210 protein-coding genes, 1 tRNA gene and 5 pseudogenes (1 of these 216 cut by a window edge) are annotated in these 230,686 nt (G+C 67.2%); 102 read left to right on the top strand and 114 right to left on the bottom strand.

Translation table 11 applies throughout. The features are described from left to right. Window positions 1-1,023 carry the 3' portion of an ATP-grasp domain-containing protein gene (locus QH168_RS18985; protein ID WP_432421134.1) on the top strand. 18 nt of this gene lie to the left of the window's left edge, so only the last 1,023 of its 1,041 coding nucleotides appear in the window; the start codon falls outside the window, past its left edge; its stop codon occupies window positions 1,021-1,023. A 113-nt stretch (window positions 1,024-1,136) separates the two neighbouring features. Beyond that, entirely contained in the window at window positions 1,137-3,077 is a 1,941-nt protein-coding gene (locus QH168_RS18980) for a hypothetical protein (RefSeq protein WP_280236052.1), read from the top strand. A gap of 8 nt (window positions 3,078-3,085) precedes the next feature. Here the strand turns inward: QH168_RS18980 and QH168_RS18975 are convergent, their stop codons facing one another. From QH168_RS18975 to QH168_RS18950, 6 genes are all read right to left on the bottom strand, one after another. Beyond that, on the bottom strand, window positions 3,086-4,072 hold the full coding sequence (locus QH168_RS18975) for a glycine betaine ABC transporter substrate-binding protein (protein ID WP_280236050.1): 987 nt from the start codon (window positions 4,070-4,072) through the stop codon (window positions 3,086-3,088). Further along, complete coding sequence (locus tag QH168_RS18970; RefSeq protein ID WP_280236049.1) at window positions 4,069-4,806, bottom strand: ABC transporter permease; 738 nt, start codon at window positions 4,804-4,806, stop codon at window positions 4,069-4,071. Before QH168_RS18970 ends, QH168_RS18975 begins: the two co-directional genes overlap by 4 nt. Continuing rightward, a complete protein-coding gene (locus QH168_RS18965; RefSeq protein ID WP_280236047.1) occupies window positions 4,803-6,080 on the bottom strand; it encodes an ATP-binding cassette domain-containing protein in 1,278 nt (425 codons plus the stop codon). Before QH168_RS18965 ends, QH168_RS18970 begins: the two co-directional genes overlap by 4 nt. After that, window positions 6,077-6,721, bottom strand: a complete 645-nt coding sequence (locus tag QH168_RS18960) for an ABC transporter permease (protein WP_432421129.1) — start codon at window positions 6,719-6,721, stop codon at window positions 6,077-6,079. The genes QH168_RS18965 and QH168_RS18960 overlap by 4 nt, the downstream gene beginning before the upstream one ends. A gap of 142 nt (window positions 6,722-6,863) precedes the next feature. Next, window positions 6,864-7,802, bottom strand: coding sequence for a TauD/TfdA dioxygenase family protein (locus tag QH168_RS18955; protein ID WP_280236045.1), 939 nt, complete (start codon window positions 7,800-7,802; stop codon window positions 6,864-6,866). A gap of 334 nt (window positions 7,803-8,136) precedes the next feature. Beyond that, window positions 8,137-9,117, bottom strand: a complete 981-nt coding sequence (locus tag QH168_RS18950; RefSeq protein ID WP_432421133.1) for an alpha/beta hydrolase — start codon at window positions 9,115-9,117, stop codon at window positions 8,137-8,139. 431 nt (window positions 9,118-9,548) lie between these two features. Here QH168_RS18950 and QH168_RS18945 point away from each other — a divergent pair, with 431 nt between their 5' ends. Further along, on the top strand, window positions 9,549-10,088 hold the full coding sequence (locus QH168_RS18945; protein ID WP_280236043.1) for a VOC family protein: 540 nt from the start codon (window positions 9,549-9,551) through the stop codon (window positions 10,086-10,088). 75 nt (window positions 10,089-10,163) lie between these two features. Here QH168_RS18945 and QH168_RS18940 read toward each other — a convergent pair whose 3' ends face one another. Both QH168_RS18940 and QH168_RS18935 read right to left on the bottom strand, forming a co-directional pair. Then, entirely contained in the window at window positions 10,164-10,442 is a 279-nt protein-coding gene (locus QH168_RS18940; protein WP_280236041.1) for a hypothetical protein, read from the bottom strand. A gap of 3 nt (window positions 10,443-10,445) precedes the next feature. Beyond that, window positions 10,446-10,844, bottom strand: a complete 399-nt coding sequence (locus tag QH168_RS18935; RefSeq protein ID WP_280236040.1) for a hypothetical protein — start codon at window positions 10,842-10,844, stop codon at window positions 10,446-10,448. Between the two features lie 32 nt (window positions 10,845-10,876). On the opposite strand from QH168_RS18935, the gene QH168_RS18930 reads away from it, so the two are divergent. The 6 genes from QH168_RS18930 to gntA all read left to right on the top strand — a co-directional run bounded on the left by QH168_RS18930 (window position 10,877) and on the right by gntA (window position 13,856). After that, window positions 10,877-11,758, top strand: a complete 882-nt coding sequence (locus tag QH168_RS18930) for a helix-turn-helix domain-containing protein (protein ID WP_280236039.1) — start codon at window positions 10,877-10,879, stop codon at window positions 11,756-11,758. After that, window positions 11,755-11,961 (top strand): DUF397 domain-containing protein, encoded by a 207-nt coding sequence (locus tag QH168_RS18925; protein ID WP_280236038.1) that lies wholly within the window; start codon window positions 11,755-11,757, stop codon window positions 11,959-11,961. The genes QH168_RS18930 and QH168_RS18925 overlap by 4 nt, the downstream gene beginning before the upstream one ends. Window positions 11,962-12,007: 46 nt before the next feature. Continuing rightward, window positions 12,008-12,214 carry a DUF397 domain-containing protein gene (locus QH168_RS18920; protein ID WP_280236037.1) on the top strand — a complete coding sequence of 69 codons (207 nt, stop codon included), beginning with the start codon at window positions 12,008-12,010 and terminating at the stop codon, window positions 12,212-12,214. Between the two features lie 44 nt (window positions 12,215-12,258). Further along, window positions 12,259-12,465, top strand: coding sequence for a DUF397 domain-containing protein (locus QH168_RS18915; protein WP_280236036.1), 207 nt, complete (start codon window positions 12,259-12,261; stop codon window positions 12,463-12,465). An 86-nt stretch (window positions 12,466-12,551) separates the two neighbouring features. Further along, on the top strand, window positions 12,552-12,896 hold the full coding sequence (locus tag QH168_RS18910) for a hypothetical protein (RefSeq protein WP_280236034.1): 345 nt from the start codon (window positions 12,552-12,554) through the stop codon (window positions 12,894-12,896). Between the two features lie 267 nt (window positions 12,897-13,163). Then, entirely contained in the window at window positions 13,164-13,856 is a 693-nt protein-coding gene (gntA, locus tag QH168_RS18905; protein ID WP_280236033.1) for a guanitoxin biosynthesis heme-dependent pre-guanitoxin N-hydroxylase GntA, read from the top strand. Between the two features lie 98 nt (window positions 13,857-13,954). On the opposite strand, the gene QH168_RS18900 is transcribed toward gntA, so the two are convergent. Beyond that, complete coding sequence (locus tag QH168_RS18900) at window positions 13,955-14,806, bottom strand: helix-turn-helix transcriptional regulator (protein WP_280236032.1); 852 nt, start codon at window positions 14,804-14,806, stop codon at window positions 13,955-13,957. A gap of 214 nt (window positions 14,807-15,020) precedes the next feature. On the opposite strand from QH168_RS18900, the gene QH168_RS18895 reads away from it, so the two are divergent. Continuing rightward, a complete protein-coding gene (locus QH168_RS18895; RefSeq protein ID WP_280236031.1) occupies window positions 15,021-15,416 on the top strand; it encodes an SDR family NAD(P)-dependent oxidoreductase in 396 nt (131 codons plus the stop codon). After that, window positions 15,413-15,907, top strand: a complete 495-nt coding sequence (locus tag QH168_RS18890; protein WP_280236030.1) for a hypothetical protein — start codon at window positions 15,413-15,415, stop codon at window positions 15,905-15,907. The genes QH168_RS18895 and QH168_RS18890 overlap by 4 nt, the downstream gene beginning before the upstream one ends. Before the next feature lie 78 nt (window positions 15,908-15,985). Here the strand turns inward: QH168_RS18890 and QH168_RS18885 are convergent, their stop codons facing one another. Continuing rightward, entirely contained in the window at window positions 15,986-16,855 is an 870-nt protein-coding gene (locus QH168_RS18885) for a pentapeptide repeat-containing protein (RefSeq protein ID WP_280236029.1), read from the bottom strand. 54 nt (window positions 16,856-16,909) lie between these two features. Here QH168_RS18885 and QH168_RS18880 point away from each other — a divergent pair, with 54 nt between their 5' ends. From QH168_RS18880 to QH168_RS18870, 3 genes are all read left to right on the top strand, one after another. Further along, window positions 16,910-17,962 (top strand): glycosyltransferase, encoded by a 1,053-nt coding sequence (locus tag QH168_RS18880; RefSeq protein WP_280236028.1) that lies wholly within the window; start codon window positions 16,910-16,912, stop codon window positions 17,960-17,962. Window positions 17,963-17,997: 35 nt separating this feature from the next. After that, complete coding sequence (locus tag QH168_RS18875; protein WP_280236027.1) at window positions 17,998-19,971, top strand: hypothetical protein; 1,974 nt, start codon at window positions 17,998-18,000, stop codon at window positions 19,969-19,971. A gap of 112 nt (window positions 19,972-20,083) precedes the next feature. After that, a complete protein-coding gene (locus QH168_RS18870; protein ID WP_280236026.1) occupies window positions 20,084-21,157 on the top strand; it encodes a hypothetical protein in 1,074 nt (357 codons plus the stop codon). Here QH168_RS18870 and QH168_RS18865 read toward each other — a convergent pair. After that, window positions 21,154-22,356, bottom strand: coding sequence for a hypothetical protein (locus QH168_RS18865; protein WP_280236025.1), 1,203 nt, complete (start codon window positions 22,354-22,356; stop codon window positions 21,154-21,156). The genes QH168_RS18870 and QH168_RS18865 overlap by 4 nt on opposite strands. 678 nt (window positions 22,357-23,034) lie before the next feature. Between QH168_RS18865 and QH168_RS18860 the strand changes: the two genes are divergently transcribed. Next, window positions 23,035-24,000 carry an HAD family hydrolase gene (locus tag QH168_RS18860; RefSeq protein WP_280236024.1) on the top strand — a complete coding sequence of 322 codons (966 nt, stop codon included), beginning with the start codon at window positions 23,035-23,037 and terminating at the stop codon, window positions 23,998-24,000. A gap of 83 nt (window positions 24,001-24,083) precedes the next feature. Here the strand turns inward: QH168_RS18860 and QH168_RS18855 are convergent, their stop codons facing one another. Further along, entirely contained in the window at window positions 24,084-26,441 is a 2,358-nt protein-coding gene (locus QH168_RS18855; protein WP_280236023.1) for an arylsulfatase, read from the bottom strand. Between the two features lie 172 nt (window positions 26,442-26,613). Then, window positions 26,614-27,534 (bottom strand): formylglycine-generating enzyme family protein, encoded by a 921-nt coding sequence (locus QH168_RS18850; protein WP_280236022.1) that lies wholly within the window; start codon window positions 27,532-27,534, stop codon window positions 26,614-26,616. Between the two features lie 229 nt (window positions 27,535-27,763). On the opposite strand from QH168_RS18850, the gene QH168_RS18845 reads away from it, so the two are divergent. After that, entirely contained in the window at window positions 27,764-28,777 is a 1,014-nt protein-coding gene (locus tag QH168_RS18845; RefSeq protein ID WP_280236021.1) for an Acg family FMN-binding oxidoreductase, read from the top strand. Between the two features lie 113 nt (window positions 28,778-28,890). Here the strand turns inward: QH168_RS18845 and QH168_RS18840 are convergent, their stop codons facing one another. The 4 genes from QH168_RS18840 to QH168_RS18825 all read right to left on the bottom strand — a co-directional run bounded on the left by QH168_RS18840 (window position 28,891) and on the right by QH168_RS18825 (window position 32,234). Next, on the bottom strand, window positions 28,891-30,051 hold the full coding sequence (locus QH168_RS18840) for an AraC family transcriptional regulator (RefSeq protein ID WP_280236019.1): 1,161 nt from the start codon (window positions 30,049-30,051) through the stop codon (window positions 28,891-28,893). Between the two features lie 48 nt (window positions 30,052-30,099). Further along, window positions 30,100-30,747, bottom strand: coding sequence for a hypothetical protein (locus QH168_RS18835; protein WP_280236018.1), 648 nt, complete (start codon window positions 30,745-30,747; stop codon window positions 30,100-30,102). A gap of 85 nt (window positions 30,748-30,832) precedes the next feature. Beyond that, complete coding sequence (locus QH168_RS18830; RefSeq protein WP_280236017.1) at window positions 30,833-31,591, bottom strand: SDR family NAD(P)-dependent oxidoreductase; 759 nt, start codon at window positions 31,589-31,591, stop codon at window positions 30,833-30,835. A 115-nt stretch (window positions 31,592-31,706) separates the two neighbouring features. After that, window positions 31,707-32,234 (bottom strand): flavodoxin family protein, encoded by a 528-nt coding sequence (locus QH168_RS18825; protein ID WP_280236016.1) that lies wholly within the window; start codon window positions 32,232-32,234, stop codon window positions 31,707-31,709. A 195-nt stretch (window positions 32,235-32,429) separates the two neighbouring features. On the opposite strand from QH168_RS18825, the gene QH168_RS18820 reads away from it, so the two are divergent. From QH168_RS18820 to QH168_RS18810, 3 genes are all read left to right on the top strand, one after another. After that, window positions 32,430-32,846 (top strand): DUF302 domain-containing protein, encoded by a 417-nt coding sequence (locus QH168_RS18820; protein WP_280236014.1) that lies wholly within the window; start codon window positions 32,430-32,432, stop codon window positions 32,844-32,846. A gap of 177 nt (window positions 32,847-33,023) precedes the next feature. Then, window positions 33,024-33,845 (top strand): alpha/beta fold hydrolase, encoded by an 822-nt coding sequence (locus tag QH168_RS18815; protein WP_280236013.1) that lies wholly within the window; start codon window positions 33,024-33,026, stop codon window positions 33,843-33,845. Window positions 33,846-33,875: 30 nt separating this feature from the next. Next, window positions 33,876-34,703: a MerR family transcriptional regulator gene (locus tag QH168_RS18810; protein WP_280236011.1), complete on the top strand. Its 828-nt coding sequence runs from the start codon at window positions 33,876-33,878 to the stop codon at window positions 34,701-34,703. Window positions 34,704-34,824: 121 nt separating this feature from the next. Here QH168_RS18810 and QH168_RS18805 read toward each other — a convergent pair whose 3' ends face one another. The 3 genes from QH168_RS18805 to ppsA form a co-directional block, all read right to left on the bottom strand. Further along, window positions 34,825-36,570: a GAF domain-containing sensor histidine kinase gene (locus QH168_RS18805; RefSeq protein WP_280236009.1), complete on the bottom strand. Its 1,746-nt coding sequence runs from the start codon at window positions 36,568-36,570 to the stop codon at window positions 34,825-34,827. A gap of 60 nt (window positions 36,571-36,630) precedes the next feature. Continuing rightward, window positions 36,631-37,281 carry a response regulator transcription factor gene (locus QH168_RS18800; RefSeq protein WP_280236008.1) on the bottom strand — a complete coding sequence of 217 codons (651 nt, stop codon included), beginning with the start codon at window positions 37,279-37,281 and terminating at the stop codon, window positions 36,631-36,633. Window positions 37,282-37,451: 170 nt separating this feature from the next. Next, on the bottom strand, window positions 37,452-39,734 hold the full coding sequence (gene ppsA, locus QH168_RS18795) for a phosphoenolpyruvate synthase (protein ID WP_280236007.1): 2,283 nt from the start codon (window positions 39,732-39,734) through the stop codon (window positions 37,452-37,454). Window positions 39,735-39,880: 146 nt separating this feature from the next. Here ppsA and QH168_RS18790 point away from each other — a divergent pair, with 146 nt between their 5' ends. The 3 genes from QH168_RS18790 (at window position 39,881) to QH168_RS18780 (ending at window position 42,976) form a co-directional block, all read left to right on the top strand. Further along, on the top strand, window positions 39,881-40,795 hold the full coding sequence (locus tag QH168_RS18790; protein WP_280236006.1) for an ABC transporter ATP-binding protein: 915 nt from the start codon (window positions 39,881-39,883) through the stop codon (window positions 40,793-40,795). After that, window positions 40,792-42,399: an ABC transporter permease gene (locus tag QH168_RS18785; protein WP_280236005.1), complete on the top strand. Its 1,608-nt coding sequence runs from the start codon at window positions 40,792-40,794 to the stop codon at window positions 42,397-42,399. Before QH168_RS18790 ends, QH168_RS18785 begins: the two co-directional genes overlap by 4 nt. Before the next feature lie 193 nt (window positions 42,400-42,592). After that, on the top strand, window positions 42,593-42,976 hold the full coding sequence (locus QH168_RS18780) for a VOC family protein (protein WP_280236003.1): 384 nt from the start codon (window positions 42,593-42,595) through the stop codon (window positions 42,974-42,976). 69 nt (window positions 42,977-43,045) lie between these two features. On the opposite strand, the gene QH168_RS18775 is transcribed toward QH168_RS18780, so the two are convergent. Next, window positions 43,046-43,483 carry a glycosyl hydrolase family 65 protein gene (locus QH168_RS18775; protein ID WP_432421128.1) on the bottom strand — a complete coding sequence of 146 codons (438 nt, stop codon included), beginning with the start codon at window positions 43,481-43,483 and terminating at the stop codon, window positions 43,046-43,048. A gap of 104 nt (window positions 43,484-43,587) precedes the next feature. On the opposite strand from QH168_RS18775, the pseudogene QH168_RS18770 reads away from it, so the two are divergent. Further along, window positions 43,588-45,267, top strand: a pseudogene (locus tag QH168_RS18770) (SulP family inorganic anion transporter); the annotation flags it as partial. 424 nt (window positions 45,268-45,691) lie between these two features. On the opposite strand, the gene QH168_RS18765 reads toward QH168_RS18770, so the two are convergent. Then, complete coding sequence (locus QH168_RS18765) at window positions 45,692-46,564, bottom strand: universal stress protein (protein ID WP_280236002.1); 873 nt, start codon at window positions 46,562-46,564, stop codon at window positions 45,692-45,694. 236 nt (window positions 46,565-46,800) lie between these two features. Between QH168_RS18765 and QH168_RS18760 the strand changes: the two genes are divergently transcribed. Next, a complete protein-coding gene (locus QH168_RS18760; RefSeq protein WP_280236001.1) occupies window positions 46,801-47,781 on the top strand; it encodes an Acg family FMN-binding oxidoreductase in 981 nt (326 codons plus the stop codon). Between the two features lie 25 nt (window positions 47,782-47,806). Here the strand turns inward: QH168_RS18760 and QH168_RS18755 are convergent. Continuing rightward, a pseudogene (locus QH168_RS18755) lies at window positions 47,807-47,899 on the bottom strand (universal stress protein); the annotation flags it as partial. 222 nt (window positions 47,900-48,121) lie between these two features. Between QH168_RS18755 and QH168_RS18750 the strand changes: the two are divergent. The 3 genes from QH168_RS18750 (at window position 48,122) to QH168_RS18740 (ending at window position 50,829) form a co-directional block, all read left to right on the top strand. Then, window positions 48,122-48,718, top strand: a complete 597-nt coding sequence (locus QH168_RS18750) for an Rv1733c family protein (RefSeq protein WP_280236000.1) — start codon at window positions 48,122-48,124, stop codon at window positions 48,716-48,718. Between the two features lie 121 nt (window positions 48,719-48,839). Beyond that, window positions 48,840-49,664, top strand: a complete 825-nt coding sequence (locus QH168_RS18745) for a universal stress protein (RefSeq protein WP_280235999.1) — start codon at window positions 48,840-48,842, stop codon at window positions 49,662-49,664. Between the two features lie 244 nt (window positions 49,665-49,908). Then, a complete protein-coding gene (locus QH168_RS18740; RefSeq protein WP_280235998.1) occupies window positions 49,909-50,829 on the top strand; it encodes a universal stress protein in 921 nt (306 codons plus the stop codon). 154 nt (window positions 50,830-50,983) lie between these two features. Here the strand turns inward: QH168_RS18740 and QH168_RS18735 are convergent, their stop codons facing one another. Beyond that, a complete protein-coding gene (locus QH168_RS18735) occupies window positions 50,984-51,403 on the bottom strand; it encodes a WS/DGAT domain-containing protein (RefSeq protein ID WP_280235997.1) in 420 nt (139 codons plus the stop codon). Window positions 51,404-51,766: 363 nt separating this feature from the next. Here QH168_RS18735 and QH168_RS18730 point away from each other — a divergent pair, with 363 nt between their 5' ends. The 3 genes from QH168_RS18730 (at window position 51,767) to QH168_RS18720 (ending at window position 54,144) form a co-directional block, all read left to right on the top strand. After that, window positions 51,767-53,107, top strand: a complete 1,341-nt coding sequence (locus QH168_RS18730; RefSeq protein ID WP_280235996.1) for a wax ester/triacylglycerol synthase family O-acyltransferase — start codon at window positions 51,767-51,769, stop codon at window positions 53,105-53,107. Between the two features lie 134 nt (window positions 53,108-53,241). Then, complete coding sequence (locus QH168_RS18725) at window positions 53,242-53,679, top strand: nitroreductase family deazaflavin-dependent oxidoreductase (protein ID WP_280235995.1); 438 nt, start codon at window positions 53,242-53,244, stop codon at window positions 53,677-53,679. A gap of 105 nt (window positions 53,680-53,784) precedes the next feature. Next, window positions 53,785-54,144: a hypothetical protein gene (locus QH168_RS18720; RefSeq protein ID WP_348537596.1), complete on the top strand. Its 360-nt coding sequence runs from the start codon at window positions 53,785-53,787 to the stop codon at window positions 54,142-54,144. 6 nt (window positions 54,145-54,150) lie between these two features. Here QH168_RS18720 and QH168_RS18715 read toward each other — a convergent pair whose 3' ends face one another. The 4 genes from QH168_RS18715 to QH168_RS18695 all read right to left on the bottom strand — a co-directional run bounded on the left by QH168_RS18715 (window position 54,151) and on the right by QH168_RS18695 (window position 57,003). Next, window positions 54,151-54,594 carry a bile acid:sodium symporter family protein gene (locus QH168_RS18715; protein ID WP_280235994.1) on the bottom strand — a complete coding sequence of 148 codons (444 nt, stop codon included), beginning with the start codon at window positions 54,592-54,594 and terminating at the stop codon, window positions 54,151-54,153. A gap of 180 nt (window positions 54,595-54,774) precedes the next feature. After that, window positions 54,775-56,001: a hypothetical protein gene (locus QH168_RS18710; protein WP_280235993.1), complete on the bottom strand. Its 1,227-nt coding sequence runs from the start codon at window positions 55,999-56,001 to the stop codon at window positions 54,775-54,777. A 6-nt stretch (window positions 56,002-56,007) separates the two neighbouring features. Beyond that, window positions 56,008-56,394, bottom strand: coding sequence for a hypothetical protein (locus tag QH168_RS18705; RefSeq protein ID WP_280235992.1), 387 nt, complete (start codon window positions 56,392-56,394; stop codon window positions 56,008-56,010). 444 nt (window positions 56,395-56,838) lie between these two features. Beyond that, entirely contained in the window at window positions 56,839-57,003 is a 165-nt protein-coding gene (locus QH168_RS18695) for a hypothetical protein (protein WP_280235991.1), read from the bottom strand. 738 nt (window positions 57,004-57,741) lie between these two features. Here QH168_RS18695 and QH168_RS18690 point away from each other — a divergent pair. The 5 genes from QH168_RS18690 (at window position 57,742) to QH168_RS18670 (ending at window position 61,695) form a co-directional block, all read left to right on the top strand. Beyond that, the gene (locus QH168_RS18690) at window positions 57,742-58,059 is read left to right on the top strand and encodes a MerR family transcriptional regulator (RefSeq protein ID WP_280235990.1); all 318 of its coding nucleotides are present in this window, start codon (window positions 57,742-57,744) and stop codon (window positions 58,057-58,059) included. Window positions 58,060-58,148: 89 nt separating this feature from the next. Beyond that, on the top strand, window positions 58,149-58,595 hold the full coding sequence (locus QH168_RS18685; protein ID WP_280235988.1) for a Zn-ribbon domain-containing OB-fold protein: 447 nt from the start codon (window positions 58,149-58,151) through the stop codon (window positions 58,593-58,595). Then, complete coding sequence (locus QH168_RS18680; protein ID WP_280235987.1) at window positions 58,588-59,790, top strand: lipid-transfer protein; 1,203 nt, start codon at window positions 58,588-58,590, stop codon at window positions 59,788-59,790. Before QH168_RS18685 ends, QH168_RS18680 begins: the two co-directional genes overlap by 8 nt. A gap of 169 nt (window positions 59,791-59,959) precedes the next feature. Further along, complete coding sequence (locus QH168_RS18675; RefSeq protein ID WP_280235985.1) at window positions 59,960-60,823, top strand: helix-turn-helix transcriptional regulator; 864 nt, start codon at window positions 59,960-59,962, stop codon at window positions 60,821-60,823. A 125-nt stretch (window positions 60,824-60,948) separates the two neighbouring features. Further along, window positions 60,949-61,695 (top strand): SDR family NAD(P)-dependent oxidoreductase, encoded by a 747-nt coding sequence (locus QH168_RS18670; RefSeq protein WP_280235983.1) that lies wholly within the window; start codon window positions 60,949-60,951, stop codon window positions 61,693-61,695. A gap of 41 nt (window positions 61,696-61,736) precedes the next feature. On the opposite strand, the gene QH168_RS18665 is transcribed toward QH168_RS18670, so the two are convergent. Beyond that, entirely contained in the window at window positions 61,737-62,318 is a 582-nt protein-coding gene (locus QH168_RS18665) for a DUF1772 domain-containing protein (protein ID WP_280235981.1), read from the bottom strand. 138 nt (window positions 62,319-62,456) lie between these two features. Between QH168_RS18665 and QH168_RS18660 the strand changes: the two genes are divergently transcribed. Further along, the gene (locus QH168_RS18660) at window positions 62,457-63,347 is read left to right on the top strand and encodes a LysR family transcriptional regulator (protein WP_280235980.1); all 891 of its coding nucleotides are present in this window, start codon (window positions 62,457-62,459) and stop codon (window positions 63,345-63,347) included. Between the two features lie 57 nt (window positions 63,348-63,404). On the opposite strand, the gene QH168_RS18655 is transcribed toward QH168_RS18660, so the two are convergent. Further along, window positions 63,405-63,689: an NAD-dependent epimerase/dehydratase family protein gene (locus QH168_RS18655; RefSeq protein ID WP_280235979.1), complete on the bottom strand. Its 285-nt coding sequence runs from the start codon at window positions 63,687-63,689 to the stop codon at window positions 63,405-63,407. Window positions 63,690-63,989: 300 nt separating this feature from the next. After that, entirely contained in the window at window positions 63,990-64,907 is a 918-nt protein-coding gene (locus tag QH168_RS18650; protein WP_280235978.1) for an alpha/beta hydrolase, read from the bottom strand. A gap of 145 nt (window positions 64,908-65,052) precedes the next feature. Between QH168_RS18650 and QH168_RS18645 the strand changes: the two genes are divergently transcribed. Beyond that, window positions 65,053-66,015 carry an NAD-dependent epimerase/dehydratase family protein gene (locus tag QH168_RS18645; protein ID WP_348537595.1) on the top strand — a complete coding sequence of 321 codons (963 nt, stop codon included), beginning with the start codon at window positions 65,053-65,055 and terminating at the stop codon, window positions 66,013-66,015. 35 nt (window positions 66,016-66,050) lie between these two features. Here the strand turns inward: QH168_RS18645 and QH168_RS18640 are convergent, their stop codons facing one another. Beyond that, window positions 66,051-66,815, bottom strand: coding sequence for a GlxA family transcriptional regulator (locus QH168_RS18640; RefSeq protein ID WP_280235976.1), 765 nt, complete (start codon window positions 66,813-66,815; stop codon window positions 66,051-66,053). Window positions 66,816-67,203: 388 nt separating this feature from the next. Here QH168_RS18640 and QH168_RS18635 point away from each other — a divergent pair, with 388 nt between their 5' ends. Beyond that, the gene (locus tag QH168_RS18635) at window positions 67,204-68,178 is read left to right on the top strand and encodes an alpha/beta hydrolase (protein WP_280235974.1); all 975 of its coding nucleotides are present in this window, start codon (window positions 67,204-67,206) and stop codon (window positions 68,176-68,178) included. Between the two features lie 2 nt (window positions 68,179-68,180). Beyond that, entirely contained in the window at window positions 68,181-68,864 is a 684-nt protein-coding gene (locus QH168_RS18630) for a type 1 glutamine amidotransferase domain-containing protein (protein WP_280235973.1), read from the top strand. Between the two features lie 138 nt (window positions 68,865-69,002). Here QH168_RS18630 and QH168_RS18625 read toward each other — a convergent pair whose 3' ends face one another. The 3 genes from QH168_RS18625 to QH168_RS18615 form a co-directional block, all read right to left on the bottom strand. After that, window positions 69,003-70,502 carry a tannase/feruloyl esterase family alpha/beta hydrolase gene (locus QH168_RS18625; protein WP_280235971.1) on the bottom strand — a complete coding sequence of 500 codons (1,500 nt, stop codon included), beginning with the start codon at window positions 70,500-70,502 and terminating at the stop codon, window positions 69,003-69,005. Window positions 70,503-70,742: 240 nt separating this feature from the next. Beyond that, the gene (locus tag QH168_RS18620) at window positions 70,743-73,961 is read right to left on the bottom strand and encodes a BTAD domain-containing putative transcriptional regulator (RefSeq protein WP_280235970.1); all 3,219 of its coding nucleotides are present in this window, start codon (window positions 73,959-73,961) and stop codon (window positions 70,743-70,745) included. Between the two features lie 325 nt (window positions 73,962-74,286). Further along, window positions 74,287-75,732 carry a DUF1254 domain-containing protein gene (locus tag QH168_RS18615; RefSeq protein ID WP_280236101.1) on the bottom strand — a complete coding sequence of 482 codons (1,446 nt, stop codon included), beginning with the start codon at window positions 75,730-75,732 and terminating at the stop codon, window positions 74,287-74,289. Window positions 75,733-76,376: 644 nt separating this feature from the next. Here QH168_RS18615 and QH168_RS18610 point away from each other — a divergent pair. Then, complete coding sequence (locus QH168_RS18610; protein ID WP_280236100.1) at window positions 76,377-77,000, top strand: TetR/AcrR family transcriptional regulator; 624 nt, start codon at window positions 76,377-76,379, stop codon at window positions 76,998-77,000. A 4-nt stretch (window positions 77,001-77,004) separates the two neighbouring features. On the opposite strand, the pseudogene QH168_RS27590 reads toward QH168_RS18610, so the two are convergent. Together QH168_RS27590 and QH168_RS18600 are read right to left on the bottom strand one after the other, a co-directional pair. Beyond that, a pseudogene (locus tag QH168_RS27590) lies at window positions 77,005-77,493 on the bottom strand (DUF4158 domain-containing protein); the annotation flags it as partial. Window positions 77,494-77,690: 197 nt separating this feature from the next. Next, complete coding sequence (locus tag QH168_RS18600; protein ID WP_280235969.1) at window positions 77,691-78,551, bottom strand: alpha/beta fold hydrolase; 861 nt, start codon at window positions 78,549-78,551, stop codon at window positions 77,691-77,693. A gap of 547 nt (window positions 78,552-79,098) precedes the next feature. Between QH168_RS18600 and QH168_RS18595 the strand changes: the two genes are divergently transcribed. Next, a complete protein-coding gene (locus QH168_RS18595; RefSeq protein WP_280235968.1) occupies window positions 79,099-79,728 on the top strand; it encodes a maleylpyruvate isomerase family mycothiol-dependent enzyme in 630 nt (209 codons plus the stop codon). Window positions 79,729-80,094: 366 nt separating this feature from the next. On the opposite strand, the gene QH168_RS18590 is transcribed toward QH168_RS18595, so the two are convergent. The 4 genes from QH168_RS18590 to QH168_RS18575 form a co-directional block, all read right to left on the bottom strand. Continuing rightward, entirely contained in the window at window positions 80,095-80,571 is a 477-nt protein-coding gene (locus QH168_RS18590; protein ID WP_280235966.1) for a hypothetical protein, read from the bottom strand. A 135-nt stretch (window positions 80,572-80,706) separates the two neighbouring features. Then, complete coding sequence (locus tag QH168_RS18585; protein WP_280235965.1) at window positions 80,707-81,165, bottom strand: hypothetical protein; 459 nt, start codon at window positions 81,163-81,165, stop codon at window positions 80,707-80,709. Between the two features lie 102 nt (window positions 81,166-81,267). Continuing rightward, complete coding sequence (locus tag QH168_RS18580) at window positions 81,268-82,266, bottom strand: site-specific integrase (protein WP_280235964.1); 999 nt, start codon at window positions 82,264-82,266, stop codon at window positions 81,268-81,270. Window positions 82,267-82,829: 563 nt separating this feature from the next. Then, a tRNA-Leu gene (locus QH168_RS18575) sits at window positions 82,830-82,914 on the bottom strand. Window positions 82,915-83,192: 278 nt separating this feature from the next. Here QH168_RS18575 and QH168_RS18570 point away from each other — a divergent pair. Together QH168_RS18570 and QH168_RS18565 are read left to right on the top strand one after the other, a co-directional pair. Next, a complete protein-coding gene (locus tag QH168_RS18570) occupies window positions 83,193-83,324 on the top strand; it encodes a hypothetical protein (protein WP_280235963.1) in 132 nt (43 codons plus the stop codon). Next, a complete protein-coding gene (locus QH168_RS18565; RefSeq protein ID WP_280235962.1) occupies window positions 83,308-83,697 on the top strand; it encodes a MaoC family dehydratase in 390 nt (129 codons plus the stop codon). The genes QH168_RS18570 and QH168_RS18565 overlap by 17 nt, the downstream gene beginning before the upstream one ends. A gap of 373 nt (window positions 83,698-84,070) precedes the next feature. Here the strand turns inward: QH168_RS18565 and QH168_RS18560 are convergent. After that, window positions 84,071-84,252 (bottom strand): annotated as a pseudogene (locus QH168_RS18560) (carbonic anhydrase); the annotation flags it as partial. A 67-nt stretch (window positions 84,253-84,319) separates the two neighbouring features. On the opposite strand from QH168_RS18560, the gene QH168_RS18555 reads away from it, so the two are divergent. After that, complete coding sequence (locus QH168_RS18555; protein ID WP_280235961.1) at window positions 84,320-84,928, top strand: glyoxalase; 609 nt, start codon at window positions 84,320-84,322, stop codon at window positions 84,926-84,928. 43 nt (window positions 84,929-84,971) lie between these two features. Here QH168_RS18555 and QH168_RS18550 read toward each other — a convergent pair whose 3' ends face one another. Together QH168_RS18550 and QH168_RS18545 are read right to left on the bottom strand one after the other, a co-directional pair. Further along, the gene (locus QH168_RS18550; RefSeq protein WP_280235960.1) at window positions 84,972-87,314 is read right to left on the bottom strand and encodes a serine/threonine-protein kinase; all 2,343 of its coding nucleotides are present in this window, start codon (window positions 87,312-87,314) and stop codon (window positions 84,972-84,974) included. A gap of 86 nt (window positions 87,315-87,400) precedes the next feature. Beyond that, window positions 87,401-88,657, bottom strand: coding sequence for a Glu/Leu/Phe/Val dehydrogenase dimerization domain-containing protein (locus QH168_RS18545; protein ID WP_432421127.1), 1,257 nt, complete (start codon window positions 88,655-88,657; stop codon window positions 87,401-87,403). A 203-nt stretch (window positions 88,658-88,860) separates the two neighbouring features. On the opposite strand from QH168_RS18545, the gene QH168_RS18540 reads away from it, so the two are divergent. Beyond that, on the top strand, window positions 88,861-89,847 hold the full coding sequence (locus tag QH168_RS18540; protein WP_280235959.1) for a LysR family transcriptional regulator: 987 nt from the start codon (window positions 88,861-88,863) through the stop codon (window positions 89,845-89,847). A gap of 109 nt (window positions 89,848-89,956) precedes the next feature. Continuing rightward, on the top strand, window positions 89,957-91,561 hold the full coding sequence (locus QH168_RS18535; protein ID WP_280235957.1) for a serine hydrolase: 1,605 nt from the start codon (window positions 89,957-89,959) through the stop codon (window positions 91,559-91,561). A gap of 460 nt (window positions 91,562-92,021) precedes the next feature. On the opposite strand, the gene QH168_RS18530 is transcribed toward QH168_RS18535, so the two are convergent. Further along, window positions 92,022-92,846: a hypothetical protein gene (locus tag QH168_RS18530; RefSeq protein WP_280235956.1), complete on the bottom strand. Its 825-nt coding sequence runs from the start codon at window positions 92,844-92,846 to the stop codon at window positions 92,022-92,024. Window positions 92,847-93,131: 285 nt separating this feature from the next. On the opposite strand from QH168_RS18530, the gene QH168_RS18525 reads away from it, so the two are divergent. Further along, entirely contained in the window at window positions 93,132-94,190 is a 1,059-nt protein-coding gene (locus tag QH168_RS18525; protein WP_280236098.1) for a hypothetical protein, read from the top strand. Between the two features lie 189 nt (window positions 94,191-94,379). Continuing rightward, window positions 94,380-95,552 (top strand): alkane 1-monooxygenase, encoded by a 1,173-nt coding sequence (locus QH168_RS18520; RefSeq protein ID WP_432421132.1) that lies wholly within the window; start codon window positions 94,380-94,382, stop codon window positions 95,550-95,552. Between the two features lie 126 nt (window positions 95,553-95,678). Here QH168_RS18520 and QH168_RS18515 read toward each other — a convergent pair whose 3' ends face one another. After that, entirely contained in the window at window positions 95,679-96,242 is a 564-nt protein-coding gene (locus tag QH168_RS18515; protein ID WP_280235954.1) for a DJ-1/PfpI/YhbO family deglycase/protease, read from the bottom strand. A 227-nt stretch (window positions 96,243-96,469) separates the two neighbouring features. Here QH168_RS18515 and QH168_RS18510 point away from each other — a divergent pair, with 227 nt between their 5' ends. Continuing rightward, a complete protein-coding gene (locus QH168_RS18510; RefSeq protein WP_280235953.1) occupies window positions 96,470-97,333 on the top strand; it encodes an RNA polymerase sigma factor SigF in 864 nt (287 codons plus the stop codon). Between the two features lie 50 nt (window positions 97,334-97,383). On the opposite strand, the gene QH168_RS18505 is transcribed toward QH168_RS18510, so the two are convergent. From QH168_RS18505 to QH168_RS18495, 3 genes are read right to left on the bottom strand one after another with little or no spacing between them, the layout of a single operon-like run. Continuing rightward, entirely contained in the window at window positions 97,384-98,256 is an 873-nt protein-coding gene (locus tag QH168_RS18505) for an arylamine N-acetyltransferase family protein (RefSeq protein WP_280235952.1), read from the bottom strand. 37 nt (window positions 98,257-98,293) lie between these two features. Continuing rightward, the gene (locus QH168_RS18500) at window positions 98,294-99,706 is read right to left on the bottom strand and encodes an MFS transporter (RefSeq protein ID WP_280235951.1); all 1,413 of its coding nucleotides are present in this window, start codon (window positions 99,704-99,706) and stop codon (window positions 98,294-98,296) included. Window positions 99,707-99,723: 17 nt separating this feature from the next. Beyond that, complete coding sequence (locus tag QH168_RS18495) at window positions 99,724-100,296, bottom strand: NADPH-dependent FMN reductase (protein WP_280235950.1); 573 nt, start codon at window positions 100,294-100,296, stop codon at window positions 99,724-99,726. A 112-nt stretch (window positions 100,297-100,408) separates the two neighbouring features. On the opposite strand from QH168_RS18495, the gene QH168_RS18490 reads away from it, so the two are divergent. Beyond that, window positions 100,409-103,528 (top strand): ATP-binding protein, encoded by a 3,120-nt coding sequence (locus tag QH168_RS18490; RefSeq protein WP_280235949.1) that lies wholly within the window; start codon window positions 100,409-100,411, stop codon window positions 103,526-103,528. A gap of 74 nt (window positions 103,529-103,602) precedes the next feature. On the opposite strand, the gene QH168_RS18485 is transcribed toward QH168_RS18490, so the two are convergent. The 5 genes from QH168_RS18485 to QH168_RS18465 form a co-directional block, all read right to left on the bottom strand. Further along, complete coding sequence (locus QH168_RS18485; protein WP_280235948.1) at window positions 103,603-103,965, bottom strand: nuclear transport factor 2 family protein; 363 nt, start codon at window positions 103,963-103,965, stop codon at window positions 103,603-103,605. Between the two features lie 222 nt (window positions 103,966-104,187). Further along, window positions 104,188-104,604 carry a DUF6463 family protein gene (locus tag QH168_RS18480; protein WP_280235947.1) on the bottom strand — a complete coding sequence of 139 codons (417 nt, stop codon included), beginning with the start codon at window positions 104,602-104,604 and terminating at the stop codon, window positions 104,188-104,190. 145 nt (window positions 104,605-104,749) lie between these two features. Beyond that, entirely contained in the window at window positions 104,750-105,622 is an 873-nt protein-coding gene (locus QH168_RS18475; RefSeq protein ID WP_280235946.1) for a DMT family transporter, read from the bottom strand. Window positions 105,623-105,733: 111 nt separating this feature from the next. Then, window positions 105,734-107,464 carry a GMC family oxidoreductase gene (locus QH168_RS18470; protein ID WP_280235945.1) on the bottom strand — a complete coding sequence of 577 codons (1,731 nt, stop codon included), beginning with the start codon at window positions 107,462-107,464 and terminating at the stop codon, window positions 105,734-105,736. Window positions 107,465-107,569: 105 nt separating this feature from the next. Further along, complete coding sequence (locus tag QH168_RS18465) at window positions 107,570-109,798, bottom strand: glycoside hydrolase family 3 C-terminal domain-containing protein (RefSeq protein ID WP_280235944.1); 2,229 nt, start codon at window positions 109,796-109,798, stop codon at window positions 107,570-107,572. A gap of 113 nt (window positions 109,799-109,911) precedes the next feature. On the opposite strand from QH168_RS18465, the gene QH168_RS18460 reads away from it, so the two are divergent. Next, window positions 109,912-111,624, top strand: a complete 1,713-nt coding sequence (locus QH168_RS18460; protein ID WP_280235943.1) for a cation:proton antiporter — start codon at window positions 109,912-109,914, stop codon at window positions 111,622-111,624. Window positions 111,625-111,657: 33 nt separating this feature from the next. Continuing rightward, window positions 111,658-112,326 carry a GntR family transcriptional regulator gene (locus QH168_RS18455; RefSeq protein WP_280235942.1) on the top strand — a complete coding sequence of 223 codons (669 nt, stop codon included), beginning with the start codon at window positions 111,658-111,660 and terminating at the stop codon, window positions 112,324-112,326. A 77-nt stretch (window positions 112,327-112,403) separates the two neighbouring features. Here the strand turns inward: QH168_RS18455 and QH168_RS18450 are convergent, their stop codons facing one another. Next, complete coding sequence (locus QH168_RS18450) at window positions 112,404-112,913, bottom strand: nucleoside deaminase (protein ID WP_280235941.1); 510 nt, start codon at window positions 112,911-112,913, stop codon at window positions 112,404-112,406. Between the two features lie 162 nt (window positions 112,914-113,075). Between QH168_RS18450 and QH168_RS18445 the strand changes: the two genes are divergently transcribed. After that, the gene (locus QH168_RS18445) at window positions 113,076-113,834 is read left to right on the top strand and encodes an ankyrin repeat domain-containing protein (protein WP_348537594.1); all 759 of its coding nucleotides are present in this window, start codon (window positions 113,076-113,078) and stop codon (window positions 113,832-113,834) included. A gap of 28 nt (window positions 113,835-113,862) precedes the next feature. Here QH168_RS18445 and QH168_RS18440 read toward each other — a convergent pair whose 3' ends face one another. From QH168_RS18440 to QH168_RS18410, 7 genes are all read right to left on the bottom strand, one after another. After that, on the bottom strand, window positions 113,863-114,399 hold the full coding sequence (locus tag QH168_RS18440) for a hypothetical protein (protein ID WP_280235940.1): 537 nt from the start codon (window positions 114,397-114,399) through the stop codon (window positions 113,863-113,865). Window positions 114,400-114,550: 151 nt separating this feature from the next. After that, entirely contained in the window at window positions 114,551-115,408 is an 858-nt protein-coding gene (locus tag QH168_RS18435) for an NAD-dependent protein deacetylase (RefSeq protein ID WP_280235939.1), read from the bottom strand. A gap of 30 nt (window positions 115,409-115,438) precedes the next feature. Continuing rightward, window positions 115,439-115,672 (bottom strand): hypothetical protein, encoded by a 234-nt coding sequence (locus QH168_RS18430; protein WP_280235938.1) that lies wholly within the window; start codon window positions 115,670-115,672, stop codon window positions 115,439-115,441. Window positions 115,673-115,859: 187 nt separating this feature from the next. After that, entirely contained in the window at window positions 115,860-116,408 is a 549-nt protein-coding gene (locus QH168_RS18425) for a hypothetical protein (RefSeq protein ID WP_280235937.1), read from the bottom strand. 5 nt (window positions 116,409-116,413) lie between these two features. Further along, window positions 116,414-117,436: a fused (3R)-hydroxyacyl-ACP dehydratase subunits HadA/HadB gene (locus QH168_RS18420; protein WP_280235936.1), complete on the bottom strand. Its 1,023-nt coding sequence runs from the start codon at window positions 117,434-117,436 to the stop codon at window positions 116,414-116,416. Window positions 117,437-117,615: 179 nt separating this feature from the next. Further along, complete coding sequence (gdhA, locus tag QH168_RS18415) at window positions 117,616-118,965, bottom strand: NADP-specific glutamate dehydrogenase (protein WP_280235935.1); 1,350 nt, start codon at window positions 118,963-118,965, stop codon at window positions 117,616-117,618. Between the two features lie 152 nt (window positions 118,966-119,117). After that, window positions 119,118-119,987: an NAD(P)-dependent oxidoreductase gene (locus tag QH168_RS18410; protein WP_280235934.1), complete on the bottom strand. Its 870-nt coding sequence runs from the start codon at window positions 119,985-119,987 to the stop codon at window positions 119,118-119,120. 127 nt (window positions 119,988-120,114) lie between these two features. Here QH168_RS18410 and QH168_RS18405 point away from each other — a divergent pair, with 127 nt between their 5' ends. Further along, complete coding sequence (locus QH168_RS18405; RefSeq protein ID WP_280235933.1) at window positions 120,115-120,471, top strand: winged helix-turn-helix transcriptional regulator; 357 nt, start codon at window positions 120,115-120,117, stop codon at window positions 120,469-120,471. Window positions 120,472-120,475: 4 nt separating this feature from the next. Here the strand turns inward: QH168_RS18405 and QH168_RS18400 are convergent, their stop codons facing one another. Next, window positions 120,476-121,069 carry a hypothetical protein gene (locus tag QH168_RS18400; protein ID WP_280235932.1) on the bottom strand — a complete coding sequence of 198 codons (594 nt, stop codon included), beginning with the start codon at window positions 121,067-121,069 and terminating at the stop codon, window positions 120,476-120,478. Between the two features lie 183 nt (window positions 121,070-121,252). Beyond that, window positions 121,253-122,893, bottom strand: a complete 1,641-nt coding sequence (locus QH168_RS18395; protein WP_280235931.1) for an Eco57I restriction-modification methylase domain-containing protein — start codon at window positions 122,891-122,893, stop codon at window positions 121,253-121,255. Between the two features lie 288 nt (window positions 122,894-123,181). Between QH168_RS18395 and QH168_RS18390 the strand changes: the two genes are divergently transcribed. Together QH168_RS18390 and QH168_RS18385 are read left to right on the top strand one after the other, a co-directional pair. Then, the gene (locus QH168_RS18390) at window positions 123,182-124,543 is read left to right on the top strand and encodes a M20/M25/M40 family metallo-hydrolase (protein WP_280235930.1); all 1,362 of its coding nucleotides are present in this window, start codon (window positions 123,182-123,184) and stop codon (window positions 124,541-124,543) included. A gap of 22 nt (window positions 124,544-124,565) precedes the next feature. After that, window positions 124,566-125,093 carry a YbhB/YbcL family Raf kinase inhibitor-like protein gene (locus QH168_RS18385; RefSeq protein ID WP_280235929.1) on the top strand — a complete coding sequence of 176 codons (528 nt, stop codon included), beginning with the start codon at window positions 124,566-124,568 and terminating at the stop codon, window positions 125,091-125,093. Between the two features lie 115 nt (window positions 125,094-125,208). On the opposite strand, the gene QH168_RS18380 is transcribed toward QH168_RS18385, so the two are convergent. The 4 genes from QH168_RS18380 to QH168_RS18365 form a co-directional block, all read right to left on the bottom strand. Next, the gene (locus QH168_RS18380; protein ID WP_280235928.1) at window positions 125,209-126,345 is read right to left on the bottom strand and encodes a helix-turn-helix transcriptional regulator; all 1,137 of its coding nucleotides are present in this window, start codon (window positions 126,343-126,345) and stop codon (window positions 125,209-125,211) included. Between the two features lie 92 nt (window positions 126,346-126,437). Then, on the bottom strand, window positions 126,438-128,267 hold the full coding sequence (locus tag QH168_RS18375) for an AMP-dependent synthetase/ligase (RefSeq protein ID WP_280235927.1): 1,830 nt from the start codon (window positions 128,265-128,267) through the stop codon (window positions 126,438-126,440). A gap of 239 nt (window positions 128,268-128,506) precedes the next feature. Beyond that, complete coding sequence (locus QH168_RS18370; protein WP_280235926.1) at window positions 128,507-129,175, bottom strand: GTP cyclohydrolase II; 669 nt, start codon at window positions 129,173-129,175, stop codon at window positions 128,507-128,509. Between the two features lie 91 nt (window positions 129,176-129,266). Then, window positions 129,267-130,751, bottom strand: a complete 1,485-nt coding sequence (locus QH168_RS18365) for a PfkB family carbohydrate kinase (protein WP_280235925.1) — start codon at window positions 130,749-130,751, stop codon at window positions 129,267-129,269. A 354-nt stretch (window positions 130,752-131,105) separates the two neighbouring features. On the opposite strand from QH168_RS18365, the gene QH168_RS18360 reads away from it, so the two are divergent. Further along, entirely contained in the window at window positions 131,106-131,471 is a 366-nt protein-coding gene (locus QH168_RS18360) for a hypothetical protein (RefSeq protein WP_280235924.1), read from the top strand. 21 nt (window positions 131,472-131,492) lie between these two features. On the opposite strand, the gene QH168_RS18355 is transcribed toward QH168_RS18360, so the two are convergent. Genes QH168_RS18355 through QH168_RS18345 form a run of 3 tightly spaced genes read right to left on the bottom strand, consistent with a single transcriptional unit; the run spans window position 131,493 to window position 133,863 of the window. Continuing rightward, entirely contained in the window at window positions 131,493-132,572 is a 1,080-nt protein-coding gene (locus QH168_RS18355) for a quinone-dependent dihydroorotate dehydrogenase (protein WP_280236096.1), read from the bottom strand. An 8-nt stretch (window positions 132,573-132,580) separates the two neighbouring features. Further along, window positions 132,581-132,832 carry a DUF5703 family protein gene (locus tag QH168_RS18350; protein ID WP_280235923.1) on the bottom strand — a complete coding sequence of 84 codons (252 nt, stop codon included), beginning with the start codon at window positions 132,830-132,832 and terminating at the stop codon, window positions 132,581-132,583. Further along, window positions 132,832-133,863, bottom strand: coding sequence for a hypothetical protein (locus tag QH168_RS18345; RefSeq protein ID WP_280235922.1), 1,032 nt, complete (start codon window positions 133,861-133,863; stop codon window positions 132,832-132,834). The genes QH168_RS18350 and QH168_RS18345 overlap by 1 nt, the downstream gene beginning before the upstream one ends. A gap of 159 nt (window positions 133,864-134,022) precedes the next feature. On the opposite strand from QH168_RS18345, the gene QH168_RS18340 reads away from it, so the two are divergent. From QH168_RS18340 to QH168_RS18325, 4 genes are all read left to right on the top strand, one after another. Next, the gene (locus QH168_RS18340; RefSeq protein ID WP_280235921.1) at window positions 134,023-134,373 is read left to right on the top strand and encodes a hypothetical protein; all 351 of its coding nucleotides are present in this window, start codon (window positions 134,023-134,025) and stop codon (window positions 134,371-134,373) included. A gap of 6 nt (window positions 134,374-134,379) precedes the next feature. Next, the gene (locus QH168_RS18335) at window positions 134,380-134,934 is read left to right on the top strand and encodes a hypothetical protein (protein ID WP_280235920.1); all 555 of its coding nucleotides are present in this window, start codon (window positions 134,380-134,382) and stop codon (window positions 134,932-134,934) included. Window positions 134,935-134,962: 28 nt separating this feature from the next. Next, window positions 134,963-137,128 carry an MMPL family transporter gene (locus QH168_RS18330; protein WP_280235919.1) on the top strand — a complete coding sequence of 722 codons (2,166 nt, stop codon included), beginning with the start codon at window positions 134,963-134,965 and terminating at the stop codon, window positions 137,126-137,128. Window positions 137,129-137,293: 165 nt separating this feature from the next. After that, complete coding sequence (locus QH168_RS18325; protein ID WP_280235918.1) at window positions 137,294-137,842, top strand: hypothetical protein; 549 nt, start codon at window positions 137,294-137,296, stop codon at window positions 137,840-137,842. Here QH168_RS18325 and QH168_RS18320 read toward each other — a convergent pair. After that, entirely contained in the window at window positions 137,830-138,519 is a 690-nt protein-coding gene (locus QH168_RS18320) for a TetR/AcrR family transcriptional regulator (protein WP_280235917.1), read from the bottom strand. The genes QH168_RS18325 and QH168_RS18320 overlap by 13 nt on opposite strands. 259 nt (window positions 138,520-138,778) lie before the next feature. Between QH168_RS18320 and QH168_RS18315 the strand changes: the two genes are divergently transcribed. Then, window positions 138,779-139,186 (top strand): nitroreductase family deazaflavin-dependent oxidoreductase, encoded by a 408-nt coding sequence (locus QH168_RS18315; protein ID WP_280235916.1) that lies wholly within the window; start codon window positions 138,779-138,781, stop codon window positions 139,184-139,186. 16 nt (window positions 139,187-139,202) lie between these two features. Here QH168_RS18315 and mshC read toward each other — a convergent pair whose 3' ends face one another. The 5 genes from mshC to QH168_RS18290 form a co-directional block, all read right to left on the bottom strand. Next, the gene (gene mshC, locus QH168_RS18310; RefSeq protein WP_280235915.1) at window positions 139,203-140,441 is read right to left on the bottom strand and encodes a cysteine--1-D-myo-inosityl 2-amino-2-deoxy-alpha-D-glucopyranoside ligase; all 1,239 of its coding nucleotides are present in this window, start codon (window positions 140,439-140,441) and stop codon (window positions 139,203-139,205) included. Between the two features lie 154 nt (window positions 140,442-140,595). Further along, window positions 140,596-141,396, bottom strand: a complete 801-nt coding sequence (locus QH168_RS18305) for an SCO1664 family protein (protein WP_280235914.1) — start codon at window positions 141,394-141,396, stop codon at window positions 140,596-140,598. A 3-nt stretch (window positions 141,397-141,399) separates the two neighbouring features. Continuing rightward, on the bottom strand, window positions 141,400-141,984 hold the full coding sequence (locus tag QH168_RS18300; RefSeq protein WP_280235913.1) for a DUF3090 domain-containing protein: 585 nt from the start codon (window positions 141,982-141,984) through the stop codon (window positions 141,400-141,402). Between the two features lie 78 nt (window positions 141,985-142,062). Next, the gene (locus tag QH168_RS18295; RefSeq protein ID WP_280235912.1) at window positions 142,063-142,791 is read right to left on the bottom strand and encodes a histidine phosphatase family protein; all 729 of its coding nucleotides are present in this window, start codon (window positions 142,789-142,791) and stop codon (window positions 142,063-142,065) included. Between the two features lie 16 nt (window positions 142,792-142,807). Then, a complete protein-coding gene (locus QH168_RS18290; RefSeq protein ID WP_348537593.1) occupies window positions 142,808-143,743 on the bottom strand; it encodes an undecaprenyl-diphosphate phosphatase in 936 nt (311 codons plus the stop codon). Window positions 143,744-144,009: 266 nt separating this feature from the next. Here QH168_RS18290 and QH168_RS18285 point away from each other — a divergent pair, with 266 nt between their 5' ends. From QH168_RS18285 to QH168_RS18265, 5 genes are all read left to right on the top strand, one after another. Then, entirely contained in the window at window positions 144,010-144,984 is a 975-nt protein-coding gene (locus QH168_RS18285) for an aldo/keto reductase (RefSeq protein WP_280235911.1), read from the top strand. A gap of 81 nt (window positions 144,985-145,065) precedes the next feature. Further along, a complete protein-coding gene (locus QH168_RS18280) occupies window positions 145,066-146,103 on the top strand; it encodes a heme/hemin ABC transporter substrate-binding protein (RefSeq protein WP_280235910.1) in 1,038 nt (345 codons plus the stop codon). A gap of 100 nt (window positions 146,104-146,203) precedes the next feature. Beyond that, a complete protein-coding gene (locus QH168_RS18275) occupies window positions 146,204-147,280 on the top strand; it encodes a FecCD family ABC transporter permease (RefSeq protein ID WP_280235909.1) in 1,077 nt (358 codons plus the stop codon). 145 nt (window positions 147,281-147,425) lie between these two features. Beyond that, window positions 147,426-148,298, top strand: a complete 873-nt coding sequence (locus QH168_RS18270) for a heme ABC transporter ATP-binding protein (RefSeq protein ID WP_280235908.1) — start codon at window positions 147,426-147,428, stop codon at window positions 148,296-148,298. A 173-nt stretch (window positions 148,299-148,471) separates the two neighbouring features. After that, window positions 148,472-149,332 (top strand): helix-turn-helix domain-containing protein, encoded by an 861-nt coding sequence (locus tag QH168_RS18265; RefSeq protein WP_280236094.1) that lies wholly within the window; start codon window positions 148,472-148,474, stop codon window positions 149,330-149,332. 120 nt (window positions 149,333-149,452) lie between these two features. Here the strand turns inward: QH168_RS18265 and QH168_RS18260 are convergent, their stop codons facing one another. Then, window positions 149,453-150,109: an enoyl-CoA hydratase-related protein gene (locus QH168_RS18260; RefSeq protein ID WP_280236093.1), complete on the bottom strand. Its 657-nt coding sequence runs from the start codon at window positions 150,107-150,109 to the stop codon at window positions 149,453-149,455. Between the two features lie 23 nt (window positions 150,110-150,132). Next, on the bottom strand, window positions 150,133-150,753 hold the full coding sequence (locus tag QH168_RS18255) for a TetR/AcrR family transcriptional regulator (RefSeq protein ID WP_280235907.1): 621 nt from the start codon (window positions 150,751-150,753) through the stop codon (window positions 150,133-150,135). Window positions 150,754-151,044: 291 nt separating this feature from the next. Here QH168_RS18255 and QH168_RS18250 point away from each other — a divergent pair, with 291 nt between their 5' ends. The 3 genes from QH168_RS18250 to QH168_RS18240 all read left to right on the top strand — a co-directional run bounded on the left by QH168_RS18250 (window position 151,045) and on the right by QH168_RS18240 (window position 152,863). Beyond that, the gene (locus tag QH168_RS18250) at window positions 151,045-151,608 is read left to right on the top strand and encodes a TetR/AcrR family transcriptional regulator (RefSeq protein WP_280235906.1); all 564 of its coding nucleotides are present in this window, start codon (window positions 151,045-151,047) and stop codon (window positions 151,606-151,608) included. Window positions 151,609-151,693: 85 nt separating this feature from the next. Further along, entirely contained in the window at window positions 151,694-151,945 is a 252-nt protein-coding gene (locus QH168_RS18245) for a DivIVA domain-containing protein (RefSeq protein ID WP_280235905.1), read from the top strand. Window positions 151,946-152,047: 102 nt separating this feature from the next. Beyond that, window positions 152,048-152,863: a thioesterase family protein gene (locus QH168_RS18240; RefSeq protein ID WP_280235904.1), complete on the top strand. Its 816-nt coding sequence runs from the start codon at window positions 152,048-152,050 to the stop codon at window positions 152,861-152,863. A 92-nt stretch (window positions 152,864-152,955) separates the two neighbouring features. Here the strand turns inward: QH168_RS18240 and QH168_RS18235 are convergent, their stop codons facing one another. Continuing rightward, window positions 152,956-153,606: a DUF7691 family protein gene (locus QH168_RS18235; protein ID WP_280235903.1), complete on the bottom strand. Its 651-nt coding sequence runs from the start codon at window positions 153,604-153,606 to the stop codon at window positions 152,956-152,958. Window positions 153,607-153,909: 303 nt separating this feature from the next. Between QH168_RS18235 and QH168_RS18230 the strand changes: the two genes are divergently transcribed. After that, window positions 153,910-155,037 (top strand): esterase/lipase family protein, encoded by a 1,128-nt coding sequence (locus QH168_RS18230; protein WP_280235902.1) that lies wholly within the window; start codon window positions 153,910-153,912, stop codon window positions 155,035-155,037. A gap of 111 nt (window positions 155,038-155,148) precedes the next feature. On the opposite strand, the gene glpK (QH168_RS18225) is transcribed toward QH168_RS18230, so the two are convergent. Both glpK (QH168_RS18225) and QH168_RS18220 read right to left on the bottom strand, forming a co-directional pair. Further along, window positions 155,149-156,684 carry a glycerol kinase GlpK gene (gene glpK / locus QH168_RS18225; protein WP_280235900.1) on the bottom strand — a complete coding sequence of 512 codons (1,536 nt, stop codon included), beginning with the start codon at window positions 156,682-156,684 and terminating at the stop codon, window positions 155,149-155,151. Continuing rightward, window positions 156,681-157,442, bottom strand: a complete 762-nt coding sequence (locus QH168_RS18220; protein ID WP_280235899.1) for an IclR family transcriptional regulator — start codon at window positions 157,440-157,442, stop codon at window positions 156,681-156,683. Before QH168_RS18220 ends, glpK (QH168_RS18225) begins: the two co-directional genes overlap by 4 nt. 128 nt (window positions 157,443-157,570) lie before the next feature. Here QH168_RS18220 and glpK (QH168_RS18215) point away from each other — a divergent pair, with 128 nt between their 5' ends. From glpK (QH168_RS18215) to QH168_RS18165, 11 genes are all read left to right on the top strand, one after another. Then, on the top strand, window positions 157,571-159,082 hold the full coding sequence (gene glpK / locus QH168_RS18215; RefSeq protein ID WP_280235897.1) for a glycerol kinase GlpK: 1,512 nt from the start codon (window positions 157,571-157,573) through the stop codon (window positions 159,080-159,082). Between the two features lie 29 nt (window positions 159,083-159,111). After that, complete coding sequence (locus QH168_RS18210) at window positions 159,112-160,857, top strand: glycerol-3-phosphate dehydrogenase/oxidase (protein ID WP_280235895.1); 1,746 nt, start codon at window positions 159,112-159,114, stop codon at window positions 160,855-160,857. A gap of 298 nt (window positions 160,858-161,155) precedes the next feature. Further along, a complete protein-coding gene (locus QH168_RS18205) occupies window positions 161,156-163,027 on the top strand; it encodes a trypsin-like peptidase domain-containing protein (protein ID WP_280235893.1) in 1,872 nt (623 codons plus the stop codon). Further along, a complete protein-coding gene (locus QH168_RS18200) occupies window positions 163,024-164,058 on the top strand; it encodes an AAA family ATPase (protein ID WP_280235892.1) in 1,035 nt (344 codons plus the stop codon). The genes QH168_RS18205 and QH168_RS18200 overlap by 4 nt, the downstream gene beginning before the upstream one ends. A gap of 2 nt (window positions 164,059-164,060) precedes the next feature. Further along, on the top strand, window positions 164,061-166,445 hold the full coding sequence (locus QH168_RS18195; protein WP_280235891.1) for an SAV_2336 N-terminal domain-related protein: 2,385 nt from the start codon (window positions 164,061-164,063) through the stop codon (window positions 166,443-166,445). Then, window positions 166,442-168,061 (top strand): chloride channel protein, encoded by a 1,620-nt coding sequence (locus QH168_RS18190; protein WP_280235890.1) that lies wholly within the window; start codon window positions 166,442-166,444, stop codon window positions 168,059-168,061. The genes QH168_RS18195 and QH168_RS18190 overlap by 4 nt, the downstream gene beginning before the upstream one ends. Beyond that, on the top strand, window positions 168,058-169,308 hold the full coding sequence (locus QH168_RS18185; protein ID WP_280235889.1) for an aKG-HExxH-type peptide beta-hydroxylase: 1,251 nt from the start codon (window positions 168,058-168,060) through the stop codon (window positions 169,306-169,308). Before QH168_RS18190 ends, QH168_RS18185 begins: the two co-directional genes overlap by 4 nt. Window positions 169,309-169,319: 11 nt before the next feature. Next, window positions 169,320-172,373, top strand: a complete 3,054-nt coding sequence (gene fxsT / locus QH168_RS18180; protein WP_280235888.1) for an FxSxx-COOH system tetratricopeptide repeat protein — start codon at window positions 169,320-169,322, stop codon at window positions 172,371-172,373. A gap of 101 nt (window positions 172,374-172,474) precedes the next feature. Continuing rightward, on the top strand, window positions 172,475-172,918 hold the full coding sequence (locus tag QH168_RS18175) for a helix-turn-helix transcriptional regulator (protein WP_280235887.1): 444 nt from the start codon (window positions 172,475-172,477) through the stop codon (window positions 172,916-172,918). Window positions 172,919-172,923: 5 nt separating this feature from the next. After that, window positions 172,924-173,334 (top strand): VOC family protein, encoded by a 411-nt coding sequence (locus tag QH168_RS18170; RefSeq protein WP_280235886.1) that lies wholly within the window; start codon window positions 172,924-172,926, stop codon window positions 173,332-173,334. Between the two features lie 159 nt (window positions 173,335-173,493). Continuing rightward, window positions 173,494-175,875: an excinuclease ABC subunit UvrA gene (locus tag QH168_RS18165; RefSeq protein WP_280235885.1), complete on the top strand. Its 2,382-nt coding sequence runs from the start codon at window positions 173,494-173,496 to the stop codon at window positions 175,873-175,875. Window positions 175,876-176,413: 538 nt separating this feature from the next. On the opposite strand, the gene QH168_RS18160 is transcribed toward QH168_RS18165, so the two are convergent. Further along, the gene (locus QH168_RS18160) at window positions 176,414-177,589 is read right to left on the bottom strand and encodes an NADH:flavin oxidoreductase (protein WP_280235884.1); all 1,176 of its coding nucleotides are present in this window, start codon (window positions 177,587-177,589) and stop codon (window positions 176,414-176,416) included. A 95-nt stretch (window positions 177,590-177,684) separates the two neighbouring features. Between QH168_RS18160 and QH168_RS18155 the strand changes: the two genes are divergently transcribed. After that, window positions 177,685-178,656, top strand: coding sequence for an IclR family transcriptional regulator (locus QH168_RS18155; RefSeq protein ID WP_280235883.1), 972 nt, complete (start codon window positions 177,685-177,687; stop codon window positions 178,654-178,656). 41 nt (window positions 178,657-178,697) lie between these two features. Here the strand turns inward: QH168_RS18155 and QH168_RS18150 are convergent, their stop codons facing one another. Continuing rightward, the gene (locus QH168_RS18150; RefSeq protein ID WP_280235882.1) at window positions 178,698-179,492 is read right to left on the bottom strand and encodes an SDR family NAD(P)-dependent oxidoreductase; all 795 of its coding nucleotides are present in this window, start codon (window positions 179,490-179,492) and stop codon (window positions 178,698-178,700) included. A 641-nt stretch (window positions 179,493-180,133) separates the two neighbouring features. On the opposite strand from QH168_RS18150, the gene QH168_RS18145 reads away from it, so the two are divergent. Continuing rightward, a complete protein-coding gene (locus tag QH168_RS18145; RefSeq protein WP_280235881.1) occupies window positions 180,134-180,577 on the top strand; it encodes a Fur family transcriptional regulator in 444 nt (147 codons plus the stop codon). An 87-nt stretch (window positions 180,578-180,664) separates the two neighbouring features. After that, on the top strand, window positions 180,665-182,824 hold the full coding sequence (katG, locus tag QH168_RS18140; RefSeq protein WP_348537599.1) for a catalase/peroxidase HPI: 2,160 nt from the start codon (window positions 180,665-180,667) through the stop codon (window positions 182,822-182,824). A 293-nt stretch (window positions 182,825-183,117) separates the two neighbouring features. Here the strand turns inward: katG and QH168_RS18135 are convergent, their stop codons facing one another. Next, window positions 183,118-183,528, bottom strand: coding sequence for a nuclear transport factor 2 family protein (locus QH168_RS18135; RefSeq protein ID WP_280235879.1), 411 nt, complete (start codon window positions 183,526-183,528; stop codon window positions 183,118-183,120). A 160-nt stretch (window positions 183,529-183,688) separates the two neighbouring features. Then, window positions 183,689-184,120 (bottom strand): nuclear transport factor 2 family protein, encoded by a 432-nt coding sequence (locus QH168_RS18130; protein ID WP_280235877.1) that lies wholly within the window; start codon window positions 184,118-184,120, stop codon window positions 183,689-183,691. A 96-nt stretch (window positions 184,121-184,216) separates the two neighbouring features. Between QH168_RS18130 and QH168_RS18125 the strand changes: the two genes are divergently transcribed. Further along, the gene (locus QH168_RS18125) at window positions 184,217-184,714 is read left to right on the top strand and encodes a MarR family winged helix-turn-helix transcriptional regulator (protein ID WP_280235876.1); all 498 of its coding nucleotides are present in this window, start codon (window positions 184,217-184,219) and stop codon (window positions 184,712-184,714) included. Between the two features lie 89 nt (window positions 184,715-184,803). Here the strand turns inward: QH168_RS18125 and QH168_RS18120 are convergent, their stop codons facing one another. Continuing rightward, a complete protein-coding gene (locus QH168_RS18120) occupies window positions 184,804-185,655 on the bottom strand; it encodes a DUF4158 domain-containing protein (RefSeq protein WP_280236092.1) in 852 nt (283 codons plus the stop codon). Window positions 185,656-185,904: 249 nt separating this feature from the next. Here QH168_RS18120 and QH168_RS18115 point away from each other — a divergent pair, with 249 nt between their 5' ends. Both QH168_RS18115 and QH168_RS18110 read left to right on the top strand, forming a co-directional pair. After that, window positions 185,905-186,789, top strand: coding sequence for a LysR family transcriptional regulator (locus QH168_RS18115; protein ID WP_280235875.1), 885 nt, complete (start codon window positions 185,905-185,907; stop codon window positions 186,787-186,789). A 122-nt stretch (window positions 186,790-186,911) separates the two neighbouring features. Then, entirely contained in the window at window positions 186,912-187,457 is a 546-nt protein-coding gene (locus QH168_RS18110; protein WP_280235874.1) for a dihydrofolate reductase family protein, read from the top strand. A 76-nt stretch (window positions 187,458-187,533) separates the two neighbouring features. Here the strand turns inward: QH168_RS18110 and QH168_RS18105 are convergent, their stop codons facing one another. From QH168_RS18105 to QH168_RS18085, 5 genes are all read right to left on the bottom strand, one after another. Further along, window positions 187,534-188,076, bottom strand: a complete 543-nt coding sequence (locus QH168_RS18105) for a hypothetical protein (RefSeq protein WP_280235873.1) — start codon at window positions 188,074-188,076, stop codon at window positions 187,534-187,536. A gap of 98 nt (window positions 188,077-188,174) precedes the next feature. Further along, on the bottom strand, window positions 188,175-189,659 hold the full coding sequence (locus QH168_RS18100; RefSeq protein WP_280235872.1) for a S8 family serine peptidase: 1,485 nt from the start codon (window positions 189,657-189,659) through the stop codon (window positions 188,175-188,177). Window positions 189,660-189,707: 48 nt separating this feature from the next. Further along, a complete protein-coding gene (locus QH168_RS18095) occupies window positions 189,708-190,379 on the bottom strand; it encodes an HdeD family acid-resistance protein (RefSeq protein ID WP_280235871.1) in 672 nt (223 codons plus the stop codon). Window positions 190,380-190,449: 70 nt separating this feature from the next. Further along, on the bottom strand, window positions 190,450-191,202 hold the full coding sequence (locus QH168_RS18090) for a DUF6875 domain-containing protein (protein WP_280235870.1): 753 nt from the start codon (window positions 191,200-191,202) through the stop codon (window positions 190,450-190,452). Continuing rightward, window positions 191,192-192,469 carry an MFS transporter gene (locus QH168_RS18085; protein WP_280235869.1) on the bottom strand — a complete coding sequence of 426 codons (1,278 nt, stop codon included), beginning with the start codon at window positions 192,467-192,469 and terminating at the stop codon, window positions 191,192-191,194. The genes QH168_RS18090 and QH168_RS18085 overlap by 11 nt, the downstream gene beginning before the upstream one ends. Before the next feature lie 597 nt (window positions 192,470-193,066). On the opposite strand from QH168_RS18085, the gene QH168_RS18080 reads away from it, so the two are divergent. Together QH168_RS18080 and QH168_RS18075 are read left to right on the top strand one after the other, a co-directional pair. Continuing rightward, window positions 193,067-193,504, top strand: coding sequence for a DUF3237 domain-containing protein (locus tag QH168_RS18080; RefSeq protein WP_348537598.1), 438 nt, complete (start codon window positions 193,067-193,069; stop codon window positions 193,502-193,504). 116 nt (window positions 193,505-193,620) lie between these two features. Next, complete coding sequence (locus QH168_RS18075; RefSeq protein WP_280235867.1) at window positions 193,621-194,190, top strand: TetR family transcriptional regulator C-terminal domain-containing protein; 570 nt, start codon at window positions 193,621-193,623, stop codon at window positions 194,188-194,190. Window positions 194,191-194,264: 74 nt separating this feature from the next. Here the strand turns inward: QH168_RS18075 and QH168_RS18070 are convergent, their stop codons facing one another. Together QH168_RS18070 and QH168_RS18065 are read right to left on the bottom strand one after the other, a co-directional pair. Continuing rightward, entirely contained in the window at window positions 194,265-195,230 is a 966-nt protein-coding gene (locus QH168_RS18070; RefSeq protein WP_280235866.1) for a hypothetical protein, read from the bottom strand. Between the two features lie 614 nt (window positions 195,231-195,844). Next, window positions 195,845-196,435: a TetR/AcrR family transcriptional regulator gene (locus QH168_RS18065; protein ID WP_280235865.1), complete on the bottom strand. Its 591-nt coding sequence runs from the start codon at window positions 196,433-196,435 to the stop codon at window positions 195,845-195,847. Window positions 196,436-196,509: 74 nt separating this feature from the next. Here QH168_RS18065 and QH168_RS18060 point away from each other — a divergent pair, with 74 nt between their 5' ends. Beyond that, window positions 196,510-198,006: a serine hydrolase domain-containing protein gene (locus tag QH168_RS18060; protein WP_280235864.1), complete on the top strand. Its 1,497-nt coding sequence runs from the start codon at window positions 196,510-196,512 to the stop codon at window positions 198,004-198,006. Between the two features lie 99 nt (window positions 198,007-198,105). Here the strand turns inward: QH168_RS18060 and QH168_RS18055 are convergent, their stop codons facing one another. Genes QH168_RS18055 through QH168_RS18040 form a run of 4 tightly spaced genes read right to left on the bottom strand, consistent with a single transcriptional unit; the run spans window position 198,106 to window position 200,915 of the window. After that, entirely contained in the window at window positions 198,106-199,329 is a 1,224-nt protein-coding gene (locus QH168_RS18055) for an NAD(P)/FAD-dependent oxidoreductase (RefSeq protein ID WP_280235863.1), read from the bottom strand. Then, window positions 199,326-199,511, bottom strand: a complete 186-nt coding sequence (locus QH168_RS18050; protein ID WP_280235862.1) for a rubredoxin — start codon at window positions 199,509-199,511, stop codon at window positions 199,326-199,328. The genes QH168_RS18055 and QH168_RS18050 overlap by 4 nt, the downstream gene beginning before the upstream one ends. 1 nt (window position 199,512) lies before the next feature. Continuing rightward, on the bottom strand, window positions 199,513-199,692 hold the full coding sequence (locus QH168_RS18045; RefSeq protein ID WP_280235861.1) for a rubredoxin: 180 nt from the start codon (window positions 199,690-199,692) through the stop codon (window positions 199,513-199,515). Further along, entirely contained in the window at window positions 199,692-200,915 is a 1,224-nt protein-coding gene (locus tag QH168_RS18040; protein ID WP_280235860.1) for an alkane 1-monooxygenase, read from the bottom strand. The genes QH168_RS18045 and QH168_RS18040 overlap by 1 nt, the downstream gene beginning before the upstream one ends. 151 nt (window positions 200,916-201,066) lie before the next feature. On the opposite strand from QH168_RS18040, the gene QH168_RS18035 reads away from it, so the two are divergent. The 4 genes from QH168_RS18035 to QH168_RS18020 all read left to right on the top strand — a co-directional run bounded on the left by QH168_RS18035 (window position 201,067) and on the right by QH168_RS18020 (window position 204,722). Next, on the top strand, window positions 201,067-201,678 hold the full coding sequence (locus QH168_RS18035; RefSeq protein ID WP_280235859.1) for a TetR family transcriptional regulator: 612 nt from the start codon (window positions 201,067-201,069) through the stop codon (window positions 201,676-201,678). A 78-nt stretch (window positions 201,679-201,756) separates the two neighbouring features. Then, the gene (locus QH168_RS18030; RefSeq protein ID WP_280235858.1) at window positions 201,757-202,977 is read left to right on the top strand and encodes a site-specific integrase; all 1,221 of its coding nucleotides are present in this window, start codon (window positions 201,757-201,759) and stop codon (window positions 202,975-202,977) included. 103 nt (window positions 202,978-203,080) lie between these two features. Next, window positions 203,081-203,650 (top strand): TetR/AcrR family transcriptional regulator, encoded by a 570-nt coding sequence (locus QH168_RS18025; protein WP_280235856.1) that lies wholly within the window; start codon window positions 203,081-203,083, stop codon window positions 203,648-203,650. Further along, window positions 203,637-204,722: a hypothetical protein gene (locus QH168_RS18020; RefSeq protein WP_280235855.1), complete on the top strand. Its 1,086-nt coding sequence runs from the start codon at window positions 203,637-203,639 to the stop codon at window positions 204,720-204,722. Before QH168_RS18025 ends, QH168_RS18020 begins: the two co-directional genes overlap by 14 nt. A gap of 19 nt (window positions 204,723-204,741) precedes the next feature. Here QH168_RS18020 and QH168_RS18015 read toward each other — a convergent pair whose 3' ends face one another. Next, window positions 204,742-205,683, bottom strand: a complete 942-nt coding sequence (locus QH168_RS18015) for an RNA polymerase sigma-70 factor (protein WP_280236091.1) — start codon at window positions 205,681-205,683, stop codon at window positions 204,742-204,744. Between the two features lie 50 nt (window positions 205,684-205,733). After that, the gene (locus QH168_RS18010) at window positions 205,734-206,924 is read right to left on the bottom strand and encodes an NAD(P)/FAD-dependent oxidoreductase (protein ID WP_280235853.1); all 1,191 of its coding nucleotides are present in this window, start codon (window positions 206,922-206,924) and stop codon (window positions 205,734-205,736) included. Between the two features lie 626 nt (window positions 206,925-207,550). Between QH168_RS18010 and QH168_RS18005 the strand changes: the two genes are divergently transcribed. Next, entirely contained in the window at window positions 207,551-208,873 is a 1,323-nt protein-coding gene (locus QH168_RS18005; RefSeq protein ID WP_280235852.1) for a family 1 glycosylhydrolase, read from the top strand. Window positions 208,874-208,960: 87 nt separating this feature from the next. Here the strand turns inward: QH168_RS18005 and arsB are convergent, their stop codons facing one another. From arsB to QH168_RS17990, 3 genes are all read right to left on the bottom strand, one after another. After that, window positions 208,961-210,058, bottom strand: coding sequence for an ACR3 family arsenite efflux transporter (gene arsB / locus QH168_RS18000; RefSeq protein ID WP_280235851.1), 1,098 nt, complete (start codon window positions 210,056-210,058; stop codon window positions 208,961-208,963). Beyond that, window positions 210,055-210,429: an ArsR/SmtB family transcription factor gene (locus tag QH168_RS17995; RefSeq protein ID WP_280235850.1), complete on the bottom strand. Its 375-nt coding sequence runs from the start codon at window positions 210,427-210,429 to the stop codon at window positions 210,055-210,057. Before QH168_RS17995 ends, arsB begins: the two co-directional genes overlap by 4 nt. 77 nt (window positions 210,430-210,506) lie before the next feature. Beyond that, the gene (locus QH168_RS17990) at window positions 210,507-211,025 is read right to left on the bottom strand and encodes an ArsI/CadI family heavy metal resistance metalloenzyme (RefSeq protein WP_280235849.1); all 519 of its coding nucleotides are present in this window, start codon (window positions 211,023-211,025) and stop codon (window positions 210,507-210,509) included. A 100-nt stretch (window positions 211,026-211,125) separates the two neighbouring features. On the opposite strand from QH168_RS17990, the gene QH168_RS17985 reads away from it, so the two are divergent. Continuing rightward, the gene (locus tag QH168_RS17985) at window positions 211,126-211,485 is read left to right on the top strand and encodes an Rv2640c family ArsR-like transcriptional regulator (protein WP_280235848.1); all 360 of its coding nucleotides are present in this window, start codon (window positions 211,126-211,128) and stop codon (window positions 211,483-211,485) included. Window positions 211,486-211,684: 199 nt separating this feature from the next. Beyond that, window positions 211,685-212,851: an AI-2E family transporter gene (locus QH168_RS17980; protein WP_280235846.1), complete on the top strand. Its 1,167-nt coding sequence runs from the start codon at window positions 211,685-211,687 to the stop codon at window positions 212,849-212,851. Between the two features lie 209 nt (window positions 212,852-213,060). Here the strand turns inward: QH168_RS17980 and QH168_RS17975 are convergent, their stop codons facing one another. Next, entirely contained in the window at window positions 213,061-215,097 is a 2,037-nt protein-coding gene (locus QH168_RS17975) for a CocE/NonD family hydrolase (protein ID WP_280235845.1), read from the bottom strand. 154 nt (window positions 215,098-215,251) lie between these two features. Between QH168_RS17975 and QH168_RS17970 the strand changes: the two genes are divergently transcribed. After that, window positions 215,252-215,908, top strand: a complete 657-nt coding sequence (locus tag QH168_RS17970) for a TetR/AcrR family transcriptional regulator (protein ID WP_280235844.1) — start codon at window positions 215,252-215,254, stop codon at window positions 215,906-215,908. Here QH168_RS17970 and QH168_RS17965 read toward each other — a convergent pair. Continuing rightward, window positions 215,897-216,604 (bottom strand): TetR/AcrR family transcriptional regulator, encoded by a 708-nt coding sequence (locus tag QH168_RS17965; RefSeq protein WP_280235843.1) that lies wholly within the window; start codon window positions 216,602-216,604, stop codon window positions 215,897-215,899. The two genes, QH168_RS17970 and QH168_RS17965, sit on opposite strands and share 12 nt — an antisense overlap. Window positions 216,605-216,673: 69 nt before the next feature. Next, on the bottom strand, window positions 216,674-217,363 hold the full coding sequence (locus tag QH168_RS17960; protein WP_280235842.1) for a MerR family transcriptional regulator: 690 nt from the start codon (window positions 217,361-217,363) through the stop codon (window positions 216,674-216,676). Window positions 217,364-217,462: 99 nt separating this feature from the next. Here QH168_RS17960 and QH168_RS17955 point away from each other — a divergent pair, with 99 nt between their 5' ends. Continuing rightward, window positions 217,463-219,193, top strand: coding sequence for a GMC family oxidoreductase (locus tag QH168_RS17955; RefSeq protein WP_280235840.1), 1,731 nt, complete (start codon window positions 217,463-217,465; stop codon window positions 219,191-219,193). 159 nt (window positions 219,194-219,352) lie between these two features. Continuing rightward, on the top strand, window positions 219,353-220,948 hold the full coding sequence (locus tag QH168_RS17950; protein ID WP_280235839.1) for a GMC family oxidoreductase: 1,596 nt from the start codon (window positions 219,353-219,355) through the stop codon (window positions 220,946-220,948). 102 nt (window positions 220,949-221,050) lie between these two features. Here QH168_RS17950 and QH168_RS17945 read toward each other — a convergent pair whose 3' ends face one another. The 7 genes from QH168_RS17945 to QH168_RS17915 form a co-directional block, all read right to left on the bottom strand. Continuing rightward, the gene (locus QH168_RS17945; protein WP_280235838.1) at window positions 221,051-222,874 is read right to left on the bottom strand and encodes a hypothetical protein; all 1,824 of its coding nucleotides are present in this window, start codon (window positions 222,872-222,874) and stop codon (window positions 221,051-221,053) included. 312 nt (window positions 222,875-223,186) lie between these two features. Further along, entirely contained in the window at window positions 223,187-223,663 is a 477-nt protein-coding gene (locus QH168_RS17940; RefSeq protein ID WP_280235837.1) for an HAD-IIIC family phosphatase, read from the bottom strand. Window positions 223,664-223,834: 171 nt separating this feature from the next. Further along, complete coding sequence (locus QH168_RS17935; protein ID WP_280235836.1) at window positions 223,835-224,857, bottom strand: alpha/beta hydrolase; 1,023 nt, start codon at window positions 224,855-224,857, stop codon at window positions 223,835-223,837. A gap of 244 nt (window positions 224,858-225,101) precedes the next feature. Further along, window positions 225,102-226,316, bottom strand: coding sequence for a nitrate/nitrite transporter (locus QH168_RS17930; RefSeq protein ID WP_280235835.1), 1,215 nt, complete (start codon window positions 226,314-226,316; stop codon window positions 225,102-225,104). A gap of 118 nt (window positions 226,317-226,434) precedes the next feature. Continuing rightward, window positions 226,435-227,307, bottom strand: coding sequence for a cytochrome P450 (locus QH168_RS17925; protein ID WP_280235834.1), 873 nt, complete (start codon window positions 227,305-227,307; stop codon window positions 226,435-226,437). 132 nt (window positions 227,308-227,439) lie between these two features. Next, window positions 227,440-228,690 (bottom strand): PucR family transcriptional regulator, encoded by a 1,251-nt coding sequence (locus QH168_RS17920; RefSeq protein ID WP_280235833.1) that lies wholly within the window; start codon window positions 228,688-228,690, stop codon window positions 227,440-227,442. A gap of 231 nt (window positions 228,691-228,921) precedes the next feature. Further along, the gene (locus QH168_RS17915; protein WP_280235832.1) at window positions 228,922-229,095 is read right to left on the bottom strand and encodes a hypothetical protein; all 174 of its coding nucleotides are present in this window, start codon (window positions 229,093-229,095) and stop codon (window positions 228,922-228,924) included. Between the two features lie 796 nt (window positions 229,096-229,891). On the opposite strand from QH168_RS17915, the gene QH168_RS17905 reads away from it, so the two are divergent. Beyond that, complete coding sequence (locus QH168_RS17905) at window positions 229,892-230,308, top strand: nuclear transport factor 2 family protein (protein WP_280235830.1); 417 nt, start codon at window positions 229,892-229,894, stop codon at window positions 230,306-230,308. Window positions 230,309-230,561: 253 nt separating this feature from the next. Here QH168_RS17905 and QH168_RS17900 read toward each other — a convergent pair. Further along, a pseudogene (locus QH168_RS17900) lies at window positions 230,562-230,686 on the bottom strand (lipase); the annotation flags it as partial.

The following is a 230,686-nucleotide window of genomic DNA, read 5'->3' as shown; positions in this document are numbered from 1 at the left end:
CTACAAGATATGGGGGTGGATGTCGCCATCCCGATCTTCGAGGAAACCGTCGAATGGGCGGGCGCGATCAATGCCGTGCTGCTGGGCAATCCCCGCCTGTTCGGGCAGGCGATGCTGCTACGCGACAAAGCGTTGATGAAACGCAGGGCGCAGCTCGGTGGCATCCGGGTCGGCATCTTCGAGGAGGCACACGAGCGTGACGATGTGATCCGTTTCCTGAAACGCGTCAACCAGACCCTGCTCAAGCTGGACGGCGACCCCAACGATCCGATCCACATCAAGGCCTTCGACAAGGCGGGCTGCCTCGGCCATCGGGTGATCCGCACCGCCGACGATATCGAGACGATCCCCGATGAGGAATTCCCGGTGCTGATGGAATCCCATCTCGACGGCTGGGAGTTCGCGGTCGAGGCGTGGATACACGACGGCAAGATCCGTTTCCTGAACATCTCCGAATACGTGACGCTCGGCTACTCGGTGTTCGTACCGGCCACACCGGAATTGGAGCGGTACCGGCCGGAGATCACCCGCCAGGTCGAGAAGCTGATCAAGACGTTCGATATCGAGTTCGGGTTCGTGCACCCGGAGTACTTCGTCACCAGCGACGGTGAGATGTATTTCGGTGAAGTCGCCTATCGGCCACCGGGTTTCAAGGTGTTCGAGCTGCTCGAGCGCGCGTACGGCTTCAATGCCTATCACGCGCTCGTCCTGGCCTTCGATCCGAGGACGACCGAGCAGGAGATCATGGATTTCTTCCCCAGGGAAGTGGTGGACGCGAAAGGGCATGCGGGCTGCTTCGGGGTGTATCCGCGCCGCCGGGTGGTCAACGAGCTGTCGATGCCGGAGGAGACCGAGGATCACGAGTACTTCGAATCCCATGAACTCACCTCGCCCCTGGAGGAGAAGGTCACCAAACGCACTGCGTTCGGCAACCATTGGGGCCTGCTGTACTTCTTCGGCGACGATCCGTACTGTCTGCGGGATCTGCTGAAGCGGCAGGAAGAACTCGATTTCTATATCTGATCCGTTCCACCGGAACGGCTCACGGGAGGAACCCTTGATTGAGTCCGCTCAGCAGCGATAGCGCAGCCCTGGACAGACGTGTGGCCCGGTTGGACGACGCCACGCGGTCACTCATGGACGCCAATGATTTCGGCAAGCATCTCAAACTGCCGCGGATATTCGAGGCGTTGCGTCAGGTATTGCTGCTGCCCGGCGGGTGCGCCGCGGTGCGCGAGCGCGCGGCCCGGCTCGAGGCCGCCGGGCTGTTCCTCGGCACCGATTGGGCGCGACCGCAGATCCTCCTCCCGACATTGAGCGCCGGTTCGCTCGGCAGCGCCAACGCCGACACCGTCGTGCTCGAGACCGTCAGCAACCTGCGCCTGCTGGCCGTCGCCAAGGGCGACTACCCGCACACGATGGTTTCCGCCGAACACGCCCACCACCACCTGTCGCAGGTGTTGGCGATCAATCTGTCCCTGCTGTTCACCCCGCCCACCGAGGCCGAGCGGGTGCGGCAGGGGCGGATGGCGCAGGTGTCACGGGCCCTGCTGCACCATCTCGTGGAGGAGGTGGGCTACGAGAAGGTGCTCGAGCATCTGGTGGACGAGATCTGGCGGATACTGCGGCAACGGCCCATCCAGGTCGAGCCGGTGAAGCGGATGATCACCCAGATCGCGGTGGCCCGCAACAATCCCGATATCGATCTCGGCGCCAGCGGTCTCGGCGCGGACCGCCTGATCAGCAGCCTCTACGCCACGACCGATGCGTGCCGGGAGGACCCGGGGGTCGAGGTGTATCGCGCTCGGCTGGAGAAAATGGACGACAGCGCGCTGCAATACGAGGCGGCGGGTTTCGCGCGGTCGATGCACGACACCGGCCTGGTATCGCCCTATCACGCGGTGCTGCTGCGTTTCCTCCAGGAAAAGGGCGAATATCTGCTCGCCGAGTCGATGGGCTTGTCCAGTACCGGCCGCGACTGCCTGCTCTGCTATCACGAACTGGTGCACAGCCTGATCGACGCGGCCGTGCACGTCGAAACCGCCCAGTGCATCTACGGACTCGCGCTCATGCTCGAACGCGGGATCCTCTATCAACCGCCGGTCGCGCCCGCGCTGTGGCGGCAACTGTCACTGCGCTTGTCGCCGACCGCGAGCGCCCGGCTGACGCAGGTCTACGGGCCGGTGCCGTCGGCACGCGCCTGGCTGGTGTCGGGCATGTTGTCGATTCTCGGGCTGCCCCTCGGCGTCGGCCAGGGCGATAATCCCACCTGTCAATCGGCGCGCGCACTGTCGATGTGGGCCTACAACGATCCCGACTATCTCCTACAGACCTTGGCGTGGGCGGCGCGTGACGACGAGATCGTCATGCATTTCGAGGGACAACTGATCTCCTCGAAAGACAGCGACGGGGGAGTCGCCACCACGCTGCCGCTCGATCTGGACCCGGTATCACTGCTGGTGGTTCCCCATCTGGATCGCATCTATGCCGAAATGGGACGCTGCTGCGTGGGCCGGGAAGGCGATCCGCACCGGTGGATCAATCCCGAGTTCCACGGCTGGTGGTCGGGACGAGGCTTCCGCATCAACGTCGACGTGGCGACCGGGCAGCTCACCGACCTCGACGAATTCCTGCGCCACTTCTACGCCTGCTACCACCCCTTCCACAACGGCAACCAGCCCCTGATCCACCCGCAACCGGCCGGTATCGCCGTCACCGACAGCGCGGCCCGCTTCGTCGGCTGGCACGCCATCACCATCCTGCGGGTCACTCTGGACCCGCAGGAGACGATGCGGGTCTACTTCTACAACCCCAACAACGACAGCGGCCAGGACTGGGGCGACGGCGTCGTCGTCGGTACGGCCGGGCACGGTGAACGCTTCGGTGAAGCGTCGCTACCTTTCGACCAGTTCGCCTCGCGCCTCTACATCTTCCATTTCGACCCGCTGGAATCGGGCGAACCGGCTTCGGTGGACCGGGCCGAACTCGACAGCGTCATCGGCTACGTGCATCGGAGTTGGGGCGCGGACCGACTGCCGGATATCTCGGAGGGTGCGGAACCGCCCGACTCGAACTGACACTGTGCCTATTCGATGAGGTTTTCGCTCTTCAGCCAGTCGTAGGCGACATCGGCCGGGTCCTCGCCGTCGATGTCCACGCGCCCGTTCAGTTCCTGCATCAGATCGTCGGTGAGCCGCTCGGAGATCACGGCCAGCAGCGGGCGCAATTCCGGGGTGCCGTCGATGACGACGCCGCGCACCACGGCCGTACCGCTGTAGGGCAGGAAGAACTTCTTGTCATCGTCGAGAACCCGCAGATTCAGGTTCTTGACCCGGCCGTCGGTGGTGTAGATCATGCCGAAATTGCAGGGGGCGCCCTTGGCGGTCGCGGTGTAGACGACGCCCGCGTCCATGCGGGTCACATTCCCGGACGGGACACCGTTGGGATCGTTGTAGGGGATGCCGTACTTGTCCAGCATCGGCAGGAATCCGTCGGAGCGACTGAAGAATTCGTCGTCCACGCAGAATGTGCGATCCGCGACGGGCAGCGCCGCGACATCCGACAGCGACTTCACCTGCAACCGTTCGGCATTCGGTGTGGATGCGCCGAAAGCATAGGTGTCGTTGAAATTGGCGGGCGGAAGCCATTCGAGATCGTGTTCGCTTCGCTCGATATCGTGCACGCGCTGCCAGAGTTCGGTGGGATCGGAGATCGTCTCGGTCTGATTGTGGTAGTTCACCCATCCGGTGCCGGTGTATTCCCAGAGCACATCGGCGTCGCCGTTGAGCTGGGCCTGCCGCGAGGACGCCGAACCGGGCGCACCGGTCAGATCGGTGATGTCGGCGCCCGCGGCGGCCAGATAGGTGGCGGTGATCTTGCCGAGCAGCACACCCTCGGTGAAGCTCTTCGACGTGACCACCAGCTTCGTGCCCTGCAACGGCTGTTCGCCGCCGGGCAGCCGCGCGTCGTGGAAGGTGCCCGATGAACTCACCAGACCGCAGCCAGCGAGCATCGACACCGTCACCGCCAGCGCGGACATCAGCGTGGCCAGCCGGGCCCGTGGCGAACTCATGAGATACCTCGCGGGGTCGCGGCCAGCTCCACCAGGCGGCCGAGCCAATCGATGATCAGGGCCAGCAGCCCGACCAGGATCGCGCCGGAGATCAGCAGTTTCGGCAGGAACAGGGTGACGCCGGTGGTGATCAAGGTGCCGAGGCTGGTCGCGCCGATGAACGTGCTCAGCGTGGCGGTGCCCACCAGGATCACCAGCGCGGTGCGCACACCGTTGAGGATCACCGGCACCGCGAGCGGCAACTCCACCTGGAACAGCGTTCTGGAGGCCGAATAGCCGATACCGCGGGAGGCCTCGATGGTGCGCTGATCCACCTGCCGCAACCCGACGATCGTGTTCTGCAAGATCGGCAGGATCGCGTACACGACCAGACCGACGATCGCCGTGCGGAATCCGGTGCCGAGCCAGAAGGTGAACAGCACGAGCAGACCGACGGCGGGCGCGGCCTGCCCGATATTGGCGATATTGACGGCGATGGGCTCGAACCGTTTCAACGCGGGCCGGGTGAGCGCGATGCCGAGCGGAATCGCGACCACCACCACGATCAGCGTCGCCACCACCGTGAGCCGGATGTGTTCGAGGATCGTGGTCTGGAGGTTGTCCCAACCGAGGGAGGCCTGTTCGGTGGGGGTGAGCGTGGTCGACCGGTACCACAGGACGTAGCCGATGCCGATGACGAGGATGATGATCGGCTCGAACCACACGTCGAGCGGGACGCGGCGCAGGCGGTTCATGACGGTCCGGCCGATCCGGGCTCGTCGTCGGCGGCGACCACCGGTGTCGGCGCCGGATCGGTGCCGTCGACGTAGGTTTCGTAGGACAGGTCCGGTTCGGCGGCGCGGCCTTCGGCGAGTTTGGTCTGGATCACGTCGGTCACCGCGCCGATGGCGAGCGATCCGATCACCGCGCCGCGTCCATCGGTGACGAGGGTGGCGCCCTGGCTGGCCGCGAGCATGGCGTCGAGCGCGTCGTTGAGGGTCGAGGACTGCGCGACCACGGGCAGGCGCCGGTCCAGGTAGTCCGACACCTCGGGTTTGCTCGCCACCTCCGTGAGGGTGGGCCATGAGCGCGGCCGTCCCGCATCGTCGACGACGACCACCCAGGTGTGCCCGGCGGCCCGCGCACGGTCGATCACCTGCTGCGCGGGTTCGCCGATGCGCGCGGTGATCACCTCGTCGTGGGCGACATCGCGCACCCGCGACACCGTCAGATAGGCGAGTTTCGCACCGGACCCGACGAATTCCTCCACGAACGGCGTCGCCGGATCGGTGAGGATCTCCTCCGGGGTCGCGTACTGCTCGACGTGCCCGCCCTCGGACAGGATGAGCACCTTGTCACCGAGTTTGGTGGCCTCCTCGAAATCGTGGGTGACGATCACGATGGTCTTGCCGAGTTCGTGCTGGATCGCGATCAGGCTGTCCTGCAAACGAACCCGAGTGATCGGGTCGACCGCGCCGAACGGTTCGTCCATGAGCAGCACCGGCGGGTCGGCGGCCAGCGCGCGGGCCACGCCGACGCGCTGCTGCTGGCCGCCGGACATGTCCTTGGGTAGCCGGTCGGCGAAGGTGTCGGGGTCGAGACCCACCAGGTCGAGCAGATATTCGGTGCGTTCGGCGATCCGCTGTTTGTCCCAGCCGAGTACGCGGGGGATCGCGCCGATGTTTTTGGCGACCGACCAGTGCGGGAACAGGCCACCGGACTGGATGACGTATCCGATCGACTGGCGCAGCTTGTCGGGATCTTCCTTGGTGACATCGCGGCCATCGATGAAGATGCGGCCCTCGGTGGGTTCGATCAACCGGTTGATCATCTTCAGCGTGGTGGTCTTACCGCAGCCGGACGGGCCGACGAACGCGACGATCCGGCCCGCCTCGATCTCGAGGTCGAGACGTTGGACAGCGGGCTTGTCCTGGCCCTTATAGCGTTTGACGACGGCGTCGAGCTTGATGGACGCACCGGTCACATTGCGCTCGGGGACCGCGGGTCGATCGGTCACAGCGTCGGTCATGAGAGTCCCTTTGCGATGGTGAGGCGTCCGAGCAGGACGAGCAGCGCGTCGAAGACCAACGCGATGGCGACGATGAGCAGCGTTCCGGTCAGCGCCATTTCGAGCGCGTTGGCCCCACCCAGCCGGGAAAGGCCGTTGAAGATCAGCGATCCGAGGCCGGGGCCGAGCACATAGGCGACGATGGCGGCCACACCGACGATCATTTGCGTGGACACCCGGATACCGGTGAGGATCACCGGCCAGGCGATCGGCAATTCGACGGTCAGTAGAATGCGCCACCGGGAAAAGCCGATACCGCGCGCCGATTCGATGACCGAGGCGGGCACCGAGCGTAAACCGACGATCGCGTTCCCGATCACGGGCAGCGCCGCGAAGAATGCCAGCATCAGAAACGACGGCACGACGCCCAGCCCGAACGGGACCAGCAGCAACGCGAGCAATGCCAGCGAAGGAATCGTCAACGCGACCCGGCTGGAGGTCAGCGACAGCGCCGACAACAGCGGAAGCCGATAGACCGCCACCGCGATGAGCACGGCGACAACTGTACCGACGAGCACCGTCTGAAATGCCAGGGACGCGTGCTGATAGGTGAGGAAAGCCAGAACTTCACCCCGCCCCTGGATATAGCTCCACAAATTCACGCCGATTCCCATCGTCAGCCGAAGATCAGTCGGTACTGTGTCCGCGCGAAATTACCGAACTCGTGAGCCGTCACAGGGTAATCGATACCCGGGCGTTCGGTTCAGAAACGTCACGTGCCGGGCGATTCGGCAGACGGACCTCTCACGCCGCCCGCGGGAGTGCGGTCTCACTGGCATAGGGCTCGGCATCGCCGGTGATCACGGTGCTCGGCCTGCCGTCCACGCCTACCGGGACCGCGCCCGCGAGGGTGATGCGGGTCAGTTTCCGGTGCTCGGTGCTGTCGTAGTCGTCCACGGCGTAATGCTGGGTGGCGCGGTTGTCCCAGATGGCGACATCGCCGAGCGCCCAGTTCCAGCGGGTGGTGTGTTCGAGCCGGGTCACCCGATCCTGGAACAGCCGGAACAGTGCGCGTGATTCGCTGCCGGTGAGGCCGGTGATCTCCTTGACGAAGCAGCCCAGCAGCAGGGCGCGTTCCCCGGTCTCCGGGTGCACCTCCACCACGGGGTGTTCGGTCTCGAAATAGGTGGACTCGAATTCGCGCTGGTAGGCCCGTGCGCTTTCGTCGGGCAGGTTTTCGGTGGTCACGGCGTAGTCGTATCGGTTGGAGTGGCGTGCGCGCAGACTCTCGGCGAGGAGCTTGAGCGGTTCCGGCAGCGAGTTGTACGCGGCGACCGTGGAGGCCCAGGTGGTGGAGCCGCCGTAGCTGGGCAACGTCACCGCCCGCAGGATCGACGCCTGGGGGACGCGGTCGACGAAGGTGACATCGGTGTGCCAGACATTGGAGCGGCCGTGCTGGGAGTCGATGGCCAGGCTCTTCGCGCCCGCCGAGGTGAGGGTCGGGTGCGGTGTGGTGGGGTTGCCGAGCAGCTGCGCGAACTCGTACTGCCCGTCCTCGGTGAGGTGGTGCTGATCGCGGAAGAAGATCACCTTGTGTTCATGCAGCGCGCCGCGGATGGCGGCCACGGTCTGTTCGTCCAGGTCACCGCCGAGGCGGACCCCGTTCACCTGTGCGCCGATGTGTCGGCCGAGTTTGACCACCTGCACGGTGGTCGCGGTATCAGCGGTGTCATCGACGGACATGCCGTGGCCCTCTCCTTCGAACTGGACGGTCGCCAGGACACGAAACCATCCGGGACCAGCGCCGACCAGCATTACGGTCACGCCGATCGAAACCGGGGACAGTCACGGCAGCGGCGCGGAGGTCCGGCGCGAGCCATGTTGCCCCAGCGATCACCTTCGCCATCGCACGTGCGGCGAGCGCCGTGGTCGAAGCCCGCGTGAATTCGTGGCCCTCGAGAATGCGGTCGCGGACGTACTGGCGTTGCATCGCCGACATGGCAGCCAGCACGGTGAACACCACCCCGACGGGTCGTACAAGCCTGGAGTTCACCGGCCACGGGCCGCGGCGGTCAGGTCACCGGAGGCCGATCGAACCTGCCAGGAACGGCCAGGAACGGTGCAGATCGTCTTCCCAGTAGCCCCAGGAGTGGGTGCCGACGGGCCGGTCGTCGAAGGTGACCGGGATGCCGAGGTCGCGCAGCTTGTTCGTCAGGTTCACCGTGCAGAAGTGGATCGCGGCCTCGATCGGTGCGCCGAAGGCGATCTGCACCGGCAGCGGGATGCGCCCCTCCATGACCCGCCGATCGGCCGGAGTGTCGTGTGGCGCGGCTGGAACTCCGCTGCCGGAGCTGAGGTACACCGCCGTCCCACGCAATCGCTCTGCATTGAGCAGGGGATCGTTGGCGCGCCACAGCGGGCCGCCGCGCGGGCCCCACATGTTCTCGACGCTGCGTGCCCCGCTCCAGTTCTCCACCGTGATCCGAACGAACTCCTGTCCGATCGGATCGGATGTCTGCGCGCACCCGCTGTAGGAGGCGACGCTGCGCCAGAAGCCCGGTTTGGCGATCGCCAGGTTCAATACCGATGTGCCGCTCATGGATACGCCCGCCAGCGTGCGCTCGCCGTTCGCGCCGAGGAATGCCTCGATGGCCGGTGGGAGTTCGTCGTTGAGGAAGGTCTGCCATTTGTTGCGGCCGAGCACCGGATCGTCGTTCACCCAATCGGTGTAGTACGAACCCGCCCCACCCACCGGCACCACCACGTTGACGTCCTTGTCGCGCAGGAAGGTCATCGCATCGGTCTGTGCGTCCCAGCCACTCTCGTTCGGACCGCCCTGCGACCCGTTGAGCAGATACATCGTCGGCCGCGGTGCGTCGGCCGCGGCGCGCAGGACCTGCACCGGGATCGGCCTGCCCATCGCCGGTGAATAGACCGTCACGTTCTGCTGTCGGCCGTCGACCTGCTGCACCGAGTCGACGCGCGGCGCATCGGGCGCGGCGACCGCCGTACTCGTCACGCCGACCGAGCCTGTCGCGGCGAATGTGGCGGCAAGCATCCAGCGGATGGCCGCCGTTCGCCTGGATCGCGGTGTTGTCACTGTCGAGCCCCTATCGCATGGTGTGTCGACGCCCCGGCTGGGTCGCGTAGGTAAGGATTCGTGCTGCGACGGTCTGCGGTTTGGTCGGGAAGGGGACGAGAGTGGATCGGTGGTGGCACTAGACACCGATATCCCGCAGCTGTCACCGCATGCATCGAGGCCGGTGGCGATGCGGACACGACTGCCACTCTGGTCGCTGGATTCGTGGTCGCCGACAGTCCGGTAGCCGGGGAAGCGCTCCCGGCGGTGAGTCCTGCCCGCTGGCGGCGTCTGTTCCGGTCTCTGGGACACCTCGCCCTGTCGTGCGCGTAACCGGGAGAGGATGGTGAGACTGTATTCCGCTCGTCGTCGGCGGGCGGCGAAGCGATCGGTCGAGGAGCCTGTTGGGTATGCGGGGAATCAATCACGTCGTGCTGTATGTGTCGGACCTGGATCGCAGTCTCGCTTTCTATGAAGGGGTGCTCGGCTTCCAGCGGCTGGCCGAAGGGTTTCCCGGTGGGGCGTTCCTGCGGCATGCGGGTTCGGCCAACGATCACGATCTCGGGCTGTTCCAGTCACGCCGTGCCGCGGCCACCGTTCCCGGTTCGGTCGGGCTGTATCACGTGGCCTGGGAGGTCGATACGCTCGCCGAACTCGCGGCCATGCGTGCGGCATTGGCGGAGGCCGGTGCGCTCACCGGGGCCGGGGATCATGGTTCGACCAAGGCGCTGTACGGCCGCGACCCGGACGGTATCGAGTTCGAGGTGTGCTGGCTGGTGCCGGATGAACAGGTCGAAGCCGCGCTGCGCCCCGGCGTGTCGTTGACCGGGCCGCTGGACCTCGCCGCCGAGATCGAACGGTACGGCGCGGACACGCCGGGTGGACCGCGCACCGACCCCGCCGTATGGGCGCGCGTCGCGGCGCAGCACGCCGCGCACCGGGGTTCCTGACGAGCCGGTGCGCGGCGTCGGCGAAGTGAAAGGTGTTCGGTCGATGCCCGATTCGATGTGTCGGGCGGGCTGTCGCTAATTGAGGGCGTTGAGGTCCACCAGGGTCGCGAAGATGGCGGCGCCGTGTTCGGTGCCCTCGGCTCCCGACAGGATCGAATCGAGTAAGGGTGCGTTGGCCAGCATCCCGGCGCCGTAATGTCCGGTATCCCGTGCACTGGAAATGACGGCGTAGATGACCGAGGCGTACACCTTCGATCGCGGCACCCGGAGATTCGCGATGGTGTCCAGCCGGGCATCCACCGCGTCTATCACATCGCGGAGGACATCGATTTCGATATCGCGCAATCGGTCCACGGCTCAGTACCCGAATTTCATGCGACCCGACGGTGCGAGGCGTTTCTGTTGCACCAGTAAGGTTTTCGCCTGCGATTTGATCGCACACACGGTGACCGGGCAGTCGATGTGCTCCTGCATCACCCGGTGCGCGAGCTCGACGGTCATGGTCAGCACCGCATGGTGGCGAAAAGGGGGAAGGGCGTTCATAATTGCTGGCACCTCCGGTGTCGTAATCGGCTGGTGTGCCCCGAGCGCCAGGGGTCCGGTGGGGTCGGACCTCGCCTCGCGCTCGGAGCTGTACCCAGTAGACGCGCCGCGCAAGGTTTTTGGAATGTGCACGATCGTGTTTCTTCTGCCGAGTTGCCAAGATTCTGCGGTGGGCCGACACGCGACCGCATGCTCCATGACGAGGCGTTCCATAATTCGAACAATCCGATAGCGAGGCTAACGACATGGCAGCGGGGTCGACACTCCCTCAACGGGCGGCCGGGCGGGAACTGCGCAGGTTGCGGATGCGGGCGGGCAAGAGCCAGACAGCGGCGGGCAAGGTCATCGAGATCTCGCCGCAAACGATCGGACGGATGGAGGACGGACTACCGACCAAACTGTCACGGGTGTATGTCAACGCCCTGTGCGATGAGTACGGGGCGACCCAGGTCGAGCGAGAGCGGTTGCTGACGCTGGCCGCGGAGGTCGAGGAGGCGAAGAAGGCTGGAAACGGGTGGTGGAGGAGCTATCCGGTTGCACCGAAGTTCGACCACTACCTTGGATTGGAGGACGCCGCACAAACGATCACGACATTCCAGCTGACCCTCGTGCATGGGCTCCTACAGATCCCGGAGTACCGGCGGGACATGATCTGGGTCTCCAACCCGACCATGCCGACCGTCGAGGTGGAGCAGCGAGTCGAGTTGGCGACACGGCGGCAAGCGAAGCTGGATCAGGATGGGTTCAGTATGAACGTCATCCTGTCGGAGGCGGCACTCCGGCACCGGGTGGGCGGGCCATCTGTGATGGCGCGGCAGCTCCGGCATCTGGCGGACGTCGGAAACCGGGCGAACATCTCTATCCGGGTCGTGCCGCTGTCCGTTGACGGGCACATTGGACTTCAAGTCGGTTCGTTCACGTTGCTGGAGTTCCCACCCCTGCCATCGTCGCGGATGATCGAGCCCCCTGTGGTTTACGTGGAGGAGTACACCGGGCATCTCTATCTGGAGCAGGAGGCCGAGATTCAGCGATATCGGGACGCCTGGGCAGGGCTCCAGCGTGTAGCGTTGGACGAACAAGACACCAGGTCGCTGATCCTGGAGATAGCAAAGGAGTTCGAGGCGTGAGCGTTGATCTGTCCGGAGCGAACTGGTTCAAGAGCAGCCGGTCGGAACACGCGAACGCGTGTGTGGAAGTTGCCCACCTCGACGGAGGCGCGGTCGGTGTCCGTGACTCTAAGAACCCGACGGGTCCGGCTTTGGTGTTCACTCCGGCCGAGTGGGACGCGTTCCTTGGCGACGCGACCACTGGAATGTTCGACCACGCGTGAAGCGTGGGGTCATGCGAAATCTGCTCGACGGTGAGGAGTTCGAGGCATGAGTGTTGATCTGTCCGGTGCCCGTTGGTTCAAGAGCAGCCGCTCTGCGGACGCGAATGCTTGTGTGGAGGTCGCGCATCTCCAGGAGGGCATGGTCGGCGTTCGGGACTCGAAGAATCCGACCGGTCCGGCTCTGGTGTTCGCCCCGGCCGAATGGGACGCCTTCCTGGGCGACGCCGCAGGTGGTGTGTTCGACCACGCCTGAAGTATGGATCGCACCAAATCCGCTCGACGGTAAGGAGCTGAGGCATGAGCGTTGATCTGTCCGGTACCCGATGGTTCAAGAGCAGCCGATCCGCCAATGCGGACGCGTGTGTGGAGATCGCTCACCTCGACGGAGGCGCGGTCGGTGTCCGGGACTCGAAGAACCCGACCGGCTCGGCCCTGATCTTCACGCCAGCCGAATGGGACGCCTTCCTCACCGGCACCACGGGCGGGAAGTTCGACCGCACCTGACGTCGCACATCCCACGTCGATCTAGTTCGGCCGCGCGCTGCGGCCTTCTTCACGGAGAAGGCCGCAGTGGGGTGCAGAATGGGTGGATGTTCGGACAGGGCATGGCGTTGCAGGCCGCGAGCGAGAACTTCGCGCGTGCTCTGCCGATCACGCCGGAATTGGTGACTACTGCCGAAGGCGTCCTCGCCGCGATCGACGCCGAGATCGAGGAGATGCGGGCCCGAGCCGCGCACATCGCCGATATGCCGCAGGACCACGACACGGCGATCGCAGCCGCTTCGGGTTCCGGCGCCGAACTCGCGTTGCGCGCGGAGCGCAGTCGGTGGAAGAAGATCGTCGATGTCCTGCGGGAGGTGCCGCCGCGGCCGATCGATCCGACGGGGTATGCCCACTTCGAGGGTCGCCCAGCACCGGGCGATCGACTCCCGTAGCGGGGGTCCGAGGTCGGGGCCGACCCCGGTATCAGCATCAGAAACGAGCCCCGCATGCCCCCGGCGGTGTGATCCGCGACATGCCGATGGGCGGTTTCGGCCCGTCATCGCGGCAATCCGTTCTTGATGGTCTTCCGCCCGATTCGCGCGACCTGCCGGTCGGCTGACAAGATACGCGCGCAACGCGGTCGAGGTGGGTGCATTCACCAGGTGAGTCGATGATTCCTCCTCGACCCAGGACACGTGGTCGGAAAGGAAACATCGGGATTGACGACGGACGCGCGGGCCGAACTGGAGAGGTTCCTGCTCGGGGACCGGTTCGCCTGTCTGGCGGGTCGCTCCGCCTGGCGGCAGGGCGGGATCACCCACCGTCACTACGAGGTGATGGGCGGCGAGGACTCGGCACGGTTGATGGCATTGGACCTTGCGGAATTCGTGGGCTCGGCCGAGTGGAGCGCACGTAAGTTCACCAGCTTCATCGCGACCTTCGAGCAGCCACGCGGCGTGGACGAACTGCGCTTCGAGGAACTGCTGTGGCAGCACCTGCAACTACTGCACGAGGCCGACGCCGACAAATACGCCTGGGCCGACGGCTACTCTTGCGACCCACAGTCCGGCGAGTTCGGCTACAGCGTGGCGGGCCACCCGTTCTTCGTCATCGGCCTGCACGAGACCCATCGGCGGTTCGGCCGCCGCCCGCCGTTCCCCATGCTGGCGTTCAACTCCCATGAGCAGTTCGGCCGCATCAAAGCGGCGGGTATGTGGGACCGCCTGGCGGAGAAGATCCGCAAACAGGACATCATGCTGCAAGGCGATATCAACCCGAACCTGCTCGAATACGAGCAGCTCTCCGAAGCCCGCCGCTACTCCGGCCGCCCCAAACCCGCCGACTGGCAATGCCCCTTCGCCGCCCGCCCAGCGGCGGAAGAACACGCATTGGTGGGTGTTCCGGGAGCCTGACCAGGTCCCACGTTCGGCCGCGGTGTCACCCGAACTCATCGAAGCGCCCACGACGGCACGGTGATGAGGGTGCCGTCGCAGTCATGTCGGCGCGGACATCAGCGCGCGTGATGGTCGAAGCGTTGCCCTCCGGTGACGCGTAGGAGATCGAGGGCTGTGGTTTCCTGCGTGCCGGGCGCGGCGGAGTAGACCAGGATCGTCTGGTCGTTGTCCGGTTCCAGGAGAACATTGCAGTCGAGGGTGAGCGGGCCGAGTTCGGGATGTGCGACGGTGACCGTGGTGGCCCGGATCGCCCCCGAGCGTCCGGCCCGCCACAGCTCATCGAATCGCGCACCGCCGGAACGCAGCGCGCCGATGAGGTGGGCGAGGTCGAGATCGTCGGGGTAACGGGCCTGCGCGGTGCGCAAGCACCCCACACAGTGAGCGGCCGCCTCCTGCTCCTCCTCGGAGGTCGGCTGCTCGCGGTGCAGGCCGCCGCCGAGAAACCGCTGCCGGATGAGATTTCGTTGCGCAGGCGGTACAGCGGAAAAGTCGCCGAGCAGCGCCGCCGCCAGCGGATTCCACGCCAGCACATCGGATTTGGCCGAAAGCACCACGGCTGGCAGATCGGACATGCGATCCAGCATCTGGAGCACGCTCGGCCGCACGAGCATCGGCACCTGCCCGGCGCGCGGCGGTTCGGAACCGGCGAGCCGGAACACCGTATCGCGGTCGTCATCGCCGAGCCGCAGCGCGCGAGTCAGGGCACCGAGCACCTGCGCGGACGGTTTCGGCCCGCGCCCCTGCTCGAGCCGCACGATGTAGTCGACGCTGAGCCCCGCCAACAGCGCGACCTCTTCACGGCGCAGTCCCGGCACCTGTCGCCGCAGTCCCGACGGCAGTCCGACATCGGCGGGCGTGATGCGTGAACGCGCGGTGCGCACCACGGCAGCCAGCTCAGCTCTGTCCATGCCCAATCGTGGCATCCATGAGGTGGTACCGCCCGTCCCATGCGTGAGCAGTCCTGGTGGCCCCTGGGCGGCGGCACCACACTGAGGGCATGACGACGACAACCGCCCTGGTCACCGGGGCGAACAAAGGGTTGGGCCGCGAAACCGTGCGCCGGTTCGCGAGCCTGGGTTGGCAGGTTTTCCCGCCGACACTCGCGCGTCCGACCTCCGCGAGGTGTTCGAGACCAATGTCTTCGGCGCGGTCCGCATGACCCACGCCTTCCTGCCGCTGTTGCGCGCCGCCGAGCACCCGAGGATCGTCATGGTGTCCAGCGGGATGGGGTCGATCGCCACCATGACCGATCCGAATCTGGTCGGCCTGGTGCCACCCACCCTCGGCTACCCGGCGACGAAAGCCGCGTTGAACATGATCACCACCCAGTACGCCCGCGCCCTCCCGGACATCCGCATCAACGCCGTCGATCCGGGCTACACCGCCACCGACCTCACCGACCACGCCGGATTCCAGACGGTGCGTGCAGGCACCGACGCGATCGTCGAGCTGGCGAGCATCGGCCTCGACGGCCCGACCGGTGGCTTCTTCGACCGCAACGGTTCCACGCGGTGGTGACCGGGCGACGGACGATCGCGGGCGGTGTGGCCCTGCTGCTCGTCGTCGGTGCGATCGGATTCTGGATATCGCAACAGAAGGGAACCGAGCGAATGGAAGGCTCGAGCGGAGTGAACACCGTCCTATCGATCGGCCTGGGCCCCGCAGCCCTCGACTACAGCAGGATCCCCGGCCTGGACCAGGCCACGCTGACCGCGCGCATCGCGGCGGGAGAGGCCGCGCTGCGCGAAGCCGGATTCGACTTCGTGTCCTGCCAGGTACCCGCCGACCCCGACGCGGCCGAGGCGCGGATCCGCGCATGCGCCGCCGAACCATTCGGTGTCGCGATGATCGGCGCCGGAGTGCGCATGGCACCGGAATACACGCTGCTGTTCGAACGACTCGTGAACGTGGTCAACGACATATCGCCCGGCGTGAAATTCTGCTTCAACACCTCACCCGAATCGACCATCGACGCGCTGCGCCGCTGGGTACAGCCGAGCAAATCCTGAAAGATCCAGGCCGGGGACCACTTTCGCTCCGTATACCGCTCACCACGCAACTCGACCCGAGTCGGAAGCCCATCGTGGTCATGCGAGGTGATCGGGTAGCCGTGTGGTGGCGTCGGTGCGGGCGTCGGCGAGTTGTTCGGCGGTGAGCCCGCGAACCTCGCGGAGATCCGCGCCACGCAGATCGGCGTCCTTCAGCGCGCACCCCGTCATATCCGCGCCGGTCAGATCGGCGCCGCGCAGAGTCGCGGCGACGAACCGGGCATCGATCAGCTTCGCGCGGCAGAGGCGGGCGTTCGACAGGTCGGCTCTGTTGAATGTCGTCGCGGTGAGGTCGGCGTCGGTGAGCGTCGCGTCGGTGAGGTCCGCACCGTTCAGATTGCTGCGCGACAAGTCGGCACCGGGCAGACGCATACCGCGCATGTCCGCGTTGGGCACCTGGATTCGGCTCAGATCCAGCGTCGGCTCGTCGGCGGCCACTCGTCGGCGGCGCAACGCGGCAAGCACCGCGGTGACATCGGCCGCAGGTCTTTGCGCCGAATCCGGTCGGTCACTCGTCGCGGAGTGATGTCGAAGGAAATCGGCGTAGGTCTCGACCACGCGAATCTGGTCGGCGGGCGTGTAGTCCATGATCCGCTCCAGCTCGCGGGCGCCACCGGCACGCAGGAAGGAGTCGGCCGAACCCAGCTTGCTGACCGCGGCGCTGTAGCTGTCGGTGTACTGCTTGTCCCGGTCCAGGTAGTGCTTCTTGATGCCGTAGACGGCGACAGCTCCGGCGATGCCGAACCCGATCAGCTGGACGAGCTGCGTGCGGAAACCTTCGGCCTCTTTCACATCACGGGTGAGCCACGCCGGTACCTGGTACACCAACCAGATGATCGCCGCGATCGCGACGACACCGCCGATGATGGCGAATACGCGTTGTGTGCGCGTCAGCGCGGTCGTGCTCATATCTGCTCCCACCCTGATTGGCCTTGTGGCGCTGTCGTGTTCGAAGATGATGGCATGGGGATGGTGTTGGTGCCGTATTCGGCGTGGGGGCATGTGGCACCGATGCTGGCGGTGGCCGGGCAGCTGGTGCGGCGGGGGATACCGGTGCGGATGATCGCCGGAGCCCGCTACCGCCAGGCGATCGAGACGACCGGAGCCGTGGCCGTTGTGCCGCCCGTCGACCACCGGGTGCGCGTACCAGCCGGGCACGGTCCAGCGGATCTGGCCGAACGGGGCATGCTCAGGTGGCAGCGGCGGGCCGCCTGGCGCTCGACCGCGACGACCATGGCGGCGGAATTGCGTTCCACCTCGACCGAGCTGTGTGTTATCGACCCGCACATCCCCTGGGCGCGGGGACTCGCCGAACGTCACGGGGTGCGGGCGGTGCCGATGTGGTCGACGCATGCGCGGCGGGCCGGACAAGGTCCGGTCCTGATCAACACACTGCCCGAACTACAGCCGAACCGGAGTCGTTTCGGCCCGGAAGCGCATTTCGTCGGCCCGCTCCTGAGCACGGTGCCACTCGAACCGAGCACGGTGGATTGGACGAGATTCGGTGACCGGGTACTCGTGGTGTCGCCGGGCACCGTCTTCACGCGGTCGGCGGAGTTCTTCCGCGGAATCGCAGCCGCCTTCGCCGGATCGGAGTGGACGGTCGTGCTCGCGACCGCCCAGATGCCGGTGGCCGAATTGGGTTCCCTACCGGACAACGTGATCGCGCACCGGTGGATCCCGCAGCTCGAGGTCCTGCGCCGCGCGCAGGTGTTCGTGACACATGCGGGCATCAACTCGGTGCACGAGGCGATCCTGGCCGGGGTGCCGATGGTGTGCGCGCCCCGCATCCGAGAACAACGGTTGACCGCAGCGCTCTTGCGGGACCTCGGAATCGGCGCGCCGATGGCATCCGGGCGCAGGCTGCGCGACCAGGTGGACCGGCTGTCGTCGGATATCGTGGTGCACAAGGTTGTGCGGGAACTGCGCGATCGAGCGCTGGCGGCCGCCGGTGCCGAGCGCGCCGCGGATGTCGTGCAGAACGCCCTCCGCGCGAGAGTCGCCGCGCTCGGCTAGGGTCGTTTCGTCATCGGTTGCGAAGGGGAGACCACATGATCGGACGGCGTGCGCTGCCGCGGAAGCCGCTGTGCCTCAACAGAGATGACGAGTTCCGTGAAGTCCGTCGCCTCAGGGATGCCGCCGCAGCGGCCGACGATCCGCTGCTGCTCGCGGTGAGCGGCGGCAACGGTGTCGGGAAGACGACGATCCTGGTCTCGCTGGCATACCAGCACAGCGACGACTACGACGATGTGCTCTTCTACGAATCAGGAACGCCGGACCCGCATACGGCTACCACCGCCGCCGATATCGCCCTGTCGCTGCTCGTGCAGCTCGGCGTCGCCTATCAAGAGATACCGCCCCCTGAGCTGCGGCCGTCGCTGTTGCGATCGATGCTCGCGCGCCGGTCGGTGCTCATCGCCCTCGACGACATCCGGTCCGCCGAACAGGTACTGCCCTTGCTCGGTGATCTCGGTAATGCCGCGGTGATGGTGGCAGGCGAAAGGCACCTCAGGAGACTCGAACTGGCGCGGTTCGAATCGCTGAAGCTTCAGGGGTTCAAAGCCGAACACGGTGTCGACTATCTGACCAGGATCGCCGGGCCGGTGGCCGAGAGCGCCGATCCGTCCGCACTCGACAGACTTGTCCGCCTGGTCGGCCGGGTGCCGCTGCTGCTGGCGGCGGTGGCATCGCGGCTCGCCGACGGCGACGAATCGGTGGAGGAGTACGTCGATCGGCTGGAACGTGCCACACTCGCCGAGGTGTCCGATGAGCTGAGCATCGACGGGGAACCGGTGGCGACAACGGTATGTGAGGCCGGATACGAAGGTCTCGGCCCGATGGCAGCGACAGCGTACCGCTGGCTCAGCTGGTCTCCCAGCGGAAAATTCGATATCGAACTGGCGGCCGCGGTGCTGGAGATTCCGGTCGCGGCGGCGAAGCGGGCGGTACGGGCGTTGGTGGAGCGCTCCCTGCTGCTGGCGCGAAGCGACGAGATCTTCGAATATCCCGAGGTGATGCGCAAACACGCCAACGACAAGTCCGTGCACGTCGACCGAGACCCGGACGCACGGGAGATCGAATCACGCACCGTGCGGCTGCTCGCGACCAGGGCGGCCGCCTTGGCGAAGTCGTTGTCGGACCGCCCGATTCCGGCCACGGCCCCCGCCGCATTCTTCCGCGATACGCCGCGCCGTTACAGCGATGACCGGGGCGCGGAGCAGGCCAGCGCCGAATTCGCCACCGGCTGGACTGTTTTCACCGCCGCCGCACGTCGGGCGACGCAGCTCGGCATGGAGCTGGAAGCGCTCGTGCTGTGGACGGCCTTGTTTCCGTTCGGATATCAGACGTTCCGCACGAGCGTGCTCATCGACGGCTACCGCTCGCTGGTGGACGAAGCGGCACCGGACTGGGAGATCCTCCGGGATACGGCGACCCGGTGGCAGCTATTGCGCGATATCGGGGCGCTGTACGAGAAGCGGGGCGAACCGGTCGAGGGCAGCGAATACATTCACCGCGCCATGGCGCTGGACTATCCGCCCGGCACCCCCAGCATTCTCGAATGGCAGGCGCTCCAATGCGAGGGTCGAGGCCTACGGCTCGACGCACTCGACCTGCTCGAACAGGCGCGGGCCGCGGTGCCGTTGATCGGTGATCAGCAGCAAGAGGCGCGGTCGTCGGCGTTGAACGATATGCATCGTGGCCGGAATCTGGCAGCCCTGGGCCGTCGGGATGATGCCGTCCCCTTCCTCCTCGCCGCTGAGAACTACTTCCAGGCCACACCACGCGATGCGAACAACGCCGCCCGCTGCCGAGTGCTGCTCGGCGATATCGCGGAGCAGCGAGACGACCTCGCCGAAGCCGAATCACGATGGGAGGCCGCCGCGGCGGTCCTGACCCGCTACGGGATGAACCGCACCGCCGCCGACGTCCACGACAAACTCGCGCACCTGACCGAGAGGCAAGGGCGCGCCGAAGACGCGGAACGGCACCGTCGGCGTGCGATGCAGCTGCGAGACGAGCGGTAGGTCGGTCTCCTGAGTCGGTGGGCCGGGCGTGGGCCCACCTTCTCCGCACCCTTCCCAGCCTTGCACCTCCGCACGTTCGACGCCGCATCGTGTCGGCCGCAGAATGAACGCCATGCGTTTCACCACCCCGGTCGTCATCGTGCTGATGGCGGCAGCCCTACTGACCGGATGTTCGTCCCCGCAAGGGCCCGATCAGGCCGAGCCCGACAACCGGTCCCAGACGACCGAGACGGCCACCTTTCCGACGGGGCCCGATCAGACCGAGCGTGACAGCTGGTCCGGGGTGATCGAAACGGCCGTCGAGGCCCTGCCAGGAGTGGTCGAGGCGTCACATACGTTCCAGTACCACCCGTATGGCCCCAACTCGTACTACACGTCCAAGCTCGATGTGCGGCTCGACGACGGTGTCACACCGGCGGAGACGGCGGCTGTCGTGCGTGTCCTGGGTGCACAGCAACTGCCGCCGCACTATCGCGGCGACTCGACCTTGGTGAAGATCCGCCGGATGGCGGACTCCTTTTTCGGGAGCTGGCCGTTCGGGCAGGACGTGGCGGTGGAAGCGGACGCGGCATCCACCTGGACCCGACTGTCGCTGGCCGATACCGGCGCGGAGATCCACTGGACCACCCACGGCGTGCAGGCCGCAGCAGGCGCGGACATCAGTGTCCGAGCCGGCTCGGAAGCCGAACCTCGGCGTGCCACCGCGGCGATGCGCCGAATCATCCAGGACTTCCCGGAACTGGCATCCAACGACTGGACAGTGTCGCCCGTCCATGGGGAGAGCATGTCCGAGCAATATTCGAGACTGGAACCCGCACCGGCCCACTCGAACCGCCGCCCCCGCTTCCCCGCCGACGGCGAACTCGAAGTGTGGGAGTGGTTCCTGACCGATCAACCCATGCCGTTCATCGTCGAGGTGTCGGTATTCGACCCGCCCGCGACAGCAGGCCGCGCACTGGACATCACGGTATTCCCGCCCGTCGGAGAGGAATTCAGCGCTGCGCAGGCGACGCAACTCGCCGACCGGCATCTGCGCCACCTATCCCAGCGCGGCGGTGTGGTCGACTACACGATCGTCATGCGCAACGGCCCTGGTTTCGCTGTTCTCGTCGGCGGCTGCCCGGAATCCGCGCGCGAGGTGGCACCGGAGTCGGAGCCCTTCGCGCGTCAGTACGAACGCTGCTAGTCAGGACACGGGGTGAGCAGCAGCTCGTACTCGATGTCGCCGAGTACGACGGCGATCGCCTCCGAGGCAGGTAGGTCGATACCGGCCTCGATCCATGCGTACAGCGCTGATGCCGACACCGCCGCCGGGCATCCGGTCAGTGTCACCGTGTCGCCGTAGCGGGTTCGTGCCGTACAGGTGTCACCGTCGGCGATCGCCACGATCGTGCACAGCGGGTGGTCGGTGAGCGTCGCCGCCAACCACGCCGCCCGGTCGTCGTCGACGTCTGCGGGGAGCCCGACCAGGACGTCGGCATTCTCGCGCAGTGAACGCAGCGGATAGTCGGTCGCACAACACATGTGTCCACCGATGCCGCCGATACGTCCTGCCAGGGTGCGCTGCGTCTCGGCCGGGCGGCGGACGAGGCGGACCGTGGCGCCGTCGATCGTGGTCGTGACGTAGTCAGCGAATGTTTCAGGCTTCGCCCGGACGGTCGGGGTGGGCAGAATCGACAGGGGCGGTTCACAATCCGGGGGCGGCAGTTCGAGGATCCGATAGAACAACGACCGCAGCAGCTGTAGCGACCGTCCGGGTTCGGAGGTCACCAGGGCCGACACCGCCGCGAACCTCTCCGTGGTGTGTTCGGTGCGGGCCGCTTCGATATGACGCAGATACGGGCCGTGTGGTGGCAGTCGCGGGGCCGATCTCTGCAATTCGGAAATCGGTGTTCCGTCGGGGATAGCGGGAAATTCGGTGATCATCGTGGGGCGGTTGATTGCGGCAGCGTACCCGGTTACCGAACCGCTGTCGCCGATGACGACGTCTGCCGCGATCATGGCTGTGCGCCAGCCGTCTATTTCGGGCAGGATTATCAATCCTGAGCGCAGGCAGTCGGCGTACCACAGTCGGACTTGTCCCGGTCCGTGCCGATGGGAGATATTCGGATGCAGCGCGATCGCTACGGCATAAGAATCGCGGGGAAGTTCGGCGAGCAGTTCACGGACGAGGCCGAAGCGGGTGCCGAGCGCGGAGTTCTCCGACCAAGTCGAGGAGACGTACACCAGCGTCCGGTCACCGATTCCCAGGGCACGTCGATATCGGGCCCGGAACTGCACACTCGCGACGATCCTGTCGAAGCAGGGATCACCCGCGATGAATGCCGCCGACGCGGCAGCGGGCGCGCTGGCCCGGAGTCGGTCGAGTTGGCTGGTGTGGGACAAGACAAGTGCGCGTGCGAAGGGCGCTCCGTCACGCAACACCCACTCGGGTGAAAGACCGAAAACGCTCCTGGCTCCTGGCTCCTGGCTCCTGGCTCCTGGCTCCTGGCTCCTGGCTCCTGGCTCCTGGCTCCTGGCTCCTGGCTCCTGGGGTGAGTATTTAGTATATCCGATTCCGTGTGAAAGTATTGCGAGCGGTGACGTTATTTTCTCGATGCCGTCGTGATGGCTCGCGGATATGACCAGATCGAAATCGGTGTCGATCGCCTCATGCCATGGAATGTGGATGACTTCGGTGTGCAGAATTGCGCGGTCGAGGTCTTCTCGAAACGGATCGGATTCGGTGCATGTGAAGCACAGCTGAATTCGTACATCGTTCTCGAATGCCGGAATGACGTCGAGAATTCTGGTGAGTGTGGTGATGTTGTGTGCGATCAGGAGCACCGCATGAGTGGTCGGCAGCGTGGACCATCGCTTGCTCGCGCCGTGGAGCGGCACCACGGGGTGTTGCACGGTCGTCACGTGGCGCTCGATCCTCCTGGCTTGCCCGGCTGTCCTACGTTAGCCGATGCTCCGCCGCCCGGACCGGTCGTCGACCCGGATTTCACCTGTAATGGATGAAGCGCGGTGCCATCCGAGCGGGTTCGGTGGCGGTGAGAGCCGAGGTGAGGAGGTGTGGCCGTGACGGTCGATCAGCTGGCGTCGTGGGCCGAGGGCGGTGCGCGTGCCGCGATCAGGGAGTTCGTGGCACGCGTATGCGATCCGGGCAGCCCGGATCACGTGGAACCGGTGGCGCGGATCGCGGTGTTCGACAACGACGGCACCCTGTGGTGTGAGCGGCCCATGCAACCGCAGCTGGATTTCACCGTGCGGCGGCTGGCGGAGATGGCGCGCGACGATCCGTCGTTGCGCTCGCAGCAACCGTGGCTGGCCGCCTACGCGGGTGATCTGGAGTGGATGAACCAGGCTCTGATCGAGCACTATCGCGGCGACGACACGAATCTGACGGTGCTGATCGACGGTATGAGCCGGGCGTTCGGCGATCTGACGGTGGAGGACTATCAGCGGCGGGTCGAGGACTTCTTCGACACCGCCGACCACCCCAGCCTGCCGCGTCCCTACCGCGACTGCGGCTACACCCCGATGGCGGAGCTGATGGGATATCTCACCGCGCACGGGTTCACCAATTACATCGCCTCGGGCGGCGACCGCGATTTCATGCGCCCGGTCGCCGACACCCTCTACGGTGTGCCGCCGGAGCGGGTCATCGGTAGTGCGCTCGGCCTGACCTACCGCGCCGAACAGGGGACCTCGCAGCTGCTCTATCAACCGGCGATGGACTACTTCGACGACGGCCCGCAGAAGCCGATCCGCATCTGGAGCAGGATCGGGCGGCGGCCCATCCTGTCGGTGGGCAACTCCAACGGCGACGTGCCGATGCTGGCGTTCTCCGAGATCCCGGACCGGCCCGCTCTGCGGATACTGATCCAGCACGACGACGCCGAGCGGGAATTCGACTACGTCCACGGTGCGGAGCAGGCCCTCGACCACGCACACCGGCAGGGCTGGACCGTCGTCAGCATCCGCGACGATTGGCACACCGTCTTCGGCACAGGCAACGATGCGACAACGACGGCGACGCAGTGAGCACAGCGGATACCCGGCGCCCGCGCGAACGTGCCGTTTCCGCGTGATCCCCTGCGCGACACCGGGAATCACGCGGCCATGGCCTATTCGCGGGCCAGCATGGCTTCGGCTTCCCGCTCGAGGTCGATATACGGTTCGCCGCTGACATCGATCACGACCTTGTGCAGGGTGCCGCCCGAGAACGCCCACGGCGCCTGTCCGGGATAACGGTCGGTCACCGGATCGCAGCCGTCACGACCGGCGTTGAGCCCTTCACCGGCGAGGGTGAATTTGCCGGGCTGGGTCTTGATCCGCGCCTCGCCGACCTTCCGGTCACCGTGGTAGAGGCTCAGAATGCCGGTGGCGACACCGGGGGACACCTCACCGTCCTTGTCGAACGACGCCGCGAGGATCAGATCCGTACCGGTGGGCAGGTCCTCGGTAGCCGCGACATGCTGACGGTCGGTGCCGAGGAAGTTGTACACGTAGTGCAGGCGGTTATCGCGCAGGAACAGTGCGTGCCCACCGAAACGTCCGCCGTGGGAGAACAGCACCCCCGACGCACCCGGCGCGGGCAGATCGACATGGGCGCCGATGGCGTAGGACCGATTGCGGATATTGACCGCGACGCCTTCGGGTACTTCGGCGCCACCGGGGTGGTAGACGTAGCGGTTGCGTGGGGCGGTGGGTTGGGGTCGTGGCGTGGACAGGATCTCCAGCGCGGAGCGGTCGTCGAGCGGGTAGGCGTGGTTGGCTCCGGCCTCGTAATGCCAGAGCCCGATCAGCTCGGTGAGCCGCTGCGGTTGCTCGGCGGCGAGATCGTGGAGTTCGGAGCGGTCGACATCGGTGTGGTACAGCTCCCAGGTGTCGCCGGAGTAGCCGCCCCAACCGCTGATGGCGGGATGGGTGGTGACCGCCTTCCACCCGTTGTGCCATATCCCGCGGGTACCGAGCATCGAATAGAACTGGCAGGGTTTGGCCGAAGGTAGATCGGGCGCATCGAAGCTGTAACGCATGCTGGTGCCCTGCAACGGGATCTGCGGATTGCCCTTCACGGTATCGGGCAGCTCGAGGCCGAGACAATCGAGGACGGTCGCCACGATATCGACGGCATGGTGATACTGGTCGCGGACCTCGCCGCGCGCGGTGATGCCCTCGGGCCAGGAGATGATGCACGGATCGCAGGTGCCGCCGTTGAACGAATACCGCTTCCACATCTTGAACGGGGTATTGAAGGCCATGGCCCAGCCGTTCGGATAGTGGTTGTAGGTTTCCAGACCACCGAGTTCATCGATCATGGCGAGGTTCTCGGCGATATCGTCGGCGACATTGTTGAAGAATTTGTTCTCGTTGACCGATCCGTTGGGCCCGCCCTCACCGCTGGCGCCGTTATCGGAGACCACCACGAAAATCGTGTTGTCGAGCTGGTCGGTACCATCCAGATAGTCGAGCAGGCGCCCGATCTGCTGATCGCAGTGAGAAACGAATCCGGCGTACACCTCGGCCATACGCGCGAACAACCGGCGCTCCCCGTCGTCGAGTTCGGCCCAGGGCCGGGTGTAATCGAGCGGCGGGAACGGCTGACCCTCGGGACCGCTGCGGGTATCGGGGCCGCCGATCGGATTGATCGGCGGCAGTTCGGTGTCGGCCGGGACGAGTCCGAGTTCCTTCTGCCTGGCCAGGATCTGTTCGCGCATCGCCTCATAGCCGTCGTCGAAACGTCCGCGGTAGCGGTCGATCCATTCCCTCGGCGCCTGATGGGGTGCGTGCGCGCAGCCGGGGGCGTAGTAGAGGAACACCGGGCGTTCGGGCGCGATGGCCTTGACGTCATCGATATAGGCGATGGCCTTGTCGGTGATGTCCTCACTGAAGTGGTAGCCGTCTTCCGGTGAGCGTGGCTGCTCCACCGGGTGATTGTCGTGGACCAGATCGGGATACCACTGGCTGGTCTCGGCGCCGAGGAATCCGTAGAACCGTTCGAACCCGCGGCCGAGCGGCCAATTGCGGCGGGTGGCGGCGAGATTGGATTCGTCCTCCGGACACAGATGCCATTTGCCGACCATTGCCGTGGAGAATCCGTGCTCGACCAAGATTTCGGGGAGCGTGGCGCATTCGGCGGGAATACGGCCGTTGGCGTTCGGAAAACCGACTGCGGCCTCACTGATGCAGGCCATACCGTTGGTGGTGTGGTTGCGGCCGGTCAGCAGCGCCGAGCGGGTGGGGGAGCACAGCGCGGTGGTGTGCCATTGGCTGTAACGCAGACCCCGGTCGGCGATGCGGTCGATATTGGGCGTCTCGATCGGGCCGCCGTAACAACTGATCGCGCCGAAACCGACATCATCGAGCACGACATAGACCACATTCGGCGCACCGTCGGGAGCTTTCGGCGCCTCATAGGGCGACCAATCCGGGACCGAATCGCGAATATCTTCGTTGATCACACCACGGAACGTTCCAGCCACGGTTGCCCGCCTTTCGCTGCATCGTCTCTCTCACCCACCGAGGGGTGCGGGACCTGATCAACTCATGCTAGGCAGACATCGGGGGAGTCGGTGCGAAACACGATGGTGTCGGACACCGAATCGAGACCCGACCCGTGGTTCCCGCAGGACGTGGCGGCGCGGCGAACCGATATCACCGGATCACGCAGCGGAACCCGAGGTGGCAGGTGGAGGTGTCCTCCGACTGCCGCTGACGTGCTGCCGGGCGGTAGCGGAAGCAGTAGTTCGGGGCGCACAGATGCGATCCGCCCTTGGTGACCCGATACCGCATCGCGGCGGTATCGTGCGGCGGCGTCTGCGGCGCACAGCACGACCGCACGGGCGCGTCGTGGCTGTCGCGGTAGTGGTCGGCGGTCCACTCCCAGACATTGCCGACCATGTCGTAGAGGCCGTACCCGTTGGGCGGATAGGACCGCACCGGAGTCGTTCCCGGCGACTGCTCGTGCTTGCGGCCCGCCTCGTATTCCCACGGGAATCGGCCGTGCCAGGTATTGGCCATCCTGCGATGGTTCGGCATGAACTCGTCACCCCAGGGGAACACCGCACCCTCGAGGCCGCCGCGTGCGGCGAATTCCCACTCCGCTTCGGTCGGCAGCGATTTGCCCGACCAGTCGGCGTAGGAGAGGGCATCGGCGTAGGAGACATGGGTGACCGGATGATGCTGCCTGCCGTCGAGCGTGCTCGCCGGCCCGGTGGGTCTGCGCCACTGCGCGTCGGGAACATAGGCCCACCACCGACGCCAGTCGTCGAGATCCACCGGCCAGGACGTCATCGTGAACACCAGCGAGCCCGGTACGAGCGTCGCCGGATCGGCGCCAGGGAAATCGTCGGCGACCGGTACCTGCTCGGCGGTGGTGAGGTGACCGGTGTCCTTCACGAAACGACGGAACTCGGCCACCGTGACCGGATGCTCATCCATCCAGAACCCACCCACCTGCTTCTGCCGTACCGGACGTTCCTCCGGATAGAAGTCCTGCGAACCCATCGCGAACCTGCCACCGGGTATCCACACCATGCCTGGTGGGCGAACAGATCGTGCCGCCGTGTCGGTCATGATTCGACGGTGCACCACCGGGCGCCCGAGTGCCACCGAAGACACGCGACAACCGGGTCGTCTCGTCCGGATCGATATTCGACGCGTTCGCCGCACCCGTACCAGGACTTCGCTGGGACCGGCGCCCGTCGCGCGGGGCGAGGAGCCGCGCCGTTTGGGTGACCATCGGCCCTCATCGAGGAACCCAAAGCCCATACGCTGCGGGTTGCGCGGGGGCAACACTGGGTGCATGACCGATACCAACGCCGATGTGACATCCACAGCGCCCGATCTGGCGACGGTTCGGCACGCGCTGGAACAGGCCGGGCGCGCACCGTCGATCCACAACACCCAGCCGTGGCGCTGGGAGTTCGACGGCACCCGATTGCGGCTCTACCGCGATAACGACCGGCTCCTGGCATCTGCCGATCCGAGCGGCCGTCAGCTGGTGATCAGCTGCGGCACCATGCTGCACCACCTGCGCACCGTCCTGGCGGCGGGTGGCTGGCATACCGATATCGAGCGTGTCCCGGATATCGCTCGTCCCGATCTACTGGCCCGGCTGACCTTCCGCCGGTGGCCCGACCCGCCGCCCGGCGTGGTGGCGCGCGCTGCGGCGATCGAGCATCGCCGCACGGATCGGCTGCCGTTGGCGGCGCCCGCAGACTGGGACGAGGTGGTGCGGGCGGCGCGGATGCTGGCGAGCCCGCACGATGTCGACCTGGACGTGCTCGACGACAGCGCGCGGGCCATGCTCGCCGACGCCTCGAAGGAGGCGACCGCCAAGCGTCGATACGATATGGACTATCAGGCGGAATTGCACTGGTGGACAGGGCATTCGCCGACGCGGGAGGGGATTCCGAGCACGGCGCTGCCGTCCGGTGCGGAGGCGGCGCAGGTGCCGATCGCGCGCACCTTTCCCTCGGCCCGGCACGCCGAGCGGCGCGCCGACGTCGAGGATCGCGCTGGGCTACTGGTGCTCAGCTCATCGGGCAACGGCCTGGTGGACTGGTTGCGCACCGGTGAGGCGCTGTCGGCGGTACTGCTGGAATGCACGCGGGCCGGTCTCGCGACCTGCGCCCTGACCCATATCACCGAACTGGTGAACGCCAGGAAAGCGCTCGAGGGGCGCATCACCGGTGGTGGGGTGCCGCAGGTCCTGATCAGGGTTGGTGCCGCCCCATCCGATCCCGCGCCCGCACCTGCTACGCCGCGACGCGAAGTGGAGGAGTTCCTGACGGTCGTGGACGCGCCGTCGACCTAGGTTCGGCGCGTAGAGGTCACTTCGGCGGCAACACTGTAGTCAGGTTGCGGCATCGGTCACTCGGGCGACGCTGTGGGTGCCGGGCGAAGGGCTGTTCGGCTGGTAACGACACCTCACTGCCGAGCCGTCTGTTCGACCTCGGCGTCGTCGCTGCCCGGCGGTTCCTGCGCCGGAGATCTCCGCATGGCGGGCCATGAGCCTTCGGTGCCCGAGGTGGCTTGCGCGGCATGCAATGTGTCGGTCTTGCTGTATCGGCCGCTCGGAGATGTCGGCGCGCGAAGGTCGGGTGGCCGGTCGGCGTCGGTGTTGGACCAGCGGCGGGCGGCGCGGCGGATCGAGGTCGGGTCGGCGTAGCCGAGCAGCTGGGCTTGGCGGTCGCGGGTCAGCCGGTGCGTGGCGTGTTCGGCCAGGCGGGTGGCTCGGGCGCGGTCGAGTTCGATCCGCCAGGTGGTGCCCGCGTCGCGGAGTCGTCGTTGCAGGGTGCGCGGACTCGTCATCAAACGCCGGGCGACCAGTTCCAGCGACAACTCGCCGGTGTCGAGCGCGTCCGCCAGGGCCGAGGCGACCTGATCGATCCAGGTGGTCGCCGGTTGCGGCGGTGGTGGCAGCGATTCGGCCAGGGGACGAAGCACGGTGGCGAGGGCCGGATCGCTCGTCGTCAACGGGTGGTGGGCGTCCGCCGCGCGGAACGTGATCGAATCCATGGGCGCATCGAATTCTATTGCCGCGCCGCCGAAGACATCGGTGTAGGCGTCGATGCGTCGCGGGGCGGCCTGTCGGAAGGTGACCAGCGTCGGGTCCAGCGGAATATCCAATACTTGGCGGCCTCTGGTGAGAGCGCCGGTCAGTGCCCACAACTGATTGTGGTCGCGGCCGCGCCCATCGCCTTCGATCAAATCGAGGCACAAGGTGACATCGCCGTTTTCGCCGGTGACGACCTCGCAATGCAAATTGGTCGTTGCGGCGGTGATATAGCGCTCGGAGGTCGCCAACGCCGCACCGAGGGTGGGGGAGCTGGAGAACAAATAGTCGTAGAGGCCGAGGGTGGTGAGGCGGAAACGCTGCGCCAAGGTGATCGCGATATCCGGTTCGCCGAGTTCGTATTCGGCGATTTCCCACAGTCGGCCGAGGATCTTGCTCGGAACGTGCCCGTCGTCGTTCGTCAGCGCCCACGAGGGGAGTCCGATATCGCGGATCAATTGGTTGCTGTCGATCCCCGCAGCACTGAGTTCGCCGATGATGAATCGATGAATCGACACCTTATCGGTGGGCATGCCGCTCCCTTCGGCGACCAGCAATGCGTGGTCGAAAATGATATCCGGTCATAAGGAATATTCGTTACCGATGCGGTGCGGCTGCGCCCGAAGCAACCACACCAGGAATGAGCCGGTGACCGCCGCCATCGCGACGGCCATGAACAAGGCCCCGGCACAGGCGATCGCGAGGACCACCCAACCGGATTGTCCGGGCTGCCACAGCGGCGAAGTGATGGCGGTGAAGACCAGGAGCCCGACGGCCCAACCCGCCGCCGTGGCGCCGATCCAGCCGCCCGCATCCACGACATGGTCTCGAAGCACGAACCATTGCGATACGCCGAGCGAGAACACGATCACCAGCGCTCCGGCGGTGAGCATCGGCACCGCCGCCGCGGTCGGCCACCGCTGGAACCCCTCCGCCAGGATCATGGTGACGGCGACCGTCCACGCGACGGTTGCTCCGATGGCCGTCGCGAGAACCCATCGGCCCCGGTCGAGTCGCGGCACCGCCGTGCACAGGACACTGCTCTGGAACCAGCCGAGCACCGCACCTTCCACCATGCCCGCCAGCGCGAGTGCCGCCGCGGCGACCGGGTCATCGATCGGACCCGCGGTGACAGCGGTCAGCGCGGGAGCGGCGAAACCCACCACTTCGCCCGCGGTGACGGTGACCAACCAGCGCCGCCACATTCGCCCGCTGCCGATATCTGCCATGTCTGCGATGCTTCCTCGCCGATCGCGGTGCCAACAGAACCAAAAGCCCTCACTCGGCCCGACATTCGGGCCGTTGTCGAGCGGTTCAGGACTGATCGATCAACGCCATGCCCGCGGTCGCACCACCGTCGATGACGAATTCCGATCCGGTGGAGAACGTCGCCTCGGTCACGACGAAAGCGATCATGGCGGCCACCTCGTCCGGTTCACCGAAGCGGGGCAGCGGCTGACCGGCGGCGATCCGCTCATCCATCCCGGCGGTCATCGGAGTATGGATCGGACCGGGATGCACCGAGCAGACCCGCACGCCGGCGCTGCCGAGTTCGATGGCGGCGGCTTTCGTCAGGCCACGCAGACCCCATTTGCTGGCGACGTATCCGGCGACACCCGAATACCCGATCAGCCCTGCCGTGGAGGAGACATTGACGATCACGCCGTTCCCGGCGGCACGCAACCGTGGTGCGGCCAGATGCATACCGAGCCAGGCGCCGGTGAGATTCACCTCGATCACATGCCGGAACATGGCGGGGGATTCGGTTTCGACACCGCCGAAATCGACGATGCCCGCATTGTTGACCAGCACGGCGAGCGGCCCGAAGGCGGCTTCGGCATCGTCGAGGACGCGGCGCCACCTATTCTCGTCGGTGACATCGAGGCGCCGGTACATGGCGGATGGTCCCAGCGCGGCGGCGGTGGCCTCGCCTTCCCGATCGAGGATGTCCGCGAGCACGATTCCCGCTCCGGTCTTGGCGAGCGCATGCGCTGTGGCGGCGCCGATGCCGCGGGCCGCGCCCGTGATGACGACGCTGCGGCCGGACAGATCGGGTCCAGAAGTATCGGGCATGGTGATCGACTCCTTCGCACGGTGATGAGCTGCGTGCTGTCAGCCTCGCGCGATGCCGGGGCGTGCGCGATGGTCGAATGTCGTTGATCGGCAGGGTCTTACGTCCCCGGCCGGATCAGGAGTGCTGTGCTGTCCGCCGGATTTCGGTGTCGGCGAGCGCCGCCGCCCATGAGCGCGCCCGCTCGAGTTCGCCGTCGCGCAGTGGGCCCGTCATACCGTCGACCAGAAAGTCCATCGGGTCGCCGGCCAGCTGATAGCCGAGTTTGCGGAGCCGTTTCGCGGCGCCGCGCGCGGACGAACCCGGCAGCCAGGGCGGTTTCGCCACCTTCGTGCCGAACGCCGCCGCACGGCTACCCGCCGGGGCCGGATCTAGGTTGTCGAGCCATTCGCGGATCCCGACGTCCACCGTGATCGGCGCGTCCGTGCGGCTGGCGGCATCGGCGCGGGTATTGGGTCGGCTCAATCCGAACGCGTGCGTCGGACCGCCGACCACCACCAGATCGACCGGAGGCAGCGGCGCCGCGTCGGCGGCGGCGATATCGAGCACTTCCACCGAGGCATGTTCGGCAAGTCCGTCGGCGATCGCCCGAGCGACCGCCTCGGTATTGCCATACATGGATTCGTAGACGACGCGGGCACGCATAACGGCCTCCTCCACTGCTGGAATGTGCGTTCATCGCCGACGGTATTGCCGGAGGCGGTGGCATCGACAGTGCCGAACGACCCGTGGAAGAGGACCTTCGTCGGTTCCCGCACGGTCGGGGCGCAGGGAGAATGGGTGCGAGCAGACTCGCAGGGTCGGCGACGGCACCGGCCTGCACCCGGAAGGAGTGAACCGATGCGACCGGCACTGACCGCCACACTGCACACCGGCTTCGACGAGGCCGTCACCCGCACTCGAGACGCCCTGGCACAGCAGGGATTCGGTGTCCTCACCGAGATCGATATGCGGGCGACCCTGAAGGACAAACTCGGCGCCGAGATCGAGGACTACCGGATTCTCGGCGCCTGCAACCCGCCGCTCGCCCACCGAGCGGTGACAGCGGATCGTCGGATCGGGTTGCTGCTGCCCTGCAACGTCGTCGTGCGCCGCGATCCCGGCGCCGACTCCACCGTCATCGTCGAAGCGATGGACCCCGATGTCATGGTGCAGGTCACCGACAACCCCGCCGCCCTGCGACCCATCGCCGCGAGCGCGGAGGCCAAGCTCAGGGCCGCGCTCGACTCCCTCGACGAGGGGGCCGCGTCGGGCTGACGCCGGGCATCCACGCTCGATGAGTACGAGTCGATCATCGATGAGTGGCTGGGATGTTCTGCCATAGACCTGAGGCAGATCGGGACGTGCTGTCGGTTGCTCGGAGCCCTGGTCAGGGATGCAACGGACGGCACAGCGCTTCGGCAGTTGACCCTGACGCAGGGGCAACCCCTCAGCATGATCGGCATGACTGCGAAAACCACTCACTTCATGGTCCGACACGACGGTGTCACGATTGCGGTGTCCCGCGGCGGTCGGGGACGACCGCTGGTCCTGTGCCCCGGGCTCCTCACGACACAAGCTGATCTGCACGAGCTGACCGATCTGTTGCGGCGCGATCATGACGTGGTGACCTTCGACCTGCGAGGTCATGGTCTCTCTTCGGCCGCCGACCGGTACTCCTTCGCGGTATTCCTGGGCGATTTCGCCGCTGTGATGGCGGAGGTGAGACACCTCGATCTGCCCTCGCCGCCCGTACTCGTCGGCCACTCACTGGGTGCGGACCTCGTCGTGCACTATGCCCGTGAGTATCCCGGCAGCGCCGCTGAGATGGTTCTCATCGACGGGGCGAACCCGGTGCCCGAACCATTCATCACCGAGGCCGACCTACCGGAGTTCCGGGTAATGTTCGACGGCCTCACGACATGGACCGAGGGTGCCAAAGGCACCCCGCGTCAGGTGATGCTCACGGCACAGGAAATCCTCGACGTGAATCTCGAGGTGGATATGGTGCGGTCGGCAATCCTCGACCAGTATCGGAAGATCAACTGTCCGATCAGGATGATCATGTCGACGTCGATGGCCGGCGACAGCGGCGAAGGCCGTGCACCGTGGCTCAATCAAAACTGGCAGGCCGGTATCGACCGGTTGGTCCGCGACCAGCCGCACATCTGCACCACATGGCTCGACGCCGGGCACGGGCTGCTCGTCACTCACGCCCAGGAGATCGCCCGGATCATCCAGGACACACAGGGCCCAGCCTGCCAGGCAACTTCGTAACAGTCCCCACAGATCATGGAGACTGGTCCGGTGCTGACAATCAGCGAGGTGGCCTCCTACGCCGGAGTGACAGTACGAGCGGTGCGGCACTACCACGCCAAAGGACTGCTGCCGGAGCCGGACCGCGACCACTCCGGTTATCGCAGGTACGACGCAGCTACCGTGGTCGAGCTGATCAGAATCCGGACGCTCGCCGAGGCCGGAGTTCCGCTGGCGCGCGTCCGGGAACTCCTACAGGCCGACACAGAGAAGTTCGCGTCTGCGGTCGCAGACATCGACGAGCAGCTGCGTGCAGAAATCCGGCAGCGGCAGCGGCTACGTAAACGAATCGCCCGGCTCGCTGCCGGGGACAACCTGGCGCTGCCTTCGGAGTTGGTCGAATTTCTCGACCAACTGCGGGCACTCGGAGTCGACGAGCGGATGGTCCAGGTCGAACGCGACGGCTGGATCCCGCTGGTCGCGCGTTCGCCCGAACGCATCCCGGACTGGATCACACGCAAGCGGAAACAGATCGCAGACCCGCAGCTCATCGACTTCTATCTCACGCTGAGCCGGGCTCTGGACCAGACCGACGACCGAAACCTCGTCGAGTTGGCCGACAATATGACCTCATATATCACGCAGATAGCCGACGAACAGGGCGAAGACTATCTCAATGATCCCGAGATCGAGCCACCGTTGGTCGAACTGCTGGACACACTGGCGTTCGATACTTGGCCGCCGGCCCGACGACTGACCGAACTACTGAAGAAGCGCGGCTGGAACGGCTGGTCCAAGCTCCAGCGGATAGACCCACCAGATGGCGTCGAAACGGCTCCTCCGACTACGGATCGGCCGGGGCAGGTCGGTGTCGGGTAGCTCGGCGCGATTGTGCGGCGTAGCGTCCGCGTCCGCGGCGTTCACACCGTCGAATATCGCCGCGCCGGCAGCGGCACGGCACGTCGGCTACTGCCGTCCGTGTTCGCTGGGCAGCCCGGCTCTAGGGCGTGTCCGGCACTCGAGGCAGCGGCACCGACCAGCGCAGGACCGTGCCCCTGGCAGGGCTTTCCACACTGAAGGTGCCACCGGCCTGTTCGGTGCGAGCGGCCATATTCGCCAGTCCACTGCGGCGCTCGATGTTCTTCGGCAGACCCACGCCGTCGTCGCTGACCTCGAGGACGACATCGTCACCGATGGTCAGTTTCACCGACACGGTACTGGCGTGCGCGTGCCTGATCACATTGCTGAGCGCTTCTCGGAGCACGGCCTCCACATGGTCGAACATGGTGGGGCTCAATACCGAGACCGGTCCCGAGAGTCGGACGGTGGTGCGCAGGTCGGTCTCCGCGGTCATCTCGGCGACCACCGCGTGCAGGCGTTTGCGCAGTACCGGTGTCTCGGCGGTGGAACTGGCGTGCAGGTCGAAGATCGAATGCCGGATGTCCTGCACGATCGACTGGACGTCGTTGACGGTATCGGCGAGGCGCGTCTTCACCTCGGGTGCGCGGGCGCGCTGCACCGTGCCCTGGAGGGACAGGCCCACCGCGAACAGCCGCTGGATGACGTGGTCGTGCAGATCGCGGGCGATCCGGTCGCGTTCGGAGACCACATCGAGTTCACGCATCCGGCGCTGCGTATCGGCCAGCTGCAATGCGAGCGCCGCCTGGTCGGCGAAGGCGGTCATCATCTTTCGCCCGGTCGAATCGTGGCTCGCCATCCCGGCCGGGCGCACCGTGGTCAGCACGCCGATGACCGAATGCCCGGCCCGCAGGGGTGACATCTCGATCGACACATCGGCGTTGGCGGGCCCGAACAGCCGGTCATCGGGGGAGCCGGGGGTGCGCTGGAAGGTCAGGCTCGCGGTCGACCAGTGCACGGGGATCGGCTGCCCCACCAGGGTGTCGGCGTGGGCGCCCGCCGCGGAAGCGATCACCAGTTCGGTGATCTCCTCGCTGGGGGTATCGGGATCTTCCGGTAGCGCCAGATAGGCCGTCGCCGCGCCTGCCAGTTCCTGGGCGCGTTCGGCGATCAATTGCCGGACATCGGACGGTGCGCCACCGGCCAGCACCGCGGCGGCCACCTCCTGCGTGGCCTCCAACCACTGCTGGCGCACCTGCGACTCCTCGTAGAGCCGGGCATTGGCGATCGCGATGCCCGCCGCGGCCGCCAACGCCTGGACGACCACCTCGTCGTCGGCGGTGAACTCCTGGCCGTTGGCCTTCTCGGTCAGATAGAGGTTGCCGAAGATCTCATCGCGTACCTGCACCGGGACACCGAGAAAGGTGCGCATCGGCGGATGGTTCGGCGGAAAACCCACCGAGGAGGGGTGCTCGGCCATATTCGCCAACCGGATCGGCTTGGGTTGCTCGAACAGCAGACCGAGCACACCGTGGCCGCGGGGCAGATCCCCGATCAGCACCCTGGTGCGGTCGTCGATGCCCTCGTAGACGAACTCGGCCAGATTCTTGGAGGTCTTGTCCGCCTCGCGGACACCGAGCGCGCCATACCCGGCGTCGACCAGTTCGATCGCGGTATGCACGATCGACCGCAACGTATTGTCCAGATCCAGCCCGGCCGTGACCACGAGCATGGCGTCGATGAGCCGATCCATCTGGTCGCGCACACCGATGATCTCCGCGATCCGATCCTGCACTTGGACGAGCAGTTCGCGCAGCCGGGACTGGGCCAGTGTCTCGATCACCGGTGGCCTGCCGTTCCGGCTGGCGCCAGAGGAAGGGCCATGCATATCAGCATTCTGGCATCCGGCGCCCACTGATAGCGGGGTGATGCCAGGAATGGGCGCCGCTCAGTGCGTGTCCTTGCGGGCGGGGTCCAGTTTGGAGGCCAGCACCGCGGCCTGGGTGCGGCGTTCGACACCCAGTTTGGTGAGCAGCCGCGACACATAGTTCTTCACCGTCTTCTCGGCCAGGAACATTCGCGCGGCGATCTGCCGGTTGGTCAACCCTTCACCCAGTAGGGCCAGCAGTTTCCGTTCCTGCTCGGTCAGCGCGGCGAGGGGGCCCTTCTGTTCTTCGGCCTCGGCCCGCAGTTTGGCCATCAACGCGGCGGCGGCGCGGTTGTCGAGCAACGATTTGCCCGCCCCGACGGCGCGGATGGCGTCGACCAGATCGGTGGTACCGATGTCCTTGACGACATAGCCGCTCGCTCCGGCGAGGATGGCGTCGAGCATGGCCTGCTCATCGGTGAAGGAGGTGAGGATCAGACAGCGCAGATCATCGTGACGGGTGAGCAACTCACGACACAGCTCGATCCCATTGCCATCGGGCAGTCGCACATCGAGCACCACGACCTCCGGCCGGGTGGCGGGGATACGGGCCAGCGCATGATCGACCGTGCCCGCCTCGCCGACCACTTCCAGATCGGGCTCCGCGCCGATCAGATCGCCGACGCCGCGTCGCACGATCTCGTGGTCATCGACCAGGAACACTCGCACCATCGACCGACTCCTTTCACTGATGCCTCCAGCTTACGAACAACCGCGCTGCCCGGTCGCGAACTCACGGCGGCCACCGGGGCGACGGAGCTGTCGCGGCCTGTCACCGGCGCAGGCGTCGCTGCGGAGCGGCGGCGGTGCGAAAAGGTCACGATCTGGTCGTGCGCCATGGTTCAGACCGATTCCCGGCCGAGGGCGTGGTCGAGGACCAGTCGCTGTTCGGCCGCGGCGACGATGCGGCGCACGGCGGGCGCGGCGTCGGGTGATACCGAGATCGAGGTGATGCCGAGGCGCACCAGATGCTCGGCGAACTCGGGACGATTCGACGGCGCCTGCCCGCACAGCGATGACGTGATCCCGAGCCGTCGCGCGGTTTCGACGATACGTGATATCGCGTCCAGCACAGCGGGATCGGATTCATCGAACAGTTCCGCGCACTGCTCGGAATCGCGGTCGACGCCGAGGACCAACTGGGTGAGGTCATTGCTTCCGATCGATACGCCGTCGATACCGAGCCCCACGTATTCGGGCAGCCAGTACAGCACGGACGGCACTTCGGCCATCACCCAGCGATGCAGGCCGCGCTGGGCGCCGAGCGGACTGTCGGCGACCAACGTCAGACAGGCCTCCAGCTCCCACCGGGTGCGGACGAACGGGATCATCAGATGCAGGTTCGGTGTGGCTTCACGGACGCGGGCGAGCGCGGCCAGTTCGAGCGAGAACACCTCGGGTTCGCGGAGATAGCGGTAGCAGCCGCGATATCCGATCATCGGATTCTGCTCGACCGGCTCGTAGAGGGAGCCGCCCTCCAGCGCGCGGAATTCGTTGCTGCGCAGATCGCTGGCCCGGTAGACGACCGGCCGCGGATGGAACGCGGCGGTGATCCGGTGCAGCGATCGCGCCAGCTGTTCGATGAACGCCTGCTGCTGCCCGCGCGCGATCAGTTCTTTCGGATGTTTCCCGCCGAGTGCCTGGGCCAGCAGGGTTTCCGCGCGCAGCAGCCCGACGCCGTCGACATCGGTGGCGGCGACCCGTTCGGCCGCCTCGGGCAACGCGAGGTTGACATAGATCCTGGTGGCGGTCGGGACACCGGCCTCCGCACGCGGTACGGCGACAGCTGTGGTGATCGCGGTGGCCGGGGTGGACCGTCCGGCGCGGACCTCGCCCGCGGACCCGTCGACGGTGACCACCGCGCCGTCGACCAGGGCCGTGGTGGCGGTGCGGGTGCCGACGACACACGGCACCCCGAGTTCACGGGCCACGATCGCGGCATGGCAGGTCATACCGCCGCTGTCGGTGACCACCGCGGCACTGCGGGCGATGGTCGGCAGCCAATCCGGGCTGGTCATCGGCGCCACCAGGACCTCGCCCGCTCGCAGCGCACCGCCTTGGTCGGGGGCGTCGAGCAGGCGTACGGCGCCCTCGGCCACACCCGGTGCGGCCGCGAGCCCGCGCACCAGCACCGGCGCCTCGTTCGGCGGCGTGGGTGTCGAACGATCTGGTTCGTCGGGCAGCATCGTGATCGGACGCGCCTGCACGAGCCACAGCGTGTCCTCGTCGAAGGCCCATTCGACGTCCTGCGGTGTTCCGCCGTGGTGGGCTTGGACCGCGGCCGCCAACCGGGCCACTGCCACCGCCTGCTCCTCGTCGAGCACCGGTGCCGCGCCCTGTTCGTCGTCGACGGCGACCCGGCGATCACCGTCGGGTCCGGCGACGATCGCGTAACGCTGGTTGCCGGTGCGGGTTTCGAGCAGGCGTGGCCCGGCGGCATCGAGCACATAGGTGTCGGGTTCGACGGCGCCCGATACCACCACCTCGCCCTGGCCGCGTGCCGCGTCGACGACGATGCGGTCACGGCGTCCGGTGGCCGGATCGGCGGTGAACGCCACCCCGGCCCGCCTGGCCGCGACCATCCGCTGCACGACCACGGCCATCGCCGGGGTCCGCCGCATCCCGCGACGGGCGCGGTAGGTGACCACGCGCGGGGTGAACAACGACGCCCAGCAGTCGGTGACGGCGGCGAGCAGGGCGTCGTCGCCGCGGATATTGGTGCGTGAGAGGTTCATTCCGGCGAACGAGGACCTCGCGCTGTCCTCACCGATGGCCGACGACCGGACCGCGACGGCCACCGCATCGCCGAGTTCGTGATAGGCGGACCGGATGGCGTGCCGGACGGTGTCGTCGAGTGGGGCGTTGCGCACAAGCTCGCGCATTCTGGCGCACAGCTGCCGCATCGTCGTATCGGAGCTGTCGAGGGCCAGCGTGTGCAGCCGCTCCAGTTCGGTGCCGGTGGCACCGGCCAGCACGATGTGGTCGTAACAGCTGCGCAGGATGACGAAGCCCGGCGGCACCGGCAGCTGCGCGGCCACCAGTTCCCCCAGGTTGGCGCCCTTGCCTCCGGCGCGGTCGGTATCGGTGAGGCGTAGCTCGGCGAAAGTGGCTGTGTAGTCGCCCATGGCTCGGCTCCGATCAGGTCGATCTCGCGTAGGTCGATGTTTTCAGCCTGACTCGAGGCGGTAACCCCTGTTCAGAGTCGTGGTGCCCGTGCCGATGGGACTTTCGGCTCTGCTCGGTCGGCCGCGTCGGTAGCGACGATGGAACGATGTTCACCGATGCAGCGATCGCGGTATCCGGGCTCACCAAATCGTTCGGCCGCACCAAGGCCCTCGACGACCTGGACCTGACGGTCCGGGTGGGTGAGGTGCACGGTTTCCTCGGCCCGAACGGTGCGGGCAAGACCACCACCATCCGCATCCTGCTCGGCCTGCTGCGCGCCGATGCCGGACGCATCCGCGTGCTCGGCGGCGACCCGTGGACCGATGCGGTGGCGCTGCACGCGCGGCTCGCGTACGTGCCCGGTGAGGTGACGTTGTGGCCGGGGATCACCGGCGGGGAGATCATCGATCTGATGGGCAGATTGCGCGGCGGCCTGGACCGCCACCGCCGGGCGGAGCTGCTGGAACGATTCGATCTGGACCCCACGAAGAAGGCGCGCGCCTACTCCAAGGGCAATCGGCAGAAGGTGGCGCTGGTCGCGGCGCTCGCCTCCGATGCCGAACTGCTGCTGTTGGACGAGCCGACGGTCGGCCTCGATCCGCTGATGGAGGCGGAATTCCAGAACTGTGTCCGCGAACTCGTCGCGCGCGGCCGGACCGTGCTGCTGTCGAGCCATATCCTCGCCGAGGTCGAGGCGCTCTGCGACCGGGTCAGCATCATCCGCGGCGGGCACACCGTGGAAAGTGGTGCGCTCGACGAACTGCGCCATCTCACTCGCACCACCGTCACGATCAGATCCGACCATCCGGCCAGGGCGCTCGAGACGACCGTCGGGGTGCACAACCTCGTGATCGACGGCCGCCACGCCCGATTCGACGTCGACCTCGCCCATCTGGACACGGTGTTGCGTGTGCTGGCCGATCTCGGCGTGCGGAGCCTCACCAGCACCGCGCCCACCCTCGAAGACATCTTCCTGCGCCACTACGGTGAGATCGCCACGCCCAGCGAGGTGGCCTCATGACCACCGTCGGTGCTGCGCCCGGCAGCGTGACCGGCACCGCCGCGCTGCTGCGTTTCGCGCTGCGCCGGGAGCGGTTCACGCTGCCGCTGTGGCTGCTCGGGATCGGCGCACTGTTGGCGATGCAGTCGCTGGGCAGCCAACGTTTCTACGGCACTCCCGAGGAACTCGCCCAGCTCCGGTCCACGATCGGCGCCAATGCCGCCGCGCTCGCCACGGGTGGCCCGGTCCGGCTGCTCGACTCCATCGGTGGTGAGGTGCTGTTCGAGGTCTTCGCCTATCTGGCGATTGTCGCCGCCTTGATGAATATGTTCGTGATCGGGCGGCACACCCGCTCGGATGAGGAGACCGGCCGGGCGGAGCTGATCCGATCGACGCGGGTAGGGCGACGGGCGCCTGCGGTGGCGGCGCTCGCCCTCGCGGCTGTCGCCGATTGCGGTGCGGCGCTGGTCGTCTTCGGTACCGCGGCGGCCACCGGCCTACCGGTGGGCGGCTCGATCCTCACCGGGGTGGCGATCGGGGGGATCGGGTTCACCTTCGCCGCGGCGACCACACTGGCCGCGCAGATCTTCGAAAACCCGCGCAGCGTCTACGGATCGATCACCCTGGCCATCGCCGCCGCCTACGTGCTGCGCGCGGTCGGGGATGTCGGCAACGACGCCATCGCCTGGACCTCACCCATCGGCTGGGGTCAGCGCAGCTACCCCTACGTCGTGGATCGCTGGTGGCCGATCCTGCTGTTCCCGATCGCGTCGGCGGCACTGATCGCAGCGGCGTTCTTCGTGCTCGAACGCCGTGATTTCGGTGCGGGCCTGTTCCGGTACGGCACCGGCCGGGCCTCGGCTTCGGCGGTGCTCGGCTCGCCACTGGGTTTGGCGTGGCGGTTGCAGCGCGGTGTGCTGACCGCCTGGTGTGTCGGGGTCTTCGCCCTCGGTGTGGCCTACGGATCGTTCGCCGACAGCATCGAACAGTATCTGGCCGACAATCCCGCCATCGCCGCCTATCTGCCGGGCGGGGTGGCGGACGCGGTGAACTCCTACCTCACTCTGGTCCTCTCGATCACCTCGTTGCTCGCGGCTGCCTACGGCATCACCGCCGCACTGCGGGCTCGCGGCGAAGAGTCCGCGGGTACGGCGGATGCGGTGTTGGCGGCCCCGGTCGGTCGTGGCGCCTGGCTCGGCAGCCATCTCACCGTCGTGCTGGCGGGCAGCGCGCTGGTGGCGGTCGTCGGCGGTCTGGGCGCGGGCGTGTCCTACGGCGTGACGATCGGCGATACCGCACAGCCCACGAGACTCGCCGCGGCGGCACTGGTGTACGTACCCGCCGTCTGGGTGGTCCTCGCGATCGCCGTACTCGGTTTCGGCTGGATCCCGCGCGCCGCGGCGGCGCTGGCCTGGGTCGTGTTCGCCTACTGCGTGGTGGCGATCCTGTTCGCCGACGCTTTCGACCTGCCCGAATGGTTCGACACCGGCTCCCCGTTCCGGCACACGCCGCAGGTCCCGCTCGAAGACGCCGCCGCCGCGCCCATCCTCACCCTGCTGGTCGTCGCCGCAGCCCTGCTCGCGGCCGGGCTGATCGGATTCCGCCGCCGCGACATCGGCTACTGAGGCCGCCGCGCCGACCCGTGCGCGCGACCGTTTCGCGGGTCCGGCGAGCCCGTGACGAGCGTAAAGTGGGGCGAGCCGCGCGTGGGTCGATGGACGCGCCACGGCGCCGGACGTCCGCGACGAACGGTCGTCCGCATTCCCTGATGGATGGTCCGTCGGGTCGGCGGACCGGTTCGGTGAGAGGCGGAACGCTGTGACAAACCGGGTTGTGCACTTCGAGATCCCGTTCGACGACGGTGACCGCGCGCGAGCCTTCTACCGGGACGCGTTCGACTGGCAGGTCAACGAAGTCCCCGATATCGACTACACGCTGGTGATGACGGGACCACTCGGCGCGGACGGCATGTCCTCGGAGCCGGGCTACATCAACGGCGGCCTGACCCGGCGCGGCGAGGTGACCTCACCGGTGCTGACGATCGAGGTCGACGATATCGAGGGTGCGCTGGCGAAGATCGGATCGCTCGGCGGCACAACGGTCGCCCCGAAATCTGCGGTGGGCGATATGGGTTTCACCGCCTACTTCGCCGACCCCGAAGGCAATCTGATCGGACTGTGGGAGAACGCCGCGCAACCGTGACGAGGGCGGCGCTCTGCCGCTCCGCGATATGGCGCCCGCTCCGGGCGGCTTGTGCCGATGGCGGCCGAACTAGGGCCGATCGGGGGTCAGCGCCACCTCCCATACCTGACCCGGCCCGATATCACGTTCGACGTTTTCCACATGCACGCGGATGCGTGCCGCCGCGCTCGGGGGCAATCGGAGGGTGACCCGCGTGTGGGTGACGGTGATGGTGATGGGTTGGCCGCGATAGGACACCGTGAACTCGGCCTCGGTGAGTTCGGCCGGGAGCACCGGATGCAGCCGCAGCGTGTCGTGCCGGGTTTCGATGCCGCTGTAGCAGCGCAGGATCATATCGGCGGTACCGGCCATCGCACCCAGGTGAACGCCTTCGCGGGTGGTGCCGCGCTGGGTGTCGGCGTGGTCGGCTTCCAGGTAGATGGGGTTCCATCCGCCCGGACTCGCACTGGCCGCCCCACCGCCCCAACCGTGTTGCGGCCGCGGCGGATCTGCGCGCTTCGTGCACATATCGATCCTGCGCGTGGCCGGTGCGGAAGAGAAGTGTCTTTCGTCCACGAAAGACACGCGAAGGACCGGAGCGCCACGCCGCGCCCAGGACGGACAATGCTGGGATGATGCCGGTTCGTGCGCTCCCCGGCCTCCGGCAGTTCCGCGACTACCAGCGCGGCTGGTTGCGGGCCGATGTGCTGGCCGGAATCACCGTCGCCGCGTACCTGGTGCCGCAGGTCATGGCCTACGCCACCGTGGCGGGGCTGCCACCGGTCGCGGGGCTGTGGGCGGTGCTCGGTCCTCTCGCGGTGTACACCGTGCTCGGTACGTCCCGGCAGCTGTCGGTGGGACCGGAGTCGACCACCGCGCTGATGACCGCCGTCGCGTTGGCGCCGCTGGCTGCGGGCGATCCGACCCGCTATGCGGCGCTGGCCGCGATCCTCGCCGTCGTGGTCGGCGCGCTGTGCCTGGTGGGCGCGCTGGTCAGGCTGGGTGTCCTCGCCGATCTACTGTCGCGACCCGTGCTGATCGGCTACCTCGCGGGCACCGCGGGCATCATGATCGTCGGCCAGCTGGGGCCGGTGACCGGTGTCCCGGTGGACGGCGACACGATCCCCGCACAACTGCGCTCCTTCGCCGCGAACCTGGCGGCCCTGCACTGGCCGACGACACTGCTCGCGGCGTCGGTGTTGCTCGGGCTGCTACTGGCGGCGCACTGGGCGCCGCGACTGCCCGGACCGCTGCTCGCGGTGCTGCTGGCGACGGTCGCGGTCGCGGTGTTCGCGCTGCGCGACCACGGAATCGTGACCGTCGGGCCGGTGCCGGCCGGTATCCCCGTGCCCGGATTCACCGGCGTCGCGATGTCGGATCTGGCGCAGCTCGTGCTCCCCGCGCTCGGTATCGCAGTCGTCGGATTCTCCGATAATGCGCTCACCGCGCGGGCCTTCGCCGCCCGGCACGGTCGCCACGTCGACGCGAACACCGAACTGGCCGCCCTCGGCGCCACCAACCTGGCGGCGGGCGCCCTGCACGGCTTCCCGGTGAGTTGCAGCGGAAGCCGCACGACGATCGCCGATTCCATGAACGCCAAGACCCAGCTGTACTCGCTCACCGCGCTCGGTGTGGTGCTGGTGGTCCTGTTCGGAGCCAGGGGAGTGCTGGCGGGGTTTCCCACCGCCGCCCTCGGCGCGCTCGTGGTCTACGCCGCGCTCCGGCTCATCGACGTGGCGGAATTCCGTCGGATCGGACGGTTCCGGCGCAGCGAACTGGTGCTGGCGCTGGCCACTCTCCTCGCGGTGCTCGCGTTCGGGGTGCTCTACGGCGTGTTGATCGCCATCGGGTTGTCGATCCTCGATCTACTGCGCCGAGTGGCCCGCGCCCACGACGCCATCCTCGGCTACGTACCCGGCGTGCCCGGCATGCACGACATCGACGACTATCCACAGGCGAAACCCGTTCCCGGCCTGCTGATCTACCGCTACGACGCGCCCCTGTGCTTCGCCAACGCCGAAGACTTCCGCCGCCGCGCCCTCGCCGCCGTCGACCAGCAGGCCGCCCGCGACCGGGTGCCGGTGCGCTGGTTCGTGCTCAATACCGAAGCGAACGTCGACGTCGACCTGACCGCGATGGACGCCGTCGAACAGATCCGCCGCGAACTGTCCGCACGCGGAATCCGTTTCGCGATGGCACGGGTGAAGCAGGATCTGCGCGACGATCTCGATGCGGCCGGTCTCACCGACCGGATCGGCGCGGATCAGCTCTACCCCACGCTTCCCACCGCGGTGGCGGCGTACGAGGCGCAGTTGCCGACGCATTCCGAGCAGGAGGGGGCGCCGCCGAACCGGGCCGCCCCACAACCATCAACCGGACGGATCGACGGGACGATCCCGGACGTCCCCGTCGACGGGCGCGGCCCGACCCCGCCAGGAGCGGCGGACAGCGGCACCCCACCAGAACAGCCGCAGCGCGAGGGCGAGATATAGCGCCACCGCGACATACACCAGGAGCCCACCGTAATCGGCGGCCCAGCCACCGATCTCGCCTGCCGCGGCGATCGCGGCACCGCACATCAGCACGGCGATCACCATCGCCGGTACCCCGAGCGGCCCGGCGGGGTCCGGGGCCGTATCGGGCATATGCGTGCGGTGTCCGGGCCGCAGCCGCCGGGCGCTACCGTCCGGCAGCGCGGCTCCGGGCAGGTGGGTGCGAGATCGGCGGCGCATCGTCTCAGCCGTCATCGGCGTCGCGAACGATGATCAGTGGGCATTCGGCGGTATGCAGGACGGCCTGACTCACCGAGCCGAGCGTCATCCCGACGAATCCACCCCGTCCGCGACTGCCGACGACGATCAGCTGCGCCGACGCCGCCGCGTGCAACAGCGCGCGCGCCGGGCGGTCCTGCACGACCACCCGCTTGACCGGCACGTCGGGGTACATCTCGCGATATCCGGCGATGCTCTCCGATAGCAGCGCCTCGGCCTGGGTCTGCATATCGGGCCGCGCGTCGTACCGGTTGAACTCCGACCAGGCGTGTACGGCGACGACACCGGTGTCACGTGTCGAGGCTTCGTCGAAGGCGATCGCGATGGCACGGGCACTGTGCGGTGAGCCGTCGACACCGACCACCACCGAGCCCTCCCACACACCGCCCTCGGCGTCGGGAACGACGGCGACAGGGCACGGCGCATGCCTGGCCAGCGCGCTGCTGACCGATCCGAGCAGCGTCCGCCGAAACGCGCCGAGCCCACGGCTGCCGACCACGAGCAGGGACGCGGTCCGGCCGAGATCCCGCAGCACCGGGATCGGCTCTGCGCCGACCACAGCGGTGGTGAGGTCGACGGTCGCGCTCGATCCGGCGGCATTTTTCGCGACCTCGGCCGCCGCACCGAGCAGGGTTTCGCCCCGTGCGCGGAACGCCTCGTAATCCAGAGGCGGCCCGGACAGCCCCGGCACGAAATCGACGGGCACGCCGATCGCGTACACCAGGTGCAGCGGCAGCCGGCGTCGCGCCGCGTAGGCGGCCGCCCAGCGCACAGCGACCAGTGATTGTTCGGAACCGTCTGCTCCGACGACGACCGGTGAATTCGTGAATGCGGACATCGGGTTCGCCTTTCTGGCCCTTCGGCTGCTCCGTTGCTTCGGATACCGGAAGGCTAGGCAGGGTGGCGGGTCTATCGCGCCGGTCCTTGGTCACCGCTGCCGAGGACCAAAGACGTTTCCGCGGACCGGCCGCGAAAGCCGTCCGAAGTCACCACAGGAGGGGTCCTCGTGCCCTTATCGGTCGTGTCGCGGTGGTGCGACGGTGGTGGCGCAACCATCGACGAAGGACGGACATCATGGACCGCGGATTGCCTGATGACACCACCGTTGCGGCGGTACTCGCGCTCGCCGGACGAGCGCCGTCGGTACACAACGTTCAGCCGTGGCGCTGGCGCATCGCCGATCGGAGTGTCCATCTGTATCTCGACGCGGACCGGGCCCTGCCGATCGCCGACCCCGACCGGCGTGACCTGATCCTGAGCTGCGGCGCCGCCCTGCACCACCTGTCGGTGGCCTTCGCGGCCGCGGGCTGGGCGACGGTGGTGCACCGGCTGCCGAACCCCGACGATCCCGATCATCTCGCCGCCGTCACCCTGGTGGCCCATCGCGCCACCAGCCAGGAGATCGCGATGAGCGCCGCGATCCGGGAACGCCGGACCGACCGCCGCCACTACACCTCATGGCCCGTCCCGCCCGGCTATCTCGGACTGCTGACCGAGCGGGCGGCCGCCCTCGGCGCGATCGTGCGCCCCGTACCGGACCATGAACGCGACCGTCTGGTGGTCGCGGCCCGCGCGGCGGCGCGTCAGCACGCCGACGATCCCGATTACCGGTTCGAGCTGGCCGTATGGTCCGGCCGACACGGCAGCCCGGACGGTGTGCCCGCCCGCAACACCCCGGCGCCGCGGCCCTGTGACGATCTGCCCTCGCGCGCTTTCGCCGCGCCCGAACTGGCCGACCCCGCCGAAGAACGCGATTACGCCGAACTGCTGATGCTCGGCACATCAGGCGACGACCGGATGTCGCGTTTGCGTGCCGGGGAGGCGATGAGCGCGGTGCTGCTGACCGCCGCCAATATCGGGCTCGCCAGTTGCGCACTCACCGAACCGCTCGAGATCCCCACCCAACGCGACGAGATCCGGTCGGAGATGCTGAACGGCACCAGCTACCCGCAAGCGTTCGTCCGGGTCGGGTGGGCGCCGACGAGCAACGAACCCCTCCCGGCGACACCGCGCCGCCCGGTCCAGGATCTGCTGTTCCCCACCGACGTCGAGTGATCTGCCGATGGCGCCCGGTGGTCGGTCAGCGCGGATGAACGACCATGACGGGGCAGTGGGCGCTCTGCACGAGGGCGTTGCTGGTCGAACCGAGCAGCAGCCCGGCGAATCCGCCGCGCGCTATGCGCCGCGACGGCGAGCACGGTGGAGCCGAGCAACCCGCCTCTGCTGAGACCCCACGCGCCGATCGCGGTGAGATGCGCGGGTCCGAAGCCACCTGGTCGGCGGCGGGTGCCGGTGGACCCTGCCCGCCGATGACCTTGTTCCCTGTCGGTGCGGCAGGGGCCCGCGCGAAGCTCGACACAGGAACGAAGGATCGCTGTTCGAGAAAGGTCTCGCCATGGCCGACGGAGCGGACGCGCGCACGCGGGCGGATATCGCGGCGTGGTGGTGCAGGCGGCCGTGGAACCCCAACCCGCTGCTGCGCTCCGCCGACCGTGCGGTGCTCCTGCTGCGGATGGTGGTGCTCGGTGCGGTGCTGCTGGCGCTACCACTGGCATTGACGATCGGCACCCAGATCTACACCGACGACGCCGCGCGCGTGCGCGCCGAACAGGCGGCGGTCACCGCCGTCGACGCGACGGTGCTCACCGAGCCCGTGTGGTCCGATGACGCACACGATTTCACGGCCCAGGTGCGCTGGGATACCAGAGACCAGCCGCAGACCGCCACGATCCCGGTAGCGCGACGCACCGAAATCGGCGACCGGGTTGCGGTCTGGCTCGATGACGCCGGTGCGCCCACCGATACGCCGCGCCACCCGGTGACCGCCGCCTTCGCCGGAATCGGCGCGGCGGTGCTCATCTGGACCGTCACCTGCCTGATCGGGTTCGGGCTGATCCGGGGCGCCGTCCTGCTGTCGGATCGTCGCCACGCCACGCAGTGGGACCGTGAATGGGTGCGGTTCGACAAACCGGTCACCGGCGACATGTCATAGTCGCAGGTAGGCCCGGCCGACGATCATCGAGGAAGGGGATGCGGATGTCTGCGCACACGAACACGGCGGGCGATCGGCTCGTCCTGGCCGCCGTCGACGGTTCGGCGAGTTCCATCAGGCGGTGGCATGGGCGGCGGCAGAAGCTGTGTTGCACGACGCGCCGCTGCACCTGCTCACCTCCACCGGAATCGCGATGGCCTCGGCCTTGAGTGAAGGCCTCGATCTACCCGAGAGCGAGCGGGGATGGTTGCACACCGACGGTGAACGGATCGTGGCCGAAGCGGCATCGGTCGCGCGCCGCGCCGTCGGCGAGGACGATCGGCTCGTCCTGACCACCGAGGTCACCCCCGAATTCATCGTCCCCACCCTGCTGGAACGGTCCACGACCGCCCGGATCCTGGTCGTCGGCAGCCGCGGGCTCGGTGCCTTCCGGCGGACCCTGCTCGGGTCGGTCAGCACCGCGGTGACCCGACACGCTCGCTGCCCGGTGGCCGTCATCCACGATTTCGCCGCACTCGATGCCGCCTCGGCGGACAAACCGATCCTCGTCGGCGTCGACGGCACCGAAAACAGTGTGGCCGCAGTCGAATACGCCTTCGACGCGGCCGACCGCCGCAAGGTCGGCCTGGTCGCGCTACACGCCTGGAGCGACAGCACCTCGCTGGATCTGCCGATGAAGGACTGGGAATCGCTGCGCGAATCCGAACGAGCCGTGCTCGCCGAGCGGCTCGCGGGCTTCGCGGAGAAATACCCCGATGTCGTCGTCCGCAGAATCGTCGTGCCGAATCGGCCGACACACGCCCTACACGACCAATCCGACTATGCCCAGATGGTTGTCGTCGGCAGCCATGGCCGCGGCGGTTTCGCCAGCATGGTGCTCGGCTCGACCAGCAATGCCGTACTGCACACCGTCGCCTGCCCGGTCGTGGTCGTCCGTACGCGCTGAGCTGCGACCGGGTGAGGTGAGAGCAGCCCTGGGTACGGTGGGCGGCGTTGATCGCAGTGCCGGAAGAGGTGAGGCGTGGAGCAGCTCCGACTCGGCGAGACCAGAGGGGCGTTGTGCGGCGGACGGATTCCGATTCGGAGGGCATCGAGTCCTCGGAAATGAGGCCCGAAGTCCCTGGGGCGGATCGCGGCGGCGATCGACACTGGGAGTGACCCACCCCGAACGGAAGGGAAGGCCCACCGCCATGACTCCGCAACCCGCTCGTGACCGGCATACTCTGGCCTCGGCCGCCATCGTGGTCGGCACCGACGGCACACCCGCGAGCACCCGCGCGGTGGAATGGGCCGCCCGGACCGCCTCCGCGCGTGGACGACGTCTCGTCATCGCCCACGGCTACGACCTGAAGACCACCAACGTGATGCTCACCTCTTACGATGTCGTCGTCCCGCCCATCGCCGAGAACGTCCGCCGCAACGGCGAACAGGTGCTGGATTCGGCGGCCCGCCTCGTCACCGATATCGATCCGACCATCGAGGTCGTCACCGAACTGTCGGAAAGCGCTGCGGGCCGTCTGCTGATCGAGCTGTCCGACACCGCGTATCTGACCGTGCTCGGCGCCGGGGCGATGGTCGGCCCCCTCGCACACCTGGGTTCGACCCTGCTGTCCGTCGCCGCCCACGGCCACGGCCGCGTCGTCGTGGTTCGGGAGGCGCACCCCCAGCACACGGTGCGCGACAGCGGACCGGTCGTCGTCGGTGTCGACGGCAGCGCGGTCGGTGAGCCCGCCATCGAAGCCGCGTTCAGCGAGGCCTCCGAACGCGGAACCGATCTCGTCGCGGTGCACGCCTGGAGCGACCTGTCCCAGGGTGTATTCGCCGGAGCGTCCTATCTGGACCTACCCACCGCAGACCTGGAGATCGGCGAAAAGGCGCTGCTGGCCGAGCGATTGGCGGGCTGGCAGGAGAAGTACCCGACCGTCGAGGTCAGCCGCGAGATCTACATGTCGGGCCCACGCCAACACCTGATGCACTGGTCCAAGAACGCGCAACTGATCGTGGTCGGCAGCCGCGGCCGCGGCGGCTTCCGCGGTCTGCTGCTCGGTTCGACGAGCAATTACCTGGTGCAGCACGCACATTGCCCGGTGATGGTCGTGCACCGGGACTGACCTCCGGGGCGGATCACGCGTGCGGTCCTGACCTCGGGTCGGGGCGCACGCTCGTCCGCGACAACCAGCCGAACGCTGGCCCGATCGGCAGCCGGTTTCTCGCTGGCGAGGTCGCGATCGGGCAGAGCGCGGCCGAAGCGAAGAGCCGAGCGGTTCAGCTCTCTGCGGCGCGCGGACCGCCGAGGTTCAGTACCGTGCGGAACCCCTCGGCGAGGCATGCGGTGAGGGTGTCGACATCGGGAACGGCGGCGGTATCGGCATTGATACCGACATAGCAGGTGCCCGCATGGGAGGTCATCGTCACGTTGAAGGCGGTGCCGAGAGTAGGGCTGAAGGCGTACATCCGGTCGATACGCGCACCCGCGAGATAGATAGGGACCGGTGAGCCGGGCACATCCGACGCCACGAAGTCGACATGTTCGAGCATTCCGGCGATCAGCGCGACCGGTACCCGGTTGAGGACCGCCGCCACGGCGGCCGAATGCGGGATCGACGGCTCCTCGACCTGCCGCCGGATCAGCGCACGGACCCGACCCATCAGCGCCGCGGGGTCGGTGTCGTCGACGGGTACCACGAAGCGGGACAGTGGTGTCCAGCATCAAGATCGACACAATGGTCGGCTGCAAGATCGGATTCCGCTGCAATCGCCACGTGAGGAAATCGGTCTGCGACAACCGAGTCGTCCGCGTGCGCATCCCTGCGCCTCCTCACCACCTCGATAGGTACCGATGATGTGCCTGCACGGTAGGCGCACCGGCCGCGCCGACCACAGTGCCGAAGAGGCACGGTCCGTGGGACCTTCGGCACCGCTCGGACCCCGGCCGCACAGGCGACTCCCGGCCCTGTCGCCGGTGACCATCGGCCGCAGCGCGGTCACCAGCGGCAGGAGGACCCTGGACACATCGGATCGTCACCATGTGCGACAGGACGGCAGACCATGACCGAGCTACGGCCGCTCGATTCGGGGTTCATCGAGCTGGAGGACGCCGACCAGCGCGTCAGCCTCGGGATCGGTGTGGTGGCGATCATGGCGGGAGCGCCGCCGCCGCGGCCGGTCTTCGCCGCCGCGCTGGCCGAACGGCTGCGTGCGGTGCCGCGGCTGCGTCAGCGGGTGCACCGCGCGCCGCTGGATATGACGACCCCGACCTGGGAGGACGATCCAGCCTTCGACCTCGCTCATCACCTGCGCTGGGCCGGGCTGCCCGCGCCGGGCGACGACGCGACCCTGTGGGAACTGGTGGCGATCGAACTGGAGGAGCGGCTGGACCGGGATCGCCCACTGTGGCAGTGCGTGGTGGTCGAAGGGCTGTGTGAGGGGCGGTGGGCGTTGATCATCAAGGCGCATCACAGTCTGCTGGACGGTGTGTCCGGTGTGGCCATGTTCGAACGGCTCTGCGAACCGGTCGCGGCGCAGGCACAGCCCACAGCGCGCGGTGGGGGACAGGTGGGCGAGCGGTCGGGGCTGTCCGGTCTGCTGCGGCTGCCGTTTGCGGTGCCGGGCATGTTGTTCACGACGATGCGCAGCCTCCTACCGGTGGGCGCCGCCGTGGTGAAGCCATCGCCGGTGTCATCGCTGAACGGCCCGATCGGGCGGCAACGTCGATACACCGCCGTCCGGGTGTCGCTGCCGGTCGTGACCCGGATCGGCGCCGCCTACGGCGTCACGGTCAACGATGTCGTTCTCGCCGCGATCGCCGGGGGATACCGGGAGCTGCTGCTCGCCCGTGGTGAGGAACCGACGGCGGATCTGCTGCGTATCCTGGTGCCGGTCTCGATGCGCGCCGAACACGCCAAATATGTGCTCGACAACCGTGTCTCGGCGGTGCTGCCGTACCTGCCGATCGATGTCGGTGATCCGATCGATCGACTGCACGTGGTGCACGCGACGATGGCGGCGAACAAGTCCAGCGGCGCGTCGAGCGCCGAGCACAACCTCCTGGAGGCGGCGCGCTGGCTACCGTTCGCCCCCGTGGCGTGGACGCTGCGGCTCGTGGGCAAACTTCCGCAACGAGGAGTCGGGGCGATCGCGACCAACGTGCCCGGCCCGCGGCATCCGCTCACCCTGCACGGACACCGCGTACTCGAACTCCTCCCCGCCGTACCGATCGCCATGCGCCTGCGCACCGCGGTCGCGATTCTCAGCTATCACGACCGGCTGGCGATCGGCATCACCGGCGATTACGACACGACCGCCGATCTCGATGTGCTGGCAGCAGGCATTCGGCGGGCCGTCGACGAACTCGCGTCGCGCGTCGATACCGAGCGGACGGACGACTGACGTCGGGCGGCCGACGGCGAACCACACCCACCTTAATGTTGACGGCAATCACATATCTGATAGTGTATGCACTGCTAACTTGAGCCGAGTGGTCTTCGAGAAGGCTTCGACGTATTCACGACAGGGGACATGTGATGGACAAGTACACGGTGAAGGACGGCGGGGCCAAGGTGATGAACCTGGCCCACCGGTTGGTACTCACACTCAGCGGAAATCGGTTGCTGGCGAAACCATTCGGTATGCCGGTCGTCGAGCTGCACACGGTCGGCCGAAAGTCCGGGCTTGCCCGGTCCTGCTATCTGACCACACCGGTGCACGACGCCGACCGGGTGGTGCTCGTCGCATCGAAGGGCGGTGACGACCGGCATCCGGACTGGTACCGAAACCTCCAGGCACGTCCGGACGCCGAGCTGGTGATCGATGGTCGGCGGCGGAAGATGCACGCCCGCACCGCCGACCCGCAGGAAAAGGCCGAACTGTGGCCGCAGATCGTCGCGGCGTACAAGGGTTACGCCGACTATCAGAAACGCACCACCCGTGACATCCCGGTGGTGATCTGTGAGTTGCGTTGACCAGCCCGCCGGCGGCAGGTGGGACCGAGCTCGATCGTTTGTCCTATGAGCCGTTGACCCCCGGTCGCCTTCCTGGACCGAGCCGCGGATGCGCACGGCGACCGGGTGGCGGTGATCGACGGCCCGCGGCGGTGGATCTATACGCAGTTGCGTGAGCGATGCCGCAGGCTCGCCGGTGCGTTGGCACCGCTGGCCGATGGTCGGCCGGTCGCGGTCCTCGCGCCCAGTACGCACGTGCTGCTGGAGGCGCATTTCGGCGCCCCGTGGGCGGGTGTTCCCGCTCCTCGCCCTGAACACCCGGCTCGCTGCCCGGGATGCGGCGTGGGCCGGATCCGACCGCCGGGTCCAGTGAGGGTGGGGCGGGCACCGCTTGCGCGTGCCTGCCCGGCCGCTGCTGGGCATTGTCAGGGAGGCCTCTCGTCACCCGAGCCTGTTCGGGCGAGGACCGTAGTGACGTGCAACTGACCGAACTCAGTGCACGCGCTGGTCCGTTGCGGACACCGCTTCGGCCCGATCCGCCCCCACACCTCGGGTGATGGCATAACCGAAGAGGGTGGCGATGACGTACATCAGGACCCCGTACACGGCGGCGGGAATCGCGATCTGCGCATTGTCGAGCACGCTCAGTGCGATGGTCAGTGCGACCGCCGTGTTGTGGATACCAACCTCCATGGACGTCGCGATCGCCTGCGCCCGGTCGAGCCTGAGCAGCCGGGCTCCCGCGTAGCCGAGCGCGAGACTCGACAGGCAGAACAGGGCCGTGACCACACCCACCTGCTGCGCATAGTCGGCCAGGTTGTCCCGCTCCGCCACCAGCGCACCCGCCGAAACCAGCACCAACACCGCGATCGAGAAGACGCGGACCGGCCGATCGGCGGCCGCGGCGAAACCCGCCGAGTACCGCCGCACCGTCATCCATGGAAATCTCTCTGTTCGAAGAAGCGTCGGCGTATACCGCCTCGGTCTAGTGCGCAGTAGCGCGAGTCGTCCTGCGAGGTTGCTCCGGGCACGTATACGAGCCGGTGCGGTAACGGCCGTCGGCATAATGTAAATTCCGTTAACATTCCTGTCGATCGAGTGCGACCGATCGTGTAGTTACGGGCGGCACCCGGGATGGGTGACGGTGATCTCGGCGCTCGTGGTCTTCGTGCCATTGGCGGTGATGACTCGTGGCGCGAGGGTCGCGGTGCCGCATCCGGTGTCGGCTGTGGTCAGGAGGAAGTAGATGAACGCGTTGTCACCGCCGTGATAGTGCCCGATATTGATTCCACGGCCGGTGAGGTCGTCGGAAACGCCTACGCCGTTCGGTTGTGCGGGACTGACTGCGATCGCCGACCCCGGAGTAAAGGTGAGGGAGGGCGGAATGTCGATGGCTACCGTGACATCGAGTTGGTCGGTGGTGCCGGTGTTCTGATAGGCAATCTGTACCTCGATCCTCTGTCCGGGGGCTGCCGACACCGATGGCTTCCATTCCGGCGTATCGGGAAACCGCACGGCCGCTTCGACATTGAACCCGGGTTTATCGGCGGTGACGGTGAACCGAACCGTCCCGTCGTACTCACCACCGCCGACGAGGACACCGTTGAGTTCCTGGCTTCCGATCAAGGTCCCGTCCGCGAAGAGTGCAGAGCTGAGGATGGATTCGTCGGTCGGGCCATTGTTGTGGATGCGGGCCGAGGCTTGTACGTAGCGCAGGTCGATGACGGTGTCGGTTTCGAGGCGCACGGTATCCCACACCTGCTTCGGCGCGGCATTGGATGCCGACAGGTGGGCCTTGGCAATCTGCCCCGTCCCGGAGTTCGGCCGCACGAGTGCGGGGATCGCGGTGCGTGCGCGGAGGAATGTGGCGACCAGGCCGGGGGAGTTGTTGGAGTAGAAGATCGAGAACTCGTAATCGTGCCCGGGAATCAAGGTGACGGCGTTGCCCCATGGACCGTCGTCGGTCAGATCGCGGACACGGAAGAAGTCGCGCTCATCTCCGTAGGCCGGATTGTTGCTGACCGAGTTGAGCACCACCGTATTCATGGGCCGCTCGTCATGGTGATACTCGCTGCGCCCCGGACCCCACCCATCCGGCGACGCTTCCGCGGTCACCGGTGGCACGAGGTCCGGCGGGACGCTGTCCGGGTTGCGGACAACGACCCAGACACCGACCGCCGCGATCATCGACAAGACGAAGGCCCCGGCGAGGATGGCGGCACGCCTGGGTCGCGAACCGGTGAGCGTGACGACGGTGGTGGAGGCGTCGATATCTCCGACGTGATCGCCGACGATATTGATCTGTTTGGCGTGCCCCTCCGCGCGGGGGCTGAACTGATCCATCCCCGGCTACAGGTGGATATCGCCGTGATGGTCACCGTGAATATTGACCTGCTTGGCCTGATCGAAGGCCTGCGCGATATGTGCGCCGACGACGCTGTCATGGCGTGCGACGCTCAGTAGCTGCTGGACTTCGGCACGGAATCCGGGGTCCGCGGCGGCCACCTCATCGATGCGTGCGGCGACGACCGCACGATCGGCGTGGGACGATTCGGTGTCCAGGCGTGCCACTGCGGCGGTGGTATCGGGCTCGTCCCGAAATCGAGCGGCGACACGCTCGCGCAGCCGACCGAGCACGGGCAAGGTGCCTGCCGCAGCGGACTGTGCGACACCCTCGCCGTACTTGGTCGCCAGCAGTACAACCGCCGCCGCGCCGATCGATACCGGATCTACCACATCCCCACCTCAATCCACCGAGAACAGGCCCAATCGTATGCCGAGCGGCGCCACGCCGGAGAAGAATCGCCACGGGAGAGATCGGTCGAAATCGGCGGACGGGAACCACGACCCATCGACGTCACGGTGCCCATGGCCGAGTGAGAACGGTGAACGGATGCGTTCCACGGCCTGGGTCGACACGAGATCATCGCGGACCTGTTCCAGGCGCTCGACGATATCGGGTTCACCATTCCCGGGCAGGGCGGCACGTATTGGACGGGTGCGGCGATGAGCGGGGTGGACTACCTCGGCCTGGACTCGGTTCCCGAGGCTGTCGCGGCGACGAACACGACGTTGGCACGCAACGCGGCGCCTATGGCGCGATTGCTGCGCGCACAGCCGTAGCCGGCTTGGCGATAGTTCCGAAAACAACTGTGCGCCAACAGTATCAACGCATTCCGCCTACGGCCGGGAGGTGTCCGTGTCGAGCATCAGCGCGGCCAGAATCGCGGTGCCGACCATGAGGGTGAATGCGATCAGAATCATCGGCGCGATGCCGAGGACCGCAAGGACCGCGAGACAGACCAGGAAGGCGAGGACGAGCTGGAGTGTGCGGTGCGGTGCCATCGAATACCTTTCGGCCGGGTGCGGTCGGCGCCCGTCGTGGAGCGGGTGTAAGGGCGCACCCGAGCGGCTTCGGGCCCGCTGCGGGTGTGCGTGGTGGTGAACACGACGGGCTGGCCGCCGTTGGTGCGGGGCCCGACCCGTGGAGAACAAGTGACGTTGCTCGAGATTCGCGGTATCGATTCGGATGGGGGCATCACCTCGCTTTCCTCGTGATCCGCTGTTGTGCCGTCGCGATGCGGAGGTCCACGCTGGGTCGCGCGGATCCTGGGCGGTGGTCGTCCACTCGGCTCTGTGCGGTCGAACGCCAGGACCGCGGCCGTTCGTGGGCGGAGCACAGGTGCCCGCAGCCGCGGGTAGTGCGGCGTGTGTGCGCGGGCGAGCGCTGCGATCACCACCGCGTCCATGTCGGCGAAGAGCCGCTCGACATCGGGGTCGAGCACGGCCAGATCCAGGTGGGATTGCTCGAAAAGCCTTGTGCGCATGTCGTTGTCGATCATTCCCGCACCTCCTTCGGCCTCGCTGCGGGCTGGACGAGCAACCCGGGCGTCCGCGGTGTCCGGCGCCGCCGCTCACGGACGAGCTCGGTACACGACAGCATCGCCGCCACCTCCGACCATGTTCTACTGTCTGGACAGATAACCTATGTCATCTAACATAGATTTCTTATAGCAAAGCGTTGAGGAGAATTCAAGTGGATATGATAAGAAATCCCGGACCCGGCGACGAGTGAAGGTGAGCATGCCGCGAGAGCCTCATGAGTACGGCCTGCCCGATCCGCAGCGGGCGGTCTTCGCCATCTCGGTGGCGGCGGACCTTGCGGGTATCGGGGTGCAGACCCTGCGTCTGTACGAGAGGCACGGGCTGATCACGCCGGCCCGCAGCGAGGGCGGCACGCGCCGCTACAGCGGTGACGATCTCGCGCGTCTGCATCGCATCGCCGCACTCGCCGCCGAGGGTGTCAACCTTGCCGGTATCGGGCGCATCCTCGATCTGGAAGACGCGAACGCGGCACTGCGCGCCGAACTCGTCCGGGTGCGCGGTCGGCGGTCGCGGTGAGGCCAAGTCGTCGGTAGTCGCATCGCACAGGACCGGCACGGCGCGGATTTCCGACCCGAAATAGAACCTGTTCCTATAACGTCGGGTCTGTGCAGAAAGAACAACGCCCCGCCGTTGCCGACTGGTTCACCACCGATGACGGCACGGTGCGCCTGAAGGGAAGTCGCTGCACCACCTGCGGCACGCCGTACTTCCCGCGCAACACCCTCGCCTGCCGGAACCCGCAGTGCGAAGGGCCGAAAGACGGCTCCGAACTGGCCGAGTACCTGTTCTCCACCCGCGGCCGGATCTGGTCGTATGCCGATGCCAGGTACAAACCGCCCCCGCCTTATGTCGCACCCGATCCGTTCGAGCCGTACGTCGTCGCGGCGGTGGAACTGGAGACCGAGCAGATGGTGATCCTCGGGCAGGTGGTGCGTGGCCTCACCGTCGACGATCTGGCCGTCGGCATGGCGGTCGAACTGACCCTCGGCGTGCTGTACGAGGACGAGGACGCCGAGCACACGGTGTGGATGTGGAGGCCGATCGATGCCTGATCCGAATGCCCGCGATATCGCCGTCCTCGGTGCGGGTATGCACCAGTGGGGCAAATGGGGACGCAATTTCGTCGAGTACGGGCTGGTCGCGGCGCGTACCGCGCTGGCCGACGCCGGGGTCGATCACCGCGACGTCGGCTATATCGCCGGAGCCGACACCATCCGCAACGGATACCCCGGATTCGTCTCGGGCGCGACCTTCGCGCAGGCCCTCGGCTGGTCGGGTGCGCGTATCTCGAGCAGCTACGCCGCATGCGCCTCCGGCGCGCAGGCCATCGCCAACGCGCGCGCCCAGATTCTGGCGGGACTGTGTGAGGTGGCGCTGGTGGTCGGCGCGGATGCGGCGCCGAAGGGTTTCTTCCAGCCGGTCGGCGGTGAACGCCGCGACGACCCGGACTGGTTGCGTTTCCACCTGCTCGGCGCCACCAACCCCATCTACTTCGCGCTGTACGCGCGGCGGCGCATGGCGCTGTACGGCGCCACGCTCGACGATTTCGCCGCGGTCAAGGTGAAGAACGCTCGGCACGGCCTGAACAACCCGTATGCCCGCTATCGCAAGGAGGTGTCGGCCGAAGAGGTCGCGGCCTCGGCGATCGTCTCGGACCCACTGCGACTGCTGGACATCTGCGCCACCAGCGACGGCGGTGCGGCACTGGTGTTGACGTCGATGGAGTACGCACGCCGCCACGGCATCAGCGATCCGGTCCGCATCCGGGCACTGTCGACCGTCACGCCGACTTTCCCGAAAACCGTGCTCGACCTGCCCGATTTCGCGACCGACTCCGCGGTGGCGGTGGAGCCTGCGCCACGCGAGTTCCGGTCCGCCGTCGCGCACGCCGCGTACGAAGAGGCCGGGCTCGGTCCCGCCGATCTGTCGCTCGCCGAGGTCTACGACCTCTCCACCGCGCTCGAGTTGGACTGGTACGAGGACATCGGCCTGTGCGGGAAGGGTGGTGCGGAGGAGTTATTACGCAGCGGCGCAACGACATTGGGTGGACGCATACCGGTCAATCCCAGTGGCGGGCTCGCCTGTTTCGGTGAGGCGATACCCGCCCAGGCGATCGCGCAGGTCTGCGAGCTCACCTGGCAGTTGCGTGGGCAGGCCGAGGGACGCCAGGTGGAGGATGCCCGCGCGGGTATCGCGGTCAATCAGGGTCTGTTCGGTCACGGATCGGCGATTATCGCCACCCGCTGAGCACGGCATCGCTCATCCGCACGAGACAAGGCCTCGCTGTCGTCGACACGATCTGTGATCGCCGGTCATCCGCGGGCGAGCAGCGGTGGAGGATCTGTGCCCCTGGACAGCGGGTAGGGCTGGAGACGATCGCGAGAGCCCTCGAATGGGAGGCCCTACTATCGTCGGCATGCGGCTCAATACCCTCCCCGCCGAGGCGCGGGCTCGACGCAGCGCCGAGATGAAGGAGTTCCTCCGGTCGCGGCGAGCCAGGGTGTCGCCGGGCGACGCCGGTATGGCAGCCGGCGCCGCCAGTGGTCGCCGCACCCCGGGCCTGCGGCGTGAAGAAGTCGCGGTGCTCGCCGGTGTCGGCGTGTCCTGGTACACGTGGCTGGAGCAGGGCCGCGAGATCAACGTATCCGGGGATGTGCTGGATGCGATCGCCCGCGTGCTGCGTTTGGATGCTGCCGAGCGTGAACACCTCTACCTGCTGGCCGGGCTGAACCCGCCGCATCCCGTCCCGGCGGTGCGTCGGGCGTCGGCGGAACTGCGTGACCTCATCAATTCATGGTTGCCGCGCCCGGCCTATCTGCTGGACAGACATTGGAACCTGGTGGTCGTCAACCGGGCCGCCGAGCTGGTGTTCGGATACCGAGAGGACGACCACAACTGCCTGGTCACCTTCTTCACCAGCGCCCGCTACCGGTCTTCGCTGTGCCACTGGAACGATGCCGCACGCGCGATCGTCGCCCAGTTCCGTGCGGACGCGGCGCGGTATCCGGACGACCCGGAATTCGGCCGGCTCGCGATGGACATGTGTTCGGTCAGTGCGGAGTTCGCCGAGATCTGGGCCGAGCACGAGGTCCGTAACACCGCGACCGGTACGAAAGTCGTCACCCATGCCGAGGTCGGCGAACTCGTCTTCGGCTACACCACCCTGACGCTTCCCGAGCTTCCCGGCCACCGTCTGCTGCTGCACACACCGGCCGCGGGCACCGAGACCGGGGAGCGGTTGGTCGCCCTGCTCAGCGCGACCGCAGAACAGCCCGGCTGATGGTTGCGGCCGAACACCGGTGATCGCGGGGCGCCCTCGCCGAGCCCGGACGCGAGGGTGGTGTTGTCGGACCCAGGTTCATCGCGCACTGCTGAGTTCCCGCCGTTCCGCACAGGATCAGTGGCATGCAACGATTCACCAACCGCACAGTCCTGATCACCGGCGGCACCTCGGGTATGGGCCTGGCCACCGCCCGCCGCCTCCTCGACGAAGGCGCCTACGTCGCCATCACCGGACGCGACGACGCCCGTTTGCAGCGGGCCGCCGCCGAACTCGACGCCGGACCACGCATCCTGACCGTCCGCGCCGATGTGTCGAACCCGCACGATGTGGATGCCCTGATGGGCCGCATCCAGACCTGGCGCGGCAGCCTCGACGCGGTTTTCGCCAACGCGGGCACCGGCATCTTCAAACCCAGCACCGAGCTGACCGAGGCCGATATCGACCAGTCTGTCGACGTCAACGTCAAGGGCGTGTTCTTCACCGTCCAGAAGGCGCTCCCGCTGCTGAAGGAAGGCAGCGCGATCGTCCTCAACGCCTCCTGGACCCTGTACCGGGGCCTGCCCGTCGCCTCGATCTACTCGGCGACCAAGGCCGCCGTGCACAATCTGGCCCGCACCCTCGGCTCGGAGCTGGCACCGCGCGGTATCCGCGTCAACTCCGTCAGCCCCGGCTACATCGACACCGCCATGTACCGCAACGCCACCGCCGACTCGGCCACCGACGCCGCTCAGGTCCCGCTCGGTACCATCGGCCACGCCGCCGAAGTCGCCGCCGCCGTGGCCTTCCTCGCCTCCGATGACGCCTCCTACATCACCGGCCAGGACCTGATCGTCGACGGCGGCCTGGTCGGTTCGTTCCCGAACAGGTGATCCGACGCCGTGGCTCCGGGACCTTCGCGGCGACGGGGCGATCACCGAACCGCCCACTGTGGCTGGGACACGGTCAGCTGATCGGCGCCGTGCCCTCCGAGGGCATGGCGATCAATGGTGAAGCCGTTCCGTTCGCCGCCGTAGCCGATCAGCGCCCAGACAAGGCAAGCGAAGGCGGCGGTGTGCAGGGCCGCGCGGACCATATTCCACGCTACCCAGGATGATTCGAAGTCCGTGCGCACCGTCGTCGGATCGGGGAGGGCGTCGGCGCTACCCGCCGCGGCGAGCTTGTCGTTCAGTGGAACGTTCACCCCGCCGGTGACGACGAAGGCGATCAGATAGAGCACGGTGGCGGCGACTATCCAGATCAGCACACTGCGTCCGGTACCACGCCAGGCGAGCGTCGCGGCGAGTATCAGCAGCGGAACAGACCCCGCGAAGGGAATCATGAAGGCAGGATTGAGAATCGCCGAATTGATGTGCTGCATCGCTTCGACAAATGTGCGATCCGACGATCGGTGCAGGCCGGGCATGACCGAATAGGCGAATGCGGTGAACAGCCCGGCCATCAGTCCGGTGGTGACAGTGGCGACGAGCAGGGTGAGGGTTTGGACGGTATGCACCGGTCCGCCCTCCTTTCGTGGATGAGCTGGGACGGTTGCTTCTGCCATGACCGCAGCATGCCGGGGGTGCCAGTAGTCGAACAACGACGTAACACGTAACGTTCGATAACGCTGGAGTCATGTCGGGAGCGCGCGGTTATGGAACTGAGGGATGTCGAGATCTTCTTGACGCTGGCCGAGGAGCTGCATTTCGGTCGGACCGCCGCCCGCCTGCACGTCACCCAGGCCAGGGTCAGCCAAGCCATCAAACAGCAGGAACGTCGTATCGGCGGACTACTGTTCGATCGGTCCAGCCGGCGCAACGTCCGTCTGACACCGCTCGGTGAACAACTGCGTGACGATCTGGGCCCGCATTTCTCGGGCATGCACGCCGGTTTCGATCGCGCCAGGCAGGCCGCGCAGGGGATCAAGGCCGTGCTGCGGATCGGCGTGATCAACAGCAACCATTACGAGCTGAGGCCATTCTTCGATGCGTTCCGAGCCCGGCACCGGCAGTGGGGTGTGCGGGTGCGGCACGCACCGTTCATCGACCTTTTCGGCGGTCTACGCCGTGGCGAGATGGACGTGCTGATCGCGCCATTGCCGGTCGACGAGCCCGATCTCACCACCGGACCGATCCTTTTCACCGAGCCGCGGGTGATCCTTTCCGCCTCGGATCACCATCTCGCCCGGCGGGATTGCGCCTCGGTGGAGGATCTCGCGGATTTCCAGGTGTTGACCGGTCGCACCGTCGAGCCCGAATACTGCGAGGAGGTGTTCATTCCCTTCGCGACGCCGCGCGGCCGGACGATCGAGCGCGGGGACCAGCGCGTCACCAACCTCGACGAGATCTGTGCCGAGGTGGCCTCCGGCGACCATGTCATGATGCTCGGCGCTCATGTCGGGCGGTTCCACAGCCGTCCGGATATCGCCTACATCCCGGTTCGGGACGCGCCGACCATGCGGTGGGCAATGGTGTGGCGCAACGAATCCGAGGCGATCCACGCCCTCGCCGCCGTCGCCCACGATCTGGGCGCCATGACTCTGTGAAGCCCATCCACCCGAAGCGGCGTGCACCTCATTCGCCGAATAGGCGGCTCACCGTTTTCACTCGACCGGTTCGGCCCGCACCGTTTCGTACATCTCGCCGACCGCACGCCTACAGTCGTCGAGCCCGTATCCGAGCAGTGCGGTCTCGGCGGGATTCGGCCGGTAGCTGATCACGTTGCCGCGGCCCTGCACGATGAACTCGTCGGGCAGGAGCGGATGCTGTTCATCGCGTTCGTCGAGTGGTCGACGTGCCGCCACCGTGACGTCATTGCCTTGCTCGCGCAGATGCAGCGCCGTATGGGCGCCGATCATGCCGGTACCGCCGACGATCAGAATCTTCATGAAAACCCTTTCAACTGTGGAGATCACCCAGTGCGTGGACCGAACGTCGCTCGGTCCAGGTCGAAGACGGTTCCCACCACGGCATGCAGGGTGGCGCGAGTGCGGCCGAGCGTGCGGCAGGTCTCCTCGATCAAGGGTCGAGGGGGCGGTTCGTCCAGCCGCCCGACGCGCGCGGCACCCACCCGACCGCACGCCGTCCGACCAACAACGGACCGGGAGTCGCGACCGCAGGATGTGGCATAGGACCATCTCACCCACCGGGAGGGCTGGGCGGGAACTCTTCTCCCGGTGGGCGGGAGGTCAGAGTCCCGGATCGAGGCGTCCGCTCAGCCATGTCTCGATGTCATCGAGTGCGGCCTTCGCCATCGGAGTCGGGTGTCCGGTGAACCCGTGCGGCGCACCGGGATAGACGCGGAGGTCGACCTCGGCACCGGAGGCCGACAGCCGGGTAGCCATGGCGAGGTTGTCTTCGAGTAGTACGTCGTGCTCACCGACGACCATGAGGGTGGCAGGCAGGTCGGTGAGTCGGGCGTAGATCGGCGAGATATCGGGGTGGGTGCGGTCGGGGACCGCCCCAGCGTATGCCTCGAGGAAATATTCGTCGGCGATCAGACGTCCGGCCGGTGTCCGGGCGCTCAGGTCGTAGGTGCCGAATTGCAGTACCGCGCAGTCGAATGCGTTGATCCCTCGGTCGCGCAGGCGCAGCAGTGTCGTCATCGCCAGCGTCGAACCCGCCGAGAAACCACCGATGGCGAGTTTCGCGGTGCCATAACGCTGTTCGGCGTGCTCGATCAGCCAGAGTGCCGCGGTTTCGCAATCGTCGGGCGCTGCCGGCCACGGATGTTCCGGTGCGAGCCGATAGTCCACGCTCACCACCGCGATCCCGAGGGCGTCCGCGAGTCGCCGGTTCCGGACGTCGCTGTCGGCGGCCGAGCCCATGTAGAACCCGCCCCCATGGATCTCCAGGAACACTCCGTTCGCCAGCCCACTCGTGGGAGCGTGAACCCGCACCGCGACGCTACGGCCATCGGCAACAGCCAGCTCCCCAACCGCCGGCGGCTCCACCGGCGCGGGCTTACCGGCACCGGCCCGCACCGCGCGCAGCTCCTCGAAACCGCTCGGACCGCGTCCCGCTGCGCGCTGCTCATAGAACGCCCGTGACTCGTCGACGAGAAGCCGCAGGCGAGGGTCGATCAGATCGGTCAATCCGAGTCGCATGGACACTCACCGTACCCACAGTCGCCGTGACCCATCGCTCTGATCGACACCGCTCCTGCCGCGTACGGGAGTCGTGTGTGACCGAAAATAGTGTGACTGTGTCGCTGGGCACCATAATGTTTATGGCGCTTACATTGGTGTTAGGGTGAGGTCTTGTCACGTGCCGGCAATCGAAAGGCTTCCTCCCGTGCAAACGATCCTCGGAGCAAACGGGCAGATCGGAACAGAGCTCGCTCATGAGCTCCATCGGCGGTTCACCACAGATATCAGGCTGGTGAGTCGTAACCCCGAACGGCTGCACGACACCGACGAGCTGGTCGCGGCCGACCTCATGGACGCCGAGCAGACCGCAGCGGCGGTCGCGGGTAGCGAGATCGTGTACCTGACCGTCGGGCTGCCGCCGGACGCGAAGCTGTGGGCGGACCAGCTCCCGGTGATGATGGAGAACACGATCGCGGCGTGCGAGAAGCACGGGGCCAAGCTCGTGTTCTTCGACAACACGTACATGTATCCGATGACCAGCGACCCGCAGACCGAGCAGACACGATTCGCCCCGGTCGGGAGCAAGGCGCGCACCCGCGCGAGGATGGCGACGATGCTGCTGGAGGCGATGGCAGCCGGCCGGGTCGAGGCTGTCATCTGTCGCGCACCGGAGTTCTATGGCCCGGGTAAGACGCAGAGCTTCACCAACGCGTTGGTGTTCGACTCGATCGCGGCGGGCAAGAAGGCCCGTGTTCCGTTGCGCGACGACACGCTGCGGACCTGGATCTGGACGCCGGACGCCAGTCGCGCCATGGCCCTGATCGGTAACACGCCGTCGGCCTACAACCAGACCTGGCATCTGCCGTGCGACGACAACCGTGTGACATATCGCGGGCTGATAGAGCTGGCCTCCGCGTCCTGGGGCCGCAAGATCGACTACTCGATCATGAAGCGGCCCGCGTTCTTCGTCGCTCGGCTGTTCAATCAGGGGGTGCGCGAACTGTGGGAGCTGCTCCCGCGTTACGAGGTGGACAATGTCTTCGTCTCGGACAAATTCAAGCGGGCCTTCCCGGAATTCCGGGTCACGACCTACGCCGAAGGCGTGGCCGCCATCCAGGCCGGCTGAGCCGGGCGACTCACTGTGGCGGTCGGCTGGATCGCCTACGTCGGCCCTGCCGATCGCTGCGCGAGTCCGATCGGAGCGGAGGGAGTCTGCACACTCGGCGCCCGGAATTTGCGCCGGTATTCGGCCGGTGTCAAACCTGTCGAGCGGCGGACGAGTTTTCGTAATGTCGAGGTGTCGGCGTATCCGAGTGACTGTGCGATGCGTTCCAGTGTGTGGTCGGTGACCGCAAGGTCGTGCATCGCTCGTTCCAGTCGTGTCGCTTGGAGATATTCGGTGACCGACATTCCCGTGGCTTTCGAGAAACGTCGCTGCAATGTTCGTGGATGAATGTTCACCGCACGCGCGAGGTCGTCCACCGAGAGCTGGTGACTCAATTCCGTCTGAATTCTTTCCTGCACCAGAAGTACTTCGGTATCGGCGTGTCTGCGGGACGGAATCAGATCCATATAGGGGATCTGCTGCTGCCGCGGTGCATCGGCGATCATGAATCTCGACGTGCGCAGCATGACGCTCGGTCCGAGAATGGATTCCACCAAGGACAGCCCGAGATCCACCCATGCCATGATTCCGGCCGCGGTGATCACGTCACCGTCGTCGATCACCATGCGTGTCACATCGAGGTCGACCAGGGGGAAGCGGCGAGCGAACTGGTCGGCGAAAGCCCAGTGTGTTGTCGCAGGTCGGTGGTCCAGGACGCCGGTCTCGGCGAGCACGAAGACGCCGGCGCACAGGGCGCCGAGGGCTGCTCCTTCGGCTCGGAGCCCCAGCGCCCACTTCCGTAGCGAGTTGAAGGACTCCATGTGCTCCGGCTCCACCAGACTCGGTGGGAAGATGACGTGGGTCGGCCGATGTGGCCGGCCCGGACGGGAATCGTAGGTACATCCGACATCGGATTCGCCGGCTTCCCAATGGCTTACTCTCACATGACCGTTCGGATTTCCCAGTAGGTCCGCCTGTTCACCGGCCACTCGAAATATATCGGTCAACCCGAATATCGCTGCCAGCTGGCAGCGGGGATAGGCCACGAGCGCGATTTCGATTTCACTCGCAGTGGTGTCGCGATTGCCCCACAACGTGTCGTGTGCGCCCATGGTTGCAATGTTAGCGGTTGTCTACCGTGGGTCACGGGCAATGACCCGAGCGTGGCGTCGGACCGCGATGCCTCGACCGACCAGAGAGGAAAAATCGATGTCGAATCCTGATTCGCCGATCACCCCGTACCTGGAGGGCCCGGCTCGCGAGCTGGCAGAGGCCACCGATCCCCATCCTCGAATCTATGAGGTGCCGCCGGAGCAGGGCCGCAAGATTCTGTCCGATCTCCAGGCCGACCAGAGCGTGCCGCGACCCGATGTCGACGAGGAGTGGGTGGAGGTCGACGCGGGCCGGTGGGGGAAGGTGCGCACCCGCATCATCCGGCCGAAGGGTGCACAGGGCCCGCTGCCGGTGGTGTTCTATATCCACGGCGCGGGTTGGGTTTTCGGTGACGAGCACACCCATGACCGGCTGTTTCGCGAGCTGGCCGTCGGCGCGGGCGCCGCGGGCGTCTTCCCCGTGTACGACTGGGCGCCGGAGCACAAATACCCCACCCAGGTCGAGCAGAACTACGCGGTCGGCCAGTGGGTGCTCGAGCATGGGAGCGAGCACGGCCTCGACACCTCGCGCGTGGCCGTCACCGGTGAATCCGTCGGCGGGTGTATGTCCGCGGTCTTCTCGCTGATGAACAAGGACCGCGGCGGTATCGACCTGAAGGCGCAGGTGCTGCTGTACCCCGTCACCGCCGCCGATTTCGACACCCCGTCCTATCACCAGTTCGCCGAGCACTACTACCTCACCCGCGACGGCATGAAGTGGTTCTGGGACGCTTACACCACCGACCCGAACCAGCGTCGTGAGCCGTACGCCTCCCCACTCGAGGCCAGCATCGAGCAGTTGCGCGGTCTGCCACCCACCCTGGTGATCACCGCCGAGGCCGATGTGCTGCGCGATGGTGGTGAACTGCTGACCAACAAGCTGCGCGAGGCGGGAGTCGACGTCACCGGCGTGCGGATCAGCGGCACCGTGCACGACTTCATGCTCCTCGACAGCCTGCGCGACACGCCGGCGACCAAGGTGGCGCGCACACTGGCAGTCGACGCGCTGCGCAAGGCCCTGAACCCGGAGTAACCATGACCAAGCGCATCTTGAACGTCGTCACCAACGTCGGACAGTTCGACGACCCGTCACACCCCACCGGACTGTGGCTCTCCGAACTCACCCACGCCTGGCATGTCTTCGAGCAGCACGGTTTCGAGCAGACCTTGGTCAGCCCGGCGGGTGGACACTGCCCGCTGGAACCGCGGGCTCTGAAGTTTCCGAACTACGACAAGACCGCGAAGGCCTGGCGTGCCGATCCGGCACGGATGGCATTGCTGGACAACACCGCACATCCCGACGACCTCGACTCGGCGGACTACGACGCGATCTACTTCACCGGTGGTCATGCGGTGATGTACGACTTCCCCGACAGTGCGGGCCTACAGCGCATCACCCGCGAGATCTACGAACGCGGCGCCATCGTCTCCTCGGTGTGCCACGGCTATTGCGGTCTGCTCAACACCACGCTCTCCGACGGGAGCCTGCTCGTCGCGGGCAAGAAGCTCACCGGCTTCGCCTGGCAGGAGGAGGTGCTGGCACGGGTGGACAAACTCGTCCCCTATGACGCCGAGGAAGAGATGAAGAAGCGTGGCGCCCTGTACACGAAGGCCAAGCTGCCGTTCGTCTCCTACGCCGTGGTCGATGGCAACCTGGTGACCGGTCAGAATCCCGGTTCGGCGAAGGAAACGGCGAAGAAGGTCGCCGCTCTGCTCTGAGACGCGGGAAGCCGAGGGTGCTCCAGTCGCCTCGTAAGCCCTCGACATAGCGTCAATAATTCCATGCCGCCGCGTTCGCCTGACGGCTCGGTCCGGGCCCGGCCGTGCCTCGATGCCACGACAACTTGCGTCCTGTTTTCAGCCTGCCGTCGGGCCGGGCATGTCGTGGAGGTAGGTGCCCAGCCAGTCGATCGCGTCGGGGAGCGCGGTCGAGGGCTGGGCGGGGAGGAAGTTCGTGGCGTCATCGATGCTGCCGTCGCCGTCGTAGGCCGCGATCAGGGGATGCGGGAATACGGGGCGGGTGCGGGTTATCGCGCCGTGCTCGTCGCGACCAGTCGCGACGAGGCGGTCGGGGGCCAGGTCGCCTTCGACCCACTCGACCAGTGCGGCGATGGGGTCGAACTCGGTGAGACGGGAGCCGCCGGTGCAGTGATACATCGAAGGAACCATGAAAAGCCGTGCCCAGGGATTTGTTTCATCGGCGCCACCCATGCGTTGTGTCATGCGATGGTAGTAGTCGACGGTTGCGGTGGGCGGCAGGTCCTGGTCTGCCCAGCCGTGCCAGAGGATGAGTTTGCCGCCCGCGTCACGGAATTCGGTGAGGTCCAGACTCATGGCGTTGCCCTTGACGCCTTCGGCCGTCAGCCGACGCAGTTCGTCCTCCGTGAACGCGAGTTCGGCGACCGAGGAGTGCCGGGTACCGATCGGATAGCCGACGTAGCGGAGGTAGTTGTCGGCAACGCTGTAGGACAGGGAAGTGCCGAGTCCCGGGGTGGGAGTGATAAATCCGGACCAGGCGAGTTCGCTGCCGTAAGGCTGGCCGCCGGGGTACAGGAGGCGGCCCTTTTCATCCGTCGGGCCTGCGTACAGCGCTCGGGTTGCGATGACCTGTTGCTGTGTCAGGCAATTCGCATCGTCTATGCCGGGTGGGCAGGTGAGCACGGCGGGATCGAAATGGCAGGCCCGTGGGTCATCGATTTGGTCGTCGGTGAGGCCGTCGAGGGGATCGCAGGCCGTGAGGACAGCTCGATGCAGTGCCGGGAGCTTGTCGTCGGTGAGAACGGGCGTTCCATCCGCGCGGAGGTTGATTCGGGCGCGCCAGGTTTCGGACACGCCGCCCAACGGCCCGAGGTAGTTGACCGGGTCGCCGGCGATGATCCCGTCGAAATCGTGCGGGTAACGCTGGGCCAGCAATAGCCCTTCGCGGCCACCGTTGGAACAACCACTGAAGTACGCCCGAGTCGGCGGTGCTCCGTAGTAGGCCGCGATGAGACGCTTGGATACCTCGGATACGACGTGGGGGGCGCGGAAGAACCAGTCGTCGCGGGCTGCCTGATCATCCCGCCCGAAAATACCCTGCGTCGCCGCGCTTTCGAGAAGGTGGCCGTCGTCGGTGGTGGCGACGGCGAAGTCCCCGGTGGTCGCGGGCGCGCAGTCGGGTGCGGCCGGTTCCTCCAATCGTCCGCAGAATCCGAAGCAGCCGTGCTGTAGGTATCGCCCGTTGAAGGTAGTCGTGGGCAGTTCGAGGCGGAAGCGTACGGCGGGCTCGACGATTCCGCGGATGTCGCATCGCTCGGGCTTGTCGCCATCCGCTGCCACCGTTGTCGCCGCGGTGACCTGGGTGGCTGCGCCCGGCACGTCGTACTCACCGATCAGTTCCTCGCAACGTGGCGGGACGGTCGCGTTCGTGGAGGCGGGTACGAGTGTCGCGGTCGCCGCCAGGAGGGCGAGGACGGAGAACGTGGGGAATCGCATGGTCATACGCTCGGTGTCCGGTATGACATATCGGCCACATCGTAGTGACACCGGACCGCGAGTCTCGGATGGGCACGGCGGCGGCCCGGGATCGTCCGGGTGAGCGCGGACCCGGCGCTCTGATCAGCCGCTCTCGACAGCCCGGCGCAAGGTGGCGAATATCGTGGCACGGGGCATCGTGCGCCCCTGTCCATACGCGTCGGCGAAGTCCGCCGCACCGAGACGTTGCCCGGCGGCAGCAAACGCGGCGGAACCGGAATGAGGACGGGCGTCGTCCCATCCGCGTAGGCCCGCCGCCGCGCCCAGGAGCTCCGCCGCCGCCGTGGCTTCCCCCTCGGCGAGAGTGAGTTCGGCCAATTTCTCGGACACGGCGGCGATCGTCCCGGGGTGCCCCGAACGGATCGCGAGATCGACCGCGGCGCGCAGACGGTCCCGCGCAGCCGAGTTGTCGTTCTCGCGCAGCGCCATATCCGCCAACGCGGAATGCACGAGCGCGGATGTCGCGGCGTGGGCCGGGACGGCGGACTGGTGGCCGTCCTGCTGCCACCCGGACAGTGCCTCCTCGTACCGGCGCCGAGCCCGCGTAACATCTCCGGACTCGGCGGCGAGGAGTCCGAGTCCGAACGCCGCCCAGGTGAACGCAGCGGCGTGCCCGTGCTCGCGGGCGAGATCGAGTGCCCGGGTGAGTTCGACGTGGGCGCCACGATGATCGCCGGCGTGCATGAGCTGGTGCCCGATCTGCGCCGACAGCTCCGGAGCATCCTTGGCGGCACCGAGCGCGGTGAGATGACCCAGCGCTTCCCGAAACCGGTCCGCGGCCGCAACTGGTTCGCCGGCGGCGGCGTGTACCTTGGCCACTCCCTGAGCGGCCGCCCACATTCCCCAGCGGTCACCCAATTGCTGGAAATCGCTTCGTGCTCTGCGGAAATGACGTCCGGCCGTGGCGATGTCGCCGGTCGCGTCATCGATGAATCCGTGGAAGAGCCGGGCGACGGCCCGGGTCCAGGTGTCATCGGCATCGAACAGTCGGGTGAGTTCGTCGCGGGCGCTGTCGATCTGCGCGTCAGCTTGTGCCACGATCACCGGCAACAGCGCCAGCAGGGGGTGTCCGGTGCCGCCGCGGTGGGCCCGGGCGACATCGATACTTCGGTGGGCGGCAACGGGTTCCGCCTGGCCGAAACCGACGACGACCAGCGTGTGTGCGGCCGCCACAAGAGCTCGCTCGTTGCCGCAGCGCTCGTCGTCCAGCTCCAGCACCGCCTCGACGAGTGCGAAATCGTAGCCCGCGCCCTGGAGGATCCAGTACCACAGCAGGGCCGCGCAGAGCCTGGTCGCGAGGACCGCGTTCTGGTCCTCGAGGAGATTGCGGAGTGCGGACAACAGATCGGGGTGCGCGGCCCGTAGGGTCCGCAGAGCGTGCAGCTGGTTCCCGGTGCGCAGGCGGGGCTCCTCGGCTTCCGCGATCGCGAGCCAGTGCCGGGCGTGTGCCGCCCGGACGTCCGTCGCCTCACCGCTGTCGAGTAGCTGTTGCGCGCCGTAGATGCGCAACGTGTCGAGCATGCGGTAGCCCATCTCGGTGGCCGGGGGTTCGGGTGGCACCGCAACGATCACGGACTTGTCGACAAGGCCGCGCAGGGCATCGAGAATCGCGGCCGACGGCAGCCCGTTGTCGTGCCCATGGTCCGCGCAGACCACCTCGACCGCCGGTAGGGCAACGGTGCTGCGAAATATCGAGAACCGCCGAGCCAGCACACGTTCCGGCTCGGCGAGGGTCTGCCAGCTCGACTCCACCACCGCGCGAAGTGTGCTGTGCCGGGCGGGTGTGCCGCGGTTCGCCGTGGTGAGCATGTGGAGCCGGTCGTCGAGCCGGGCAGCGATCTGCTCCGGGGTCAGCACCCGGAACTGCGCGGCGGCGAGCTCGAGAGCCAGCGGCAGCCCGTCGAGTCGCCGGCAGATGTCGATGACGGCTCCGACATTGGCGTCGGTGACGGCGAAGTCGGGCCGAACAGCTCTCGCCCGCTCGATCAGGAGCCGGACCGCCGGATACCCCTGCGCCTCCGCGGCGGACGCGCCCGCGGGCGGCAAGCCCAGGGGTGGCAGGGTGTAGCGGATCTCGCCCGCGATACCGAGGGGTTCACGGCTCGTGGCAATGAACCGCAGTCCGGGACATGTCGCGAGGAGATGTGCGGTGAATTCGGCGGCCGCGTCGATGAGATGGTCGCAGTTGTCCAGCACCAGTAGCGCCCGCCGCAGTCGCAACACCTCGGCCACCGCCGCGAGACTCGAAGTGGCGGAATCGGTTCCAGCGGGTGCGCCGGGAGCATGCGCGTCCAGAGCCAGCAGGATCTGCCGGCACAGATCGTCCGGGCTGTCCAACGGTGCGAGTTCGATCAGGTGTGCATCGTCGAGATCGGCTGTGAGTGCAAGTGCGATTCGTGTCTTACCCGCACCGCCGGGGCCGGTGACGGTGACGAGACGGTTGGTATCGACTGCCGCGCGCAGGGCAGCCAGGTCGCTGTCCCGGCCTATCAGATCGGGTACCGGAATGATGGCGCGCTCCGGTGGTTTCGGGTTCGGTGCGATGTGGGTGCGGGGAACGAGATCCGGATCCTGCCGAAGGATTGCCATATGCAGCTCGGATAGTTCGGGGGATGGGTCGGCGCCCAACTCCTCACTCAATGCCGTCCGCACCCGCTCGAACACCGCCAGGGCGTCCGCCTGTCGCCCGGTGACGTACCGTACCCGCATCAGCTGTGCTTGCAGCCGTTCCCGCAGTGGATGTTCCGCAGCCAGCCGCTCCACATCGGCGCAGACCTCCGCATGCCGCCCCAACGCCAGTTCGGCGGCGATACGGTGCTCGGCGGCCTGCACCCGGAGCTCGGACAAGCGATCGGCGGCCAGCGCCGCGAAGGGCGGATCGCCGAGTCCGCTCAGTGGTGTACCGCGCCAGAGTGCCTCGGCGTCGCCGAGGATTCGCGCTGCCGCGTGCGGCCGTCCCTCGGCGAGTTCGCCGCGGCCGACGGTGACCAGACGCTCGAAACGTAACGCGTCGACGTCCGCCTCGGCGACCAGCAGCCGGTAGCCGCCGGGTTCGGAGCGCAGAAGTGTGTTTCCATCGGGAAGCGCTCGCCGCAGACGGGACACGAGCCGCGACAGGGCGTTGGGCGCGCCCTCGGGCGCCAGTTCGCCCCACAGGTCGGCGATGAGTGTCTCGGCGCCGACCGTCCGTCCGGTGTCCAGAGACAACCGTGCCGTCAGCGACCGCAATCGGGACCCGCTGATGTCTACCGGTTCGTCCGCGTGGGTCGTAACCCGCAATGACCCCAGCACACCTATCCGCACATCGAACAGTTTCGCAGGTCCGCGCGCGGGCCAGAGCTGGCGTCACCGATCTGTGGCCTGGTCTTCGGCGGTGGCCTTATCAGCGCGCCATTGGCTGTGCACTCCAGCACATCGGTGTGGATCCAGTCGGTCTCGCGGGGGATGCGGATCCTTGTACGCAGGCACAGCCCCTCCTTGGGGTTCCGGGCTGGCAGGAACCGGTATCCGGGTAGTCGGAATTCGGATGCGTTGGACCTGGCTCCATCGGTGAACCGTCGATCGTCGGAGAGTCTTCGACGCCGGCGTCGGCGGGCGCCGTCATGATCGGACGGGATAGAAGCGGCGCTCAGTTGGTCTTGTCGATGGGGGGAAGGTACTTGCCGAGGGCCGCGGGATCCTTGGCGTCGCCGGCGGGGAGGTAGAGGCGGTAGTTCAACCGGAACAGTCCGCTGGGCGGGGACGGCAACCAGTTGCTCTCATGGCCTGCGGGTGGTTCGTTCTGAATGTAGATATCGAGCGATCCGTCGGGGTTCTTGGTCAGGCCCGGGGTGCGGTCTCCGATGGAGTATCGGTTGATCGAGTTCTTGACCAGCTGAAAGTCCGCCCCGTACATGGTGATCGACCAGAATCCGTTGGGCAGGGTGGGTGGGAGCTGGTCGGCGTTGAAATGCAGGACGTACTTCCGGGTCCCGTCGAGCAGGTTCGCGTCGCCGTCCTCGTAGGTGCTGAAGTATTCGGCCTCGTCGCGATCGTGAACGAACAGACCCTCGAGCGCCCCGGCGGCGCGATCGAAGTAGTTGACCCCGTAGTTGCCCGGCTCGAGGTTGTTCCAACGCGTCGGGTACGGCGCACCGCGGTACTTCACCTTCCACGACATGATCTGCGGGCCCTCTTTCGCCGCCCGCGTCAAGCCCTTTCGCATCGGTTCGCTCAGGGCATTGATGTCCATGGGTTCGCCGAGGGTGATTCCGCCGCGACGGAATAGTTCGATGGCCGCCTCGTTGCCCGGAGCAGGTGGGTTCTCCGCGGCCAGATCGGCGACCGTCTGAAAGAACGCCAGATCGCCCTGGTAGTTCGGGCGCTTGCCCAGATCGGGCACTGTCACCTGGCCGTGCTTGGCCGGATCGCTCCAGTTCGACAACGCGGTCGTGGTGAACTTCTCCTGTAGTGCGTTGACTTCGGCGAGATCGGTGGCGTCGCCGGGCAGCACGCCGATCCGGATCGCCATCATCACGCTGTTGTTCGGCATGCGGTGTTCGATCACCCCGGGCGGCAATTCGCCGTGCCAGTTCGGTCCGACGAAGGCATGATCTCCGCCCTTGCCGCCGGTCGCGCGGGTACCGAGGTAGAGCACATTGTTGGTGTAGGTGTCCGCGACCTGGACCGACCAGTAGCGGTCCATGATGTCCGGGGCGGTAAGGATCATCGGCTCATCGCGGAGTTCGAGCCCTGCGCCGCTGTAGACGGTGTCGTTGTTCGGCGTGTACGGCATGCGAACGTCCGCGGTGGCAAGAGTTTTCATGTGGCCGATCTGGTTGAGCGGAGCAGCCTGCGCGTACGCCTTGGCCTTCTCCAACGCCACCGGATCCATCCGCAGTTTGCGCTCGCGCTCGAGGATTGTCAGCGGGAGACCGAACACGTAGTTCTGGATGCCGACCGAATAGGCCCATTCCTCCTCGGCCTTCGCATCCGCCGCACGAGTGTCCGAACCTGTCGGTGTGCTGCTGCCTTCCTGGCCGTCCGTGCCGGTCGCGCATCCCAGCAAGATCAGAGATACGCCGGCCAACAGCATTGGCACTCGAATAATCCCTGGTAGTCGTCGCAATGAACTGAGCAAGCCTTCACATCCTTTACGTAGGCGCCGACGTTTACGTCGGATCGCTGAGACAGAGCAATCAGTGGTGCCTCGGGTGTCCGCTCGAACCGGACGTCAGCTGGCGCCTGCCCCAAGGGAATCGGGGCAAGCCACCGGGCGGAACCGGAGCTACTCGGCGATTGTGGCGCGGAAGGGTCCGCCGATGCCGTTGAAGAGCAGGTCGCCGTTGGGGGAGTGCTTCGATGATGGCGTAGGCGCCGTTGCCGAGATCGGATTGGCCGAAGATGGTGCGGTGCACGGTTTCTCCGGTCTTCCAGTCCAGGCCCGTGACTTCCCAGCCGTCAGTCTCGCCATCAGCCGCATGTTCCTGGTAGTCGAGTCCGCTTGTCGGGCCGGACCGCGGACTCCATTGATCCGAGCGCGCCACATGGCTCAGGCGGGGGTTGGCGGTCGCCGCAGCCGCGACCACTGTCGTGATCGGGATCCGACGGCGCTCGAGAATATCCATGGCCTTCCCTTCGGTCCGGGATAGAGACTCGCACAAAATGTCAGTTATGACAATCGTCAGGGCTGACATTTTATGGCCGCGGAGGAACGATCGGACCGCTATCGTGATGACGGTGAGCGAGCAGACCAGCCATCGGGAACGAAAGAAGGCCGCCACGCGCGAGGCGCTGCGAATGGCCGCGACCCGGCTGTTCGCCGACCGCGGGTACGCCGCGACCACCGTGCGGGAGATCGCCGACCAAGCCGGGGTGACCGAGCGGACCTTCTTTCGGTATTTCGCCGGCAAGGAGGAACTGTTGGTGGACGACATCATCGATGACCTGCCGGTGTTCACTGCGGCGATCCGTGCCCGACCGGGCGACGAGAAGCCTCTGACCGCGATCGAGCGGGCGGCGCTTGCCGCCGTTGAACGCGCCCCGGACGACTCCGGGACACCCAGCGCATTGTGGCTGTTTCTGCAAGGCCCGCCCCGCACGCAGCTCGGCCGCTCGGCGCGGTCACTGCTGGTCCAGTTCGAATCGGCCATCGCCGATGCCTTGCGAGACCGGTTGCACCGCAACGGGACTGCACCCGACGACGTGGACTACACAGCCGACCTGGCCGCCCGCACCGCTGTCGCAGTGCTGCGCACCGCCTTGATCCGCGAATGGGAGCTGCGCACCCGGGACACCACGAACCCCCCTGATCTCCCCGCACTGGTGCGACAGGCATTCGCCCTGTTACCGGCGCTTCGCTGACGTACGGATCGCGACGTTCCAGCGCCTGCGGGGTCAACCGACGCCTCATTGTGGCCAGGAACCGGCGCCGCTCGGCGGGCAGCACCGACATATCGAGGCGGTCCGCGCCCAGATCGCGGAGGAACGCCAGCTTGTCGACTTCGGCGCGCACCGGCCGTCCGCCACCCCGGGTACTGGGCGACCAGCCGCAGGTGATCGGTGCGGGTCTGGGCGCGGCGGCCGTAGGAACGGATCTCGGTACCGTCGACCCGCAACTGGTCAGCCGGGCGCGCTACCGCGACCGGTGGGCGGTTACCACGAACCCCAACCACGGCAACGTGCACAACGCGATCGCGATCCCGAGCCGATCTGCCGGACCACGCCCGCGACCAGGATCGACGAACGCCAGATCCGCCGGTGACAGCGTGGAGAACCGGAACAACTCCTCACGGCCGATCTCCGGGAACTCCCGCAGACGAGCCAACTCCTCATCCGCGAACACCCGCGTCGCCACGAACCCGACCTCCCAGACCAGTCAATAGCGTTGGGAGCCAAGCCAACAGCAATCAACCACCGGCGCAGGCTGAACCCGGTCTCACAAGCGATCGGCTACCGGCTTCGCATATCCGTTGGTTTTTCGGCGGTTATACCGGAACCCCTCCTTGGCTCGAATGCGCGGGCCGGGCCGGTGATCGGCCCGACCCGTGAGCATCAGTTCTCGGTCGGCGCGCCGTTGCGTGCCTGTAGTATCCGCACCCGGTCGGCTACCATCTCGGGCACCAGCGCCTCCACATGGTGGGTGCAGTCGACCGTTTCGAACCGCCCATCCGGCAGCTGGTCGATGTATTCGCGCTGGGCGGCCTGGATGTCGGCGTGGTGAGGCGCCGTCGACTTGGTGACCCGATCGGCCGATAGCAGCATGACCGGGCAGTGCGGTGGTTCCGGCGGTTTTTGCCGCAGGCGTGCGACCGAATCCGCGAGAGCCGCCCATTCCCGCCGCGCCTGCTGGACTCCGCGTGGTACGGCATCCTCTTCGACGATGGTCCGGAAGGTATCCGGCGGAAAGCATTTCATGGCGGAGGCAACCACCGGCCGCAGTGGCGGGATCCGGGTCAGCCACTGTGCCATGACCAGCGGCCGATCCGCGACTCGCAGGATTGCGTCGATATCGTCGTAGGCATGAGCCCGCTCCGGAAAGGGATCCAGCAGCAGCAGTCCGTCCAGCCTGTCCCGCAGCGCGGGCGCCGCCAGCCGGGCGATCACGCCGCCGTAGCTGTGTGCCACCAGCACCAGCCGATTCGGCACCAACTGTTCGACGAGCGCGACCAGATCTGCGGCGTGCTGTTCGACGCTCAGTGGCCGATCCAGCGGTGCACTGCGCCCGAGCCCGATCCGGTCGTAGGTGATCAGCCGCGTATCGTCGCTCGGCAGCAGCGGCACAACTCGGTCCCAGCAGACCCGTGAACTCCATAGCCCGCCCTCGAAAACGACATACTGCCCGCCGCGACCCGATTCCTCGACGTACAGCTCGTGACCGTTCACCGTGATGTGTCGTCCCGGCATATTCCGCATGGCCGTCAACTTCCTGTAGTAGGTGCGGCGACCAGATTCCCTCCCCGCCTTGACATACCGATGACATCTCGATGACAGCGGTTCCTCGAACCGACCAGCACTGATGAAGACATCACCAACGGTGTTGTTGCGCAGTTCGGACAGCCAGGGCCTGGATCGCCGCCTGACCTCCGGAAACCACCGCCCCACCCCTGCGGTGGCACGCCTGCACGACTACATCGCCACTCACGCCATCGGCCACATCGGCCAAGCCCTTCGGCACGCACGTGCCGATCCGCGATACGTAGAACTCCCTCGAGACTTGCGGTGTGAGGTGTTCGAGCGGCGAACGGCGACCACTTGTTTGCCGTTGCATGTGAGTCGACGCCTCACCGACCCCGACCTCTCCAGTGGGACGTCGCATCAGTCGAATCTGACATCGGGATCAACCTCAACATACTGTTTGTGGCCAGATCGGTCACCGCAGCATGCGTGTAGACGAGTGTTGGACGCCCAGCCGCGGTATGGAATGCTTGAGAAGTTTGATGCATCGCAGGAGGGCACACTGATGGTCACCGTCAACACCTTCGCTCGCCGGGAACGAATCGAGTTCGCGGAGCTGCTGGAAGGGCTGGCGCCGGAACAGTGGAGCATGCCCAGCCTGTGCGAGGGTTGGGCCGTTCGCGACGTGGTGGCCCATACGATCGCCTATCTCGGGCAGAGCCGAGCCCGTTTGTCCATTAACATGCTCCGCACACGACTCGACGTCGATCGACTCAATGCGAGGGGACTCCGAGGCTATGATGCGCTGGAACCCGAACAGCTCGTCGCGTTGATGCGTCAGGGAATTGAACCTTCCGGTGCGGCGGCGCTCTACGGTGGCCGAGTGGCACTGATCGAGTGCCTCATCCATCAGCAGGACGTACGCCGACCGCTCGGCCAACTCAGAACCATCGCTGAAGAACGCCTGCGGGTTTCGCTCGACTATGCCCGCATCAGTCCGGTCATAGGGGGCGCGCGCCGCACACGCGGTGTACGGCTGTGTGCCACGGATATGGACTGGTCCGCTGGCCGCGGTCCCGAGGTACGCGGATCCGGCGAGGCGCTGCTGCTGGCGATGACGGGAAGGGGCGCAGCGGTTGTCAGCGAACTCGATGGTGAAGGCGTGGCGCATCTGGACTCGCCCTTGACCAGCTGATCGAGTGTTCATGCTGCCAGCGGATGCGGTTCGCCGGTCATTGCGGTGAGAGCCTGAGCGACTTCCTCAAGGTTCGCGCGTATGTACGTGACGGTTTGCCCTGTACGGCAGTCCGGATCAGCATGTCCGGCGTAGGCACGAGCAACGGCGTATCCGAAGTTGCGCTCGACCCAGGTGAGCGTGGTGTGGCGTAGCCAATGCGTGGACACGCCCTGCGCGGCCACCCACGGCAGGCGTCCACCGACCCGCGCCCCAGCTGGTCGTAGCGGCGGTAGGTCAGCGGTCGGCCGTCGCGGTAGCGCAGCAGATCGGCACCGGGACGGCGCGCACCACGCTGCTCGGTGTGCGCGGACAGCGCCTGCGCCATCAGCGGCTGATCGGCTGCCTCCGCCGCAAACCGCCCTTCTCCCGCAGCCGCAGCAGCCATTCGCCGGTGTCGAGATCGTCCACCCGCAGCGTGAGTGCGCCGCCGCGTCGGCAGGCGGTCTCGGTGTGCAGCCGCAGCAGTAGTGCGTCGAGGGCGGGATCGTTGCCGGTGGTGCGGGCCACCGCGTCGATCCGGGTGAGTTCGGCCGTGGTGAGCGCACGCCGCACACCGGGCAGGCGACGCGGCTTGGCCACGCGGTGGGCCGGACTGGCTCCGGGCGGCAGCAGGTCGTTGGCGATGGCCCGGGTGTAGACCGCCCGCGCCGTCGCGATCAAGTGCTCGCGCGCGGACCGGCCACCGCAGCCGGTGCGTCGGACCCGCGCGTCGGCGGCGACGCGCCGGGAGAGTTCCTCGATCTCGGTGGCGGTGATCGCATCCAGTCGCGGGTGTCCCAGGCGACGAGAATGTGATTCCAATACGATCCGTATGCCTTACGTGCGCCGGGCCCGGTCGCAGCCACCACACGCGGCAGATACTCGCCCAGAGTCGGCAGCGGCCCGCGCCGATCGAGCCGGCCGGTCACGAGCCCGGCAAGCACAGTGAAATCGGGGTCAGGGTAGGACATCGTCGGTCTCCGTTCCGTCGAGGTGGTCGAGCAGCAGTGCGACGACGGCGTGGGCGGGACGAACGATCAGCAACCAGCGCGACGGTACCGCCAGCACCACGATCACGGTCTCGATTCCGGCGCTGCGCCGCAGCGGCGCGTGCAACGTCAGCTCACCGCGGTCACCGAGACAGAAGGCGCCGGCCGCATCTGCGGTCACCGACAGCGCGGAGCCGTTGAGTCCCACCGTGATCCGGTCTCCGGGCTGCCAACCCAGCAACCGCAGCAGCGGGCGGGCGAAGAAGCGGCCGGTCCGGTCCAGATGCGCGACCGCGAGCGCACCGTCACATGCCGGGTCGGTGGGCGCAGGCGACAGCGCCGGAAGGACCGGCCGCACCGGAGGTGGTTGCCGCAGGAATCCCGGCACCAGCGCGGGTACCGGATCGGATCGAGGCACGGGCTTCATCCCGGCCACCCGCCCAATGGGCGGGTGGCCGATGTCGTCTGCGGGGTATCGGTGGAATTCCACCGGTTTCGGTGTTCGGAGGAGGATCTGACACCTCAGGCCTTACCGCAGCATGGGAGAGTGCTGTAGCAACCTCGGCGATGGTCGCAGGCGTGTAGATCCCGGTGGGGCCGGTTCCAGTTTGGCTGTGGCGGGCGAACTCTTGAGTGACCGCCGTGCCGTAGCGGCGTTCGACCCAGGTGATAGTTGTGTGGCGGAACCGATGGATGGAGATCCCGTCGCTGCGGACCCACTGAAGCTGCCGGCCAAGTCGTTCGAACAGATAGTTGTATCTGCGTCGCGTGATGGGTTTGCCCCGCCGGTACGCAGCAACTGTTCGGTGGCAGTGCCGCCACTCTCCTCGGCGTGGCAGTACAGTGCACGCATCAGGGTCGGTGAGACCGGCTGCCACAGCTGGGTTTCACCCTTTTCGCGCAGCAGAATCAGCGACTGCACCGGGTCGAGATCTTGTGGCCGGAGCGCCAAAGCACCCGCGCGTCGGCAAGCGGTCTCGGAGTGTAGCCGCAGCAACAGGGTGTCGAGTTCGGGATCGTTGCCGGTGGATGCCGCGACATCCACGATTTGGGCGAGCAGGTCCGAGGTGAGGGCCCTTCGGTTGGAGCGGGTGCGTTTGGGCTTGTCCAGGCGCGCCGCCGGGTTATCTCTCGGGTCGATGAGCCGGCTGTCCTCGGCGTGTTTGTAGAGGCGGCGCAGTGCGTCGACGACGTGGCGGACGACGTCGCGTCCGCCACGGTCGCTGCGCCGGATGATGCGGGCTGCGCGAATCTGTTCGCATAACATGCGAAGCTCAGCCGCGGTGGGTTCGTCCAGTCGGCGGTCGGCCCACCCGGGCTGGTCGAGGATCTTGTCCCAGTAGGTGCGGTAGTGCTCGCGGGTGCGGCCCTCGGGCATGCCGGCCAGAACGGCGGGAATGTGGTCTGCGAATGTCGGTACAACGCGAGCGGGATGGCGGGCACCGGTGAGATCGCCGGCGGTGAGCCCGAGTCGTTCCATCATCATCTGCACGGCAGCGATATCGGCGTTGGTGTCGGCGGCAGTCATCGCGGTGCTCCTTCGGCGAAGCGGCGGCTGAGGATTTCGTCGAGTACGGCTGCGGGATAGACGACCAGTAGCTGCTGGTCGGGGTCGGCGGCCAGCAGCACGCGTTCGCGCATACGGATGCCGACGGCCCGACGCTGTGCGGAGGGTAGTGCGATGTGGCCGTGTTTGGTGATGCCCGTTTACCGAATCCGGGCCGGGTGATCAGAATCAGCCCACCGCCAACGCGCCAGGACAGCAGATCGCCGGGGCTCCAGCCCAGCGCCCGGACGGCGGACTTGTCGACCACGCGGCCGCTGGCATCGACGGGACGGATGCTGTGCACCGCGGTCGACCGAGGGGGCGCCTCTACCTGCCCCAGCGGCAGCGCCGGCCCCGGCGGCCGCTGGCCATCCAGGCCGGATGGGAGCCGGTGTGCGAAGGCGGGGAGGGCTGTGAGAAATGTGTCATCGGTCACAGCATTCACCCCCGATCAGGGTGAAACCGCAGGTCACGGTGATGACAGAAAAATGCGTGCCCAGGCAGCGCCTGGACACGGTTTCTTCAGCATAAATGCGACAGTTCTGTGTCCGGAGGGGGACTTGAACCCCCACGCCCGTTGAAGGGCACTAGCACCTCAAGCTAGCGCGTCTGCCATTCCGCCACCCGGACCGGTGTGCCCAGCAAGATTATCGGATGGGATGGTGATGCGCCAAATCGCGCCCTGACCTGGGGTTTGGTTGGCTGGGCGGTGCGGCATGCGGACGTGTTTCGGACTGTTCGAAGTTCGCGCGCTCCGGCGGGGTCGACGTCCATGCAGATACCCGAGGGCTCCCTCTTCGCCGGAGCGCCGGTGCCGATCGGCCCATCTGCCCGGCCGTAACAGACGGTCGCTGTCTCGGATCGTGAGTGCGCTCGGTTCGCGTGCGATAGGACGTGACCCCGCAACTATGAGACCGAACGCTACCGTCGACCTCATCCCCGATAGGCAGGAGCCCAGCGTGACCCGGGTATTCACCTCGCTCGACGACGTCCGTGCCGCGCTGGGGGAGCAGATCGGGCCGAGTGATCCGCGCTGGTGATCGACCAGCGCGGATCACCGCGTTCGCCGAGGCGACCGACGGCCTCCAGTGGATCCACGTCGATCGCGAACGTGCGGCGAAGGGTCCGTATGGTGCCACCATCGCCCACGGGTATCTCACGTTGTCGTTGCTGCCGCATTTCAGCCGGTCGCTCATATCCTTCGAGTTCGGTTCTGCCCGAATCAATTACGGAGTCGACAAGGTTGGGTTCCCGGCTCCGGTGCCGGTGGGCGCGACGCTGCGGGCAACAGTCGCCTTCACCGATATCGCCGAATCCTCCGCGGGCTCGGTCGTGTGGACGAAGTACGTCATCGACGGCGGTGCGAGCAAACCTGCCTGTGTGGCCGAAACCTTCGTGCTCATCGTCGGCTGATCGGGCACGGACGGCGGGTGGATGGAGCGTGAGATCCGAGTACCCGCGCACCTTTTCGTCACGGCGAGGCAAGTTCACCTGGATGTCATTCGATGAGTTTCGGCCAGCTCAGTTCGTGCTTTGATGTGGGCCCGAACCACCGTTCATAGAATCCCATAGTCGGCGAACCGCAGACCTCGCGCATGTTTCGCCGATCGGGTCGACGCACCCTCTCGAGCTGCCCGGGACCGATGCCCGCGGGCCAGCGTGGTAATGATGCCGAGCCGAGTGTGGCAGCCGCTGTGACGCCATCGCCGTACACGACTGAACCGTGCCGTGGACACCACTACCGGATAACCGGCGAGCACAACGGAATTCACGGATCCCGTCGTGCTGGTGCGGGTGATGAACGGGCTGCGTTCGATGCGGCGCAGTGAGTTGCGGACGTCTTCGTCGAGATCGCCGAAAACTTCGGGGGACCAGGTGGGTTTGATGCCGATCTCGTCCTGGATGGCCCGTGTGAAACCGTTGTCGGTGACGGTGAGCCATGCCGCCATCGGTGCGGTGGATCACGATGGTGGGGCCGATCGGATCGGTCAGGAATCGAGAAGCCGGGCTGGTCGCGGCTTCGTATCGTGGGGAGATGGCAACAATAGAACTCGTCACCATCGAGGTCGCCGAGCCTGCGGCGGCCGAGGCCTTCTACGCCGCCGCGTTCGGGGTGACCGATCGGGTGCGGGTGCGGGCTTCGCAAGCGCCGACGACCGGATTTCGGGGGTTCACGATGTCGCTGGTGGTGTCGCGGCCGTCGACCGTCCGCGGTTTCATCGACAGCGCCGTCGAGGCCGGTGCCACGGTGCTGAAGCCTGCGGCGAAGTCGCTGTGGGGCTACGGCGGTGTCGTCGCGGCCCCGGACGGCACGATCTGGACGCTCGCGTCCTCCTCGAAGAAGGACAACGGCCCTGCCACCCGGCAGATCGATGATCTGGTACTTCAGCTCGGCGTCGCCGATGTGGCCGCGAGCAAGCAGTTCTACATCGATCGCGGACTCACCGTGGCCAAGAGCTATGGCCGAAAGTACGTCGAACTCGACACCGGTCCCATCACGCTCACCCTGAACAAGCGCGGTGGACTCGCCAAGACCGCGGGCGTCCCCGCCGACGGCACCGGATCACACCGGCTCCTGATCGGCGGTGACGCCGGAGCGTTCACGGACCCGGACGGGTACGAGTGGGAAACAGCCTCCCGCTGAACGAACCCTGACGCAGGTTGCCCCGCGCGAGCGCGGAGCGGGTTCAGAAGAGCCGCACGTTGCCGAGGTAGATCTTGTCGGCGACCGCGACGGGAGTATGGTCGCCGGTGATCTCCCAGACCTCGCCATCGCTGCTCCACACTTCGAGCTTGTTGCCCGCGTAGGTCGAGTCGAGGGCGACGGCGATCCGGGTGCCGTCGGTGCCGAGCTCGGTGCCTTCCGATACGCGGCCGGGGATCACGTACTCGCCGGTGTAGGCGTCGACCACGCGGCCGGACTCGGTGGTCATGATCAGGGTGCCGATACCGCGCAAGACGAGGTGTTCGGGTTCGTCGTCGGCGCTATGGGACTTCTGCTGCCAGAGCACGGTTCCGCTGCGCGGGCTGATACCGGCGTAGGTGGTGGTGCTGCCGTCGGTTTTGATCGCGGTCGGCACCGAGGTCTCCGCCGGTCCCGGTCCGAACGGCATCGACGGGCGGATGCCGGGGCGCCAGCCGTCGGGCAGATCCGCGGTCTTGATGCCGTTGCGGTCGTAGACCCCGGCGGGCACTTCACCGTCGGCGAGGACGAACCCGTCGATGAAGACGTTCCAGTCCAGATCGTCGACCTCGTCGACGGAATCGCGGCGGAAGATCTCCTGACCGTCTTCCAGTCGGATCACACGGAACTCCCACCGAGCCAACGGTTGTGACGGATCGGGCGCAGATTTGATCACGGCGAGGCGGACCAAGCCGAACACTTCGATCGCATGACGCGGTTCGAGCGACTCCGCACTCGGCTGGGCCTCGGGCCAGGCGATCGCGGGAAGTTCGCGGCCATCGGGGCCGACCGATCGCAGCGACGGCGATCGAGGCTCGTCGGGCCGGTCCACGAAGACGAAGCGCTCGCCTGCGGCGGTCAGGCTATCGATCTGCTCGGTCGCGGTGAGGGTGTCGACGATGCGGTTGGTCGTGAGGTCGATGACCATGACGGCATCGGATCGCGTTGCCGCACCGGTGAGCTGGCAGGCGACGGCCGAACGTCCTACGTTGACGACGCAGCGATCGAGAATTCGTTGTCCGGTATCGACCGGGATGGGTTCGGCACCCGCCCGGAGCCGACCGGTATTCGCATCGACGATATCGAGGTACACGATGGAGTTTCCGTCGGCGAGGCGGACCTCGCGGCCGAAGAGGACGATATCGGCATCGCCGCCGAGCGCTGCGACCTTCTCGGTGCGGGATCCGGGTGGACCGGGAACCTCCGACAGCGTCCAGATCGGGGTGTCCGGTCGCTTGTCGAGTGACGGAAGGATCGGCGTCACGGGTTGACGAGGCAGCCGCGCGGCCTCCGCAGCGCCCGCGTCGTGCAGGAACGCCCGGACACCGAGCACACCGGCGACGAGCAGCGCCACCGCGACCACCAGCGCTCCGATGATCCGCGGCGCGAGGCGCCGCCGGGCATTCACCGCGTTCCCGGGATAGGGCGGCCTCGGATGATGCGGCCCAGGGTGGATCGGCGCCGGGCGCACGGTGGTCGGCGCTTGCCGGTCGTGCCGCGCCGGTGGGCCCGGTGCGGCCGCGAGGGCGTGCCCGAGCGCGGTCGCGAAGTCCTTGCTGCTGGGGAAGCGATGCGCCGGGTTCTTCGCCATCGCCCGCCCGATCACCGAATCGACCGATGGCGCGAGGTCGGGCCGATGCTGTCGCACGCTCGGAACCGGCTGCTGGGCATGCGCCATGATCACCGCGACCGGACTGGTCCCGGTGAACGGCTGCGCACCGGTGAGGAGATGAAAAGCGGTGGCCGCCAGGGCGTACTGATCCGAGCGCGGCTCGACCGGCAGGCCCTGCATCTGTTCGGGTGAGGCGTAGGCGATGGTGCCGATGGTCAGGCCGGTGCCGGTGAGGTCGGAGTTCTCCGGCCCCATCCGCGCGATGCCGAAATCGGTCAGCAGGTAATGGCCGGTCCTGGCGAGCAGGATGTTGGCGGGCTTCACATCTCGATGGACCAGCCCGCGGGCACCGGCGTAGTCGAGCGCGTCGGCGACCTCGGTGATCGCGCGCCCCGCCTCGGCGCCGGGCAACCCGCCGGGCGCGGTGGTGAGCAGAGCCGACAGATCGATCCCGTCGATCAGTTCCAGGGCGATCCACAATCGTCCATCGGATTCGCCGCGATCATGGACGCTGACGACGCCGGGATGCGACAGGGAGGCGGCGAGGTCGGCCTCACGCTCGAAACGACGACGGTAGGAGTCGTCGCTGGTGAACTGCGCGGCGAGTACCTTCAGCGCGTCGGAGCGGGGGAGCCGTGGATGTCGGGCGATATAGACCTCGCCCATGCCGCCCACGCCGAGCAGGCGTTCGATGGTGTACCCGGCGAATACCGCCCCCGGCTCCAATGCCCCCACGTTCGATCCCTCCGATACCCGACAGTGCGAGGATCACACCGTATACCGAACTCGTCGGCACTCCTGCGCGGGTGGAGGGCCGGGCGTCAGGGGATGACGACCGGTTCCGACACCGGCGGCGGATCATCTGCCCAACGATGACCGGTCTCGCGCGGTGTGGCGCCGTTTTCGGCCCAGGCCGCCAACAGCTGCGCGACCTTGGCGTGCATGCTGGTGCGGAGCCGATCGAACGAGGTCTCCGGTACGTCGTCGACCTCACCGAGCAACAGCCACCACGCCCAGGCCACCGCACCGGCGTTCGCGACGAAGTCGGGCACCACCGGGACGCCGCGGGCGGCGAGCATGGCCTCCGCCTCCGGTGTGGTCGCGGCGTTCGCGGCCTCGACGATGACACGGGCGCGGACGTCGAACGAGTTGTCCGGCGTGATCGCATAGGAGATCGCCGCCGGAACGAGGATGTCGACCTCGGCCGACAGGATCGCGGCGCGCGGTAGCTGCTCGACGCCGTCGGGGAGCCGGGATCGGTCGATTTCGCCGTAACCGTCGCGCAGGTCCAGCAAGGCGGGGATATCGAGGCCCTCGGCGCGGTACAGCGTGCCCGCGGCATCGGCGACGGTGGTGATCGTCATCCCCGCCTCGTGCAGGTAGTAGGCCGCCGCCCCGCCCATGGTGCCCACCCCTTGGATGGCCACGGTCGTCTGCGCGGGTGCACGACCCCACCAGACCGCCGCCGCCAGACAGGCGTGCGCGACCCCGTAGCCGCCGACCACATCGCCGAGCAGGAATCCGCCGTCGACCGCCGCGTTCAGCCCCTTCCGCACCCGCTCCAGAGTCGCGGCCGGGTCGGCGGCACGCCTGATGGCGGCGTGATAGCTCTGCCCGAGCCCGAGCCCGTCGAAAACCTCGTCGAGCACATGCTGCGGGACACCCAGGTCCTCGGCGGTCACCCAATGCGCATCGAGCCACGGCCGCATCGCGATACAGAACCGCTCCAGCACGCCGACGGCACGCGGATCCTTCGGATCGAAATCGATGCCGCCCTTGGCCCCGCCGACCGGCAGATCGAAAGTGGCGGTTTTATCGGCCATACCGCGGGCCAGATCTTCGACCTCGCTCAACGTGCAACCGGCGCGCATCCGGGTGCCGCCGGTGGCCAAACCGCCGCGGATGGCGTGCACCACGAGGTAGCCGACAGCGCCGGTGAGCGAGTCGGTCCACTTCAGCCGCAGATACGGCTCACAACGACCGACCGCGGGGGCGACGGGCATCGTCGCGGGAACGGCCGGATAGGTCCCGGCGCTCGCCTGCGCTGTGCCACTGACCGGGTCATGCATCATCGTCATGGCGGACACCTCCCTGTTCGTGCTCATGCCGGTAACCGCAGGGAAACGCCGCGTCGCGCCAATCGCCTGTCCGGTCCTCCTCGTCCCGGCCGACCCATCGCCGCCGGGTGCCCCCAGCGTGCATTCACCACCGCTCGCACGTCCATTTACGGTTCGTTCACGGCAGTGTTCAGCGTTGCTGCACAACGCTTACGCTCGGTGGCATGGACCTGTCGCTCGCCCGGCTGCGCATGTTGCGTGAGCTGCACCGGCGCGGCACGATCACCGCCGCGGCGGCCGCGCTGCACTACACCGCGTCGGCGGTGTCGCAGCAGCTGGCTCATCTGGAACGCGATGTCGGCGCCCGGCTGCTGGAGCGGCGGGGGCGCCGCGTGCAGCTCACCGACCGCGGTGTGCTGCTCGCCGAACATGCCGAGGAGATCCTCGCCGCCGTCGAGCGCGCCACCCAGGCGCTCGAAGAGGCCGGGGAATCGGTGACGGCGAAGCTCACCGCCGGTGTGTGGGCGTCGGTGGCCTCCGGACTCCTGCCGGACGCGCTCACCACCCTCGCGCGGACGCATCCGGGCATCGTGGTGCGCACGCGTGAACTCGCCCCCGAATCGACGGCCGCGGCCGTCCGCGACGGCACTTTGGATCTGTCGTTCGTGCTCGACTATTCGAACTACCCGATGGCCTGGGACAGCGGCCTCGAGCGCGCTGTCATCGCGGTCGAACGGCTGTATGCGGCCGTCCCGGCCGGTGCGGGGCCCGTCGCGGGCGTGACGCTGGCGGAACTGGCCGATCATCCGTGGATCCTCGCCCCGGCCCGTTCCCATTTCGGACACGCGGTCCGGCTGGCGTTTCGATCCGTCGGAGTGGAACCACGAATCGACCACGAAGTGGAAGAACAGGCGACTGCGATGGCGATGGTCGCGGCCGGGCTGGGGGTGACGCTGGTATCCGATCTCGGTCTCGCGCTGCGTCCGCCCGGTGTGGACGTCGTCGTGCTCGGCGACATCCTCACCCGGACCGTATCGCTGGCCTACCGCACCAATACCGCGCGACGGGCGGCGCTGCTGCTCGTCGTGGACGCGATCCGGGCCGCGGCGCAGGAGAAGGGACTCGGCGCCGACACCGCACTGCCCGCCCCGACGGAGACGGTGCCGCCACCAACGGCCCACCCGGCGAGAGCCGAAGTTCACGGTGCGTGACACCTCGGTCACGCCGCGGCCACGGACGGGCGGTATTGCCTCGTAGGCGGCCGGGATGTGCCTACATTGATGTCGATCGGGGGGCGGCGGCCACCCAGGAGGCGACGTCATGACGCGTCGACGGACAATGCTCGGACCAGTCGCGGTGGTCATGGCCGCAGGGCTGATCATCGCTGCTTGTAGCAACGATCCGGCGCGTGAACAGACCACCGGCGCGGCGCCGTCGGCTACCGCCACCCTCATGCCGAATCAGGCCGCGGGAGTCGATATACCGGCCGATCGGATCGACCAGGCGGTCGATCGACTCGGGGGATTGGCCGAGGAACTCATGGCATCGTCGAAAGTGCCGGGCATGGCGGTGGCCGTGGTGCACGACGGCCAGGTGATCTACAGCGAGGGATTCGGTGTCGGCAATATCGACAGCAAGACCGAGATCGGCCCCGATACGGTGTTCCAGCTGGCGTCGGTATCGAAATCGGTCGGAGCGACGGTGGTCGCCCGCCAGGTGACCGCCGACAAGGTCGAATGGGATACACCGGTCAATCAGCTGACGCCGACATTCGCGCTCGACGACCCCTACGTCACCGACCATGTCACCGTCGGTGACCTGTACGCCCATCGTTCCGGACTGCCCGATCATGCCGGTGACCTGCTCGAAGATCTCGGCTACGACCGCGCGCAGGTGCTCGAGCGGCTGCGACTGCTGCCGCTGGGTCCGTTCCGGGATTCCTACGAGTACACCAACTTCGGGGTCACCGCCGCCGCCGTAGCGGTCGCGCAGGCGAGTGGCACCGACTGGGAGACGCTGTCGGCGCAGGCGCTGTACGAGCCGCTCGGGATGAACGCGACGAGTTCGCGCTACAGCGATTTCGTCGACCGCACCGATCGCGCCGACGGCCATGTGCTCGTCGACGGTGAATATCGGGTCGCGAACCCCGGACGTGAACCCGATGCGCAATCACCGGCGGGAGGAGTGAGTTCCTCGGTCACCGATATGGCGAAGTGGATGACGATGGTGCTGGCCGACGGGACCGCGAACGGGCAGACGCTCATCGCACCCGAGGACCTACTGCCCGCGATCACGCCGCAATCGGTGTCGTCGCCGCCGCAGGCGCCGGACGCTCGTGCGGGCTTCTACGGCTTCGGGTTCAACGTCAGCGAATCCGCCGCCGGGCGGGTGATGCTCAGTCATTCGGGTGGATTCGACCTGGGTGCGGCCACCGCGTTCGCGATGATCCCTTCCGCGGATGTCGGCATCGTCACCCTCACCAACGCGGCGCCGATCGGCGTACCGGAGACGCTCAATGCCGAGTTCGCCGACCTCGTCCAGTTCGGCGAGATCCGGCAGGATTGGCGCGCGCTCTACCAGCAGGCCTTCGCCCCGATGAGCGCTCCACTCGGCGAGCTGGCGGGCGCCACCGCACCGGCCGACCCGGCTCCCGCGGGTCCGCTGCCGGGGTACGCGGGTACCTACGCCAACCCGTACTACGGCCCGGCGACCATCACCGAGACCGCCGGGGCACTCACCTTGACGCTCGGCCCGAAGAACATGTCGTTCCCCCTGACCCACTGGGACGGGAACACCTTCATCTTCACGCCGCCGGGTGAGAACGCCACGCCAGGGACGGTCTCCAAGGCGAGCTTCGACGGAGACCGGCTCACGCTCGAGTACTACGACAAAGAAGGTCTCGGGACGTTCGACCGGGAGACGTGATCGGCGGCGTGTCACCGTTGGGGCGGCGGTCGTCTCGGCGGCGGCATGACCGTTCGCGTGTGCGGCTTTCGCACCGAACTGCAAGCCTCGTCCATCGTCACCATCAGGGTGTCCATCTCTTCGGCATTTCGGTGCTCGATACCGGAGCTTGCTATGGGAAGCGGGGGAGAGGGCGCGTGCCCTGAGTGGTCCGGTGACTCGGGGGAGTGCGGGCCAGGCGGGAGCCGACAGGATGTCAAATCGTTCTGGTCGAAGGAGACCGCCGGATGGTGGGCGGTACGAGTCAGTGCACGCGTCAAGACTTCCGTTACAACTAGTGCCGATACGTAGATATGCGCATCTAAACATGAATAGCATAACCATCAAGTCGACCAAGCCCCCACCGTCACCTCGACAAACGACAAGGAGGGGAGGGGCGTCGCACTATAGGTCGCCGCCACGACGCTGATCGCCGAGTCGATCAGCCCTGTGAGGACTCGTGCCTTGTACCGACATGCGGATCCGTCGGCTCGTCGGACCCACTCACGGGGGTGAAGTGGCCCGAGATGAACTCCTGTGCGGCGATCTTCGCGCGGATGACCGGTTCTCGGTAGCGGGCCTCACGGGCGGTGGCTGTGGCGAGTTTCGTCGAGCCGGGCGGGTAGCGCCAGCGGGCCCATGGTGCGGTGGGGCGGCCGAGCCGGATCGCGCCGACGATCAGGAGGATGGGGAAGAACAGGCCGAGGAAGCCGGTCCAGAATTTGCCTTTGAGCAAGGTGATGACGGCCAGGCCGTATTGCAGGCCCAGCCCGACGATCGAAACGATGAGCGTCACGATTTCGCCGTCGTCGGTGTACTCGTCGAAATCGTCGGCGAGCCCCAGTGGGTGGATGCCGAGCAGGAACAGCATCGAGATGGCGAAGGCGACCATGACGGCGTCGATACTGCTGCGTCCCGCCTCGGCCCAGTAGACGTCGCGCAGATGCAGGACGAGTGCGAATTCGTCGAGCACAAGTGCCGAGCCGATGCCGAAGAAGGTGGCGAGCACACAGTTGAGGACCGGCGTCTCGTGCGCGGCGAGGGCGACGAGCAGCAGCCCCGAGAGCAGCATGGTGACGAGACCGAAGACCACATGGTGGATGTGCAGGCCGCCGGGGGTGATGTTGCCCGGCCACCACGACACTTCGGCGCGAATCATGCGTGTGCTGATCCGGATGAACAGGAAGGTCAGCACGAACGCCACCATGAGGAAGAACAGGGGCAGACGTCCGTTGTCGACGATCGTGTCGGTGAACCAGTGCGTCACGGCCGGACTCCCGGCTCCCGCGATCGCTGACCGGTGTGGCCGCCGGACATGGGCGCGGTCCCTTCCCCGAGGGGTGGTGACAGCCGAACTGCTGCTGGGTGGGCGGTCCGCCGCGCGCCCCTGGATGTCGTTCGCTCACAGTGTGCCCAATTGGACTGTAGTCGGTGTCGAAGCCTCTATGGGGCCGATTTCCAGGTCCCCGCTGTGCGAGCATGAGAGCTGACCGGAGCCGGATACCGTCGCGAGGTGGTGCGTGTGAATGTGCCGATCGATCGCGATGCGACCGTGGGCTCCGCGCCCGCACGTCGCACCGGATTCGTCCGCAGTGCCTACGGCAGTGCCGCCGCCGAAGCGTTTCTGATCATCGCGATCGCGACCATCCTGCTGACGCGGCTGTATCTGGCGATCACCGATTACCCCCAGGTCGGTGGTGGGACGCTGCATATCGCGCACGCGCTGTACGGGGGTGCGGCGATGATGATCGCGCTGCTCATCGGGTGGCTGGTGCTCGGGTTCGGTGCGCGGATCGTGTCGGTGGTGGTCGGCGGTATCGGGTTCGGTCTGTTCCTCGACGAGGTCGGCAAGTTCGTCACCGCGGACAACGACTATTTCTACGGGCCGTCCGCAGAGATCATGTACGTGCTGGTGTTGGTGGTGCTGCTGGCGAATCGGGCGGTGCGGGTGTTTCGTGCGCCGACGACGGATGAGTATCTGGCCAATGCGGCGGCCATCGCGGCGAACGGGGTGGTGGGCGGGTTGGCGCCGCATCGTCGCGCCGCGGCCGCGCGCATGTTGGATCGAGCCGAGAGTGGCGGCGCGGATGCGGCGGCCGTGCAGGGGGTGCGGTTGTTGCTGGAGGCGGCGGGGCATCGGGCGGACCGGTTGTACGCGGTGCGGCTGTTCCTGCCGCGGTTGATTCCGGGGTTCTTCCGTAGCCCGCGGTGGGTGCCGGTGGTCGGGTGGTTGCTGGTGCTGGCGTCGGCGGCGGGTGTCGTGGTGGGCGTGGTTCAGTTGGTGGCCGGTGGGCTGGATATCGATACCTCCGATACGTCGATCGTGATCGAGCGGATGGGGATCTCGGGGGCGATTCTGTTCGTGAGTGCTTCGATCACGTTGGCGCTGGCTGGTCCGGCGATGGTCGCGCTGCGTGGTGATCGGCCGCTGTGGGCGTTGCAGGCGTTGCGGATCGCGGCGCTGGTGTTCACGGTGCTCAACGCACTGGTGGATTTCGCGGCCGAGGGGTTCGGCGCATTGCTCAATGTCGGGTTCGGGCTTTTCGTGATGGCGGTGGTGTCGTATCGGATCTCGGTGCGTGTCAGTGAGATTGCGGCTTCAGGTGAATAGTGGGCCGGAGTAAAATCTGTGCTGTCGGCGTCATCGGTGTGGGTGGACGAATCGCTGTCCGAATGGTCGCTTGGTCGACTCGATGGGTCGGAACGGCTGGTTGGGATCGGTCCGTTCGCGGTGTAACAGGTCCGGCGGAGAACCGGATTTACCGGTTGTCGGGGTTCCATTACGCGACACTCGGAGTTGATCTCAGTGCAAGCGGCGGGCGAATCACATAGTCCTCGGGACCGGAAACAATATCTGTGGGTGTTGGGGTTGATCGCCCCTGGATGTGCGCTGCTGCCCTCGCAATTGGTATTGCGCACCGGATGGGAGGTGTTCTGGTGGATCGGGCCGATCATCGTGTTGATCGCGATCCCGGTGCTGGACGCGCTCGTCGGTGAGGATGGCAGCAATCCGCGCGATGAGGATTACGAGGCGCTGTCGAACAATCACTATTACCGGTGGTGCACCTATATGTTCCTGCCGATCCAGCTGCTGGGGTTGGTGATCGCCGCGTCGATGTGGGCGGGGCACGAGCTGAGCTTCGTCGACAAATTGGGGTTGGGGGTCACCCTCGGGTTCGTCAGCGGGATCGGGATCAATGCCGCGCACGAACTCGGCCATCGGGCCGAACATCTGGAACGGTGGTTGGCCAAAGTCGCGTTGGCCCAGTCCGGGTACGGGCACTTCTTCGTCGAGCACAATCGCGGTCATCATGTGCGGGTCGCGACGCCGGAGGATCCGGCGAGTGCGCGGCTGGGGGAGTCGCTGTATGAGTTTCTGCCGCGGACGGTGACGGGTGGGTTCCGTTCGGCGCTCGCGTTGGAGGGGGAGCGGTTGCGGCGGCAGGGGCGGCGCTGGTGGTCGCCGCACAATCACATCGTGCAGGCCTGGGCGATGACGGTGGTGCTGTTCGGGACGTTGATCGCCGCGTTCGGTGTCGCGGTGCTGCCGTGGTTGGTGTTGCAGGCGGTGATCGGCGCGGCGTTGCTCGAGACGGTCAACTATGTCGAGCATTACGGGCTGCTGCGCAGGCGCCGCCCGGACGGTCGGTACGCACGGTGCTCGCCGCGTGACAGCTGGAACAGCGACCGTTTGGTCACCAATATCTTCTTGTTCCATTTGCAGCGGCACAGCGACCATCACGCCAATCCCGGTCGTCGCTACCAGACCTTGCGCAGTACCAGCGAGTCTCCGCAACTGCCCGCCGGGTACGCCACCATGATCCTGCTGGCGGCCATCCCGCCGCTGTGGCGTCGGGTGATGGATCGCCGGGTGCTCGACCATTATGCGGGCGATGTGACGGCCGCCAATATCGCGCCGCGGAAACGCGAGCGGTTCTTGGCCGCGCATGCGGTTGTCGCGGAAAACCGCTGACCTTCCCGGTTTCCGTGGCAGCCGATTTTCACGTCGAGATCGACTACCGTGATCATTGTTTGCACGAAAATGGTTGGTGTGCAATTGATTACGATACGAGTGCAGTTTCAGTCGGGTAGTGGGTGGTCAGGCGGCGAGGGTGGTGTCGATGCGGTCGAGGAAGTCGTGGAGGTCTTTGGGGGAGCGGGAGGTGATGAGCGGGTAGCCGTGGGTGTCGTCGACGGCGACGGGGCGGTCGACCCAGTCGGCGGCTCCGGCGTTGCGGATGTCTGTGCGCAGGGAGGGGTAGGAGGTGAGGGTTTTGCCGCGGAGGATGTCGGCTTCCACGAGCAGCCATGGGCCGTGGCAGATCGCGGCGATGGGTGTGCCCGCGGCGGCTGCGCGGCGGGCGATGTCGACAGCGGTGTCGTCGAGGCGCAGTGTGTCGGCGTTGAGTGTGCCGCCGGGGATGAGGATCAGGTCGTAGTCGGCCGGGTCGATGGTGTCGAGGGTGTGGGTGGGTTGGATTGTCGATCCGGGATTTTTGTCGTGCACCAGGGTCTGGATCGAATCTCCGGTTTCGGCGGCGATATCGACGTGGGCGCCCGTATCGCGTAAGTGCTGCACGGGTACGACGAGTTCGTCCTGTTCGACGCCGTAATTGCTGACAATGGCGAGAACGCGACGTTGTGTGCGGTCGGTGTCGGTCATGTGCGTGTTCCTTCTCTCGGTATGTCCGATTTCTGCGGTATTCACTCGTCGACGGCTGGAAAGGGTGGCTCATAGGCGGGCATACCCGAGTGGGCGGTGTCGACACCGCAGGTCAGCGTGGGTGTGGCCCGAATCTGGATCGGTCACTTTTCGATTACGTCTGGAATGGGTACCCCTGTGAGATAGGTCGAGCCGAGAGTCAGCCGATTCGGGACCGAGGAGGCCCTATGAACGAGTCGAAGAACGCTCAGACCATCGGATCCACGCCGGTGTCCCGATCGTTGGAGGGTCGGGCAGACAAATATGGGTCTTCGGGCAGTGCGGATAGTTATGAGAACGTCGAGCCGTGGTTCGACAAGTTGGAAGCATTGAGCGTCGACGACCCGCACCGATCGCATCTGCGTGATGAGATCATCGAATTGTGTTTGCCGTTGGCCGAGCATATTGCGCGTCGATTCGGTGGACGTGGTGAGTCGTTCGACGATCTGCAACAGGTGGCGCGGGTCGGGCTGATCCACGCGGTGGACCGCTTCGATCCCGCGCGTGGCAGCACATTCTTGGCGTATGCGGTCCCCACGATGATGGGTGAGGTGCGTCGACACTTCCGTGATCGCACCTGGGCGGTGCGGGTGCCGCGCACGATGAAGGACATTCAGCTGCGGATCGGTCCGGCCACCGAGGCCCTGTCCCAACGTTTGGGGCGGGTGCCGACCGCTCGTGAGGTCGCGGCCGAACTCGAGATCGAGTTGCCGCAGCTCATGCAGGCGATGGTCGCCGCGAACGGGCACACCAGCAATTCGCTGGAATCGATCGCCCGCGATGACGATGACGCGGGCAGTGCGGTGCAGCGCAGGCTCGGCAGCGACGAACCCTGCTACGGCCTGCTCGAGGACGCGATGGCGGTGCGGCCGCTCATCGCCGCGCTGCCGCGGCGCGAACGGCAGGTGCTGGTGTGGCGGTTCTTCGGGTCGATGACCCAGAATCAGATCGCCGAACGTCTCGGCGTCTCCCAGATGCAGGTTTCGCGTATTCTTTCGCGCACGTTGTCGACGCTGCGTGAACAGGCTCTGGCCGAGCCCGTGGCTGCCTGACCGGGGCGCGGCCGCCGGGGCGGGAGGTCACCCGGCCCGGCGGAGATGGATCACAGGCGCTGATCGGAAGGCCACGGCTGCTCGACCAGCCTGGTGGCGTCGGCCGTATCGAGGTCGATGTCGAAGGTTTCGGACAGGATCTTCGGCAGTTCGGTCCGCGCCACCTCACGGGATTCGCCGGTTCCGTCCGGATACCCGATGTTCAGGGTGAGGCCGTCGAGCAGATAGTGGACATCCGGGTGGAGGCGTTGCACGAGGGGCCGGGTGGTGAACGGGGAATGGGGGGACGTCGACACGTAGTGGTTGCCGACCGTGTAGTCGATCCGGTATTGCGGTGTCAATGTGAACCTGCGTCGGTTCAGCCAGCTGTCGCGGGCGAAGTGATGCAGTGTCGCCACCTTCGTGCCGAGTTCGTCCACGTCGAGTTCGAGTCGGAATCGTCGGCCACCGACGGTGAACTCGCCGTCGCGGGGAGTCAGTTCGATCGGTTCGAGTGGGCCCGAACCGAAGCCGACATCGCATAGCCAGACCCGCCCGTCGGCGGTGGTCACGTGTAGTGCCGCGTGGGTGGCGGGCAGCAGTGTGTCGTCCGGGCCGAGGAAGATTCGCCCGCTCAGACCGAAGACGCCGAAGCCGAGCCGTTCCAGTGCGGCCGCGAACAGGGCGCTGTTCTCGTAGCAGTATCCGCCCCTGCGGTGGCGAATCATCTTGTCCTGCATGGCCGGCACGTCCAGGAGGACCGGGCGGCCGAGGATGATCTCCAGGTTCTCGAAGGGGATGGTCGTGGTGTGCCGGAATACGAGGTCGCGCAGTGTCGCCGGGGTCGGTGCGCGGTCGCCCTTGAAGCCGATCCGGGCCAGGTAGGCGTCCACGTCCAGATCCTCGCCACCCCATCGGTGGGATGGATGCGTCGGTGCGTTCATGTCTGCTCGCTTTCGTGGGTAGCGGTGGCCGATGGTGTCAAGCGACCGGGACGGATTCGGCTGCGGGGTCGGTGTCGACCGCCTTGTTGCCGGGTAGCAGCAGGGCGGCGAGTAGGCCGAGCAGGGTGAGTGCGGCGGCGACGGTGACCGTGGTGCGCAGTTGGTCTGCTGTCGCTATCCGCAGGCGATCGCCGTCGAGTCCGGCCACACCGGCGTTCGCGATGCCGACGAGGATCGCGAGCCCGACGCCGGTGCCGATCTGCATCGCGGTGTTGGCCATTCCGCCCGCGCTGCCCTGTTCGCGTTCGGCGACACCGGTTCCGGCGGCGGCGAACACGGTGGGGAATACGGTGCCCATGCCCGCGCCGTAGACCAGGATTCCGGCCAGGATCGTCCGGTAGGAGCCGTCGGCGACCATACCTGCGGCCAGCAGGGCACCGCCCGCCGCGCCGAGCAGCAGTCCGGTGAGCAGGGTGGTGCGCAGGCCGAGTCGGACGATGAGTCGTTCGGCGACGAAGTTCGCGACAGCGATGACCACCGACAGGCTCAGGAACGCGAGCCCGGTGAGCAGGGCGCTGTAGCGCCACACGTTCTGGAGGAACAGGGTGAGGAAGTAGACGATGTTCTGCATGGTGGCGCCGAAGACGAAGATGACGGCGAGCACCGGGCCCAGTGCGCGTGCCAGCCGTAACGGCATGAGTGGGCTGGGGCTGCGTGCCTCGATGATCACGAACGTGGTCAACAGGATCGCGGCCAGCACGCCGCCACCCACGACCGGCGCGGCGGTCCACCCGGATTCGGGTCCTTGCGCCACGGTGAACACCAGCAGGGTGATGCCGACGGTGCCGGTGAGCGCACCGGGCAGATCGAAGCGTCCGCGGTCGCGGGGGCCGTCGGCGCGCAGCAGCGGCACCGCTGCCGCGGCTGCGGCGAGGACGAGGGGGACGTTGACCAAGAACACGGCCTGCCAGCCGAATGCGCTGGTGAGGACGCCGCCGAGCAGTGCGCCGAGGCTGAGTCCGACCGCGCCTGCGCCTGCCCATACCGCGAGGGCGCGGATTCGCTGTGGTCCTTCATCGAACATGGTGTTGACCAGTGACAGGGTGGCGGGGAACAGGATGGCCGCGCCGATGCCCTGGATCGCGCGCGCCACGATCAGGGCGGTGGTGGTGGCGGCGAGGCCGCCGAGCAGGGAGGCGGCGCCGAACAGCAGCATGCCGAGGATGAACATTCGGCGGCGGCCGAGCAGGTCGGCGGATCGTCCGCCCAGCAGGAGCAGTCCGCCGAAGAAGATGGCGTAGGCGCTGACCACCCATTGCATGGAGTGTCCGGAGAAGCCGACGTCGCGGGCGATATCGGGGAGGGCGACGTAGATGATGGTGAAGTCCAGTGAGGTGATCAGGCTGGAGAGGGCCAGGAGGGCGAGGGCGGTGGCCGGTTGTTTCGACATCGGTGCCTCTTCGGGGTTCAGAACGGGTAGGGCTGGGTGGTGCGGGCGGTGCGTAGCGCGCGGGCCCACCAGGTGAGTTGGTTGAGCAGTACCGTCGCGGCGGTGCTGGCTCCGGCGAGGTCGAGGGGGCGGCCGTTGTCGTCGAATCTGTTCCAGCAGGAGTGGAAACTGACGGTGTCGCGGATCGTGACGGCGTGCAGTTCGCCGAGGACCTGGCGGAGTTGTTCGGCGGCGCGCAGGCCGCCGGAGACGCCGCCGTAGGAGACGATGCCGACCGGTTTCGCCTTCCACTCCTCGACGTAGGAGTCGATGGCGGTTTTGAGTGCGGCGGGATAGCCGCGGTTGTATTCGGGCGAGACGATGACGAAGGCGTCGGCTCGGGCCAGACGTGTGGCCAGGGCGGTGACGGCGTCGTCGGTGTGGCCGAGGACATCGGGCAGCCCGGTCTCGGCGAGGTCGATGAGGTCCAGGTCGAGGCCGCCGTGTGCGCGGGCGTGGTCGTGGAACCAGGTGGCCACCGTCGGGCCGAATCGTTGGACCCGTGTGCTGCCGATGATGATCGCCACACGCAAGGATTCGGATGTCTGCATCGGGTTCGCCTTTCCGGCCGTCGTTGTCTGGCATGACCTTCGCCGGGGCGCCCTACAGCGCACCTACAGCCGCCTTGCCCCGCCCCTACCGGGGGTCCGTATCGTCACGACGATGAGGTTCGGTGTGCTCGGTCCACTGATGGCGTGGACGGATCGGGGTGAGCCGGTCACGATCCCGGCCGGGCAGGTGGGCACTGTGCTCGCCGTTCTTCTCGTGCACCGTGGGCGTCCGGTGTCGACCGATCGGCTCATCGAGGTGCTGTGGCCGCGGCGTGCGCCCCGTGATGCGGCTGCCGCGCTCCAGGTGAAGGTCTCGCAGTTGCGTGCTGCGCTCGCGGCCGCCGAACCGGGCGCCCGCACGCTGGTGGTGTCGCGGGTCGCGGGCTACAGCCTGGATGTCGTGGCCGAGGCGGTGGACGCGGGTCGTTTCGAGGCGTTGCTCGGGGCCGGTGCGACCGATGCCCGGTCGCGGATCGATACCCTGGGCGCGGCGCTCGACCTGTGGCGCGGCGCGGCGTTCGCCGAGTTCGCCGACGAAGAATTCGCGGCGGTGGAGGCGGCGCGGTTGACCGAACTGCGGTTGTCGGCGGTGGAGGCCAGGGCCGAAGCGTTGCTCGAGGTGGGCGAATACGGTGAGCTGGCTGCTGATTTGGCGCCTGTGGTGGCCGAACATCCGCTGCGTGAACGGTTGCGGGCGGTGTATATGCGGGCGTTGTACAGTGCTGGTCGTCAGGGGGAGGCGCTGGCCGCTTTCACCGAGTTACGGCAGCGGTTGCGCACCGAACTCGGCGTGGATCCGAGTCCGGAGATCGTGGCGGTGCATCAGGCGATCCTCGCGCAGGACCCGCTGCTGGCGCCGCGTTCGGCCGCCGCGGTGACGAATGTGCCCGGTCCGTTGACCGAGTTGATCGGCCGGGCGGAAGCGGTGCACGAAGTGGGTGCGTTGGTCGGTGCGCATCGGTTGGTGACCCTCATCGGGCCCGGTGGTGTCGGTAAGACGCGGTTGGCGGTCGAGGCGGCGCGCGCGTTGCTCGATGAGCACGCCGACGGTGTGTGGTTGGTGGAGTTGGCCGGGATCGAGGCGACGTCGGTGCCGCGGACGAGCATCGTGGACACGATGCACGCGGTGCTCGGTATCCGCGATGACGGCCGCAGCGTCGCCGGTTCGGTCGACCGGCTGGTCACGGCGTTGTACGGCAAACGGGTGCTGCTGGTGCTGGACAATTGTGAGCATCTGGTGGCGGTGGTCGCCGAACTGGCCGAACAGTTGTTGCGGGCGGTGCCGAGTCTGCGGGTGCTGGCCACGAGCCAGGAACCACTCGGTGTGTTCGGTGAGGCCGTTTATCCGGTCGCCGCGCTCGAATTGCCGCATTCGCCCGCCGATGTCGGCGCTGAGGTGTTGCCGAAGTTCAGTGCTGTTCGGTTGTTCCTCGCGCGGGCGGCGGCCGCGGTGCCCGGCTTCAGCATCGACGCGGGCAATGCCGCGGCGGTCGCCACGATCTGTCGGCGGCTGGATGGGATTCCGCTGGCGTTGGAGCTGGCCGCTGCCCGGGTGCGGGCGCTCGGGGTCGGTGAACTCGCCGCGCGGATGGACGATCGATTCGATCTGCTGGTTCTCGGGCACCGTGGTGCGCCTGGTCGTCAGCAGACATTGCGCGCGATGATCGACTGGAGTTGGGAGCAGTTGAGCGCACCGGAGCAGGCTGTGCTGAGAAGGCTGTCGGTGCACGTCGATGGTTTCACGGTGGCGGCGGCCGAACAGATCTGCGCGATCGGGGAGTTGCCGCGTGGACGGGTCCTCGACCTGCTCGCACGTCTGGTGGATCGGTCGCTGGTGGTGATGGCCGATACCGGGCAGGGGCCGCGGTACCGGCTGTTGGAATCGGTCGCGCTGTACTGCTCGGACCGTCTGGTCGAGGCCGGGGAAGCCGATCTGGTTCGCGATATGCGCAACGGGTATTACACGACCCTCGCCGAAGGAGCGCGTGAGCGGTTGCGTGGTGCGGATCAGCGGCAGTGGCTCACGGTGCTGGACACCGAGTACGCGAATCTTCGTTCGGCCGTGGAGGATTCGGTGCGTCGCGGTGATGGTGACGGTGCGCTCCGGCTCGTCGACGCGTTGGCCTGGTACTGGTTTCTGCGTGGGCGGCTCGCCGACGGTGTCCGGCTGCTCGACGCGGCGCTCAGCGCTGCCGGTGAGCGCGGGTCGGCGTTGTGGGCGCGGGTCAACGGTTGGCGTTCGGCGCTGCTGCTGCTCGGTGGTGAGGAGGCGGACCGGGAGGCGTTGGTGCGGGCCGGGCTGGCCGGGTTCGACGGGGTGGACGATCCGGCGGGCCGTGCGTTCACCGAATGGTTGTTGGCGGAGGTGCTGCTGGGTGCGGGCGATCAGGCGGTCAGCGATGGGCTCGTGGCGCGTGCGCTGACCGGATTCCGTGCCGCCGAGGATGATTGGGGGATCGCGGCGGCGTCGAGCAGTGCCGCCCATCATGCGTTGTTGCGTGGTGATGTCGCGGCGATGGATCGTCATGCGCGCGAAAGTGCCAGGGTCTTCGCCGATCTCGGTGATCGGTGGGGGCAGCTTCGGGCCGCGGATATGCTGGCCCGGCGGGCGGAGGTGGTCGGCGATTACGCCGATGCGGCGCGGCTGCGTCGTGACGGTTTGGACCGGGCCGAGGAACTCGGGTTGTGGCCACAGGTGGCGGATATGTTGTCGGGGCTGGGCAGGCTCGCGTTGCTGGGTGGTGAGTTGGAGCGGGCGCGACTGTTGCATGAGCGTGCCCGCGATCTATCGGTCGGCCAGGGGCATATGTCGCGCCGGGTGTTCGCCGAGGTGGGTCTCGGTATCGGGGCTCGTCGGGCGGGTCGGCTCGATGACGCCGAACGCCATATTCGGGTATCGCTGGACTGGAACCGGGAAGTCGGTTACGCGCCGGGCGTCGCGCACAGCCTCACCGAGCTGGGTTTCATCGCCGAACTGCGGGGCGAGGCGGAACGGGCGCGTGAACTCCACGAAGAAGGTTTGGCCGTTGCCCGCGGCACCGGCGATCCACGTGCGGTCGCGCTCGCGTTGGAAGGGCTCGCGGGAGCGGCCGTTCTCGCCGGGCAGGTCGAGCGGGCTCGCGACCTGTTGTCGGCGGCCGAGGCCGAGCGTGACAGTGCGGGAGCGCCGCTGCCGGAGCAGGAACGAGCCGATGTGGACCGGATTGCGGCGGCGATCCGCGCGGCGCACTGACAGTTGTGTGCGATGGCGGGCGGAGCGCCGTTCAACAGATACCGGTTCGCACGACCTCGGTCACCGTGGGTGCACTACTGGACCGCCGAGGCATGTGCGGCAACGACCCGCCAGCCACGCGAGTCGTCGTGCGCCCAGGCGCGGGTATAGCGCATCCTGGCGGTGAATGGTGATCCGTGAACGCTGCCCTCGACGACGCCGAGGAACCAGGTGACCCCGGTCGATCCTTCCACCAGTACCGTCAGCTGTTCTTCTTCGAGTTTGCTCACGATCTGAGCCCTACTGCGGTGCAGCTCGAGATCATCGGCCTTGGTGAAGGTGTCCGCGCCGAACGTGAAGATCAGCCGGTCATCGAGCAACTCGTCCAGCGCCTGGACATCCCCGGCCAGCTGCGCAGCCTGGAGTCGCCGCTCAGCTGCCCGCAAATCATTCTCCATGGCACCGAGCATGCCAGCCGAGTGCCGGTCCGGCCCTCGCGTTTCGCTGACAGCAGACGACGACCTCGCGGGGATTCCGGATCCGATAGGCACCACTGCGCTGTCGACCTGGCCGTGATGCCCTCGGTGGCGGTGAATGCGTGGTGATCGCCCTCGACGGCAAGCACGTGCCGACCGAACCCCTCTTGCGTCGCATCCCGCGGATCACCGTGCCGGTGACGGTCACCGAGGGGCGGTGACCGTCGCGCGGGCTGTGGGTGCGGTCGGGATGCCTGCGTGACGGATGCCGATCAGGAGGGTGACCGCCGCGGCGGTGGCCAGAACCCAGGGTGCGGGTTCGAAGATCAGCGCGCACAGCAGGGTCCAGGCGATCAGTGCCACGGCCAGGAATGCCGGTGGTGTGATGTGGCGGCGGTCCATCCAGACGACGAGCACGCCGAGCAGCAGCAATGGTGCGCCGAAGCTGCCAGGCCCGAACCAGAAGGCGCCGATCGGGGCGGGCAGTTCGGTGATATCGCTGTCGGGCAACCACAGTCCGAAGGTGAACCATTCGGCGAAGTGGCGGTGGCTCAGCAGCGTCGCCGCGGTGAGGTGGACGCCTCCGAGGAACGCGAGTATCCGTCCGGCCCAGTTGATCATGACTGCCTCCATGGCCCACGAGTTACGAGACTCATGGTATCGAAACTGATAGTTTCGTATCATGCCATCGTCGGGATGTCGCGGCAAGACGGCGGTCAGTCCAATCGGCCCAGCGGCCGAGTCGAACAAAGGGCGGAGGCGCCGCTCAACCGACACGTTCGGGTGCGGGTGCGGTGCTTCGCGCCTGGACGCGGGAAAGCTGCACTGCCGCAATACACATCACCACGACCGACGCCAGCACCACGGCGATCCCGGCCGGTCCCGTGTCGAGTCGTTCCTCGAGGACGGTGAGACCGAGGAACATCGCGCCCAGCGGTTCGGCCACGGTGAACGCAGGCAGCGACGCCGACAGCGCACCGATCTGATAGGCACGCTGTTGCAGATACAACCCGACCAGGCCCGCGCCGACCATGGTGTAGGGCTCCCAACCGCTCAGCGCCGCGCCGATCCCGTCGCCGAACAGTTCCACCACGTGCTGGGTGAGCGCGGCCGACACACCGAACAGCAGACCGGCGGCCGCACCGAGCAGCATCGCCCGCAGCGCCGTGACCCGCACCAGCAGCGCGGCCACCACCGCAGCGACCGCCAGCCCGAACACCAGCGACAGCGGGCCCATCCACTGCGCCCACGGCGCATCGCGCACCCCCTCCGACGGGTCGCCGACCACCAGGAAACACGCCAGCGCGATCGACAGCGCGCCCGCATGCGCCCACGCGGTCCGGGTGACCGGCACCCGGTTGTAGTGGGCGGCCAGTGGCAGCGCGAACACCAGGGAGGTCACCAGGATGGGCTGCACGACCAGCACCGAACCCAGCGCCAGCGCCACGATCTGGAAGACGAACGCGCCGCCGTCACCGATGATCCCCGCCCACCAGCGGGGACTACGCATCAGACCGGCGAGAAGGGCCTGCCCGGCCGGCACCTCGGCGGCCGCCCGCTGCTGCGCGACCGCGGCGACGGCGAACCCCAGCGCGGCGATGAACGCGCACACCACCGCGGCCACCGAGACGTTGTCCACCCGGACCAGTGTGCCGCCCGAGGACCGCTCGGGGCGAGAACAACGCGCGGGGCCGCGCCCGCCCATCGACCTCGGCGTGGCGGGCGCTGAAGCGCCTCCGGCCCGCAACGGTCAGCTGTCGTGCTCGGCCAGAGCCTGCCCGCCCGAGATCTCGATGATCGGCAACCGCAGCGCGGCCGGCGCCTGCGCGGGCACCACCGGGGCCACCGGCGCGATCGGGGTCAGTCGCCGATACGGTGCGCCCAGCGCGGGCCGCGGATCGGGCTCGCCCTTGTTGGGCCACAGTGCGATCGCGCGTTCGGCCTGGGCGGTGATGGTCAGCGATGGGTTGACGCCGAGATTGGCCGAGATGGTGGAACCGTCGATGACGTGCAGACCCGGATGGCCGTAGAGGCGGTGGTACGGGTCGACGACGCCGGTGGCGGGGGAGTCGCCGATGGCGCAACCGCCGATGAAATGCCCTGTCGCCGGGATGTCGACGATGCTGCTGGTGGCGCCGGTGGGGAAGCCGTCGATCTTGTCGGCCACCCGGTCGGCGACCTCGTGACCGATGGGAATCCAGGTGGGGTTGGGGCTGCCCTCACCCTGTCGGGTGGTCATCTTCCGGCCGAACAGGCCGCGTGTGGTGTAGGTGGTGATGGAGTTGTCCACCGACTGCATCACCAGCAGTCCGATCATCTGCTCGGACCACCGCCGCGGATCGTGCATGGCGCGCAGATCGCGGCGGTGGCGCCGCAACTGCCGCAGCCATTGCCGCCACCGCGGATCGACGCCGTTGTCACCGACCATGGCGGTGGTGATCACGGCGAGTGCGTTGCTGCCCTTGCCGTAGCGCACCGGCTCGATGTGGGTGTGGGCGTCGGGGTGGATGGAGGAGGTGATGGCGACGCCCTTGGTGAAATCGGCGTCGGCGCGGCGGCTGCGCACCGACAGCAGTTCCTCGGAGTTGGTGCGCGACAGATAACCCAACCGCGCCGAAACATGCGGGAGGGATCCGCGATCACGCAAGGCGTGCAGCAGTTTCTGGGTGCCGAGCGCAGCCGCGGAGAACACCACCTGTTCGGCGGTGAACACGCGCGTGTTCGTGCGCACCCAGCGGCCGGTGCCGCGCGTGCGCACGGTGTAGCCGCCGCCGGGACGCGGGCGCACATCCACCACCGTCGTCAACGGGTGCACCTGGGCGCCCGCCTGCTCGGCCAGATACAGATAGTTCTTGACCAGGGTGTTCTTGGCGTTGTGGCGGCATCCGGTCATACATTCCCCGCAGTGGGTGCAGGTGCGGCGGGCGGGGCCGACGCCACCGAAGTACGGATCGGGCACTTGCGCGCCCGGCCGCGCGCCCGCACCGCCGAACAGGACCCCGACCGGTGTCTGCCGGTAGGTGTGGGCGATGCCCAGATCTTCGGCCACTTCCCGCAGCACCCGGTCACTGGGTGTGGTGGCCGGGTTGGTGGTGACGCCGAGCATGCGTTTGGCCTGGTCGTAGTGTGGGGCCAGTTCGGTGCGCCAGTCGGTGATCGCGGCCCACTGCTTATCGGTGTAGAACGCCGCGGGTGGTTCGTAGAGGGTGTTGGCGTAGACCAGTGAGCCGCCGCCCACCCCGGCGCCGCTCATGATGAAGGTGTTCTTCAACAGGGTCAGCCGTTGGATGCCGAAACAACCGAACCGGGGCGCCCACAGGAACTTTCGCGCCTGCCACGAGGTGGTGGCGAATTCGTGGTCGGCGAAGCGGCGCCCGGCTTCGAGCACGCCCACCCGGTAGCCCTTCTCGGTGAGCCGCAGCGCGGTGACGCTGCCGCCGAAACCCGAACCGATCACCAGCACGTCGTAGTCGAACGCCATCCTGCCTCCGTCGCCTCGTCGAATTGTTCGAGCGTAGGGCGCGGTACGCGGAGCCGGACAATGCTTGACGGCCATAAAATCGAGATTTTCGGCCAGTCGTGCGGATCAGGTGTCGTCGCCGGTCGCGGTGAGCAGCGTGTCGAGATCGGCGGGTGCCATACCGAATCCGGTGAGCCGGTCCAAGGGGATGGAGGCGAGCATGCGCATCATGTCGACCCCGAGCGCCTGTCCGTCACCGTTGCCGGTCATCCCGGCGAACATATCGGCCAGCACGGCCGCGGCCGCCGGATTCGCCAGCGCCTCACCGAGCGTGGACTGTTTCGTGATCGGAATCCGCAGGTCATCACCGGGCACCTCGATCTGTGTGGTGGCCCGGATGTCACGGCTGGACGCACCCGCCATCACCTGATACGCACCGCCCTCGACGATCCAGTCACCGATGCGGGTTTCCCAATAGGCCAGCTCGTCGCGGTCGATCGTGATCGACACCTGTTCGCTCGCACCGGGCGCCAACTCCGCGGTGACCGCATGACCCTTCAGTTCCCGCGGTGGGCGGCTCACCGTCGACTCGGGCAGCGCGGTATAGATCTGCACAACCTCCCGACCGCCACGACTGCCGGTGTTGGTGACGGTGACCCGCACGGTGAGCTGCTCCTGGCCGGATTCGACCGACAGGTCGGAGTAGCCGAAGCTGGTGTAGGACAGGCCGTGCCCGAACGGATAGCACACCGCGAGATCACGGGCGTCGTACCAGCGGTAGCCGACGTGGATGCCCTCGCCGTAGCGGATATGGGAGTTCTCGCCGGGGAAATTCAGGTAGGCGGGCACATCCTGTAGGCGCATCGGCACGGTCTCGGTGAGCCGCCCCGACGGATTGACCCGCCCGAACAGGACATCGGCGAGCGCGCCGCCGCCCGCCTGCCCGAGCAGCGCGCCGTCGACGATCGCAGGCGCGAGATCGGCCACCGGCGCCAACCGCAGCACCCCGCCGTGCGACAGCACCACCACGGTGTTCGGCTGCACCGCCACGATCTCGGCGAGCAGCGCGAGCTGATCGGCGGGCACCTCGATGTCGTCGCGGTCGAAACCCTCCGATTCCTGTCCCGCGCCCAGACCGAGGAACACCACCGCCACCTCGGCGTCCCCGGCCGCGGTGACCGCCTCGGCCCGCGCACTGTCATCGGTGGTGCCGTCGGTGCTGAACCCGCGCGCATACCGCACCCGTCCCGGTGCGGCCGCGGCTTCGATCTCGGCGAGCGGGATGTCGACGCGGGTCGGGTTCACATGCGAGCTACCCCCACCCTGATAACGCGGCGACTGCGCGAACTCGCCGATCACCGCCAGCGATCGCCCTTGGCTCAACGGCAGCAGATCACCTTCGTTGCGCAACAACACCACACAGCGCGCCGCCACCGCACGCGCCAGCCGATGATGAGCGTCCAGATCCGGGGGCGCGGTCGCCGCGGCGCGGCCCTCGACCACCCTCGCCGCCAGCGCGGCCACCCGCTGCGCGGCCCCCTCGACCGCGGCGGGGTCGAGCGCACCGGATTCGACGGCCGCCACCACCGCCGCATCCGACACACCGCTGCCGCCGGGCATCTCCAGATCCAGGCCCGCCGCGACCGCGGCGACCCGATCGGCGACCGCACCCCAATCGCTGACCACCAGGCCGTCGAAACCCCATTCCCCGCGCAACAACTCGGTGAGCAGCCACTGGTTCTCCGACGCGTACACACCGTTGATCCGGTTGTAGGAGCACATCACCGTCCACGGCCGCGCGGTGCGCACGATATGGGCGAACGCGCGCAGATAGATCTCCCGCAACGGGCGCTCGTCGACATCCGAACTCGACCGCATCCGATCGTGTTCGGCGTTGTTGGCGGCGAAATGCTTGAGCGAAGCGCCCACCCCGGTGCCCTGCACACCCTGCACCCACGCCGCGCCGAGCGTACCGGTGAGCAGTGGGTCCTCGGAGTAGTACTCGAAGACCCGCCCGCAGCGCGGATCACGTTTGATATTGATCCCCGGCCCCAACAGCACATCGACGTCGAGGGCGCGTGCCTCCCGTCCGAGCGCCTCCCCGACCCGGCGCACCAGCTGCGGGTCCCAGCTCTGTCCGAGCCCGACCGCGGGCGGGAAACAGGTGGCGGGCATGCTGGCCGCGAGCCCGAGATGATCGGTGGCGCCGGCCTGCCTGCGCACCCCGTGCGGGCCGTCGGTCAGCATGATGGAGGGCACCGGCCCGATCGCCTTCGTGGTCCAGAAATCGGCGCCGCTGCCGAGAGCGGCCTGCTCGGTGCGAGAAAGCGCGGTGATAGCGGGAGAGTCCGTCATCGTCAGCTCCGATCGGTCGCCGTCTGAGGAAACACCGTCGCCACATCGAATCACGGCCACCATCTTCGTCGTACGGTGCTACCGGAAAACGCCGTCGCATCGGAGGAGGGGTCGTGGAGATCACCCTGGTCGTGGTCGTCGGCATCATCGCCATCGTGGTGGTGGCGGCGTTCTCCGACACTCTCGGTGTGGCCGCGCCGCTGAGCCTGGCCGTGGTCGGTATCGCGCTCAGTTTCGTTCCCGGTATCCCGCACCCCGACGTCGATCCCGAATGGATTCTGACGGTGGTGTTGCCGCCGCTGCTGTATTCGGCGGCGGTGAACATGCCCGCAGTGGATTTTCGGCGCAATCTCAAACCCATCACCGGGCTCGCGGTGCTGCTGGTGGTGGTCACCACCCTCGGCACCGGCTGGCTGTTGCACACATTGCTTCCCGATATCGGCTGGCCCGCGGCGTTCGCGCTGGGTGCGGTGATCAGCCCCACCGACCCGATCGCGGCGACCTCGGTTGGTAAACGGCTCGGGTTGCCCTCGCGGCTGTTGACCATGCTGGAAGGGGAGGGGCTGGTCAACGACGCCACTGCGCTCGTGCTGCTGCGGTCGGCGGTCGCGGCGCTGGCCGCGACGGTGTCGCTATGGCAGGTGCTCGGCGATTTCGTGGTGGCGGTCGTGGTCGCGGTGCTCGCCGGGCTGCTGGTCGGTTGGCTGGGGGTGCGGGCGCGGGCGATGCTCGACGATTCGGTGGCCAAAACCGCGATATCGTTCGTCATCCCGTTCCTGGCCTATCTGCCCGCCGAGGAATTCCACGGCTCCGGTGTGCTGGCGGTGGTGATCGCCGGATTGGTCAGCGGGCACCTGAGCCCCCGCCATCTCAGCGCCCAGGACCGCCTCGTCGATGCCACCAACTGGCGCACGGTGGCGTTCCTGCTCGAAAGCGGGATCTTCCTGCTCATGGGGTTGAGCCTGTCGGGGTTGATCGACAATGTGCGCGGCGAACAGCTCTCCGCCGCACAGGCTTTCGGGATCGGGCTGCTGGCCGCGATCGCGGTGATGGTGATCCGCGCGGTGTTCGTCGCCCCGCTGGTCGGTTTCCTGCGCCTGGATCAGCGCCGCGCCGCCGAGGCCAAACCACGCCTGGACGACATCAATGCCCGCATCGCCGACCGTGATCTTCCCGACGACAGCAGACGCGCCCGGATGATCACCCGCCGCCTCGGCAAGGTCTCGGCCAAGATCGAATTCCAGCTCAACGAAACCGTCGGCGCCCGCGGCGGCGTGGTCCTGGCCTGGGCGGGTATGCGCGGCGCGGTGACCGTCGCGGCCGCGCAGACCCTGCCCGCCGACACGCCGATGCGGTCGGAGCTCGTGCTCATCGCTTTCGTCGTCGCGGTGACCACCCTGCTGGTGCAGGGGTTGACCCTGCCGACCGTGATCCGCGTGGTCCGGGTGCCCGGTGACGACCCGGTCCGGTTGCACGATGACGCCGTCGAACTCATGACCATGCTGTCCGACGCCGCCGAACAGGTGCTCGACACCCCCGACCTCGTCGACGACCACGGAAATCCCTACCCGCCCGAACTCGTCGAGATGGTGCGCGACACCACGGTCCGCAAAGGTGCGGCCGCATTGCGCGATCTGCCCACCGACGGCCCCGATCCGCGCGAACAGTACCGGCAGCTGCGGTTGCGGGTGCTGGCCGCGCAACGTGGCGAACTGCTGCGCGCCCGCGACCGGGAAACCTTCGGCGCCAAAGCGCTCGGGCGGGTGCAACACATGCTCGACCTGGACGAAGCGCTGCTCCAACAGTTGGGGCGGCCCGGCATCTGAGCCCGCGCCCACCACGGGTGGGAGAATGCGGCTATGAGTACGTCGGAGGGGTTCGTATCCGAATCCGAGCGGGTCACCCGGCTACTGCGCGACCAGATCGTCGACGGCATACGCGCACCCGGCGCCAAACTGGTCGAACGCGACCTCGCCACCGAACTCGGCGTCTCCCGGCTGCCGGTGCGCGACGCGTTGAAAACCCTGGTCGCCGAGGGATTGGTGACACCGCGACCACGCAGCTGGGCCGTGGTGCGGGAATTCAGCGCCACCGATATCGCCGACCTGCTCGAAGTGCGCGCGGCTTTCGAAGTGCTGGCATTCGGCCTCGCCGCCCAACGCGCCACCCGCGCCGGACTCGACGAGCTACGCCGCGACCTCGACTCCGAATGGGCCGCCGCCCACGCCGGTGACGCAGTCGGCGCCCGCCGCGCCGCCGCCGATTTCCACGAAACGGTGATCCGCCTCGCCGGCAACGACCTGCTCGGCGAACTCGAACGCACCCTCCGCAGCCGCATGCGCTGGCTCCTCGGCCGCCACGACGACCTCACCACTGTCGCCCACGAACACGAACAGCTCTACCAGGCCATCGCCAACCGCGACATCAGCCGAGCCGAAGCTCTCGCCGCCGCCCACATCGACACCAGCCGCACCCTCGCCGCCCGCCGCGCGAGCACCGAAGCGCTCGACCGCGGCGTCGCGGGGTGAACCGGAGGGGTGACAGCGGCCACTGCTGCCGCCGGAGGCTCGGACCTGCCGGGCGATCGACACTTCCGCTGGATGATTCAGGCGCGGTGTCGGGCCGCCACCTCCGCATGCAGGGCCTTGATCTCTGCTTCAAGGGTGGGTTCGGGGCCTGCGACAGGTATCGACGGCGCGATGTCGGTGATGGGTAAGGGTGTCACCGGTCCAGGAGGCAGGCCCCATTCGCGCTGCCATTGCCCGAGCTGGCCGGAACCGACGGCGTAGACGATGCGTCCCAATCCGGCCCATGCGTGCGCCGCGCTGCACATCGGGCAGTGCTCGCCGGAGGTGTAGACGACGCTGGTGGCGCGCTCCTCGGGGCTGAGGTGGATACCGGCCCAGCGGGCTATTTCGAATTCCGGGTGCTGGGTCGGATCGCCGGAGACGATGCGGTTGCGTGCCTCGAACCGGACCGTTTGTTCGGCGTCGACGAGGATCGAACCGAAGGGCTCGTCACCATCGGCGAGGGCGGCGCGGGCCAGGTCCACGCACCGGCGCAGATACGCCCGGTCGCGATCGGTGATGACGTAGCGGTCGCCTGATGCCTTCATGCCCCCACCATACGCATTTTGGTATACCGACAGCTAGGTGCGGGTGGTGTCGATAGCCACTATCTCGCGCACTTCTTGGACAAACACCAGTTCCGCTGCCAAGCTGATTGGTATACCAAAACTTAGGAGGTCTCGATGCGGCTCGGGCGAACGAAGGCAAGCGTGCCGAGGAAGCGCTCGCTGCGCACCGGCGGAATGGTCGTCGCGGCAGCCGCGGCGGTGGTGGCCCTCGGAGCATGCACCGCCGACCCCGCACCCACCCAGGCCCCGACCTCGGCGCTGCCCGCGACCACCGCACCGTCCACCGGGGCTGCGACACCACCACACGACCCCACCCTCGACGACGATCTGCTGGCCGCGGCCGCCGCCGATGACGCCGCCCGCGTACGTGACCTGCTGGCCCGCGGCGCGGACCTCGAAGCCCGCGGACAACACGCGCGCACCCCGCTGATCGAAGCCACCAAGAACCGCGCCACCGAAGCCGCACACGTGCTGATCGACGCCGGAGCCGATGTGAACGCCACAGACGCGCTTCAGGATTCGGCCTACCTCTACGCGGGCGCCGAAGGCCTCGACACCATCCTCGAACTGACCCTCACTCACGGCGCCGACCTGACCAGCGTCAACCGTTACGGCGGCACCGCGCTCATCCCGGCCGCCGAACACGGCCTCGTTGCCACCGTGCAGCGGTTGATCGACGCCGGCGTCGACGTCGACCACATCAACACCCCCGGCTGGACCGCACTGCTCGAAGCTGTCGTCTACGGCGACGGCAGCCAGCGCTACCAGCAGGTCGTCACCGCACTCCTGGATGCGGGCGCCGATCCGGGTATCCGCGACAGCGACGGCAACACCGCACTCGACAATGCCGTGCGGCGCGGCCAATCCGAGATCGCGGCGCTGCTGCGGGCCGACGGCTGAACCGGCGGTGGCGCACCGTGGTCGCGGATCAACGCGCGCGCTGCGGTTCGAGCGTCGCCCGCTCCATTGTCTCCAGAATTCGGTTCCGATAGATCCGCAGTGCCGCGACCACGGCGAACAGCGCGGTGGCGGCGCCGAGTATCAAGCGGACCACATGTGCGCCCTGAATCTCCGCGACGGTGCGGTTCAGCTCGTCGGCCGTATACCGGGCGCGGTCGTCGAACAGCATCGTCCAGCGCGGCCACAGGTAGACCATCGACAACAGAGCAAGACCCGATACCAGCGACAGCAGTGAGGCGATCAGCCACGAGCGAGCCTGCTTCGTCCACAGGCCGAGCGCGACTGCCACGACGGCGGCGAGGGTCAGGGCCGCGCCGAGCGGCCGCATCACACTGCCGACCGACACCACGGCGGTGAACTCGTCGGCCACGGCCAGCGAGTCCGGGACATCGTGGAAATAGTTCGGATAGAGGAAAACCGTCTCCGAAATCATGGTGCAGAAAACCAACGTCGCGAGGGCGGCGTAGAGACCGGACGAGACGAGTGAGGCGGTGGATTGTCGCACTGTGGAGGCCCTTCCATGGTTTCCCAGCGAACGTATCCCGCCGCGTGCGTCCCGCACATCCGGCGTGAACCCTGATTCACCTCGGAGTACTTCTCAGGGAAACATTCCTGAACCTGGTAGGTCCACGAATGGGCACGCCCGCCCCGGCGGATCAGGCCGTGGGAACGCGTGCCGCGAGGTGGTCGGCGAGTGCGGTGAGGGTGGGGGAGCAGCCCGCGTCGACGGTCAGGGTGGCGAGGTCGTGCCCACGGGTGCGGCCACGATTGACGATGACGACGGGTCGTCCGGTCTTGACGGCGTGACGTACGAACCGCAGACCCGACATCACCGTCAGCGAGGACCCGGCCACCAACAGCGCCTCGGCCTCGTCGACGAGATCATAGGCCGCGCGCACCCTGTCCTTGGGCACGTTCTCCCCGAAATACACGATGTCGGGTTTGAGGATTCCACCGCAGCCCACACACCCCAGCATCCGGAAACTGCTGGTATCGGAGATGACGGCGTCGGCGTCGGGAGCGACCTCCACCCCCGTGACGGTGACGTTCTCGGCGAATCCGGGATTGGCCGCCTCGAGCCGCTCGGCCAGCGCCATCCGCGACACCAGGGCCCCACAGCCCAGGCAACGCACCTGTGCGTAGGTGCCGTGCAGGTCGATCACCCGGCGGTGGCCCGCCTTGGTGTGCAACAGGTCCACATTCTGGGTGATCAGCCCGGTGACCACACCGAGGCGCTCCAGCCGGGCCAAAGCGCGATGGCCAGGGTTGGGGCGTGCGGCATCCATTCGTCGCCAGCCCACATGGTTACGCGCCCAGTAGCGATGCCGGAAGGTGGCGTCGCCGGTGAACTGCTGGAAGGTCATCGGCGTGCGAGCCGGTGCGTCGGGGCTGCGGTAATCGGGGATTCCGCTGTCGGTGGACAACCCCGCGCCGGTCAGCACCGCGACCCTGCGCCCCGAGATCAGCCGCGCGACCCGATCCGCGGCGGCGCGTGCGGCGGTGTGATCGAGCATGATCCCAGGGTACGGAGGGGTGCGGGCCGGTCAGCTCGGCGGCCCGATCGCGGTGATCTCGACACCCTCGGGACCCGCGGCCACGGTGACGAACTGACGATAGGTGCGCACGGTGGGCCCCGGCCGCGTCTCGGTGACCACCACATCGAACCGGTCCACCGACAGTGCCGTGATCAGCACACAGTGGCGGGTGCCCGCCGGGACCGACGCGATGCCCGCATCGATGACCGCCTCACTCGACACCGACGCCTGCGCGGTGGTCAACGCCCGCGCCGCCGCACCCGAACGGTCATATTCGCGCCGGACCCCCTTGCCCGGTGCTTGCTCGGCGACCGTGAACGTCCCCGAATGCCGTTGTGTGGTAACAACATTGCATATCAGCGCCGCGGATGCAGGCCGAATCGAGCAGCAATAGCCGCGCTGCCACAACCCGTCCCGGCCCCGTGCCGACTCAGCTCACGGTGACACCGAGCTGCTCCTGTAGTGCTCGTGCTTGCTCGGCGGTGGCGAGGGCCATGATGCTGTCGTAGCCGCGTCCGGGGGTGCGGTCGAAGCCGATGACGCGCCATGCGCGGGGGTCGTCGTCGGCGGCGGTGCTGGCGATGGCTTCGCAGGCCGCGGCGTGATCGTAGTAGTGGTCGGAGTAGTGCTCGGCGTCGATGGAGACGAGCACACCGTTTCGTTCGAACTCCAGACGATCGAGGCTGCTCTCCTCGATATCGTCGTCACCCTCGACGAGCCGGACATCGCTGATGGTGACCGCGCCACCGGCGACCTCGACGGCCCGCGCCAGCAGGCTCGCGTAACCCTGGCGCAGGTCCTCGGCATCATCGGCGTGGACCCGCACCGCCACACCGAACGTCTCGAGCGCACACGCCGCCGCGTAGTGGTCCACGTCGTCGTCGGCATCGGCGGCGAGATCGTCGAGAATCTCGCGCAGCTTCGGCTCCGGAACCATGCCGATCTCACACAAGAACATGCCCACACGTGCGAGGGTCATCGATGTCATGCGAGTCGGACCTGCGCGGTGGCGAGGCCGAAGATCTTGCGGCCGGCGGACTTCGCGGTGATGACGACGACGGCCGTTCTGGTGTCGGGATCGACCGATTTGATGCGGCCGGTGAACTCCACCGTGCCCGCTGCGGCGGCTTCGATGATCGTGTAGTTCGACAGCCGCACAGCGTATCTGAGCATCGCGCTCGGGTCGCCGAGCCATCCGGTGACGAATCCGGCTCCCAGGCCCATCGTGAGCATGCCGTGGGCGATCACGTCCGGAAGGCCCGCGAGCGCGGCGATATCGGCATGCCAGTGGATGGGATTCGCGTCCCCCGAGACCCCGGCGTAGTTCACCAGATCGCCGCGGGTCAGGCGCGCGGACCGCGCGGGAAGCTCGGCACCGGCGGCGATGTCGTCGAAGCGCAGCGCGGTGCGTGGGACGCGGGTGCGCGAGACCGGCGACACACGGGCCTGGGAGTCCGGCGGCGGCGGGCCGTCGCCCTCGGTCGAGGCGGTTCGGGTGGTCGTGTCGAGCCCGCTCATGACCACACGCTCGATCGTGTCGCTGATATCGGCGTCGACGTCGGCGCCGGTGATGCCGACGACGGTGGTGTGCATGATCTGCGCGATGTCACCGGTCTGGTCGGTGAAGGTGTTGGTGATGGTGAGCAGGTCCTTGCCCGCGATACGGCGCATCGAGGACAGTTCGACATCGCTGACCAGCCGGTCACCGGTGACCACCGGCTTGTACATCTCGAACACCTGATCGGTCTGCACGAACATGTCGTAGCCGGTCATCACAGTCTCGAGCAGCCGGCGGTTGGCCAGCATCGCGGCGGTGGAGATGAAGGTGGTCGGTGCGATCAGACCGGCATATCCGAGTTCACGAGCCGCGTCCTCGCTCCAATGCGCCGGATGGAAATCCTGCACCGCTCGCGCGTACTCGCGGATCTTCTCCCGCCCCACCTCGTAGTAGTCGTCGGCCCGATAGCGGTACCCCACCAGCTCGGCCACATCGATCGCTGCTTCCACCGAGCCGCTCCTTCGTCCGGATTCCTTCGGCACTCGTCACCGACACCGGCGGCGCCGCAGGCGCGAGTGAAACTCCACCTTCTCACATGAGACGGCGGGCTCCGGTGGTGATCGAAGCATCGGGAGGTGCCGGACCGGCGCAACATCGCCATCGGTCCGGCACCTCGTCCTACAACCCCTCAGATGACGCCGAGGGCCAGCATCGCGTCGGCTACCTGGATGAAGCCGCCGATATTGGCGCCAGCCACATAGTTGCCGGGCATACCGTATTCGTCGGCGGTGGCCAGGCAGCGGTCGTGGATGCCGCGCATGATGTCGGCCAGCCGCTCCTCGGTGTGCTCGAAACTCCACGAGTCGCGCGACGCGTTCTGCTGCATCTCCAGCGCGCTCGTCGCCACCCCGCCCGCATTGGCGGCCTTACCGGGAGCGAAGATCACCCCGGCCTCACCGAACACCCGCACCGCCTCCGGTGTGCACGGCATATTGGCGCCCTCGGCGACGATATGGCAGCCGTTGGCGACGAGTTTGCCCGCCGCGTTGCCGTCGAGTTCGTTCTGGGTGGCACACGGCAGCGCGATATCGCAGGGCACCTCCCACAGCGAACCGCCCGCCACGAAACGCGCGCTCCCCGAACGGGTCTCGGCGTAGTCGGCGATCCGCGCCCGCCGCACTTCCTTGATCTCCTTCAACAATTCGAGATCGATGCCCTGCTCGTCGATGACGTAGCCGCCCGAATCCGAGCAGGCGACCACGGTGCCGCCGAGTTCGTGCACCTTCTCGATGGCGTAGATGGCGACATTGCCCGAACCCGACACCACCACCCGCTGACCGTCCAGCGACCGGCCCGCCGCGGCGAGGATCTCGTTGACGAAGAAGACCGCGCCGTACCCGGTGGCCTCCTTACGGACCTGCGAACCGCCCCAGGTCAGGCCCTTGCCGGTGAGCACACCGGACTCGTAGCGGTTGGTGATGCGTTTGTACTGCCCGAACAGGTAGCCGATCTCGCGGCCGCCGACACCGGTGTCACCGGCCGGGACGTCGGTGTGTTCACCGAGATGGCGGTACAGCTCGGTCATGAACGCCTGACAGAAACGCATCACCTCACCCTCGGAGCGACCCTTCGGATCGAAATCCGAACCGCCCTTACCGCCACCGATGGGCAGCCCGGTCAGCGAATTCTTGAAGATCTGCTCGAATCCGAGGAATTTGACGATGCCCAGGTACACCGAAGGATGGAAACGCAGCCCGCCCTTGTAGGGGCCGAGCGCGGAGTTGAACTCCACCCGGAATCCGCGGTTGATCTGCACGGCACCGGAATCGTCGACCCACGGCACCCGGAAGATGATCTGGCGTTCGGGCTCGCACAATCGGCGGATCACCGCCGCGTCGGCGTAATGCGGGTGCTTGGCGACCACCGGGCCGAGGCTGTCGAGCACCTCGTGCACGGCCTGGTGGAACTCGGTTTCGCCGGGGTTGCGGCGCAACACCTCGTCGTAGATGTCGCTCAGCTTCGCGTCCAGGACAGCCACCCGCGGACTCCTTGTCGTCGTCGTTGCCTGCGCGGCCGGATGCGCACTCGTCTCATCCGGTATCGCCTGGCGATACCGGCCGCAGGTGCACCGGCCGCACCTCACACGCTAACCGCACCCGTTGTGAGGTCGGGACCACACGTCCGCTTCGCTCAGACGATCGCCTCCACCGTGTGCAGTACCGACAGCTCGCCGTGTCCGTCGGCGATCTGCCGGTTGACCACGTTCTGGAGCGGAGTGAGGAACTCCTGCGACACCTTCGCGTCGTGCCCGGCGCGGACGATCGCGTCGATGGCGGCCTCGAGGAAGTAGATGTTCTGGCCGCCGTCGGAATAGGCGCGCGCATCGATGATCTGGCCCTCCATCGGCATCGCCGCGGCCATCGCGGTCGCCCAGGCGGCCGCGCGCACACCGAAATCCTGGGCGGAGACACCGATCGAGAGCAGCATCGCCACACCGTTGAGGAATCCACCGAACATGCCGTACATGACCGACAGCAAGGCGAAGTCGTAAGTCGAGGCGATACCGGCGTCGGCGCCGAAGTACTCGGCCGACGCCAGCAACTCGAGCATCGCCCGGTTGTCGTCGTGGACTCGTTGCGTGCCGCTGTAGCGGATCGCGGCTCCCGGCTGCCCGATCATCGCCGGAATCGCCATGATGCCACCGTCCAGATAGTCGATGCCATGACCGGCCGCCCAGCTGGCCAGCTCCCGCGCCTCCTCAGGGGTCGTGCTGGTCAGGTTGATCACTTGCCGTCCAGCCAGCTGTTCGACCACCGGGTCGAGGATGGTGTGCACGGAGGCGTGATCGAGTAGCACGACAATGACCACCGGGCTCGCCTCGATCGCGGTGCGTGGTGTGGCGGCGCTGTTGGCGCCCGCGGCGATCAGGTCGGTGTCCTTGCCGGGGGTGCGGTTCCACACAGTCGTCGGTATGTCGTTCTTGCGCAGGGTGGCCGCCAGTGCCTGGCCCATGGCGCCGAGGCCGAGGATGGTGACCGGGGTGGGGGTGGTGCTCGGCATGGAAGGTGTCTCCTTGGTTCAGCAGTGGTGTGAACCAACCGTGCTCGCCACCCCCGATATCGACAAGTACCTACTATTCTGTGTGGTATTTACCATTCGGTGTGTGAACAGGTAGAGAGGCCACGGCATGGGTGTGAAGAGATCCGGACCATACTTCTGCGGTATCGATGCGGCGATGGACGTGGTCGGCGGCAAGTGGAAATCGCTGATCCTGTGGGAACTGCACAACAATGGTGTGCGCCGGTTCGGCGAACTGCGCCGCGGACTGCCGGGGGTCTCGGAGAAGATGCTCATCCAGCAGCTACGGGAACTGGAAGAAGACGCCATCATCGAACGCGAGGTGTTCCGGGAAGTGCCGCCGCGGGTGGAATACCGACTCACCGAACTCGGCGTGCAGTTGAACGCGGCGCTGGAACCACTCGGGATGTGGGGGCGGGAGCGGATCGCTCGGATCGGCGCGCAGCGCGTGCACCTGGCGTCCTGAGCGCTCAGCCGATGCGCACCAGTGCGGCGCCGAGTTCGGTGCGGGCCGCGGCGACGAGGTCGGATTCGATGGCCTGGATGGCGCGGTAGCTGGCGATGTAGTGCTCGATCTGCTTTTTGTGTTCGTCGAACGCGATCGGCTCGCGTGCCACCGTGGCCGCGGCGGCACGGGTCACCGAGTACAGGGCCTGGCCGAGTTTGTCGCATTCTTCGAGCAGGGCGTCATCGGCGAGCAGCCGGATGACGTTGACCAGCACGGGAAGTCGGTCGAGGGTGTGCAGGATCTGGCTCTCGGCCTCGTCGACGGTGTCGGCGCTCCATTCGGCGCGCCGATCGAGCAGATCGGTGACCTCCTCGGAGACGGCGAGGATATCGGAGACCGCGGCGAGGATCTTCTCGCGCCGCCACCGGTCGTGATCACGGCCCGCGGCCGCGCCGTGCGTGGCTTCGGTGGAACGTTGCGCCACGTCCAACGCCACGGCCGCGCGCTCGTCGGCGGCGGCGATCGCGCGGCGATGAGAACGGTTGGCGGCCACGATCGTGAGCGAGAGCGCAACGACGACAACGACCGAACTGATGAGGGGCAGCCACGCAGTCACGCCGCCATCATCGCACCACCCGCGTCGGCGCCGTCCCGCGGTTGTCGATGCTCCCACTGGGTGAGACGGCACGGCGGCCTGTTCTCCGGCGAGAGGCCCGCATGCACGGACCCGCGAATCGGCGGCGGCAACGGTGATTTCGCCGCGCAACGCCCACGCCGCGGGCCTGATCTCCACCAGCCGTCAGAGTTGGAAGGCGGTGTCGACCAAGGCGTCGATGAGCGCGAGTTGCGTCGCGGACGGCGGGGCGTCGGTGGCGAGGATATCGGTGACGACCTCGACGATCCGGCGGGCGGCGACACCATCCGGTGCGGGCAGCGGCAATTCGGCGACGTACTGCGTCATCCAACGGCGCCGCCCTGAGTAGAGCCGGTTACCGCACACCTCATCGTAGAAGCGCAGACCGAACCGCGAATTGGCCACCGCCAGCATCAGATAGGCGAGAGCTTCATCGCCGAGGTCGGGCACCGAGATCCAATAGCAGTTGCCGTTGACGACGGCGCCGGAACGATCAAGCGCGAAACGGGCGGTGGCGCTGATATCGGGGAAGACGATCTTGGGCGCCGCCCACCGGGCCGGTTGTTGCGGCACCCAGATCTCATACCATTCGCGGCCACCCTCGGCGACATAGCGGCGCCCGCGCAACCGGTCGGCGTGTGCCTCCAGGTAGGCGCGGGTGGCGGGAAAGTCGGCCAGATCCACCAGGGTGCGTTTGGTGTGCTCGAGCGCGTACGGGTACAGCACGCGACTGGCCGGGGCGGCCGACACCCGCCACGGCAGCAGATCGTGCTGGGTGAGCAGCGGCCGCAACAGGGCCTCGTCGGGGCGCGGTGTCCGTTCGTGCCAACGATCGGAGATGAACACCGGGTCCGCGGTCGTCTTGATACCGACCCGGATACGGGCGAGATCACCGAAGGTGCGCCAGGTGCCCGCATGCACACGCTGCAACCAGGCATCCCCGGCAGCGTGCGACTGCCGCCACGGACGCCGCGGCTGTGTCGACGGCAGCAGTCGACCCGACCGGATCGCGATCGCGCGGCCACCGTGGTCGATGACGGCGTCACCACCGGCGGTCAACGCCTCGTACAAGCCGATCGTGTGCGCCGGGGCGGCGTGCGCGTCCTCGTAGGCGGTGGTGAACACACACCGCGACGCGTCGTCGGGCGCCCGGTTGCGGGCGATCACGACAGCGGGCAGCACGGCGGCGGCGAAGAGTTTGGTGTCGCCGAGATCGTAGAGTTCGAGCGGTTGCAGCGAATTTTGGAACACTGCCCGCACATTGGCGCCCGCTCTGGTGGTGAGGAACCGGTTCGAACACAACAACCCGACCACCCCGTCCGTGGCCAGCAGTGCGGGCAGCAGCACCACGAAAGGATGGGTCAGGTCGATCCGGCCGCGCAGCCCGAACCTCGTGGCCAGCAGCTGTGCGGTCACCTGACCGAGCTGCTGGACGCGCACATACGGCGGATTGGTGATCACGGCATCGAAGCGGGCGGTGTCGAGTTCGGTGCGCGCATCGAGGAAATCGCCGGTGTGCAGTGCGATCTCGATGCCGAGCGATCGGGCCCGCGCGCGGGCCGTGCACAGCGCGTGCGGGTCGAGGTCGTAGCCGGTGAGTATCACCCGTGCGTCCGGTCGACGCGTGGTGACGGCCCGATGGGCGGCCAGCAGCAGTTCACCGTCGCCGCAGGCCGGGTCGAGGATCCGCACCTCGGGACGGATGGGGTCCAGATGCTCGACGACGCGTTCGGCCAGGAACCGCGCGAGATCGGCGGGGGTGTAGTGCTTGCCGTACCGCTTGATCTCGGCGCGACTATCGCTCACCCGCCCTCCACTCTCGTCGGTGCCAGGTCCCGGTGTGGACAGCGTACGAGGCGAACGATGCGCGATGACGGGAATTCGCCGAGGTGTCGCGATCCGGCAGGTCCACCGTCTCACCGAATGCTCTCGACGCCACGCGGACCGGAACCGACCACCGGCGCGCAGCGGCCGGATTCGGCTCACCTCGACTCGAATCCGCCCACGCTCACAGGCGGCCTCGACCAGCGGATTCCCGGCTGTGTCCGCGCCATGCGACCGACCGAACCGCGCGTGGATGGTAGGAAAGGGGACGTGTCGGCAACTGGCGGAGTACCGGGTTCAGAACAACGCTCGCGCGCGGTGTCGGAGGTGGTGGAGCTGGTCAGCACGCTGATCCGGTTCGACACCTCCAACACCGGCGAGCTGGCCACCACCAAGGGCGAGCGCGAATGCGCCGAATGGGTGGCCGCGCAGCTACACGAGGTCGGCTACACCACCGAATACGTCGAATCCGGTGCACCCGGCCGCGGTAACGTCTTCGCCCGCTTGAAGGGCGCCGACTCCTCCCGCGGGGCGCTGCTGATGCACGGCCACCTGGATGTGGTGCCCGCGCAGGCCGAGGACTGGAGTGTGCACCCGTTCTCCGGTGCGGTCCGCGACGGCTATGTGTGGGGTCGCGGCGCCGTCGATATGAAGGACATGGTGGGGATGATGCTGGCGGTGGCGCGCCAGTTCAAGATCGAGGGCACCGTGCCGCCGCGCGATCTGGTGTTCGCGTTCCTCGCCGATGAGGAGAACGGCGGCAAATGGGGTTCGCACTGGCTGGTCGAGCACCGGCCCGACCTGTTCGACGGCATCACCGAAGCGGTGGGGGAGGTGGGCGGTTTCTCGTTGACCGTGCCGCGCCCCGACGGCGGTGAGCGGCGCCTGTATCTGGTGGAGACCGCCGAGAAGGGCCTCGGCTGGATGCGGTTGCGCGCCAAGGCCCGCGCCGGACACGGCTCGTTCCTGCACGAGGACAACGCCGTCACCATTCTCGCGGGTGCGGTTGCACGCCTGGGCACCCACACTTTCCCGCTGGTGGTGTCGGATTCGGTGGCGGAGTTCCTGGCCGCGGTCTCGCAGGAGTCGGGCCTGGAATTCGATCCGTCGGGCCCCGATATCGAGGGCACCCTCGCCAAACTGGGGTCGATCTCGCGGATCATCGGTGCCACCCTGCGCGATACCGCCAACCCGACGATGCTCGACGCCGGTTACAAGGCGAACGTGATCCCACAGATCGCCGAAGCGGTGGTGGACTGCCGGGTGGTGCCCGGCCGGCAGGCCGAATTCGAACGTGAGGTCGACGAGCTGATCGGCCCCGATGTGGAACGGGAATGGATCACCAAACTCGACTCCTACGAAACCACCTTCGACGGCCACCTCGTCGACGCCATGAACGCCGCCATCCTCGCCCACGACCCGCAGGGCCGCACCGTGCCCTACATGCTCTCCGGTGGCACCGACGCGAAAGCGTTCGCCCGCTTGGGTATCCGCTGCTTCGGCTTCGCGCCGTTGCAGCTGCCGCCGGAACTGGATTTCGCGGCCCTGTTCCACGGTGTCGACGAGCGTGTCCCGGTGGACGCCCTCGAATTCGGCACCCGGGTGCTGGAACACTTCCTGTTGCACAGCTGAACCGATCCGAGATGAGGAGCCAATGAGCTACAACCCCTATGACGCTCTCCCGCAGGTCCCGGCCTTCTCCGTGACCTCCGACGATGTCGCCGACGGTCAGACATGGAGCAACGACCAGGTCAGCGGGGTGTTCGGCGCCGGAGGCAAAGATGTGTCGCCGCAGCTGTCGTGGTCGGGTTTCCCGGCCGAGACCAAGAGTTTCGCGGTGACCGTGTTCGATCCCGATGCGCCGACCGCGTCCGGGTTCTGGCATTGGGCCGTCGCCGACATCCCGGCATCGGTGACCGCGCTGCCCGCCGGTGCGGGCAGTGAAGGCGGGCAACTGCCCGCGGGTGCGGTGCAGCTGCGCAACGACGGCGGATTCGCCGGATTCGTGGGCGCCGCACCACCGGCGGGGCATGGACCGCACCGCTACTTCGTCGTCGTGCACGCCGTGGACGTCGAATCGCTCGGCATCCCGGCCGACGCGAGCCCCGCATTCCTCGGGTTCAACCTGTTCTCGCACACCCTGGCGCGCGCCACCCTGGTGGCGACCTACGAGCAGCGCTGACCATCGATACGGCTGTGGCCCTGGGCGTACTCGCTCAGGGCCACAGCGCTGTCGGCAGGTCCGAGGGTCGCCGTAGTATCGGCCGAATTTCGGGCGGATATGGCGTAGCTGCTGGTCAGTGGGTAAGGGCTGCGCCGGGGTTATAGAGACGGTTCATCGCTTGCAGGGTTTGGATGAGTTCCTTTCGGAGGTTGTCGGGTGCGATGATTTCGACATCGGCGCCGAATTTGAGGAGTTCGGGTACGGCCGCTTCGACCGACTCGATAGGAACCACGACCTCGGTCCAGCCTGCTGGGTTCGGTCCGACCGCTGTTCGCTGGGCAGCGACTACCATGGCCGGCTCCAGCAGGCTGGGCAGTCGGTCGATGCCGCGGCGAGAAAGCCGGAGGATTGCTGTGTCCCTGTGGCGGCGCTGGTCGAAATGATTGAGGTAGCTGTTCCAGTGGGCGCCCAGGTCGAAGCCTTCGCAGCGGTCGAACGGTTGGGGGAGAACATCCACGTCGAGGATGCGCGATATCCGGTAGGTACGCAGCTGTCCCTGGTTGCGAGCCACGAGGTACCAGTAACCAGCCTTGAGAACCAGGCCGTGCGGCTCGACGGTTCGGGTGATCTCATGAGGCTCTGCCCAGCGCAGATAGCGGATCCGCACGGCGTGCTGGTTCCAGGTGGCGTCCGCGATCGACGCCAGATGGGGTACGTGCTCGGTGTCGCCGTACCAGGGTGGGGAGTCGAGGTGGAACCGATCGGCAATGCGGCTGACACGCTCGCGCAGGTCGGCGGGCAACGCGGCCTCGAGTTTGAGCTGCGCGGTGGTCACTGCGGCGGTCAGGCCCAGTTGGGCGGCGGCCGTCGGCAGCCCGGCCAGGAAAAGCGCCTCGGCCTCGGCCGTGGTGAGACCGGTCAGCCGGGTCCGGTAACCGCCGAGTACCTGTTCGCCGATACAGTTGACTGGCAGCTCGACTGGCCCGCCGCCGGACATCCCGCCGTGCCCTGGATCCGACAGCGATCGACTCGCACAGACGTCGCCGACCACTTCCGGGCGCTGAACGACTTCCACATCCCCCAGAAGAGTGGCGGGACAACTCCCACGATCCTGGTCGACGGCCCGGATGCCGTGGTACTCGGCGATATCCGCCAGACGGTGCGGGCCACCGGCAGGGAGTGCAGCGCCCGCTGTGCATTGCGCCTCACTGTCGAAGATGGTGTGATCACCCGTTACCACGTCTACGAAGACAGTCTCACCGTCGCGCAAGCACTCACCGACAGCGGCCCCGCCTGCTGAGTGCCAACGAGCAAACCGCCGAGTTCCGCAGTAGAACCCGGTGAATCGACCCCGTCCGGGGTCTACTTCACGTTGATGACCGTATCGGCGGCGGGTTCGGTGTAGAGGGCGGCGATCTCGTCGGCGTATTTCGCCGCGATCGGCTGACGTTTCAGCGACATCTTCGGGGTGAGTTCATCACCGCCGGGCTCCCACACCGTGCCGAGCACGGTGAAACGTTTGATCTGTTCGACGCGGGAGAGCTTCTTGTTGCCCGCCTGCACCGCGGCCAGCACCTCGTCGAGGATCTCGCGGCGCCGCGCCAGTCCGGCGATATCGGTGTCGGTGGCGTCGAGTTCCTTGGCGCGTACGGCGGCGATATCGGGATCGAGGACGATGAGCGCCGAAATATAGGGTTTGGCGTCGCCGATGGCCACGACCTGCCCGACCAGCGACGACACCGCCTTGACCGAGTTCTCGATATTGCTGGGGGCGATGTTCTTGCCCGCCTCGTTGATGATGAGTTCCTTCTTGCGGTCGACGATGCGCAGGTAGCCGTCGGCGTCGAGCGTGCCGACATCGCCGGTGCGCAGCCAGCCGTCGTCGTCGAAGGCCTCGGCGGTCTTATCGGGCATATTGCGGTAGCCGGGGGTGACGATGGGTCCGCGCACCAGCACTTCGCCGTCGGCGTCCAACCGCAGCTCCAGCCCGTCCACCGGACGCCCGACGGTGCCCGGACGTGGCTTGTCGAGTTCGGTGTAGGTGCCGACACCGGTGGTCTCGGACATGCCCCACACCTCCGAGACGGTGAATCCGAGGCCGAGGAAGTATTCGAGGGTTTCCGCCGGAATCGGTGCCGCGCCCGAGGACGCGACCTTCAATTGATCCAGGCCGAGGGCGGCACGCAGTTTCGACAGCACCAGGGTGTCGGCGATCGGATGCTGGATACGCAGCAGCACACTGCGCCCGTGACCCGCCAGGTCGGCGCGGGCGGCGGCGATACCGGTATCAATGGCCCATATCGCCAAGGATTTCTTCACCCCGGACTCGGTGGCGAGCTTGGCTTCGATACCCGCCTTGATCTTCTGCCATACCCGTGGCACGCCGAAGAACACGGTGGGTCGAGCATCGGGCAGTGCGGCGGCCACCTCGCGCGGATCGGGCACGGTGGTCTGTTGGATGCCGGTGAGCAGGTTCATCGCATGCGCGGAAATGCGGTCGGCGACATGTGCGGCGGGCAGATACGACACGATCCGGTCGTCGATCCCCACCGTGAGCGGGCCGTTGACCAGGGCGATCACCTGGGCCAGCACATTGCGGTGGGTGATCTCCACACCTTTCGGTGGGCCGGTGGTGCCGGAGGTGTAGATGAGGGTGGCCAGATCGTCGGGCTGCACGGCCTGCCAGGCGGCGTCGAAATCGAAATCGGCGGCGGGCGTTGATTCGACGTCGTCGAGGGTGAGGGCCCCGGTGACCGGGCCGTCGACGACGATCAGATGCTCGATCGGCACCCCGGAACCGGTGATGACGTCGAGGAACTTCTGTTCGGTGACGACCACCTTGTTGGCGGCGTTGGTGAACAGGTGGGTGATCTGTTCGGCGGAGCTGGTGTTGTAGATGGAGAACGGGGTGGCGCCCAGATGCAGTGCCGCCGTATCGATCAGATTGAACTCGGGTCGGTTGGTGAGCATGATGCCCACCGTGTCGCCGTGGCCGACGCCGAGCGCCGCCAACCCGGCGGCGAGCGCGCGCACCCGTTCGCCGTATTCGCGCCAGGTGATCTCCTGGGTGCCGCCGACGGTGCGCAGTGCGATCTGGTCGGGACGCAGGGTGATGGTCTGCTGGAAGGCCTGTGGCACCGTGTAGACGGTGACGCCTGAGGGGTGCGCGTAGCCGATGTCTGTTGTGGTCATGTTCCGTTCCCGATGTCGCTGCATGTGGCGCCCCGGCGTTCGGCGCATCGGCAGCGGTCACGACATCCGATGTCGTCGGACCGGCTCACCGATAGCGCGGCACCGAGTGACGCGGCTCACTCATCGTAGCCGGAATCGGACATTTGTGATGTGGGTTACGGCACCCGCCGATGCCGCTGCGGCCGCGGTGACCACGGCCGCAGCGGCATCGAGGCGATCTGGTGGGTGTCGGAGTCGGATCAGTGGTGGCCCTGGGGCTGCGGTTCGGGCTCGCCGAGCAGCGCCGGGTTCGACGCCCATACCGCGGTGTCGACGGGGATCCAGTGCCCGCGCCGTTGCCGTTTGGCCTCGAGATATTGCGCCGCCCGCTCGCTCAGTGGTGCGGTGGCCAGTGGGACGGCGGTGACCTCGATCCCGGCCTCGCGCAGGGCGGTGACCTTGTCGGGGTTGTTGGTGAGCAGCCGCACCCGGCCCAGTCCCAGTTCGAGCAGGCTCGTCGCGGCGTGGGTGTAGGTGCGGGCGTCGGCGGGCAGGCCGAGGCGCTCATAGCTGGTGAAGGTGTCGGCGCCGGAGCGTTCACTTTCCCGGTAGCCGTGTGCCTTGGCGATCAGGCCGCAGCCGCGGCCCTCCTGCTCGAGGTAGATCAGCACGCCCGAGCCCTCGCTCTGGATGTCGTCGAGCGCCTTGGCGAGTTCGGGGCCGCAGTCGCAATCCTGGGAACCGAGTGCCTCGCCGTAGAGGCAGCGCGAATGGACCCGGACCAGGCAGCCGTCATCGGGTTCACCGAAGACGAGCACATGCCCGTCCTCGGCGCCGCCCGCCACTTCCTGTACCCGAACCCTGATGTCGCGCCCGCCGCGGGTGAACCGGTGACCGGTGTCGCCGGTCGGTACCGCAACTGTGGTCAACGCGCCTCCTGTGTCGTACGGGGCGTATGCGCCCCGCCGGTTCGGTGCGTGCAGCGCGAGCGCGGCCGCACCGATCCTGCTGTGGTTGTGGTCAGCGCTCGTCCGGCCCGAGCCGGACGAGTCGGTCGATCTCGCCTGCCAGCGGCATGGCGCCCGGAATGTCGCCGAAGGACTGGGTCGCCACCATCGCAGCGGTCGCCCACACATAGTCCTGTTCCTGTGCGGGTCGACGCGCCGACAGGAGCCTATACGCCAGAGCCCCCGCGAACGCGGCACGGGCACCCGGTGAATCACTGAGCGCGGCGGGGAAGCGGCCGACGTCGAGATCCACCTCCTCCGACCGCACCGTGCACGCGAAATCATCGATGACGCACACGGTTCGGACGCCGAGGGCGCGCAGATGCCTGGCGATGTGATCACCGGAGGTGGCCTTCACCTCGGGCACCATGGCATCCAGCTCCCAGGTGGCGCCCATCAGATAGTCGACGGCCCCCAGGTGCTGATACAGATGCTGTGGCGCGTCCACCGGCGGTGCCGGATGCACCATCAGCAGTGGCCGCGGCCGCATCCGCCGCACCCGCGCCATCACCTGCTCGATCACCGGCAGCGGCTGCTCGAAGGTCAACAGCACCGCATCCGAGGCCGCGAGCGCGGCATGCAGGGCGCTGCCGGTGAGTTCGCGTTCGCCGAGCCGGATACGGTCGTCCTTGCAGCCGATACTGGCCGCCACACCCGTCGCGGTGATCATCACCGAGGTCACCGGGGTGGCGGCGTCACGGACGACGGTCACCAACTCGGTGTCGATGTTCTCCTCCCGCAGATAATCCAGGATCCGGCGGCCCGCCTCATCGTCGCCGACCGCGGCCACCAGCCGCACATCCAAGCCGAGGCGGGCCGCGGCCACCGCACGGTTGAGCCCCTTGCCGCCGGGGTGCTCTTCGAAGGTGCCGCGTGTGGAGGTGCCCGCGGCGGGGACGCGATCGACGCGGTAGATGTGGTCGATGACGGCGTCACCGATCACCGTCAGCACACCGGGCGCGGGCTTGATTTCGCCCGTGGCCGGTACGGGTTCGGGGCGATGTTCGACCGCGGTGCCGAATACCGGGCCGGTGGTCAGCAGTTCGGCCAGTGCGCTGAACGCGCGCCGCTCCGGGCTGGCGCGCAACGACCGGACCGTCGGGGCGGGCGGGATGTGCTCGGCGCCCGCGATCTCGTGCAGCAGCCGCCACTGCTGGGTGAGGTACTCGCGGCGTTCGCCGAGATCCTGGGCGTAGAGCAGGCCCGGATCCACGCCCTCAGGAGTCGGGTCGCGTAACAGTCCGAGTGACAATTCGGCATCGGTGATGAGGCGATGCGTGGCGGGCAGATGCCGCGCGAGATCGCGGACCACCGGTAGCACCGCATGTTCGGGAGTGAGTCCGGCGCGGCGGGCGTGGCGGCGCACCGCGGGCAGATCCAGGAGCGGACCCACGTCGATCTCGGTGGTGCGCAACCGTTCCGGGCTCAACCCGGACCGCTTGCACAGACGAGTGAGGATATTGCGCACGGCGACCATGCCCGAGTCCTGCTGGACCATGGCGACCCACCCTTTCGGCATTTCCCGGTCGTGAACGAGGTTTAACGACCAGCACTTCCGGCAATTACCATATCGCAACGGCAATTGACCGCCACTCCCGGCAAATGACACACTGGGTGGTGAGATAGCGCCGCACCAGACGGACGGGAGGCCCTGGTGATGACAACGACGCTGATGAACCGCAGCCGCCGCCGCAGGCATACACAGCCCGCCGGCCGCGTCGGGACGGACCCGGACGCATCCACACCCTCGGTGTGAACGCCCACATCCATCCCGCTCCATACGACGGCAGCGACGCCGCGCCGGGCACGGGCCCGGCCCGGTCTCGGTGCCGGAGTACGTCAGGAGGCAGCTGTGACCATCTATTCCACCGACTGGTCGATGACCAGCGATATCACCCCCGAGACCGCCCATCGCGTGCCCGGCCACACCACCGTGTCGTGGCGGCTGAGCTGGTTACCGGATCGGCGTCTGACCGTCGAACAGGCCCGCGCCGGTATGGAACTCGACGAGATCGTCAGCGATCCGGCCCTGGTGTACGACCAGGGCGCCCTGGCCCGCGGCGCGAACTGCGCCGGCATGCTCGGGCTGCTCTGGGAACATGCCGTGGTGCTGCTCTACAAGCGGCTCAGCGCCCGGCTGCTCGAGGGCGCGACGGTGCCCGCGGACCTGGACGAGGATTTCCGGTTCGCGGGCGGCCCACCGTGCGTGCTCAGCTGAACTGCGCCGCGTGCCCCGGATTCAGGTGCGCGCGGCGTGTCCGGAACCGACGGCCTCGGCCAGACTCGCATACCCGTTGTCGCGCAGCTTCTGTGCGAGACCGCGATGGATGCGGCGGGTCCACAGCAGACCGCCGTAGATGAAGCCGGTGTAGCCCTGCAACAGGCTCGCTCCGGCGCGTATGCGTTCCCATGCCTGATCGACGGATTCGATACCGCCCACCGACACCAGCACCAGCCGGTCACCGACGCGCGCATACAACCGGCGCAGCACCTCCAGCGACCGATCCGCGACCGGGGGACCCGACAGTCCACCCGCACCGACCTCCGCGACCCGCGCGGCATCGCTGGCCAGGCCCGTGCGACCGATCGTGGTGTTGGTGGCCACGATCCCGGCCAGCCCCAGTTCCACCGCGAGATCGGCGACCGCGTCGATGTCCTCGTCGGACAGATCCGGTGCGATCTTCACCAGCACCGGCACCTCGACGGTGTCGAGCACCGCGCGCAGCAGCGGGCGCAGCGATTCCACCGCCTGGAGATCCCGCAGCCCTGGGGTATTGGGGGAGCTGACGTTGACCACCACGAAATCGGCGAGCGGACCCAGCAGTCGCGCGCTGGTGGCGTAATCGTCGGCGGCGTGCTCGGGTTCGACGACCTTGGTCTTGCCGATATTGGCGCCGATCGGCACCGTCGGGCGACGACGCGCATGCAGTCGCGCCGCGGCCGCGGCCGCGCCCTCGTTGTTGAAACCCATCCGGTTGATCAGCGCGCGGTCGGCGGGCAGCCGGAACAGTCGCGGCGCCGGATTGCCGGGCTGGGCCTGTGCGGTGACGGTGCCGATCTCGGCGAATCCGAAACCCATCGCGCCCCAGGCGTCGGCGCCGGTGGCGTTCTTGTCGAAACCGGCGGCCAGACCCAGCGGCGCGGGGAACTCGACACCGAATACGGTGCTGCGCAGAATCGGGTCGTCGCTCACCAGCAGCCGGTTCAGCAGGGCGCGCGATGGGGGGAAGGCGGTGGCCGCACGCAGGGCGGCGAAGACGAGATGATGAATACGCTCGGGCGGAACCAGGAACATCAACCGCAGCAATAATCGGTACAGCATCGAACTCACATCCCCGGCTCGGCGGTCACCGGGCTGCTCAGCGGGGTGCGGCGGCGGCGAAGCAGCACCCGGCGGCTGCCATCGGTGTAGGCGCGCACCCGCGATAGTTCCCATCCGCCGTACTCGGCCTGAATGGCCAGGCGCATCGATGCCGTCACCCGTGTCACCTCCGGTGGCAGCCGCAGCGGCACGTACTCGTAGTCATCGGTGCTGGTTTCCCAGCCGACCGGTAGCGCCGCGCGCCGACTCGCTGCCATCACTGCCCTCTCTTCCGCTCGTCCGCGCGAATCCGTTGCAGACCGTCACCGGTCGCGGACCCGACGAACAGATCGCCGCTGCGCTCATCGACGGTCACCGAGTTCGGTTGCCCGACGGTGGGGTAGCGGCCCACTTCCTCCGGTATACCCGTCGACAGATCGAAACCGACGACTTCGTTGCTCTGCGTACACGTCACCCACACCGTGTCCGACCGTTGGTCGTAGGCGAGCGCGTAAGGCGATGATCTTACCGGGAAACGCTGATGCAATACGAGCGGCGCGGTCGTGTAGACCAGCAGCTCCCCGCCCGCGGTGTCGGTGACGACGATGCGGCCGAACCGGTCGCCGATCATGTTGGTGGCGCCGTCACCGGTGCGCAGCGCCAGACCGAGGTGGTCTTCGGCGGGGTCGATCTCGGTGATCGAGGTCTGATGCCGGTCCAGCACCGCCACCCGGCCATCGGCGACGGCCAGCGCATCCGCGGAGATCAGCCCGTCCACGCTGTCACTCATCCGGCCCTGCGCGTCGAGCCAGAGCACCCGGCCGTCGGCGGTGCCGACGATCAATCCGCCGTCGGCGCCCAACCGGACCGACCGTGCGTCACCGTCGATCGGGATCTCGGTGTGGGCGCCGGTGGTGACGTCGACGCGCACCACCCGGTCGGTGGACGGGATCAGCACTTCGCCCGGCGCGCCCTGAGCGACGGTGGCACCCGGTGCGGGCAAGGTGACCGTCGTACCCGCCTCCGGCGCGGGATTCGCGGGATCGATCAGATAGAGGGCGGCGGTGTCGCCGCGCGCGTCGAGGGCGGCGAGGCGGCCGGTCTTCGCCTCACTGAGCAGTGCGCCGACCGGCTGGGCCAGCGGCAGGACCGTCCCGGCGGGGGTGGCGCTCTGTTCGGGCGCGACCGCGGCGGTGGCAGGATCACGGGTGGGCACCCGGTCCGGATCGGTGTCGGAGGAACAGCCCGCCAGCAGCGCGCATACCGTCACACCTGCCAGTATTGCGGGGACCGAGCCACGTGGGCGCATCCACGAACTCCTTCTACCGATGACACAACCGCGAACCTCACAATCTGACCACGTCGGTGCTGTGACCACGCGGGAGGGGGTTTGTGCACGCGTCGAACGGATATTTGTGATGGGGAGTTACGGTTGAGTCCGCACAACGTCCGATGTCAGGAGTTCCGGTTGAAATCAGAACATCCCTCGGGATTTTCGATCGACGACTTAACGATTGGTTCGTTTGCTCATGGCTTCGGGACGACCGACGACGGCCGTCCGTTCGCGTTCCGCACCGTCCGTTCCACCCTGCGCCTCGAGATCTACCGGCCCGACCTCGATACCGACGTGCCCGCACCCGAGGATGTCGTCGCGGTCGCCGAGGTCAGGGTCACCGATATCGACCTCGACGACGAACGCAGTGTCGTCGCCCTGGTGCGTGACCTGGTGCCCGAGGCGGTGGCGACCGTCGCCGACCGCGATATCACCACGGTCCGCGCGCTGCTGGGCCGAATAAGCTCCGTGATCGATGGTATGTAGGTAGTGATGCGTTACACACACTTCTCCCGCGCCGGCCGTCCCGTCCGCGCCGCACTGGCGGCCGCGGCGCTGGCCGCGGTGGCCGTTACCTCGGCCTGTGGTTCGGGAGTCGACGACGATGCCGTCGCCGCGGCCCGTGCCTCGGCGAACGCGGCGCTGTCGTCCTCGGCGGCGGCCACCTCGTCCTCGATCGCGGCGCGGGTCCTGCCGACCGCCGCCGAACTCGACGCCCAGATCAAACGGGCGCTCGACCCGTCGCTGCCCGACAGCGAACGCACCGCCCTCATCGAGGACGGTGAGGCCTTCCGCGACGCCATCCCGGACATGTACCGGGCCTTACAGGACAATCCGCGCGCCGTCTACGGCGTCACCGACCCGGTGTTCGACAACCACGACGGCACCCTGGCCGCGACCATGCGGTTGGACAAGGACGGCAGCGGCACCCAGATCCGTACCACCGTGGTGCATTTCGTGTACGTCGACGGCGTGTGGAAGATCTCGCGCACCGACCTGTGCGGCATCCTGCGTTCCGCCGATTACCGCACACCGGCCTGCGGTTGACCAGGCAGCGAGAACGTCACCGATACCCATGATCGCCACGGGCCCGCAACGGTGGGGGCGTTTCGTCCACCGGCACCGCTACCTCGTCTTCGCCGTCTTCCTGCTCGCCGTCGCCCTGTCGGGTTTCTACGGCCGTGACCTGTCGAGCCGGTTGACCCAGGAGGGCTGGTTCGACGAATCCAGCGAATCGGTGGCCGCGTCGAAACTGGCCGATGCCACCTTCGGTCGCGACACCGACAGCGATCTGATCCTGGTCTACACCGCCCCCGAGGGCCGCACCGTCGACGATCCCGCGGTCCGCGAGGCCGTCACCGCGCAGCTCGCGGGGCTACTGGCCGAACATCCCGAGCGCGTGCTCAAGATCGACAGCTATTGGGACAGCGCCTTCACCAGCGGCTTCGCCGACGACACCCGCACCCATGCCTTCGCCAGCGTCGGTTTGCACGGTGAGGGCACCGCCACCGTCGACAACTACACCGCCATCAAATCCGATCTGCGTGCGGGCGTTCCCGGCGGCGGTCCCGGTGGCACCACCGTGCAATTGGCGGGGCTGCAACCGGTGGTCGAAGGCATCAATACCGGAATGCAGGACGATATCCATCGCGCCGAACTGATCGCGCTGCCGCTGGTGGCGATCCTGCTGTATTTCGTGTTCGGCGGTATCGTCGCTGCACTGCTCCCGGTGTTGATCGGCGGGATGACGATCCTCGGCACCCAGGGCATCATGCGCCTGCTCACCGACCATATCGAGGTCAATGTGTTCGCCAGCGCCGTGGTGACACTGGTCAGCCTCGGGTTGGCGATCGATTACGGGCTGTTCACCGTCACCAGGTTCCGGGAGGAACTGGCCGCCGGGCGCAGCGTCGAGGACGCGGTGGCCCGTACCGTCGCCACCGCGGGGCGTACGGTGCTGTTCTCCGCGGCGATCATCGCGGTCAGCCTCGGTGCGCTGCTCATCTACCCGAACGGGGTGCTGCGCTCGGTGCCCTACGGCGGCATCAGTTCGGTGCTGCTGGCGGCGGTGCTGTCGGTGACGGCGCTGCCCGCGGTGCTGTCGATCGTCGGGCACCGCATCGATCTGTGGGGCTGGCACCGGTTCGCGAAAACCAAGACCGACGCCGAGGTCGACGCCGGGTTCTTCTCCCGGCTCGCGGTCCTCGCGATGAAACGCCCCTGGCTGGTGATCGTGCCGATCGTGCTCGCTCTGCTGGCATTGATCGTGCCGTTCCGCCATATCGAATTCGGTGGTTTGAGCGAACGCTATCTCGCCGCGGACAATCCGGCCCGGGTCGCGCAGGAACAGTTCGACGAGATGTTCTCCGGGTTCCGCACCGAACCGCTGAAACTGGTGGTGGTCGGCGCGAATCCGCAGCAGCTCAGCGATATCCGCTTCCAGGCCAACCACACTCCGGGTTTGACCGGGCCGTTCGAACCGGCCGCACCCACCGAGGACGGTATCAACGTCCTCAATGCGGGCCTGGTCGACGAGCGCAGCGCCGACACCGCCATCGCCGCCTTACGCGCCATCGAGGAACCACCGGGTGTGCAGGTGATGGTGGCCGGTGTGCCCGCGCTCGAACGCGACAGCATCAATGGTCTCATCGATGGTCTGCCGCTGCTGGTGGCGATCCTGATCGCCACGGCGCTCACGCTGATGTATCTGGCGTTCCGGTCGATGGTGCTGGCGATCAAGGCGGTCGCCATGTCGGCGCTGAGCCTCGGCGCCACCCTCGGCATCCTCACCTGGATCTTCGTCGAGGGCCACGGCGCGGACCTGTTCGATTTCACTCCGGGCCCGCTGATGTTCGCGGTGCTGGTGCTCATCGTGACCGTCGTGTTCGGTCTGTCCACCGACTACGAGGTGTTCCTACTGTCGCGGATGTCGGAGGCGCGCGCCGACGGCGCCGACCCACCCGAGGCCATCCGCTACGGCATCGCCCACACCGGCGGTGTGATCACCTCGGCGGCCGCGATCCTCATCGTCGTCACCGGCGCGTTCGGCTTCTCGGACCTCGTGCTGATGAAATACATCGCCTACGGCATGATCGCGGCCCTCCTCCTCGACGCCACCGTGATCCGCATGCTCCTCACCCCCGCACTGCTGAAACTCATCTGGCGTGATCGCGGGTCGAAACAACCTCCGCAGCCGGTCGACGCGCCGACCTCCGCACCCTCGGTCTCGTTGCGGAAGTGATGGGACCTGCCGACAGGCCCGGCTGATACAGCACACAGCCGCCCTCTTCGGCGCGATCGAGGTCGATGTCCCTGGTTGCCCGGCAGGGCGCACGCTTGTCTTGAACAAAGTTAAAACCACAGTTAGGGTGGATTTTATCTTAGTTCAAATATGTGAGGAGATGCTGTGCCGATCCCCGTGGCTGTCGCCGGCCTGTTGCAGTTGCTGTTGGCCGGGATGTTCGTGGTCATGCTTGTCGCCTACCGGACCGCTGGGCCTCGCGCGCAGCGGGCCGTGGACGCGGAGGCGGTGCGGCAGGGGGTGGACCCAGAGGTGCTCGGCGAGCACTGGGTCCGGTTGGAAGAAGGCCGGTGGGGGTTCGCGGTGGGCTACGCGATCGCCGCGGTGCTCACGGTGCTGGCTGCGCTGAATCTGTCCGGTAGCGAGATCGGGCGGGTATCGACCTGGGTGGTGCAGCCGCTGGTGTTCCTCGGTGTCGGCTACGTGACCACCATTCAGGTGTTCGCCATCCCGATGACCGCGTCGGCGTTCGCCCGACTCGACGATCCGCGAGTGCGTGGCCTCGATATTCGTGTTGCGCTGCGGGCCGCGGCCGATGCGTTGCCGTCCTGGTATCGACCGGCGACGGTGCTGCGATGGCTGCTCGCGACCGCGGGTTCACTGATCGTGATCGGCGTGCTCACACTGCCCGCCGCTGCCGATTACTTCTCCTGAGCGGCGGTCAGCCGGGCTTGCAGTCCATCGAGCACGGTGCGCAGGCCGAATTCGAAATCTGTGCTACCGGGCGAGGTTTCGACCGCGTCCAGTGCCAACGAGTCGAGACGGGCCCGTAGCCGGGGGAACTGCGCGGCGGCTTCGGTGACATAGGTGAGGGCATCGGGTCGGTGCGAGCCCGCATCACCGCCATCGTGGCGCAGCCGCGCCTGCCACGCCCGCTCGGCGGCCGAGCCCTGCGCCGCGCCGATGACGAACATCAGCAGGGTCGCTGCGGCGCGGTCCGCGTCGGCCCCGGCGAAGCCCGCGCCCTCGAATACCTCCAAACCGCATTCGTCGAAACGCGCCTTGCCCGGCCCGTAGATCACATGGGTGCTCATGGCCGCCAGCAGCCAGAAATGGCGGCCGATCATCTCGTGCACCTCCCGGGCCAATGTCGCTGCCGCCGACCGCCAATCGGTGGTCGCGGGGTCCGGCATCTCGATCTCGTGCCACACCAGGTCCGCGGCCAAGGTGATCAGCTCGTTCTTGTTCTTCACGTAGTAGTACATGGCCGTCGATGCCACGCCCAGCTGGGCACCGAGCCGTCGCACGTTGAGCCCGGCCACTCCCTCGGCATCGAGCACCTCCACAGCAGCCCGCAGAACCTGCTCCTTGGTCAACGTCTCTCGCGGCACACCGCCACCGTACCCAGAGTCGGCATCGGTTTCGGACACTGATCAGACCGCGGGCCAACAGCGTGGTCAGATCCTGCTGTGTACCGCGATGTCGTACGCCATGTTGTGGGTGGGTCGAAAACGTCGACCCACAACCATCTGGTGGACGCCACGCACTGGCGGATGACCGAAAACCATGCGCTGGCCGCGATCGCCGCGGTGCTGCGCGAAATACCCGCAGACCAGCCTGCGAGGAGTGGTTCGCGGCTACGGTGAAACGATGGCGAAGACAACCAGACCCGCTGGGGTGCTGCGTTTCTGGCGGCTGTCCGGTGCGGGGGCGAAGTTCCTCGCCCCGATCAACCCGTTCTGGGTGGTGATCGAGACGACCGGCCGCCGATCGGGGCAGCCGCGCCGCATGCCGCTGGCGCGGGGGATCAGCGACGGCGCGGTGATGTCGCTGGTATCGGTGCACGGCCGACGCGCGGATTGGGTGCGCAATATCGAGGCCGATCCGCGGGTGCGGCTGCGCATCGGACTGCGCTGGCGCAGTGGAACCGCGACGATCGAGCCGTTGACACCGCAGCAGCTGACCCGGTTCAACACCTATATCCGCACCGCCGCCGACCGTTTCGCGCTGGAGGGCACCGAGCAGGTCGTGGTGCGGGTCGACACGTCGGCGAGCTGAAAAACCGCTCAGCCGGTCACAGTTGCACGCCGAGCAGGGCGTCGACGGCCCTCGCCACGGCGGACGGGGCGGAGGTGTCTGCGCCGCCGTAGGTGAGGGCCGCATCGGCCCAGTTGTCGAGTGCGGCGAGCGCCTTCGGGGTGTCCAGATCATCGGCCAGATGCTGGCGCAGCCGGGCGATGGTGTCGGTCGCGTCTCCGGCGGCGGGCAGTGCGGTGGCGCGCCGCCACCGATCCAGGCGGGCCACGGCCTCGTCCAGGACGGCGTCGGTCCACATCCGGTCCTGACGGTAGTGACCGGCGAGCAGACCGAGCCGGATCGCCGCCGGATCCACTCCGGCGCGGCGCAGCTTCGACACCAGCACCAGATTGCCCCTGGATTTCGACATCTTCTCCCCGTCCAGACCGATCAGCCCGGCATGGACGTAATGGCGGGCGAAACGGCGTCCGGCGACCAACGCTTCGGCATGGGCGGCCGAATACTCGTGATGCGGGTAGATGAGGTCGCTGCCGCCGCCCTGGATGTCGAACTCGGTGCCGAGCCGGTTCACCGCGATCGCCGCGCATTCGATATGCCAGCCAGGACGTCCCGGCCCGAACGGCGACGGCCACGACGGTTCGTCCGGGCGGGCCGCACGCCACAGCAGCGCATCGATGGGGTCGCGTTTACCGGGGCGGTCGGGGTCACCGCCGCGTTCGGCGAACAACCGCTCCATCGTCGCGCGGTCATAGCCGGATTCGTAGCCGAACTGCTCGGTGGCGTCGGCCCGGAAATAGATATCGGGGTATTCGGCGTCGTCGACGGTGTAGGCGGCGCCGGAGGCGACGAGTTTGCCGACGAACTCCACCACCTCGTCGACCGACTCGATGGCGCCGATGTAGTCGCGCGGCGGGATGATCCGCAGCGCCGTCATGTCCTCGCGGTACAGCTCGATCTCACCGGTGCCGAGCGCACGCCAGTCGACGCCGTCGCGGGCGGCGCGTTCGAACAGCGGATCGTCGACGTCGGTGACGTTCTGCACGTAGTGCACATCGTGGCCCGCATCGCGCCACACCCGGTTGATCAGGTCGAAGGTCAGGTAGGTGGCGGCGTGACCGAGGTGGGTGGCGTCGTAGGGGGTGATACCGCAGACGTACATGGTGGCGGTGGCGCCGGGCGTCACCGGACGCACCCGACGGTCGGCGGTGTCGTGCAACCGCAACGGGGGTCCTGCTCCGGGGACCGTGGGGATCGGGGTATCGGACCAGGACTGCATTCTTCGAGGGTAAAGGTGTGGTGACCGCCCTCGACGCGCACCCCGGCCCCCACGAGCGGCAAGGGATGCGGTACGCGCGCCGGGACCTGCGCAAAACCGGCGTCACACCGATGTCAAGGGTTTCGGTCAGGGAAAATCGATGGCCGCGATGAGGTCAGAAAGCGGGCCACGGGATCGGCCGCGCGGACTCCGGTAGCGGCATAGCGGGCGCGTCCAGCACACGCTTGGCGCGGTCGAGCAGCGCGTCGATCTCGGCGTCGGTGATATGCGCCGCGAGTGTGTCGGCCAGCGCGCCGGGCAGAGCGTCGGTGAAGGCCTCGATATCGGTGAGCAGGCCGTCATCGATGGGTTGCCCGGCCCACCCCCACAGCACGGTGCGCAGTTTGTGCTCACTGTGCAGACAGATGCCGTGATCGACGCCGTACACCTGACCGTCGATGCCTTCGAGGGCGTGCCCGCCCTTGCGGTCGGCGTTGTTGAGCAGCACATCCAGCACCGCCATCCGTTGCAGCCGCGGATCGTCGGCGTGGATGAGCGAGACCTCGTTGCCCTCGGGGTCCATGGCCCGCAGTACCTCGCAGAACCCCTCGGGGACCGCGCCCGGCGGGCACAGATCGACCAGGTCGAGGCGGTGGCCGCGGTCGGTGTGATTGTCGGCGGCGGTGATCCAACGCTGCACCATGCCCGGCCCGAACGGTCCCTCACGCAGGATCGTCTCCGGGATCACCGACCAGCCCAACGCTTCGGAGATCAGGTAGGAGGCGACTTCGCGACCGGCCAGGGTGCCGTCGGGGAAATCCCACAGCGGCTGCTCACCGCGCACCGGTTTGTACACCACGCGCAGCGGTGTGTCGCCGTCGCCGATATCGCAGACGAGGGTGACATTGCTTGCGGTGGTCACCCGCCCGATCACGGTCAGCTCACCGGTGGTGAACGCGTCCCCGGCCGCGGGCACGTCTCATTCCTCCAGCTCGGTGGCGCCGAAGATATCGCCGCGTTTGTAGCCGTTGGTGCGCACACACATGTGTCCGCGCGCCGACAGCGGCTCCCCACACAGCGGGCACGGTGGGCGACCCGCCGCGATCACCCGCGCCGACCGCAGCGCGAACTCTCTGGCCTGGATCGGGGTGAGGAACACCCGCACCGCGTCGGGGCCTTCTTCGGTGTCGTCGAGCACCACCGATTCGTCGACCTCGGTTTCGGTGATCGCCAGCAGCTCCACCACGACCGCGTTCGCATCGGCGTCCCAGCCCAGGCCCATGGTGCCGACGCGGAACTCGGCGTCGATCGGGGTGAGCAACGGCGCGTTGTCGCTGACGTTATCGGCCTGGGGCGGCACCTCGGCGCCGAAGCGGCGCGCCACCTCGTCGAGCAGCAGACCCATACGGTCGGCGAGCACCTTCACCTGCTGCTTCTCCAACAGCACGCTGACCACGCGGGGCTCCTCGACGGCTTGCAGGTAGAACGCGCGATCGCCCGGCTCACCGACGGTTCCGGCGACAAAACGTTCGGGGGTGCGAAATACATGGATTGCTCGTGACACATGCACCTCCTGCTACGTGATCATGTTCGGCTCGCGGCGCCCGGATCGGAGTCGGCGCGGCGGCGATTGCCCGGACAATCATGACGAGGAATCGCTGGGCCGCGCATTCCCATTATCCGTGTTCCCGGCCGCGCCGAGCTCACCCCCTGGTACCGGACCCGCCTGCGCCGAGGGCTGCGCGGGTGCGAGGCCGTCGAGCTCGGATCCGGTGTCATTGATCCGCAGCACGTACGGCGCGGTGGGGGTGTAGCGGACGACGCTGATCGAGGCCGGTTCCACGACGATGCGCTGGAAACCGTCCAGGTGCAGGCCGAGCGCGTCGGCCAGAACCGATTTGATGACGTCACCGTGCGTGCACGCCACCCACAGCACCTCACCGCCGTGCTGCTCGGCGAGGGCGCGGTCGTGTTCGCGGATGGCGGCCACCGCGCGGGTCTGCACGTCGGCGAGTCCTTCACCGCCGGGGAACACCGCCGCCGAGGCGTGCCGCTGCACGACCTTCCACAGCGGTTCTTTCAACAGTTCCGCGATGGGACGGGCGGTCCATTCGCCGTAGTCGACCTCGGCGAGTCGCTGTTCGACCACCGGTTCGAGGCCGGTCTTGTCGGCCAGCGGCGCCACGGTGCGCTGACAGCGCAGCATCGGCGAGATCACGATCTGCTGGAGCGGCAGCCCACCCAACCGTTCGGCGACCGTGCGCGCCTGTTCGGCGCCACGTTCGGTGAGTTCGACTCCGGGGCTGCGTCCGGCCAGGGTGTGGGCGGTATTGGAGGTCGACACACCGTGGCGCAGCAGGATCACCGTCATGCGGCCAGCCTAACCATCATGTCGCCGACACCACCCCGCCCGCGAGCAGACCCATCACGACCAACCCGAGGACGATGCGGTAGCCGACGAACCAGTTGAGGCTGTGGTTGCTGACGAACCGCAGCAGCCACGCCACCGAGGCGTAACCGGCGACGAAGGCGATGATGGTGGCCACAAGCAACTGGGGTCCACTGGCGTTGAGCCCCTCACCTGCGGGTTCGAATGCGTCGGGCAGGCTGAACAGGCCCGACGCGGTGACCGCGGGGATGGCGAGCAGGAAGGAGAACCGCACCGCGGCTTCGCGTTCGAGGCCGAGGAACAGGCCCGCGCTCGAGGTGGCGCCGGACCGGGAGACACCGGGGATCAGCGCCAGACATTGGGCCAAGCCCATGACGAGACCGTCGCGGGTGGTGAGCTGCTCGATCGGCCGGGTCTTGCGGCCGTAGTGTTCGGCGGCGGCGATCACCAGCGCGAACGCGATGAGCATGAACGACACCAGCCACAAATTGCGGGCCCCGGTGCGGATGACATCCTTGAACAGGAACCCGAGCACGCCGATGGGGATGGTGGCGATGATCACGTACCAGCCGATGCGGTAGTCGAGTTCGCGTTGCGCGTCGGCGCCGGGGTCGTAGCCGACCGGCCCCGACCCGGTGACGACGGGCAGCTTGGTGGTGACCTGTTCGCTGAGCGGCACCGTCTGCCGCGAGCGCTGCGTGAGCTTCTCGAACACCGTGGCGCACCACACACCCACGATGCGCCAGATGTCCTTGGCGAAGTACACCAGCACCGCGGCTTCGGTGCCGAGCTGGGTGACGGCGGTGAACGAGGCACCCGCATCGTCGCCGAAGAACACCGACGACACGATCCGCAGATGTCCCGACGAGGAGATCGGGAGGAACTCCGTCAGCCCCTGGACCAGGCCGAGAATTATCGCCTGGAGCCAGGTCATCGACTCGCCTATCACTCACCCTCCTGTACTGCTGCCGAAATGTCCGTTCCGAGTAGACGATTGGCTCATCGGCGGGTGAACTCGGCGTTCGGATCGCTATCTCGCAGCGACAGTACCGTGTTGACCTCGACGCGGCCGGGTGGGGTGCGGGCGGGAGCGCGCACCGCCGGTGTGGCCCACACGACGCGCGAACAGGCGCGCAGGACGGGCCGCGCGGCCGAAACAGGCTCTACGCTTGGCGCCGTGACGAAAGCGCGGACACGGTGATGGAACAACGGACGGTCGGTCGCAGCGGCCTGCGGGTATCGCGGATCGGGCTGGCCACCCACACCTGGGGCAGCCGGACCGACGCCGAGGACGCGGCGGTGCAGTTGGTGGCGTTCGTCGAAGCGGGCGGCACCCTGGTCGACACCTCCCCGACCTATGCCGGTGGTGCGGCGCAGCGGATCCTGGCCGATCTGCTCGGCGATCTGGTCTCGCGTGACGATCTGGTACTCAGCGGCTGCGCGGGGCTGTGCCCGCGGCCAGCGCCGCCCGCCGCGGACGGGACGCCACCGCTGCCGCAAGTACCGGGCATCGGCGTGGACACCTCGCGGCGAACGCTACTGCGCCAGCTCGATCGCACCCTGCTGGAACTGGGCACCGACCATCTCGACATCTGGCATATCGCGGCCTGGGATCCACGCACCCCGCTCGACGAGGTCGCCGCCACGGTGGAGCTGGCGGTGCGTTCGGGTCGGGTGCGGTACGCGGGTGTGCGCGGTTTCACCGCCTGGCAGCTGGCGAGCCTGGCCGCGCTGGCGCCGGTCACCGTCGCACAGACCCCGTATTCGCTGCTGGCGCGCGGCGCCGAGGACGACACCGTGCCCGCCGCCGCCCATCACGGCGTCGGGCTCATCGCCACCGCGCCACTGGCGGGTGGCATCCTGACCGGCAAATACCGCGACGGTGTGCCCGCGGATTCCCGCGGCGCCGATGAGGCGACCGCCGCGGAGATCCGCGGCAGGCTCGACGACCGCGCCACCCGCGTCGTCGACGCGCTCGTCACCGCCGCCGACGGTTTGGCGACCTCCCCGCTGGCGGTGGCGCTGGCCTGGATCCGGGACCGGCCGGGCGTGGCGAGCATGTTCGTCGGCGCCCGTGACATCGGTCAACTGACCGGTGTACTGGCCGCGGAGACGCTGGAACTGCCACGCGCCATCGCCGCCGCCCTCGACGATGTGAGCGCGCGCACCGAATGACAGCGCCGTCACATCCACCGCGCCGCCCATGCGCGAGGTGAGGCCGGACGGCCCCCGGCGGCTCCCGTTAGGCTTACCTACATGAGGTATGACCGTGTCCGATCCGGGTGGATGCGCACCGTCCTGGCCGCGCTCGCGTTGGGTGTGCTGCTGGTGTCGACCGGTTGCGGTGCGAGCGGCCAAGGCGCCGTCGACGGGCAGCGCGGGCCGAGCACCGCGGTACTGACCGATATGGCGCCGGTGCCGATCGGCCCGGAGCCGACACCGACGCTGCCCGCGACCGTGCGCTCCTTCGACGGCACCGAGGTCACCGTCACCTCCGCCGACCGCATCATCGCCGCCGACCGGTACGGCACGCTCATGCAGACGGTGTGGGCGCTGGGTATGGGCCCGAACCTGGTGGGGCGCTCCACGGCGGGAGTGTTCCCGGCCGTGGCCGATCTGCCCAATGTGACCGGCGGCAACGGTTCGCTGAACGTGGAATCGATCCTGGCGTTGCGTCCGACGGTGTTCCTCACCGACACCACCAGCGCGTCACCCGCGGTGCGCGAACAGTTGCGCGCCACCGGCGTCACGGTCGTCTACTTCGATCCGCAGCGCACGATGGAGGGGGTGGTGCCGCAGCTCGAGGCGGTCGCCGCCGCGCTCGGGGTGCCCGATCGAGGGCAGGCGCTGGCCCAACGCACCCGCGATGAGATCGCCGCCGCCTCCGCGGCGGTGCCCGCGCAGAATCCGCCGCTGAAGATCGCGTTCCTGTATCTGCGCTCCACCGCCATCACCATGCTCGCCGGGCCCGGTTCGGGCGCCGACGCCCTCATCGCCTCGATCGGCGGACGCGACGCGGGCACCGAGGCCGGGGTCACCGAACCGTTCACCGCCATCACCAGCGAAGCCATGATCAGCGCCGCCCCCGATGTGCTGCTGGTGATGACCGATGGACTGAAATCGGTGGGCGGTGTCGAGGGTGTGGCCAAGATTCCGGGGATCGCGCAGACCCCGGCGGGCCGCAATCAACGCGTCGTGGACATGTCGGATGCGGTGCTGCTGAGCTTCGGCCCCAACACCGGACGCGTCATCGAAGCACTCAGCGAAGCCGTCTACGGTCCGGCAGGGGCATGATCGCCACCTTCGGTGGGCGTCGGGTCTCCACCGCGTACGGCCCGGCGGCCCGGATGAGTGCGATGGCAGCCGCGCCGTCGAGCGCCACCGAGGGGCGTGCATGACCGGACAGACGGCGGCCCGGCCTCGCCCGGCGACCGCGCGTTGGTCGCGCACGACCATCGTGTTCGCCGTCGCGATCGCGACGTTGATCGTGCTGGCGTTGGCGTCGGCGGCCATCGGACAGGTGCCGACGAGCGTGGCCGAGGTGGCCGGATCGGTGCTGCACCGGACCGGTCTGGACTGGGGGCCGATGCCCGCACATCCGGCCGGTGAGGTGACGCTGTGGGAGGTCCGGTTCCCACGCGTGATGCTGGCGATCCTGGTGGGCGCCGCCCTGGCGACAGCGGGTGCGTTGTTGCAGGGTGTGTTCGCCAATCCGCTGGCCGAACCCGGCGTCATCGGGGTGTCGGCGGGCGCGGCCGTCGGCGCCGGAACGATGATCGTGGTGGGTGGGGCGTTCGTGGCGGCCTGGTCGGTGGCCGCGGCCGCGTTCGTGGCCGGTTTGGCGACCACGGCGCTGGTGTATCTGCTGGCCCGATCCAACGGCCGCACCGAAGTGGTGACGCTGGTGTTGACCGGTGTCGCCATCAACGCCTTCGCCGGTGGGCTGATCGCGTTCCTGCTGTTCGTCGCCTCACCCGCGGCCCGCGATCAGATCGTGTTCTGGCAGCTGGGCAGCCTCAACGGCGCCACCTGGTCGGCGGTGTGGGTGGTCGCGCCCCTCACCGTGATCGGGGTGTTCGCGGCGATCGTGGTGGCGTCGAAACTGGATCTGCTGGCGCTGGGTGAATCGGCGGCCCGCCATCTCGGGGTGGATGTGGAGCGGTTGCGGCGCAATGTGATCGTGATGGTGGCGGTTCTGACCACTGCCGGTGTCGCGTTCAGCGGCATCATCCTGTTCGTCGGGCTGATCGTGCCGCATCTGGTGCGCATGCTGGTCGGGCCCGGACACCGGGTGCTGATCCCGCTCAGCGCGGTGATCGGTGCGGTGGTGCTGCTGGCCGCGGATGTGGCTGCGCGTTCGCTTGTCGACAATGCCGATCTGCCGCTCGGCATGCTGACCTCCCTGATCGGCGGCCCGTTCTTCTTCTGGTTGCTGCGTCGCACCCGTGCACGGGCCGGGGGCTGGGCATGAGCGTTCGGGCGCACGGGGGTTGCATCGCCTGCCGGGTTGGCGACGATGCACGCGGCTCGGGTAGTCGTGTCTGCTCCGGTTCCGCGGGCCATGGTGTCGACGCTGCGGGCGGGCTGTCGATGAGGGGCGCCGGGGTGGTACCCGCGTGACGTGGCTCGAGGACGGTTGGGAGACGGTGTTCGCGCGGACCCATGAACTGCCGACGGCACCCGCGCCGGGCGCGGTGACCTTGCGGGCGAACGGTGTGAGTGTGGACCGGCGCGGCGGCGGCGCGAAGGTGCGCCGGGTGCTGACCGAGGTCGATTTCGAGGTCGCCGCTGGGGAAGTGGTGGCATTGGTCGGCCCGAACGGGGCGGGCAAGTCGACGCTGCTGGCGGTGCTGGCCGGTGAACTCGACCCCGCCGAAGGTGTGGTCGAACTGGACGGCCGGGCGGTCACGCACTGGTCGCCGCTGGACATGGCTCGACGGCGCGCGGTGTTGCCGCAGAGCCATACTGTCGGCTTTCCGTTCTCGGCGGGCGCGGTGGTCGCGATGGGGCGTGCGCCGTGGCAGCGGACCGCGCTGCGGGAACGCGATGACGAGATCGTCGCCTCGGCCATGGCTGCCACCGATGTCACGCATCTGTCCGAGCAGCCGTTCCCGACGCTGTCGGGTGGTGAGCGGGCGCGGGTCGCGTTGGCGCGGGTCCTCGCCCAGAGCACCTCGACCCTGCTGCTGGACGAACCGACCGCAGCCCTCGACCTCGGCCATCAAGAAGCGGTCCTGCGCTTGGCCGCCGAACGCGCGCGAACCGGTGCGGCCGTGGTGGTCGTGCTACACGATCTGGGCGTGGCCGCCGCCTACGCCGATCGGGTCGCGGTGCTCGACGGTGGCCGCATCGCCGCCGACGGCCCACCACGCGAGGTCCTCACCACCGAACTGCTCACTCGCGTCTACCAGTACCCGGTGGAGGTGCTCGACCATCCGGTGACCGGTGCACAACTGGTGCTTCCGGTGCGGGGCGGGAACGGCGGGTAGACGCTGCCGGTTCGGTCTCGGTGGTTGCCGGAACAGATCTGGGCTGCCGGAACGAATGTGCGGGTTTGCCTTCGACGTGTCGGTTGCTGGTGAATCGCACGTGCCTGCCTCCATGGGTGATCGGCCGTGCACGGGTTGCGGCATCCGCTTTTCCGTAGCCTGGTCGGGTGGACATGGTGGATTTCGGCCGCGATCTCGACTGGGAGGTCGCGCGCCCGGCCGGTGCCGTGGCCGCGGGGGCCCCGATCATCGGCTACCGCGATGTGAGTGGCGCCGGGTTGGATCTTCGGGTGGCCGGTGCGGCGGTGGTGACGGTGGTGATCTCCTTCGGTGCTCGGGATCTGCTCGTCGACGACATCTCCGGACAGCGCACGCTCGGTGGTTTCGTCACCGGGCTGCCGCTCGAGTCCATGCGTGTCCGTAGTGCGCGAGCGGAGTGCGTCGAGGTTCGCCTGTCACCGATACGCGCGTATTCGCTGCTGGGTGTTTCGCCCGCGGACATCGGTCGGGGCGCTGTCGCTCTGGAAGATCTGTGGGGCGCGCGGGCACATCGGTTGCGTGAACGGCTGGCGGGCTGCCGGAGCTGGGAGGAACGTTTTGCGGTGACGACATCGTTTCTGGCGCAGTGTGACAGGCCGATGCGCGCACCCGACCCGGAGATCCTGGCGGGCTGGCATCGCATCCTCGCCTCGCGTGGTCAAGTGCGGATCGGCGAGCTGGCCCGATCGGTCGGCTGGAGTCATAAGCGGTGGGGTGCGCGGTTCGAATCCCAGATCGGCTTGTCACCCAAGCGAGCGGCGATGCTGGTCCGATTCCGGTGCGCGGTCGACGGTTTGTTGACGGGCCGGCCCGCGGCCGAGGTCGCGGCGGATTGCGGGTATGTCGATCAAGCGCATCTGTGTCGAGACGTGTCGATATTCGCCGATCGCACGCCCGGAGCGTTGGCGACGCACTCTCTGCCCGCCATCGCCCGGCATCGGTATCGGGCGTGGGGAGAATTCTTCCAAGACCGGGCGGGGTCGCTGGCTCGATAGTGGTGTCCGCCGCGGGCGCGCCGGGGCCGACCAGGATGGCACGAGGTCCGCTACAGGCTGCACGACTTCCTCGGGTCACGAACTCAGCTCACCTGAGTTCGATGGAGACCGCGCGGATCGTTACGAGCGTTCGGTGAGTGCGGTGACGGCTGCGGCGAACATGGTCTGTTTGATGGCGGCGAGGGTGCCCTGATCCTTCGCACCCAGCGGAGTGAGCAGCTGTATCGCGGCCGGTACGAGTTCGCCTTCGGCGGCGGTGGCGTCGACGATGCCCGCCGCTTCGGCATCGATACCGCCCCAGCGGCGGCCGGTGGTCATCGAGGCGACCGCGGTCCGCGGGGTGAGTTTGGCCTGGATCAGGGCGGCCATGCCGGGGGTGAACGGGATGTGGATGTCGACTTCCGGGAAGCAGAAGTAGCCGCGGTCGGCGCGCATGATCCGGTAGTCGTGGGCGGTGGCCAGCATCGCTCCCGCACCGAACGCGTGCCCGGGCATGGCCGCCGCGGTCGGCACACCGAGGGTCAGTACGCGCGCGAACAGGGCGTGCACCTGGTCGACGTACCAGTCGGCGCGGTCGCCGTTGGCCGAGAGCCATTCCAGATCGAGGCCGTTGGAGTAGAACTTGGCGCTCGCGGTGGTGATCAGGGCGTGCGCGCCGTCGGTGAGGACGGTGTCGAGATGGGTGTTCATCTCGTCGAGGAAGGTGGGGGAGAAGCGGTTCTCGCCGTCGCCGAGGTCGAGGACGGCGATCTTGTCGTGGTAGTCGAGGGTTGGCATGGTCACTCTTTCCTTCTCGGGGTTCACTCGGGTGGGCCGACGGCCAGGACCGCCCGCACCGCGGCATGGAGCTGGAGCAGGGCGTGCGGTGAGTCGATCTGGTTGCGCCGCAACAGGATCGCGGTCGGCAGATCCACCAGGCAGGTGGTGATGACGGCGACCGCGCGGCCATCGCGGCGGCCCCACATCGCCTGCGACAGCCGAACCAGGACATCCACCAATGCCCGGTCGGTGCCGGTGAGTTCGGTGGCGAGAGATTCGGGCACGTCGCCGAGTAGCTGCTCACGCGAGATGGCCAGCAGCAATGTCGAGGAGTCAGGGTGCTGCCGCGCGAATACCGCGGGCGTTTCCGCGGCCGCGACGACGGCATCCACGCTGGTGGCATCGCCGATCCGCTCCTGCGATGGCATGAGGATCGCGTCGACCAGCTCGGTCTGCAAGGCCAGGAACCTGTGCGCCGCGCGAAGCCAGGTGCGCGCCAGCAGTTCGGCCCGCGAACCGAACGAATGATAGAGCGCCCCATTGGACACGCCGGTCGCTGCGGCGACGGCCCGGATGGTCACCGCCGCCGGGCCCGAGCGCGCCGCCAGGGCCTCGGCGGCGTCGAGGACGGCGTCGAGATCGTGGGTGCGCGGGCGAGGCATGCCGCCATAATAACAGAGCACTTGCTCTGTTATTAGCCGCGAGCCGGTGAGCGCCCACCGCGCACGGCCCACCCGAACCGGCGCCGTGGTGTCGAGATCGGAACAGGACCTCTGCGCGATTGCGAGCCCGGCGCGCAGTTGCCTTCCACTACTGAATGTTTCAGCAAGTAACTGATACTCGATGACACTCTGTAATCGGGCGGCCGACTCCGTTACCCTCGGGCCAGCCGACGACACGATGGAGTACCGTTCGGTCCTTCCACCCAGCCCATACCGAGAGAACGGCACCGTATGTCACGAGTGGTCACCAAGGAGCAGTACTTCCACACCGGGCTGGAAGTTCTGGCCGAACTCGGCTTCAAAAACCTCAATATCGGCGTGCTGTGCCGACGTCTCGGCGTCACCAGCGGCTCCTTCTATCACCATTTCGGCAGCTGGCAGGGCTTCGTCGACGCACTGCTCGAACATTGGGAGAACCGCCAGGTCCTCATCCTGCGCACCCTCAACTTCAACCAGGGCCACCCCGACGACGACATCCGCGCCATGTCGGATCTGGCGCTCGGGTTGCATCACGCCGCCGAAGCCGCCATCCGCGCGTGGGCCGCCAATGACGAGTCGGTGCGGCTGGCCGTCAAACGGGTCGACGAATCGCGTCGCCGCACCGTACACAAGGCGATCAAAGGCGTTGTCGGCGACGACGATACCGCCGCCGTGGTAACCGAGCTGGGCATGGCGATGCTGATCGGCTTCCAGCAGACCGCGACCGATGGGCACCCCATCGGCCTGGACCGCCTGCTCACCGAGTACGCCCGCCTCATCTACACCCACGCCCGACGATCGGTCGCGACCTCCTAGCGTGGCCCCCGCGCTCGCGATCGCCGCACGGCAAAGCAGCGATACGACGACAATGGACCGATCAGCCACAGGAGGAGGCACACCGATGAGTCTCACCGCAGACGATGTCCGTCAGATCGCGTTCCGTAAGCCGTGGTTCGGCGTGCGTGGCTACCGCGAAGACGATGTGGACGCTTTCGTCGCCCGGGTCGAGGCCACTTTGCGTGGCACCGATCGGCTCACCGCGGCCGAGGTTCGTGAGACCACGTTCCGGTCGCCGCGGCTCGGTCAGCGTGGTTACGACGAACGCGAAGTCGACGCCTTCCTCGACCTGGTCGAGAAGACCCTCGCCGGATAACGATGCACGGCGAGACGATCCGGCACGAGATGCAACAACGGCGTCAGGGCCCCACGCATCGCCCACTGGAGCTTCCGGCCCGGCCCTGCTAGACCGGTGTCCATGGATGCCTTCTACTTACCGGACTCCGCGGACCCGGACCTGTTCCATCCCACCGAACTCACCCGTGGCCCGTGGTCGCCGGATGCCCAGCACGGCGGCGCACCGTCGGCGCTGTTGGGGTATGTGATCGAGCGGTGCGCGCCGCGGCCGCAGTTGCGGGTCGCGCGGGTGACGGTGGAGTTCCTCCGGAAGGTGCCGATCGCGCCGCTGCGCGCCGAAGCACAGGTGGTCGAAGCCGAAGCGCGAGTCGGCCGTCCCGGGCGCGGTATCGAATTGGTCGAGGCCACACTGCGTTCCGAACAAGGACCGGTATTGAAGGCCACCGCATGGCGGATGCAGCCGGTCGATCCGCCGCTCGACGTCCCGCCCCAGGATTTCCCGGCGAGAACACCCGGCCCGGACACGGTGACACCGAGCCCGGAGCACAGCTTCCCCAGCAGCCAACCGGTCGGATTCCATACCGGTGTCGAATACCGTTTCGTCTCGGGCGCTTTCCAGACCCCGGGTCCTGCCGTGTGTTGGATTCGCCTGCGTTACCCGGTCGTGGCGGGCACCGCGATCACCCCATTGCAGCGGGCACTGGCCGCCGCCGATTTCGGTAATGGCGTCAGCTCGGTCCTGCCGTGGGGCCGATACTTCTTCGTCAACGCCGATCTCACGGTGACGCTGCATCGTGATCCGGTCGGCGAGTGGGTGTGCCTGGACGCGGTCACCTATCCGGAGCGCAGCGGTATCGGCCTGGCGGAGTCGCGACTCGGTGATGTGGACGGGCCGATCGGGCGCGGAACCCAGACCTTGCTGCTCGGCACCCGCTGACAGAGCGGGCGTGGCGGGTGATCGGCGCTCCCCGGCGACGGTCCGCTACGCGGACCGCCGCCGGGTGCTGCCGGACCGCACGACCGGCAGGGTCAGACGAGTGAGAAGAAGAGCGTGTCCTGGGTGTACCAGTCGACACGTGCGGTGGAGAACTCCCATTCGTCGTGCTCGACATCGAGTTTGTCGATGAGTTCCTGTACCTCGTACCGGATGTCGGGGCCCAGCTGGTCGAGAACGGCGCGGTAGGCATCGGCGGCGGGTTTGGCCTTGGCCAGCGGCAGGTAGCCGATGGCCGGATAGCCGTCGACCGAATGCGGCAGGTGCGGGAACTCGTCGGGCAGTCCGCCGTAGAGGTAGCCGTAGGGGAGGAGGTCGGTGGGGACGCCCAGATGGCGCAGCTCGTCGTCGAGCAGACCGAAGAATTTGGCGGGATCGGAGTAGGTGGCCAGCGTCATGGGGTCGGAGGCGTTGCAGTCGATGAGGCACTGCAACGCAGTGTGATAGGCATTGCCGGCGCATTCCGCGGTCGAGTCGGTGTGTCCGGCGAGGAGGTGATCGAGGGCGTCGGGGATCGACAGACCCCAGTCGAGGCGCTGGCGGTCGAGATCGTCCTGCTGCACGCGCGCGTATTTGCGCGCGGTGTCTAGGACGCGCGACTGGTCGTCGGTGAGGGCACCGCTGCTACCGAGGAAGGCCAGGATGTCGGCCTTGTCCGCGGTGGAGTAATTGATGCTGTGACTCATGCGAGCCATGTTCGCAGGCCTGCGCGAGGAATCCGCCGCGGCCGGTTGCCTGCGCCGGGAAGGTGCGCGCGCCCGACGTCTTCGGCAGGGCGATGAGTCGATGACGCGCCCGGATTCGGTTGTGCTTTTCTCCAACCCGGACCCGGTGTTGCGGTGGGAATGCTCGGATTCGCCGCGAAAGTGGCTCGGATCACCGTCGAAAACTCATAGCGTCGCCACGAATTTCGAATCGAGAGGCCGGTGCGTCGGCCGCGAATTCTGTTGATCGCGGTATGTGCTCCGGTGTGTGCGAGAGGGCATGACATGGGCTGGGGAATACGACGCGCGGTATCGGCCGCGGTGGTGGTCGCGGGATCGGCGGTACTGGTCGCGGGTGGGGTGCAGGCCGACCCGGGTGTGCCGGTCACCGAACAGCAGTTGGTGGACCAGATCACCGCCGGAACCCAGGTGGCGACCCATCCGGGCCGGCCGACGGCGGTGTCGGCGACCGGTAGCGCGGGGGCGGCGCCGAGCCGGTCGACGGTCGCGGCGGGGGAGGGCCCGGAGATGACGGCGGCACTGGCGGCGTTCGGCTACGGTCTGCTGCATCCGAATGCGGCGCCGCCGGGCGCCAATGACTGGAATTGCCGTCCCACACCACAGCATCCGCGTCCGGTGGTGTTGATGCACGGGTCGTGGATGAATGCCTACGACAATTTCGCGTATCTGTCGCCGCGGCTCGAGCGGGCCGGTTTCTGTGTGTTCGCGATGAATTACGGGCAGGCCGGTGTGCTCGAAGGCGGCGGCCTCGGCCCGCTGCTGCCGGGCCGCAACGGGGTGGGGCCGATGGCGCAATCATCGCGTCAGCTCGCCGATTTCGTCGACCGGGTGCTCGAGACGACCGGCGCCGACACCGTCGATATCGTCGCCCACTCCCAGGGCGGCACGGTGTCGAACCAGTATCTGAAGTTCGACGGCGGCGCGGACAAGGTCACCAAACTGGTCACTCTCGGCGCCACCCACCACGGCACCAGCCTGATGGGCATCGCCGCACTCGGGCGCGCCATCAACAATCTCGGTATCGACATCCTCGGGTTCAACCAGCTGTTCATCGGCCCGGCCAATATCGAGCAGGTCTTCGGTTCGCCGTTCCTCACCCGGCTCAACGCCGACGGCGATACGGTCCCCGGTGTCGACTACACCATTGTCGGCAGCCGCTGGGACGAGATCGTCAACCCGTACGACTGGACGTTCCTTCGCCCCGGCCCCGACGCCACCGTCACCAACCTGACCTTGCAGGAGGGCTGCGAACAGGACCTATCGGACCATCTGACGATGATGTACTCGCCGCGAGCGACGTCGATGGTGTTGCGTGCCCTCGACCCGGCCACCCAGCCGGAGCTGGTGTGCACATTCAACCCGTGGCTGGTCGGTGGCGGCGGCAGCCTCTAGGACCGTTGTGCCCGGCCCGCCGAACGTGCGGCCGGGCACGAATCCGTTCCGGGGCGCCGACATTGCGCTCGTGGCGCTGCCGCCCGAACTGCGCGCCTGCGCGGTGACCCGCTAGACCTCGGAGCCGGTGTCGGCGGTCCAGTGGTAACTCAGCGCCGCCGCCCGGCTCCAATGCCGGTATTCCCGATCCCGGTCGGCGGCGGTCCGGGCGGGCAGCCAGCGCGCCGCGGTGTGCCGGTTGCGCCGCAATCCCTCCATATCCGGCCACAACCCGACCGCGAGTCCCGCCGCATACGCCGCACCCAGTGACACGGTCTCGGCGAACAGCGGACGCTCCACCGGTACCCCCAGCGCATCGCTGATCTGCTGCATCAACAGATTGTTCGACGTCATCCCGCCATCCACACGCAGTTCACGCAACGGCAGACCGGTATCGGCGTTCATCGCCCCGACCACTTCACGGGTCTGCCATGCGGTGGCCTCCAGCACCGCCCGCGCCAAGTGGCCTCGGGTGATGTAGGAGGTGAGTCCGGCGATCACGCCACGCGCCTCGGCGTGCCAGCGTGGGGCGAACAACCCGGAGAACGCGGGCACCACAGAGCAGCCGCCGTTATCGGCGACGGTGGCGGCGAGAGTTTCGATTTCGGGCGTGGATTCGATGAGCCCGAGCCGATCACGTAGCCATTGCACCAGTGATCCGGTGGAGGCGATGGACCCTTCGAGCGCATAGCAGGCGGGTTCGTCGCCGATGCGGAACGCGACCGTGGTGAGCAGTCCGTGTTCGGAGCGCACGGGCACGGTTCCGGTGTTGGACAGCAGGAAACCGCCGGTGCCGTAGGTGCATTTGGTTTCCCCGGCCGCGAAACAGGTCTGCCCGAACAGCGCCGCCTGCTGGTCGCCGAGCGCGGCCGCGATCGGGATACCGGCGGGGTCGATCGCGGTGTGCCCGTAGATGTCGGCGTTGGACCGGATCTCGGGCAGCACGGCGCGCGGTATCCCGAAGAACTCGAGCAGCCGTCGATCCCAGTCGAGGGTGTGCAGGTTCATCAGCATGGTGCGTCCGGCGTTGGTGACATCGGTGACGTGCACACCGCCGGCGGCGCCGCCGGTGAGGTTCCAGATGAGCCAGCTGTCCATGGTGCCGAACAGGATCTCGCCGCGTTCGGCGCGGGCCCGCAACCGTTCATCGCTGTCGAGCAGCCATCGGATGCGTGGCGCGGCGAAGTAGTTCAGCAGCGGCAGACCGCAGCGCGCCTGTACCTCCTCGGCGTCCGGACGTTGCGCCAGGCGCGTCACCAGGTCCTCGGTCCTGGTGTCCTGCCACACGATGGCGTTGCGCACCGGACGCCCGGTGCGTCGATCCCACAGCACCGTCGTCTCGCGTTGGTTGGCGATGCCGATACCCACCACCTGCCGCGCCTGGATCCCGGCGCCGGCGATGACCCGCCCGATCAGCCCCTCCACATTGCGCCGCACCTCGGCGGCATCGTGTTCGACATGCCCGGCCGCCGGATACAGCTGACGATGTTCCCGCTGAGCCACCGACACCAACTGTCCCGCCGCGTCGTAGACGATCGCGCGGCTCGACGTCGTGCCCTGATCGATGGCCAGCACATACCGATTGGTCGACCGCCCGGCTGCACTCATCGCCGCCTCCGTGTGTCCTCGGCGGCGAGATCCGCCGAAATCGACGTCGCCGCTGTCCGCACCAGATCGGTGATCGGCGCCGTACCGCCGGTGATCCGGTCCAGTGCACCCACGACTGCGATGGCGCCGACGACCCGTCCGCCCGGATCGCGGATCGGGGCCGCGACCGAGGCCCGATCGGCGGCGAATTCACCGATATCGGTGGCGAACCCGCGCGAGCGCACCTGCGTGATCTCCGCGTGCAGGGCACGCGGCGCGGTGATGGTGCGACGGGTGTAGGCGAGTAGTTCTGTGGCGCGTTCCGCGAGGCCGGGGGTGTACGCCAGCAGCACCTTGCCCAGCGCGGTCGCGTGTAACGGCAACACCACACCCACCCGCAGCCGTTGCGGTGACCGATCGGGGCGGAACACGTGATGCACGATCTGCACGCCGTCGTCGTGCACCGCCCCCATCCGCACCGATTCACCCGACCGCGCGGCGAGGGTGTCACCCCAGTTCATCGCATACGACCGCAGTACGTTGGTGTCCATCCGGGCGCCGGACAGCCCCGCGGCCACCGCACCCATCCGGTATTTGCCGCTGCCCGCGTCCTGCTCCACGTATCCGACCCGGTGCAGGGTGCGCAGCAGACCGTGCGTCGTGGTCTTCGGCAGCCCCAACGCGCCCGCCAGCTCACTCACCCCGATCCCGAACGGCGCCTGCGCGACCAGTCCCATGATCGCGGCGGCACGTTCGATCGACTGAATGGGCCCCGGCACGCATCCACGGTACTCCCGAAATCGTTCGACATTGCCGAACGCATGCCGTTGCCGGTGGTGGTGGCGCTTCCTAGGTTCGGCAGTGGCAGCTCGTGCGACGGGGCAGCGAGCCGGACAACGGAGACCAGATGACCGACCTCATCGGCGCCCTCGACCAGGGCACGACAAGCACCCGCTTCCTGGTCTTCGACCACGCGGGCACCCTCATCGCCGGCCACCAGCTCGAACACGAACAGATCCTGCCCCGCCCCGGCTGGGTGGAACACAACCCGATCGAGATCTGGGAACGCAGCTGCGCCGTCATCCGGACCGCCCTCGGCCGCCACGGCCTGCGCGCCGGCGACCTCGCCGCGGTCGGGATCACCAATCAACGCGAAACCACCGTCGTCTGGGACCGCCACACCGGACGCCCCCACCACAACGCCATCGTCTGGCAGGACACCCGCACCGACCGCATCGCCGCCGAACTCGACGCCACCGCAGGCGAACTCGTGCGCCACCGCACCGGCCTCCCACCGGCCACCTACTTCGCGGGCGGCAAGATCGCCTGGCTGCTGCGCAACCAACCCGGCCTACGCGCGGCCGCCGAACGCGGCGACGCCCTGTTCGGCACCATCGACACCTGGCTGCTGTGGAACCTCACCGGCGGCATCCACGGCGGCCGCCACCTCACCGACGTCACCAACGCCAGCCGCACCATGCTCATGGACCTCGACACCCTCGACTGGGACGACGAACTGCTCGCCCTGCTCGACATTCCCCGCGCCATGCTGCCCACCATCACCGCCTCCTCCCACCCCACCCGCTACGGCCACACCAGCACCGACGGCCCCTTCGGCGCCGCCGTCCCCATCACCGCGGCGGTGGGCGACCAGCAGGCCGCCATGATCGGGCAGGTGTGCCTGGACCGCGGCCAAGCCAAGAACACCTACGGCACCGGCAATTTCCTGCTCCTCAACACCGGCCCCACCCCGGTCCGTTCGGCCAACGGGCTACTCACCACCGTCTGCTATCAACTCGGCGACCAACCACCGGCCTACGCTCTGGAAGGGTCGATCGCGGTCACCGGATCAGCGGTGCAATGGTTGCGCGACCAACTCGGCATCATCTCCGGCGCCGCCCACAGCGAATCCCTCGCCGCCACCGTCGCCGACAACGGCGGCGTCTACTTCGTGCCCGCCTTCTCCGGACTGTTCGCCCCGCACTGGCGCTCCGACGCCCGCGGCGCCATCGTCGGACTCACCCGCTACGCCACCAACGCCCACATCGCACGCGCCACCCTCGAAGCGATCTGCTACCAGACCCGCGACGTCGCCGACGCCATGTCCGAAGACTCCGGTGTGCGCCTGGACGTGCTGCGCGTCGACGGCGGCGTCACCGCCAACAACCTGTGCATGCAGATCCAAGCCGATATCCTCGGCGTCCCCGTCAGCCGCCCCGTCGTCACCGAAACCACCGCACTCGGCGCCGCCTACGCCGCGGGCCTGGCCACCGGCTACTGGCGCGACGCCGACGAACTGCACCGACAGTGGCGTGAAGACACCCGCTGGGAACCCACCTGGACCGAACGCCAACGCGCCGACGGCTACACCGGTTGGACCAGAGCCATCGGCCGCACCCTCGACTGGGCCACCCCCTGACCATCCACCATCGACCTCGAGGACATTCCATGACCGTCCGCTCACTCACCACCCCACTCCCACTGAGCCCCGCCACCCGCCGCCACGCCCTCGACACCATGGCCGCCACCGAACTCGACGTGCTGGTCATCGGCGCGGGCGTGGTCGGCGCGGGCACCGCACTCGACGCCGTCACCCGCGGACTGCGCGTCGGCCTGGTCGAAGCCCGCGACTACGCCTCCGGCACGTCGAGCCGCTCCTCCAAACTCGTCCACGGCGGCCTGCGCTACCTCAAACAACTCGACTTCGGTCTCGTCTTCGAAGCGCTGCGGGAACGCTCCCTCATCCTCGACACCCTCGCCCCACACCTGGCGAAACCGGTCGAATTCGTCTACCCGTTGGAACGTCCGCTGCTCGACCGCGCCTGGGCGGGTGCGGGAATCGGTGTCTACGACGCGCTCGGCGCGGGCCGCGGAGTGCCCGCCCATCACCGACACCTCGGCCGCCGCGGCACCCTGGCCCGGTTCCCCGGCGCCAAACGCGGTCGCGTGCGCGGCGGCGTCAGCTTCTACGAAGGCCAACTCGACGACGCCCGCCACACCATGATGCTGGCCCGCACCGCCGCCACCCACGGCGCACTGTGCGCCTCCAGCACCCGCGTGGTCGATTTCCTGCGCGAGGGCGACCGCATCGTCGGCGCCGTCGTCGAAGATCTCGAAACCGGACGCCATCTCGATATCCGCGCCAAACGCACCATCAACGCGGCGGGGCCGTGGACCGACGAGATCCAGGCCATGCTCGACGCCACCCCGCAGTTCCGGATCCGCACCTCCAAGGGCGTGCACATCGTCGTCCCCCGCGACCGCATCGACGCCACCACCGGACTCATCACCGAAACCGATAAGAGCCTGCTGTTCGTCATCCCGTGCCCGTGGAGCCGGGCGCACTGGATCATCGGCACCACCGACACCCCCTGGGACCACGATCTGGCCCATCCGGCCGCCACCCGCGCCGATATCGACTACATCCTGACCCAGGTGAACCGGCTGCTCGAGCACCCCATCGACCACGACGACATCGTCGGCGTCTACGCCGGGTTGCGTCCGCTGCTGGCAGGCAACTCCGACCAGACCAGCACCCTCTCGCGTGAACACGCCGTCGTCACACCGGTTCCCGGCCTCGTCCTGGTCGCGGGCGGCAAATACACCACCTACCGGGTGATGGCCGCCGACGCCGTCGACGCAGCCATCGCCGACCTGCCCGGCCGGGTCGGACCCTCCCGCACCGACCGGGTGCCGCTGGTCGGCGCGCACGGGTATGCCGAGTTGTCGTTGTCGCGTTCCCGGCTGGCCGAGGAACTGCGCCAGCCCGCGGCCACCATCGACCATCTGCTGGGCCGCTACGGCAGTGCGCTCACCGAACTGCGCGAAATCATCGTCGCCGACCCTCACCTGGCGCACCCGCTCGGCGCCACCCCCTATCTGCGCGCGGAAATCGTCTACGCCGTCACCCATGAGGGCGCACTGCATCTGGACGACATCCTCACCCGCCGCACCCACCTGTCCATCGAAACCACCGACCGCGGCACCGCCGTGGCCGCCGAGGTCGCCGCACTCGTCGCACCGTATCTGGGCTGGGACGCCACCGACATCGCCCGCGAAATCGAGCGCTACACCGCCCGCGTCGACGCCGAACGCGACGCCCACCGCTACCTCGACGACGCCACCGCCGACACCGTGCGCCGCACCGCCGCCGATTCCCGCACCCGACGCACGGTCGAGGAATCGTTCGCCTGACCGCAATCCGCATCGCATGGCCCCTCGCCTCGGTCGCCGCGCACCTCACGCCCGGCCGATACGTCACCGTAGGACTCATTGCCGCCCAATGGGACTCGGTGATAGCGTGCCGAATGTTGCGGAGAACAGACCGCCGCCGGGCGAGCACGGGCCGCGCTCACGCGTTCGCGCGACACGCAGGTGAGCAGCCCGTATGGTAGATCTGCGGCCGAACGACAATGCGGGGGTAGATATGGCGCATCTCGACGGGGACCTCGGCGGCTCATCCGCGCCGCGGTAGCGAAAGACCAACAGCGCCATGCCGGTCCATGCCGATATCGATGATCTGCTGCGGGCCGCCGCCGCAGCGGTTTCGGCGGACCGTCCCGGCGCGGAGCGGATCGGGACGGCCTTCCGCATCACCCCCGACTACGCGGTGACCGCCGCCCATGTCGCGCACGCGGCGGGGAATCGGGTGCGGCTGGTCTTCGGTGAGGACAGTGCCTGCACCGCCAGCGTCGTCGTCGCCTCACCGCCGCCCGCACAGGGTTCGCGGTGGGGATTCGACGATCTGGCGGTGCTGCGCATCGATCAGCCGAGCCGGGTGTGGGCGCCGTGTGTGCTGATGGCCGAACCGGTGCTCACCACGCAGGACGAACTGCTCGTCTGCGCATTGAACCCCACCTACGTCGACCGGGTGATGGAGGTCTATCACGGGTACCGCGTGCGTGATATGCATCCGCGGTTCTTCACCATCGACGGCGATCGCTCGATCATCCAGGGGATGTCGGGTGCCCCGGTGTGGTCGGTGCCCCACGGCGGGGTCGTCGGTTTCGTCAAGGCCAGTGAGAACCTCGACTCCGCCCAAGGCGGTGCCATCGCCTACCTGCTCGACGGGCTGCGGGTGGGCGCACGGACGCTCTACGACGAAATCGTCACCGCACACGACGCCTACCACCACCACGATCACACCTGGGTCGATCGCCTCGTCGGCGCCGAAGCACCCGTCCGACGGTGGCTGGTCGAACTACAGGGACGGCTGGCCGACATCGCGACCGAGGCCGAGCGGCGGGTACCGGTCGGACTGGTCGATGAACTGTTCCGCGACTCGTTCCTGCCCGATATGGCCGATCTGCTCACGCTGCGCGACCTGGCCGAATACCTCGGCACCGAAAGCCAGAACCCGACCTTCGACCTGGCCAGATTCTGTGCCCTGGCACCGAAACATCTCCCCGTCGATCCCGCTGTCGCCCAAGGGCTACGCGAGCTGCCGAAGAAGATGCTGCTGCCGCGCGATTACCCGCAATTCGAACGACGTTTCCTGTCCACACCGCAGGAGAGCACCGAAGTCACCGTGCTGTTCGGCATCATCGTGCCCGAGGAAGGGCCGCGTCTGGACGAGCGCGCCCCGATCCCACACCGCTTCGAACTGGCCCGCAAATCCGGTGATCAGGAGATCATCACCCTCGAACCCGCGGGCCGCTGCGTCAGCTACGAACACGCCAAACGGGAACTGAAATACGCGCTCGACATCGCGTTGAGCACCATCGAGAAACCACGCGACGCCGTCGAAATCGTGGTCGCCCTACCCGATGACCGGCTCAGCGAGGACCCGTTGTTCCAATGGCGGCGCACCGACGAACGCCCGTTCAGCAAATTCCGGATGCGGCTGCGACGCAGCAGCACCTGGGAAAAGAGCAGCGAACAGATCGCCGAACTCGACGCACGCTGGCACCGGCTGCGCAGCCGAGACGCCGACGGGCTGGTCTGGCTCGGCTGCGCCGACCCCCGCGCCCGCGCCCTGCCCACCCTGCAAGGTATGTTCGCCGACACCGAACCACCCGACGGCGTCGCGGTCACCGAACCACCGACCACCGAAGTGCTGACCGCGTCGGCGTCCAACGCACTACCGATCACGATATGGCGCACCGAAGCGTGCCCCACCCACCCCGGAGGCGCACCCGACTGCGACGGCAGCGTGTTCCGCACCGCACTCGCCGCACATGTGGCGCATCGACCGCCGACCGATTGGTACTCTGCGATCTGGCACGAGCAGCGCGAACACGAACATTCCGAAGAGCGGGATCTGTTCTGGCGCAAGATCGTCTGCGTTCTCGACGTTCCCGGCCAGAGCAGACGACGCCCGCCTCCGCTCGCCGGGCCGGGGGCCATGAGACGGGAGTGGCTATGACAACGCCCAGATGGCATGTGTTCCGCGGCTCGGGCGAGCCGCGCCCGGACGCGTGGGATGCGGTGCCCCCACCGATGATCGCCCGCACCTTCACCGGGTCGCCACCGCTCGAGCCGCCGCATCCGCAGCCCGACCACCCGGCCCAGATGGACCGCAAACTGGGCCGCGACGGCATCGGCGCCCACCAACTGCGCCCCGAGGACCTCGACGTCATCAACGCCGCACTCCTGTGCCGGCGGCCGCTGTTGGTGACCGGCGCACCCGGACTCGGCAAATCGTCGCTGGCCTATCTGATCGCCCGCGAACTGGGCTTGGGTCCGGTGCTGCACTGGCCGATCACCAGCCGCAGCGGACTCGACGACGGCCTCTACCACTACGATGCGCTACGCCGCTTCGAAGAGGCACAGCTGCGCGACACCGCCGGACCCGCGGTCGGATCGGCGGACCTGGCCGACTACATCACCCTCGGCCCCCTGGGGACCGCGCTGCTGCCCTACCGCAGGCCGCGGGTGCTGCTGATCGATGAAATCGACAAGGCCGATATCGATCTGCCCAACGACCTGCTGCACGTCTTCGAAAACGGTGAATACCAGATCGACGAACTGCGCCGCATCCGCGCGCACCGGCCGCGGGTCGAGGTGTTCACCCACGAGGGCCGCGAGCGGGTCGAGGTCCGCGACGGTTTCGTCCAGTGCAACGCCTTCCCGGTGGTCATCATGACCAGCAACGGCGAACGCGAATTCCCACCGGCGTTTCTGCGGCGCTGTCTGCAACTACAGCTGGACAAACCCGAACGCCCGCAGCTGGAACGCGTGGTCGCCGCCCATCTGGGAACCGGCGTCGCCGAGGAATACGGCGACATCATCGACAACTATCTGCGCCGCCGCAACGAACTGGGCGCCCTGCCCACCGACCGGCTGCTCATCGCCCTGCACGTGCTGACCCAAGCCACCCTCGTCGACGGCGCCGACCGAGTGGACCGCCAGCGATTGGCGGAGCGGCTCATGCAGCCCACCGACACCGGAGGCTGATCATGTCCGGCCTGTCCGAACTCCTCGACGCGCTCCGCGAACTCGACGTCGACGGTGGCACCGTCGCCGAGGCGCTCTGGCTTGCCAACCACATCGACGACCACCCCCACCACGCCCCACCTCCCGCACCGACACCGAACACGGCACCCGAAGCCGACTCCGGCGCCCCCGCCGCCGACGCCGCCACCATGCAACCGTTGCTGCCACGGGAAGCACCGGCCCGGTCGCTGCCCGACCAGCACACGGTGTGGCCCTACCGCACCGAGGTCGCGGTACCCGCGCCATCACCACTGGATTCGGCCGCCGACCTGCTCGGGGAACTGCGGCCCCTGGCCCGCAAGGTCCCCGACGCACGGCAACGGGTCTTCGACGAGGACGCCTCGGTCGATCGCGCGGTCCGCACCGCGATCGCGTGGCCCGCGACCAAACCCGCACTGGTGCGCCAACGCGAAGTGGCATTGGTCTTCGACCGGCATCCGTCGATGGCCGCCTGGAGCGGACTCGGCGCCGCCATCCGCACCCTGGTCGACTCGGTGGGATTTCGCCGCGTCACCGAATGGTATCTCGACGAAGACCACACCGGCGCACTGCGTTTGGCCACCCATGCCCACGGTGCGCCGGACCGGCCGCTGTCGGTGCTGCGCGATCCGTCCGGACGCCGCGTCGTCATGGTGTTCAGCGCCTGCCTCGGCGACGCGTGGGCATGGGGGACCGCGGCCACCGAACTGGAACGGCTCGCCGCACGTTCCCCGGTGGCGATCGTGCAACCATTACCGAACCAATTGTGGCGCCGGACCGGTCTGGACTGGGGCCACGGACGAATAACAGCGGTGATCCCCGACCGCCCCTCACCCCTGCGTGTCCTCGCACCCGCGACGACCACAGCGATCCCGGTGCTCGAGCTGACCCGCGGCTGGATCCGGCCCTGGGCTCAACTGTTGGCCGGTGAACGCCGCTCGGCCGGCTATCCACTGCTGCGCCGCGCGCAACCCCCGAGCACCCAACGCGCACAACCGCTGTCGGTACGCCAGAACCAGGAACTCGGCCACAGCGCGATCGAACGGGTGCGCCGCTTCCGTGCGGCATCCTCACCGGAGGCGTTTCGGCTGGCGGCCAGTCTGGCTCAGGTGCCGTTGCTGCTGCCGATCATGCGGCTGGTCCAGCAGGCGGTACTGCCGGGCAGCAAACGCAGTGTCCTCGCCGAAGTCCTCGCCGGCGGCCTGATCGAGGACGCCGACCCAGGCACCGCACCGCCCTACACCGTCCCCGAAGACAGCCGCGTCTTCGCCTTCCGGCCCGATGTCGCCGAAGTGCTGCGCGAGGCGATACCCCGCAGCGACGCCGCGCAAGTCCTGGCCGCCACCTCCCGGTTCATCGCCGAACGCTACGACGTGCCAGGACCGGTGTTCCGGGCCGCGGTCTCCCGACCAGCCGCCGGAGCAGGCGCGCCGTTCGCCTACCTGTCGCCGGAAACGTTGCGCCGCATCGCCCCCAACTTCCCCGACCCACCCACCGGGCCACCGAGTGCCGACGACGAACGCCGTTACCTCGACGCCGTGCGTGCGGCGGCCGCCGACCTGCGCGACGGTGACGTGGAGGCCGCCCTCGCCTCGACCCGCCACGCATTGGCCACCGTGCCGGTGGCGCATCCACAACGCGCCGGGCTGCTCGACCAGCTCACCGCACTGCTACGACAACGCTGGGAATACAGCGGCGAGACCGGCGATCTCGACGAAGCCATCGCCGTCGCCAAAACCGCTCTCACCGAACTCGACGACACCGACGCAGGCACCGCAGGCCTGACCCGACTCGGTGAACTGCTGCTGCACCGGTTCGACGTGGCCGGCGGCGCCGACTTCCTCACCGACGCGACACGCGTGTTGCGCACCGCCCTCGACGCCACCGAACCCGACGATCCGACCCTGACGCGACTGTCCGAACGCCTCGCCGACGCACTGCTACGCCGCAGCGAGGTCACCGGCGAACCGCTCTACGCCTGGGAGGCGATCGACCTGTGTGTGGCCGCCGGACAGGACGAGGAACACAGCGCCGACCGTGACGCGGTCCTGATGTTCAAGATCGCCCGCGCCTACCTCGATATCGCGGCCCTGTCCGAACATCCGCCGACCGATCTGGAAGGCCAGATCGTCGAACAGTTCCGGCACGCGATCGCACGCATGGCCACCGCGCCCACCGAACACGCCGCCGCGGCCCTGCTCGACACCGCCACCCGCGTGGCGCCCGCCATCCAGGCCGGCGCCCTGCCCGCACGACTCGCATCGGAACTCACCGCCCTGCTGGCGGCCCTGCCCACACAGGCACACAGCCCAGCAACGCGTGCGGCGGGACGGGTTCTCGACACCGTCGACGGCAGCGAGAACCCATGACCGACGACGGCCGGCGCGGCGGCCGGTGGGGTGCGGTGGGTGCCGCGCTCCTCCTTGCCGGAGTCGCCGCCGGACTCGGCGCCGCCGCATTGCGTTTCGTACTCGACGCGGCCACCCATGTGATGCTGGGTTCGGTCGTCGAACTCGTCCCCGTCACCGACGGACTGTGGCGCACCCCGGTCGGACCGCTGGGTGAGCAGGTCCTGCTGGTGCCGTTGCTGGTCGCTGCGGGCATGCTGGGTGCGACACTGCTGTCGCGGTGGGGTGGACGTCAGGTCAACGGCACCGACGGCGTCATCGACGCGGTCAACACCCGCGACCTCACCGGGCTGACGGTGCGGGGCGCGGCCGTCAAACTGGGTGGCACCGCGATCACGTTGGGTTCGGGTGGCTCCGGCGGTACCGAAGGCCCGGTCGCCCAGATCGCCGCCTCACTCGCCGCGATGCCGACCCGGCGGCTGCGGCTGACCGACACCGACGCCGCCCTTGTGGTGACCGCCGCGCTCGGCGCCGGAGTCGGTGCCCTGTTCCAAGCCCCGATCGGCGGTGCGCTACTGGCGGCGGAACTGCTGCGCCGCCGCGGAATCGACTGGCAGGCCCTGCTGTTCGCCCTACCCGCGGCACCCATCGCGTTCGGCGTGTTCATCGCACTGTACGGATATGAGCCGATGTTCGGTGTCGAGAGCCTCGGCGCATGGTGGGATCCGACCGGCACCGCCGTGCTCGTCGCGGTCGGCGTGGTCTGTGCGGTGACGACACGACTGTATGTGGTGAGCTTTCACCGCGTCGGCCGCCTATTCGCCCCGGCACGCCGACGCCCTTTCGTGACCGCGGTCGTCGCCGGCGCCGGGGTAGGTGTCGTCGGGATCTTCGTGCCGATGGCGCTGAGCACCGGCTACGGGACGATCTCACTGCAACTGACCTCCACCGGAATCGCGACCCTACCGCTGTGGATGGTTCTCACCCTGCCACTGATCAAGATCGCGACCACCGTTGTCACCTTGCACGCCGGGGGAGTAGGGGGCGTGTTCGGGCCGGCCATGGTGATAGGAGCCTCGTCCGGTGCCCTGTGCTGGCGGCTGGCCACCGACGCAGGCCTGGCGCCGGGCCCCGCGGCGGCGTGCACGCTGGCCGGGCTCGCGGCCTGCCTGGGCCCGGCGGTCCGCGCACCGCTGGCCGCGATCGTGTTCACCGCCGAGGTCGCCGGATATCACCTGCCGCCCGTTGGCCTGATGCTCGCGGTGGTCGTCGCCGCCGCCTGCACCGCGGACATCACCTTGTTCCCCAGCCAGAAGCCGAGCCAATTGTCAAGGCGTTACCAGCAATTGGATGTGTCGGTTATGTTGAAATCAGTTGTCATGAACAAAGCGCCGAGCACGAGACGCACCGATGACGCCCTACGCTCCGGTGGACCGACTCGGCCCGGCTCAGCAGTGGGGGACGACCCGATGGAATCCGACGACACCCGGGGACTACCCGACCTGACCGACACACCGCTCGAGGACCTACTCGGCGACCGTCGTCCCGACGTGACGCACGCCTTCCACACCGCGCGCCGCCGCAGGGCCGCCGTCGGCATCATCTTCGCCGGCCACAATGCGGGCGGAGGCGCGTGATCGACACCTCCCACACCCCACCACCACACGCCCACCCCACCACGACCACCGGTGAACTGACCGTCTCCGGCGCCGAACTCGACGCCCTCGCCACCCTCACCGACCACCCCGACACCCTGGCAGTGCTGCAACGCGCCCGCCTCAGCCGCAACCTCGCCTTCCTCGCCGCAGTCCTACGCGACGGCACCGACAGCCTGCCACCACAGGCGCGAGCAGGGTTCGAGCTGCTGGTACAGGTGCAGCGTCACGCACCCGAAGCCGCGCGGAAGATACTGCAACACCCCCGATTCGGTGCATGGGCCGCGGTCTGCGCCGTCGACACAGCAGCCGATCCCACCGAACCGCAGACACATCTGGCCTCGTTCGCCGCCGCGGCCGCGATACGCGCTCGAATGGATTTCGATCTGGAACTCCCACACGTCGGCGACGCCGTGGTCGTGCCCGGCCTCGGCTGCTGGACCGGGCCCACCGCCCCCAACCCACGAATCCGCTACCGCGGCACCGACACCGCACACCTCGACGGCGGGCACTGGACCCCCCTGCGCACACTGACGGCGCACCTGCCCACCGGACGCATCGACATCGAATTCGACGACCTACCCGCCACACCGTCCGCCTGGCCCGACCTGCCCCCACCCGCACCCGACACCCACTGGACACCGTGGAGCGACACCGAATACCGCAGCTGGCAGCACCTGTTCGACGCGGCGATGCGACTACTGGCCCAGGTGGTGCCCGAACTGGCCACACCACTGGCCCACGGCCTGCGCGCCGTCCTGCCACGCGACCGTGCGGTGAGCGCATTCCGCACCTCCACCCTCGTCGACGCATTCGGCGCCACCGCCATGGTGCTACCCACCGACCCGGTGACGGCAGCGACCGGTCTGCTACACGAATTCCAGCACTCCAAACTCGCCGTGCTGATGGAGATGCGGCCACTGATCAACGCCGACGGGCCCGCCGACCTGCCCTCACCGTGGCGCAGCGAACTCCGCCCACCGAGTGCCCTGCTGCACGGCAGCTACGCCCACCTCGCGGTGGCCCGCTTCTGGCATCGCGCCACCGGCCACCCCACCGACACACCCGTGCCCGCCGCCGATCCGGTTCGGCAACAAACACTCACCGCCTGCGACACCCTGCTCGACACCGACCGACTGACAGCGGCAGGCCGCCATTTCGTCACCCTGATGCGGCACACCGCGCTCACCGACAGCGACGGCCACACGGCCGCAGCGACCCTGCGATAGGAGTAGCGAACGTGGCTGCCACGCCTGCGCTTTCGACGACCGCCGCACCGATCATCGTCGCCCACACCGGCGAAGACGCGGTCTGGGCGCTGTGGCTACAACAGATCGGCACCGACACCGGACTCCACGTGGACCTGCACCGCGTCGACACCGCCACCGCCATGCCCGAACCGGATACCGGCCGCACAATCGTGCTGGTGATCAGCGACCACCTCATGCGTCGCACCACCACCCACAACTGGACCCGCTACAGCTCCACCCCGGACGCGGTGCTCGCGGTCATCGTCGCCACCGCCACCATCCCCGCCGACGCAGCACACCTCACGGCCATCGACCTGCGGCTGCTCGCCGACGAAACACAGGCCCGCACCAGGTTCCTACAAGCCCTCGGCCACGACCACACCGCCACCGCACCACACACCCTGCAACGTGCGAGCCGGATGCGGGTGCGCTACCCGAGTCAGCAGATGTTCGTCGGCTACCAGTCCAAAACCATGCCGCAGCATCAACCCGAATGGTTCTACGGTCGCGAACACGAACTCGACACCCTCCGCCGCCAACTGGACACCTCCGGCGCCTGCGTCCTCGCCGGCATCGCGGGCAGCGGCAAAACCTGGCTCGCCGCAGCCCATGTGCGGCGCTTCCGCTCCCAATACGACCTCATCGCCTGGATTTCCGGGGACAACGGCGCCGTGATGCGCACCGAACTCGGCCAACTCGCCGCCCCACTCGGGCTGCCCGACTCGCTGCCACGCGCCACCCGCCACCTCGAGGTCGTCGACGCGCTGCGCCGATCCGACATCCGCTACCTACTCGTCTACGACAACGTCACCCCCGACCGCTTCCGCACCAGCCGCGAACACCTACCGCTGCCACGCAAACCGGCACTGCTGTCGGACATGGTGCCCTGGGACGGCCCCGGACACATCCTGCTCACCTCGAAAGTGACCGACTGGGACCACCCGCAACCCCTGCGGGTGCCCATGTTCACCACCACCGAGGGCGCCGACTTCCTGCGCCGCCACGTCGACGATATGGCCGAACCGATGGCACGCCAGTTCAGCGACGCCGTCGACGGCAGCCCCGTCCTGCTCAACGCCCTGGCTCACCGCGGCTCCCGCGGTATCGACACCGTCGACGACACGCTGCTACAGCGCATGCGTTCGACGCCGTTCACACTGCTCGACAAGGAACTCACCGCCTCCTACAAACGCGCCGCCTCGATCATCGGCGACTCCGTGCGCCCCCTGATCGACGAACCCGTCGGCTCGGACGCGTGGGCAGCGGGCCAACTGCTGCGCCTGCTCGCCAGTTTCGGCCCCGACCAAGCGATCTCGCTGGCCCTGCTGACCTCGACACTGCCCGGCTCCGAACGACGTATCGGCGCACGCCTGCCCGAACAACTCGCCGACGCCCTCACCAACGAACACCGCCGCCGCAACGTCCTCGAGCTGGCCACCCGCGATTCGGTCGCCCAGATCTGCGCCGACCCCCTCACCGAACGCGGACGCGCCCTGAAGATCCACACCGTGCCCTGGCACGGAATCCGCGACTTCCTGCCCACCACCGTCGCCGACACCAACCGCCACATCGCCCACCAGGTGCTGTGCGACGCCGACCCGCACCGCACCGACCTACCGGCCCTGTGGGGCCGGTATCTGTGGCTGTGGCAGCAGATCGCCCACACCGAGGTGCTTGCCTGCACCCACCTCACCCACCCTGACGACCCCTGCGCCCAACTGCCGGAACTGATCCGCCACGTCGTCGAAGCCCTGCGAGTGCAGGGCGAGTTGACCGCGGCCGCCGGTCTGGGGATCCATGCCGCCGAAGCCTGGACCCCGATCCTCGGCGACACCGATATCGGCGTCATCCGAATCTGGATCGTGACCGGCAACGCGCTGTGGCAGCTCGGTGACTGGGCCCGCGCCCGCGAAGCCGCCATGGCCGCCCTCTCGGGTGTGGAGCAGCTGCGCGGCACCTACCCCGAGGAATACATCTGGTCCAGCGACCTGATCGCGGCCTGCATGCGCACCGCGGGGGACTGGGCCGGTGCGGTCGCCTTCAACGAACGATCACATGCGTGGGCGCGTGAATGTCTGGGGGAGGGCAGCATCGAAACCGTACGTGCGGCCCACAACCTGGCCGTGTCCTACCGGGTGATGGGCCGGTTCGCAGCCGCGATGGAACTCGACGCAGGCAACTACGAACGGTTCCGCAACGACCCGATGCTGGCCGACGACCCCATCCTGCGCCTGCACTGCGTCAACAACGTCGCCCGCAACCACCGCGAACTCGGCAACTACCAGGCCTCGGTCGCGCTGCAAGAACGCGTGCTCGCCGACTTCATCGAACTGCTCGGCAGCCCACGACAACAAAACATCCTGCGCGCCCGCAAGAACCTCGCCGTCTCCTACCGCAAAGCCGGCCGCTACACCGACGCCCTACACATGCAACGCGACGTCCTCACCGACCACATCGACGTCTACGGCCCCGACCATCCCGAATCCATCGCCGCCCGCACCAACGTCGCCAACGACTACCGCCTCACCGGCGACCCCGACCAGGCCCTCGAACACGCCGCCGAAGCCTATCGACGCTGCTCCACCGGATCACCCACCCACCAGTACACCGCCGCCTGCGCCGTCAACTACGCCGCCGCGCTGCGCAGCCACAACCGCTACGACGAAGCGCTGACCCTCGACCAGGAAGCCGTCGACATCTTCACCGAACGACTCTCGGCCGAACACCCCTACACCCTGGCCGCCCAATCCGGCCTCGCCTCCGACCTCGCAGGACTCGAACGGCTCACCGAAGCCGTCGAACTCGGCACCGACGTCCTGGCCCGCTGCCGCCGTATCCGCGGCGCCGACCACGGCTACACCCTGCAAACCGCCATCAACCTCGCCCTCGACCTGCGCGCGCTCGGCCGCCACGACGAAGCAGACGCCCTCGAAGCCGACACCCTCGACCGCTACCCACACGCCCTCGGCGCCGACCACCCCGACTACACCGCCGCCCGAGCACGTCGCCGCGGCACCTGCGACGTCGAACCCCCACCGCTGTAGCACCCATGCCAACCCCCCACCTGTCGCCGGACCCGCACCTCGACAGCTGCCACCGGCACCGTCACTGGGCAACCAGCACCCGACATGGCAGCATCACCAAGGTGAGCACACCCACGGAGCAACACTTGCGCGACCTCGCGCGACTGCGCCGGGTCCGCGACCGCATCGACCGCGAATACGCCAAACCCCTCGACGTCGAAGCCCTCGCCCGCGACGCCCACATGTCCGCCGGACACCTCAGCCGCCAGTTCAAACAGGCCTACGGCGAATCCCCCTACTCCTACCTGATGACCCGACGCATCGAACGCGCCATGGCGCTACTGCGCGCCGGTGAACTCAACGTCACCGAAGTCTGCTTCGCCGTCGGCTGCCAATCACTGGGCACCTTCAGCACCCGCTTCACCGAACTGGTCGGCATACCACCCAGCGTCTACCGACGCGAAGCCGCCGACCACACCGCAGGCATGCCCTCCTGCGTCGCCAAACAGGTCACCAGACCGATCAGGAATCGAGAAGCACCGGCCACCGATCCACAATTAGCCTGATCAGCATGGATATCACCATCAGCGCGAGCTTCCTGCCACACACCGACCCCGAGGCCACCCTCACCTTCTACCGCGACACCCTCGGCTTCGAAGTCCGCAACGACGTCGGCTACAACGGCATGCACTGGATCACCGTCGGCCCCGCCGACCAAACCGACACCGCCATCGTCCTCTACCCACCCGAAGCCACCCCGGGCCTCACCGACGACGAACGCACCGCCATCGCAGAAATGATGGCCAAAGGCACCTACGCCAGCATCGTGCTCGCCAGCAAAGACGTCGACAGCACCTTCGAACGCCTGCAATCCCGCGACGCCGAAGTCGTCCAAGAACCCACCGACCAGCCCTACGGCGTCCGCGACTGCGCCTTCCGCGACCCCGCAGGCAACCTGCTGCGCATCCAACAGGCCAGCTGACCAGGCAACCGACCGGCAATACCGCGACCGGATCCCGCCGACGCCTACCACCGCCGACGGGGGCCGGTTCGTGCGCGCGGCCCGCCTCGACGAATACGATCGCGCTCGACACCCCAGCGACAACCACGGCGAACGCGCCCGCCAACAGATGGAGACACCATGAGCCCGGCCAAGACCAAGGCCACCGCACCACACCCGGCCGACAGCCACGACATCATCCGGGTCCAAGGCGCCCGCGAGAACAACCTCAAAGACATCAGCGTCGACATCCCCAAACGCCGCCTCACCGTCTTCACCGGCGTCTCCGGCTCCGGCAAGAGCTCACTGGTCTTCTCCACCATCGCCGCCGAATCCCAGCGGATGATCAACGAAACCTACAGCGCCTTCCTCCAAGGCTTCATGCCCAACCTCGCCCGCCCCGACGTCGACGCACTCGGCGGACTCACCACCGCCATCATCGTCGACCAGGAACGCATGGGCGCCAACGTCCGCTCCACCGTCGGCACCGCCACCGACGCCAACGCCATGCTGCGCATCCTGTTCAGCCGCCTCGGCACACCCCACGTCGGCTCACCACAGGCCTTCTCCTTCAACGTCGCCTCCATCAGCGGCGCAGGCGCCGTCACCATCGAAAAATCCGGCCACACCACCAAAGAACGCCGCAGTTTCAACATCACCGGCGGCATGTGTCCACGCTGCGAAGGCATGGGCACCGTCTCCGATTTCGACCTCACCCAGCTCTACGACGACACCAAATCCCTCGCCGAAGGCGCCCTCACCATCCCCGGCTACAGCATGGACGGATGGTACGGCCGCATCTTCATGGGCTCCGGATTCCTCGACCCCGACAAGCCCATCGGCAAATACAACAAACGCGAACTCAACGATCTGCTCTACAAAGAAGCCACCCGCATCAAGGTCGACAACGTCAACGTCACCTACGAAGGCCTGATCCCGCGCATCCAGAAATCGTTCCTCTCCAAAGACCGAGAGGCCATGCAACCCCACATCCGGGCCTTCGTCGACCGCGCCATCACCTTCGCCACCTGCCCCGAATGCGACGGCACCCGCCTCAGCGAAGCCGCCCGCTCCTCGAAGATCAACGGCATCAGCATCGCCGACGCCTGCGCCATGCAGATCAACGACCTCGCCGAATGGGTCCGCGACCTCGACGAACCCTCCGTCGCACCACTGCTCACCGCCCTCGGCCACACCCTCGACGGATTCGTCGAGATCGGCCTCGGCTACCTGTCCCTCGACCGCCCCGCAGGCACCCTCTCCGGCGGTGAAGCCCAGCGCACCAAGATGATCCGCCACCTCGGTTCAGCCCTCACCGACGTCACCTACGTCTTCGACGAACCAACCATCGGCCTGCACCCCCACGACATCCAGCGCATGAACGACCTGCTGCTGCGCCTGCGCGACAAAGGCAACACCGTCCTGGTCGTCGAACACAAACCCGAAACCATCGTCATCGCCGACCACGTCATCGACCTCGGCCCCGGCGCGGGCACCGGGGGCGGGACCATCTGCTACGAAGGCGATATCGACGGCCTTCGCGCCAGCGACACCCACACCGGACGCCACCTCGGCTACCGCGCCTCCCTCAAGGAATCGGTCCGCGCACCCGACGGTGCACTCGAGATCCGCGGCGCCGCACAGAACAACCTCGTCGACGTCGACGTCGACATCCCCACCGGCGTGCTGACCGTCGTCACCGGTGTCGCCGGGTCCGGTAAGAGTTCACTCATCCACGGCAACCTCGCCCGACGTGACGGCGTCGTCGTCATCGACCAGGGCGCCATCAAGGGCTCCCGCCGCTCCAACCCCGCCACCTACACCGGTCTGCTCGAACCGATCCGCAAAGCGTTCGCCAAGGCCAACGGCGTCAAACCCGCACTGTTCAGCGCCAACTCCGAGGGCGCCTGCCCCGCCTGCAACGGCGCCGGTGTCATCTACACCGACCTCGGCATGATGGCGACGATGGAATCGCCCTGCGAGGTCTGTGAGGGCAAACGTTTCCAGGCCGAGGTGCTCGACTACAAGCTCGGCGGCCGCGATATCAGCGAAGTACTCACCATGCCCGTCAGCGAAGCCGAGGAATTCTTCGGCGCGGGGGAGGCCCGCATTCCCGCCGCCCACAAGATCCTGCAACGCCTCGCCGACGTCGGCCTCGGCTACCTCACCATCGGACAGCCCCTCACCACCCTGTCCGGTGGCGAACGCCAACGCCTCAAGCTCGCCACCCACATGGGAGAGAAGGGCGGGGTGTACATCCTCGACGAACCGACCACCGGCCTGCATCTGGCCGACGTCGAGAATCTGCTCGGCCTGCTCGACCGGCTCGTCGACGCGGGCAAATCGGTGATCGTCATCGAGCACCACCAAGCCGTGATGGCCCACGCCGACTGGATCATCGACCTCGGTCCCGGCGCCGGCCACGACGGCGGCAAGATCGTCTTCGAAGGCACCCCCGCGGACCTCGTCGCCGACCGCTCCACCCTCACCGGCGAGCATCTCGCGACCTACGTGGGCGCCTGAGGTTGCCAACACCCTCCTTCAATACGTCACTGTGACGTATTGAAGGAGGGTAAGTCGATGCATGAGGGGAGTGCTGTCGATGATGCAGCACCGACTTCTCACGACAACCACATCCCACGCGAGCACCTCCTGGGCGGTCCACTCACGGCACCGCCCGCTGCCCGGCATCGGATGAGACGGCGCCCGGACCCCGCAACGGCCGACAGGCAAATGCCAGACAATCCGAATCACAGCTCAACGACGACCCACCTGACATAACGCTGACGCAGAATGGCACGGTCGACCTTCGGGCCGCAGCCCGTGCGCACTCGCACCGACTGCCGAATCCCCAGACGTGCCGACCGCACCTCAGAGCCTCAGCCCGGCCTGCCCAAATGCTGCATCGACACCCGCCGAGTCCGGGTAACGACCCCTTCCCACCGGCGCCTTATTACTACCGATAATCAACATTATGTCAATTACTTTGTCGCCGAGGCCTCCGAAGCCACCCCAGGGCTATGCGTCGAGCTGCCGTGGCGTAGATGTCGTGGCCGTTCCCTCAGCTGGCTCGTTCTACGAGGACGCAGCGTGCGCCGGAGAAGATGGTCGGCATGCACTTGTTGCAGTGGATGCACAGGGACTTCGTATGCGAATCCTCCGCGATCCTGTTGATCAGGTCGGGCTCACGCAGTAATGCCCGCGCCATCGCCACGAACTCGAAGCCCTCGGCCATCGCGGTGTCCATCCCCGCCTTGTCGGTGACACCGCCGAGCAGCACCAGTGGCAAGTCGACCGCGGCCCGGATCTGTCTGGCCTGTTCGAGCATGAACAGATCGCGGTACGGGTAGGCGTGGATCATGTGCTTGCCTACCAATTGCACGCCCAACCGGACCGGCTGGGGCATCGCGGCGGCGAACTCGCGGATCGGGGCGTCGCCCTTGAACAGGTACATCGGGTTGAGCAGCGAGCTGCCCATCGTCAGCTCCAGCGCATCGACGCTGCCGTCGGTCTCGAGCCACTGCGCCACCTGGATCGCCTCGTCCACCCAGAACCCGCCGGGCACACCGTCGTCCATGTTCAGCTTCGCCAGGATCGCGATCTTGTCTCCGACCGCCTCGCGCACGGCGCGCGCGGTGTCGAGCACCACCCGGGCCCGGTTCTCCAGTGCACCGCCGAAGGAGTCGTTGCGCTTGTTGAGTTTCGGGCTGAGGAACGAGCTCGCGAAGTAGTTGTGTCCGAAGTGGATCTCGACTGCGTCGAACCCGGCGTCCACGGCCATCTGTGCCGCAGTGCCGTGCGCCGCGGTGATCCGGGCGATGTCGTCGGTGGACGCGGACCGGATCATCCGCATGCTCAACGGGTTGAACGAGCGCGACGGCGCCAGCGCCGGGTAGCCGGTGGACTTCTCGTTCGCCACCGGACCGGCGTGTCCGAGCTGCGCGGACGCCGCCGCTCCCTCGGCGTGGATCGCGTCGGTGAGCCGGCGCAGACCAGGCATGACCTCTGGCCGCATCCACAACTGGCCGTGCTCGGTGCGCCCCTCCGGCGCTACCGCGCAGTACGCGACGGTGGACATGCCAACCCCGCCGGCGGCGGGCCGCCGATGGAACTCGATGAGCTCGTCTGTCACCAGCGCGTTCGGGGTCTTGCCCTCGAACGTGGCCGACTTGATGATCCGATTACGCAGCGTGATCGGCCCGAGTTTCGCCGGCGCCAGTACATCAGGGGTGTTCACGACTCTGTTCCTCTTCTTTGCGGTCTGTGAGTGGAGGGATGGTCCCGGTCCTGGGGTGACGATCCCCCACCTTCTCAGCGAGTTAAAATATTTGAATGAAGGATTCAGATAATATGGGTGATCCTAAACACACCCAACGCGCCGAATCAAGAGTCGGTGCCACCGAAGCGGACCATCGGCCCTCGGCCGAACGGACGTCGCCGCCCACCGATCGGGTCGTCCAGATCCTCAATCTGTTGGCGGACACGCCCGACGAGAGGCTCACGCTCACGCAGGTCGCGGCAGGTCTCGGCCTGAACAAACCCACCTGCCTGAACATCCTCACGGCACTGGCGGATGCGGACTTCGTGACCCGAGACGAGGCGAAGTCGTACGGGCTGGGGCCGGCGCTGATGCGACTCGGCGCGGCCGCTGAATCCGGCCTCGCCAACCTCGACCTCGTCCGCCCCTTCATGGCCGAGTTACATGATCGCCTCGGTATGAGCTGCGTCCTCAGCGCCACTCACCAAGGACACATCGTGATCGTCGACAGACTGGGCTCTGCCACCGTCGGCGACCGTCGCGACCTCATCGCAACAAGGATCGAGCTGGTGCCCCCGATCGGGCTGGTGAACATTGCGTGGGAGCACGACAGCGTCGTGAGCGCCTGGCTGAACCGACCACCGCTGGTTCGCCTGGCGGCAGGTGATGAGGAACCTCGGACCATCATCGAGGCCGGGCGCGAACATGGCTACATCGTCCAACGTCTCACCGCGACAACCCCGTCGAATATCGTGCTGGCGAGCCTGTTGACCTCGGAAATGCCGCAGCAGATCATCGACGAGCTTCTGCGAAGCTTCCCGCCCGTGGACTGGTCGGAGTACGTGATCATGATGCCAGCCGACGATGCCGCCACTCTCCCGGTCGCCAATATCAGCGCGCCCATCTTCGATCGGCACGGAGCGCAGCAGTACACCCTTACCGTTATTCCTGAACGCGTGGATGCCACAGTCGCGCAATGCAAGGAATGGGCCAGAGCCACCATGCGCTCGGCGAAGGCCGCGACGGCCGCCCTCGGCGGCCGATGACTCGACCGCGGAGTGCGCGGGCGGCGTCGCGCGGTGTTGGCTCAGCGAAGGTGTCGCAGGCCGTGGCTCAGCTGTTCGGCGTAGGTGATGGCGTCTTTGCGTTGGGTCAGGCGGGCCATGAGGCCTGGGGCGAGGCCTGCGAGTTTGGCGGCGATTCGGACCGATGTGTCGGCGACATCGATTTCGGCTCGGTCGTTGTCGATGGCAGTGACCACGGCGCGGCCGACCGCGGCGGCCGACGTTCCTTTGGAGCCCGGTGCTGGTCCTAGGTGGGCGTCGGCGAGCATGCCCGCGTCGGTGACGGAGGCGGGGAAGATCACCGATGCGCTGACGCCGGTGCCGTGCAGGTCTTGGCGCAGCGAGGCGGAGAATCCGCGCAACCCGTATTTGGTGGCCGAGTACACGGGTAGGCGGGCCGTGGGGATCTTTCCAGCGATCGAGGCGATGTAGACGAAGTGGCCACGGCGCCGCCGCACCATGTCCGGTAGGAGCTGGCGGGTCATCAGGATCGGGGTGCGCAGGTTCACCTCGAGCGCCCGGTCCAGTTCTTCGGTGGTGAAATCCTCGATCCTTCCGGCTGCGGCGAGTGCTGCGTTGGCAACCACGATGTCGATGCCGGTCACGCGGTCGATGAGCGTGGTGAGCTGTCGACGGTCGGCGAGATCGCAGACGATGATCTCGGCACCGTTCACCTCAGCGGCCAGTGCCTCGAGCGCGGATGCCCGTCTGCCGGTGAGGATGAGACGGGCGCCGCCTGCGTGCAGGGCGCGGGCGATGGCGCCGCCGAGTCCACCGGCAGCGCCTGTCACCAGGGCTGTCGCACCATGGACGTGCATGGGGGTCTCCTCACTTTTCCGGAGCGCGATATCGCTGGCCGGAATCGCGATTGTCGTCCGGATCCACATATCGAAGAGTCGCGCAGCGGCGCATGTCGACCATGTCCTCCCCTACCTTTCGTTGCTGTCGGAGCCCGTCGCCGTAGCTGCCGCTGTCTACGTCGACTTGCCGTCCAGCTTTCCTGTACGCCGAGCCACGGTCCAGTCAGTCGGACGTGCCGCCGAAGGTCTGTCGCCTGTGCGGAAACGCGGACCGGAGGCGAATGCGGGGTCGATGACGCTGGTCGCGCCGGTGGTCGGGACCTTCATGGTGTCAGACGGAGGGGTCTGTCCATTCAGTGTCGGACATCGGTGCCGCACCGCCGTGAGTAGTCGTCTACTCGGTTTCGTGCCTCGCTGTTCCCGCGACCGGCTGGGCGCGCACCCTCCCCGCGCCCGGTTTCGGGCGCAGAGGTTGCCACTCAGCCGAGGTCCTCGTCGGTCAGGCGGTATACGACGTGGCGGGGTCGATTCGTGTGACATGGTGCGGTCGGTAGAAGTTGTCGCGGGTGGAGCGGGAGATCGTGGTGAGTCGTTGAGCGTCGTGGGCGGGTTTCGTGAACCGGTCCCGGCCGACACTTGAATGGGTCATACTTCGGAACGTGTCCACCACCTCGGACTTCGAGCGGATGCTTCGCGGGGCGTCGTTGCGGGTGACGGCTGCGCGGGTGGCCGTGCTGCATGTGGTGCACCGCCATCCGCATGCCGATACCGATTCGATCCTCGGCTTGGTGCGCGAGATGCTCGGTTCGGTGTCGCATCAGGCCGTCTACGACGTGTTGCGTGCGTTGACGGGCGCGGGTCTGTTGCGGCGGATCCAGCCGATGGGGTCGGTGGCGCGTTATGAGACGCGGGTGGGTGACAACCACCATCACCTCGTGTGCCGGTCGTGCGGTGCGATCGCCGATGTGGAGTGTGCTGTCGGTGCAGCACCGTGCCTGACCGCGTCCGACGACAACGGTTTCGTGCTCGATGAGGCCGAGGTCATCTATTGGGGTGTGTGCCCCGATTGCTCGTCATCGCCTCCCCTGCCCACACACCGGTGATCACAGCCCGATTCACCCCTTCCCGAAAGGAACGTCGTGCCAGACAAGGACAACACTGCGAGTACCAGCGAGAGCGAGAATCCGGTCATCCCCTCCCCTACACCCAAGACGGGTCGGCCGCGGTCGAATCGGGATTGGTGGCCGGATCAGGTGGATCTGACCGTCCTGCACCAGCATTCGGAGTTGTCGAATCCGTTCGGCGCCGATTTCGACTATGCGCGCGAGTTCGCGTCGCTGGATGTGGAGGCGTTGAAACGGGATGTCTTCGAGGTGATGACGACGTCTCAGGATTGGTGGCCGGCCGATTACGGCCACTATGGTCCGTTGTTCATCCGGATGAGCTGGCATGCGGCGGGCACCTACCGGATCGCTGATGGGCGCGGCGGCGGTGGTGAGGGGGCGCAGCGTTTCGCGCCGTTGAACAGTTGGCCCGATAACGCGAGTCTGGACAAGGCGCGGCGGTTGTTGTGGCCGATCAAGCAGAAGTACGGTCGCGCGTTGTCGTGGGCGGATCTGCTGGTGTTCGCCGGTAATTGTGCGTTGGAGTCGATGGGTTTTCAGACGTTCGGTTTCGCGTTCGGTCGTGAGGACGTCTGGGAGCCCGATCAGGTGTTCTGGGGGCCGGAGGACACCTGGCTCGGCGATGAGCGCTACAGCGGTGACCGTGATCTGGCCAAACCGTATGCGGCGGTGCAGATGGGTTTGATCTATGTGAATCCGGAGGGCCCCAACGGTGTTCCCGATCCGATCGCGGCCGCGCGTGATATCCGGGAGACGTTCGGCCGGATGGCGATGAACGATGTGGAGACCGCGGCGTTGATCGCGGGTGGCCACACCTTCGGTAAGACCCATGGTGCGGGTCCGGCGGAGGGGAATGTCGGTCCCGAACCGGAGGGGGCGCCGCTGGAGAATCAGGGGCTGGGCTGGAAGAGCAGTTTCGGGTCCGGGGTCGGTGCTGATGCGATCACCAGTGGTTTGGAGGGGACGTGGACGCCGACGCCGACGAAGTGGGACAACACTTTCCTGGAGACTCTGTACGGGCATGAATGGGAGATGACGAAGAGCCCGGCCGGTGCGTGGCAGTGGATTCCGAAGGATGGCGCCTCCGCTGATGCGGTGCCCGATGCGCATGATGCGTCGAAGTCGCATCCGCCGGTGATGTTGACGACGGATCTGTCGTTGCGGCTGGATCCGGTGTACGAGCGGATCACGCGTCGTTGGTTGGAGCATCCGGAGGAGTTGACCGAGGAGTTCGCGAAGGCCTGGTACAAGCTGCTGCACCGCGATATGGGGCCGGTGTCGCGGTATCTGGGTCCGTGGATCCCGGAGCCGCAGTTGTGGCAGGACCCGGTGCCGCAGGTGTCTCATACGCTGATCGATGCCGACGATATCGCGGCATTGAAGGCGCGGGTCCTGTCGTCGGGGTTGTCGGTGGCGCAGTTGGTGTCGACGGCGTGGGCGGCGGCGTCGTCGTTCCGTGGCACCGATAAGCGTGGCGGCGCGAACGGCGGTCGGATCCGGTTGGAGCCGCAGCGCGGCTGGGAGGTCAACCAGCCCGATGAGCTGGCGCAGGTGGTGCGTGTGCTCGAGGGTGTCCAGGAGTCGTTCAATTCCGGGCAGAGTGGCGACAAGCGGGTGTCGTTCGCCGATCTGGTGGTGCTCGGTGGGTGCGCGGCGGTCGAGAAGGCGGCCGCCAACGCCGGGGTCGAGGTTCAGGTGCCGTTCACGCCGGGCCGCACCGACGCCACCCAGGAGCAGACCGATGTGGAGTCGTTCGCGGTGTTGGAACCGAATGCCGATGGGTTCCGCAACTATTACGGCAAGGGCAATCTGCTCTCGGCCGAGCATCTGCTGATCGATAAGGCGAACCTGCTGGGTTTGACGGCCCCGGAGATGGCGGTGCTGGTCGGTGGTTTGCGGATGCTCGGCGCGAACTACAAGCAGTCGCAGCTGGGTGTGCTCGGCACGCCCGGTGCGCTGACCAATGATTTCTTCGTGAATCTGCTGGATATGGGTACGAAGTGGGAGTCGTCGCCCGCCGATGACGGCAGCTATGTGGGTACCGATCGGGTCTCGGGTGCACCGAAGTGGACCGCGAGTCGCGTGGATCTGGTGTTCGGGTCGAATTCGCAGCTGCGCGCGTTGGCGGAGGTGTATGCCACCGATGACGCGAAGCCGAAGTTCGTCGCCGATTTCGTCGCCGCGTGGAACAAGGTGATGAATGCGGATCGGTTCGATCTGAAGTGAGTTCGGGTCGGCGACCGGCTTTCGGGTCGGTCGCCGACTCCCCCGCCCACGGCACCCTGTCCGGCATTCCCCGGCATCCAGTTTGAGGTGACCGTAAGGAACGTGTCACCGGGTACATGAGCGCTATGCGCGTGGTGCGGCTCCGCTGATGATGCGGTGGATGGTGGAGCGGCCGACGCTGTGGAAGTGAGCGCGTTGTCCAAGCCGGCGCGGTTCCTTCGAGGGCGCCAGAGATCCCTTGTCGATGAAGATCCGCTCCCGCGGCAAGGCTGCAATCAGTTCTCGGGCAGGGATCAATCCTTGCGGATCCAAGCGGGCGTGATTCGTATCTCGCTGAGTCGCCAGCCCGCCGAGGTCCGTACCGCGGTGCAGGTCTGGCGAAGGCCCGCTGTCTGGTGGGGTGGCTGGCCGTCGCGATAGTAGAACACCAGCGAGTTCGCTTCGGCCGCGGCCTGGTCGCCGTTGATGGTCGCCAGCAGGTCAGTGGTCGTGTGCTGAGAGTGCTCCCCGTCGACCTCGGCCCCTCGCATGTAATCAACGACCTTGTCGATCCCGCGGACCTGAATTCGGGGTGAGTCGACCTTCACATCGTCGGCGAACACGGTGCTGGCATCGTCCCATCGCCGCTCGTCGAGCAGGTGCGCGAAGCGGGTGAACAGGTCGGCGATCTCGATACGGTCGGTGGTCGAAGCAGGGGTGGACATGGCATTGCCTTTCGATGGTGTGGCGGAGGTGCGGCCCTCAGGCGAGGCCGTGTTGTCGGCGCCGCAGGCGGTGGCGGTGAGGGCGAGAGTGAGGGTGGCGGCGCAGGTTGCGACGACCCGGAACGTGAGGTGCTGGATATCTTCCTCGATTCCGATCGGCCTAGAGTGCCCGGGCCAGCGCTTCGGTCAGCGCCACTGGAGACACGTCGAGTCGGTCGAAGCGCCAGCCGTCGGCGCTGCGCCGTGCTCGGTAGCGGTGGATCGCGTTCGCGATGGCCTCGGTCTTGTCGTCGATGACGTAGACGGCGAGGTCGTGCGCCCGCACCGTCGCGGTGTCGCCGTCGATCTCGATCACGATGTTGCTCTTGTTGTGCAGAGTGCGGGCGTACGCGTCGTGCCCCTTGCGCGCGAGGGCGGTGAGCGCCTCGATGCCGTGAGCCTCCCCGCGAATTGAAGTAACCACGACATCCTCGGTGAAGAGCCGGTCGGTACCGGTGAAGCCCTCGTCGACCCACAGGCTGTGGCGGGCGACCAGCTCGGCCAATTCGGCGCGGTCGGTGAGGTCGCGGATCAGGGCTTCGGTGCTGGTCATAACAGCCTCCTTCAGTCAGTTAATTTCACTAACGTTAGTGACATAAACGAATATAGGTCGTTAGTGGCACTAACGCAAGCGCGGTAGGCTCTGTGCATGGAGACCGGCGAGGAACTGCGTTTCGACCACGGTGATGGCACCCCGACGCGGCTGAAGAAGCAGCTCTCACGCCTCACCTCGATGACGGCCGCTCAGATGACACGTGTCTCGCGCGAGGCACTGCGGGCCGCGGGGGCGCACAAGGACCACTTCGTGGTGCTGGCCGCGCTCGCCGATTTCGGTCCGGCGAGCCAGGCGGCTCTGTCCGACCGAACCAGTGTCTACAAGAGTGACCTTGTTTCCGTCCTCAATGACCTCGAAGACGGCGGGTGGGTTCGCCGCGCGCCCGACCCCGCCGACAAACGTCGCAACGTCATCACCATCACCGAGTTCGGCGAGCACCGCCTCGCCGAACTCGACGGCGTCCTCGACGGTGTGAACAATCACATCATGGCCCCGCTCGACCACGATGAACGGGCGCAGCTGTTCATTCTGCTCAACCGCATCAACGCCCACCTCGCCACCTCAGCGGGTGGCACCGGTCTGCCGGGCTGAATCACAGCAGGGCTGTACGGTAGCTGCGCTTGCGAAGGCCGGCCACAAGCTCCGCGCGATCTCGATCACCCAGACGGCCGGTCAGCTGTTCAAGAACCCACCAAGGTGAGACTGCTGTTCATGTTCAGCTTGACCTCCCCATACGGCAGAACATGTGACCAGAACAGCAGGGTGAGGCCGCGTTCGTCCTCGGCGGTGAACACGCCGTCCCATTCGGGGTCGGCGAGAATGTCCTGGATCATCAGGACGTTGACGTAGACCAGGGCGGTCTGGCAGATCCGCAGGCACAGCACCGACATTTCCTGTTCGTCGCGCCGGTTGGAGGCGATTTCGGAGGTCTTGCCGTAGTAGATGACCGCGTCACCGTCCAGGGTTTCCTCGCCACCGCCGACTGGTGCGATCAACGCCAGCAGCCGCGCTCGGACCGGCTCCGGCAGTCTGGCGTTGACCTGCGCGAACAGCAGTTCCTCACCGCGGTGCAGCGCCGAGCGCAACATCCGCTCGATCCGCCCGGCCGTAGGTGGCTCCACCTTCACCTCGCGCAGGCGTGCCAACAGGTGTTCCCGCACCCGTTCGCCACTGCGCTCACGCCGGGCCACGTGCTCGACCAGCCACCCCACGATCTCCTCGGCGTCGCTCACACTGCATTCCCGATACCCCAGCGACTCCCGGATCTGCGTCCGGTGCGCCTTGCTGGTGCGGCCAGTGAAGTCGTAGAACGCGATCTCGGTTCGCTCCACCCCTACCTGGCGGGCAACGTAATCAACCGCGGCGTCAGGGATTTCGGCACGCCCACGCGGAAACCGGCCCCGCTCGGTATAGAGCCGCAGCATCAGCCCGAATCCGAGCTTCGCCGCACCTCGCTTCGTGGCGACCAGGTCCGGTTCCTTGCCCAGCAGCGTCCACCGGTGGATCAGCTCGTCCTGGTCCAGCTCCCTCATCACGCGCGAAAGCTACACCGCACCAACAGGTTCGCAACCCCGATTCACGCAGGCTTCATGTACCTGGTGACACGATCCTTACCAGCACCCCAGTCTCTCGGCCTGGACCATAAGACGATACGTCTCGTCTTGACGAAAGCGCTGGCGCGTTGCACAGTGGTACTCGTCAACGAGACGAGCCGTCTCGTTCCCGGATTGGAGGGCGTTCATGACCCGCGCGGTCGCCCGTGTCACGAACTGAGGACAGGCATGCTGGAACGTCTCGAGCTGGAGGCATTTCTCACCCTCGCCGAGGAGTTGCACTTCGGCAGGACCGCGGGCCGGCTCCTGGTGACGACGGGTCGAATCAGCCAGACCATCCAGAAATTGGAGCGCCGTATCGGGGCGCCGTTGTTCGAACGCAACAGCCGCATGGTGCGGCTCACACCGCTCGGCAAGCAGCTGTGCGACGAATTGCGGCCGGCCTACGACCAGATCACCACCAGCGTTATCGCGGCAAGCAAGGGCCGTTGCGTCGACCGGGGTCTCACGGTGGGGTTTTCCTCGCCGTGGTGCGGGAATCTGGTTGTGCGCGCGGCGGGAGCCTTCCGGAATCGGTACCCGGACATCGTTGTCGATGTCGAGGAGATCCAGCTGGCCGACCCACTGAGCCGCATGCGTTCGACCGCAGTGGATCTACAGCTCACCGAATTCCCGATCGCCGAGCCCGATATCTGCACCGGTTCGATCATGTTCTCCGAACCGCGTGGACTGGTGACGCCCGATACGCATCCGTTCGCGGTGCGGGAATCGGTAGCGATGGAGGATCTGGCCGACACGACCCTGGTCACCATCGCCGACGAACTCGTTCCGCGATATTGGATGGACGCCCACTTTCCGCGGCGAACACCTTCGGGACGGCCGATACCGCAAGGTCCCGCGACGAAATTCTGGGCCGAGGTACTGGTTCACGTCAGTCAGGGCATCGGCGTCAGTACCGTCGCGCTGCGGGCCGAGCACTTCCAGGCCCGGCCACACATGGTCTTCGTGCCCGTCCACGATGCTCCCCCGATCGACTACGGCCTCATGTGGCCGACCACGGGCACAAGCCCGCTGGTGGAACCGTTCCTGGAGGTGATCACCGCACTGCGGTGACAGACCGACGCGCGATCAGCGGTGAGTGTGGCTCAACGATGCGTTGCCGAAACACCGCTTGTCGGAAGCCTTTCGGGTGGCGATGCTGAGATGAACATCCCGCCAGACCCGGAAGGTCGTCAATGCGCAAGATCATCGAATCCACTTTCGTCACAACCGACGGAGTTGTCGGCAACCCACACGAGTGGGGCGGACCGTACTGGGATGCCGAGCACAGCGAATACGCCTCCCAGCTCCTGTTCGCCTCGGATGCGCTGTTGCTCGGTCGGGAAACCTATACGGGATTCGCGCAGGTCTGGCCGACTCGCCCCGCCGACGATCCGTATGCGGCTCGGATCAACACCATGCCCAAATATGTCGCATCCCGCACCCTCACACAGCAGGACGCGACGTGGAATGCCACCGTCCTGCACGGGGATATCGTCGATGCGGTACGCACCCTCAAGGCCGGGGACGGTGGTGCCATTCTCAAATTCGGCACCGGGCCGCTATCTCATACGCTGCTGGAAGCCCAACTGGTCGACGAATACCACTTCTGGATCTTCCCGGCCATCGCCGGCGCGGGTGAACGGCTCTTCGACGGCTATGCCGACCTCACCCATCTCGAATTGCTCGGCACGACCACCTTCACATCCGGCATCGTCGTACATCGACTCGCCCCGCGCTGATCACCGGCCGGCCAGGGCTACCGGCGCGCGTCGTCTCGTTACCGAGGAAGTGAACGGCCGAGGTCATCTTCCGCCCCTACCAGACCAGGGTCAGATGTGGGATGCGTACTCGGCCGAAGAATCGTTTGTCGATATCGCTGCCGTCGCGGTTGTAGCCGTTCATGATCTCGGCCAGTTCGGCGGCGAGGGCGTGGAGGGCGGGGCTGATGACGTCGATGCCGTCGTCGTGCACCCATCCCCAGTCGTGCGGGATGTTGTCGATGGTGATGTCGATGCAGCTGTGGTGGGGTGTGTCGACGGTGTAGGTGATCTGGGGTGGGGCGTCGCCGATGGGGTCACGCAGGGCGGGCTCGCCTGGACGGGTGGCGCCGGGGGCGAAGGTGGTGCGGGCCAGGGTGATGTCGGCGCGGATCATATCGGCGATGCGGTCGATATCGGCGTGGCGGCCGACGCGATGGTGACGGTTGCCGTAGGTGCGGTCACCGACCGGTTCGTTTCCGGCTCTGGCCAGGATCCGGTCGAGCATGCGTTGAGCGGTGGCGCGTTCTCCGTCGCCGGTGTTGGGGTGCTCGATGAGCGCGCGCAGGCGGGAGATCCGCACGGTTGCACTGGTCGCCATCGTCGCAGGGTAACCGAACAGCCGTGATCACGGGCGTAGCGCTCTTCCCGATGGCGAGTTCGCGCGACACACCGGATACACGGCTGCCGGTGGTCGGGTCAGGAACCCGCCGCACCCTCCCCGAGCAACGCCCGCACATCGGGCAGGGCCCCGATGCGCTGACTCGCCGGACGTCCCGGCGCCTCGGTCTGCGGTGTGCCGGTGGCGCGCAGCCGGTCTCGGATCAGCGCGGGTGTCGCGCGTCCGGTTCCGGCGGCGAGGATCCCCTGATAGCAGGCGATCGCGCCGACGACGATCGGTGAGGCGCTGGAGGTGCCGCTGAAGGTGTCGGAATACCAGAGGTCTTCCTCGGCGCCGCCTTGTAGATCGCCGTACCCGGTGGTGGTGACCTCCCGACCCCAGCCTTGGGCGTCGAGGCGGGAACCGTAGTTCGAGAAGTCCAACCGCGAACGCGCCGGACCGTGCTCGCGGCCGTGCGTACCCGGTGGTGGGGCGCCCGCGCCGACGACGATCGCCCCGGAATCGACGTCGCCGCCGCGGAACGGGTTCCGCCACGACGACGGGAATTCGGCCGGTTTCGTATCGTAGAGCGCCGCGTCGAGGTCTTCACCGCCGTTGCCCGCCGCCTCCACCACCACGACGCCGCGGCCGAGGGCGTAGCGGATGGCGGCCCAGTCGTCGGGCCACCATTCGATCGCGATGTAGCCGCGCTGATCGGGGCGCCCGGTGTAGTTGTGGCGCGGTCCGGGGCGATGCAACTCGATCAGCAGGATGTCCCCCGCGCCGAGTGCGTCGGCCGCGGCACGGATCGCGGCCGCCGACCCGCCGCCACCGAACACCGACACCGCGCGAATCCCGGCCTCCGGGGCGATACCGGTGATACCGAATCCGTTGACGTCGCCGCTGATCTGTCCTGCGACTGCGGTGCCGTGATTGCGCCACCCCAGATCCGGTGACGGACTACCGCCGATCACCCCACCCTGATTGTCGAGCAGATCCTCATGGGTGAACCGCCACGCACCCTCGACGTCGATGACACGCACCCCCGCGCCGCGCCCACCGGGCCGTGTCCACGCCCACTGCGCGTTCACCCCGTCCGGGGCAGCCCCCAGATACCCCTGCCTGGACCCGAAATCGGGTGTCACCGCGGGCGGCTCGGTGAGGGCGCGGGCAGCGACATCGGCGACGGCCGGGCCCAGCGGCGGCGCGAGCGGCGGTTCGGCGGGTGGTTTCACGTAGGCGGCCGCGACGGCGTCGTCGGCGCGCAGCCGGTCGGCTTCGGCTTCCAGATCGGTGTCGACACCGCGGACGGTGAAATAGTTCAGCAGTCCGGCGCCACGCGGTTCCTGCGCGGTGCCCGCCAGGCGATGTTCCAGGCGCCGCGCGGGCCCGAACACCCGGGTCAGCGCCGCGTTGGGGAGCAACTCCCCTAGCCGTGATTCGACCGAGACGTTCTCACGCAGCGCGGCGGTATCGATGGCGGTGTCGGCGCCGTGGGTGACGACGACGAGTTCGGGCGGGGTGCGTGGGGGTCGGAAACCGGTCGGCCCGAGCGAGTTACGACGCTGATCTGGTGATCCCATGTGGCAAGTCAACCCGCTGCGCGGCCGCCCCGCTACCGGATCGGCGAATCAGTGACCGATGGCGTGCCCGCTGCCGGGCGGCATGACGATCGTGGTGTCGGAGGTCGGCCGCTGCGGCGCGGGGTGCGGCGCCGGTCGTGGTGGTGCGGGCTCCACCGGCGGCGGCGCCTCGACGGGAGCCTTACGGGCGGTGAGGATCTCGGCGATACCGAGAGCGATCATGCAGCAACCGGCGGTGGCGGCGAGGATGTCGACCGAATCGAACGGAACGATCGCGACGACGATACCGGCGGTCAACGTGCACAGGCCGATGACCTCCTGCACACCGCGCCCCGGCGTCTCGTCCTCGTCCCAGACCGCGGCGATGGCGTGCACGACACCGCGCACCGCCCACCCCACGCCGAGCCACATCGCCACCAGCAGCACCCAGTTCCCGCTGCGGAACGCCAGCACCCCGAGTACCGCCGACACCGCGCCGCCGAGGAACATCAGCAGCCTCGGGAAACGCCCGAGCCGCGACCCGAACGCGACCGTCAGTTGCAGCGCCGCACCCGACAGCAGATACAGGCCGATCAGCGTCGCGACCGTCTCCACCGTCTTACCGGGCCACATCATCACCGCGACCCCCAGCAGCACCGAGCAGACACCGGCCGCCAGGACCGTCTGCCGCACACCGCGACCCAACACCGACACCGGACCCGAATCCTCGTAGGTGGGCATAGCGACATGATATGGCCGACACACATCGTTTGCCGAACAATTGCCACAATCGCCCGGTCAGGGCGCTGTTCTAGTCCAATCGCTGGTTGATCTCGTGGATGCGGAGTTCGGCGATCGCCTCGGTCAGGTCGCCGTGCACCTGGAGCCGTTCGGCGATGGCGCGCCGCAATCGGCCCGGAAGCTCCGGGGCGTACTGCGACAGATAGGCGTACAGCCAGTCCGGGCTGCTGGCCAGGAACGGGAAATCCGATTTCATCATCTTCCGGACCACCAGCATCGGCATGGGCGAGTCCAACGGGAAGAAGTCCTTGTTCCACAACCCGGTTTGCTGGCATCCCGGATAGAACTCGCCGAGCATGAGTCCCCGCTGGACGAACTGCGGTTTGCGGGCCGACTGCACCGTATCGATCAGGCGGCAGTCGGCCAGATCCGGGAAGATCGTCACCACCGTGTGTAGCGGTGCGTTGTTGTCGGTGTCGATGAGATCGGTGTAGATGTCCATGGCGTCATCGACCATGTCCTGCATGGCCTCCACCGTCGGATCGATATCGCCGGAGACGAAGGCGGTCCAGATGGTGTGTCCCTTGACGGCCTGTTTCACGAAGGGGCACACCGCGCCGGTGCGGCCGAGATTCTGGTGCGGGCGGATCAGATAGTCCTCGATCCACGAGACCAGACCGGGGACCTCGGGAAAACGGCGGGCACACTCGTCGACGTCGTCGTACAGGCTCACCCAGTCCACGCCGGATCGCGTCCCGATACGGGTCCGCGCATTCATCGTGGCCGTCGGGGAGATGTAACTTGCGACCGAGTTATTCGACATGGTTACTCCGCATCTTGATTCCCGATACTGTCGCCGCCACTCCGGCGAACAGCGAAAAAAGTACGATGGCGACCCAGAAAATCGATGGACTGTGCAGAACTCCGAAGGCCCCGATACCAGGCCCGGTGGCGAATCCGATCGATTGTGCGGCCGACAGATGGCTCTGGAAGCGAGTGTTCTCGGATCCGGATGAAATAGTCGCCACGGATGCGTTCACCAACGGGACGAAAACAGCTTCACCGATGGAGAAGATGACGAATCCGATGATGCAGACGGACCAGTCGGTCCCGATACCACACAGGGCGAGTCCGGCGCCGTTGATGAACACCCCGAGCCCGAAGGCATGATTCCATCGCATTTTGGCCACCAGGAAACTCAATGGCAGTTCCAGAAAGATGATGACGGCCGGGTTGATCAGGAACAATATGGTGTAGAGCCGGTCACCTTGATCCAGCCTCTGAACCGACAGCGGAATACTGCTCAGACTGGTGGCATGAATGAGCATCGCGATGCCGAAGACGACGACGATCGCCCAGAGTCGCGCCCGACGGTAGGCGTCGTATGAACGGTCCGGCCCGGACGATGGGGTCGACGCACCGCCACGCCGCCTCCCGGTGGACTCCATCGCGGCGGCTATTCGCGCCCGTTGACGCGACAGCATGACCGCCGTCGCCAGTGAGCCCATGGACGACAGCACGAAGATCGGCCCGAAGTTGTGTGCGCCGACGATGCCGGTGACGGCCGGAACGACCATCGTTCCGACGTTGAAGAAGATGCGGTAGAACGCGAACGCCGTCAGTGTGCTGCCCGCATACGTCGACTCCGTCACCACGGTCGCGGCGGGCCCGATGAACGATTGCGTCACCGCCACGCTCAGCGAGGCGATGACGATGGTGGCCGTGGGTTGCGTCGACACGAACGCGAGTGACAACAGCAGCGGCGCATTGAGGACAGAACCGGCGATCATCACGGTCAACGGCCCGAAACGCACCGCGGACCAGCCACCGGCCACCGAGCCGAGGACACCGGAAACTCCGACCGCCAGCAGCGCCAGCGATATCGCCGACGCGCTCAGTTCCATCGATTTATAGAAGACTGCCGAAAAGAGTGCCAGAAACCCGGTGGTCCGGTTGAGGAATGCAGCGATGGAGGCGAACCACACTTCGGCGGGAATGGATTTCGAACCCACCGAGTCATCGACGACCGTGACGGCTACCGGTTCCGCGGCATTTCTCTCCTCGAAACCAACGTGGCCTGGGCTCGCCATATGAGTTACCGATCTATCTCAACTCGATCAGAGGGAGCTGACGAGAATAGCCGTTAATCAACGAAAGAAGAAAAGAAGAATGGGAACGGACAAACGTTGTCGACGTTCACGCAGCATCGAACGCGGATGAACCGCGATACCGAGAAGGTAGATGCTCGGTGGGTGATGAATTCCCGATCGGTGTCGAACTACTCCTCATCTGACATTACGTTACGTGCTGTAACAAGGCAGACAGTATCGACAGGTCGTATGCCTGTCAATCGGAACAGAATTCTCATCCACGGGAATATTCTTCGGGCGGGCAGGCGGCCCGGTCTGGTAAGTGACGGTTTCGGTCATCGGCGCGGAAACCATTGGCCGACGGGCTGATTGGGTCAGCAGCGAACGAACCGCTATCCGCATCGAGCCGCCTGCGCCTCCCGCTCGACGATGCGCTGGGCGGTTGTACCGGTGATGCATTGGGCCACTGCGCGATAGGCCACCTCGACCTTCCCGTCGGAACCTGCGGCAGAGCGCATGCGATCGCTGCCTCTATCCACTCACCCTTGATGTGTACATACGGTCCTCGAGACACTCGAGACCACCGAGCTTTTCGACCTGGTGGTGGACCTGAACGCCCCATTGAACTTCGGCGACAACGGCCCTTCGGGACGTCGTGTGCTCTACGGTGCAGCGGGCGGATCGTTCGCGGGCCCGCGGCTGCGTGGTGACGTGGTCGCAGGCGGCGGGGACTGGGCGTTGTTCCGTCCCGATGGCACGATGCTGCTCGATGTCCGCCTGACCTTGCGCACCGAGGACGGCGAGCTGCTGTCGATGACCTATCAGGGTCGCTGGGTGATCCCTGCCGATGTACGCGCCGAGATGGCCGACTCGACCGCTCGACACCTGATCGACCCGGCGCGGTACTACTTCCGCACGAACCCACTGTTCGAAACCGGATCCACCCGCTACGCCTGGCTCAACGATGTCGTCGCGGTCGGGACCGGATACCTGGTGGACGGTGGCGTCGCCTACCGTGTCGAGCAAGTCCTGTGACGGGCACACCGAGCACGCCGAAGCCTGCCGATCACCCCGAATCCCGAGAGGTCACCGTGTCCACGACCAGGCATCACCACGATCCGAACAGTGATCGGCGTCGCCAGCGGGGGGGGGTGCGGTCACGGCAGATCATCACCCGGCGTGCGGTCGATATCGCGTCGCTGGAAGGCCTCGGCCGGCTCAGTTTCGGGCGCCTCGCCGATGACCTCGACATCAGCAAAGCGGGAATCCAGACACTGTTCCGCACCAAGCAGAATCTGCAACTGAGCACGGTGGAAACCGCCCGTGAGGTCTTCATCGACGCGGTCATCCGCCCAGCACAGCAAGCGCCAGAAGGCGTCGCCCGGCTGCACGCCCTCCTCGAACACTGGATCGCCTACGCCGCGCAACCACTATTTCTCGGCGGCTGCTTCTGGAACGCCAATCTCCCGGAGTTCGACAGCCACCCCGGACCGATCCGCGATGCACTGGTGCACCATCGTCGCGTCTGGCTCGACACGTTGGCCGGACAACTCGAACACGCGGCCGCCGAACACCCGCTTCCAGCAACCCCCATCGACCTGACCGTCTTCCAACTCGACGCCGCCCTCAACGCCACCAACACAGCACTGCGGCTCGGCGAATCCGACAGCGTCGAGAAACTACGCCGCGTGATCGAGGTCCTTGTACCACCCCGCGGGTGATCGACATAGCTGGATCGACCTCGGTGTCTTGACGGCAACGTCCTGTACCGAGTGACACATCTTTACCGGCACCGCTATTCCGGTGGTCGAGCGCCGGTGCCGATCAGTGCGTCGAGTTGGCGTTCGGCGCGTTCGGCACGTGCCAGGGTCTGGGCGCGGGCGTCGTCGAGGGCGGCGAGGCGTTGGGCGGTGTCGGCGGTGGCCTTGTCGATGGCCGCGGCGGCTTCAGCGCGGGCGGTGGTGAGGTCGGCGGCCGCGGTGCGGCGGGTATCGGCGAGTTCGCCACGTAGCCGGTCGAGTTCGGTGCGGCTGTGGTCGAGGTCGGTGCGCACGCGATGCAGTTCCGAGCGGGTGTCCTGGATGGCTTCCGCGCGTTCGGCGGCGGTGCGTTCGGCGCGTTCGATGGAACGTTCGGCGTCGGCGGCGCGTTGGACGGCGAGGTCGCGTTCGGCGGCGGCCGCGGTCACCTGTTGGGTTGTGGTGCGGCGGATCTGTTCGATCTCGGCGGCGCCGGCACTGCGCACACGGGCGATCTCTTCTCTGGTCTGTTCGCGCAGACGCTCGATCTCGGCGGCGGTTTCCTGACGGATGGCGCGGATATCGGCGTCGGCGGCGCTGCGGGCGGCGAAGACGTCATCGGCGGCTCGGGTGGTCACCGATTCGACTTCGCGCAGCGCGTCATCACGTGCGACCGCCGCCTCGGCGGCCTTGGTTTCGGCGTCGGCGATGCGCGCCTCCGCCGCTTCCGCGGCCGCGATGGCGTCTTCGGCGGCATCTTCTGCGCGCTTGCGCCGGTCCTCGGCGTCGCGGCGAGCGTGTTCGGCATCCGCGGCGGCCACTTCGGCGTCGGCGATGCGGCGGGCGGCGTCGGCCTGGATCTGTTGGATCTGCGCCTCGGCCACTGAGGGATCGGCCAGCGTCGCGAGTTCGGCCACGGCCGCGTCGACCGTCGCACTCAACTGCTGGGCCAGGCCACGGAACTGTTCGAGCAGCTCATCGGCGCGCACGCGCGCGGCCACCGCCGGACCCGGCCGCGTCACAGTGACGGAATCCCCCGGTGCGGTCGACTCCTGTTGTCGCCGTTGACGTTCCCGCCACGCCCGCCACCGCGTGTGCTCGGGAAGATCGCAGTATTCCGACGGCCTGCCCGGCCCGCCGCCCTTGACTACTGGTCGGGCACAGCCCGGGTAGTTGCATACGTTCGCCACCCGAGAATCGTAGCGTTTGTTTCGTTGGTTGTGACGTAATGACACGAAACGAAACCTGGTGAGACTCTAGAAGAACCCCTACTTTCTGACCGCCGATAAGTGAACATTATCGGAGGTCAGAAAATAGAGTCAGCGAACTCGACCGCACCCCGCAGCGCATGCGCTGATCACCGAAACGAACCGCTCGAGGCGGGAGCGAAAACTGTGGTCGGTGGTACGCCCGTACTAGTACTGAGTGCCCCCACACCAACCGGAACTACGGGTGCCGATGCGGCACACCGGATCTACGCCTACATGTCGAGAACCCCGGCCCCCCGAGTCGGCAGTCCACTCTGTGACCATCGGCGGCGCGGTGAGCATGGCTGGTTCGACGCACATGGCACGACAGTTCTGTGTGCGACACCCAAGTCGTCAAGAGTTGCACGCCGAGAACCTCGGAGGCTCGTTCAGTCCTCGAAGCGTCGGCAACGGCCGGTGAAGACGATCGAGATCACCGGCAGCAGTACGGCATCGATCAACTGCCCGGCGTCGACGCGTGATTCGATCGACAGCGCGTCGGCCAGGCCGCGTGTGGCGGCGGTGATCATCGCGGCGGCGGCCGAGCTGTCGACGTCGGTGCGCACTTCGCCGCATTCCTTACCGTTGTCGATTGCGGTCGCGATCCGGTCGTGCAGTTCGCGATGGGCGGCCCGCGCGGCCTCGGCCAGGTCGGGATCGTTCAGCGACAGGTTCCACAGGCTGCGTTCGACGCGGTATTCCACGATCCGTTCCGCATCCAGCGGCAGCAGCTCAGCCAAAGCTGCGCGCAGCATCGTCGAGATCGGTTGCCCGGCCGCTTCGCCCTCGCGGATGTGCGTGGCGACCCGGTCGGCGCTGCGGCGCAGGCAATCGTCGTAGGAAAAGCGCAGCAGCTCATCCTTGTTGGTGAAGTAGTGCTGAATCAGCCCGACCGATATGCCTGCTTCGCTCGCCACTTTGCTGAACGTGACCCGATGCAGCCCCTCCGCCGCCAGCAAGCGTTGGAAGGCGCGCGTCATCACCGCGCGTCGTTGATCGTGGTCGGCGACTCTGGGCATGGACAACAATATACTCATATGGTTACCGTTCCAATATGTTCATATTGGAACGGTGGTTGCTGCTGCTGCTGCTGCCGGTGCTGGCACTGGTGGGGTGCGCGCCGGTCCCGCCTCCGGCCGCTGACGGTGCACACGGGTGGGACACGTTCGTACGGGAACGGATGGCCGCGAACCGAATCCCCGGAGCCGCCTATGCGGTGGTCGACCGGACGGGAATCCGGCACAGCGCCACCTTCGGTGTCGACGGCGCGGGCGACGACGTCACCGCGGCGACACCATTTCTGTGGGGGTCGGTGGCCAAACCGGTGACCGCCCGTCTGATCGCATCGATGGTCGAGACCGGCGAGCTACACCTCGACGCACCCGTCGTGACATACCTGCCTTCGCTGCGCACGACCGATCGCGCACGCTCGGATCGAATCACTGTGCGGCAGTTGCTGAACCACACCAGCGGCTTGCCGACCTCGACGCGGCACACCGACCGCACCGACCCGAACCGCAGACCGGGTGATGTGCTCGCCGAACTCCCCGACGAAGCATTGGCCGGTGAACCCGGTGCCGTACACCGCTACTCGAGTACGAACTATCTGTTGCTCGCCGCCGTTGTCGAAGCGGTCACCGGCCGCCCGTTCGTCGACGTGCTGACCGAGCGTGTTCTCGACCCGATCGGTATGGACACCACCGTGGCGACTGTCGAGCAGGCCAATGCGTCTCTGCCCGCCGGGCACCGGTACGTCTTCGGCCGACCGATATCGTTCGATGTGCTATTCGACCCCGCCGGTGCGGGCTACGGCTACCTCGGCGGCACGCTCACCGACCTCGCCGCCTTCGCACGCGCGAGCCTCGGTGACGATATCGACCTCGACGCCGCGATCCCGACCGGCGCCGGCAAGAGCTACGGCCTCGGCTGGCGCAGCTGGACCGTCGACGGCACCGATATCCCGATGGTGTGGCACGGCGGAGCCGCACCCGGATATTCCGCCCAGGTCATCTTGTTGCCGGAGCAGGCGATCGTCTTCACCGCGAACGCCTACGGCCCTTTTCAGGAATCCGCGCTCCTCGAGATCGGATTCGGTCTCGCCGAACGGGCGCTCGGGCTCTCGCCGTCGGAACCCGTTGTCGATCACACCTATCGGACGATCCTCGCAGCGCTCGTCGCGGTGACAATGGTGGGCCTAGGTGCCGTGGTCCGTGCCATCCGGTTGTTGCTTCGTCCGATCGCATCGTCACGGTGGGCCATCGCGGCGAACCTCGTCGTGTGGCTGCTCGTTCTCGGTGCGATCCTGATCGGTTTCGGTCTGGTACTGCCCGCGCGCGCGGAAATCGAGCTGTCGCAGCTGTTCCTGTGGGCGCCGGACGTCGCGGCTCTGGTGTTCGTGATCCTCGGGCTCGTGGCGCTGCTGCTGCCCCTGCGGATCGCGATCGCCGCGCGCCGGTACAGCGCAGGCGGCGCCGTGCCGTCAGGATGGGCCGGTCGGCAGCGGTTGGAGCGAGTTCTTCCGGCTGACGGTCCGGGCAGCGCAGAACGCTGAACCCGATAGCACGGGCGTGGCGTTCTCGACGGCCGGAAAGCCTCTACGACCGCAGCAGCTTCCGCACCTCGAGCCACTCCTGGACGAGCAGGCATCCACTCACACCGACCGGACATACGCGCTCTCACGTGCCGCCGATTCCAGCGGACCCTGCACGCAGGCCTCGGCGTCCAGGTACGTACCGCGCGCGATCAACCCGCGCGCGGTACGGATATCGGCCGGGCATCCGATACCGGCCGCACCGACGAGGCGGCCCGCCCGCAATGCCAGCACCACAGGCTTGTCACTTCCCGCACCACGCACCACCAGCTCGTCGCCGACGCCGATGCGGCCCGCGAATTGCAGATTCACCCCGTACTGGGTGGACCAGCCCCACGGCACCTCTGCAACCGTGGGCGCCGCGCCGAGCATCGACCGCGCCGCCGCAGCGCCCTGGGACTGGGCGCTGTTCCAATGTTCGCTGCGCTCGAACGCGTCGAGTTCGGGGGTGTAGCGGTCGGCGACGTCACCGGCGGCGTAGATGCCGGGCACCGAGGTCCGGTAATGCTCGTCCACCCGGATCCCGTCGCCCACCTGCACGCCCGCCGCTTCCGCCAGCGACGTCTCCGGCACCGAACCGATCGCCACCAGCACCGTCGACGCACTCCAGGTGCGTCCGTCGCTCGCCGTGGCCCTCACCCCGCCGTCATGGTCCGTGAGACCGTCCAGGGACACATCGTTGTGGATCTCGACGCCGTGGCCCGCATGGATCCGCTGCATATGCGCACCGAGCACCGCGGGCACCACACGCTCCAACGGCGTCGACGCCGCATGCACCACCGTCACCGCCGCACCGAGACCCCGTGCGGTGGCGGCGACCTCACAGCCGATCAGCCCGGCACCGACCACCAGCAATGACCCACCGTCGAACACCAGCGCCCGCAGCATCTGCGCATCCGCGATCGACCGCACCGTCCGCGCCGACGGATGCTGACCGGGCAGCGTGCGCGCCCGCGCCCCCGTCGCCAGGAGCAGGCTGTCATAGCTGAGCACACCGCCATCGCCGCACCGCACCCGCATCTGCTCGGGTTCGATACCGTCCACCCAGCTCCCGGTCCGCATCTCGACCTCGGCCGCACGCCACGATTCGGCGGATTCGATCAGCAACCGCGCCTCGGCGGCGGTACCGGCGAGCACCTCCTTCGACACCGCGGGCCGCCGGTACGGCAGCATCGGCTCACCACCGAGCACGACGATCTGCCCGGTGTAGCCCTCCGTGCGCAGAGTGCGCGCGGCGCTCGCCCCCGCGACGCCCGCACCGACGATGACGATGCGGCCCCTCACGCCCGACTCACCTCGACCATCTCGAAATCGGCCTTGGCCGCACCGCAATCCGGGCACGACCAGTCCTCGGGGATCTCGTCCCAGCGGGTGCCGGCGACGATACCGTCCTCGGGCCAACCCAACGCCTCGTCGTATTCGAAACCGCACTGCACACAACGGAACAGCTTGTAATCGGTGCTCATCTCATACTCCTGTGATCGTGGAAACGGGCTCGAAATCGGGCTTCTCGCGCACCCCGCAGTCGGGGCAGCACCAGTCGTCGGGGATCGCCGACCACGCCGTACCGGCGGGGAAACCCTCGCGAGGCGCACCGGTCGATTCGTCGTAGCGGTAATCGCACACCGGGCAGCTGTAGACGGCCATCACGCCACCCCGTACCGGGCCAGCACCCGATCCCGCTGACCGGGCTGGATGTTCACACGGCTGATATCGCCGCCGTAATGGGCAAGGACGCGATGATCCATCACCTTGCGCCACAGCGGCGGGAAGTAGGCGAGGCCGATCATGCTGGCGTAACCGCTGGGCAGATTCGGCGCGCCGTCCATACTGCGCAAGGTCTGATAGCGGCGGGTCGGGTTCGCGTGATGGTCACTGTGGCGCTGCAAGTGGTACAGGAAGATATTGGTGACGATGTGATCGGAGTTCCAGCTGTGCTCGGGCGTGCACCGCTCGTACCGGCCCGTCGCCGTCCGCTGCCGCAGCAGGCCGTAATGCTCCAGATAGTTCACCGTCTCCAGCAACGAGAACCCGTACACGGCCTGAATCACCAGGAACGGCAACACAGCCGGGCCGAAGACCGCGACCAGCCCACCCCACAGCACCACCGTCATCAGCCACGCGTTGAGCACATCGTTGCGCAGCGTCCACGGGCCCTTGTCCATCCGCCGCAACCGGGTCCGCTCCAGCTCCCACGCCGAGCGCAGGCTCCCCCACACACTGCGCGGCAGGAACGTCCAGAACGATTCGGCGAAACGGGAGCTGGCCGGATCCTCCGGCGTCGCCACCCGCACATGATGGCCGCGATTGTGCTCGATGTAGAAGTGGCCGTAGCCGGTCTGGGCGAGAGTGATCTTCGACAGCCAGCGCTCCAGCTCGTCCTTCTTGTGTCCGAGTTCGTGCGCGGTATTGATGCCGACACCGCCCATCACGCCGATGCTCAATGCCACGCCGATCTTCGACCACAGACCGAGCCCGCCCTCGATACCGAGCCACGACAGATCCGTCGCGGTCCACAGGTAGGCGGCGAACACCAGGCTGGCCAGCTGGAATGGAATATAGGCGTACACGCAGTAGCGGTAGTAGCGATCGTTGTCGAGGTACTCCATCACCTCATCGGGAGGGTTCTGTCCGTCCGGGCCGAAGAACCGGTCCAGGATCGGTAGCAGCACATACAGCAGCAGCGGCCCGATCCACCACCACACCGGAGCCACCTGCTGCCAGCCCAGCTGGTTGAACGCCCACACCAACGCCGCCGCCAGCCCCAGCGCGGTCGGCGGGATCAGGCCGAACAGCCACAGATAACGCTTGCGATCACGCCACTGGGGTGTCGCCGCATCGGCCCGCTCCCCCATCCGAGACGTCGTCATCGTCGTTCTCCTTGCTTCGTGAGCGATCAGCCCGCACCACAGACCGGACCAGCCGCTGTTTACACTTTCAGGTGATGTGTATTCATTAGAAACACTTTGCTCTGAATTGTCAACGATGGAACGTTACCGACGATCATGTACGATGGCTCTCGTGGCTGAAGCGCCGAACTTTCACACCGAGATGCGCCAGGTACTACGCGCCCGCGTCATCGACACCGCACGCAACCTGGTCTGCACCGAAGGTTGGGGCGCGGTGAACATGTCCCGCGTCGCCAAAGAAGTCGGCGTCAGCCGACCGGTGCTCTACAAGGAGATCGGCACCAAACAAGACCTCGCCGACGTCGTCATCGCCAACGAACTCGACACCTTCCTCACCGGCATCTCCGAGGCCATCGCCACCCGACCCGACGATGTTGTCGACGGCCTCGCCGCCGCCGTCGAATACACCCTGCACGCCGGCGCCGACAACAGCCTCCTCAAAGCCGTCCTCGCCGGACGCTCCAGCGCCGACACCAGCCTGCTCCCGGTCCTGATGACCGAACCCGAACCCGTCCTCGGCCGCGCCACCACCGCCCTCACCGCCGTACTGCGCAACCGATACGGCCTCCACGACATCACCGACGGCGACCTGCACACCATGGTGGAAGCCATCGTCCGGCTCGCCCTGAGCCACCTGTTCCAACCCACCGGCCCCGTCGACCGCGCCGTCGCCCAGATCACCCTCGTCGCCCGCAGCATCTTCACCCCGAGCGTCACCGCCTGACACCCCACCGACGCCACCGCCCACCGGATACATTCGACACATCGCCGCGCCCAGATCCGCTCCACCGAACGGGGATTGATGTCCGAGCACCATGCCTCCGCACAGGCTGCCGCCCTCGCCATCCCCGACCCCGTACGCGCCGAACTGGAACGCGGGGTGCGCAGCGTCCTCGTGGACACCGCCGCCCTGCGACGCGTCCGCGAACGATTCGCCGACGATCAAGCCGCAGCCCTCGGCCGCTATCTCGAAGCCTCACAATCGGCCAACACCGTGCGCGCCTACCGCAGCGACTGGATCGCCTGGACCGCGTGGTGCGGTGCCGAAACCCGACAGGCGCTACCGGCGGACGCCCTCGACGTGGCCGTCTACCTCGCCGCGGCCGCCGACGCGCGACGCGATAACGGCGACTACGCGTATCGCCCCGCCACCCTCGAACGCAAAGCCGCCGCCATCGCCGCCGTACACGCCGCCAACGGCCTACCCTCCCCCACCCGCAGCGACGTCGTCCGACTCACCCTGCGCGGCATCCGCCGCGTCCGCCGCACCCGACCCACCCGTAAACGGCCCGTCCTACTGCACACCCTCGAACAGCTCCTCGCCGAACTACCCGAACCGGGCTGGCCCACCGAACCCGCACGACGCCGCGACACCCTGGCGCTGCTCATCGGATTCGCCGGAGCCTTGCGCCGCAGCGAACTCGCCGGACTGCGCGTGCGAGACGTGCACGTCGACCAGGACCACACCACCGGCGAGCCGGTTCTGCTGATCCAACTGCCCACCACCAAAACCGATCCCACCGGCATCACCGAACAACGCGTCGTACTGCCGCGCGGCAGCCGCCCGCACACCTGCCCGGTCTGCGCGTTCGCCGACTGGATCGCACTGCTCGCCCTGCACACCACCGAGCCGCACCGCCTACGCGAACAGCTCACCGCCACACCGACACCCACCCCGCACATCCACCGCTGCCACGGCTTCACCGGCATCCCGATCACCCTCGGCGCCGACCAACCCCTCTTCCCCACCGTCACCCGGCACGGCGGCATCGGCGCCGACCCCATCTCCGGCCGCGGCGTCGCCGAACTCGTCAAACGCTACGCCGCCCGCGCCGGTCTCGACCCAGCCCTGTTCTCCGGCCACTCCCTACGCGCCGGCTTCGCCACCCAAGCCGCCCTCGGCGGCGCCGCCGACCGCGAGATCATGCGCCAAGGCCGCTGGTCCAACCCTCGCACCGTGCACCGATACATCCGCACCGCAAACCCCTTGGACGACAACGCCGTCACCAAACTCGGGTTGTAGTCGCCTCCGAGTCCACATTCCTGATGCATCGATTAAAATCCTGTTTATGCAATCAGCAGGTGCGGGGCCGAGCTTCATCGAGTTGGCGCGGCGGCGCCAGCTCGTGGACGCCGCGATCGAGACGATCGCGGACGTGGGGCTTGCCAAGGCGTCGAACGCCGCGATAGCGGCGCGCGCGCAGGTGAGTCCGGCACTGATCAACTACCACTTCGGTTCCCGGCAGGGACTGATCGATCAGATGCGCACGACGATCCAGCAGCGAGTCGACGAGGCGATGCAGCCCGTCGACGAGGACGACAGCTACGTCTCAGCGCTGGAAGGAATGCTGCGGCGATTCGCCACGTACTGCCTCGACAACCTACCGGCGATGCTCGTGCTGACCCAGTTCACGCGCCACGACCAGGCAGGTGGGCAGACCGAGGACGCCGAGCGGATCAAGGGCTTGGGGGAACTGCGCTCGTTCATCGCCGAAGCACAACGCTGTGGTCAGTTCCGACCAGTGGACGCCCGGCTCGTCGCCTCGGTGCTGATGAATGCGATGACGGACCTGCCACGGGAAATCCGCGATCGGGGCGGCACCGACCGGGCGGTGTTCGAACGAGACTGGCCCTTGCTGTTCGTCAACGGCATCGCCGTAGCAGAAGAAGAGGGAGACGATCGTGGTGACGGGTAGTGGCCGCTTCGCCGAGGCGAGTGCGGGCCTGCGCGTTCACCTCCGGCCCTCATCCACGACAGTGGGGACGGCGTTGCCGGTCTTGGTATTGTTGGTGCTCTCACCGCTGATCGGCGAAATCGTGGGGGCGGCATTTCGATTCAGTTATCTCGCCCAGCCGCTGCGGGCCGTTGCGATCGTCTGCTTCTACGGCGCGGGCGTGCTGCTGGTGCGGGAGGTAGTGCAACGCCGGGGCCTCAACGGGTGGGGACTGTTGTTGCTCGCCGTCGCCTTCGCCGTACTCGAGGAAGGGCTCGGGCTACAGACGATCTTCAATCCGCAAGGCATGGACGGCGAAACCGTCTACGGGCGGGCCTTCGAGGTGAACTGGCTGTGGGCGGTCGTGGTCACCGGATACCACGCGGTGTGGAGCATCGTCATACCGATCGTGTTGACGCACCTGATCTTTCCCGCCCAGCGACACACCGCCTGGCTGTCGCGTTCGACGCTGACCGTCTTCGCCGGCGTTTTCGCCGCCGGGTTCGCCGTGTTCGTGTTCATCTCGCTCGTTCGATCCGACTTCCGCCTGTCCGCCGCGCAGATCATCGGCGGTGTCGTAGCGGTGATCATCCTGGTGTTGTCGGCCGGCAGGTGCCGGCGACCATGGGCCACCACGTCGACGAAACGGTGCCCCGGGCCCGCGACCGTCGGCTGGGTCGGATTCGGTGCGGGACTGGCGTGGCTGATGCTGTATCTGGTCGCCTTCATCGGCACCCCGGCACCGTTCATGGTGTGGACACTCGCCGCACTGGTATTTGCCGCCGCCCTCGCCGCGATGCTGCGCCGGTGGGTGGTGCGACCGGACTGGAGTCGACGGCATCAACTCAACAGCTGTCTCGGCGCCGTGCTGGCCTTGTGGCTGTTCGGTCTCTTCCTCGTCGCCAACGGTGGACGGACCGACGACGTCGTGTTCCACGTCGTCGTTCTCGCCGCCGTGATAGTCGGCTACCTGTGGCTTCGCAGAGCACTCGGCAGCCTCGCAGCCGATTCCGATCCGCGCAACAATGCTGGCGCCCGATTCCGATCCGAGTAAGACAGCGAGTTCGAGTGATTCACCGCAGCGTGAGCGGGTTCATGGAAGAGATATGGGTGAGCTTCTGCGGGTTTCGCACGTAGTAGAGGCCCGTGATGCGAGTGTCCTCCACATGCGGCACGATCACACCGTCGAGTTCACCGTCCATGTACAGCGATAGCGCCGGACCTGCGTTGACCACCGTCGGCTCGACGGTCAGCTGCACATCGTGCCTGGTGAGACCACCGACCATGAACCGCGCCACCTTGTCGGCGCCGACCACCGGACGCGGCGAAGCCTTCTTGATGCCGCCGCCGTCGCTGATCGCCACGACATCGGGGGCGAGCACATCGAGCAGGCCCTGGAGATCACGGGTTTCGAGTGCCCGCTGAAACGCATCCAGCGCCGCCCGGGTCTGCCGCGCGGTGACCGTGCGGCGTGGACGGCGGGCCTCCACATGACGGCGCGCACGATGCGCGATCTGATGCACCGCCGCGGGCGATTTGTCCACTGCGGCCGCGATCTCGTCATACCCGAAGCCGAACGCCTCCCGCAGCACGAACACCGCACGCTCGGTGGGGCTCAACGTTTCCAGCACCAGCATCAGCGCCATCGAAACGCTCTCGGACAGTTCGACATCGGCGGCCGCATCCGGGGCGGTGAGCAACGGCTCCGGCAACCATGAACCCACATACGCCTCCCGGCGGCGCTTCATCGACCGCAACCGGTTCAACGCCTGACGGGTCGTGATCCGCACAAGATAGGCACGCTGCTCACTCACCTGCGACTGATCGACCTGCACCCAGCGCAACCAGGTCTCCTGCAACACATCCTCGGCATCGGCCGCCGAACCGAGCATCTCGTAGGCCACGGTGAACAGCAGATTCCGGTGCGCGACAAATGCCTCCGTCGCCGCGAGAGTGTCGTCCTCGCCGCCCGTGCCTTCACCGCTCCATTCACGAGATTCGCCGCTGGTGACCATGGTGTCCTCACTCTCCATCGCGCCGACCTCTTCAGCAGCAACAACCGGCGCTATCCCACCGATTCCGCCGCGTTCTCACGCTGGTCCCGCAGCAGCGTCGGCCGATGCTTGCCATCCTTCGGCCAATGATGCGAGCCCGGCCTACGCGCCTCATCGACCAGATGCTTCACACTGGCAGCGCAGGAGAACTCCTTGAGCTTCTTGCCAACGACACCGCTGAAGTAGAGCGGCATCGCGGTGTCGTCCTTACGACCGAGCTGGAAGATCCCGGCATCGCGGCCGAAGCTGATGCACATCGCGGGGAACGCCAGATCGATCGGCTCCGGCGCGGTACCGGCGATCCGGTGCAGCAGGGTGTCGGCGGCATGCGCACCAAGGCAGCCCGCGCCATAGGCACTCATCCGGAACGGTAGATCCGACGGAGCCGAGCAATCACCCGCGGCGACGATGCGATCGTCATCGATGCTGGTCAACGTTTCATCGGTACGCAGCCGCCCGGCGGCATCGGTGGACAGACCACTCACGGCCGCCAGCCCCGGCACACCGAAACCCGCGGCCCAAACGGTGACCGCACTGGCCAAGGTGCGGCCGTCAGCGAGTTCCACCGCATCCGCACGCACCGCGGCAACCGACGCATCCGCACCTTCCAGCACCTGCACACCCAACCCGGCCAGATACTTGCGAGCCGTGCGCCGAGCGCGGTGATGCAGATAAGGACCGACGACACCACCAGCGACCAGCGTCACCGAACGCCCCTGCCCGGCCAGCTCGGCAGCGGCTTCGATGCCCGTCGGACCACCGCCGACCACTACCACCCGTGCCGAGCGCGGCGTATCGAGCAGTACCGACCGCAACCGCAGCGCGGCTTCGAAAGTCGCGAGCGGATACGCGAACTCGGCCGCCCCCGGCACCTCGACATCACCGCTCACACTGCCCACCGCGTAGATCAGATAGTCATAGTCGAGAGCGCCGTCCGCAGACAGCAGCACCCGGCGCCCGGCCACATCGATCCGGGTCACGCTGTCGGTCACCAACCGCACACCCTCGGCCAGCACATCGCTGTAGGCGACGACCGCCTCGTGCGTACCGCCCACCAACTGATGCAGCCGCAGCCGCGGCACGAACACCGAACGCGGATTCACCACCGTCACCGCGACATCGCCACACTGGGTCATCCGATTCGCCGCCATCACACCGGCGTATCCGCCGCCGACCACAACCACTTCGATCTTCTTGCTCATGATGTCTCCTCCGCTCTGTGGGACTCGTGCACAAGACACCGCTGAAACACCGCAGCTGACATGATGTGACCTAGATCACTATCACGAGGTTCGATGCGGTCGCCTACACAGCGCGATCTCGCCAGCGCCCCGCCGCCACCAAGCACCCGGCCGCACCACGAGCGACGTCGCACGACAAACCATCGACCAGGCCGAATGAGTCGAGGCGACCAGGTCGACCGCGAACGTCGTAGCCGCGCTCGCGATTCCCCCTCCCCTTCTGTGCTGGTTTGTTGGCACGTCGATGGCGAGGTCGGGGATCTAGGGGCTAACATGCGTAGATGCGCATATCTACGTATCGGCACGTTTTTCTAGAGGGAACTGATGCAGACCTGGGTCCTCACGAGCCACCCCGATGTGCTGTTGTCTCACCCATTGCCCGAGCCGAACTCCCCCACAACTCAAAGAGGCCCCGTTGCGGCCCCGACTCCCCTACCCCAGCGAGAAAGTTCGGCAACGGACTCGTCACTTCCCCACCGCGCGCAACCTATCGGTCATTAGGCTGGCCGCGTGGTGCCGCCCCGACTCGACATGCGATGTGCGGGGCGGATCCATGAGCACCCGTCATCGTGAGGAGCTGGAGTTCGATGCGACAACCGAACCGCCGCCACATTCTCGCCGGTGTGGCCGGGCTGACCGCTACCGCGCTGCTCGGCGTACCCGCCGGAGCCAGACCACCGGCACCGGAGACGGTGGCACCGTTCGGTGACGATTTCCTCTGGGGCGTGGCGGCATCCGGATTCCAGTCCGAAGGCAACGCACCCGACAGCAACTGGATGCGATATATAGCCGCCGGTAAGACCGACGACCCGTACCTGAACTCGATCGACTTCTACAACCGCTTCCGTTCCGATATCGGGCTTGCCGCGCAGCTCGGAGTGCGGGTGTACCGGATCGGCATCGAATGGGCGCGGCTGCAACCGCGGCCGGAGGAATGGGATCCGGCGGGATTCCAGTTCTACGACAATGTCATCGCGGCCATCACGGCCGCCGGGATGCGGCCGATGCTCACCCTGGACCACTGGGTGTATCCGGGCTGGGAGGTCGAGCGTGGCGGCTGGCGCAATCCCGCGATGGTGACCGATTGGCTGGCCAATGCCCGCAGGGTCGTCGACCGCTACGTCGTGCATGATCCGCTGTGGATCACCTTCAACGAGCCCGCGATGTATGTACTGAACGAACTCCGGCACGGCGGTATCGGCATCGGTGACGTACCGGTGATGCAGGACCGTATCGCGCAGGCGCACAATGCGATCTACGACCACATTCACCGCGCCCATCCGCGGGCCATGGTCTCGAGCAATGTCGCCTACATCCCGACCGCCGAGGACGTGGTCAACAAGCCGCTCATCGACCGCATCGGCGCAAAACTCGACTACATCGGCATCGATTACTACTACGGCTTCTCCCCCGAGTCCCTGCTGGGTGGTCTACCGAATATCGAGCAGTTGTGGACGATGCCGTTGCAGGCCGAAGGCATCTACTACGCATTGCAGCATTACGCGCGCCAGTTCCCCGGCCGCCCGCTCTACATCGTGGAGAACGGCATGCCCACCGAGAACGGGCACCCGCGGGCAGATGGTTACACCCGCGCCGATCTACTGCGCGACACCGTGTATTGGCTGCAACGCGCGAAGGCCGACGGTATGAATCTGATCGGATACAACTACTGGAGCCTCACCGACAACTACGAATGGGGTTCCTACACCCCGAGGTTCGGGCTCTACACCGTCGATGTGCTCACCGACCCCACCCTGACACGCCGCCCCACCGACGCCGTCCCCGCCTACACCGAGATCACTCGTGCGGGCGGGGTCCCCCCCGGTTACCGACCCACCCGCCGCCCCGCCAGTTGTTCGTTCGTGGATGCCGTGGCCAGCTGTGTCGACCCCGTCACGGTTCCGCGCTGAGGGACTGCGCAGGTTCCGAGCGTTCGATGCCCGTTCGGAGGGTTCGTCGGTGTCCCAGTTGACGATCCGCACACCCTCGGATGGCGTTCACCGCGGTGCCCCTTCCAGGCCCGAGGTCATCCCGGTGGCCTCGGGAAATCGCTTGCGCAGGGCGAGCGACACATACACAAGGGCGACCAGCACGGGAACCTCGATCAGGGGGCCGACGACCCCGGCCAACGCCTGACCGGAGGTCGCGCCGTAGGTGGCGATCGCGACGGCGATGGCGAGTTCGAAGTTGTTGCCCGCAGCGGTGAACGCCAGCGTGGTGGTGCGCTCATAGCCCAGGCCAAGGGCGGCGCCGAGGGCGTAGCCGCCGCCCCACATGATCGCGAAATAGGCCAGCAGCGGGATCGCGATCCGCACGACATCGACCGGCCGGGAGGTGAGCTGCTCGCCTTGCAGGGCGCACAGGATCACGATGGTGAACAGCAGCCCGTAGAGCGCCCACGGTCCGATCCTGGGCAGGAAGCCGGATTCGTACCAGTCGCGCCCCTTGGCGCGTTCGCCGAAACGGCGGGTGAGGAACCCGGCGAGCAGAGGGACGCCGAGGAAGATCAGCACCGATTTCGCGATCTGCCACGGCGAGGCGGCGATGCTGGTTTGCTCCAGGCCGAGCCATCCGGGCAGGACCGAGAGGTAGAACCACCCAAGGGCGGCGAACATGATCACCTGGAACACCGAGTTCACGGCGACGAGCACGGCGGCGGCTTCGCGGTCACCGCACGCGAGGTCGTTCCAGATGATGACCATCGCGATGCAGCGCGCCAGGCCGACGATGATCAGCCCGGTCCGGTACTCGGGCAGATCCGCCAGCAACAGCCACGCCAGCGCGAACATCAACGCCGGGCCGAGAACCCAGTTCAGGAGCAGGGAGCTGAGCAGGAGTTTGCGGTCGCCGGTGACGGAGTCGAGGCGGTCGTAGCGGACCTTGGCCAGCACCGGGTACATCATGATCAGTAGCCCGATCGCGATCGGCAGGCTGATCCCGTCGACCTCCACCGCCGACAGGGCATCGCCCAGGCCGGGGATCATCCGGCCGAGCAGAAGCCCGGCGGCCATGGCGACGCCGATCCAGACGGGCAGGAACCGGTCGAGTGTGGAGAGATTGCCGACGACGGCGGGGCTGTCGGTGGTGGTGCTCACGCGCTCACCACCGTCCCTGCCTCGGTGGCGAGGACCTCGGCCAGCCGGGTCAGGGCGTGCGGGACGACGCGGTAGTAGACCCAGGATGCGCGGCGTTCGCTGGTCAGCAGCCCGGCCTCGCGCAGCACCTTGAGGTGGTGCGAGATCGTCGGCTGGGTGACATCGATCCCGGCGGACAGGTCGCACACGCAGGCTTCGCCGCCGGCGCGAGCGGCGATGGCCGAGAGCAGCCGCAGCCGGACCGGGTCGGCCAGGGCCTTGAACACCGCCGCCAGCTCGACCGCGGTCTCGCCGGTCATGGGCGGGCGGAGCCGTGGTGTGACCACACACCCCGGTGCGGCCACACGCAACGGCAACTCTCGATTCGACATACGTCGATATTGATCGATATCTAATCCAGAAGGCAAGCGAGCACCCGGTGCACTCGCTCGCACCCACCCCGGGCGGGTCAGGCGCAGCAGCCAGCCCCGGACGCGACGGCCTTCTCCTTGGCCGCGCTGCCGCAGCACACGCCCGCAGCCTCGGCTTCGGTGGCGGTGCCGCAGCACCCGCTGGTCGCCTCGGCGTCGGTCAGACCCAGGTCCGGGGCCGTGCCGAAAGTGTCGCTGTCGGCGAGCACGGTGTAGACCTCCCAGCGCTCGCCGCCGGGCCCGGTGACCCACACCTTGTCCTGGGTGGCGAAGCAACACGTGGTCGCGATCTGCTCCTCGGTGAACAGCCCGGCGTCGGAGAGGCGGGCGATCTCGCCGTGAACCTGCTCCGAGGACTCGACCTCGACACCGAGGTGGTTGATCGAGCCGCCCTCGCCGAGTTTCTCGATCAGCACGAGCTTGAGCGGGGGCTCGGCGATCGCGAAGTTGGCGTAGCCGGGCTTGCGCTTGGCCGGTTCGGTGTTGAACAGGGTCGAGTAGAAGGTGACGGCGGTGTCGAGGTCGTCGACGTTGAGGGCGAGCTGGACGCGAGACATGAGAGAACCTCCACTTGTGAGACATATATCGAAGATGCTTGCTGCCGCCGAGTCTGCTCACCTCTTCGACATATGTCAATGCCGCACGTAGTGTTGTCTCATGCCCAAGGCGTTGCCCGTGATCGACATGTCCGCCCCCGTTTGCTGCGCCCCGGTCGCCGCGGGCCCGGTCGACGACGCCGCCGCCCTCGAGGTTGCCCTGCGGCTCAAGGCGATCGCCGACCCGGTCCGGGTCAAACTGATGTCGCTGCTGCTGGCCAGCCCACTCGGCGAACAGAACGGCGGTGAACTCGCCGCCGCGGTCGGCCTCAGCGAGTCCACGGTGTCCCATCACCTCGGTCAGCTGCGCAAGGCCGGTCTGGTCGAGTCACAGCGCCGCGGGATGAACACCTTCCACCGCGCCCGCCGTGACGCGCTCTCGGCCCTGTGCACGGTCCTGGACCCCAACTGCTGCACCTGAACCGAGTGCCTCGATGCGATCGACCGCGTCCGGGTCGCGCATAGGATTCACTCTGTCGGCTCAGCGTGACCTTCCTCCCGGATGTTCCTCGACCCCGAAGCCGGCGCTGGTCGTATCTTGTCGACAGCGACGGTGATCGCGGCGGGTGTCTCGGCCGTCGTGGCCGGACCCGCCGCGGAATCCGTGTAAGACTGGCGGCGTGAACGGGCCGAACGAGGGTAAGACCGAAGCCGAGACCGAGCCGACCGACCGCGTTCCGACCCCGGAGCGCGGCGATGTCATCGGTGTCGGCGTGCTGTGGCTGGCGAAATGGTCGTTGTGCATCGTCGCGATCGCGGCGGGCCTCTGGGTGATCGGATACGTCGCCGCCAAGCTGTGGGTGGTGTTGCTGCCGGTGTTGCTGGCGATCGTGGTCGCCACCGTGTTGTGGCCGCCGACCCGCTGGTTGATCCAGCACCGGCTGCGGCCGGCGGCCGCGGCGTCGATCACGGTGATCGGATTCCTCGCGGTGCTGTCCGGGGTCATCGCGCTGATCGTGCCGTCGGTGGTCGATCAGGCGCCGGATCTGGCGGACAAGTCGACCGAGGGCATCAACCGGGTGCGCGACTGGTTGCAGGGTCCGCCGCTGAATGTGCGTGACGAACAGCTGGATTCGGCGGTCGAGGCCGTGGTCTCCCGATTGCAGTCCAGTGCCGAGCAGATCGCGACCGGCGTGTTCAGCGGTGTCAGTGCGGCGACCTCGGCATTGATCACGTTGTTCCTGGTGCTGGTGCTGTCGTTCTTCTTCGTCAAGGACGGGCCGCGTTTCATGCCGTGGCTGCACAGTACGGTCGGGTCCTCCAGCGGACGCCATCTCGAAGAGGTGCTGGCCAGGGTGTGGGTGGTGCTCGGCGGGTTCATCCGCACCCAGGCGCTGGTCAGCCTGATCGACGCTGTGCTGATCGGTCTCGGTCTGGTGATCCTGGATGTTCCGCTGGCCCTGGTGCTTGCGGTGATCACCTTCCTCGGCGGGTTCATCCCGATGGTCGGTGCGTTCGTCGCCGGTGCGCTGGCCGTGCTGGTCGCGTTGGTGGCCAATGGCCTCACCACGGCGTTGATCGTGCTCGGCATCATCATCGCGGTGCAACAGCTGGAAGGCAATGTGCTGCAACCGGTACTACAGAGTCGCAGCATGAAGTTGCACGCGGTGATCGTCCTGCTGGCGGTGACCGGCGGCGGCGCGCTGTACGGGATCGTCGGTGCGTTCCTCGCGGTGCCGGTGGCGGCGGTGGTCGCGGTGGTCGTCCGCTATGTGGGCGAACAGATCGATGTGGTCACCACGCCGCCGAAACAACCCGGATCGGATCTAGAACCGGCAGCGGACTGAACGCGCGATGGTGGTGCGGCGTCAGCGTTGTACGTGACCAAGGTTCTCGAGTGCTGCGCTATCCGCAGCGCACCGAGTTCCACCCCGCGACGCCAATCGGTCATGTGATCGGCTGCCCACTCTTGTTGATACTGCTCAGACGAGCCGGGGGCTCTCCTAGCACACTGTGCGGTAGGAGAGCCCCCGGTCTCGTCGTGAGGGTGGCCCGATTACCAGCCCGATGTGCCCGCGACCGGAATGTTGATCCAGCTGGGCCGGTTCGGATCCAGCCGGACGTGTTGCGGTTTGAGTTCGCTCTCGTTGAGCAGTGGGCGCAGGGGTAGGCCGCGGGGGAAGTTCATGGCGTAGACGTCGACCCGCAGGCGGTGTCCCGGTTGCAGGATGGCGTCGGTGGCGGCCACGCCGATATCGATCACGGTGGGCTGTCCGGGAACCAGTGGTTGCCTGGTGTCGAGGGTGAGCACCGGATACGGGTCGGTGTAGTCGCCGTTGGCGGAACGGGTGGCCTTGTCCTCGTCGACCTCACGCAGCGAGGCAGTGAGCTGACCACTGGTCAGGACGGTGGAGCGACCGTCGGGTGCGACATCGTTGACGGTGACCGACCAGTATCCGTCGGTGGCGTCGTGGACGGCATTGAGGTGCAGACTGATCGGCCCCGAGATCTCGGTCGGACCGTGCACGGGCGCACTGGTGAAGGTCAGCGCGCTGGTCTCGCTGATTCTCGAATCCTTCGCGCAGGCATCCAGAATTCCGGTGATACCCGCGGTGCCGGTGGCCGAATCACGTGAGCACAGCGTGGCGAGGCCGGGCGCGACGGTGAGTTGAGCCGGTGCGCCGGGGGCCGTACTGAGGCTGCCGTCGTGCACACTGGTCACGGTGCCGGACGGTGCGGCGTCGAGATACATGCGGCGATAGTCCATACCGGGGCGCGGGAAAGCGGATGTACTGGTCCAGCCGCCGCCCTGCTGCCAGAGAGTGACGTTGTCGTAGGTGTCGATGCCGTTGTCGATGCCCTTGAGCCACTTGTCGAACCAGGCACGTTGCAGCACGTCCAGCCGCGGCGGTGCGCCGGGAAGGCCGTTTCCGCTACCGGTGGTCAGGTGGTAGATATCGCCCATGATGAGCTTCTTCTGCGCGTCGGGTACGTCGACGGCGTTGTAGACCCGCGGCGAGGAGTAGGTGAAGATGTCGTGCCAGCCGCCGTAGACGAAGGTCGGGATGTCGACCTTGTCGGGCTGTCCGAGCCAGGATGTGCGGATGGCGCTGTCGTCCTGGATGAGTTCCATCAGGTGTGGCGGGATGGCGTCGACGCTGGGCACGGTGAGCGCGGCCAGGAAGTAGTTGAAGAACGTCATCGGGTCCTGCACGCGGTCGGCCAACCACTTCCAGTCGAACGTTCCGGCGAACATCGATTCGACATCCGGGATGAGCTTGGAGGTGTTGACGGCCAGCAGCCAGGCGGGCAGGAAGCCGAATCCGACACCCGCACCGGTGGCGGCGATATCGCGCAGCAGATCGCTGCCGGGCACGATCGGGAAGATCGCCCCGAGCGCTTCGGGTTTGCGTTCGGCGGTCTGGAGTTGGTTGATGGCGGAGTAGGAGATGCCGTTCATCCCGACCTTGCCGGTGGACCAGGGCTGGGCGGCGGCCCAGTCGACCACCTCGACGCCGTCGAGCTGCTCGCGCTCGCCGAAGACCTGCCAGGTGCCCTGGGAGAATCCGGTGCCGCGGACGTCGACGACGACCTGGGTGTAGCCGCTCTGCACGAGTTTGCGGTCCACACCGAAGGAACGCAGGGTGCCCGCGGGCAGGGCTTTGGTGATCTCGGTGAGCCCGCCGAGACCGAAGGCGGACAGATCGAAGGTGGTGAAGATCTGGGTGAGCGCGTCGGCCAGCACCGGGAAGGTCAGCGCGGAGTCCAGCACATTGCCGACGAGTTTGGTGTAGGGGGTGAGGTTGACGATGGTCGGCGTCTTGTCCTCGATGGGCCTGCCCGCGGCGTCGGCCGGACGGTAGACGTTGCCTTTGAGGACGGTGCCGTCGCTCATGGTGATCGGCACATCCCAGTCGATGTGCACATTCGGATAGGCGCGCGGGCCGTCGTGGGTGGCGGTCCATTGGGCGCCGAGCGCGCCGCCGTCCGGTTGTGCCTGTCCGGTCTGGGCCGCCACCAGCGCGGTGGCGACCGCGACGATGCTCACCAGGGCTACCACGGCACTCCGGACGAGACGTCGATGTCTTGTCATGCTTCCCCTCATCCCGACAGAGCGGAACTCCCTCGTTCCTGACTCTCGGGTAACCATAGGATGGATCACATTTCATGGCAACTATGGCCTGAGTCTCACCAGGATCGACGACAGCGGCGGCGGCCGGTACCGCATCGCCTCATATCCTGGACAGATGACCGTGCTGACTGAAGGAGCGCCCGATCGGCTGCCCCATGGCCCGCACCGCCTCACCCGCGAGGAGGTCGAGAACTCCCAATACCTGCGGTTGTGCGCGGCCGCCCTGGAGGCGGTGGGCGAGCTGGGTTATGCACAGACGACGGTCACCGAGATCGTCGGCCGGGCCAGGGTCGCGCGGCGCACCTTCTACGCGCTGTTCGGCGGTAAGGAGGAATGCTTCGCCGCCGCGTACGACAATGCCGTGGCCGATTGCCTGCGCAAGCTCACCGAGACCATCGCCTCGAGCCAGGACACGGCGTTCGCCGATCGAGTACACAGCTCGTTCCGGGTCTTTCTCGAGATCCTGGCCGCGCAACCGGCCGCCACCCGCGCGCTCTATATCGAGATCCTGGCCGCCGGTCCCACGCTGATGCAGCATCGGGCGCGGGTGCACCGCCTGTTCGCCGAGCACATCATGGCCGTCGGGCGGATCGGGTTCGAGCGTGGTGAGATTCCCGCGGAGCCGGAGCCCGAATTGATCGATATGCTGCTCGGCGGCATCTCCGATCGCATCGTGGCCTGCTTGTCCGAGCGCGGCGCCACGCACTTGCCCGAGCTGGCACCGCTGTTCACCCGCACCGCGCTCATCCTGTGCGGTGGCCTACATCCCTGAGGCGTCTCGATGGAGGCCGAGCAGTTCCAGCCAGCCGGTCAATTGCAGATCGAACACCTCACCACGGTCTGTGAAGGTGCCGGACCCGTACATGTCGAATACGTCGAAGCTCACCGCGCCGAACAGTGCGCTCCACAGAACGAGGGCGCGCGCCAGCAGCCCATCCGGTAGTTCGATGTCGAATTCGTCGCGGATGCGGGTGAAGTCGGTGATCGTGGCGGGTGAGATCGGCGTGGATGCGGGCTCGGTGAGCGCGCCGTCGCGGTGGGCGGATGCGATGAGACGCAGCAGCGTCGCGATGACGCGAGTGCCCGGTGTGACGGTCTGGTCCGCGGGCGCCGCGTATCCGGGGACGGGCGTGCCGAAAAGCAATCCGTACCAGGCGGGTTCGGCCAGGGCCCAGTCGCGGACGGCGTGGGCGGCGGCGCGCAGCCGGGCGGCCGAGTCGGCGGGAGCTGCCGCGACGGCGGCGTCGACGGCGTCACCGAGGGCGTCGTAGCCGTCGACCACGAGCAGCGTCAGCAGTTCGTCGCGGCTGCGGACGTAGCGGTAGACCGCCGAGGAGACAACACCGAGTTCACGCGCGACGGCACGCAGTGACAGTGCCGCGGCGCCTTCAGTGGCCAGCTGGGTGCGCGCGATGCGTTTGATGTCCTCCATGGTCTGGGCGCGAGCACGGGCTCGTGGCGTGGTCATGGTGCCACCCTGACCTATTTCGGAGAGCAATGTCAACAACAGTGATCACCGCTCCCCCATGGGCGGATTTCAGCGACCGGATTCGTCGAGTTCGGCGACCGCGCGTTCGATTTCGTCGGCCAGGGTCGCGCCGCCGACTTCCCATGCGGCGGCGCGGAACCGGTCGCGGAATCGGCTGAGGTCGCTACCGATGCCCTCGCCGCCGTAGCTGGTCGCGGCGGCGTCGCGGAAGGTGCGCACCATCTCGTCGGCCAGTTCGGCGATGCGCGCCCGGATCACCTTGCGCAGTGCACCGCTGAGGGTGACGTCGGTGCCGACGTCGTAGAGGATCAGGGCGCCCTTGAGCATGGGCAGGTCCGGGATGGCCCAGTCCTCGCCACGGCGCTCCAGGTATTGGGCGGCGAGCAGCTCGTCGAGGATCTCGGGGCGGCGGTCGCCGAGCAGTTCGGAGAGGGCCTCGTCGTCGAGGACGGTGGATTGATCGGACGGGCCGTGCTGGCGGGGGTCGAAGACCGCGCGCCAGTCGGCCGCGCCCGGTCCGATGTCGGCGGCGAACACTTCTCGGATCGCGTCCAGGCGCAAGCCGCGGGCTTGCATGGCGAGGATGTCGCGCAGGCGGTCCAGATGTTCGTCGCGGTAGAGCGCTTCCTTGCCGACCCGTTCGGCTTTGGGGAGCAGACCGAGCGAATGGTAGTAGCGGATCGTGCGCGCCGGGACGCCGCTCAGTTCGGCCAGCTGGGTGCGGCTGTATCGGGACACTCGACCAGCATAGATACCAAGCGCACCCTTCGTTGACAGTTCCAACTGTCGTCATTAGCGTAACCGGCGTCACTGCCGACGCCGACCGAGGAGTTCCCCATGTCCAAGCACGCGACGGACTACGACGTACTCATCGTCGGGTCCGGATTCGGCGGCAGCGTCACGGCGCTGCGACTGGTGGAGAAGGGCTACAAGGTCGCTGTCATCGAGGCGGGCCGCCGCTTCGCCGACGACGAACTGCCCAAGACCAGCTGGGATCTGCGCAAATTCCTGTGGGCGCCCAAGCTCGGCTGCTACGGCATCCAGCGCATTCATCCGCTGCGCGATGTGCTGATCCTCGGCGGCGCCGGAGTCGGCGGCGGATCGCTCAACTACGCCAACACCCTCTACGTGCCACCGGAGCCGTTCTTCCAGGACGCCCAGTGGCGCGAGATCACCGACTGGCGCGATGAGCTGACCCCGTACTACGAGCAGGCGCAGAAGATGCTCGGTGTCGTGCAGAATCCGCATATGACGCCCGCCGACGAAGTGTTCAAGCAGGTCGCCGAGGATATGGGGTGCGGCGATACCTTCGTGCAGACGCCAGTCGGTGTGTTCTTCGGCGAGCCGGGCAAGACTGTCGAAGACCCCTATTTCGGCGGTGTCGGCCCCGAGCGCACCGGATGCCTGGAATGCGGTGACTGCATGGTCGGCTGCAAGTTCGGCGCCAAGAACACCCTGGTGAAGAACTACCTGTACCTCGCGGAAAAGGCGGGCGCGCAGGTCATTCCGATGACGACGGTCACCGCCCTGCGCCCGCAGTCCGACGGCAGCTGGGAGGTGGCGACCGAACGCACCGGCGCGTGGGTGCGTAAGAGCCCCGCGACCTACACCGCGCGCAATGTGGTGCTCGCCGCGGGCACCCTCGGCACGCAGAAACTGCTGCACGCCATGCGTGATCAGGGTGTGCTGCCCGAGGTGTCGGATCAGCTCGGTGTGCTCACCCGCACCAACTCCGAGTCCATCGTGGGTGCGGCGACCAAGAAGGTCGTCCCTGGCCGGGATTTCACCAAGGGTGTGGCGATCACGTCCTCGATCCACCCCACTCCGGACACCCATATCGAACCGGTCCGCTACGGCAAGGGCTCGAACTCGATGGGTCTACTGCAAACCCTCATGGTCGACGGCGGTGGACGTGTCCCCCGTTGGCTGCGCTTCCTCGGTATCGCCCTACTGCATCCGTTGACGCTGTTGAGCTTCCTGAGTGTGCGCAATTGGAGTGAGCGCACCATCATCTCGCTGGTCATGCAGCATCTGGACAATTCCATCACCACCTACACCAAGCGCGGATTGTTCGGCCGCAAGCTCACCTCCAAACAGGGCCACGGTGAACCGAACCCGACCTGGATTCCGGCGGGCAATGCGGTCACCCGGCAGGTCGCCGAGAAGATCGGCGGTGTCGCGGGCGGCACCTGGGGTGAGGTGTTCAATATCCCGCTCACCGCGCACTTCCTCGGTGGTGCGGCCATCGGCGCCGATCGCGACTCCGGCGTCATCGACGCCTACCACCGCGTCTACGGCTATCCGACGCTCAGCGTCGTCGACGGCGCCGCCGTTTCCGCCAATCTCGGTGTCAACCCGTCGCTGACCATTACCGCCCAAGCCGAACGCGCGGCCGCCTACTGGCCCAACAAGGGTGAACAGGACCAGCGACCCGCCCAGGGCCTGCCCTATCAGCGCATCGCTCCGATCGCACCGCACCAGCCGGTCGTCCCCGCGACTGCTCCCACCGCGTTGAAGCTGCCCACCGTTCCGGCCCGCCGTACCGACAGCACCACCGCGGCAGGCTGATCGGCCGTCCCCGTCGCGCCCCGCAGGCACCTCCGCCGGCGGGGCGCGACGTCTCGGGCGGCACCGGCCGCGGTGATCGGCCGCAGATGCCGCAATCCCGCCCCGGTGGCCGCCACGTGCTCGTATGTTTGCCGTACACAATGCGATCGGAGATGAACAGTGGGTACAGGTGAGGTCACTGCGGACTATGTGATCGTCGGAGCGGGGTCGGCGGGCGCGGCGCTGGCCGCGCGGCTCAGTGACGATCCCGATACCACGGTGGTGCTGCTGGAGGCGGGGCCGCGGGACAAGAACAAGTTCATCCATATTCCGGCCGGTTTCTCCAAGCTGTTCCGCACCGAGGTGGACTGGGATTACCTGACCGAACCGCAACCGGAACTCGATGGCAGGCAGATCTACTGGCCGCGCGGTAAGACCTTCGGCGGGTCGTCGTCGATGAATGCCATGATGTGGGTGCGCGGGTTCCGTGCCGACTACGACGAATGGGCGTCGCTGGCCGGTGACGACTGGAGTTTCGCCAAGGTCGTCGAGCAGTTCCGCCGCATCGAGAACGTCGAGGGCGCGCAGTATCCCGACGAGGGCACCGACGGCCCGCTGCACATCTCCCATCAGCGCAGCCCGCGCGGGATCACCGCCGCCTATCTGGAGGCGGTGCGCGAATCCGGTTTCACGGTCGAACCCGCGAACCGGCCGGAGCCGGAGGGCTTCAGCCAGACCATGGTCACCCAGCACGGTGGCAGGCGATGGAGCACGGCCGACGCCTATCTGCGTCCGGCGCTGCGCAGGCCGAATCTGATCGTGCGCTCCGAAGCGCTCGCCACGCGTGTGCTGTTCGACGGCACCCGCGCCACCGGCGTCGAGTTCCGGCAGGGCGATGCCACGTTCACCGCGACCGCGCGGCGCGAGGTGGTGCTGTGTGGTGGGGCGATCAACAGCCCGCAACTGCTCATGCTCTCCGGCATCGGCGACCGGGAAGAGCTGGCCCGCCACGGCATCGAGACGGTGCAGCACGCGCCGGAGGTCGGCGCCAATTTGCAGGACCATCTCGTGTCTGCCGTCGGCTACGGTGTCGGCTCCGATTCACTGTTCGCCGCCGAGAAGCCGCGTCAGCTGCTGGATTATCTGCTGCGTCATCGCGGGATGCTCACCTCCAATGTCGGTGAGGCCTACGGCTTCCTGCGCAGCAACCCGGAGTTGGCGCTGCCCGATCTGGAACTGGTCTTCGCGCCCGCACCGTTCTTCTACGAGGGGTTGCGTGAGCCCACCGAGCACGGTGTGGTGCTGGCGACGGTGTTGTTGCGTCCACACAGTCGCGGCCGGATCGCGCTCGCCTCCAGTGATCCGGCGGCCAAGCCGATCATCGACCCGCGCTATCTGTCGGACCCCGACGGCGCCGATCGAGCCGCCATCCTGTCCGGACTGCGCACCTGCGTGCGGCTCGCGCAGGCTCCGGCGCTGAAATCGGTACTCGGACCGATCATCTACCCGCCGCAGGCGCCGACCGATATCGAAGAGACCTTGGCACTGACGCTCACCAGCTATTCGCACACCCTGTACCACCCGGCGGGCACGTGCCGGATGGGCAGCGATTCCGCCAGCGTCGTCACCCCGCAGCTCGAGGTGCGCGGTGTGCAGGGTCTGCGCGTCGCGGACGCCTCGGTGATGCCGGTACTGGTGCGCGGGCATACACATGCGCCGTCGGTGCTCATCGGTGAGCAGGCGGCGACCTTCATCCGGCGCGGCGCACGGGGCTGAGATCGTCGACCGGCCCTCGATGTCGCTGCGACTCGGCGCATCGAGGGGGTTCCGGTAGCCACCGCAGAGAGCCAAGGGATATGGCGTGACAGCGGGTAGCTGTCACGCCACGCTGTCCGGTTCCGTCAGCTCGCGGATCCGGCGCCCTGCCTTACGGGCCAAACCGCTGGATGAGGCGGAGACGATGGCACGCAGACAGGTGAGCGCCTCATCACCACCGATAGCCGTGATCGCGTCGAGCGCGGCCCGGGAAGACTCTCCGGTCCGCCATCCGCCCCTGAGGATCTGCCGACATAGTCGGCGTGCGGTGTCTGCGTTCCCGACCATGCCCTGCGCATACAACACCCATTTGTCACGGTGGGGGCAACCGGCCAACATCCACGCCTCGTACAGGGCCCATGCGAACTCCGCCAGCGACACCGGATCCACCGTCTTCGCGACAACCCGAACCCCGGCGTACAGCCCTCCGGGGCGGCACATCATCAGCATCGTGCAGAGGTCTTCCACCGCGGATTCCGGCAATACCGCGCTACCGTCTGCCAGGACGATGGGAGGAAGCAGGCTGGTTACGAGCCACGCCGGCAGTCGCGGAATCCGACGGGGTAGCGACAGTATCGCATCATCACCCACGATCGCGGTGATGGCCGCATGGGCATGATCGTCGTAATCTGTTGCAGCGCCGTCTATTACGCTGTGGTGGGCAATGGTGTGGAGTGCGGGTGCTGCAAGTTGACGATCGCCGACGTGCTGTAGCGGCCGAGGTCTGCGATGCCAGGGCGGGGCAGCCAGGACATCCGGCAATTCATGCGGTTCGGCGTTGCGCAGATGTCCGGGTTCATCACTCTGGTCGGCCAGTGCATCGCGAATGGCCCGCGGTTCGCGACTTTCGAGGGCCTGAACAATGTGGGCGGAGGCCGGGTGGGCGGTATCGGCGGACAGCAGCCGCATCGCACGGCGCGGGAACCGGCTCGCAGCTCTGGACAGTGCGGAAAACACCAGCCCGTTATCGGCGCGCGCCCGGAGTAGTTCCATCGCGACGTCGGTCGGAAATCGGGACAGCATATCGGCGAGTTCGCCCGTGGAGTGTTGACGAGCGCCCCAACCGTAGGGTGCATGAAGCCTGGCATCCAGCATCGCGGCGATGACGTCGGCGGCAGCCGGACCTATCTGAGTCGCGATATTGTGCACGTGACGGAAAAGGCGGGCTGGCTCCACTGATCCGGTGATGCGGGTGAGCTGCTCGGCAGTGGTGGCCGACGCCGCCAGCAGGGCGAGCGAGTCCGAGGAATCAGACGGAACCGATGAAGCCCCGAAGTCATTGCTGTACCAGCGCGGGTGCCGCTCAGTAGGTGAGTGGCGAAGTCTGTCGATCGGCATCGCGTCGAGATCTGCGTCGATCCACGCCTGTTCGGTCGGAAGCAGATACGACGTAGCCACCCGTACCCACAGGTCACCGACATGACCGGACTCCCCTCGGCCACCGGCCACGCCGCGCAGCGCACCCAGGCGTTGAACAGCGGTCTGGTAACTCTCTTCGGATGCACACGCCAGGTGCCCCCGAACCCGCCGCAACACAGTGTAGGCACGCAATGGTCCGGCTTCGTTCGGCTCCGGCGCGGCCAGATGGATGGGATTCCACGTACCGCCGCCGGGCCCCGAGACAACCGAGTTCGACAGTCCGACCCCGGACATCCACACAGCCGCCTCCGCCGCGAAGTCGAGCCCGTATTCGGCCACCCATGTATCAGCCAGACTGCTCTGCTCCGAGTGCAGCAGAGCGCAAACCACCGCCGCACCTTTCGCGGATACGCGTGAATCGAGAAACTCTTTCCCCGCCGTGGAAAGCCAATACGCACCACTGTTGCTCGGGCACGCAAGGGCACCCTCGATCACCCGGCGGTAGGGCGCGAGTTCAGTGGGCGTCACCGGAATTCGCGGCTGAGAAGTCAACTGCCGCCGCGGGCCCAGCCCCCGAAATGGCGATGCCCTGCGCCACCAGTTCGCCGGAACAGTCCACGAATCCTCGTGACCCAGCCGATTCCGGGGTTCGGCCACACATCCTCCAATTTCACCCAACAGAACCGAGCACTGGCTCGGACACGCGGCAACGGGCGACGAGGACATCGCTCACCGAAACGTGTACGTCGCGGCAGCCTACGACACGGCCAGATGTCCACGGTCTCCCATCAATGGGAGCCGATATGGTCGTGCCACCGCGCGGGCATTCCTCCGCCCGGACTATCGGGCGGGCACCCGCGCGAACCCGAGCGGCGGGGTCAGGTCGCGGTCGGGGCGCACCACCGGCCGGAAGTCGGGGTGGTCGAGCAGGGTACCGGCGTTGCGGGCGGCGTAGCAGCGCACCAGCGGCAAGGCTCGCGCGACCTCCGCGCGTTCGACCGGTTCGGGGTCGACGAAGCCGATCGAGTCCAGGCGCAGGCCGAGGGTGTGGCTGATCCGGACGATGGCCGACGATTTGCGGCCCCAACCGATCTCGACCGCGGAGAACATCTCGTGCAGCCCGTGCCTGCGCAGCATCTCCACGGTGCGCCCGCGATCGCCGCGGCTGGCCACCGCATGCCATATGCCGCGCTCGCTCAGCATGCGCAGCGTGCGCAGCGCTGAGCGATCCAGCGCCCCGACAGTGCCGTCATAGACGACGCCGTCCCACAGCGTGTTGTCCAGTTCCCAGACCAGACATCGCAGTGCCGGTTGCATCTCGGCGCCCCTATCGGTTTCTCATCGCTGGTCCCGCGCCGAACACGGCCGGTGCGGCCAGCACACCTTCCAGCGCAGGGCACGGGCCGGGCGAGACCCGGAGGTCCCGGGTCGGCTCGGCCGGGACGATGCTACCCATACCGGTCGCCCCCCGACCACCCGTGCGCGCGGTCATCGCGGCAGCCCGAGGCCCTCGGCCAGCACCGGCCAGGAGTCCTTCATCGCCTGCTGCCAGTATCCCCATGAGTGGGTACCCGTGGGCTGGAAGTCGTAGGTGGCGGGGATGGCGAGCTGGTCCAGCCGACCACGCAGGTTGTGGGTGCACCAGTTCACGGCGGCCTCGATCAGCCCGCCGAGCACCAGCTGATTGGCGAAACCACGGGGGCCCGGCTGGGCGTACGCGCCGTTGAAGGTGTCATACATGCCGGGAACGCCGGTCCCGGTGGAGATGAACAGCTTCAGCCCACGCAGTCCTTCGGCGTTGAGGTAGGGATCGTTGGCCGCCCACATCGGATCACCCGGCGGACCGTACATGTTCTCGGTATCGCCGCCGCCCCACGACTCCACCGCCAGCTTCACGAACTGCTGCCCGATCGGATCGCTGATCTGCGCGCACCCGCTGTAGGCGGCCACCGCGCGGTACAGACCCGGCTTCGCGATCGGCAATTGCAGCACCGAGGTCCCCGAGGTCGACAGACCGGCGATGGCATTCACGCCGGTGGCGTCGAATTCGCTGTCGATCAGCGGCGGCAATTCCTCGGTGAGGAACGTCTTCCACTTGTACACGCCCAATTTCGGATCCGGCGAACGCCAATCGGTGTAGTAGCTCCACCGCCCACCGACCGGCTGCACCACATTCACCTGCTTATCGGCCAGGAAACCGAGCACATCGGTGTTCTTCTGCCAGGTCGCGCTGTCCATGCCGCCACCGCCGCCGTTGAGCAGATACAGCGTCGGCGCGGGCTTCGACCGGTCCGCCGGACGCTGCACGTTGACCATGATGTCGGTATCCATCGACGCCGAATGCACCCGCACCTGCACCGTCCGGTCGTCGAGCGCCCACGATCCGGTGATCGAGGACGTCGGCTCGGCCGTCGCGCTCGGTGCGAGTGCGACCACTCCCGAGGCTGCGGCCACTGCCGCGATCGCGAGGACGTGCACCCATCCGCGGCGGGCTGTTTCGGATCCGATCATGTGACGCGAACGCTCCTGTCCTGGCCGACGCGCGGCCCGAACCGGCGCCCTCCAGCTGGTCGACTGCTGGTGAATCAGCACCAACCTAGAACGCGGCGGTCACCGCACCGGACGAACAAGATCTGGTCTGGAGACCTCACCAACACCCGAGGTCACGCCTAGAGACACCGCACAACGCACCGCGCGATCCACCGACCGTGACTATCGATCGCGCACTGCCGGTGCGGCCGGACCGGCCGTCGTCTCATCGGACTTCGGGTGAAACCGGCTCTCTGGCATGCAGTTTCACCGCGGTGTAGATCAGTGCGATGATCGCGGTCGCCACGAGCAGCAGCAGACCGACGGTGTAGTCGTTGTCGACCGGATCGTAGGTGGCGCCCATGACCAGCGGCGGAAAATAGCCGCCGAGGCCGCCCGCGGCGGCGACGATACCGGTGACCGACCCGACCGACCGGGCCGGGGCGCGCCGGGCGACCCAGGCGAAGACGCCACCGGTGCCGATACCGAGGAAGATGGCGAGCAGGATGAAATCGGTGGCCGACCACAGATCCGGCGGTGGCTGGAACACCGCGATGAACGCCATCACCGCGGTCCCCGCGAACGAGGCGAGGACCACATATTTCGGTGGGATGCGGTCGGCCAGTGCACCGCCGATCGGGCGGGCGATCACCGCGGCCAGCGCGAACGCGGCCGTGCGGGCCCCGGCATCGACGGCGGAGAATCCGTAGATCGTCTTGATGTAGGTGGGCAGATAGTTGCTGAACGCCACGAAACCGCCGAACACGACCGCGTACAGGAACGACATCTCCCAGGTCACCCGCAGTGTGAGGGCGGCGGCCAATTTCGGAACGACCGGATCGGTGTTCGGATGGAATTCCGGTGAATCACCCATCACCAGCACACACACCACCGCGGTGATCGCGAGCGCCACGGCCACGATCGCATGCGTCGGGAATACCCCGAACCAATCGACGAACCGTGGTGTGAAGAACGCCGACAGTGCGGTGCCGACCATTCCGGCGCCGAACACGCCGGTGGCGAAGCCGCGCCGGGCCGGTTCGTACCAGTTGTTGGCGAACGGGATACCGACCGCGAAGATGGTGCCCGCGATGCCGAGGAAGAAACCGAAGACCAGCAGCAGCGGATACGATTCGGCCGCCCCCGCCGCGCCGACGGCCAGCACGGGCAGGATGGACGCGACCGAGATCGCGATGAACATGACGCGCCCGCCATATCGGTCGGTGAGGGCGCCGACCGCGATCCGGCCCAACGATCCCACCAGAATCGGCGTGGCGACCAGCAGCGAGGTCTCGGCGCTGCTCAACGACAGATCACCGGCGTAGGTGGTGGATAGCGGGCCGATCATGTTCCAGGCCCAGAAGTTGATCGCGGACACCCAGGTCGCGAGCGCCAGGTTCGACCCCCGTTGCTTACCGAGGCCGGTAACGGAAACGGTCACCTCCTCAGGAAACCACGCGTCGGTCGGCTCCCACGGGATTGCGGCGCCGGCTACCACTCGGCATGTCGCCCATTCGGCCCAGCCCGCCACCATCCTCACCGAGCACGCGAGGTCCCGCCTATAGGTTGTGGCGGGACAGGCCGCCGCTGGTCACCCGACGCAACCGACACGGCACATCCCCCGTGGGGTGCAGAACCAGATCAGCGGTGACCTCGATATCACCGGGTGGCGTGACGAACTCGAACTCACGCACCAGCCCGGCGAGGATGACGGCGGCTTCCAGCATGGCGAACCGCTGCCCGATGCAGCCGCGAGGGCCGAAACCGAACGGCATCCAGGCGAACCGGTGCGATTGCTGCGGCGCATCCGGTGCGAAACGTTCCGGGTCGAAGCGACCGGGATCGGGCCAGAGGTCATCGCGATGGTGGATCACCCAGGTGGCGATGTTGATATCTGCTCCGGCCGGGATCTCATATCCGCACACCGCGGTGTGGTCGACGCAGTTGCGCGCGATGAAGGGGGCCGACGGGTACAGCCGGGTCGTCTCCTTCAGCACCATCGTGGTGTAGGTGAGTTCGCGTATCGCCGCCGCACTCCCCCGCGCCGCCACCGGTACCCGATCGACCTCGTCCCGCAGCCGCCGCTGGGCCGCCGGGTACAGGCCGAGCAACCGCAGGGCGAACATCAGCGCGGTCGCCGTGGTGTCGTGGCCGGCCAGCAGGAAGATCTTCACCTGATCCCGGATCTCGTCATCGGAGAGCGCTTCGGTGCCGCTGCGGGCCGCGACCAGGCGGCCGATCAGGTCCGACCCCGGATCGCTGGCCGCGCGTCGATGCGCGACGATCTCCTCGCAGACCGCGCGAATATCGTGCTGCGCTCCGGCGATCCGCCGGTTCGCGGGTGTCGGCCAGTTCGACGGCGCGTGCACCGGTGACATCGCACGCCGCAACACCGCGCGTAATCGGATACTCGATTCCGTTCCGGCGAGCACACGACGGACCTCCGCGTGGACTCACGCGCGTCCGCTTCGCTCCAGAAGACCCCAATGGCGTGCCGCCCGGTGGGGGCGAGTACAGAGCCCGCGAAGCTCTCGCGGTGGCCGCAGGGATCGCAGGCGTCGGTCTCAGCCGAGCGGCGAACCTGCTTCGGCGGTGCTTCCCGCGCGATGCGCTCGGATCAGGAGCGCGGCCCGCAGATAACAGAGACCGGTGACGTCGTTCGGGTCGAATCCGGTGATCTGGCCGATTCGTTTCAACCGATAATCGACCGTATTCGTGTGGACGTAGAGTTTCCGTGCCGACCGGGAACGTTGCATATTCGTCGACATATGCACTTCGAGTGTTTGTAGCAGGTCCGGATGCGCTTCGAGGGAATCGAGCACCGAACTGAGATAGTCGCGCGCCGGACCGGGTCGGGTCAGCTGATATTCGAAGGCCAATTCGTGTGGGCGATACACTTTGCTCTGGCCACCGATCCGCTGCACGATATCGACCAGCTCGTGGGCTTGTTCGGCGACGCGCGGTATCTCGGTCGGCGCCGCCGCCATCGCCACCGCCCGGACCGGCACCTCGGCCGCCGTGGACAGCTGCGCGACCAGTTCATCCAGGTCGGCATCGGCGAATTCGGTATCGGGCAGCAGCAGCGTCCCGCCGTCGACGCTCATCAGCGACAGCACCTTACCGCCGCAGCGGTCGGCCAGTTCGGCCTGCACCCGCCGCAGTTTCCGTCGCGCAACCACTTTCGCGTCCAGCGCGGAGTCGAGTTCCTCGGCATGCGGTGGAAGTTCCAACGCCACCACGTGATAGCGGTCGGCTACCTCGATACCGCACTCCCGCGCCATGGTCGACGTGCTCTGTCCACCCAGCAGCGCGGAGGTCAACGTGTGCACGGCGGTGTGGTGTTCGCTGACCGCGGAACGCAGTTCACGAACGTAGGCCACCGATACCGCCGCACTGATCATCTCCAGGGCGTCCATCAGCCGCCGGGCGACGCCGACGACGATGTCGTGATCATGCGGGGTGCCGTTCACCAGCAGCAGGTCGAAGGCTAGTTTGAAGCCTTCGTGGATCGCGTGGTGGATGGTGTCGATCGGGATGCCCTCGCGCGCCCAGTCGGCGGCGGCGTCCTGCACTCGTTCGGTGCGACCGGGAAGATCGCGCCCGTCGAGCATGCTCTTGGTCAATTCCAGGCACACTCTCGTGACGGCGGTGATATCACCATCGAGCGCTTCTCCCGGCAATGTCGCGCACGGCACGACGTTTTCGACGAAATGGCCCACCATCTGGCGGGAAATGGTCCGTACGTCCTTCAGTGGAGTGGAGACGAGCCCACCCGAAGCGGTGAGAAACGGCTCGGCGGAGGTTGCGACAGACATGGTGATTCCTTCCCACCCACAGGCCACTGGGGCAGGGATTCACGCTACCGCGACGACCGATCACGCAGTCCGAACCTTCCATTGTGACAAGGGGGAACGGATGGTGTGATCGGTTATGGTTTCCAACAATGCCGCCGGATCGGATGACCGGCAGCGACATTCGCCTACGCCGCGCGGCGGTGACGCACCGGGGCAGGTACGTCACCGCCGCGGACAACTCGGGTCTGCCGATCACAGGCAGAGGCTGAGCTCCAGCGGTCCGATCGGAATGGGGGCGCACACCTCCACCGAGCCCGAAACGGGTGCGGCCGTAGCGGCCTCCGCGGAGGCCGTACCGGCACCGAGTGCGGTGGCCGACAGCACGAGCCCGGCGATGGCGAACGAACGGATGATTCTGGAATTCATAGGATAATCCTCGGTTGTGCTTTGTGACGCATCCCGGATTCGGGACGGGCCAATCAGAACACGACGAGTGAGCCGCGGCTATCCATCGAGCCGAATTCGTATTCTTCAGTTGTTCTCCGCGAACTGCTCGTAGATATCCACAATTCTTTTCTCGCGGCTGTCGGCAATAATCTCCGACAGCTGCACCTGTCACTGTTCACGCGGACTCGGCGGATGGTCGGGGCGGCGTCCGGTGAACTCGTGCGGCACCAGCGGGAACAGCTCCGAGCACCCGCTCGTGCGAGCCCTGGCAGCGGCGGCGGTCAGTGCGGGTCGCGGTCGAGGGCAGCGGCATCGGTTGCGAGCAGGCTGCGGGCGCCCACGCCGAATACGTCACCGCAGCCGCCCGCCACTTCGCACCGATGCCGGAGACGTCGCGCTACCGCTGGCCGGGCTCACCGCGTGGCAGATGCTGGTCGACGTGGCCGGGGTCGCCCCGGCCAGCGGGTGCTGATCACCGCGGCCGCGGGCGGCGTCGGACCTCTCGCGGTACAGATCGCCAACTCGCTGGGCGCCCAGGTTCGTTCGAGCACTCGGCGCCGACCCGGCCACGGTCTGCACGATCAGGTCGCGGTGGTCGATCGACGCGGCCGCAGTTCTGGATCAAGCGTCTCCGGCACCGTTGATCGGCCGCGTGATTCGCGGTGGTCAACTACCGTGGGCGGCACGACGGAACACCGTCGGTCTTGTCGCTCAATCTGATTGGTGCCCAGCTGATCTGGGTACCGGTCGCCGAGATCGTTGAAGGAGATCCACCATGACGCCGTCCGTGCGGGAACTGGTGCAGCAGTACTACGCGCTCATCGATACGCTCGAACCGGAGCAGCTGCGGCAGGCGTGTGCCCTGATGACCGAGGACGTCGAGCTGACTTTCGCCAATGCGGAGCCGGTCACCGGGCGTGACGCCGCGGCGGCGTCGATCCAGTTCGTGCTCGACCGGTGCACCGGCATCAAACACACCGTGACCTCGCTGTTGGAGACGCCGCAGGCGGACGGGAGCATCGACGTCGCTTTCGAGATCCGGATCCGCTACGACCTGAAGACCGGGCGGGTGCTCGAGATCCCCGGCAGCGTGTTCGGCACCATCCGTGAGGTCGACACCGCCTACGGCGTTCAGCCGCTGTTCACGGTGCAGCGGCTCTACGGCGATCTCGGCGAGGTGTTCGCCGACTGATCGGCGTCGACGCTGCGGTGCGATTCCACGACGGGGCAACGTATTCCGTCGGGGTGAACGCCGCATGCCCACCGAATGGTCGGGTGCGGTGCGACCATTCGGTGGGCATTTCCACCGGGCTCTCGATGCGGGGACAGGGGCGGGTTGAGGGGTCCCCGTCCGCCTGCACAGTCGGCGCGGCGGCCTGGCATCCACCGGGACCGGTCGCCGGAGTCATAGCCGTCCGGTCTTGGTGGGTGCCGGTCTCGGGGGGTTAGAGGGAGCCGCCTCCGCCGATGAGCCAGGGGTTGAACGTGCATTGCAGTTGCGGGAACGCAACGGGGTCGAGCGCGTTGAGCGCGATCGACAACGCCCGCGGCGAATACATCATCGTCAAAT

The organism is Nocardia cyriacigeorgica (genome assembly GCF_029868385.1).
GTDB lineage: Bacteria > Actinomycetota > Actinomycetes > Mycobacteriales > Mycobacteriaceae > Nocardia > Nocardia cyriacigeorgica_F.
This window is presented reverse-complemented; position numbering and strand designations above follow the sequence as displayed.

Excerpts from the sequence above, each read along its gene's own strand:
- QH168_RS18980 (WP_280236052.1), top strand. The coding sequence starts at position 1,137 with ATGGACGCCAATGATTTCGGCAAGCATCTCAAACTGCCGCGGATATTC.
- QH168_RS18975 (WP_280236050.1), bottom strand. The coding sequence starts at position 4,072 with ATGAGTTCGCCACGGGCCCGGCTGGCCACGCTGATGTCCGCGCTGGCG.
- QH168_RS18970 (WP_280236049.1), bottom strand. The coding sequence starts at position 4,806 with ATGAACCGCCTGCGCCGCGTCCCGCTCGACGTGTGGTTCGAGCCGATC.
- QH168_RS18965 (WP_280236047.1), bottom strand. The coding sequence starts at position 6,080 with ATGACCGACGCTGTGACCGATCGACCCGCGGTCCCCGAGCGCAATGTG.
- QH168_RS18955 (WP_280236045.1), bottom strand. The coding sequence starts at position 7,802 with ATGTCCGTCGATGACACCGCTGATACCGCGACCACCGTGCAGGTGGTC.
- QH168_RS18950 (WP_432421133.1), bottom strand. The coding sequence starts at position 9,117 with ATGCTTGCCGCCACATTCGCCGCGACAGGCTCGGTCGGCGTGACGAGT.
- QH168_RS18945 (WP_280236043.1), top strand. The coding sequence starts at position 9,549 with ATGCGGGGAATCAATCACGTCGTGCTGTATGTGTCGGACCTGGATCGC.
- QH168_RS18935 (WP_280236040.1), bottom strand. The coding sequence starts at position 10,844 with ATGGAACGCCTCGTCATGGAGCATGCGGTCGCGTGTCGGCCCACCGCA.
- QH168_RS18930 (WP_280236039.1), top strand. The coding sequence starts at position 10,877 with ATGGCAGCGGGGTCGACACTCCCTCAACGGGCGGCCGGGCGGGAACTG.
- QH168_RS18920 (WP_280236037.1), top strand. The coding sequence starts at position 12,008 with ATGAGTGTTGATCTGTCCGGTGCCCGTTGGTTCAAGAGCAGCCGCTCT.
- QH168_RS18915 (WP_280236036.1), top strand. The coding sequence starts at position 12,259 with ATGAGCGTTGATCTGTCCGGTACCCGATGGTTCAAGAGCAGCCGATCC.
- QH168_RS18910 (WP_280236034.1), top strand. The coding sequence starts at position 12,552 with ATGTTCGGACAGGGCATGGCGTTGCAGGCCGCGAGCGAGAACTTCGCG.
- QH168_RS18900 (WP_280236032.1), bottom strand. The coding sequence starts at position 14,806 with ATGGACAGAGCTGAGCTGGCTGCCGTGGTGCGCACCGCGCGTTCACGC.
- QH168_RS18885 (WP_280236029.1), bottom strand. The coding sequence starts at position 16,855 with ATGAGCACGACCGCGCTGACGCGCACACAACGCGTATTCGCCATCATC.
- QH168_RS18880 (WP_280236028.1), top strand. The coding sequence starts at position 16,910 with ATGGGGATGGTGTTGGTGCCGTATTCGGCGTGGGGGCATGTGGCACCG.
- QH168_RS18875 (WP_280236027.1), top strand. The coding sequence starts at position 17,998 with ATGATCGGACGGCGTGCGCTGCCGCGGAAGCCGCTGTGCCTCAACAGA.
- QH168_RS18870 (WP_280236026.1), top strand. The coding sequence starts at position 20,084 with ATGCGTTTCACCACCCCGGTCGTCATCGTGCTGATGGCGGCAGCCCTA.
- QH168_RS18850 (WP_280236022.1), bottom strand. The coding sequence starts at position 27,534 with ATGACCGACACGGCGGCACGATCTGTTCGCCCACCAGGCATGGTGTGG.
- QH168_RS18845 (WP_280236021.1), top strand. The coding sequence starts at position 27,764 with ATGACCGATACCAACGCCGATGTGACATCCACAGCGCCCGATCTGGCG.
- QH168_RS18840 (WP_280236019.1), bottom strand. The coding sequence starts at position 30,051 with ATGCCCACCGATAAGGTGTCGATTCATCGATTCATCATCGGCGAACTC.
- QH168_RS18835 (WP_280236018.1), bottom strand. The coding sequence starts at position 30,747 with ATGGCAGATATCGGCAGCGGGCGAATGTGGCGGCGCTGGTTGGTCACC.
- QH168_RS18830 (WP_280236017.1), bottom strand. The coding sequence starts at position 31,591 with ATGCCCGATACTTCTGGACCCGATCTGTCCGGCCGCAGCGTCGTCATC.
- QH168_RS18825 (WP_280236016.1), bottom strand. The coding sequence starts at position 32,234 with ATGCGTGCCCGCGTCGTCTACGAATCCATGTATGGCAATACCGAGGCG.
- QH168_RS18820 (WP_280236014.1), top strand. The coding sequence starts at position 32,430 with ATGCGACCGGCACTGACCGCCACACTGCACACCGGCTTCGACGAGGCC.
- QH168_RS18815 (WP_280236013.1), top strand. The coding sequence starts at position 33,024 with ATGATCGGCATGACTGCGAAAACCACTCACTTCATGGTCCGACACGAC.
- QH168_RS18805 (WP_280236009.1), bottom strand. The coding sequence starts at position 36,570 with ATGCATGGCCCTTCCTCTGGCGCCAGCCGGAACGGCAGGCCACCGGTG.
- QH168_RS18800 (WP_280236008.1), bottom strand. The coding sequence starts at position 37,281 with ATGGTGCGAGTGTTCCTGGTCGATGACCACGAGATCGTGCGACGCGGC.
- ppsA (WP_280236007.1), bottom strand. The coding sequence starts at position 39,734 with ATGGGCGACTACACAGCCACTTTCGCCGAGCTACGCCTCACCGATACC.
- QH168_RS18790 (WP_280236006.1), top strand. The coding sequence starts at position 39,881 with ATGTTCACCGATGCAGCGATCGCGGTATCCGGGCTCACCAAATCGTTC.
- QH168_RS18785 (WP_280236005.1), top strand. The coding sequence starts at position 40,792 with ATGACCACCGTCGGTGCTGCGCCCGGCAGCGTGACCGGCACCGCCGCG.
- QH168_RS18775 (WP_432421128.1), bottom strand. The coding sequence starts at position 43,483 with ATGTGCACGAAGCGCGCAGATCCGCCGCGGCCGCAACACGGTTGGGGC.
- QH168_RS18765 (WP_280236002.1), bottom strand. The coding sequence starts at position 46,564 with ATGTCCGCATTCACGAATTCACCGGTCGTCGTCGGAGCAGACGGTTCC.
- QH168_RS18760 (WP_280236001.1), top strand. The coding sequence starts at position 46,801 with ATGGACCGCGGATTGCCTGATGACACCACCGTTGCGGCGGTACTCGCG.
- QH168_RS18750 (WP_280236000.1), top strand. The coding sequence starts at position 48,122 with ATGGCCGACGGAGCGGACGCGCGCACGCGGGCGGATATCGCGGCGTGG.
- QH168_RS18740 (WP_280235998.1), top strand. The coding sequence starts at position 49,909 with ATGACTCCGCAACCCGCTCGTGACCGGCATACTCTGGCCTCGGCCGCC.
- QH168_RS18730 (WP_280235996.1), top strand. The coding sequence starts at position 51,767 with ATGACCGAGCTACGGCCGCTCGATTCGGGGTTCATCGAGCTGGAGGAC.
- QH168_RS18725 (WP_280235995.1), top strand. The coding sequence starts at position 53,242 with ATGGACAAGTACACGGTGAAGGACGGCGGGGCCAAGGTGATGAACCTG.
- QH168_RS18715 (WP_280235994.1), bottom strand. The coding sequence starts at position 54,594 with ATGACGGTGCGGCGGTACTCGGCGGGTTTCGCCGCGGCCGCCGATCGG.
- QH168_RS18710 (WP_280235993.1), bottom strand. The coding sequence starts at position 56,001 with ATGGATCAGTTCAGCCCCCGCGCGGAGGGGCACGCCAAACAGATCAAT.
- QH168_RS18695 (WP_280235991.1), bottom strand. The coding sequence starts at position 57,003 with ATGGCACCGCACCGCACACTCCAGCTCGTCCTCGCCTTCCTGGTCTGT.
- QH168_RS18690 (WP_280235990.1), top strand. The coding sequence starts at position 57,742 with ATGCCGCGAGAGCCTCATGAGTACGGCCTGCCCGATCCGCAGCGGGCG.
- QH168_RS18680 (WP_280235987.1), top strand. The coding sequence starts at position 58,588 with ATGCCTGATCCGAATGCCCGCGATATCGCCGTCCTCGGTGCGGGTATG.
- QH168_RS18675 (WP_280235985.1), top strand. The coding sequence starts at position 59,960 with ATGCGGCTCAATACCCTCCCCGCCGAGGCGCGGGCTCGACGCAGCGCC.
- QH168_RS18670 (WP_280235983.1), top strand. The coding sequence starts at position 60,949 with ATGCAACGATTCACCAACCGCACAGTCCTGATCACCGGCGGCACCTCG.
- QH168_RS18660 (WP_280235980.1), top strand. The coding sequence starts at position 62,457 with ATGGAACTGAGGGATGTCGAGATCTTCTTGACGCTGGCCGAGGAGCTG.
- QH168_RS18655 (WP_280235979.1), bottom strand. The coding sequence starts at position 63,689 with ATGAAGATTCTGATCGTCGGCGGTACCGGCATGATCGGCGCCCATACG.
- QH168_RS18650 (WP_280235978.1), bottom strand. The coding sequence starts at position 64,907 with ATGCGACTCGGATTGACCGATCTGATCGACCCTCGCCTGCGGCTTCTC.
- QH168_RS18640 (WP_280235976.1), bottom strand. The coding sequence starts at position 66,815 with ATGGAGTCCTTCAACTCGCTACGGAAGTGGGCGCTGGGGCTCCGAGCC.
- QH168_RS18635 (WP_280235974.1), top strand. The coding sequence starts at position 67,204 with ATGTCGAATCCTGATTCGCCGATCACCCCGTACCTGGAGGGCCCGGCT.
- QH168_RS18630 (WP_280235973.1), top strand. The coding sequence starts at position 68,181 with ATGACCAAGCGCATCTTGAACGTCGTCACCAACGTCGGACAGTTCGAC.
- QH168_RS18615 (WP_280236101.1), bottom strand. The coding sequence starts at position 75,732 with ATGCTGTTGGCCGGCGTATCTCTGATCTTGCTGGGATGCGCGACCGGC.
- QH168_RS18600 (WP_280235969.1), bottom strand. The coding sequence starts at position 78,551 with ATGCGGAATATGCCGGGACGACACATCACGGTGAACGGTCACGAGCTG.
- QH168_RS18595 (WP_280235968.1), top strand. The coding sequence starts at position 79,099 with ATGGTCACCGTCAACACCTTCGCTCGCCGGGAACGAATCGAGTTCGCG.
- QH168_RS18585 (WP_280235965.1), bottom strand. The coding sequence starts at position 81,165 with ATGAAGCCCGTGCCTCGATCCGATCCGGTACCCGCGCTGGTGCCGGGA.
- QH168_RS18580 (WP_280235964.1), bottom strand. The coding sequence starts at position 82,266 with ATGACTGCCGCCGACACCAACGCCGATATCGCTGCCGTGCAGATGATG.
- QH168_RS18570 (WP_280235963.1), top strand. The coding sequence starts at position 83,193 with ATGAGACCGAACGCTACCGTCGACCTCATCCCCGATAGGCAGGAGCCC.
- QH168_RS18555 (WP_280235961.1), top strand. The coding sequence starts at position 84,320 with ATGGCAACAATAGAACTCGTCACCATCGAGGTCGCCGAGCCTGCGGCG.
- QH168_RS18545 (WP_432421127.1), bottom strand. The coding sequence starts at position 88,657 with ATGACGATGATGCATGACCCGGTCAGTGGCACAGCGCAGGCGAGCGCC.
- QH168_RS18540 (WP_280235959.1), top strand. The coding sequence starts at position 88,861 with ATGGACCTGTCGCTCGCCCGGCTGCGCATGTTGCGTGAGCTGCACCGG.
- QH168_RS18535 (WP_280235957.1), top strand. The coding sequence starts at position 89,957 with ATGACGCGTCGACGGACAATGCTCGGACCAGTCGCGGTGGTCATGGCC.
- QH168_RS18515 (WP_280235954.1), bottom strand. The coding sequence starts at position 96,242 with ATGACCGACACCGACCGCACACAACGTCGCGTTCTCGCCATTGTCAGC.
- QH168_RS18510 (WP_280235953.1), top strand. The coding sequence starts at position 96,470 with ATGAACGAGTCGAAGAACGCTCAGACCATCGGATCCACGCCGGTGTCC.
- QH168_RS18505 (WP_280235952.1), bottom strand. The coding sequence starts at position 98,256 with ATGAACGCACCGACGCATCCATCCCACCGATGGGGTGGCGAGGATCTG.
- QH168_RS18500 (WP_280235951.1), bottom strand. The coding sequence starts at position 99,706 with ATGTCGAAACAACCGGCCACCGCCCTCGCCCTCCTGGCCCTCTCCAGC.
- QH168_RS18495 (WP_280235950.1), bottom strand. The coding sequence starts at position 100,296 with ATGCAGACATCCGAATCCTTGCGTGTGGCGATCATCATCGGCAGCACA.
- QH168_RS18490 (WP_280235949.1), top strand. The coding sequence starts at position 100,409 with ATGAGGTTCGGTGTGCTCGGTCCACTGATGGCGTGGACGGATCGGGGT.
- QH168_RS18485 (WP_280235948.1), bottom strand. The coding sequence starts at position 103,965 with ATGGAGAATGATTTGCGGGCAGCTGAGCGGCGACTCCAGGCTGCGCAG.
- QH168_RS18480 (WP_280235947.1), bottom strand. The coding sequence starts at position 104,604 with ATGATCAACTGGGCCGGACGGATACTCGCGTTCCTCGGAGGCGTCCAC.
- QH168_RS18470 (WP_280235945.1), bottom strand. The coding sequence starts at position 107,464 with ATGGCGTTCGACTACGACGTGCTGGTGATCGGTTCGGGTTTCGGCGGC.
- QH168_RS18465 (WP_280235944.1), bottom strand. The coding sequence starts at position 109,798 with ATGACGGACTCTCCCGCTATCACCGCGCTTTCTCGCACCGAGCAGGCC.
- QH168_RS18455 (WP_280235942.1), top strand. The coding sequence starts at position 111,658 with ATGAGTACGTCGGAGGGGTTCGTATCCGAATCCGAGCGGGTCACCCGG.
- QH168_RS18450 (WP_280235941.1), bottom strand. The coding sequence starts at position 112,913 with ATGAAGGCATCAGGCGACCGCTACGTCATCACCGATCGCGACCGGGCG.
- QH168_RS18435 (WP_280235939.1), bottom strand. The coding sequence starts at position 115,408 with ATGCTCGATCACACCGCCGCACGCGCCGCCGCGGATCGGGTCGCGCGG.
- QH168_RS18425 (WP_280235937.1), bottom strand. The coding sequence starts at position 116,408 with ATGACCCTCGCACGTGTGGGCATGTTCTTGTGTGAGATCGGCATGGTT.
- QH168_RS18410 (WP_280235934.1), bottom strand. The coding sequence starts at position 119,987 with ATGCCGAGCACCACCCCCACCCCGGTCACCATCCTCGGCCTCGGCGCC.
- QH168_RS18405 (WP_280235933.1), top strand. The coding sequence starts at position 120,115 with ATGGGTGTGAAGAGATCCGGACCATACTTCTGCGGTATCGATGCGGCG.
- QH168_RS18385 (WP_280235929.1), top strand. The coding sequence starts at position 124,566 with ATGAGCTACAACCCCTATGACGCTCTCCCGCAGGTCCCGGCCTTCTCC.
- QH168_RS18375 (WP_280235927.1), bottom strand. The coding sequence starts at position 128,267 with ATGACCACAACAGACATCGGCTACGCGCACCCCTCAGGCGTCACCGTC.
- QH168_RS18365 (WP_280235925.1), bottom strand. The coding sequence starts at position 130,751 with ATGGTCCAGCAGGACTCGGGCATGGTCGCCGTGCGCAATATCCTCACT.
- QH168_RS18350 (WP_280235923.1), bottom strand. The coding sequence starts at position 132,832 with ATGGCAGCGAGTCGGCGCGCGGCGCTACCGGTCGGCTGGGAAACCAGC.
- QH168_RS18345 (WP_280235922.1), bottom strand. The coding sequence starts at position 133,863 with ATGCGCCCACGTGGCTCGGTCCCCGCAATACTGGCAGGTGTGACGGTA.
- QH168_RS18335 (WP_280235920.1), top strand. The coding sequence starts at position 134,380 with ATGCGTTACACACACTTCTCCCGCGCCGGCCGTCCCGTCCGCGCCGCA.
- QH168_RS18330 (WP_280235919.1), top strand. The coding sequence starts at position 134,963 with ATGATCGCCACGGGCCCGCAACGGTGGGGGCGTTTCGTCCACCGGCAC.
- QH168_RS18315 (WP_280235916.1), top strand. The coding sequence starts at position 138,779 with ATGGCGAAGACAACCAGACCCGCTGGGGTGCTGCGTTTCTGGCGGCTG.
- mshC (WP_280235915.1), bottom strand. The coding sequence starts at position 140,441 with ATGCAGTCCTGGTCCGATACCCCGATCCCCACGGTCCCCGGAGCAGGA.
- QH168_RS18295 (WP_280235912.1), bottom strand. The coding sequence starts at position 142,791 with ATGACGGTGATCCTGCTGCGCCACGGTGTGTCGACCTCCAATACCGCC.
- QH168_RS18290 (WP_348537593.1), bottom strand. The coding sequence starts at position 143,743 with ATGACCTGGCTCCAGGCGATAATTCTCGGCCTGGTCCAGGGGCTGACG.
- QH168_RS18285 (WP_280235911.1), top strand. The coding sequence starts at position 144,010 with ATGGAACAACGGACGGTCGGTCGCAGCGGCCTGCGGGTATCGCGGATC.
- QH168_RS18280 (WP_280235910.1), top strand. The coding sequence starts at position 145,066 with ATGAGGTATGACCGTGTCCGATCCGGGTGGATGCGCACCGTCCTGGCC.
- QH168_RS18275 (WP_280235909.1), top strand. The coding sequence starts at position 146,204 with ATGACCGGACAGACGGCGGCCCGGCCTCGCCCGGCGACCGCGCGTTGG.
- QH168_RS18265 (WP_280236094.1), top strand. The coding sequence starts at position 148,472 with ATGGTGGATTTCGGCCGCGATCTCGACTGGGAGGTCGCGCGCCCGGCC.
- QH168_RS18260 (WP_280236093.1), bottom strand. The coding sequence starts at position 150,109 with ATGCCAACCCTCGACTACCACGACAAGATCGCCGTCCTCGACCTCGGC.
- QH168_RS18255 (WP_280235907.1), bottom strand. The coding sequence starts at position 150,753 with ATGCCTCGCCCGCGCACCCACGATCTCGACGCCGTCCTCGACGCCGCC.
- QH168_RS18250 (WP_280235906.1), top strand. The coding sequence starts at position 151,045 with ATGTCACGAGTGGTCACCAAGGAGCAGTACTTCCACACCGGGCTGGAA.
- QH168_RS18245 (WP_280235905.1), top strand. The coding sequence starts at position 151,694 with ATGAGTCTCACCGCAGACGATGTCCGTCAGATCGCGTTCCGTAAGCCG.
- QH168_RS18240 (WP_280235904.1), top strand. The coding sequence starts at position 152,048 with ATGGATGCCTTCTACTTACCGGACTCCGCGGACCCGGACCTGTTCCAT.
- QH168_RS18235 (WP_280235903.1), bottom strand. The coding sequence starts at position 153,606 with ATGAGTCACAGCATCAATTACTCCACCGCGGACAAGGCCGACATCCTG.
- QH168_RS18230 (WP_280235902.1), top strand. The coding sequence starts at position 153,910 with ATGGGCTGGGGAATACGACGCGCGGTATCGGCCGCGGTGGTGGTCGCG.
- glpK (WP_280235900.1), bottom strand. The coding sequence starts at position 156,684 with ATGAGTGCAGCCGGGCGGTCGACCAATCGGTATGTGCTGGCCATCGAT.
- glpK (WP_280235897.1), top strand. The coding sequence starts at position 157,571 with ATGACCGACCTCATCGGCGCCCTCGACCAGGGCACGACAAGCACCCGC.
- QH168_RS18210 (WP_280235895.1), top strand. The coding sequence starts at position 159,112 with ATGACCGTCCGCTCACTCACCACCCCACTCCCACTGAGCCCCGCCACC.
- QH168_RS18205 (WP_280235893.1), top strand. The coding sequence starts at position 161,156 with ATGCCGGTCCATGCCGATATCGATGATCTGCTGCGGGCCGCCGCCGCA.
- QH168_RS18200 (WP_280235892.1), top strand. The coding sequence starts at position 163,024 with ATGACAACGCCCAGATGGCATGTGTTCCGCGGCTCGGGCGAGCCGCGC.
- QH168_RS18195 (WP_280235891.1), top strand. The coding sequence starts at position 164,061 with ATGTCCGGCCTGTCCGAACTCCTCGACGCGCTCCGCGAACTCGACGTC.
- QH168_RS18190 (WP_280235890.1), top strand. The coding sequence starts at position 166,442 with ATGACCGACGACGGCCGGCGCGGCGGCCGGTGGGGTGCGGTGGGTGCC.
- QH168_RS18170 (WP_280235886.1), top strand. The coding sequence starts at position 172,924 with ATGGATATCACCATCAGCGCGAGCTTCCTGCCACACACCGACCCCGAG.
- QH168_RS18165 (WP_280235885.1), top strand. The coding sequence starts at position 173,494 with ATGAGCCCGGCCAAGACCAAGGCCACCGCACCACACCCGGCCGACAGC.
- QH168_RS18155 (WP_280235883.1), top strand. The coding sequence starts at position 177,685 with ATGAAGGATTCAGATAATATGGGTGATCCTAAACACACCCAACGCGCC.
- QH168_RS18150 (WP_280235882.1), bottom strand. The coding sequence starts at position 179,492 with ATGCACGTCCATGGTGCGACAGCCCTGGTGACAGGCGCTGCCGGTGGA.
- QH168_RS18135 (WP_280235879.1), bottom strand. The coding sequence starts at position 183,528 with ATGTCCACCCCTGCTTCGACCACCGACCGTATCGAGATCGCCGACCTG.
- QH168_RS18130 (WP_280235877.1), bottom strand. The coding sequence starts at position 184,120 with ATGACCAGCACCGAAGCCCTGATCCGCGACCTCACCGACCGCGCCGAA.
- QH168_RS18125 (WP_280235876.1), top strand. The coding sequence starts at position 184,217 with ATGGAGACCGGCGAGGAACTGCGTTTCGACCACGGTGATGGCACCCCG.
- QH168_RS18120 (WP_280236092.1), bottom strand. The coding sequence starts at position 185,655 with ATGAGGGAGCTGGACCAGGACGAGCTGATCCACCGGTGGACGCTGCTG.
- QH168_RS18115 (WP_280235875.1), top strand. The coding sequence starts at position 185,905 with ATGCTGGAACGTCTCGAGCTGGAGGCATTTCTCACCCTCGCCGAGGAG.
- QH168_RS18110 (WP_280235874.1), top strand. The coding sequence starts at position 186,912 with ATGCGCAAGATCATCGAATCCACTTTCGTCACAACCGACGGAGTTGTC.
- QH168_RS18105 (WP_280235873.1), bottom strand. The coding sequence starts at position 188,076 with ATGGCGACCAGTGCAACCGTGCGGATCTCCCGCCTGCGCGCGCTCATC.
- QH168_RS18100 (WP_280235872.1), bottom strand. The coding sequence starts at position 189,659 with ATGGGATCACCAGATCAGCGTCGTAACTCGCTCGGGCCGACCGGTTTC.
- QH168_RS18095 (WP_280235871.1), bottom strand. The coding sequence starts at position 190,379 with ATGCCCACCTACGAGGATTCGGGTCCGGTGTCGGTGTTGGGTCGCGGT.
- QH168_RS18090 (WP_280235870.1), bottom strand. The coding sequence starts at position 191,202 with ATGTCGAATAACTCGGTCGCAAGTTACATCTCCCCGACGGCCACGATG.
- QH168_RS18085 (WP_280235869.1), bottom strand. The coding sequence starts at position 192,469 with ATGGCGAGCCCAGGCCACGTTGGTTTCGAGGAGAGAAATGCCGCGGAA.
- QH168_RS18065 (WP_280235865.1), bottom strand. The coding sequence starts at position 196,435 with ATGACGCGCGCCTTCCAACGCTTGCTGGCGGCGGAGGGGCTGCATCGG.
- QH168_RS18060 (WP_280235864.1), top strand. The coding sequence starts at position 196,510 with ATGTTCATATTGGAACGGTGGTTGCTGCTGCTGCTGCTGCCGGTGCTG.
- QH168_RS18050 (WP_280235862.1), bottom strand. The coding sequence starts at position 199,511 with ATGAGCACCGATTACAAGCTGTTCCGTTGTGTGCAGTGCGGTTTCGAA.
- QH168_RS18045 (WP_280235861.1), bottom strand. The coding sequence starts at position 199,692 with ATGGCCGTCTACAGCTGCCCGGTGTGCGATTACCGCTACGACGAATCG.
- QH168_RS18040 (WP_280235860.1), bottom strand. The coding sequence starts at position 200,915 with ATGACGACGTCTCGGATGGGGGAGCGGGCCGATGCGGCGACACCCCAG.
- QH168_RS18030 (WP_280235858.1), top strand. The coding sequence starts at position 201,757 with ATGTCCGAGCACCATGCCTCCGCACAGGCTGCCGCCCTCGCCATCCCC.
- QH168_RS18015 (WP_280236091.1), bottom strand. The coding sequence starts at position 205,683 with ATGGTCACCAGCGGCGAATCTCGTGAATGGAGCGGTGAAGGCACGGGC.
- QH168_RS18010 (WP_280235853.1), bottom strand. The coding sequence starts at position 206,924 with ATGAGCAAGAAGATCGAAGTGGTTGTGGTCGGCGGCGGATACGCCGGT.
- QH168_RS18005 (WP_280235852.1), top strand. The coding sequence starts at position 207,551 with ATGCGACAACCGAACCGCCGCCACATTCTCGCCGGTGTGGCCGGGCTG.
- QH168_RS17995 (WP_280235850.1), bottom strand. The coding sequence starts at position 210,429 with ATGTCGAATCGAGAGTTGCCGTTGCGTGTGGCCGCACCGGGGTGTGTG.
- QH168_RS17990 (WP_280235849.1), bottom strand. The coding sequence starts at position 211,025 with ATGTCTCGCGTCCAGCTCGCCCTCAACGTCGACGACCTCGACACCGCC.
- QH168_RS17985 (WP_280235848.1), top strand. The coding sequence starts at position 211,126 with ATGCCCAAGGCGTTGCCCGTGATCGACATGTCCGCCCCCGTTTGCTGC.
- QH168_RS17975 (WP_280235845.1), bottom strand. The coding sequence starts at position 215,097 with ATGACAAGACATCGACGTCTCGTCCGGAGTGCCGTGGTAGCCCTGGTG.
- QH168_RS17970 (WP_280235844.1), top strand. The coding sequence starts at position 215,252 with ATGACCGTGCTGACTGAAGGAGCGCCCGATCGGCTGCCCCATGGCCCG.
- QH168_RS17965 (WP_280235843.1), bottom strand. The coding sequence starts at position 216,604 with ATGACCACGCCACGAGCCCGTGCTCGCGCCCAGACCATGGAGGACATC.
- QH168_RS17955 (WP_280235840.1), top strand. The coding sequence starts at position 217,463 with ATGTCCAAGCACGCGACGGACTACGACGTACTCATCGTCGGGTCCGGA.
- QH168_RS17940 (WP_280235837.1), bottom strand. The coding sequence starts at position 223,663 with ATGCAACCGGCACTGCGATGTCTGGTCTGGGAACTGGACAACACGCTG.
- QH168_RS17935 (WP_280235836.1), bottom strand. The coding sequence starts at position 224,857 with ATGATCGGATCCGAAACAGCCCGCCGCGGATGGGTGCACGTCCTCGCG.
- QH168_RS17920 (WP_280235833.1), bottom strand. The coding sequence starts at position 228,690 with ATGTCTGTCGCAACCTCCGCCGAGCCGTTTCTCACCGCTTCGGGTGGG.
- QH168_RS17915 (WP_280235832.1), bottom strand. The coding sequence starts at position 229,095 with ATGAATTCCAGAATCATCCGTTCGTTCGCCATCGCCGGGCTCGTGCTG.
- QH168_RS17905 (WP_280235830.1), top strand. The coding sequence starts at position 229,892 with ATGACGCCGTCCGTGCGGGAACTGGTGCAGCAGTACTACGCGCTCATC.